Source organism: Marivibrio sp. (assembly GCF_040218065.1).
GTDB lineage: Bacteria > Pseudomonadota > Alphaproteobacteria > UBA8366 > Aestuariispiraceae > Marivibrio.
Genome location: NZ_JAVJQE010000001.1, coordinates 1 through 178,962 on the forward strand (window position 1 = coordinate 1; position 178,962 = coordinate 178,962).

Genomic DNA, 178,962 nt, shown 5'->3' on the forward strand with positions numbered 1-178,962 from the left:
AAACGCAAAACAGCCCAAATCCAATCCGCATAAACCCTCACGCCGTCAAAACCACCCGACAACCGCGGGGTGGAGCAGCCCGGTAGCTCGTCAGGCTCATAACCTGAAGGTCGCAGGTTCAAATCCTGCCCCCGCAACCAATCATATCAAGCCCTTAGCGCACTCCACGCTAAGGGCTTTTTGCGTCAGGAAACGCAGAGGGAGTGACCTGCGCTTCGTTTCCTCCGCCATTTTGAGGTAGAGTCCGTCACCCGATAGGAGACGGATTTCATGCGGCGCCGTCGGTTCGCCGTAGAGCGGATTCTCGGGATTTTAAAGGCGCAGGAGGCTGGCTTGAGGACGGCGGACGTGTGCCGTCGCGCGGGATCGGCGACGCGACCCTCTACAAGCGGACGGCCAAGCACGGCGGTCTTTGGGTCGGACCGCCGGAGCGTCCGTCACATCGTTTGTATTAATCCTTTGGCAACGCCTTCGCCCCTATAAAGCCCGCATCGGTCTTAACAACAGCGGCGGAGATGGCGGGATGAAAAGGACGCGAGGCGCGCTCACGGCTCTGGCGATGACGGCGGCTCTCGCCGCCCCGGCTCAGGCGGAAATGAAGTTCATGGGGCTGACGGCGGAGGAGATGATCGACGCCGCGTTCGTTGAGGACGTGCGCGGCTGGATCGAGACCCCGGTCGTCCAGATCGCGGTCGCCAATCAGAACGCCCGGCGCGGCGATCTTCCGCAAGAGGAAATCGATCGGCTGGACGCGCAGTGGCGGGCGGAGCGCGGAACCGACGATCAGCCGCTGATCACCTCGGTTCTGTCGAATCCCGTCTCCAGCTACCTGACCCGCATTCAGGCGAACAGTCTCGGCCTGTTCCCGGAGATTTTCGTCACCGACAGCCAAGGGCTCAATGTCGGCCAGAGCGTGGTCACCGGCGATTACTGGCAGGGCGACGAGGCCAAGTTCCAGAAGACCTACGGCGTCGGTCCGGGCGCGGTCTTCCTGGACGCGCCGGAGCTTAACGAGGCGACGAAAAGCTGGCGTTCGCAGTTGAACCTGACGCTGCACGACGAAACCGGTCTGGCGATCGGCCACGCGACGGTCGAGGTGAACCTGACCGAACTCGCGCGGCGTCACCGCTTCCTTGGCAATTAAGAGGCGTCGGCCCGTCGTCTGGATGCGCGCCTCCTCCGCCCTGCGGGGAGAGCGGATCGGGGGCGGACGTCCGACAGCAAGAGGATCATCAAGATGAGTCGTCTTCTCAACCGCCTGTCCATCTCGGCCAAACTGGCGAGCGTGTTCGCCGCGGTGATCGTCGTCGTCGTCCTGGCCGGCGGGGTCACCCTCTTCAAGATCCAAAGCGCCGACCGCGCGGTGGCTGAGACTCGCGCGGTCACCGAGTTCGCCGAAGAGGTCAACGCCTTGTGGGCGAACGCATCGGCCCAGTTGCTCGCCATTCGGGGCCTGCTGATGACCGGCGACCGCAGCGAGATCGCGACCTTTGAGCGCCACGGCGCCGCTTTCGACGCGATCTTCGAGGCGATCATGGCCGCGAATCCGTCCGCTGAGGCGCGCAAGACCCTTGAGGCCGTCAAAGCCGACACCGAGGCCTGGCGCACGGATGTCGCGGCCAAACAGATCGAGCTGATGCGCCGGCCGCTGACGGTCGATCATGCGCGCGTGCTGGAAGCGAACGGTCTGGGCGCGGACTTCCTGGCGGGATTGCGCGGCCATGTCGACGCCTTGACCGAGTACGCGGCCGAACGGCGCGCTGCGACGCAGACCGCCACGGACCTCGCCTTCACCACCACCGCGGCGGCGGCGATCGTCGGTGCGGGGGTCACGCTGGTCCTCTCGATCCTCGCCTTCATCATGCTGAAAGGCGGCGTCTCGGCGCCGATCCTCGAGATGACGGGGGCGATGCGCACGCTGGCCGACGGCCGGGACGACGTCGAGGTGCCGGGTCTCGGCCGCGGCGACGAGGTGGGACGGATGGCTGACGCTCTGGAGGTCTTCAAGCGCAATGCGATCGAGCGCAAGGCGGCGCTCGCCCGCGAAGAAGAGGCGCGCGAGACCGAGCGGCGGGAGATCGAACGGCGCGAGGCCCGCGCCGCCAAGATGGAGGAGCTGATCGCCGTCTTCGACCGCCGTTCGGCGGAAATGACCGCCGCGCTCTCACGGGCGTCGGACGAGCTTGAGACCACGGCCAAGACGATGAGCGGCCTGGCGCAGAACACCGACACCCAGGCGACGGCCGTGGCCGCCGCCTCGGAGGAGGCGTCGACCAACGTGCAGACCGTGGCCTCCGCGGCCGATCAACTGCGCAGCTCGATCTCCGAGATCGCGCAGCAGGTCGGCGGCGCGTCGTCGATCGCCGGCGAAGCGGCCGTCACGGCGGGCGAAGCGCAACAGAAGATCTCCCGGCTGCGCACCGCCGCCCAATCAATCGGCGACGTGGTGCAGCTGATCAACGAGATCGCGGATCAGACAAACCTTCTGGCCCTGAACGCCACCATCGAGGCGGCGCGCGCCGGCGAAGCCGGCAAGGGCTTCGCCGTCGTGGCCGAAGAGGTGAAGTCGCTTGCGGGCCAGACCGCGCAGGCGACCGACAAGATCCGCCAGCAGATCGCCGACATGCAGTCGGAAACGGCGCTCTCGGTCGAGGCGATCGAAAGCATCGCCTCGGTCATCGCGCAGGTGAATGAGTACACGTCGTCGATCTCGTCGGCCGTGGAGGAGCAAACCGCCGCGACCGAGGAGATCGCCATGAACGTCTCCCAGGCCTCCGGCGCCGCGAACGAGGTGGCGACCAGCATCCAGGCGGTGCACAAGGCCTCGACCGAAAGCGGCGCGGCGGCGACGCAGCTGCTCTCCGCCTCCGGTGAGATCTCGACGCGCGCCCGCGAGATGAAAGGCGGCGTCGACGACTTCCTGTCGAAGATCCGGGCCCTTTAGGGCGCTCGGCGGCGATCGCCGCCGCGACGCCGAACCCGGACGCTCCGCTGGAGCGTCCGGGTTCGGCTCTTTCGTCGCGTCGCGAAGGCTTAATCGTCAAAGGGGCGGAAGCTTTCGGTTTCGCGGTCGAACACCCAGAGATCGCCGTCGGCGATGTCGAACCACGCTCCGTGCAGCGTCAGCCTGCCCCGCGCCTCCAATTCGCTCACGCAAGGAAACGTCCGCAGATTCTCGATCGACGCGCGAACGGATAAGCGCTCCAGCTCGGTTTGCCGCTCGGCCTCGCTCAGATCCGTTCTGGTCCGGATTTCCGCGGCCGCGGGACCCAGCAGTTCGAGCCATTTTCCGATGAAATCCCCAGGCGAGAGCGGCGAGGCGGCCGGATCCAGCGCCGCCTTCACCCCGCCGCAGCGCCCGTGGCCCAGCACCAGAACATGCTTCACCCGCAGGCTCTGGACGGCGAACTCAAGCGCCGCGGAGGTCGAATGGAACTCACCGTCCGGACGGTAGGGCGGCGCCAGATTGGCGACGTTGCGCACCACGAAGATCTCTCCGGGCGCGGCGGAAAAGATTGTCTCCGGCGCCGCCCGGGAGTCGCAGCAGGCGATCACCAGCACGTCCGGCGCCTGACCGCGTTCGGCGAGCGAACGATAGGCCTCGCGCTGCAGCGTGAAACGGCCCGCCTTGAAGTCGCGGTAGCCGCGCAACAGCGGATTCGGGAACAGTTTCATCGCCGGACCTCTTCACCCCGAGAAAGACGCGCCCCGGCAGCGTAACCGTCCGCCGGGCGACTTGTCACGGCGGGCGCCGCTGACGCATGTTTTGCGCAGATATCTTTTTGTCCCGGTCGGGACGTCAGTCAGTGAAAGGATCCCCCATGCTTCACACCCGACGCGGTCTCGCCGGCGCCGCCACGGCGCCCCATCATTTGGCCGCTGAGGCCGGCGCGGAAGTGTTGCGAGAGGGCGGCGACGCGGTCGAGGCGATGGTGGCCATGGCGGCCTCGATCGCGGTCGTCTATCCCCACATGAATGCGATCGGGGGCGACGCCTTCTGGCTGATCGCCGAGCCCGGGCGCGATCCGATCGCGATCGACGGCTCGGGTCCCGCCGCGCAGGCGGCGACGCCCGAACTCTACCGCGAGCGCGCGGCCATTCCCGCCCGCGGCCCGCTCGCCGCGCTCACCGTCCCCGGCGCGATCGCAACCTGGAGCGAGGCGCTGGCCGCGACGGCCGGCTGGGGCGCGCGCCGGCCGGCCGGGGAGTTGCTGGGCGACGCGATCCGCCGCGCGCGCGACGGCGTCGTCGTCACCCGCGGGCAGAGCGAGGTGACGGCCGAGAAGCTCGACCAGCTGGCCGACGTCCCCGGCTTCAAGGAGACGTTCCTCGCCGAAGACGGCGGCCCGCCCGCTGTCGGCGCGGTCCTAAAGCAGCCGGGTCTGGCGGCGACCTTCGAGCGGCTGGCGGAGGCGGGCCTCGACGACTTCTATCGCGGCGATCTGGCGCGGACCTTCGCCGACGGGCTCGAGGCGGTCGGCAGCCCGCTGCGTCTGGGCGATTTCGAGGCGATGCGGGTCCGTCGGGCGGAGCCGCTGTCGCTCGACGCGTTCGGGGGGCGGTTGTTCAACATGACGCCCCCGACGCAAGGCGTCGCCGCGCTGATGATCCTGGGCCTGTTCGAGCGGCTGAAGGTGACGGAGGCCGAGGGCTTCGCCCATGTCCACGGATTGGTCGAGGCGACCAAGCAGGCCTTCCTTTTGCGCAACGCCCGCCTCGCGGATCCGGCGGCGATGGTGCAGGATCCCCGCGAGTGGCTGAGGCCCGAACATCTCGACGAACTCGCGCGGCGGATCGACGCGGCCCGCGCCGCACCGTGGCCGCAAGTCGCCAAACCCGGCGACACGATCTGGATGGGCTGCGCCGACGCCCAGGGCCGAGTCGTCAGCTTCATACAAAGCACTTTCTGGGAATACGGGTCGGGCGTGGTTCCCGCCGGCACGGGCGTCGTGTTCCAGAATCGCGGGGCCGGCTTCACCCTCGACCCGGACCACCCGAACTGTTTGGGGCCGGGCAAGCGGCCTTTTCATACGCTGATCCCGGCGATGGCGCGGCTCAAGGACGGAACCGTGTTGAGTTACGGCAATATGGGCGGCGAGGGCCAGCCTCAGAGTCAGGCCGCCGTCTTCACCCGGGCGGCCGTCTTCGGCCAGTCGCTGCAGCAGGCGATCACCGCGCCGCGCTGGCTTCTCGGCAAGACGTGGGGCGAGGAGACGACGAGCTTGAAGATAGAAAGCCGCATGGACGGCGCCGTGATCGACGCCCTGAAAAGCGCCGGTCATGAGGTGGAAATCGTCGCCCCCTTCACCGGCATGATGGGTCACGCCGGCGCCGTCGCCATGCGTCCCGACGGCGTGGTCGAGGCGGCGAACGATCCGCGCAGCGACGGCGCGGCGGTGGTCGTGTGAGGCCGGCTGCGCTAGATTGACGCCCGGAGCGGTCGAGCGAGGCGGACCCCATGCGTCAATTCATAAAGATTCTGCACACCATCGCCTCCTGCGGGCTGATCGGCGGGCTCGCCGCCTACATGATCCTGCTGATCGCCATGCCGCAGGGCACGCCGCAGGCCTACGCCGATCTGCGCGGGGTGATCGCGGATATCAGCAACTGGCTGCTGCTGCCTTCGCTCGGGATCGCGCTGGTCTCGGGCCTGCTCTCGATGGCCGTTCACAAGCCCTATATGGACAAGCGCTGGGTCTGGGTGAAGGCGGCGCTCGGCATCCTGATGTTCAAGAGCGTCCTGACCGTGGTCGGCGCCAAGGCCGACTACGCGGCCGCGATGGCGGACCGCATCCTGGCCGGCGAGGCGAGCCGGGCCGCCCTCGACCAGGCGCTGGCCTATGAGTGGGAGGCCTTGTGGACCATCATGGCGCTCAGCGTGGCCAACGTCGTGCTCGGCGCGGGCGACCGCGCCTCAAAAGCCGCAAGAAGAACCTCGAGACCACCAGCTATCGCGGCGCGCGCCCCGCCGACCGGCCGGCGGACGCCTGAGCGCGCCCTGTCATCCTCGCAACGATCTGTCGGCGTGCGGCGTGCGGCGTGCGGCGGGCCCGCAGACTGGGACGCGCCGCCCGAACCGGCCCGTTGCGCGCCGCCGGCCCTTTATGCGCAGCCGCCCCTTGCCGGCGCCGAAGAAGGGGCCTATCTGGCCCCTGGCGCGCGCCGCGGCGCGCGTTTTGCACGCGCGACGAAACGCACGGGTCGGTGATGACGCGAAAGGACGCGAAAGGACGCGAGATGAGGCGACTGGACGGGGCGGATCGCAAGACCGAGAGGCCGGCGCGGCTCACGGCGCCGGCGGCCCTGGGGCTCAAAGCCGCGCTGGTCGGCGCGGCTTTTACGGCTCTCGCCGCCGGTCCCGCGGGCGCCGAGGAGGCGGCCGGGAAGTGGAGCGGCTTTATCGGGGGCGGCGGCTTCGTCACGCCGGATTACGAAGGCTCCGACGACTATCAGGCTCTGCCCTTCGCGGCGGCGCGGCTCGCTTACGACGGCTATTACCTCCAGACCCGCGGCCTGGGCGTGCGCGCCAACATCGTCGCGTCGGACGCGATCGATTTCGGCCCGGCGCTCTCCTACAAGGGCGCGCGGGACGACGACGTCGAGAGCGCGGCCGTCAGTCGGATGGCGGAGGTCGACGCCGCCGTCGAGGCCGGCCTGTTCGTGCGGGTCCCGGTCCGCGACGTCATGATGCCGCGCGACGAGCTTTCCGTCGACCTGCAGGCCGACACGGGTGTCGGCGACGGGCATGACGGGTCGGTCGTCGCCTTCGGCCTCGGCTATGATTTCGCCGCCGCGCCGGATTTGCGCCTCGGCCTGTCGGTCTCCGCCAGCTACGCCGATGCGGACTATTCCGACGCCTATTTCTCGGTCGACGCCGCCGATTCCGCGCGCAGCGGCCTTTCCGGCTACGACGCGGACGCCGGCTTCAAGGATGTCGGCGTCGGCGCCTCGGCTCGCTATCGACTGAGCGGCGCATGGGGGCTGACCGGCTTCGCCGACTACACCCGCCTCATCGGCGACGCCGCCGACAGCCCGGTGGTCGACGTCGAAGGCTCACCCGATCAATTCCGAGCGGGCGTCGGCGTCAGTTACAGCTTCGGCATGAGGCGCTGAACGCGACTTGCGTCTTGGCGTTCGATCGCGAAAAGGGCGTTGTGGCGGAGGGAGGGGGATTCGAACCCCCGAGGGGCTATCAACCCCAACACGATTTCCAATCGTGCGCCTTAAGCCGCTCGGCCATCCCTCCGCAAGAACGCCCGAAGCGCGGGGCGCGAGAGCCCCGTCGAACGGCGCGGGACTGTACCCAAGCGCCCCCGGGCTATCAAGGCGGAAAAGGGCTTCTTTTTCCCTCGATTCGGGGGTCCCAGCCTGGGCGCTGCAGGCGGCCTTGAGACCGCTTTCGTCGGCGCCGCGGACCTGTCGCGAGGATCTGAAAGACGATCGCCCGTCCGCCGTCGCCGCGGTCGAGCGTGCTGAAAGTCTTGCCGCCCGGCCCAGCGGCGACTTCTCGACGGCGACCGCCGCCTTGTGCATAGACGCCGCCGGGCTGCTTGCAAGGGCGTCTCGACACGATCGGCGGCCGGATCGGGGGGAAGAGGGCGCGCCGCGGCGTGCGACCCGGGTTGTCTTAGACGTTTCGTCGCGCTCGCGCGGCGTGTTAGGCTCGCCCCCGAGCGTGGGGGGACAAGCGTTCAGGAGTTCTGCGCCGGATGGTCGTTCTGACCTTTTTCGGCCGGCTTTTCGTCGCGGCGGCGCTGGCCGTGCTGGGGCTCGGGCTCTGGCTCTGGTTAAGCGGCGCGGATGTGACGCAGCAGGCCGGTCAGCTTTGGTTCTCCATGGATCTGGAATCGCTGAACGGCGCCCAGGTGCTGATAGAACGGCATCTCCGACTGCCCTGGTTGTGGCAGGAGGCGGTGGTGCCGTTGCTCAAGCGCCCGGCCTGGGAGGCGATCCTGTGGCTGGTGATCGGCGGGCTGGCGTTGGGCGGCGTGTTGCTGCTGGGCGGGCGTAAACGCCGCCGACCGTCCGGTTTCCGGGACTAGCTCGCGCCCGCCTTACTCGTCGCCCATCTTGAGGGCTTCCAGGAAGGCGGACTGCGGGATCTCCACCTTGCCGAACTGCCGCATGCGTTTCTTGCCCTCTTTCTGCTTCTCGAGCAGCTTGCGCTTGCGGGTGACGTCGCCGCCGTAACACTTCGCCGTCACATCCTTGCGCAGCGCCCCGATCGTCTCGCGCGCGATCACCTTGCCGCCGATCGCCGCCTGCAGCGCCACCTTGAAGAGCTGGCGCGGGATCAGATCCTTCAAGCGCGCGATGATCTGGCGACCGCGATACTCCGCTTGCGTGCGGTGGGTTATCATGGCCAGCGCGTCGACCGGGTCGCCGTTGATCAGGATCGAGACCTTGACCAGATCGCCCTCGCGATAGCCCTCCATCTCGTAGTCGAACGAGGCGTAGCCGCGGCTGACCGACTTCAGCCGGTCGTAGAAGTCGAACACGACCTCGTTGAGCGGCAGCTTGTAGACCACCATCGCCCGGTTGCCGACATAGGTCAGCTCGACCTGCTCGCCGCGCCGCTCGGTGCACAGCGCCAACACCGGCCCGAGATACTCGTCCGGCAGCATGATGGTCGCCTTGATCCAGGGCTCTTCGATGCGGTCGATCTTGGTGACTTCCGGGAAGTCGACCGGATTGTGCAGCTCGATATATTCGCCGCTGGTGAGCCACATCTTGTAGACGACCGACGGCGCGGTGGAGATCAGGTCCAGATCGTACTCGCGCCCCAGCCGCTCCTGGATGATCTCCAAATGGAGCAGACCGAGGAACCCGCACCGGAAGCCGAAGCCGAGCGCGGCCGAGCTCTCCATCTCGTAATGGAAGCTGGAATCGTTGAGCGCCAATTTGCCGACCGCCTCGCGCAGAGCCTCGAAGTCGCTGGCGTCGACTGGGAACAGCCCGCAGAAGACGACGGGAATGCTGGGCTTAAATCCGGGCAGACGATCGGCCGTCGGATTGCGGTCGTCGGTGATGGTGTCGCCGACATTGGTGTCGGCGACCTGCTTGATGCCGGAGGTCATGAACCCGACTTCGCCCGGCCCCAGCCTGTCGACCTCCAACCCCTTGGGCGTCATCACGCCGACGCGGTCGACGTCGTGGGCGATGCCGTTCGACATCATGCGGATGCGCATGCCCTTCTTCAGCTCGCCGTCGACGACCCGCACCAAGGTCACCACGCCCAGATAGACGTCGTACCAGCTGTCCACCAGCAGCGCGCGCAGCGGCTTCTTCGGATCGCCGGCGGGCGGCGGGAAACGCTGGACCAAGGTCTCCAACAGGTCGGGGATGCCGAGGCCGCTCTTCGCCGAAATCTCCAGCGCGTCCGAGGCGTCGAGGCCGATCACGTCCTCGATCTGGCGCTTGATGCGCTCTGGCTCGGCCGCCGGCAGGTCCACCTTGTTCAGCACCGGTACGATCTCAAGATCGTTTTCCAACGCCAGATAGACGTTGGCCAGCGTCTGGGCCTCCACGCCCTGGCTCGCGTCGACCACCAGCAGCGCGCCTTCGCAGGCGGCGAGCGAGCGGCTCACCTCGTAGGAGAAATCGACATGCCCCGGCGTGTCGATAAGGTTCAGGGTGTACTCGATCCCGTCTTCCGCCTTGTAGAGCAGCCGCACGGTCTGCGCCTTGATGGTGATGCCGCGCTCGCGCTCCAGATCCATCGAATCCAGGACCTGATCCTTCATCTCGCGGTCGCTCAAGCCGCCGCACCGCTGAATGAGACGGTCAGCGAGGGTCGACTTTCCGTGGTCGATATGCGCGATGATCGCGAAGTTCCGGATGCGCGACAGGTCTGTCATGGCGGCGCAGGCTCGATCCTCAAGAGGGCGGGACGCGGGCGACCGCGTCCGGGACGGCGCCGGGCGACGCGCCGCCCCGGCGGGGGCGACGGCCTGACGCGCGCCGGAAAATAGGCCGGGCGAGCCGCCCGTGCAATGGCCGGCGCGCCGCCAACGCCTTGAACGCCGGCGACTTTTCGCCGTTTCCATCGGAAAAACCATATTTGTTCCCAAAAAAATTACGCATAGCTTATTTTTAAGTTGACAAGAAGGAACAAAACCGTATACGAATGGTCCTGCGACACACACCACAGCTGTGTCCAAAGCGCGGCGCCCCGCCAGACCGGCGGGGCGTTTCGCGTTTCAGGCCACGCGTTACACGATACGGTATTGAGCGAGCGCGCACCGGCGAAGCGGGGGCGGCGACCGACGGGTCGCCGCCCTTTTTTCATTCCGCGACGTCGAGGCGCGTCGGCTCTTCGGTTCCGTCGGCCTCGCGGTCGTCCGCCCCTCCCCGCGGACGATCGGCGGGGTAGACGGCCGGCCCCCCGATGCGGTCGCCCAGCGAACGGCCGGCGGCGGGCGATGGATCGGTTCGTCCCACCCGATCCTCGCCCGCCGCGCCGTCGGACGACGCGCGCTCTGCGCGCCCGAACGAGAGGCGCGCCGGACGGCTTCCAGCCCAGAAGTCGGCCGGCTGCGCCGGCGTGCGGGGCGCGGCGGCGCCCGCGCCGCATCGGGGGGGCGGTGCGGAGCCGCCCAAAGGTTCTTTTGGTCCTTTTGACGACGACCCGGACAACCGGGCGCCCGCATAGCGGCGGCGCGCCGTCCGATCGTCGATCCGCGCCGGCGCGCGGCCGTTCGATCGATCAGCGATCCCGGACGGCCCGCGATCCCGCGTCGCGGTCGACGGCGGACGGCGGGCCGCAGCGCGCGCCCGGCCCGGGTCGCAAAGGCCGATGCAGCGGGGCGCGTCGTTCTTTGCGGGCCGCGGCGGCTTTGGCCGGCCGTCGCGACAACCCGCCGCGCGCCCCGCCCGTTCGCACAGACCCCGGCGCCGGGGATCGTCCCGGCGCCGCCCTGAAACCGACAGCGAGGAGAGATCATGTCCACATCCGTGGTCGACAGCTTCACGCGGCACTTCCAGGCGGAGGTGCACGAGTCCTACCAGCGCATGGGCTCGAAGCTGCGCAACACCGTGCGCACCAAGAACAATGTCAAAGGCTCGTCCACGACCTTCCAGAAGGTCGGCAAGGGCGCAGCCTCCACCAAGGCCCGGCACGGCAAGGTGCCGGTCATGAACATCGACCACGAGCCGATCGAAGTGGTCCTGCAGGACTACTACGCCGGCGACTGGGTCGACGCGCTCGACGAGGTGAAGGTCAATCACGACGAACGGGCGGTGGTCGCCAACGCCGGCGCCTACGCCCTCGGCCGCAAGACCGACTCCCTGATCATCGAGGCCTGCGACGCCGATGCCGGCGTGGTCGAAGCCGGCACAAACGCCGACGGTCTGACCAAGGCGAAGGTGCTGGAGGCGTTCGAGTTGCTGGGCGCCGCCGACGTGCCCGACGACGGCCAGCGTTATGCGATCGTCGGATGGAAGCAGTGGAGCGATCTTCTGCAGATCCCCGAGTTCGCTGACGCGGACTATGTCGGCGACGACAATCTGCCCTGGAAAGGCACGCAGGCGAAGCGCTGGCTCGGCGCGCTGTGGATGCCGCATTCGGGCCTGACGCTCTCGACGTCCGTGCGCCAGTGCTACTGGTACCACAAGACCGCCGTCGGCCACGCCGTCGGTCACGAGGTCAAGACCGACATCACCTGGCACGGCGACCGCGCCGCGCACTTCGTCAACAATATGATGAGCCAGGGCGCCGGCGTGATCGACGCCTCCGGCATCATCCGCATGCCCTGCCTGGAGAGCTAAGACCATGGCCTTTCAAGCGAAGGATCTGAGCGTCATCGCCTACGCGAACGGCTTCACGCTCTGGCACTACGCCACGGCCGACGGCGCGGCCGCGGTCGACACGGCCGGTTACTTCAACGAAGCGGCCGACATGCTTCGTCGCGGCGACATGATCCTCGCCAACACGGACGTCGCCGGCGCCTTCGTCTCCGGCATCCTGCACGTCTCGTCGAACGACGGGACGACGGTCGACGTCGACGACCTGACCCAGGTCGGCGCGGCGAACGCCGACTGACCGGCCGCCCCGTCGAGGCTCCCGCCTCGACGGGGCGCCCCTTCTTACCCCGACAACAGGGAGCCTTTCCCATGGCCTTGACCAGCATCGAGCTCGTGAACCGCGCGCTCGTGAAAATCGCCGCGCAGCCGATCTCCGGCTTTGACGACGGCACGGCCGAGAGCGTCGTCGCCGCAACGCTCTACGCCTCCACGCGCGACGCCTTGCTTTCGGCCCATCCGTGGAGCTTCGCGACGGCGCAGCGCCGGCTCGCGCGCCTCGTCGCGCGGCCGATCGTCGATTTCGACTACGCCTATCAGTTGCCCGCCGACTTTCTGCGCGCGCTGTCCGCCGGCGACGGTCATGACGGGCGCGGCCTCGACTACCGGATCGTCGAACGACGGCTGCACACCAACGCCGGCGCGGTCACGTTGACTTACATCTTCCGACCGATGGAGACGGCCTTTCCGCCGTTCTTCGATCAGGCGCTGATCGCCCGGCTGGCCGCTGAGTTCTGTTTGCCGATCACGGAAAGCACCAGCCGCGCGGACAGTCTGCACAAGTTGGCCGAAGACGCCTTCAAGCGGGCCCGCCTGATTGACGCCCAGCAGGACGTGCCCGGCCGGTTCGAAGACTTCAGCTTGGTGGGAGTGCGTAAGTGATGGCGCGCCTCACCATTCTCAAAACCAACTTCACCGCCGGTGAGATCGGCCGCGATCTGATGGGGCGCGGCGATCTGCGCGCCTACACCAACGGCGCCGCGCGGCTGCGCAATGTGCTGGTCACGCCGACGGGCGGGGTCAGCCGGCGCCCCGGCTTGCGTTTCGTGGCGTCGGCTGCGGGCGACGGCCGCCTGATCCCCTTCCAGTTCAACACCGAGCAGACCTATCTGCTGGTCGTCACCGGCGGCGCGATCGCGGTGATCGACGAGACGGAGAGTCCCATCGCCGACATCGCCGCGCCGTGGTCGGCGGATGAAATCGCCCGGCTCAGCTGGGCTCAAAGCGCCGACACTCTGCTGCTGGTCCATCCGGAGCATCCGCCGCAGCGCTTGGTCCGCTTGGACGCGACGAGCTTCGAACTGAGGGACTGGCGCTTCTTTGAGGAGGGAGGGCGGATCGAGCAGCCGCATCACAAGTTCGCCGACGACGACGTCACCCTGCAGCCGAGCGGAACCAGCGGCGCGATCACGCTGAGCGCAAGCGCCGACCTGTTCGAGGCCGGCCACGTCGGCGTGCGTTTCCGCCTCCAAAACAAAGAGGTGGAGATCACCGCCGTATCGAGCCCGACCCAGGCGAGCGCCGAGACTAAACAGACGCTCGTCTCGACCGGCGCCGCCAAGGATTGGACCGAAGCCGCTTTCAGTCCCGTGCGCGGCCATCCGCTTTGCTGCGCTTTCCACCAGGATCGATTGGTTATCGGCGGGTCGCGCGACCTGCCCAATCGGCTGTGGCTCTCGAAATCCTCCGATCTGTTTAATTTCGATCTCGGAACCGGCGAGGACGACGAGGCGATCGAGTTCGCGATCCTCTCCGACCAGGTCAATGGGATCCGCGCCGTCTTCTCCAGCCGCCACCTGCAGGTGCTGACCACGGGCGCAGAATGGATGGTGACCGGCGAACCGCTGACGCCGACCAATCTGGAACTCCGCCGGCAGACCCGAATCGGCTCGCCGGTGGATCGCAACGTGCCGCCCTGCGACGTCGACGGCGGCACGATCTTCTCCTCGCGCGACGGCGCAAGCCTGCGCGAGTTCCTCTTCACTGACGTGGACCAGGCGTATGAGGCGAAGGATCTGTCGGCTCTGGTGCGCCATTTGATCGATCGGCCGATCGATCAGGCCTACGACGCCCGGCGGCGGGTCGTCTTCGTGGTGATGGCGGCCGGAGGGATCGCCGCCGTCACCCAGTATCGGCAGGAAGAGGTGACGGCCTGGTCGACCCTTGAGACCGAGGGCCGTTTCCGGTCCATCGCCGTCCTCGACGACGCGCCCTTCGTTCTGGTCGAGCGCGACGGCGTCTATTCGGTGGAGCGCCTCGATCCGACGCGAAATACGGACGCGTCCGTCGCGCTCGTCTCGGCGACGCCGAAGAGAGTCTGGAGCGACCCCGCGCTCGCGCCGCTGGAGGGACGGGTCGTCAGCGTGCTCGCGGACGGCGCCCCGCAGGCGGCCCGACCGGTGACGGAGGGCGCGCTCACGCTCGACGAGCCGGCGGCCTTGTTGGAAGTCGGTCTGGCGTTCCGGACCGAGATCGCCCCGCTGCCCGTCTATGTCCAGAGCGGCGGCGGCGGCGCGGCCCAAGGCGTCGCCGTCCGCCTCGTGCGCGCGGTCTTCCGCCTTAAGGACAGCCGGGCGCTCAGCGTCGATGTCGGCCGCGGACCGCGGCCCGCGCCCTTCGCGCGCCGGGACGGGCTGACCGGTCCGGTCGCGCCCGACCCCGTCACCGTCGACAAGACCGTGCGCGCCCTCGGCTGGACCAAGGGCGACAGCCGGCCGCTGTGGCGCGTCGACCAGGACGCGCCGCTTCCGCTGACCGTGCTCTCGGTGATGACCGAGATCTCGGCCCACTCTTAAACCCGTTTGACGAAAGGAAAGACCATGTCAGGAGCAGAACCGATGGCGCTCGCCAGCTTGGCCCTCAGCGGCGTCAGCACCGCCGCCGGCGTCGCCGGCCAGCGACAGCAAGCCGCCGCCCAACGCCAGCGCATCGCCGCCGAACAGCAGCAGCGCGCGCTCACGCAGCGGATCGAAGAACGCCGCATCGCGCGCGAGCGCGATCAACAGATCGCCGCCCAGCGCGCCCGAATGGGGGCCGCCGGCGTCGGCGGCTCCGGCGGCTCGGCGGACGCGATTTTCGCCGGCATTCGCGGCGATGCGGATCAACGCCTGTTCGACGTCCGTCAAGGCAATGCGCTGGCGGCGCAATCCGTCTCGCTGCTGGATGACGACGACGGCCCGACGATCGAAGCTCTGGCCGGCTTCGGCCGGCAGGTGATCCGCGCAATCCCCGGAAACTGAGCGTCGTCGATAAGGAGACACGACAGTGAGCGACTTGAAAATAAACGACGTCCGCCCGCGGCTGCAAATTCTGCAAACCGACGCGGGGGTTCGAACCTTCGACCTGCCTTTTGCGGTCCTGCACGCCGATCACGTGAAAGTCGCGATCGACGACGGACCGCCGAACCAGGCGACCTACAGCGTCGACCGGTTGACCGAAACCGACGGCGCCCGCCTGACCTTCGAGGCCGCCCCGCCGGTCGGCGCGCGCATCAGCGTCTGGCGCGACATGCCGGTGGAACGTGTGACGGACTTCCTCGACGACGGCACGTTCCGGGCGAGCGCGTTGAATCGCGAGCTCGACCGCCTGACCATGCTGCTTCAGCAATTGGAAGCGCGCGTCGAAGAGGGCTTGCGCGCGGCCCCAAGCGACCTTGATCAACCCCTGCTCCTGCCGCCGGCCGACGTGCGGGCGAACCGGATCCTGAGTTTCGACGCCGACGGCGCGCCGGAAACGCCGGCGGCGCTCAATGCGATCGACGTGGTCGCGGCCAATCTCGATGATCTGCGGAACTACGCCGACACCTATCTGGGGGCCGCGGCGTCGCCGCCCGCCGCCCGAGCCGACGGGACGCCGCTGCAGGCCGGGGATCTCTACTACGACGCGACGATGCAGGTTCTGCGGGTCTACGACGCCGGCGCCGGCGACTGGCGCCACACCCATACGCCCGCAGACAGCTACCTGATGCGCGACGGATCGGCCCCGATGATCAGCCCGCTCGACGCGCCGGACGTACGGGTTGACGGCGCCGCCGTCTGGCATGCCGGCAACCAGGGGGCCGGGACCGGTCTCGACGCCGACATGCTCGACGGCCTCCAGTCCGAAGCCTTCGCGCTGGAGGCCGATCGCGCCGCATTGGAGGCGTCGCTCGGGCGGCTTGAGACGCGCCTCGCCCTCAATACGCTGCGCGACGCGATCGAGCGTGGCTGGAGCCTCTTCTCGATGATCGACGGCTTCGCCGACGCGTTCGCCGACGAGACCGGCGTAGACCCGGCGGCGAGCGTCGATCCGGTATACCACGCCTCCGGCGCCTTCTATGGGCCGATCCTCAGTCCGGGGACCGACCTTTGGGCGCCGAGCGACTTCGCGACCGCCCCCGCAGAACCCCCGTGGGATTTCCGGCGGACGCCGGACTTCGTCACCGCGGTTCACGACGGGCGCCAGTGCTGGGTCGGCCGCACCTCCGGCCCGTCGCCTTGGCTCGCGCACCATCCCTTCGCGGCGGCGCAGAACGACGTCCTGCGGGACAGTGAGTTTCTCGTCTTCTCGATCGGCTTTTCGGGATCGGCCGTGCAAAGCGGCTACGCCGCCTACGGCAACCGCTTCAGCGTCGGGTGGGTCGACGATCAGGCCGCGCCGACGGTGCGACAGGAGGTCGGCTTCTACACCAACAACGGCGCGCTTGTGGTGCAATGGAACGGGGTGGCCTGGACCGTGCCGAACCTGTCGCTGGTCAACAACCTCTGGTACGACGTCGAGCTTCAGGTGACGAAGCCCTCCGGCTGCGTCGCCGGGCCGGTTTCGGTTGAGCTTTTCGTGAACGGCGCGCCGGCCGGCTCGAATTCGGGCGTGATCGCGACCGCCCCGCCGAACGCGTCGCCGTGGAACGGCGCCGATTCCGGGTTCGGCTGGTGGCATCAGCATGACGGCTCGCCTGCGCATGACGGGCGCGTCTCGTCGGTCGTGATCGGCTCCGCCATGACGGCCGCGCCCTTCACGCTGAGCTCGATCGCGCAGTCGGCGGACGCCGCGCCCGGTTCCGGCCGAGCGCTGGTCGTCGCGGAGCCGATCGATGCGGTGACGCCCGACCAGGATCTGATCGTCGAGATTTCCCGAGACGACGGGACCAGCTGGTCCGCTGCGGCCCTCGCCGACGACGGCCCCTATGACGCGCAGTCGCGCATCTACACGAGCGACGCCGTCGATTTGAGCGGCCAACCCTCCGGAACCGCCATGCGGCTGCGCGCGCGCGCCGCAACCGCCAAGAACGTCCGGCTGCACGCCTGGACCCTGCAATGGAGCTGACGAAATGAAGACTTTGACCCGCGGCGCGGCCCCTTTCGACGAAGTTCCCGTCCGCCGTCTCGCCGCCGCCGAGAGCCCGGCCGTGACCCCGCTCGAGGCGGCGTTGCGCGCCGTCAACCGCGAGCGCGACCGGCGCATCGCCGCAGGCTTCACCTTCCAGGGCCGCCGGTTCCAGACCGATGCCGACAGCGTCAAACGCATCGCGGGCGCGGCCTCGGCCGCGCTTGTCGCGATGACGCTCCAAGGCGCGGCGCCGGGCGATCTGCGTTGGGCGGATGCCAGCGCCGACTTCGTCTGGATCGCCGCCGACAACAGCCTCGTACCGATGGACGCCCCGAGCGTCATCGCCTTCGCCCAGGCCTACATGGCCCATGAGCGCGCCCTGGTCTTTGCGGCCAAGGCGATCAAGGACCGACTGCGCGCGGGCGAGAGCGTCGCCGTCCCCCAGGCGCCGGAGTGGCCGTGACGCCGCGCCGTCGCCCCGCAGGTTCCAACGGCCCGCCGCCTCGGCGGGCCGTTTTCGTTAGCGCCGATGAGGAGGAGCAGATCGTCATGTTCGCCGGGTTCAACGACCGTCCGCCGGGAGGCGGACGATGACGTCCGTCAAGAAGGGCCGCGCGCGCAAGCCGTCCCGCCGCAGGTCCCGTGCGGCCTCAGCCGAAGCGCGCACCGAGGCCTTGCGCGCGCGCCTGGCCGAGCGGCTGCCGGAGATGCTGGACGCCGCCATCGCCGCCTACGGCCGGATCGCCGATCAGGCGGGCGGGGAGGATCCGAAAGGCTTCGCCGCCACCCAGACCGGCGCCAAGGCGGCGCTGGCGCATATCGAGCAGCTGATCGCGCTCGCCGAGACCGTGTTGCGTGCGGCCCCGGCGGCGGAAACGCCGCGCGCCGCGGACTCCGAACGGCTGGTCGCGGAGGCGCGCGCCGCGCTGAAGGAGTGCGCGCCCGCGCCGTCGGAACCCGACGTCGGGGAGGATGCGCCATGACGGCGTGCTCCTTCCCGGAATTCCTGTGGATCTGGAATAAAACCCAGGGGCAGACGACGCCGGCGTTGCACGTCCGCATGGCGCGGTGGCTGAACGCCCGCTGGCGGGCCGGCGACAATCGGCTGCTGCTGCAGGCGTTCCGCGCCAGCGGCAAGTCGACGATCGTCGGCCTGTTCTGCGCCTGGCTGTTGCTCAGCGATCCGAGCGTGCGGATCCTCGTGCTCGCGGCGGAGCAGGACCTGGCCGCCAAGATGGCGCGCAACGTCAAGCGGGTGATCGAGCGTCATCCGCTGACCCGCCACCTCAAACCCGAGAAGGCCGAGCAGTGGGCGGCGGATCAGTTCACCGTCGCCCGCGCGCGCGAGAGCCGCGACCCGTCCATGCTGGCCCGCGGCGTCGGCGCGAACCTGACGGGCAGCCGCGCGGACGTGCTGATCTGCGACGATGTGGAGGTGCCGAACACCTGCGACACGGCGCCGAAGCGCTTCGATCTTCGCCAACGCTTGAGCGAGACCGACTACATTCTGACGCCCGGCGGGCTGCAGCTTTATGTCGGGACCCCGCACAGCTACTACACGATCTACGCCGACTCGCTGCGGCCGGAGACCGGCGAGCGCGCGCCGTTCCTGGACGGCTTCACCCGCCTGACGCTGCCGATCCTGACGGCGGGCGGGAAATCGCGTTGGCCCGAGAAGTACGATCGCAGCGCGATCGAGGCGCTGCGGGCGCGCCACGGCCCGGCCAAGTTCGACAGCCAGATGATGCTGCGGCCGGTGAACGTCGCCGGTTGCCGGCTCGATCCCGACCGGATGCCGCTGTACGACGCCGAGCTGGTCTACGCCGAGCGTAACCGTCTCGCCACGCTCGAACTAGACGGCCGCCGCCTGACCTCCGCCGGCTGCCGGTGGGATCCCGCCTACGGCGCGACCGCGGGCGGCGACCGGTCGGTGGTGGTCTGCGTCTTCACCGACGAGGCGGGCGGCTATTGGCTGCACGACGCCGCCTATCTCTCGGCCAGCGAAGAAGCGGCCCTCGACCCGGCGCGCCAGCAATGCCGCGCGGTCGCGCGCTTTGCGGAGCGCAACTTCCTGCCGGCCGTCACCGTGGAGACCAACGGCGTCGGCCGTTTCCTGCCCGGGCTGCTGCGCGCGGAAATCCGCACGCTCGGGCTCTCGATCGGCGTGATCGAGCGACATTCGAGCGCGCGGAAGGAGACGCGGATTCTGGAGGCGCTGGACGCGCCGCTGGCCGCCGGTCAGATCCGCGCGCATCGCCGCGTGTTCGACACGCCGCTGCCGCAGGAGATGCGCGAGTGGCGCCCCGACGGAGCAGGCAAGACCCATGACGACGGCCTCGACGCGCTGGCCGGTTGCCTCAGCGACGAGCCGGTCCGCCTGCCCCGCACGCCGCCGGTCGACGCCGTGCGCCCCGCCTGGCGCGGGGGCGGCGGCCATCGCGCCGATACCGACTTCGACCTATGACCCCCGGAAAGGAACTCTGATGACCGAACCCGCCGCGACCCTGGATGCGGTCTGGTGGATCACCGCCGTGGAGGTGCCGGTGCTGACCGGCCTTTTCTGGCTGATCTGGCGCAACCGCCGCGACCAGGAAGACGATATCCAACGCCATCGACAGACCATCGACAAGGCGCTGGCCCAGGCCCGCGAGGCGCTCTCCGCCTACAAGCTGGAGGTCGCCAAGACCTACGCGTCGATCTCCGCGCTCAAGGATGTGGAGCGGCGCCTGACCGCGCACCTGCTGCGCATCGAATCCAAGCTCGACAATACACGATCTCAGGAAAAAGGAGTGAAAGCCGTGTCCAAGCTCGACAAAGACCTGCCCCCGCTCGCCTGCCCGGCCGCCGACGACGGTCCCGCCGTCGACACCCTCGCCCGCACCCTTTGGGGGGAGGCGCGCGGCGAGCCCGTGCGCGGGCGCGAAGCCGTGGCCGCCGTGGTGATGAACCGCGTCGCCAAGGCCGAGGCGCGCGGCGGTCACTGGTGGGGCTCCACCGTGGTGGAGGTCTGCCGCGCCCCGTGGCAGTTCAGTTGCTGGAACGAGACCGACCCCAACCGCGAGAAGTTGCTGGCGGTCGGCGAGGACGATCCGATCTTCCCCTCCTGCCTGCGCATCGCGCGCCGCGCGATCCGCGGGGCGCTTAAGGATCCCACCGACGGCGCGACCCATTACCATCACGAGGCCCTGCTGCCGTGGTGGGCGAAGGGCCGCGCGCCCGTGAAGAAGATCGGCCGGCACGTCTTCTACCGGAACATCGGGTGAGGGGAGGGCGACCGGCATGATCCCCGCGCTCCTCGCCCAGATCGGGTTGCCGCTGCTGGTGAAGGCCGTCGGCGGCGCGCTCGCCTCCTCCGGAAACGAGGCCGCGAAGGCGGCCGGCGAGGCCTTGAAAGGGGTCGAGGCCGAGATCTCGGCCGGCCGTCTTTCCGGCGCGGACCTGGCGGAGGCGAACCGGCATCTGGAGGCGATGGCCGATCTCGACGCCGAGACCGACCGCGCCTGGCTCGCCCAGGTCAACAAGACGATCCGCGCCGAGGTGGCGAGCGACGACCCGTATGTCCGGCGCATGCGCCCGACCTTCGGCTATGTCGTCGCGCTCACCTGGGCGGCGCAGATGGGGGCGGTCGCCTATGTGATCGCGACCGATCCGGCCGCCGCCGGCGCCGTCGTCTCCGCGCTCGGCTCGCTGGGCACGATCTGGACGGTCGGCCTCAGCGTGCTCGGCATCTACGTCTACAAGCGCAGCCAGGAGAAGCAAACCGCCGCCGGCGTCCCGCCCTTCGTGCAGGCCAACGGCTTCCAGGCGCTGTCCTCTCTCTTCAAGCGGGGCGGCTGAGGCCGTGCACTGTCCCCAATCAGCTCCGACGCCCCCCGCGAAGGCGGGGGCCTTGGGCGTCCCGCTCAGCCGTCAGCGTGACGCCGAGAGCGGTCCCCGCCTTCGCGCGGACTCCCGGCGCGGCGCCAGCGGAGTCGGCGGGACGCCCGACCGCGCGCCGAGGAGGCCCGAAGGCGGCGCAACCCGAGCCTCGGCGCGCGGCCGAAGACCCCGGGGGACGCGGCCCGCGAAGCCCGCCTCAAACAGATCGCCGCCGCCAACCAGAAGACGTACGACGTCCTGCGCCGCCAGGCGCCCCCGGGGCGCCTGCAGTGGGGGCCCTTGCGACGGGGGCGCTTGCGACGGGGCGCGTCACCCCATCCACGCCCGCCAGGCGTCCCACTGGGCGACGATCTCGGCGATCTTGGCGTAGCCTTCGCCGGTCGGATGGACGCCGTCGCCCTCGGCCATGACCCGGTCCCAGGCCGGATCGTCGCCGAGCGTCGCGAAGAGATCGAGATAGGAGACGCCGAGCTCTTCGGCGATCGCGCGATAGGCGTCGTTCAGCTCGATGACGCGATCTCTGTAAAAGCGGTAGACCACGCCCGGTCCAGGGCTGATCTCCGGCGCGTCCCGCTGCGGCGGGGTGGGACCGATCCACAGGGTCGGTTTCCAGCTGGCGGCGCGCGACAGGATCGAGCGCGCGGTCGCCGCGGACTTCGGCAAAGGCGCCCGCTGGCCGACCCCTTGCTCGTCCGCCATGTCGTTCAGGCCGAACATGAAGACGAGGCGGCCGTCGACATGGTCGGGCAGGCGCGGGCGGCATTCGCGCTCCCAGCGCGCCGCGATCATCTCGCTGGTCTCGGCCCGCACGCCCAGATTGTAGCAGGACAGATCGTGTCCGCGACCCTCGATCTCGGCCGCGCACAGCCGGTTGGGCCAGCCGCGACAGGCGGCGTCGCCGGTCCCGACGGTGACGCTGTCGCCGACGAAGCAGATGCGCGCGATGGTCATGAGTGCGAGGTTCCCCCGGTGGTCTGGTTCAGATCAGTCTTGCGCGGCGGAGAGCGCGGCGGCCTCCGCCTTCAGCCGTTCGAGGCAGGCCGCGCGCTCGGGCGCCATTGCTTCCGAAAGCCACCAGCGCTCCACCGCCTTCAAGGCGCGCCCGACCGCCGGCCCCGGCGTCAAGCCTGCCGCGAGCGCGTCCGCTCCCGAAACGGGCAACTCCGTCGGCCGCCAATCCGCCGCCTCTTGCGTCAGGCGCTCCCACGCCTGCGGGTCGCGCCCCTCGGCCTCCGCCCGCGCCGCGCCGAGCAGCGCCAGATCCCAGGCGCGGTCGGCCCCAAGCCGGTAGAGCGCCTCGCGTCGCTGCAGCGCATCGGCCTGCGGATCGAACGAATGCGGCGGCGCGGCCAGCAGCGTCAGCCGCGCCGTTTCCTGGTTCGAGAGTTTGAGGCGCCGGGCGATCCCTTCCGCCGATCCTGCGCCAGCGTCGGGGCGCAGGCACAGCGCGGCCAGCCGGCGCAGCCAGTCGCGCCGCCCGGCCGCGCCTTCGCGCCCGACCAGCGCGGCCAGGACGTCCGGCGCCGCCGCTTCGGGCAGCCAGCAGGCCAGCAGGCCGTCGGCGATCATGGCGCGCACCGTCTCGCTCGGGGCGTCTCCCGCCAGCAGCCGGGCGAGCTCATGATGAACCCGCTCGGCCGACAGCTGCGGCAACAGGTCGCGCCGCTTGATGCAGGCGGCGTAATCGGGTCCCGTCGGGGCGCCGACGCCGAAGCGCGCGTGGAAGCGGCAGAAGCGCAGAATGCGCAGCACGTCCTCCCGGATGCGCAGGTCCGCCTCGCCGACGAACCGCACGCGCCCTGCGGCCAGGTCCGCCCGTCCGTCGAAATAGTCGTGCAGCGTCCCGTCCGGGTCGGCGGAGAGCGCGTTGATGGTGAAGTCGCGCCGCTCCGCGTCCTCGCGCCAGTCGGTCGTATAGGCGACGACGGCGCGCCGCCCGTCGGTCTCCACGTCGCGGCGCAGCGTGGTGATCTCGAACGGGCGGTGATTGACGACGGCGGTGATCGTGCCGTGGTCGAGTCCGGTCGGGATCGCCTTCAGGCCGGCGCCCTCCAGGCGACGCAGAACCTCTTCCGGAACCAGGTCGGTCGCCAGGTCGATGTCGCCGACCGGCGCGCCGGCCAGCGCGTCGCGCACGCAGCCGCCGACGAACCGGACCGTAGGCGGACCGCCTTCGGCGCGGACCCCGCCGGTCAGCGCCTCGATCACAGCGCGGCTCTCAGCCGCCGTCATCCACGGATGATCCTGCGGCTCGAGGCGTTCGGGGACGTCTGCTTGGGCGGCGCGCGCGGGCATTAGTCTTCGCGTTGGTTGGGCAGCGACGGCGGCGCGGTGCCAAGGCCGTCGAAGGTCTCGGACTCGCGCCCCGTCTTGCTTTCGCCGCTTTCATCCTGCTCGGCGGGTACGAAATGGCCGGGGATCAGTTCGCCGTTTTCGATCCGCGGCGGGACGTAGCGTTGGCCGGGCGCGGCCTCCCGCATCATGGCGACGGCGGACAGCGTCAACGCCGTCAGCACAGCCCCGGTCAGCACGAGGCGCGCCCACGGCCAATTCTGCCAGGCGGGGATCGGCTCGTGCCGCTCCTCCTTCTCGGCGCGCTTCTTGGCGAACCAGGCCCAGATGAAGAAGACGATCGTGGGCGCGATCAGCGGCAGGACGACGGTCAAAAAGGTGCGCACGGGCGGCGGCTCTCCCAATCGGTCGGAACGGCGGTCCGTCGCCAATGTAGGCTGCGGCGCCGCGCCCGCCAAGCGATGCGCGGCGCGCCGCCGCAGGCGCTATGGTCGCGAGCCGTCACGCATCAGCACGTCCGCCAGATTGACCAGCATGCCGGCCGTCGCCCCCCAGATATAATAGGAGCCGTAGGGCATGGCGTAGAAGTAGCGCGTGCGGCCCTCGTACTCGCGGCTGTGGCGCTGATGGTTCCGACGGTCCAGCAGGAACGAGAGCGGCGTCTCGAAGACGTCCGCCACCTCGAACGGATCGGGCTTCGGATCGATCGGCGGCGTTAGGAAGCCCACCACCGGCGTCACCCGAAAGCCGGTGCGGGTGATGTAGGGGTCGAGCGGCGCGATCACCTCGACCCGCTCGCGCGCGACGCCGACTTCCTCCTCCGCCTCGCGCAACGCGGCGTCGACCGCGTCGCGATCGTGCGGATCGATCCGGCCGCCGGGGAAGCTGACCTGCCCGGCGTGATCGCGCAAATGGTCGGTGCGCCGGGTCAGCAGAACGGTCGGACCCGCGCGATGCAGGACGATCGGCACGAGCACCGCCGCCGGCGTCAGCGTCGCGCGGGTCGGCGTCATGCCGGGATTGAGGTCGTCGTCGCCGCGGCGCGGCGCCTCCTCGTCGACGGCCGCGTCGCGGGCTTCTGCGGCGGCGCGCAGCCGCGCGACGATCCGCTCGGGGGAGAGCGCGCCTTCGCTCACCCGTCTTGCGCTCCGTCGTCGGCGGCGCCGAGAGGGAAGAAGGTCCCGGCGCTCTCGACGCCCAGCACCGGCCGGCCGGTCTCATCAAGCCGCTCCTCGGCCCGCTCGACCAGCTCATAGAAGACGGAGCGCGCGATCAGCGCCTCCAACCGGTCGCGCACCAGCACGTAGGGCGAGGGCTCGCCGGTCTTCGGGTCGACCGCGACGCGAATCGGGCGGTCCGGGCCGGCCTCCACCCAATAATCCAGATTGGTGCGAAAGCGCAGGACGCCCGGCTTGCTCTCGGCGTCGAGCTCGACGGCGACGAACGGCGCGTCTTCGACCGTCACCCGACCGCGCTCGCCGGGAGTCACCAGCCAATAGACGCCGTCGTCGTCGCGTTGCAGCACGGTGGCGAACAGCTTCACCAGCTTTTCGCGCCTGATCGGCTCGCCCTGGTGGCGCCACGTCCCGTCGCGGTCGATCGAGATGCCGAACTCCTGCTCATGCTCCGGCCAGGCGAAGCCGCTCAGGCCGCCGCCTTCCTCCATCAACTGCTTGAGACTTCGCGGCTTGTTCTCTTGCGCCGTCATACTCCGCCCGTCATCCTCGGATCGTCGGTCAAGGGACGCCGCGCCGGCGCGCTTGCGCGGGTCGGCGAGGCGGGCGGGAGATGCGGGGCGATCCGACAGGCGGCGCTGCGACGTCGCCCCTATCGCCCCGACAAAATACCGCCCTATTCTCTTGGGATGAATTAAGGATGCTTTAGCCGCCTGCGCAAGCGTCCCTTGGGAGCGGCGACCGCCCGTCGCGATGGGAGCCGCGCCCGTGAGCAATGCCGGTGAGCCGTGCCCGTGAGCCTTGCCCGTGAGCCTTGATGGAAGGAAGAGCGCCCGTGACCCAACCGTCGATCGCCGAGACCTCCGCGCCCGTCAGCGAGGAAGCGGAGCTGAGCGCCGCCCAACTCGCCGAGGATATGGAGGCGCTGGGCCAGCGCATGGCCGACGTACGCACCCAGATCGGGCGCGTCATCTACGGCCAGCAAGACGTCATCGATCAGGTGCTGACCACGATCCTGGCGGGCGGCCATCTGCTGTTGGTGGGCGTGCCGGGTCTCGGCAAGACGCTGCTGGTTGAGACGCTGGGCGGGGTCCTCGGTCTCGACAACAGGCGCATCCAGTTCACGCCGGACCTCATGCCGGCGGACATCCTGGGCTCGGAGGTGCTGGAGGAGGCCGAAGACGGTCGCCGGTCCTTCCGCTTCGTGCCCGGACCGGTCTTCACGCAGTTGCTGATGGGCGACGAGATCAACCGTGCGAGCCCGCGCACCCAGTCGGCGCTGCTCCAGGCGATGCAGGAGCGAAAAGTGTCCGTCGCCGGCCATCCGCACGACCTGCCGGCGCCCTTCCACGTCCTGGCGACGCAGAACCCGATCGAGCAGGAGGGCACCTATCCGTTGCCCGAAGCGCAGCTCGACCGGTTCCTGATGCAGGTGAACATCGGTTATCCCGATGCGGCGAGCGAGCGCGAGATCGTGCTGCGCACCACGGGTCTTAAGGCCGCCCGCGCCGGCGCCGTGTTCGACGGGGCCTCGCTGCAGGCGGCCCAGCGTCTGGTGCGTCAGGCGCCGGTCGGCGAAGCGGTGGTCGACGCCATCCTGAGGCTGGTGCGCGACGGCCGACCGGAGACCAGCGAGATCGAGGAGATCCGCCGAAACGTCGCCTGGGGTCCCGGTCCGCGGGCGAGCCAGGCCTTGATGCTGGCGGCGCGCGCCCGCGCGCTTCTTACCGGGCGACTCGCCCCGTCGACGGAGGATATCGCGGCGCTCGCCAAACCCGTGCTGCGCCATCGCATGGCGCTCAACTTCGCCGCTCGCGCCGACGGCGTCACCCTCGATTCCGTGATCGAGCGGCTGACCGCCGACTTGGCCTGAGCCTGCCGGATCCGAGAGGGAGAGCCGCCATAAGCGACGCGCCCGCCGATAGCGCCGGCCTGGACGGCGATGCGATCCGCGCTCGGGCTGAAAGCCTGGGCGAAAGCCTGCCCGGTCTGCTGATTGAGGCGGAGCGGGTGGCCGCGACCGTGGCGCAAGGCGTGCACGGTCGACGCCGCGTCGGCATGGGCGAGACCTTTTGGCAATATCGGCCGTTCGAAGCGCATGACGCGGCGTCCGCCGTCGATTGGCGGCGCTCGGCTCGCTCCGACAGCCTCTTCGTGCGCGAAACCGAGTGGGAGGCCGCGCAGAGCGTTTGGCTATGGGCCGACGCGTCGGCGTCGATGCGTTACGCGTCCGGGCGCCGTCTTCCTATGAAGGGCGACCGCGCGCGGCTGCTCCTTCTGGCGAGCGCCGCCTTGCTGCTGCGCGGCGGCGAGCGCGTCGCGCTGATGGGGGCCGAAGATCGGCCCGGGATGGGCCGTTTGGCGCTGGAGCGGATCGCAGACCGGCTGCTGCTGCATCCGTCCGGCGATCCGGCGGCGACGCTAAGCCTCGGCCTTCCGCCGGAGGAGCGGCTGCCGCGTCATGCGCAGGCGCTGCTGTTCGGCGATTTCCTGTCGCCGGCGGAGGAAATCGCGGCGCGCCTCGCCGGCTTCGCCGCGCACCGTGTGGGCGGGGCGCTGGTTCAAGTGCTGGACCCGGCCGAGGAGGCGCTGCCGTTCGTCGGACGGACCCGGTTTCAAGGGATGGAGGCGGAGGGCGATCTGGTCGTCGGCCGCGTCGAGAGCCTCCGCGAGGCCTACGCCGAGAGAATGACGGCCCACCGCGCCGCTTTGGAGGACGCCTGCCGGGCCGCCGGCTGGCGCCTGCTGGTCCACCACACCGACCAGCCGCCGGAACAGGCGCTTCTCACGCTCTATATGGCGATGGCGCACGACGATCCGCACAGCGCCCGGTTCGGCGCCGGCTGACGGGATGGGAGGGGACGCTAGACCATGCTGACGCTCGGCCCGCTCGCCTTCCTGCAACCCTGGCTTCTGGCGGGGTTGTTGGCCTTGCCCGTGCTGTGGTGGCTGTTGCGGGTTCTGCCGCCGGCGCCGAAGACGGTGCGCTTTCCGGCGATCAGGCTGCTGTTCGGCTTGGAGAGCCCGGAGAAGACCCCGGACGCCGCGCCCTGGTGGTTGATCCTTCTGCGGCTGCTGGCTGCTGCGTTGCTGATCCTGGCGATCGCCTCGCCCGTTCTCAATCCCGAACGCGGCCTTGACGGCGAGGGGCCGCTGGTGCTGATCGTCGACGACGGCTACGCGGCCGCGCCGGCGTGGGGCGATCGGCAGGCGCGGCTGGCCTCGTTGGCGGAAATCGCCGGCCGGGAGGGGCGCCCCGTGCGTATCCTGACGACCGCGCGCGCGCCTGACGGGGCCCCGCCCGAGATCTCCGACGCCATGCCGGCGGCGCGCGCCGTCGATGCGATCGACGCGCTGAGCCCGAAGCCGTGGCCCGGCGACCGCGAGGCGGCGTTGGCGGCGCTTCAGGCGGCGAGCCTCGAGGGCGCGCAAGCGGCGATCGTGTGGGCCGCCGACGGGCTGGACGGGCCGGGAACGCAAGCTTTGGTGGAGCGCCTGACGGCGATCGGCGCGCTCAGCGTACTGACGCCGGACGACCGTCTCTCTCCGCTGCTCGCGATCCCGCCGCGCGCCGGCGTTTCGGATCTTGCCGTGACGGTGCGCCGGGCCGACGCGCAGGGCGTGCGCGAGGTGACGCTGACCGCCCGCGGTCCGGACGGTCGGCCGCTCGCCCGGCAGAGCGCGCGCTTCGAGGCGGGAGAGCGCGAGATCGACCCGGTTCTCGATATTCCGCGGGCGGTGCGCAACGATCTGGCCGCGGTGACGGTGGAAGCTCCCGGGGCCGCGCCCGAAACCGGGGACGGCGTCGCGGACGAGGCTGCGCGCCAGGCGGCGGAGCGGGTGGCGACCCCGCTCGGCCCGGCGGCGACGGCGCTGTTCGACGAGCGCTGGGCGCGCCGTCCGGTGGGCGTGGTCTCCGACGCCGGGCGCGACGTCGGGCTCGCGCTGCTCTCGGAGGTCTATTATCTCGATCGCGCGCTGGCGCCGGTCGGGGATTTGAGCCGCGCCCCCGCCGACATCCTTATCCGCAGCGGCCAAACGGCGATCTTCCTGCCCGATTCCACCCCGATCGATGCGGGCGAGCGCGCGCAGCTCCAGGCCTGGATCGAAGAGGGCGGCGTCCTGGTGCGTTTCGCCGGGCCGCGGCTCGCCCAGGCGGGGGACGACGCGCTCACGCCCGTCGCGCTGCGTCGCGGCGGCCGCCAACTCTCCGGGGCGCTGCAATGGACGGAGCCGGCGAAGATCGGGACCGTCTCGGACTTCGGCCCCTTCGCCGGCCTCGACCTCGACAGTGAAGCGGTGGTGAAGCAGCAGGTATTGGCCGAACCCTCTTTGGACCTGGAGCAGAAGACCTGGATGCGGCTCGAGGACGACACGCCGCTGGTGACGGCCGAGAGACGCGGCGACGGCTGGCTCGTCCTGGTGCACACCACTGCGAACACCGAATGGTCGACGCTGGCGTTGTCGGGGCTCTTCGTCGAGATGCTGCAACGGCTGACCGAACTCGGCGCGGGCGTCGCCTCGGCCGCGCCGGGGGCGGCGGACAGGCCGCTCGCGCCGGTGCAGACGCTGGACGGCTTCGGTCGGCTGGTGCAGGCGCCGGTGACGGCGCGCCCGATCCCGGCCGACCAGTTGGCGAGCGCGCCGATCGGACCCGCCCACCCGCCCGGCTTCTATGGGACGGAGACGGCGCGCCACGCCGTCAATCTGGGGCCGACGATCGAAGATTTCCGTCCCTTCCCCGAGACGCCGCCCGGCGTCGCGCGCGCCGGCTACGCGCCGGCGGCCGAGCGGCCGCTGGCGCAGTGGATCTATCTGGCCGCCTTCCTTCTGCTGTTGCTGGACGGGCTGGTGACGTTGGTCCTGCGCGGCCAAGCCCCGGGTCTCGGCGCGCTGTCGCGCGGGCGCGCCGGCGGCGGCGTCGCGGCCGCCGGCCTCGCCCTGGCTCTTCTGGCGGTCGCGCCCGGCGGGGCGGCGGCGCAGAACGCGCTTGATGAGACTCAGGAAGTGGGGCCCGGCGTCGGTCAAAGCTCAGACCTGGACGCCCGCGGTCCGGACGGTCGGCTCACGGACGAAGCTTTCGCGCTGCGTGCGGCGAGCGCGACAACGCTCGCCTATGTCAGGACCGGCGATCCGGAGATCGACCGGATCAGCGAAGCAGGGCTGAAAGGCCTCGCCATGATCCTGCGCCAGCGGACGGCCGTCGAGGCGGCGGAGCCGCTCGGCGTCGACGTGCGGGAGGACGATCTCTCCTTCTTCCCGCTGCTCTATTGGCCGGTGACCGACGGCCAGCCGACCCTGCATCAGGGGGCGGTCGACCGGCTGAACGAGTTCCTGGCGAACGGCGGCACGATCCTGTTCGACACCCGCGACGCCCACCTCTCGGCGGGACGGATGAGCGCCGCGTCCGACGGGCTGCGGCGGATCGCGCGCGGCGTCGACATCCCGGAACTGACGCCGGTTCCGCCGGATCATGTGCTGACCAAGAGCTTCTATTTGATGCAGGACTTCCCCGGCCGCTGGACCGGCGACACGCTGTGGATCGAGAAGCCGGGCGCGGCCTCGGTCAATGACGGGGTGGCCCGGGTGTTGGTCGGCGGTGCGGATTTCGCCGGCGCGTGGGCGATCGACGACGCCGGCCGACCGCTGTTTCCGGTCAGCCCGGGCGGCGATCGTCAACGCGAATTGTCCTATCGCTTCGGCGTGAACCTCGTGATGTACGCCCTGACCGGCAACTACAAGGCCGATCAGGTGCACATCCCCGCGATCCTGGAGCGGCTCGGCCAATGATCGACGGTCTCACAATCGTTTTCGATCCGCTGTTGCCTTGGGGCGCGCTCGGCGCGCTCGGCGCGGCGGCGTTCGCGCTGTTCGTCCTGGGCGCGGCCGCCGGGGCGCCGGGATCGGCGTTGCGCGGGCTTCTCTCGGCGGCGATCCTCGCGGCGCTCGCCAACCCCTCGGCCGTTCAGGAGCAGCGTCAACCGATCAAGGACGTCGCGATTCTGGTGGTCGACGAAACGCCGAGCCAGGAGACCGCCGGGCGGCTTGAGGCGACGCGCGCGGCGGCGGACGAGATGGAGGCGCGGCTCCGGCGCTATGACGACAGTTTGGAGGTGCGCCGCCTGACGGTGCGCCACGGCTCGATCGCCGACGGCGCCAAAGGAACGCGGCTGATCGCGACGCTGCGCGGCGCGTTGGCCGACACGCCGACGCGGCGCTTCGCCGGCGCCATCCTGGTGACCGACGGCCAGGTGCACGACGTGCCGCAACCCGATCCGGCCACCGGCGATGTCGCGCGCGGTCTGCCCGGGCCGATCCACGCCCTGATCGTGGGCGAGGAGGAGGCCTCGGATCGACGGCTCACGGTGGTCGAGGCGCCGGGCTACGGCCTGGTGGACGAGCCGGTGACCCTGCGGGTGCGAGTCGATGATCCGGCCGCCGCGCCGGGCGAGACGGCGCGCGTCACGCTCGCCCTCGACGGCGCGCCGCAACGCGGCGTGCGCGCGCCGATCGGCCAGACGACGGAGATCCGCGTCACCCCCACGCATCGCGGCCCGTCGATCGTCGAACTCGCCACGCCTGAACGGCCGGGCGAGCTGTCGCCGGTCAACAACCGAGCCGTGCTGTCGATCAACGGCGTGCGCGACCGGCTTCGGGTTCTGCTGGTCTCCGGCCAGCCGCATCCGGGAGAGCGGACCTGGCGCAATCTGCTGAAGTCCGACCCGTCGGTGGATCTGGTGCACTTCACCATTCTGCGCCCGCCGGAGAAACAGGACGGCACGCCGATCCATGAGCTGTCCCTCATCGCGTTCCCGACGCGCGAGCTCTTTGAGATCAAGCTGGACGAATTCGATCTGGTGGTTTTCGACCGTTATCGTCGGCGCGGCGTGCTGCCGGCCATCTATCTAAACAACATCGTGCGCTACGTGGAGGAAGGCGGCGCGCTGCTGCAGGCCGTCGGGCCCGGCTTCGCCGGTCCTTACAGTCTTTTCCGCACGGATCTCGGCCGCATGATGCCGGGCGCGCCGACCGGCGCGGTGATCGAGCGCGGCTTCACGCCCCAGGTGACCGACCGCGGGCGGCGCCATCCGGTCACCGCCAATCTGCCGGGCGGACCGGGCGTGACGCTGAACCGCGACGGGGCGGCGGTGACCGCGCGCCGCTCGGACCCGGTGTGGGGACGCTGGTTTCGGCAGATCGAGACCGACGCGCGCGCCGGCGAGACTCTGATGACCGGGGCGGAGGACCTGCCGCTGCTGCTGCTCGACCGGGTGGGCGAGGGGCGGATCGCGCAGATGAACAGCGACCATATTTGGCTGTGGGCGCGCGGCTTCGAAGACGGCGGCCCGCAGGCGGAACTGCTGCGCCGCCTCGCCCATTGGCTGATGAAGGAGCCGGAGCTGGAAGAGGAGGACCTGCGCGCGCGCGCCGACGGCGACCGGCTGGAGGTGCGGCTGCGCAGCCTCGACCCGATGGTCGAACCGACGGTGCAGGTGACCGGCCCCGACGGGACCATGCGCAATCTGACTCTCTCCAGCGACGGGGCGGGCGGCTACACCGGGGCGCTGCCGTTGGAGCGCACGGGCCTCTACAGCGTGACCGACGGGGAGCGTACGGCGCTCGCCGCGGCGGGTGCGCTCAATCCTCTGGAGATGGCGGCGCTGTCGGCCGACGCCCGGCCGCTGGCCCCGCTGGTGGACGCGACCGGCGGCTCGCTCGCGCGGTTCGCGCCGGCGCAGGGGAGCGATCTGCAGGCGGCCGTCGCCGGGCCGGCTCTGCCGACCCTGCGGCGTGTCGACGCGGATCGCCCGGCCGGCGGCGCGGACTGGTTCGGCCTGCGGGAGAACCGCGACTATGTGGTGACCGGCGTCGCCACGGCCTCGTTGATGCCGGGCTGGCTGTTGCTGGCGTCGGCGCTGGCGCTGATGGCCTTCGCCTGGCGGCGCGAGGCGAAATAACGCGCGCCCGCGCCGGCGCGCGCCGAGCGCCGGGCCTCGCATGGCTTGACGGGTCCGCATCCCCGCCCGAAAGTATTCGTCGTAGCGTGCAGCGCCCGTGCTTTCCGCGACGCCCGGCCTTCGGACCGGACGCTTCGAGCGGCGGCGCCGCCAAGACGAAGGAACCGGCGCGGCCATGCGCCTCAACGACGACAGATCCGCGATGGAGCCCGAAGGCGCCGCGCATCCGGGCGATCCTGCGAAGCCCGCCCCCGCTTCCGACCCTGCGCCGGCCTTCGGCGTCGGCGCGCGCGGGCTGTTCATGCTCGAGCCCGAGGCGGTCTATCTCAATCACGGGGCTTTCGGCGCTTCGCCGCGGCCGGTGGCGGAAACGCAAGCCGCGTTGCGCACCCATATCGAGCGCCAGCCGTCGCGCTTCATGCGCGATGAATTGCCCGGGCTGATCCGTCGGTCGGCCGATCGGCTGGGCGCCTATGTGGGCGCGCGCGGCGAAGACCTCGTCTTCCTGGACAACGCCACGACGGCGATGAACGCGGTGCTGCGGTCGTTCGTGCTGATGCCGGGCGACGAGGTGGTGACGACCAGCCATTGCTACGGCGCCGTCCTGCGCACGCTGGAGTTCGTCTGCGATCGCGCCGACGCCCGGCTGATCTCCGCCGACGTGCCGTTCCCGATTCACGATCCGGGCGCGGTGACCGAGGCGGTGGTCAGCGCGCTCAGCGCCCGCACGCGGTTGTTGGTGATCGATCACGCGACCTCCAAGACAGCGCTTGTTTTCCCACTCGAGGAGATCGTCGCCGAGGCGCGCGAACGCGGCGTCGCCGTGCTGGTGGACGGGGCGCACGCCCCGGGCATGCTGCCGCTCGATCTTGAGGCGCTCGGCGCCGACTTCTACGCCGCCAACTGCCACAAATGGCTGGGCGCGCCGCGCGGGGCCGCGATGCTGTGGGCGACGCCGGCGCGCCAGCCTTACGTTCGGCCTACGACGATCAGCCATTTCGTCGCCGACGGCTTCACCGCCGCCTTCGACTGGCCTGGGACGAAGGATTTCACCCCTTGGCTGTGCACCGGCGCGGCGCTGGACTTCCGGGCGCGTTGGGGCGAGGCGGCGATCGCCGAGCGGTGCGGCGGCCTGATCCGTGAGGCGGCCCGTCAAATCGCCCGCGATTTGGGGACCCAGCGCGGGGGGCCGGATTCCATGACCGGCTTCATGGCGACCGTCGCCCTGCCCGAGGGGCCGCCGGCGAAGCCGGCTGAAGCCGATCGCCTGCGCCGTCGGCTGCTGGCGGAGGAGGGCGTCGAGGCGGACGTTCAGGCCTTCGAAGGTCGGCTTTGGGTGCGGGTCTGCGCCTATCTCTACAACGAGGCGGCGGAGTACGAGCGCCTTGCCGCCGGGCTGAAGCGCATCCTCGCGGACTGAGGGCGCCCGCGCGCACGTCTTCGAGACGGTCGCGGGCGCTCGCCTACCAGCGGAAATCCGTCGCGGCGTAGCTGGGCGCGACGCCGCGGGCCTCGGCCAGCCGTTGGACCGCCTCGGCGCTCAACGGCGACGGCAGGTCGTCTTTGTGGATGCCGCCGGCGATGAAGAGGCTGTCCAAGCCGCTGTCGCGCGCGCCCTGGATGTCGTGTTGCAGGCTGTCGCCGATCCCAAGCCCCGGCGCGTCGGTCCGGAGCGCGTCGCGAATGCGCTGATAGACCTCCGGACGCGGCTTGCCGTGCCAGCGCACGCGCCCGCCCATCGCCTCATAGGCGGCCGCCACCTCGCCCGGGCACATCTTCAGCGTCCCGTCCGGCTGCACGCTGACCCGGTCCGGATTGGCGCAGGTCATCGGCAAGTCGCGCGCCAGCGCCGCCTCCAAGGCGGGCCGATAGGCGTCGAGGTGAGCGTCGTCGGTGCCGGAGCACAGCAGGAAGTCGGCCGTTTCGACCGTCTCGACCTCGCGCACGTCGCAGCCCTCAAGAATCCCGCGGTCGTCGTCCCACCAAAAGCCGACGAAGTTCGGACCCAGATCGCGATAAAACGGGTCGTCCGCATCCGCGCGCCCGCGCTGCAGCAGCCCGCGATGGACTTCCTCTCCCGAAGTGACGACCGTATCATAGAGCGCGCGCGGAAAGCCCATCGCTGCGAGCCGCTTGTGGCTCTCCTGGACCCGCTTGCCTGAGTTCGAAAGGAGGGCGATCTTTGCGCCCGTGCGCGTCGAAAGCGCGCGCAGGCGCTCCATCGCGTCGATCGCGCCCGGGTGGGCCTCGACGCCGTTGTGCAGCACGCCCCATTGATCGATGACGAACAGCCCGTAGCGCTCGGCGATTTCGCCCAGCCCCTTGATCACCTCAATGCTCATGACGCTCCCCTCAGGCTTGCACGCTCGCGACGCTAGATGGCGGAGCGAGGGGGGCGGGTCAAGCGCGCCCGGCGGCCGACCCCGTCACTCCGCGCCGCGGCGTTCCGCCCCGTCGCCTTGATCGCGGCTGAGGCGCGGCTCGCCGAAGAGATAGCCCTGCCCGAAGTCGATGTTGAACTCGAGGAGTTCGACCAGCATGCGTTCGGTCTCGATGCGCTCGACGATTAGGTCAACGTCGCGCGCGTCGAGCTGCTGCTTCAGCATGCGCAGGCTGCTGGCCGCATCCCCGCCCGAGTCCAACGTCTCCAGGATCAGCCCGGCGTCGATCTTCAGGAAGTGGATGTTGAGCGCCTCTAACTCGTCGAGGTCGAGATCGAGTCGATCGACCGCGTCCAGCGAAAAGCGATAGCCCATCGCCGCGATGCGCTTGAGGTCGGGGGCTAGGCGCTCGCGCTGACGGTCGAAATCCGCCTGCGCCATCTCAAGCACCAGACTGGAGGCGAGTTCGCGATGATTTTCCATATAGGCGATGAAATCGCGGAAGAACTCGCGATCCGCCAACGTATGGGGGGAGATGTTGCAGAAGAAGGCGGTCGTCGCGTCGCGCCGACGCACCTTGCGCAGCAACTGCACGCACCGGAACAACAACATGTTGTCGACGGCGGTCGACAGACCGGCCCGGCGCGCGGGGTCGAGATACTGGTCGGGCGTGACGACGGTCCCGTCCTCCGCCCGGATCCGACTGAAGCATTCGTAGAACCGTCGCTTGCGCTGGGGCAGGCTGACGATCGGCTGCAGGTAAAGGTCGACGCGATCCTGGCGCAAGCCGTCGCGCACGATCTCCAAGACCCGCTCTTCGCTCAGCGCGTTCGGCCCGCCGTCCGCCACCACCCGCAAGGGCGGGCGCGAGCGTTCGCGCGGCGGCGGCGCGGCGCGCCCCAAGCGCGGTTCGGTCCGCGGTTCAGCCCGCGCTTCGCCGGGCGGTTCCGTCCCGCGTCCCTGGCGGGGCGGCGCGAGCGGGCGCTCCGCCGGCGGGCCTTTCACCGCGGCGGGGGCGTCGTCGGCGTAGAGCTGCTCGACCAGTTGGTGCAGGACGCGCACTTCCGACTCGACGTCTGGATCGTCAGACGCGCGCCGCGCCGCGCCGGGGCCGCCTGGCGGCCGATCCGAGCCCGCCGCCGGCGCCGCGTCCCGGGCGTCGTGTCGGCCGGACCCCGACCCTGCGTCCCACCCTGCGTCCCAACCCGCCGCCGGACCGGTCTCCCGGCCTGCCTCCTGGGCCGCCGCCCGGATCGCGGCGAGCACGTCGTCGCCGTCTTCGGTCTCGATCAATTCAAACAGGCGCCGGATCTCGTCTCGGCTGACGGCCAACTCTTGCGCCAATCGGTCGTGCGCGCGCTTCAGCAATAGAATCCGCCGGACGGCTTGCGCCTCCGCTCGACGGCGCTGCACGTGCTCGTGCAACGTGAAGGCTGTCAGAAACAGAATCAGGCCGGCCAACGCGGCCTGTCCCGCGCTCAGCCAGCCGAGCCACGCGGTCGTCGCCGCGAGGCCGGCCGCCGCCAGCGCGTAAAGCGTCGTCAGAACCGTCTGTCCGGCAGCGCCCATCGATCCCCGTCGCGCCCAAGCCCCTCGACGCGCCGACCGCGCGCGTCTTCCGCCTGTCATAAAACGAAACCGCACGGAAGGCTAGGTTTGCGGCGACGTCGCGAGCGCCGTCAGTCGGCGCGCGCCAGCCCGTCCAGGATGCGCGGGATCAGCTGCGGCCCTTCAAAGACCAGCGCGGAATAGAGTTGCACCAGCGTCGCCCCGGCCGCCAGCTTCGCCCGGGCGTCCCCGGCCGAGCCGACGCCGCCGACCCCGATCATCGGGACCGCGCCGTCCGTCAGCGCCGCCATGCGCGCCAAAGCCTCGGTCGATCGTCGGAAGAGCGGTCGCCCGCTCAACCCTCCCGTCTCCTGCGCCTTCGCCTTGTCGGCCAGCCCGTCCGGACGGGCGATCGTCGTGTTGGAGACGATCAAGCCGTCACAGCCGCCGTCGCGGGCGAAGCGGGCGATCGCCTCCTCGTCGGCGGGCGCGAGGTCGGGGGCGATCTTGACCAGGACGGCGGGGACCGGCCTGCCGGTCACGACCCGGTCGCGGGCGTCGCGCACCGCCTCCGTCAGGCGCCGCAGATCGTCGACCGACTGCAAGGCGCGCAGGCCCGGAGTGTTGGGACTGGAGACGTTGACCACAAGGTAGCTTGCGACGTAGGCCAGTTTCTCCGCGCCGATCCGATAGTCGGCGGCCGCGTCCGCGCTGTCCTTGTTCTTTCCCAGATTGACGCCGACAATCGCTGCGGGGCGCTCTTGGCGAAAGGCCTCCAGGCGCCGTCGCGCGGCCTCCGCGCCCTCATTGTTGAAGCCGAGGCGGTTGATGACGCCGCGATCGGCGGGCAAGCGGAAGACGCGCGGGCGCGGGTTTCCCGGCTGCGGCTTCGGCGTGATCGAGCCGACTTCGACGAAGCCGAACCCTGCGTCGAGCATCGGCCCCATGACTTCGGCGTTCTTATCGAAGCCGGCTGAGAGCCCGATCGGATTCGGGAATCGCAGGCCGAACGCTTCAAGCGCGAGGGCCGGATGGGCGTCCGACCGCGCCGTCGGGCCGAGGCCCGCCTTGAGCGCCTTGACCGTGAGGCCGTGCGCGCGCTCGGCGTCGAGCGCGCGCAACAGCGGCAGCCCGATCGGCGCCAGCAGGTCGCCCAGCGCCATCCGGATCAGCCCTCGCGGCCGGGCAGCGGGTCCGGGAAGCTGTGCGCGCCGTCTTCGTCGAGCGGCAACGGATCGACCGAGACGACCGCCTCCACCGGCACGGCGGCGTAGACATGCGGGAACAGCTTGCCGCCGCGGGATTCCTCCCACTTGAGGGCGCCGGCGGGCAGGCTCTCCGGGTCGACGGTCAGCAGCATCAGATCGGGTTCGCCCGCGCGATGGCGGCGCGCGCTCTCTTTGATCTGATCGGCGGTGGAAAAATGCAGGAAGCCGTCGGCGCGATCGGCCGGCAGTCCGTCGTAACGGCCGCTTGCGATCGCGCGCGTCCAGCCTTCCGCCTTTGCGAGGTGGTAGATCGGACCTACGGCCATTTCGCCTCCGGCGGCAGCGACATCAGCACCGCCTCCGGATTGCCGCCGGTCATCAGGCCGAAGCGGGTGCCGCGGTCGTAGACGAGATTGAACTCGGCGTAGCGCCCGCGCTTGACGAGCTGCCACTCGCGCTCGGCCTCGGACCAGGGCTCCTGCATATGGCGGCGCACCAGCTCCGGATAGATCGCCAGGAAGGCGGCGCCGACGTCGCGGGTCAGGTTGAAGTCGCGCTCCCAATCGCCGCTGTCGAGATAATCGTAGAAGACGCCGCCGACGCCGCGCGCCTCGCCGCGATGCTTGATGAAGAAATAGTCGTCGCACCACGCCTTGAAGCGCGGGTAGTACGCCGGGTCGTAGGGATCCAGCGCGGCCTTGAAGGCCTGGTGGAAATCGGCCGTGTCCTGCGCGACCTCCACCATCGGATTGAGGTCGGAGCCGCCGCCGAACCAGCTGCGTCCTGTCACGATCATGCGCGTGTTCATGTGGACGGCGGGAACTTTCGGGCTGCGCATGTGCGCCACCAGTGAAATCCCGCTGGCCCAGAAAGCGCCGTCGGACGCGTCGGCGCCTGGAATCTCCTTGGCGAACTGGGGCGAGAAATGGCCGTGCACGGTGGAGATGTTGACGCCCACCTTCTCGAACACGCGCCCCTCGCGCAGGATTCCCATCTCGCCGCCGCCGCCGAGCTCGGGATTGGCGCCTGCGTCGGCGGCCTCGTCCTGGCGGTTCCACTTTTTACGCTCGAATTTACCGGGCGGCAGGTCGGCGTGGGGTTGGCCGGGATCGAGCTCGGCCTCGATCTCCTCGAAGGCCGCGCAGATCCGGTCGCGCAGATCGCGGAACCAGGCGCTGGCGCGGGCTTTGCGGTCCTCCATCGCGGCCGCGTCGGGCAGCGGCGTGGCGGTTTCGGGCGGGCGGCGGTCAGGATGCGTCTCTGTCATGGACGGCACTTTAATCCGCTTCGGGCGCGGCGGGAAAGCCGCCTGTTTGGCGCAACGCCTCGCCCAGCGCCATCGCCGCCGATTGCGCCACGTTGAGCGAGCGCAAGCCGGGGCGCATCGGGATCACGAGGCGCGCGTCGACGGCGTCGTGCACCCACGCCGGGACGCCGGCGCTTTCGCTGCCGAACAGCAGCACGTCGTCGGGTCTAAAGGCGAACTCGGTGTAAGGCGTCGCCCCCTTGGTGGTGAACAGCGCGACCCGGCGCCCGTCCATCGCCGCCTTGAAGGCGTCCCAATCGAGATGCCGCGTCAGATGGGCCTTGGCGATGTAGTCGAGGCCTGCGCGCCGCATCTTCGGGTCCGACCAGACGAAGCCGGCCGGCTCGATCACAGACAGCCCGACGCCCATGCAGGCCGCGAGACGCAGAATGGACCCGGCGTTCTGGGGGATGTCCGGCTGGTAGAGGGCGAGGTGCGGCGAAATGCTCATGGAATGAGGGGTTAGCCCGTCCAATCGCGACTTTGCAAGCCGATCTCCATCGGGTATAGGTGCGCCGGTTTGGGGCGGGGGCCCGGCCGCGATAGCTGTCAGCGCCTTGCGGCGTGTTGTCGCAAACCGGCTCGTCCCGCGGGCTTTGAACGCTAGATAAACGTTCGATCCGGCCCGAACGCTCTGATTTGTGAGTCTGCGGGCGGTTGGCCCGAAGCGGCAAGCTTAAGGGGATGACGGATGGCTGATGCGACCCAGCCCGACGGCGGCGATGACGCGAAGAGCGGACGCCGCGACTTTCTGAACTACCTGGCCGTGGCCACCGGCGCCGTCGGCGCCGGCGCGTTTCTGTGGCCGGTAATCGATTCGATGAACCCGTCGGCCGACGTGCTGGCGTTGGCCTCCATCGACGTCGATCTGAGCCCGGTCGAAACCGGCCAGGCGATCACCGTCATGTGGCGCGGCAAGCCGGTCTTCATCCGCCACCGGACGGAGGAGGAGGTTGAGGCCGCGCGCTCGGTCGAGGTCGCCGCCTTGCCCGACCCGCAGCCGGACGAGGAGCGGGTCCAGCAAGCCCCGTGGCTGGTGATGGTGGGCGTGTGCACGCATCTCGGCTGCATTCCGCTGGGCCAGAAGCCGAGCGATCCGAAGGGCGAGTTCGGCGGCTGGTTCTGCCCCTGCCACGGCTCGCACTACGACACCTCGGGTCGGATCCGCAAAGGCCCGGCGCCGTCCAACCTGCCGGTGCCTGGGTACGAGTTCACCTCCGAGACCGCGATCACGATCGGGTAGGGGATAGAAAGCCATGAGCAGCCAGTCCAAGCCCACTTTCAAGAACCCGGTGATCCGCTGGGTTGATTCCCGCCTGCCGGTGTTCAGCTACATGCACGCCGAATACGGCACCTTCCCGATGCCGAAGAACTTGAACTATTTCTGGAACTTCGGCGCGCTCGCGATGGTCACGTTGGTCGTGATGATCCTGACCGGCATCATGCTGGCGATGCAGTATACCGCGCATGTCGACCACGCCTTCAATTCGGTCGAGCGCATCATGCGCGACGTCAACTTCGGTTGGCTGTTGCGCTATGTGCACATGAACGGGGCCTCGATGTTCTTCATCGTGGTCTTCATCCACATTTTCCGCGGCATGTATTACGGCTCCTTCAAGCAGCCGCGCGAACTGCTCTGGATCCTGGGCGTCGTCATCCTGGTGCTGATGATGGGCACGGCCTTCATGGGCTACGTGCTGCCGTGGGGCCAGATGAGCTTCTGGGGGGCCACGGTCATCACCAACCTGTTCTCCGCGATCCCGGTCGTCGGCGACAGCATCGTGGTCTGGCTGTGGGGCGGCTACTCGGTCGACAACCCGACGCTCAACCGTTTCTTCGCGCTGCATTACCTGTTCCCCTTCATCATTCTGGGCGTGGTGATGCTGCACGTGGTCGCGCTGCATGTGACGAAGTCGAACAACCCGGACGGCATCGACGTCCGCGGTCCGCAGGACACCGTGCCCTTCCACCCGTACTTCACGGCGAAGGATTCGGTCGGTCTCGGCGTCTTCCTGATCGTCTTCGCCTTCTTCGTGTTCTTCGCGCCGAACTACATGGGCCACCCGGACAACTACATCCAGGCGGATCCGCTGGTCACCCCGGCGCATATCGTGCCCGAGTGGTACTTCCTCGGCTTCTATGCGATCCTGCGCTCGTTCACCGACGACTGGTGGTTCTTCAGCTGGTTCCTCAGCTGGATCATGGACGCCAAGCTGGCGGGCGTGCTGGCGATGTTCGGCGCGCTGGTGGTGCTGGCCCTGCTGCCGTGGCTCGACACCTCCAAGGTGCGCAGCAACCGCTATCGCCCGATCAACAAGTGGATCGTGATTTCGTTCGCGATCAACTTCGTGATCCTCAGCTGGGTCGGCGGCAAGCCGGCGGAAGAGCCTTACGTGTCGATCGCGCAGTGGACGACGCTGTACTACTTCTTCTCGCTGCTGGTGCTGACGCCGTTGGTCGGCTGGATGGAGCGTCCGCGCCCGCTCCCGGCGAGCATCTCCGAACCGGTTCTGAAGGCCGGCGGCGGCGGCATGGCCGGCGCGACGGCCGCGAAGATGGAGAAGTCGTAATGCGTAACGCGTTCAAAAGCGCTGGTCTCGTCGCCGCCGCAGCGGCGCTCGTCGGGACCCTCGGCTTCGCCCAGCCGGCCCAGGCCGCGGGCGAGGCCGCGAAGCCGCCGCAGATGGAGTGGTCCTGGACGGGGCCGTTCGGCACGTTCGATCGCGCCTCGGCCCAGCGCGGCCTGCAGGTCTACACCCAGGTCTGCGCCAGCTGCCACGGGCTGGAGCAGGTCGCCTACCGGAACTTGACCGACATCGGTTACACCGAAGACCAGGTGAAGGAGTTCGCGGCGCAGTTCGAGGTCGAGGACGGCCCGAACGAGTTCGGCGAGATGTTCTTCCGCCCGGCCGAGCCGTCGGACAAGTTCGTCAGTCCCTTCCCGAACGAGCAGGCGGCGCGTTCGGCCAACGGCGGCGCCTATCCGCCGGACCTGTCGCTGATCATCAAGAACCGCGCCCACGGCTTCGGCGGCATCGGGCAGAACTTCCTGGCGATGCTGCAGATCAAGGGCTTCTCGTCGGGTGCGGACTACATGCACGCGCTGCTCGGCCTCGGCTATGTCGACGCGCCGGAAGGCGTCGATCTGCTGCCCGGCCAGTGGTACAACGAGTACATGCCCGGCGGCGCGATCGCCATGCCGCCTCCGCTCTATCCTGACGGGGTGGAGTATGAGGACGGCACCGAGGCGACCGTCGAACAGCAGGCTTACGACGTGGCGACTTTCCTCGCCTGGGCGTCGGAGCCGAAGCTGGAGGAGCGCAAGCAGACCGGCGTGAAAGTGCTGATCTTCCTGGCGCTGTTCACGGGCCTGCTGATTGCGGTCAAGCGCCAGACCTGGGCGGACGTGAAGAAGCACTAAGCCCGGCTTTACGGCTGAAACGAGAAAGCCCGCCGACGGCGCCGTCGGCGGGCTTTTTTCTTTTCGGCGGTAGGCTGGCGGGTCCGGCTGGCGGGCCCCGCTGGCGAGAAGGGCGTCAGGCGGCTGAGTACCGTCATCTCGGCCCAAGAGCCGGGATAATCGGAGACCGAGCGAGGCGCCCATACCGGTTGGCCCGGCTCACGGCCGAGCCGACGATCCGCCCTTTCCTTTTCCGGTCGCCGGGAAAGGCGATCCGGTCAGACGCGCTCGGTTCCCGCGCCTCAGCGGGCGCGCGTCATCAGCCGCTCACGCCTTTCCGTGGCACTGCTTGAACTTTTTGCCCGATCCGCAGGGGCACTTCGCGTTGCGCGGGATTTTGCCCCAGGTCTGCGGATCGTTCGGGTCGAGCATGCGGCCCGTATCCTCATGCTTGACCCAGTGATCCGGGATTTCGGCCGGCGCCGGCGGGCGCTCCGCAGTCTGAACGCCGGCCCCTGTCGCAGCGGCGGCCGGGGCGCGCGCGGGCTCGACCGACGCGCCGCCGCCTGCGTTCGCCACGGCCTCAATATCGGCGTCGGCCGCCGGGTGCAGTTCTTGACGCCGCGCGGCGCTTGAGTCCTCGCGCGGCTGCAGCGCCTCGGGACCGCCCTCGACCCGCAGCTCGACATGGGCGAGAACGCTGGTCACCTGACTGCGCAGATTGGACAGCATCGCCTCGAACAGATCGAACGCCTCGGACTTGTATTCGTTCAAAGGGTCGCGCTGAGCGTAGGCGCGCAGACCGATGCCCTGGCGCAGGTGGTCGAGCTGCAGCAGATGATCCTTCCAGGCGTTGTCGAGCAGCTGGAGGAGCAGGCTGCGCTCCGCCATGCGCATGATTTCCGGCCCGTAATTCGCCGCCTTCTGCGCCATCTTCTCGTCGACCGCTTGGGCGATCCGCTCGCGCATCTCTTCGCGGCCGACGCCCTCTTCCTTGGCCCAGTCGGCGACCGGCAGATTCAGATTGAACAGCCGCAGGCATTCCTCATGCAAAGAGTCGATCTCCCACTGATCGGGGAGGGCCTGCTGCGGAATGGTGCGGGCGATCAGGTCGTCGATCGTCTCGGCGCGCATGTCCTTCACGGTCTCGGAGACGTCGTCGGCGCGCATCAGTTCGATGCGCTGCTCGAAGATGACCTTGCGCTGATCGTTCATGACGTCGTCGAACTTGAGAAGCTGCTTGCGCACCTCGAAGTTCCGCGCCTCGACCTTTTGCTGCGCCTTCTCAAGCGCCTTGTTGACCCACGGGTGGACGATCGCCTCGCCTTCTTCGATCCCCAGCTTGCCGAGCATGGAGTCCATCCGCTCAGAGCCGAAGATCCGCATCAGGTCGTCTTCCAAGCTGACGTAGAAGGTCGATGCGCCCGGATCGCCTTGACGACCGGACCGGCCGCGCAGCTGGTTGTCGATGCGCCGGCTCTCGTGACGTTCGGTGCCGATGACAAGCAGGCCGCCCGCCTCCAGCACTTTGTGGCGCTTGGCCTGGATGTCCTCGGCGATCTGCTTTTCGCGCGTCTCGCGCTCCGGCCCGTCGGGGACGTCGGCCAGCTCCTTCCAAACCCGCAGCTCGTAATTTCCGCCCAGCTGGATGTCGGTGCCTCGGCCGGCCATGTTGGTCGCGATGGTGATCCCGCCCGGCACGCCGGCCTCGCCGATGATGTAGGCTTCCTGCTCGTGATGGCGGGCGTTGAGGACGTTGTGCTTGAGGCCCGCCGTCTCGAGTTTGCGGGAAAAGTCCTCGGACTTCTCGATCGACACCGTGCCGACAAGCACCGGCTGGCCGCGCGAATGCGCTTCCTTGATCTGCTCGATCACGGCGGCGTCGCGTTCGGCTGAGGTTCGGTAGACCTCGTCGTCGAAATCCTTGCGCTGCATCGGCTTGTTGGTCGGCATTTCGACCACCTGCAGCTTATAGATCTCCTCAAACTCCCCCGCTTCCGTCATCGCCGTGCCGGTCATCCCGGCGAGCTTGGGATACATGCGGAAATAATTCTGGAAGGTGATGGACGCGAGCGTCTGGTTCTCCATCTGAACCTTGACGCCCTCCTTCGCCTCAAGCGCCTGATGCAGCCCGTCCGAGAAGCGCCGCCCCTCCATCATGCGGCCGGTGAACTCATCGATGATGACGACCTTGTCGTCCTTGACGATGTAATCCTTATCGCGCGTGAAGAGCAGACGCGCCTTCAGCGCCTGATTGACGTGGTGCACGACGCTTACGTGCTGGATGTCGTACAGGCCGCCTTCCTCGCTCAGCAGCTCCGTGTGCTCGCGCAGCAGGCGCTCCATATGCTCCTGGCCCTGTTCGGTCAGGGTGACGGAACGCTGCTTCTCGTCGATCTCGTAGTCGTCTTCCTGCAGGCTGGGAATCAGACGATCGACGGTGCGGTAGGTCTCGGAGCTGTCCTCGGTCGGTCCGGAAATGATCAGCGGCGTGCGCGCCTCGTCGATCAGGATCGAATCCACCTCGTCGACGATGGCGAAATTGAACTCGCGCTGGACCATCTGCTCCAGGCGGAACTTCAGATTGTCGCGCAGATAGTCGAAGCCGAACTCGTTGTTCGTGCCATAGGTGATGTCGCACGCGTAGGCCTGCTGGCGCTCCGGATCGGACAGGCCCGGGACGATCACCCCGACGCTCAGCCCCAAGAAATTGTAGATCTCGCCCATCCAGGCGGCGTCGCGCTTGGCGAGATAGTCGTTGACCGTCACGACATGGACGCCGCGGCCCGCCAGCGCGTTCAGATAAACGGCCAGCGTGGAGACGAGCGTCTTGCCCTCGCCCGTCTTCATTTCCGCGATCTTGCCCTGGTGGAGCACCACGCCGCCCATCAGCTGCACATCGAAATGGCGTTGGCCGAGCGTGCGTTTGGCCGCCTCGCGCACGGTGGCGAAGGCGTCGACCAGGATTTGATCCTCGCTCTCCCCGTCGGCCAGACGCTTGCGCAGCCAGTCGGTGCGCGCCTTCAAGCCCGCGTCGTCCAACGCCTCCATCTCCGGCTCAAGGGCGTTAATCGCCTCGACCTTCTTTTGGAGCGCTTTCAGTTCGCGGTCGTTGGCCGATCCGAATACGGATTTGAGCAGTCCGGAGAGCATCAAGTAATTCCGCCGTGAGCTAAGGGCTTGCGGTATGAAACGTGCGGGCGCCCGCCCTGCCCGCCGCCGCATTGACAGGGGCGCGATTTCATCGCTTGAAGCACATAAGGGGCGGGGGGCGCGCTGTCAACGACAGCCGCGGAACGCCGCGGGTTTCAGGCCGCCGTCAGGCGCCGCCGGCGGCTTGTGAAGCGGCGGCGAGTGTGGTTTCGTGCGCACGCTATATCGCTTAAGCCCGCGATCGCCGCGCGGCCGAGCCCGAACCCCGTCCCAAACCCCGTCCCGGACCCGAGGAGCCATCCGATGATCCGCACCGTCGCCGCCCTGATCCCCGCCCTGGCCCTCGCCGCGGGCTTGAGCGTCGCGGGCCCGTCGCCCGCCGCCGCGCAGAGTCTCGATCCGGCGCAGCCCGCCGCCGTGGTGGGCGGCGAAACGATCACGTTGGGCGAGGTGCGCGACGCCTATCGCAGCCTGCCGCAGCAATATCAGGCGCAAGGGTTCGGCGCGATCTACCCCTCGCTGGTCGAGAACCTCGTGCAGCAGAAGGTCTTGGAGCAGCGCGGCCGCGAAGCCGGCCTGGCGAGCGATCCCGAGGTCCAGGAGCGTCTGGCCGAGGTCGAGGGACGGATCATCGGCGACACCTACTTGAGCCGTGCGGTCGAGGACTCGCTGAGCGAGGAGCGATTGCGCGGGGAATATGAGCGCTGGCTGCAGCAAAATCCCCCGCGGGAAGAGGTGAAGGCCCGCCACATCCTGGTCGACACCAAGGAGCAGGCCGCCGATCTGATCCGTCAGATGGGCGACGGCGCGGACTTCGCGGCGCTGGCGCAGGAGCATTCGATGGGCCCGAGCGGCGCCCAAGGCGGGGATCTCGGCTGGTTCCAGCGCGGCCAGATGGTGCCCGCCTTCAATGACGCGGCCTTCGGGCTGGAGCCGAACACCTACACCGCCGAGCCGATTCAGACGGAGTTTGGCTGGCACGTGATTCTGGTCGAAGACAAACGCACGGTCGATCCGGCGAGCTTCGAGGAGATGCGCCCCCGCCTGGTCGCCGCGCTCGGCCAAGAGCGGGCGTTTCAGGTGGCCGACGAGATTGTCGACGAGGCGGAGGTGCAGCGCTTCGATCTGGACGGCGGCGAGATGGCGAAGCCGCAGCTGCAGTGAGCGCCGCGACGCGGCGGCCTTGATAAACGGGTTGGACGAGGGGGGAGCAGGCGGGCCATGACCGCGCGATCGCCGTTGGCGCCGAAGAGTTTTCCGAAACTGCCGCCGATCGACGGCGTCCGCCTGGGCGGCGCCTCGGCCGGGGTCAAATACAAGGGCAGGCCCGACCTGTTCATGGCCGAGTTGGCGCCCGGCACGGTGGTCGCCGGCGCGCTCACGCGCTCGCTCACCCGCTCCGCGCCGGTGGACTGGTGCGCGCAGGTGCTCAAGAAGGGCTCGGCGCGGGCGATTCTGGTCAACGCCGGCAACTCCAACGCCTTCACCGGGAAGGCGGGGATGGAGGCGGTGCGCGTCATGGTGGACGCCGCCGCCGAGGCGGTGGGCTGCAAGCCGAAGGAGGTGCTGGTCGCCTCGACCGGCGTGATCGGCGTCAAGCTGCCGGCCGACCGTATCTCCAAAGCAACGCCCAAACTGCATAAGAGCCTGAAAAGCGACGGCTGGAGCCGCGCCGCCCAGGCCATCCTGACGACCGACACCTTTCCCAAGGGCGCGAGCGCGAGCTGCACCATTGACGGCGTCCCGGTCACGATCGCGGGTTTCGCGAAGGGCTCCGGGATGATCGCGCCGGACATGGCGACCATGTTGGCGTTCCTCTTCACCGACGCCGCGATTCCCCAGGCCGTGCTGCAGAAGCTGACGACCAAGGCCGTCGACAAGAGCTTCAACTGCATGACCGTGGACGGCGACACCTCGACCAGCGACACGGTGCTGGTCGCCGCCACCGGCGCGGCTGGCAACAAGGCCCCGAAGAAGGCGTCCGACAAGGCGTTGAAGGGCTTCCGGGAGGCGTTGACCCAGGTCATGACGGACCTGGCCGTCCTTGTCGCGAAAGACGGCGAGGGAGCGCAGAAATTCATCACCGTCGACGTGACCGGCGCGGCCTCCGACAAGGCGGCTCGGCGCGTAGGCCTGTCGATCGCAAACTCCCCGCTGGTCAAGACCGCGATCGCCGGCGAGGACGCGAACTGGGGCCGCATCGTGATGGCTGTCGGCAAGGCGGGCGAGCGGGCCGATCGCGACCGGTTGACGGTCGCCATGGGCGGCGTCGTGATCGCCGAGAAGGGCGAAGGCGTCGCCGATTACGACGAGACCCCCGTCGCCGAACATCTCAAGGGCCGAGACGTGAAGATAGACGTCGATCTGGGGATCGGCCGCGGCAAGGCGCGGGTGTGGACCTGCGATCTGACCCACGGCTACATCGACATCAACGCCGACTACCGAACCTGAGGGCCCCGTGAGCGCGATGGACGAGCGCGAAATCCTGGACGGGTGTTGGCGGGCGGAAAGCCGCGAGGCGGGCCGGTCCGCGCCGATCGTTCTGGTGGCCGCCGCCGCGTTGGTCGACGCGGACGGCCGGGTTTTGATCGCCAAGCGCCCGGAGGGTAAGGCGATGGCCGGTCTGTGGGAGTTCCCCGGCGGCAAGATCGAGGCCGGCGAGACCCCGGAGGCGACGCTGATCCGCGAACTCAAGGAGGAGCTGGGGATCGAGACGCGCAGCAGCTGCCTCGCCCCCGTCGCTTTCGCCAGCCACGGCTATGACGATTTTCACCTGCTGATGCCGGTCTTCGCCTGCCGCGTCTGGGAGGGGGAGCCGCAGGCGTTGGAGCACGCCGATCTCGCCTGGGCGCCGCCGGCGCGCCTGCGCGACTATCCCATGCCGCCAGCCGACGAGCCGTTGATCGGACTGCTGCGCGACTTGCTGTAGGGCGCGCGCTCCAGGACGTCGGCCAGGGGCGCCCCCGCGAAGGCGGGGGGCTTGTCTCAGCAAGCGCCATCGCCAGTGCGGGCCTCGCGAGGTCCCCGCCTTCGCGGGGAGTCTGCGATGAGGGAAGGGGTCGACCTCTCAGCCGCCGAGCTTCTTCTTCACCAAACCCGACGCCTTGCTGAAATCCATGCGCCCGGCGTAGCGGCTGCGCAGCGCGGCCATGACCTTGCCCATTTCCTTGAGCGAGTCGGCGCCGAGCTCCGCGACCGTCTCGTCGACGGCGGACTGCATCTCGTCTTCGCTCATCTGCGTGGGAAGGAAGCGCCGGATGACGTCGATTTCGGCCTGTTCCTGCTCGGCGAGCTCAAGGCGGCCTCCTTGCTCGTACATGGCGATGGAGTCTTCGCGCTGCTTCACCATCGACTGCAGCATCTGCAAAATTTCGTCGTCGGTGATGCGCCCGTCAGCGCTCTTGCCGCGAGATGCGATGTCGCGGTCCTTCAGCGCCGCCAGGATCAGTCGCAGCGTCGAAATCGCCCGCTGATCCTTCGAGCGCATGGCCTCTTTCAAGGCCTCGTTCAGCTTGTCGCGCATGGTGTCGGCCATCCCGCCGGTCCTTCGCCTGCCCTAACGAAGATAAAAGGCCGCGTTGCATCCGCGGCCGGCGCAGCACGATATGGGAAAGCGGGCAGACGCGCAACAAAGGCGAAAGGGTTTAAGTGTCTGAAATAATTGAATTGTCGAAAAAGTGAGGCCGGGCGGGTCGGCTTGACCGCGCAAAACTCTTGCCGTATCTCTCCCACCGGCCCGACCGCTGGAGTTCTCTGCTATGACCGACGCCCCCGCCTATCCGCCGAAGCCTGACGGGGCGACGGCCGCTCTCGTGCTGGCCGACGGGACCGTCTTCTGGGGCCGCGGCGTCGGGGCGGCGACGACCAAGGTCGGCGAGGTCTGTTTCAACACCGCGATGACCGGCTATCAGGAGATCATGACCGACCCCTCCTACGCCGGACAGATCGTCACCTTCACCTTCCCGCACATCGGCAATGTCGGCGCCAATATGGAGGATGTCGAGACGACGACGCCGTCCGCCTGCGGCGCGGTCATTCGCGCAGACGTGACGGAGCCGTCGAACTTCCGCGCCGCCTCGCATCTCGACGGCTGGCTGAAGGCGCATGACCTGCCGGGGATCGCCGGCGTCGACACGCGCGCGCTGACCCGGCGCATCCGCGACCGGGGCGCCCCGAACGGGGCGCTGCAAGTCGCGCCCGACGGCGAGATCGATCCGGCGGCGCTGCATGCGCTGGCGCGCGACTGGCCCGGGCTTGAGGGCATGGACCTCGCCAAGGACGTCTCCTGCACGCAACCCTACGACTGGTCGGAGGGGATGTGGAGCCTCGGCTCCGGCTATGCGCCGGCGGGCGAGGCGCGTTTCCACGTCGTGGCCGTCGATTACGGAATCAAGCGCAACATCCTGCGCAATCTGACGGCGCTCGGCTGCACGGTCACCGTTCTGCCGGCGAGCGCGACGGCGGACGACGTGTTGCGCCGCAAGCCGGACGGCGTTTTCCTGTCGAACGGACCGGGCGATCCGGCGGCGACCGGCGCATACGCCGTCCCGATGATCCGGGAGGTGGTGCGATCGGGCGTTCCAACCTTCGGCATCTGCCTCGGCCATCAGATGTTGGCGCTGGCGCTGGGGGCGGAGACCGAGAAGATGCATCTCGGCCATCACGGCGCGAATCATCCGATCAAGGACCTGACCACCGGCAAGGTGGAGATCACCAGTCAGAATCACGGCTTCGTGGTCAAACGGGAGAGCCTGCCGGCCGAGGTCGAGGAGACGCATTTTTCGCTCTTCGACAAGTCGCTGGCCGGCATCCGTCTGAAGGGCAAGCCCGTCTTCTCGGTGCAGTACCACCCAGAGGCCTCGCCCGGCCCGCAAGACAGCCACTATCTCTTCAAGCGCTTCGTCGGGATGATGGAAGAGGCGAAGGTCGGCGCGTCCTGAGGGGCGCCTCTCGGCCCCACGTCCCGGTTTTCGGGGAGGGGGCGGCTCGCGGGCTAGGCGATGGGAAGGCCGGCGTTCCGGGCGCTCGGCAGGCCGAGCCGGGATCTCGCAGGATCCGCCCGCGCGCCGAGATCCCGGCTCTCCGCCGGGCTCCGGACGGGATCACAGGGTTTTTCCGATCAAGGACGCACGCCGGCCTCAGGTCGCCAGCGTCGCCTCCACCGGCGCGATCAGGTATTCGCGTTCGAAGGCGACATGCCGGCGCAGGGTCTCGAACAGCCCGCGCAACATGTAGCCGGTAATCTCCGAGCCGCGCCGATCGGTGCACAGGCCCCAGTCCAGCAGCGCCTCGGCCGCCTCCTCCGCAAAGCTCTCATCTTCCTGATGCTCGCCCAGAAGCCGGCGGACATTCTCTTCGAAGCGCGCCCGGCCGCCGCCGGCGACGGCGCGGGCCAGCGGAAAAAAGGTCTCCTCCTCAAAGCTGTGGGCCGCCCGCACCGTCGGCGCGAGCGCGCGCGCCACTTTTAGGCATTCCCGCACGTCCACGCGCTCGGGCAAGGAATCGGCGATCGCCTCCAACTCGTCGCACAAGCGCAGGATTCGCTCGTGGTGGGCGCGCATGATCTCGACGTTCTGGGCCACGGCGGCCCCGGGCCCGGCGACGACGGCGCCGTGCGGCGTCGTCTTGGCGTTGGTCTTGGGCGAGTGCTCGATCATGGCGTCCGTTCCGTCTTGCTGCGCGACAATTCGACGCTGTCAGTCCGCGCCCAGGCGCCGCGCGCCCCGCCGCGCCGGGAAATCCGGGCGATGCGGTCTCATCATGGCGACGGGCGCGCAGCTTTTCGTTGATCTCGATCAAGGAGCGATCCGACCGTATCGACCATAGTCCGCGGCACGAGGCGAGGGAGGAGTGTGTCCGCCGTCAGGCGGGGGAGAAGCGCTTCACTCTTCGAGATCAGAAACGGCCGCGAAGACCGGCCGCCTCAAGCGAGGACCAAAGAGATGAAACATGCTGCACAAGTGATCGCGGTGGCTGCGGCGGCGATCCTTGCCCTGTTCGGTGCGGCGTTCGGTCGGGACGAGCTGTTCCAGGCGCACGCCTGGATCCTGTTCTTCGTGCTGGTCGCGTCGTCCTATCTGCTGCTGCAACGCAAGACCTCCGCCGATCCGGCGCAGATCCCGCTTCGCGGCGGCGAAGGCGGCGCGACCGCCTATATGGACGGGCCGATCAAGTACGGCGCTGTGGCGACGGTGTTCTGGGGGATCGTCGGCTTCCTGGTCGGCGTCGTGATCGCCGCCCAGCTGGCCTGGCCGCAGCTCAACATCGAGCCCTACCTGAACTTCGGTCGGCTGCGTCCGCTGCACACCTCGGCGGTGATCTTCGCCTTCGGCGGCAATGCGCTGATCTGCACGAGCTTTTGGGTGGTGCAGCGAACCAGCCGCCAGCGGCTGTTCGGCGGCGATCTCGCCTGGTTCGTCTTCTGGGGCTATCAGCTCTTCATCATTCTGGCGGCCACCGGCTATCTGCTGGGCTCGACCCAGAGCCGCGAATACGCCGAACCGGAATGGTATGTGGATCTGTGGCTCACCATCGTCTGGGTCGCCTATCTGGTCGTGTTCCTCGGCACGATCATTCAACGGCGCGAGCCGCACATCTACGTCGCCAACTGGTTCTATCTCAGCTTCATCGTCACGGTGGCGATGCTGCACGTGGTGAACAATCTGGCGATCCCGGTTTCGCTGATGGGGACGAAAAGCTACTCCGCCTTCGCGGGCGTGCAGGACGCCTTGACCCAATGGTGGTACGGCCACAACGCGGTCGGCTTCTTCCTGACCGCCGGCTTCCTCGGCATGATGTACTACTTCATGCCGAAACAGGCGGAGCGGCCGGTCTATTCCTACCGATTGTCGATCGTCCACTTCTGGTCGCTGATCTTCCTCTACATCTGGGCGGGTCCGCATCACCTGCACTACACCGCGCTGCCAGACTGGGCGCAGACCTTGGGCATGGTGTTCTCGGTGATGCTGTGGATGCCCAGCTGGGGCGGCATGATCAACGGTCTGATGACGCTGTCGGGCGCCTGGGACAAGGTGCGCACCGACCCGCTGATCCGGATGATGGTGATCGCGCTGGCCTTCTACGGCATGTCGACCTTCGAAGGGCCGATGATGTCGATCAAGACGGTCAACTCCCTCAGCCACTACACCGACTGGACCATCGGGCACGTGCATTCCGGCGCGCTCGGCTGGGTCGGGATGATCTCCTTCGCGGCGATCTACTTCCTGATCCCGCGGCTGTTCGGCCGGCGTCAGCTCTACAGCCTGCGCATGGTGAACTGGCACTTCTGGCTGGCGACGCTGGGCATCGTGGTCTACGCGGCCGTGATGTGGGTTTCGGGCATCACCCAGGGTCTGATGTGGCGCGAGTACGACGATCAGGGCTTCCTGGTCTACTCCTTCGCGGAGACGGTTGCGGCCATGCATCCCTACTATGCGCTTCGGGTCTTCGGCGGTCTGCTCTACCTGGCGGGCGCCCTGGTCATGGCCTGGAACATCTACCAGACGATCCGCGGCAAGGAGCGGGAGGAGAAGCCGATGGTTTCCGCCGCCACCCACGCCGCGCAGCCGGCCGAGTAAGGAGGGCCACGTCATGGGGCTTATGGATAAGCATCAGAAGCTCGAGAAGAACGCCACACTGCTTCTCGCCGCGGCCTTCGTCACCGTCACCATCGGCGGCGTCGTAGAGATCGCACCCCTGTTCTACCTCGACAATACGATCGAGGAAGTCGACGGGGTGCGGCCCTACTCGCCGCTGGAGCTCAAGGGACGGGAGGTCTACGTCCGGGAGGGCTGCTACGTCTGCCACTCCCAGATGGTCCGCCCCTTCCGCGACGAGGTGGAGCGCTACGGCCACTACAGCCTCGCGGCTGAGTCGATGTACGACCGGCCGTTCCAGTGGGGCTCGAAGCGGACCGGGCCGGATCTTGCGCGCGTGGGCGACCGCTATTCCAACGAATGGCACGTCCAGCACATGATCGACCCGAAGTCGGTCGTGCCGGAATCGATCATGCCGCCCTACGGCTTCCTGCTGGACCGCGAGATCGATCCGGACGAGATCACCGATCACCTGGTCGCGAACCAGAGGCTCGGCGTCCCCTACACGGACGAGATGATCGAGAACGCCGCCGCCGATCTGGTCGCGCAGGCGACGGAAGACGGCGATTGGGACGGCGTCGAGAGCCGCTATCCCAAGGCCAAGCTCGGCGACTTCGACGGCGATCCGTCGCGGTTGACCGAGATGGACGCGATCATCGCCTATCTGCAGATGCTCGGCACGCTGGTCGATTTCTCGACCTATCAGGCCGAAGAGAACTTCCGCTAAGGGGGCCCGTTCGATGGATATCGACTACAACACCTTCCGTCATTTCGCGGACAGCTGGGGCCTTCTCTATCTGGTCGTGCTGTTCGTCGGCATCGTCGTCTTCACCTTCCGGCCGAGCGGCAAGAAGATCGCGAAGGACGCGGCCAACATTCCGCTGAAAGGTGACGAGTGATGAGCGACGACCACAAGAAGGAAATCGACGACGTAACCGGCGTCGAGACGACCGGCCACGAATGGGACGGCGTCAAGGAACTGAACAATCCGCTGCCGCGCTGGTGGGTGTGGATCTTCTACGCCACGATCGTCTTCTCGATCGGCTACATGATCTACTACCCGTCGATTCCGCTGATCAATTCGGCGACCGAGGGCGTCGGCGGCTACTCCAGCCGCGGCGAACTGCACAAGGCCTTGGACGAGGCCCAGGCGGAGAAGGCCGGCATGCTGCAGCAGTTGGCGGAGACCGAGGTGAGCGAAGTCCCCGCGAATGACGAGCTGATGCGCTTCGCCGCCGCGGGCGGCGAGTCCGCCTATAAGGTCTACTGCTCACAGTGCCACGGCTCCGGCGCGCAGGGCGGCTACGGCTATCCCAACCTGAACGATGACGCCTGGATCTGGGGCGGCGATCTCGAGGCGATCTACACCACGATCGCCCACGGCGTGCGACATGAAGAGGATCCGGACAGCCGGTTCTCCATGATGCCGTCCTTCGGGACGGATCAGATCCTGGACCGCGATCAGATCCGGGAGCTGGCCCATTACGTCCGGTCCCTCGCCGGGTTGGAGCACGACGCGCAGATGGCCTCGGCCGCGGCCGAGAACTACGAGATCAACTGCGCCAGCTGTCACGGGGCGGAGGGCGAGGGCATGACCGCGCTCGGCGCGCCGAACATCTCGGACGCCATCTGGCTGTACGGCGGCGACGTCGACCAGATCGCCGCGCAGATCTACGACCCGCAGCACGGCGTCATGCCGCCCTGGGTCGACCGGCTGGGAGAGACCACCGTCAAGCAGCTCACGCTGTACGTCCATTCCTTGGGCGGCGGCGAGTAGGGCGCGGCCTTCGGTCCGCCAACGCTGAGAAAGCAAAGGACGAGATGACGAGCATCGCCGACGAAGTCGTCAAGGACGACCAGGCCCCCCAGGCGGATCGGATCGATGTCGAGCCGGTGAACCGGCGCGACCAGCAGCAGCCGCTCTATGCGCCGAAGAAGAAGATCTATCCCAAGCGCACCGAGGGGACGTTCCGTCGGCTCAAGTGGATCATCATGGCGATCACGTTGGGAATCTACTACGTGACGCCCTGGATCCGCTGGGACCGCGGTCCGTACGCGCCGGATCAGGCGGTGCTCGTCGATCTCATGAACCGGCGCTTCTATTTCTTCATGATCGAGATCTGGCCGCAGGAGTTCTACTATGTGGCCGGCATGCTGGTGATGGCGGGGATCGGGCTGTTCCTGATCACCAGTTCGGTGGGACGCGCCTGGTGCGGCTACACCTGCCCGCAGACGGTGTGGACCGACCTTTTCATCTGGGTCGAACGGCTGATCGAGGGCGACCGCAACAAGCGGATGAAGCTCGACCGAACCCCTTACAACGTCGACAAGATCGCCAAGCGCACGGCCAAGCACGCCATCTGGGTGCTGATCGCCGCGGCGACCGGCGGCGCCTGGATCTTCTATTTCGACAACGCGCCGACGCTGTTCGTCGACGTGTTCACCGGCGAGGCGGCCGGAGTCGCCTACGCCACGATCGCCATTCTGACCTTCACGACCTATTGGCTCGGCGGCCACATGCGCGAGCAGATCTGCATCTACATGTGCCCCTGGCCGCGCATCCAGGGCGCCATGCTGGATGAGAACTCGCTGACCGTCACCTACAATGATTGGCGGGGCGAGCCGCGCTCCCGGCACCAGAAGAAATCCGCCTATGAGGGCAAGGCGGTCGGCGACTGCGTCGACTGCAACGCCTGCGTCGCCGTCTGTCCGACCGGCATCGACATTCGCGACGGGCAGCAGTTGGAATGCATCACCTGCGCCTTGTGCATCGACGCCTGCAATCAGGTGATGGACAAGCTGGGGCGCGAGCGGGGGCTCATCTCCTACGCGACCCTCAACGATTACAACGCCAATATGGCGTTGGCGAAGGACTCGCAGGGGCGCATCGACCCCAACCGCGTGCGCGCCGCCGACGGCAAGCTCAGCGGCGAGGTGAAGCACACCGGGCCGAAGGCGATCCTGCGCCCGCGCACGATGATCTATTTCGCGATCTGGGGGCTGATCGGTCTCGCCATGGTCTGGCATGTGGCCACCCGCGAGCGGCTCGACCTAAACGTTCTTCACGACCGCAATCCGCGCTTCGTCATGCTGTCGGACGGCAATGTGCGCAACGGTTACACCATCAAGATCCTGAACATGATGCCGGAGCCGCGCACCGTGCGCCTCAGCATGGAGGGGGTCCCGGGGGCCTACATGACGACGCCGCAGGCGGCGGACGATCCGCGTCAGTCGATCGTGCTCGACGTCGAACCCGACCAGCTGACCAACCAGCGCGTCTTCGTGCAGACCGACCCGGCCGAGATCGCGGACTCGCCCGTAGAGATCACCTTCACGGTGGAGGACATCTTCGGCTCCGAGCGGGCCGAGTATCTGAGCAACTTCGTCAGTCGGGAGCAGAACTGATGCTGAAATCCGTCTTCAGGCCGGACCGTTTCACCGGCTGGCATATGTTCGGGGTGCTCTGCGCATTCTTCGGGACGATCGTCACCGTCAATATGGTCCTGGCCTTCAACGCCAGCTCCACCTGGACCGGCCTGGTGGTCCAGAACTCCTATGTCGCCAGCCAAGAGTACAACGCCAAGCTGGCCGCGGCGGCGGAGCAGGCCGAGCGCGGCTGGACGGGCGACGTCGGCTACGCCGGCGGCGAGATCAGCCTGCGCCTTGCGGACGCAGAGGGCGCGCCGATCTCCGCCTCGGCCGTAACGGCTCATGTCGGGCGTCCGACCTTCGAGCAGCGCGACCATGATGTGACGCTCGCCAAAGTCGGGCCTGGGCACTATACCGTCGCCGATGCGCTGGAGGACGGCTTGTGGGAGGTCGCGGTCACCGTCGAGACTGCGACCCAGGAACCCTGGTTCATGACCTACCGCATCACGATCCGGGACGGGATCGCGCAATGAGCTGCTGTCGCGCCGCCGCCGACGCCTGCGAGGAGGCCGCGCGCGCGCCGGGCGATCCGGGTCCGCCGGCCAGGCGCGCCGCGCGCGAGGAGGTGCTCGCCGCGAGTCGCGATTTGGGCGGCGGGACGATCGAGACCCACTTCTCCGTGCCCGCCATTCATTGCGGCGGCTGCATTCGGGCGATCGAGACGGCGATGGGCGCGCTGGGCGCGGTGCAGGACGCGCGCGTCAACCTCTCCACCAAGCGCCTGTCCGTCACCTGGCGGCGCGACGCGGCCGATCCTGACGCGGTGTTCGCGGCGCTGGAGCGGCTCGGATACGACGCGCATCCCATCGATGCGGCCGCGGACGACGGCGATCCGACGCTCAAACGCCTGATCCTTCAGCTCGGGGTCGCCGGCTTCGCCGCCGGCAACATCATGCTGTTGTCGGTCTCGGTCTGGTCCGGGGCCGAGGGGTCGACCCGCGACCTGTTCCACTGGATTTCGGCGCTGATCGCGGTCCCCGCGGTCGCGTTTTCCGGACAGGCCTTCTTTCGGCCCGCCGTCGCGGCGCTGCGCCGCGGGCGGATGAATATGGACGTGCCGATCTCGCTGGCCATCGTGCTGGCGGTCGTCGTCAGCCTTTACGAGACCTCGCAGAGCGGCCCGCACGCCTATTTTGACGCTTCGGTGACGCTGCTGTTCTTTCTGCTGATCGGGCGGACCTTCGACCACGTGATGCGCGAGCGCGCGCGCAGCGCCGCCGCCGGCTTGCAGCGCATGGCGCCGCGCGGCGCGACGGTCGTCACGGCTGACGGCGCGCGGATCTGGCGGCCGCTGGATGCGATCCGGGCGGGGGAGCGTCTGTTCGTTGCGGCGGGCGAGCGCATCCCCCTCGACGCCCGCGTGATCGAGGGCGCCGGAGACGTGGACGCGGCCATCGCCACGGGCGAGAGCGATCCCGTGGCGGTCGGCCCCGGGGTCGAGTTGCCGGCCGGCGCGCTCAACCTTTCCGGCGCGCTGACGCTGGAGGCGACGAAGCCCGCCAGCCAGTCCTTCTTGGCCGAGATGATGGCCATGCTGGAGACGGCCGAAAGCGCGAAGCCGCGCTTCCGACGCTACGCCGATCGCGCGGCCTCCTTCTACTCGCCGATCGTCCATTTGGCCGCTTTCGCCACCTTCATGGGGTGGGGTCTGATTGAGGGCGACTGGTACCGCGCGCTCTACATCGCGATCTCGGTGCTGATCATCACCTGTCCCTGCGCGCTGGCGCTGGCGGTTCCGGTGGTTCAGGTCGTCGCGGCGGGTCGCCTTTTCCGGCACGGCGTTCTGCTGAAGGACGGCGCCGCGCTTGAGACGCTCGCGCGGGTCGACCGGGTGTTGTTCGACAAGACGGGGACGCTCACCGTCGGCCGGCCGCGCCTGTTGGATGCGGACGGTCACGACGCGGCGACGCTGTCGCTCGCCGGCGCGCTCGCCCGGAACAGCCTGCATCCCTACTCCCAGGCGCTGACCCAGGCGGCGGCGCGGCTGCAGGAGCGGCCGAGCGCGCCCGCCCTGTCGGCGATCCGCGAGACGCCGGGCTGCGGACTTGAGGCGCGGCTTGGCGACGGCGCGCTGCTGCGCTTAGGCCGTCCCGCCTGGGCGCTTGACGACCCGAGCGCCGATCAGGCGGGCGTCGCGCTGGCGCAGGACGGCGCGTTGCTGGGGCTCTATCGCTTCGAGGACGCGCCGCGCGCCGGCGCGGCCGGCACGCTGGCCTGGCTCGACGCCGAAGGGTTCGAGCCGGAAATCATCTCCGGCGACCATCCGAGCCGGGTCGCCGAAACGGCCCGTACGCTGGGCGCGGACCGCTGGCGCGGCGGCTTGCAGCCCGCCGACAAGATCGCGCGGATCCAAGCGCTGCAACAGGACGGCCATCGCGTCCTGATGGTCGGCGACGGGGTCAACGACGCGCCGGCGCTCAGCGCCGCCGACGCCTCAATCGCGCCGGCGACGGCGGCCGACGTCGGGCGGCGCGCGGCGGGCTTCGTCTTCCTGCATGAAAGCTTGGACGCGGTGGTCCGCGCGCTCGATGTGGCCCGTCGGGCGCGCGCGCTGATCCTGCAGAACTTCGGGCTGGCGGTCGTCTACAACATGATCGCGGTTCCGATTGCGGTCATGGGTTACGTGACGCCGCTGGTGGCCGCGATCGCGATGTCGAGCTCGTCGATCGTGGTTATCTCGAACGCGTTGCGCCTCAACCTGGGGGCCGGCCGGATGACTCGCGCGCTGGACCGCCAGGCCCGGCGCGCGCCCGGCGCGGGCGCGCGCGCGATCAAGACGGCGCCGGCCGAGCGCGCCGACGCCCGGTCGGCGGGGACGGCATGAACCATTTGGTCCTTTTGATCCCCGCGGCGCTGCTGCTCGGACTCCTCGGACTCGCCGCCTTTCTTTGGTCGCTGAAGTCCGGACAATACAGCGACCTCGACGGCGCCGCCTGGCGGGCGATCGAGGACGACGAGCAGGACGAGCACGTTCGCGACGCGGAGAAAGCGCAGCAGCAAAGCGTTGCGCCGGCGAGCGGCTCAGGGCGCAGATCCGGGACGCGCTCGTGAATTGGCCGCCGCCCGCACGCCGCCGGCCCTTGCCCTGAGCTCCGCCCCCCGCTAAGCAGCGGGTCATGGCTCCGCCCCTCCTTCTGCTTTCCGACATCCGCGTCTCGCTCGGCGGCGCGCCGTTGCTTGACGGCGCAGAGCTCGCCGTCAAGCCGGGCGAACGGCTGGCGCTCGTCGGCCGCAACGGCTCGGGCAAATCGACGCTGATGAAGATCGCCGCCGGGCTTGAGCAGTCGGACGGCGGCGAGGCCTTCCTGCAGCCGGGCGCCACCTTGCGCTATCTGCCGCAGGAGCCGGACCTGTCCGGTTTCGCTCGGGTCGTCGATTACGTCGCGGACGGCCTCGACCCGACGGACGGCGAGCACAGCGCGCGCCGTCTGCTGGAGAAGCTGGACCTCGACCCTGAGGCCGACCCGGGGCCGCTTTCCGGCGGCGAGAAGCGGCGCGCAGCGCTGGCCCGCACTTTGGCCCCCGCCCCGGACGTGCTGTTGCTGGACGAGCCCACGAACCACCTGGACCTGCCGACGATTGAATGGCTCGAGGGCGAACTGGCGCGGCGCGAGGCGGCGCTGGTGCTGATCAGTCACGATCGCCGCTTTCTGGAACGCCTGGCGCAGGCCGTCGTCTGGCTGGATCGCGGGCGCGCACGGCGGATGGAGGGGGGATTCGCCGGCTTCGAAGAGTGGCGCGAGAAGATTCTCGCCGATGAGGACGAGCAGCGTCGGCGCCTGAACAAGAAGATCGAGGCCGAGACCGAGTGGTTGCACAAAGGCGTCACCGCCCGGCGCAAGCGCAATATGGGTCGTCTGCGCAATCTCCAGACCCTCCGTCAGAGCCGGCGCGAGCAGATCGGTCCTCCGGGAACCGTCAAGATGACGACCGGCGAGGGCGAGACCAGCGGCAAGCGGGTGATCGAGGCGAAAGGCGTCTTCAAGCGTTTCGACGACAAGGCGATCGTGGAAAACTTCAGCCTGCGCGTCCTGCGCGGCGACCGCATCGGTCTTGTCGGCCCGAACGGGGCGGGCAAGACGACGCTTCTGAATATGTTGATCGGCGCGCTTGAGCCGGATGAGGGGGAGGTCGCGCTCGGAACAAACCTTCAGATCGCGACGCTGGATCAGATGCGCCGTTCGCTGAAACCGACGGTGACGTTGACCCAAGCGCTCGCCGGCGACGGGGAGTGGGTCGAGGTCGCAGGCGAACGGCGCCACGTCATGAGTTATATGCGCGACTTCCTGTTCAGCCCGGCCCAGGCGAAGACGCCCATCGGCAAGCTCTCCGGCGGAGAGCGCGGTCGTTTGATGCTGGCCCGCGCGTTGGCGCAGCCTTCCAACCTTTTGGTGCTGGACGAGCCGACCAACGATCTCGACCTTGAGACGCTGGATCTGTTGCAGGAGATGATCGCGGATTACGCCGGAACCGTGCTGCTGGTCAGCCACGATCGCGACTTCCTGGACCGCACCGTGACCGCGACCGTCCATGCGGAGGGGATGGGGCGCTGGGTCGTCTACGCCGGCGGCTATTCCGACATGCTCGCCCAGCGCGGCGCGCCGCCCTGGGCCGGGCCGAAGCAGGAGGCGGCGAAGAAGCCCGCCAAGCAGGGGGCGCCGAAGCCTGCGGCGTCGACGGCCGGCAAATCCAAGCTGAGCTTCACCGAGCGACACAAGCTGGAGACGCTGCCGGAGGAGATCGACAAGCTGGAGGCGGCGATCGCGCCGCTGCAGGCGCAACTCGCCGACCCGCAGCTCTTCAGTCGGGATCCCGCCGCCTTCCAGAAGGCCGCCGACGCGTTGGCGAAGGCGCAGGAAGCGCTCGCCGCGGCGGAAGAGGAGTGGCTGCGCCTGGAGGCGTTGCGCGAGGAGGAGGAGGAGGGCTGAGGCGGTCGGCTCGCGAAAAGCCGTCCCCTTCAGGGGAAATGTTGGATGGGGTGAGCGATCTTCGACGAGAGGATCGGCATGGCGCTCAAGCGCCGAGAGTTTTTCTTCAGCACGCCTTTCGGCGCGTCCCCCCCAATCTTGATCCTCCCCGCTCAAAGGGGGGAAGAGATCGACGGACGGCGAAAGGCGTGCGCCGTCAAGCGCCGCCTAAACCGCCGCCTAAACCGCCGACGTCCATTCCGGATCCCGGTGCTTTTCCCAATAGAGATCGCTCAGCCGTCGCGTGATCGGACCCGGTCGACCGTCGCCGATCGCCGCGTGATCGGCCGTGGTGATCGGCATGATCCCGCCGGCGGTCGAGGTGATGAAGGCCTCGTCGGCCGCGCGGAACGCCTCCGTCGAGACGGCGCGCGCCTCGACCGGGATCTGCAGGTCCCGGGCGAGCCGCATCGCAGTGTCGCGCGAGACCCCCTCCAGCACGCCGCGATCCGGCGTAGCGATGCGTCCGTCCTTCACGATGAAGACGTTGAAGCCCGGTCCCTCGCAGACGTTCCCGGCCGGATCGGTCAGCACGACGTTCTCCGCGCCCGCGTCATACGCGGCGTAAAGTCCCTGGACCAGATCGTGCCAATGGTAGTTCTTGGCGGTCGGGTCGACGCTTTCCGGCGGGATTCGATGGATGGCGCTCACGTGGACGTGCAGCCCTTGCTCCCAGCGCTCCAGCGGCAGGATGCGGCCGAGCGGAATGGCGAAGACCATGAAGGTCGGGATCGCGTCGCGCGGGTCGCGGCTGAAGGTCGGGCTGACGCCGCGGGTCACCAGGCACTCGACATAGCCGGCCGCCTCGACGCCGCCGCGGCGTACGCATTCCCGCATGATGTCGGCGCAGGCCTCGGGGGCGACGGGGATGTCCAGCCGCAGTTTCTCGGCAGAGCGATAGAAGCGTTCGATATGCGCGTCCAGGCGGAAGAAGCGCCCGTCGATGCAGTGCGCCACGTCGTAGGTCGCATCGGAGCGCAAGAAACCCCAATCCAGGACGGAGATCTTGGCCTCCGCCATCGCGGCGTAGCGTCCGCGGACATAGGCGCAGCCGGGCGGATAGTCGAACGCGTCGTCGGTCATGCCGGTCAGCGTATCCGCGCGGGCGGCGATGCGGAAGCCCTGTGCGTCGGCCGCCGCGGCGCAGGCCTATCCGGCGCCGCCGATCTCGTCGGTTTCGCGGAACGGTTCGACGACCAACTGCACCCGATCCGCGGCGAACCGCGTGAGGCCGTAGGCGACGGCGCGGCCGTCGGCGTCGACGTCGATTTTCTCGGTCTGCAGGACGGGGCGCGTGATCGGTTGCTCCAACAGGGCGGCGATCTCGCGGCTCGGCATTTGAGCCGTGACGCGGGTGGACAAGCGGCTGTAATCCGCGACCCCCATTCGCGCCAACGAGGCGGTGAGCGAGCCGGTCTCGCGATAGATCGCCGCGATTCCGCGGAAACGTTTTGCGGGCAGGTAGTGGAGCCCGTAGCCGAGCGGGCGTCCGTCCGCGACGCTGACCGCCTCAAGCACCACCACCGGGGCGCCGACGCGCACGCTCAGATTTCTCGCTACGGCGCGATCGGCGGGGGCCTCTTCGGCGCGCAGGATGCGATGGCCCGGCAGACGCTCGGCCTCGGCGATATTCTGGGAGAAACGCGTGCGGCTGCCGATCGGGTACTCGATCGTCTCTTCCTGGACGAAGGTCCCGCGACCCTGCTCGATGCGCACCAGACCCCGCTCCGCCAGCGCCGCCATCGCGCGGCGCAGGGTGTGGCGATTGACCGAAAATCGGGCCGCCAGCGCGCTTTCGGGCGGCATGCGCTCGCCGCGCGGATAGACGCCGTCGCGGATGTCGCCCTCGATCCGCTGGGCGATGCGAGCCCAGACGCTTTGCCCCGGTCCGCCTTCTCGGGTCCGCCAATCTTGGGATCCGCCATCCATCCGACCGCTCCTCGTCGTTTGCGCCGTGCGCGACGACCGGGCTCGGTAGGTCGGCGCCGCGTCACGGAAACTTCACCCCACAGCGTCTCAGGCCGTGCTTTACACAACCCGTCTTATAAGCGATAAAAGATATAGACGTCTAGACGTATTATGCGAAAGGTCGAGACAGCGCATGACGCAACCCGACGCCCGACCGTCCGACGCCCGACCGTCCGACGCCCGACCGTCCGACGCCCGACCGTCCGACGCCCGACCGTCCGACGCCCGCACGGCGTCTTCCGTCGACCCGCATCCTGCGCCCGAACGCAAGGCCTGGATGGCCGTCCTGGCCAAGGCGGCGCCGCCCCGCCTGAAAGCCCTGGCCGAGGACTATCTGGGAAGCCTGAGCGAGGAGGCGGCCCCCGCATTCACTATGCTGCGCCGACCGGAGACGGGGCTGGTCATGGTGCGCGCGCGCGCCGGCGGCGCCGGGGCGCCCTTCAATATGGGCGAGATGACGGCGACCCGCTGCACCGTCCTACTGAACGAGGCCGACGGAACCCAAACGACCGGAGTCGCCTACATCGCCGGACGCGATCAGGCCCACGCCGCCCTCGCCGCAAAGCTCGACGCGCTGCTTCAGACGGCCGCGCATCACGACGCCGTCCAAGCGCGGATCGTGCATCCCTTGGAGCGCGAGCGGGCGGCGCGCAGAACGAAGCGTCGCGCCCAAGTGGGCGCCACCAAGGTGGATTTCTTCACCTTGGTCCGCGGGGAGGATTGACCCCATGACCAGCAGGCCGCCCGTCTCCTCCGCTCCCGCTCCCGCTCCCGCTCCCGCGGGCGCGCTCGCCCCGCCGGCGCCGGGCTTTGACGAGCCGGTGCTGGATGCGGCGGACGCCTTTCGGGCGCTTTTGGAGGCGACGGCGCGACCGGGCGCGCCGATCGCGCTCCCCGGCGCGCCCCCGGCGCCGCCGCCGCTAGGGCCGGGCTTGGGCGCTGTGGCGCTGACGCTGATCGACCCGGATGCGCCGCTCTGGCTGGATGACGACCTCCGCACCCCGGCGGTCGAAGCCTGGCTCGCCTTTCATTGCGGCGTGCGGCCTCTGACGGAGCCGGGGACGGCGGCCTTCGCCTTCGCGCCGATCGGGCGGGCGGCGGCGCTGCTTCCCCGCTTGTGCGCCGGCGCGCCGGAGTATCCTGACCGCGCGGCCACGCTGGTGCTGTCGGTGGACGGTTTTGAGGGCGGGCGCCCCGCAACCTTGTCCGGTCCCGGCCTGAAGGCCCCCGCCGCGTTCGCTCCGGCTGGGGCGGACGTCGCGCTGTGGCGGGCTTTGCAGGCGAACGCCGCCCGTTTTCCGCTGGGTGTGGATTGTCTTTTCATCAGCGCCGACGCGCTGGCCGGCCTGCCGCGCAGCACGCGCATCGCAGTCGACGCAGAGGAGGGCTGAGCGCATGTATGTCGCCGTAAAAGGAGGCGAGCGCGCAATCGACGCCGCCCATCGTCTGCTCGCGGAGGATCGTCGCGGCGATCCGGCCGAGCCCGAACTCACGCCGGCCCAGATCCGCGAACAGCTCAAGCTCGGCGTCGACCGGGTGATGACCGAAGGCTCGCTCTACGACCGGGATCTGGCCGCCCTGGCGCTCAAGCAGGCGCGCGGCGATCAGATCGAGGCGATCTTCCTGATCCGCGCCTATCGCACGACGTTGCCGCGCTTCGCCGTCTCGAAGCCCGTGGAGACCAGCCGCATGGCCCTGGAACGCCGCATCTCCGCGACCTTTAAAGATCTGCCCGGAGGCCAGGTGCTGGGGCCGACCTTCGACTACACCCATCGGCTGGTCGACCACGCCTTGGCCGCTCCGCACGCGGGCGCCGAGCCCGCAGAAGGCGCCCCCGTTTCGGAAGACGCGCCGCGCGTCCTCGACCTTCTGCAGCAGGAAGGCTTGATCGAACCCGCCGGCGCGGCGGCGGAGTGCCCGCCGTTCGACGTTACCCGCACGCCGCCGAGCTTCCCGAGCGAACGCGACGCGCGCTTGCAGCAGCTCGCACGCGGCGACGAGGGGTTCCTGCTGGCGCTTGGCTATTCGACCCAGCGCGGCTACGGCCGGACTCACCCGTTCGCCGGCGAGATCCGTCTGGGAAGCGTCGCCGTCGAGATCGAGCCCGAGGAGTTGGGGTTCGCCATCGAGCTGGGCGAGATCGAGATGACCGAGTGTCAGATGGTGAATCAGTTTCAAGGCTCGGCCGAGCAGGCGCCCTGCTTCACCCGCGGCTACGGCGTCGCTTTCGGGCACGGCGAGCGCAAGGCGATGGCGATGGCGCTGGTCGACCGCAGCCTGCGGGCGGACGAGTTCGGCGAGGCGCGAGACGCGCCGGCGCAGGACGAGGAATTCGTTCTCTCGCACTGCGACAACGTGCAGGCGACGGGTTTCGTCGAGCATTTGAAGCTGCCCCACTACGTAGACTTCCAGTCCGAGTTGGAGCTGCTGCGCCGATTGCGACGCGAGCATGCGGAGCGTGCGATGCCGGAGGCCGCGGAATGAGCGAGGCGCGCGACCCCGCCTACAACTTCGCCTATCTGGACGAACAGACGAAGCGCATGATCCGCCGGGCGTTGTTGAAGGCGCTGGCCGTTCCCGGCTGTCAGATTCCCTTTGCGGGACGCGAGATGCCCATGCCCTACGGCTGGGGCACCGGCGGAGTGCAGGTCACCGCGTCGGTCCTGAAACAGGACGACGTCCTCAAGGTGATCGACCAGGGAGCGGACGATACGACGAACGCCGTCTCCATCCGCAAGTTCTTCCAGCGCACCGCCGGGGTCGCCGTAACCGAAACGACGGCCGAGGCGAGCGTCATTCAGACCCGCCACCGCATCCCGGAGACCCCGCTCGCCGAAGGGCAGATCCTGGTCTATCAGGTGCCGATCCCCGAGCCTCTGCGCTTTCTGGAGCCGCGCGAGACCGAGACGCGCAAGATGCACGCGCTCGAGGACTACGGATTGATGCATGTGAAGCTTTATGAGGACATCGCGCGCCACGGCCATATCGCGACCACCTACGCCTATCCGGTGAGGGTGGCCGATCGGTACGTGATGGATCCCTCGCCGACGCCCAAGTTCGACAATCCCAAAATGTCGGATTGTCCGGCGATCCAATTGTTCGGCGCGGGGCGCGAGAAGAGGATCTACGCGGTGCCGCCCTACACCAAGGTGGAGAGCCTGGATTTCGAAGATCACCCCTTCACCGTCCAGGCGTGGGACGAGAGCTGCGCCTTCTGCGGGGCGCAGGACAGCTTCCTCGACGAGTTGGTGACCGACGACCAGGGCGGGCGAATGTTCGTCTGCTCCGACACCGACTATTGCAACCGGCGCCGCGAGCAGGGCTTTCGCGGATCCGCGACGGAGGATGCGGCGTGAACGCAGTTCAGGATGACGACGCCCCCTTGTTGGCGGTCGAGGGTTTGGAGAAACGCTACGGCCGCCGCGTCGGCTGCACGCAGGTCGACTTTCGACTCTGGCCGGGCGAGGTGTTGGGCGTGGTGGGCGAAAGCGGCTCCGGCAAGACGACGGTGCTGAATTGCGTCGCCGGCAGGCTCGCGCCGGACGCCGGTCGGGTGCTCTATACCGACCGGACGGGCGCGGCGCGGGATGTGCATGGCGTGAGCGAACCCGAGCGGCGCATGCTGATGCGCACAGACTGGGCCTTCGTGCACCAGAACGCCCGCGACGGCTTGCGTATGGCCGTCAGCGCGGGCGCAAATGTGGGCGAGCCTCTGATGGCCGTGGGCGCGCGCCACTACGCCGACATCCGCGCCGCCGCCGGCGACTGGCTTGAGAAAACCGAGATCGAGCTCGGGCGGATCGACGATCCGCCGACCACCTTCTCCGGCGGCATGCAGCAGCGCCTGCAGATCGCCCGCGCGCTGGTTGCAGGGCCGCGGCTCGTTTTCATGGATGAGCCGACGGGCGGCCTCGACGTCTCGGTTCAGGCGCGCCTGCTCGACTTGCTGCGCGGCTTGGTGACGGAGCTCGGCCTGGCCGCGGTGGTCGTGACCCACGACCTGGCGGTGGCGCGCCTGCTGTCCCATCGGCTGCTGGTGATGCGCCAGGGACGGGTGGTGGAGACCGGGCTGACCGATCAGGTGCTGGACGATCCGCAGCATCCCTATACGCAACTTCTCGTCTCTTCGGTGCTGCAACCATGACCGACATGCTGCGTCTGACCGGCGTCTCCAAGAGCTTTACGCTGCACAATCAGGGCGGGGTGCGCTTGCCGGTGCTGGCCGGCGCGCACCTCCGCGTCGCAGCCGGGGAGTGCGTCGCGCTGACCGGCCCGTCCGGCGCCGGCAAGAGCACGCTCATGCGCCTGATCTACGGCAACTATCTGACCGACGTCGGGTCGATCGAGGTTCGGCATGACGGCGGCTGGATCGACTTGGCCGGGGCCGATCCGCGCGCGGTGCTGGCGGTGCGTCGACGCACGCTCGGCTACGTCAGTCAATTCTTGCGCGTTGTGCCAAGGGTCGCGACGCGCGACGTGGTCGCCGAGCCGCGGATCGCGCTCGGCGAAGCGCCTGCTGACGCCCGAGCGACGGCCGAGTCGCTGCTGGCCCGGTTGAACCTGCCGAGCGCGCTGTGGGATCTTCCGCCAGCCACCTTCTCAGGCGGGGAGCAGCAGCGGGTCAACATCGCGCGCGGGTTCGCGCATCCCTATCCGGTGTTGCTGCTGGACGAGCCGACCGCCTCGCTGGACGGCGCGAACCGCCGCGTGGTGCTGGATCTGATCGAGGAGGCGAAGGACCGCGGCGCGGCGATCGTCGGAATTTTCCACGATGCGGACGCGCGCGGCGCCGTCTGCACGCGCGAGTACGAGATCGCGCCGCTGGATCGGGCCGCCTAGAGGGCCATATGGTAAGGCCGCAGAGGGAGAGACGAGCATGCAGACCGGCGACGGCCTGACCCTGGCGCGAGAGACCCGAGCCGAGCGCGTGCTGACGAATGCGCGCCTGATCCTGGCGGAGGAGGTGGTGCAGGGCACGATCGCGCTGCACGGCGATCGGATTCACGCCGTGGATTTCGGCCGCAGCGCGCTGCCGGGCGCGGAGGATTGCGAGGGCGATTTGTTGGCCCCGGGCCTGGTCGAGCTGCATACCGACAATCTGGAAAAGCACATGATGCCGCGCCCGCAGGCGCATTGGCCGGCCGTGCCGGCCGTCATGGCGCACGATTCGCAAATCGCGGCGGCGGGAATAACGACGGTGTTCGACGCGCTGGCGGTGGGTACGGTCGCGAATGACGGCGTGCGTCTGCAGCGGCTGGAAGAGATGGTGAGCGCGATCGAGGAGGCGCGGCGCGAGGGACTGCTGAAGGTCGACCATCTGCTGCATCTGCGCTGCGAGATCAGCTTTCCGGATCTGGCGGCCGATTTCGCCGGCCTGGTCGACAAGCCGGGCGTGCGGCTGATCTCGGTGATGGATCACACGCCGGGGCAGCGCCAGTTTACCAAACTTGAGGTTTACCGCAGCTACTACATGGGCAAGTTCGGGATGAGCGCGGAGGAGATGGAGCGCTTCATCGACGATCGCCGCGCCGACCAGCAGCGCTACGCCGCACGGCATCGCCGCCTGGTGGTGGAGGCGGCCCATGCGCGCGGCTTGGCGCTGGCGAGCCATGACGACGCCACGCCCGAGCATGTGGCCGAAGCGGTCGCCGACGGCATGACGCTCGCCGAGTTCCCGACCACGATTGAGTCCGCGGCCGCCAGCCATCAGGCCGGCTTGGCGGTGATGATGGGCGCGCCCAACCTGGTGCGCGGCGGATCTCACTCCGGGAACGTCTCGGCGATGGATCTGGCGCGACGCGGAACGTTGGATGCGATCTCCAGCGATTACGCGCCCGCCGCGCTGCTGCCGGCCGCTATGATGCTCGCCGAGGAGGTGGAGACCATCTCCCTGCCCCAGGCGATCGCCGCGGTGACCAAGGCGCCGGCGCTCGCGGCGGGACTGACGGACCGCGGGGAGATCCGGGAGGGCCTGCGCGCCGACCTGATCCGCATCCGCGACGCGAAGCATCCGATCCTGCGCGGCGTTTGGCGCGGCGGCGAGCGTGTCGCCTGACCCGCAGGACGCGCCGCTCGGCGCCCTCGTCCTGGTGGTCGGACCCAGCGGGGCCGGCAAGGACAGCGTGCTGGCCGCCGCCCGCGCCCGACTGCCGGCCGACGCGCCGATCCGCTTTCAACGCAGGGTGATCACCCGACCGGCCGAGGCGGGCGGGGAAGACCACGAGCCGATCGACGAGGCCGGCTTCGCCGAACGGGTGGAGTGCGGCGGCTTCGCCCTGCATTGGGCGGCGCATGGGCTGCGCTACGGCCTGCCGGCCGCGTTGGAGGGGGATCTGGCGGCGGGTTGGACGGTGGTCGCCAACGCCTCGCGCGGGATCCTCGGCCAGGCCCGCGCGAAGTATCCGCGCCTGAGCGTTCTGCACATCACCGCCCCCGACGCGGTGCTGGCCGCGCGGCTCGCCGCGCGAGGCCGGGAGACCGCCGATCAGATCGAAGCGCGTTTGGCGCGGGCCGGCTACGCGGCGCCGCGCGGGCCGAGGGTGGTCGAGATCGTCAATCACGGGGCGCTCGAGGACGCCGCCCGCCGCGTCGCCGACCTGCTGTTGGATCTCAGCCGGACAGCGGGACCCGCCGGATGAGCCGAAACGGCGCGCCGCCGCCCGGATCGCCGAACAGACAGAGCGCGTCGAGCGTGAAAGGCGTTCGCCCGAAGGGCGCGACCACGGGCTCCAGCGCCGACGCGACGGCCGCGCGCGCGGCCGGATCGAGCGGGCCGGTCAGCGTCAGGTGGAAGCGGAATTCTCCCATCACATAGGGATAGCCCCAGCGCTGCAGCAGCGCCTCCTGCGCCGCGTTGAGATCCCCGCGCCGCCGCCGGGCGAGCTCAGCGGCCCCAGGCGGCGCGCGATAGGAGTCGAGATCCTCAACCACGCGCGCGGCCAGCGCGGAAAGGGCCCCGTCCCCGTCCTGCGGGGTGAGGGCGAGGAACGGACCTATTGCAGTGAGCGCCAATCCCCCCGGCGCGACCGGCGGGGCGAGGCGCGCGCCCAAGACCGCCAGCGCCGTCTCCAGATCCCCGCGCGTCGCGCCCTCGGCGAGCGCGAACGGCGCCTTCAGCGTGCCGTGAAAGCCGTAGCGGGCGGGGGCTTCGGTGATCTCCGCGATCCGGTCGGCCGATAGACCGGGAGCGGCCGGCCGCGCGGTCGGCTCGCCGCTCGCCGGATCGCGGCCGAGCCAAGCGTTGCCGAAATCGGCCAGCGCCGACCCGGCGCGCGGGGCGTAATAGACGGCGTAGCGGGCGAAGTCCTCCATAGCCTCGATCCTAGCGCCGGCTTACGACAATCCGAAGAAGGGCGCGTAAAAAACGAGCCCGACGCCCGCCGCGGCCGCGACGGCGGCGAGCGCTGGGCGGCGCGTCATGTTGACGACGGCCCAGCTGGTCAGCGCCAGCCCGATCCCGATCTTGGCGAAGGCGAAGAGCGCCGCGAACAGCCCTTCGTCCGGACGAATAAGCGCCGGGTTCGCGACCAGGGCCAACGGCACCACGTAGAGCCCGAGCCCGAGCCGCATGGCGTACCCTGCGACTCGCAGCCACGGCGCGTCCGCCATGCCGGCGGCGATGAAGACCGTCCCGCAGACCGGCGGCGTGATGGTTGAGAGCAGCGCGTACCAGAAGACGAACATATGCACCGTCAGCGCCGGCAGGCCGAGCTCCTGCAACGCCGGCCCGGCGACCGAGACGCAGATCACGTAAGCCGCCGTCGTCGGCACCTCCATGCCCAGAATGAGACAGGCGAGCGCGGTCAGCAGCAGCGCGATCCACAGCTCGCCCCCCGAAAGTGCGATGATCGCCGAGGTGACCTTCACCCCGAGGCCGGTCATGTTGAGAACGCCGATCACCAGGCCGGCGCAGATGATGATCGCCGCGATCGTGGCGATCTGCCGCGCCGCCTCCAGCGCGCCGGCGCACAGCCGCCCCAGCGCCGCCTTGAGGTCGATTTTGCCCGTGCGATCCGCGAACAGCAGCAGCGCGCCGGCGAAAGCCGCCAGGGCGGCCGCGTATTGCGGCGTCTTGCCGGTGGCGAACAGCACGATCAGCAGGACCCCGAAGGGGATCGCGAAGAACGGCAGCGTGGCGAGGACGAGGCGCGTCGTCGGCAATTCGTCCGGCGCCATGCCGCGCAGATTGCCGCGCCGCGCAAACCACTCCACCCCCAGCCAGGCGGCCAAGAAGAACAGGATGGCCGGCAACGCGGCCGCCATCATGATGGTCGTGTAGCTGACCCCCAGCAGCTCCACCATCACGAAGGCGCCTGCGCCCATCAGCGGCGGCATGATCTGCCCGCCGGAGGACGCCACCGCCTCCACCGCCGCGGCGAACGGCGCCGGATAGCCGAGGCGCTTCATCGCCGGCAGCGTCACCGCGCCCGTGGAGGCGACGTTGGCGGAGGCCGAGCCGCTGATCGATCCGAATAGCGCCGACGCCAGGATTGAGACCTTCGCCGCGCCGGCGCGCAGCCGCCCGGCCAGCTTGGCGGCGAGCGCCATGAACCCCGTTCCGCCTTCGCCCGCGCCGATCACCGCGCCCAGGATCACGAACACCGCGACGACGTTCATGCTGATGCCCGTCAGCGGCCCCCACAAGCCCCCTTCCGCGACCGTCAGCGTGCCCAGAAAGCTGTCGATCGGCATGCCCGCATGACCGAAACGCCCCGGCAGGTGCTGGCCCAAAAGCCCGTAGGCCAGCGCTATCAGCGCGATCAGCGGCAACGCCAGCTTGACCGCGCGCCGCGCCGCCTCCAGGACGACCAGGATCAGCGCAATCGCGATCAGCCGCTGGTCGAGGCCGCGCAGCGACCCGTACTGGTCGCCCAACGCATCCTCGTTCAGCGCGACCCACAGGCAGCCGCCGGCCCCGGCCAGAAAGAACAGCCAATCGACGGCGGACCGCCATCCGCGCCACCGCGCCGGGCGGTCCGCCCGCATGACGAAAATCCACGGCAGCACCAGCAGCAGATGGACGGGCCGGGTCAGCAGGTTCGGCAGCAGCCCGCCGAAGATCAGCCACAGATGGAAGCCGACCGACGCGAAGGCCAGCAGCAGCGCGATCGGATGCGCGCGCAATCCGTCCTGCTTGGGCGCGGACCAAAGGGGCATGGGAGGCTCCAACTAAACCCTCTCCTTCCGCGAGAGGGCGGCTGCTAAAGCAGCCGGGCGAGGGGTCGGCGCGCAGGTCGAGCATGTCTCGCCCGCCTGGCGCGACCCCTCGCCCCAACCCCTCTCCCGAGGGGAGAAGGGCTCTTTTCCGTGAAGGCGAAGGCGGCGCTCGGCGGTTACTTCAATCCGTCCGCCACCGGCGTGCCGGCCTCCTCGTAATAGCGCAGCGCGCCGGGATGCAGCGGGCCGGCCATCATCGCCAGCATCTCCGGCGAAACGCCGGCCCACCAGCGAGCAGTCTCGGCCATCTTGGGCTTGCTCTCCCAATAGGCCTTGGTCAGCTGATAGGCGGTCTCCTCGTCCATCGCGGTCGTGGTGTAGGCCCCGACGGGCAGAGAGGTGGTGACCGTGTCCCGCTCCACGCCCGGATAGGTGCCGGCGGGGATGACGAGGCGGGTGCGTCCCGTGGTCTCGACCTGCTCCTCGCTCATCGACAAGAGCTTGATGTCGGTTCCGGCCGCGGCCTCGACGACGTTCGGCGCGGGATAGGAGCCCGCGGTGGCGAAGCCCGCCACCTGGCCGTTCTTCAGCGCCGGCACGGCGGCGTTCAGCTCCACGTCGACCAGATCCGGCTCGGCCCCGAATTGCTCGAAGTTCTTCGCCGCCTCCCGGGCGCCGAAGCTGCCCTTGCCGATGATGAAGTCCTTGCCGGTCAGATCCTGGAAGCTCTCGACGTCGGCGTCCGCGCGCACGACGTAATGCATCGTCAGCGAAGGGATCGGGAACAGCGCGCGGATGTCGCCGTAGTCCTGACCGTCCTCGAACATCTTCGTATTGCCCTTGGCCAGCTTGATCAGCACCGGCGGGGTGGTGAAGACGTAGGCCCCCTCGCGGACCGCGGCCTCCTTCACGTTCTGGACCGAGCCTTGGCTCTCCTCGACCGTGACGGAGAGCGCGCGATCGGTCGCCTTCTGGACCGCTTCGGCGACCTGCACCGCCATTTGGTAATAGGACGAGGTGGATTTGGCGGACTTGTAGGTGATTCGCGTCTCGGCCTGGGCCGCGCCGGCGGTGACGGCCAGCGCCGCGGCGGCGGCGATCGTCGCGAACAGGGACGGCTTGCGTCCGATCATGGGTCTCTCCTCCGGTTTGGTTATGCGGTTTGATCGGGATGGTACACGCCGCGCCCGGCGTCACAAGGGGCGCGGGGTCTTCGTCCTCTTCTCGCTCTCGCCCTATGACGGGGATGAGGCCGCTTCTGCCTACGTCTCGCTCTTCGGCGGCGTCACCGGCGGCGTGATGAAGGGCAGCGTGGTGGCGTGGCCGGTGCGGGCGCCGAACTCGGTGTCGACCTCGACGGCCGTTCCCTCGTCGGTAAGCGCGAAGTCCAGCGTCGTCATCGCGATGTTCTTCTGCAGGCGGGGCGAGAAGGCGGCGGCGCGGACCGAGCCGACGCGCTTGCCGTCCTTGTAGACCCGCCAGGGATGCTGATTGGGCGATAGGGGCGGGCCGTCGATGAAGAGCCCGACCAACCGGCGCCGGCGGTCTTCCTTCAATTGGATCAGCGCCTGCTTGCCGACGAAGTCGTCCTCGCGCTCTAGATCCAGAAAGCGGCCCAGGCCGACTTCGAACGGGTTGGTGTCGTCGTCGGTGTCGGCGCCGATCGACAAGAGCCCGCTCTCCACCCGTTCGATGTAATTCGGCGCGCCGGGTCCGATGCCGTAGCTTTGCCCGGCGTCGAAGACGACGTCCCACAGCTCGCGCCCGCGCTCGGGGTCCAGCAGATAGAGCTCGAACCCGCCCTGCTTGCTCCAGCCCGACCGGGCGACGATCACGTCGATTCCCTGGATCGAGGTCGCCTCGAACCAGAAATACTTCAGATCCAGCACCCAATCGCCGAACAGATCGCGGATCAGCGGGCGCGCCTTCGGCCCCTGGACCGCAAGCGGCGCGGCGCCGGGATCTCGTATCTCGACGTCGAATCCGCGCTCGGCCGCGATCGCGCGCGCCCAGAGCTGCACGTCGGCGTCGGCGATCGAGAGCCAATATTTGTCCTCCGCATGCTTCAGAAGCACCGGATCGTTGATCAGCCGGCCGGCGTGATCGCACATGGGCACGTACTTGCCCTGTCCCGATTTGCAGCCGGACAGATCGCGCGGCAGCAGGTAACGCACCATCGCGCCGGCGTCGGGGCCGGCGATCTCCACCTGCCGTTCGGCCGCGACGTCCCACAGGCTGACCGCGTTGATCAGGCGCCAGTACTCCCCTTCCGGATCGCCGTAGGAGACGGGCATGTAGGTGTGATTGTAGATCGTGAAGCTGGCCGCCCCCGCGGCGACCGTGGCGTCGAAAAAGGGCGATTTGTCCTCGCGCGGACCGATGGCGATGCCGAAACTCATGGGCTTTTTCCTCCAACCGCTCGGCGTTCTTGTTTTCGCGCCGACGTGATTGGCCCATTTGACCCAGAATCGCCTCGCTTGGAAGCGGCAAATCATCCTCTGGGGGTGCGGGAATCGGCGTCGGCGATGTAGAGAAGCCTTTCCCCTCAAGGGGGAGGCGGAAGGAAGGGCCGGTGCGTCACCCCACCCGCTCAATCGCCTTTTGCAAGGCGGCGTCGAAGATCTTGCGCTCTTCCGGCCGGCCGACCGAGACGCGAATGCACCGGTCCAGCGGCGCGACCCCCGGCATGCGGATGAAGACGCCGTCGTCCTGCAACGCCTTCAGGATCGCGCGGGCGTAGTCGCCGTCGCGGCCCATGTCGACGGCGACGAAGTTGGTCGCCGACGGGATCGCCTTCAGCCCCAGGCGCTCGGCCGTCTCGTAATAGTCCTGGCGGCCGCGCTCGACCTCCTCGACCACGCGGCGGATGAAGGCCTGGTCCTGCAGGCTCGCCAGCGCGCCGGCCTGGGCGACGCGGTTCACCTCGAAATGGTTCCGGATCTTATTGAAGGCGGTGACGATGTCTGCGTGCGCGATCGCATACGCGATGCGCGCGCCCGCCATGCCGTGCGCCTTTGAGAAGGTGCGCATCCGCACGACCCGCGGGTTGGACGGATTGATCGGCGGAATCGCGTCGGCCGGCGCGAAATCGGCGTAGGCCTCGTCGAGGATCAGGAGGCGGTCCGCCGGCACGGCGGCGATCAGCCGCTCGACCTCCTCGGCCGGCCACCACGTCCCCATCGGATTGTCGGGGTTCGAGAAATAGACCAGCGGCGCGCCGACCGCCTGCGCGCGCTCCAGCAGCGCGGCGCCGTCCTCGCGGTCGTCGCGGAACGGCACGAACTCCAGCCGCCCGCCGAAACCGTTCACATGATAGTTGAAGGTCGGATAGGCGCCGGCCGAGGTGACGACCGGCGTTCCCGGCGTCACGCAGGCGCGCACCAGCACGCCCAACAGGCCGTCGATCCCCGCCCCGATCACGATCTCGTCGGTCGAGACGCCGTGATGATCGGCCAGCGCCTGCTTCAGCTCCCAACTCTCCGCGTCGCCGTACCAGCTGATGGTCGTCGTCGCCTCGCGCATCGCGGCCTCGGCCTTCGGCGAGACGCCGAACGCGCTTTCGTTCGCGCCGAGCCGCGCGCGGAAACGCTCGCCGCGCTGGCGCTGCAACGTCTCCGGCCCGACGAATGGCGTCGCGGCGGGCAGATCGCGCACCGTGTCGGTGAAAGGCAGGCGGGTGTCGCTCATCGGGCGTTCCTCCAATCCTTTTTGTCTGATGGCGCACGGTTAGATCATGCGGGGCGGGCCGCTTCAATCCGGCGCGTGCGCGGCGTTGCGCGCGTTGCGCGCCGGCGGCATGCTGGCGGGCATGAACGAGGGCGACGAGCAACGCGGCGGCGGCTATGTCGGCGGGACGATCCTGACCGTCCTGTTCTTTCTGCTGGTCGCGGCCCTGGCCGCGGTCGCGGTGATCGGGATCGGCTTCGCCGCGATCGCCATGCCGATCACCACGACGTTGATCCTGCTGTTCTTCGCCGTCGCCGGGATCGCGGCCTGGCGTGCGAAGATCAGACATGAACGCGCCCTGCGCCGCGCCCGCGCGGCGCTTGAGGAGGAGAGCGGCCACTGATGGAGGCGGTCCTGCTGGGCACCGGCTGCCCGCAATGCAGCCCGCGGCGCTTCGGGCCGGCGGCCTTGCTGCGCACCGCGGAAAGCGCCGTGCTGGTCGATTGCGGCAGCGGCGTCACCCAACGTCTGGTCGCCGCCGGAACGCCAGGGCGCGATCTCGACGCGGTGGTGCTGACGCACCTGCACTCTGACCACATCATGGATCTCTACCAGCTGATCCTGTCCAGTTGGCATCAGGGGCGCGACCGGCCGCAGCATGTCGTCGGGCCGACGGGGACGGCGGGGTACGTCGACGGCTTGATGAAACTTTGGCGCGCCGAGCGCGAACAGCGCATCGCCCACGAACGTCGTCCCTCGACGGCTGCGCTCGAGGTCGAGGTGACGGAGATCGCAACCGACGGGCCTTGCCTCGACCTGGGCGATCTGCGGCTGTCGGCGGTGCGCGTCGACCATGCGCCGGTCAAGCAGGCCTTCGGCTTCGTCGCACAGGACGCATCCGGCCGACGTGCGGCGATCAGCGGCGACACCGCCTACTGTCCGGCGCTGATCGAGGCGGCGCGCGGCGCCGAGCTGCTGATCCACGAATGCTTCATCCATCGGGAGATGCCGGTCGTCGCCGGGGTGCGCGCGGCCGAAACGGTCGAGGCCGTCGCCTCCTACCACACGCTTTCCACGGAGGTAGGAAAGGTGGCGCGGGAGGCGGGAGTCGGCTTCCTGATGCTGACCCACTTCGTGCCCGTCGCGTTCGACCGCATGGCGCTGGCGGAGGAGGTGGCCGCCGCGTTCGACGGACCCTTCGCGATCGGCGAGGACTTGATGCGCTACGATTTGGCGACCCGGCGGCTGGTCCATGCGGACGGAGTCGTCAGGCTTTCTGCGCCTTAGCCGTCGTTCCAGATCGGCCGGTGGGCGTCGAGCGCGACCGGCGGGCGGGTCCAGCCGACGCGGGCGTCGCTCAACCGCACGGCGTGGCGCACGGCGCTTACCCGGCCGAAGGGGCTGTCGGTCTCCTCCAGGAAGCGCGCGACGTCGGCGCGGCTGGGATCGGGAACGGCGAAGCCTTCCGGCGGGCGGCCCAGGCCTCGCAACAGACCGCCGACGCCGGCCAGCGAGACGCGCACGCGCCAACTCCCGCCCTCGACCGCCCGGCGCAGCAGCGCCGCCTCGATCCCGAAGGCGAGCAGCGCGCCGGCGCCGTGATCCAGCGCCTGCGCCGGCAAGGCCCTCGGCCGGTCTTCGCCCGCCGCCTCGGCTTCCGCCGCGTTGAAGCCCGTCGCCGTCTGGACCAGCGAATCGAAGCCGCGCCGCCCGGCCCACGGGCCTGAGAAGCCGTAGGCCGACAGCTCGGCGTAGATCAGACCCGGGCGCCGGGCGGCCAAGTCCGGCGCCCCCAAGCCGCGCGCGGCGAGCGCGCCGGGGCGATAGCTTTGCAGCACGACGTCCGCGCCCTCGACGAGCTCCAGGAACGTCGCGCGGTCGGACGCGTCGCGCAGGTCCAACTGCGCCGCCCGCTTGCCCCGTCCGGTGTCGAGATCAAGCGCGGGCAGGGCCGGAAGATGCGCCGCCGTGATCCGCAGCGCGTCCATCCCGTAGGCGGCGAGCGTGCGCGCGGCGACCGGCCCGGCGATAACGTGGGTCAGGTCGAGCAGCCGCAGACCCGCCAACGGACGCTCTCCCGTTCGGCCGGCCGGCGCGGGCGGAAGCGGCGTCCCCGGCGCGTCGCCGATGCGCTCGACCGCGACGACGGGCGCGCTCGCCGCGGCGGCGCCGGGTGCGCTCGCGTCCCAGCTGTCGAAGGAGCGCAGGGCGGCGGCGACGGCCCCGGCGGCCGCGGCGGCGGCCTCGACCTCCGTTGCGCGGCGGGTCTTTAGAGCGCGGGCGACGGCCTCGCGGTCGTCGGCGCAGCCTAACAGCGTGACCAGCGCGCGCCGGTGGTGCGGGAAATTCGTATGGACGCGGAGATGGCCGTCGACCGTCGCGTAGAGGCCGGCGATCGGATCCCACAAGTCGCCAGGCGGCGCGCCGTCCAGATGCAGGTGACGCTCGCTGCGGAATTCGGCTGCGGCGTGCGCGCCGTCGACGCAGACGCGGCTTTCCGGGCCGCCGCGCGCGGCGTGAACGGCGGCCGCGCCGGCGCCGGCAAGCGCCAGCGACAGGCGGGCCAACCGGGTGACGGCGAAGCTGGACGGGAGCGCGTGATCCGTCCCCTCCAAAGCGATCGGCGGCAAGCGCGTCGGGTCCAGGCCGACCGCGCGCCACAAGCGCTCAAGAGCCTCCGGCGGCGCGCTCACGGTTCCCCCCGGTCGCGCCGACGGGCGCCGCGCACGGCGACGAACTCCAGCGCGAGCCCAAGCGCGGGGGCGGCCAGGGCCAGTTGGAAGAGTAGGTGATAGTCGTGGCGCAGATCGAAGACCCAGGCCAACAGATAGGCGCCGACCGCCTGGCCGACGGCGAACCCCGCCGTCGCCTTACCCCAGGCGGCCGCTTTGGCGGCCTCGGTCTCGCCGGAAAGCTCGCGCACCCGCCCCAACGTCACGGGAACCAAGCCCGGCGTCAGCATGCCCCCGATCACGGCGGAGGCCGCTATGGCCGCGGGATGGGCGGACAGCAGCAACAGCGCGACCACCGCCGCCTCCAGGGCGACCACCCAGCGCAGCGCAGCCGCGAAACCGATCCTATCGGCGAGCCGACCGGTCGCCATCGGCCCGATCAACGCGCCCACTCCGAACAGCGTCCAGATCAACGCGCCCTGCGCCAATCCCCGTTCCAGGCCGCGAGCGACGTAATCGACGAGAAAGACCATGTGCGGCACCAGCCCGAAGGCGCACAGGCCGTAGAGGATGGTGACAGCCTTCAACGCCCGCGCGAGCGCCCGGCCGTCCGGCGCGCCGGCCCCCGACGCGACGGGCGCGCGGGCGGGCGCGAGGCGTGCGTCGTCAGCCAACGGCCAGGCGGCGAGCGTTATCATCAGCGACAATCCGCCGAGCGCGAGCCAGGCCGTCGTCAGCCCGATCCCGATCAGCCAGGGGAGCGCCGCGCCGGAGAACACGATGCCGATCCCGACGCCCGTGAACATCAATCCGCCGGCGCGCCCGCGCTTCTCCGCCGGGGTCTGCAGCATGACGAGGCTCGAGGCGGCGACCATCACCGCGCCGCCGGCGAAGCCGGACAGCAGCCGCCAGACGAAAAACCATTCGAAGCCGAGCGGCCAGGCGCAGGCGATCAGGCTCGCCGCCGCCAGGCCCATCATCGCGCGCGTCGACCAGCCCGGCCCCAATCGGCGCATCACCCGCGCGCCGCCGAGCGCCCCCAGCAGATAGCCGGCGAGATTGGCCGCCCCCAGATACGCCGCCGCCGAGGGCGCGAACCATCCGCCGTCGACCAACGCCGGCAACAGGGGCGTGTAGGCGAAGCGCGCCAAGCCGATCCCGACCAGACTGGCCGATAGACCGGCCAGCGCGGCGAGCCGGGCGGCGGAGCGAGGCGGGAGGTCGGTCACGGGCGGCTTGCGTCCTATCGGCAGCGGCGGGGAGGGCGAACGCGAGGCCGTGAGTATTTCATCGCAGCGGCCGGCCGAAAAGCCGGCGCTCCGCCCATGTGAGAGGCGCGCCGGCGTGCGATGGGGCCGACGCTGCCGAAGAGCCGGGAGCGGGCGTCGACCCACCGAGGTCAAGAGGAGCCGGCGAGGATGCGCGCTGGCCTGACCGTCCTTCGCGATCTGATCGACGAGAGACGCGACAAGCGCGTCGGCAGAGCGGTCCGCGCCCGCCTTGACGACCAGGCGGGCCGCTCGGCGACCCGCGCCGAGGCAAGGGGCGGCGGCTCGCGTCCGCGGCGGTGGACGGCGCCCGATTTCCCGCACCTCAGTGTGTGATCCGGCCGGGGTGCGGCCCCGGTCCTAGAAGGCCGTTCGCGCCGCCCGCCCCGCTTTGGCTTTCGCCAACAAGGTCCGATAGGCATGCGCGTTCGGCCCGTTCGGCGCGTCCAGCAGGCGCTGCTCCAATTGTTCCGCCACCCGTTCGAGATAGCGTTCGGGAGGCAGGGCGCGGAACGCGTCCGCGATGTCTGCGAGATCCGCGGCGGTGCGCGCGGTCGCACTCAGATGATCGCCGATCGCGGCGAAACGCTCCGCCGTCTCAGGCGTGAGCGCGGCGGCGGAAGCCTCGGCCGCGGCGGAATCGACGACGGATTGCAACGCGTCGACGCGTCGGGTGAAGGGGGGCGGCGCCGGCTCGACCGGCTCGGCTGCGTCGGCGAACGGATCGGTTCCGGCGGCCAGCGGCCTGGCGTCGAGCGGGCTGGCGCGTCGCTCCTGCGCCAGCGGCTCGGCGAACAGCAGGACGTGCTGCGCGCCGCCTTCGGCGCGCAAGGGCAGAAGCAACGCCCCGCGCTCCGGCGCTCCGTCGATCGTGAAGAACAGCGGCGCGGCGTCGCGCAGAGTGCGGCGCAGCAAGGTGGCGAAGGCCTGCTCCGCCGCCGCGTCTCGAAGCGCGCCGGACAGCCGTCGACCGGTGAGATCGCAGCCCAGCGCGGCGACGAGCGCGACGCCGAACAGCCGGCAGCGGAACTCCGTCAGCGGATCCTCCGGCGCGCCGGCCGGTTCGAAGACCGCGAGACGGCCTGCCGCCCCGGGACCGAGGACGGTCAGATCGAAATCCGCGCGGGTCGCGCCGGCGTCGCGGCGCGCCAAGCGACGCCACCGCTCGACGAGCGCCGCGCTGTCTGGGTAGCGTTCAGCGTCGGCCGTTGCGGGATCGTTCCAGGCGGTCAGGCGCGCCGGGCCGGCGGTCAATCCGATCATTGGGTCTCTCCGGGCTTGCGGGGGGAGGGCGCGGGGTCCTCGACCGAGCGCGCGGGCTCGACCAGGGGTGCGGGGGCGGCGGGATCGACGATCTCGCGCTCGACGGGCACCGCGAGGCCGAGGCGGGCTCCGCGTTCCCGCTCGCGATCGACATAGAGAAACCCGCCGTGAAGCTTTGCGATTTCGGAACAGACGTACAGGCCGAGCCCGATTCCCTTGTTCTGGGCGCGGGTTTCGTCCTCACCGCTGCGCACGAAGGGTACGCCGAAGGTCGAGACGATCTCCTCCGGAATGATGGGGCCGTCATTCTCGACGTAAAGGATCAACGCATCCCTGGTTCGGGCCGCTCCGGCGGTCACGCTGTCGCCCGCGCCGTAGCGCAGAGCGTTGGCGAACAGGTTCGTCCAGGCTTGGCGCATGAGGTTGGGGTCGGCGTCCAGAACGAGGGTTTCCGGCACGTCCAGGACGAGACGCGGCGGCGCGTCGACCGCCGCGCCGGAGCGCCGCCACACCTCCTCGATCACCGGTCGAACGCGAAACGGCTCGGGCGTCATCGGGATGCGTCCCAGATCGAAGCGCGACGCGTTGAGGACAGAGTCCACGATTTCTTTTAGGCTTCGACCGCTCGCCAGGATGTCGTGCAGATACCCTTGGATCTTGTCGGGGCCGGCGTCCTGCGGCGCGGCGTCTCCCGCCAGGGCGAGGCCGAGCTCCGAGAATCCGATGATGGCGTTAAGCGGCGTGCGCAGCTCGTGGCTCATCATCGCCAGGAACCGGTTCTTGGCTTCAATCGCGGTGTGCTGGGCGGCCAGCTCCTGCTCCAACGTCGTGATCCGCGCGGCTTCGTCGGTGACGAGTTCGACGTCCCCCACCAGCACCGCGCCCCCCGACCCGGCGTCGAGCCGGCCGCGGAAGCGGAGCAGCCGTGCGTCTTGGCCGGCCACATGACTGAAGGCGCGTCCGAACTGGACGGCTTCGTGCATCGCGGCGACGACGGCCGGTCCGTCCTTCGGGTCGAGCGCCGCCATCAACGCGCTCAGGTCGATCGCCTCGTCCAACGTCCCGGCGCCTGAAAGCGCCAGCGTGCGCCGCGCCTCCGGCGAAAGCCAGAGGCGGCCGGTCTCCGGGGTGAAGCGCCAGAAGCCGCGGCCCGTCTCCCGCTCGGCCGTTCGCACGGCGTCCACGTAGTCCGCCAGCGCCTGTCGCTGCGCGCGCTCCTGGGTGATGTCGCGTTCGAAGGCGGCGTAGATCATTCGCGCGCCGTCCCGGCCGACCGGGATCATCTCGACCGAGACCCAGTAGGGGCGCCCGGCGCGGTCGCGGTTGCATAGCTCGAAGGAGGCGGAGGGTCCGGCCTCCAGCGCGGCGCGAACGCGATCGAGCGTGGCTCGATCCGTCTCCGCGCTTTGGAACATTTTAGGGCTGGCGCCTTTGAGTTCATCCGCTGTGTAGCCCGTCATCTCGCAGAAGCCCTGGTTGGCGTAGAGGATGCTGCAGGCGTGATCGGCCGCCGAATCGACGGCGCAGATCAGGACGCCCAGCTCCGAATTGTCGGCCAGGGCCTTCACGTCGGGGGAGGACCAGCGGACGGTCTCGCCGGGCGTCGCGTTCGCCGGGCGGGCCGGGGTTGAGGCGCGGGCGTCGGCGTCGCCGCCGCAGGTCTGATGGTCGTCGGGCAGCCACATGGCCTGTCTCCTTAGGGTCGATCGGTCGGGTCGGGCCACGCTCACGCGACGCGGCGGCGGGGTCGGCCGCGCCTCCCGAAGGGCCGACCCGCCTTGGCGTCGGTCTCCGCTCAGGTCTCGGCGATTTCGCCCAGGAACTTGTCCACTTCGGACGAGAGCGTCTCGGCCTGGGTCGAGAGTTCGCCGGCGGCGGTCAGGGTCTCAGAGGCCGCTTCGCCGGTCTCGTTCGAGGCCTGGTGCACGCCGGAGATGTTGGTGGTCACCTCCTTGGTGGCGGCGCTTTGCTGTTCGACAGCGGCCGAGATTCCGCCGGAGATCTCCTTGATTTCGTCGATCGTCTCGGAGATCGAGCCGATGGCGTCCGCGGCCTTGGCGCTGGCGCTCTGCACGCCCTTGATCTGGCGGCCGATCTCCTCGGTCGCCTTGGCGGTCTGGTTGGCCAGCGACTTCACCTCGTTGGCGACGACCGAGAACCCCTTGCCGGCCTCGCCCGCGCGGGCGGCCTCGATCGTCGCGTTCAGGGCCAGAAGGTTGGTCTGGCCGGCGATGTCGTTGATCAGGTCGATCACCTCGCCGATCTCGTTGGAGGAGGTCTGCAATTCCTCCACCTGCCGCTTGGACTGGGCGGCGCGCTCGACCGCCTGTTCGGCGATCTCGCTGGAGCGCGAGACCTGCCGGTTGATCTCGTCGACTGATTGGGCGAGCTCCTCCGAGGCGGCCGCGACGGTGGAGGCCTGTGTGTTCGTCTCCTCCGCGCCCGAGGCCATGGTCTCGGAGGTCGAGCGCATCTGCGTCGCGGCCGAGGCGACGCTGTCGACGGCCGATTTCACCGTCGTCTCGAAACTGTCGACCATCTTCACCTGCCGGGTGACGACCGACCAGGTGAGCAGCGCGGCCGCATACTCTCCCTCGCCGTCCTCAATGGCCGAGATTTTGAGCTCCAGCGTCTCGTCGCCGAGCTTGATGCGCGCGGTGTGCGGCAGGTTCGACGGATCGCTCAGCATGGTGCGCTGGCGCTGCGGCGTTTTGTGGAAGACGTCGATGGTGGAGCCGACGAGCTCCTCCGGCTTTATCGGCAGAAGGTGCTGAAGCTCGCCGAGCGTCTCGAGCGTCGCGTCGTTGGCGTAGGTGATCGTGAAATCGGCGCTGTCGCACATCATCGCGTTGATCGGCATCTGATCCAGCATGCGACGCTGCATCTTGGCCTCGCGCTCCAGCTTCTTCTGCTCGGTGACCAGCGACCAGGTGACCATCGGGGCGATGTAGCGGCCCTGCGCGTCGCGCACCGCCGAGACCAACAAGTCCAACTTCTCGCCGCCGATCTCGATCAGCGCGCGGTGCGGCAGGTTGCGCTCGTCGCGCAGCATCTGACGCTGGTGCTCTGGGACTTTGTGGAAGATGTCGATGGTGGAGCCGACGAGCTCGTCGGCCTTGATCGGCATCACGTGCTCGATCTTGCGCAGCGTCTCGATCGTCGCGGCGTTGGCGTAGGTGATCTCGAAATTATCAAGGTCGCACATCATGACGTTGATCGGCATGTCGTCGACCATCGCCTTGAAATCGGCGCCTCCAAGCGCGTCCGTATTCGGCTCGTTGTTCTTAAGTAAAGACAGCATCGCATCGGCTCCCTGTAGTCCTGTATGTACGGAACTAAGTTCGGCAGCCGAAAGGAGATGGATCATGCGAAACGGGAAATTTGCCTCGGGTTTGTGTTTATTACCGTAATCGGCCTCTGGATATTTACCGTTTTGTATCAATATAGCCGCTTGTTTTTGCGGCGAAAAACATCGTCACCGACCGACACCCACATACCGCTGAAGTTTTTCCGGATGCAACCGCAGGTCGCTTGCAGCGACTTCGTCGACGCTGCGGCCGTTCTCGACGAAGACGACACGGTCGGCGATCTCCAACACCGCCTCGACGCGCTGCTCGACCAGCAGCACCGCGACGCCGCGGTCCTTCAGCGCGGTCGTCACCTCGCGGATGCGCGCGATCATCGAGGGCATGAGGCCCTCCGTCGGCTCGTCGAGAAGCAGCACCGTCGGCTCCAGGCACAGCGCGCGCGCGATGGCGAGCATTTGCTGCTCCCCGCCGGACAGCGTCCCCGCCCGCTGCTGCAGCCTTTCGCGAAGTTGGGGAAAAAGATCGAGCGCCTTGGCGCGCCGCTCGGCCGCCGAGCCGCCGCGGCCCGCCTTGTCCCCGGCCATGAGGCCGATCTCCAAATTCTCCGCGACGGAGAGCTCGGCGAACAGCCGCCGGCCTTGCGGTACGTAGCCGAGCCCGTGCAGCGGCGCCTGTTCCGCCGGAAGGGTCGCGATCTCGGCGCCGTCGACCATCACCCGGCCCGCGCTCGGCTTCACCAGGCCCATGATCGCTTTGAGGGCCGTGGTCTTGCCGGCGCCGTTGCGCCCCAAAAGGCATAGGATCTCGCCCGCCTCGACGCTGAGCGAGAAATCCCGCAACACCCGCGTCGCCCCGTAGCCGGCGGCCAGCCCTTCGACGCGCAGTCCCATCGCCTCACCCCCCCAGATAAGCGCGCTGCACCGCGTCGTCCGCCCTGATCTCCTCGGGCGCGCCTTCGGCCAGGACGCGCCCGCGGTCCAGCACGGTGATGCGCTCGGCCAGCCCCATGACGACGTGCATGTTGTGCTCGATCAGCAGCACGGTGCTTTCTTGCGCGATCTCGCGCACGAGATCGATGAAGGCGGCGATCTCTTCGTCCGACAGGCCTTGGGTGGGCTCGTCCAGGATCAGCAGACGCGGCGCGAGGCCGAGGCCCATCGCGACCTCCAGCAGCCTCTGATGCCCGTAGCTGAGGTTCCCGGCCGCCTCCTCGGCGCGCTCGGCCAGACCGACGCGGGCCAGCGCCTCGTCGGCGAGCGCGCGCAGCTCCGCCTCCGGCGGACCGATCAGACCCTTGGTGAGGCGGCGTTGAGCCGCCAGCATCACATTCTCACGCGCGCTCATCGCCTTGAAGATCGAGGTGATCTGGAACGTGTAGGCGATGCCGCGGGCGACGCGTTGATGCGCCTTCAGCCGGCTGACGTCCTGGCCGGCGAAGGTGACCCGGCCGGCGCTGGGCCGAATGCGCCCGGACAGCAGGCTGACGAATGTGGTCTTGCCGGCGCCGTTCGGGCCGATGATGGCGCGGATCTCGCCGGTCGGCAGTTGGAAGTCGACGTCGTCGACCGCCGTCAGGCCGCCGAAGTGACGGGTCAGACCCCGGGTCTCCAGCAGCAACGGCGCCGCCTCCTCTTCTACGGCAGCCATCGCGCCCCCCTCGCCCCGAGCTTCTCGCGCACGGTGCCCAGCACGCCCTTGGGGAAGAACAGGATCAGCGCGATCAGGGCCGCGCCGACAACCAGCAGATAGGCCGTCGTGAAGCCGCTGGTCACGTCGACCAGATAGAACATGGCGAGCGTGCCGAGGAGCGGCCCCAGCACCACCCCGGCGCCGCCCATCAGCACCCAGAGCAGCGGATAGATCGAATATTCGATGTTCGCGAAACTGGCCCCGACATAGCCGAACAGCAGCCCGTAGGCCGCGCCGGCGGCCCCGGCCATCGCTCCGGATATCGTAAGCGCGAGCAGCTTCATGCGATAGACGTCGTAGCCCAGCATGCGCGCGCGGTCCTCGTTCTCCCGCACGGCGACGAAGATCCGCCCGAGGCCCGATCGCGCGACGGCGAAGGAGGCGATCAGGCAGATCGCAAACAGCCCGAAGGCGACCGTGTAGCGCACCGTAGGCTCGATCAGCTCCAGGCCGAACAGCGTGCGCATGGCGTCCGGATAGACGAAGCCTTCGTCGCCGCGGGTGAACTCGCCGAAATAGTAGATCGTGAGGTAGGCGGCCTGGGCGAACATCAGCGTCACGATCATGAAGCTGACCCCGGCCGTGCGCAGCGCCACTGCGCCGGCCAGCACGGTCAGCGCGACCGCCGCCGCGAGCCCGATGACGAAGGCCCCGGGGCCGGAGACGGCGGCGAACTGGGCGGCCAGACCGGCCCCGTACAGGCCGGCCCCGAAGAACATGGCGTGGCCCAGGCTCAACAGCCCCGTGTAGCCGAAGGCGATGTTGTAGCCCATCGCGAAGCAGGCCAGCACCATGATCCGCGCGATGTTGATGTGGTGATAGTCGCTGAGCGCGAACTGCAGCGCGAAGAGGACGATCAGCACGCCGAGATGCAGCGCCGTCCCGCCGTCGGGGCGAAAGATCTCCCGCATCACGCCGGGCGCTCCCCAAACAGGCCCTGCGGGCGCCAGACCAGGACGAAGGCGACGACCAGCGTCGCGATGATCTTGGCGAGCGTCGGGGAGAAGAACACGGAGATGACGCCGTCGCTCATCCCGATGATGACCGCGGCCAGCACCGTGCCGCGCAGGCTGCCGAGCCCGCCGATGATCACGACGATGAAGGACAGCAGCAGCGGATCGTGCCCCATCAGGTAATGCGCCTGCTGCACCGGCACGACGAGGACCGCTCCCAGCGCCGCCAGCATCGCCCCGAAGGCGAAGACGCCGCCATAGACCTTGTCGACAGGGATGGCGAAGGCGCGCGCGGTCTCGCGGTCGAATTGCGTCGCGCGCATCATCAGGCCGATGCGGGTGCGCGTCAGCCCCCACCAGACGCCCAGCAACAGCAGACAAGCGGCCGCGATCACGAACAGCTTGTAGGCGGAATAGCCGAACCAAGGCAGTTGGATGCGGAAATCGAAGGGCGGCTGCACAGGGCGCGCGTCGGGTCCGTAGGTCATCAGCACCGCCTGCTGAATGACGTAGAGCATCCCGATGGTGGCGACGATGGTGGCCTCGGGATCGTAGTTGAGGCGGGTCAGCACCGTGCGCTCGGCGACCGCGGCCAGCGCGCCGACGATCAAGGGGCTGACGATCAGCGCCGCCAGGAAGCCGATCGCCGGGTGGATCCCGATCAGGCTCGCGACCCACCAGGCGATCACCGCGCCCAGCATGAAGAACTCGCCGTGAGCCACGTTCACGATGCGCATCACGCCGAAGACCAACGACAGGCCGAGCGCGGTCACCGCCAACACCGCCGCGCCGACGGCCCCTTCGAGCGAGGCGAGCAGGAAATAGGGGCCGAAATCCATGAGGGCGTCAGGTCCTGGGCGGCAAGGCGAGGGGCCGGCGCGAGGCGGGCTGAGACGGCCGGGTCTCCCCCGGCCATGACGAGCTCTTGATTCGAAACAAGCCCGTCATCCCCGGGCTCGACCCGGGGATCTCGCGGAATGGAGGGCGCCGCTTTAGAGCGGCCGCTCGGTGTAGTCCACCTCGTCCTCGTAGAGCCCGGCCTCCATGCTGGTGGTGTGGACCTTGACGAGGTCCGCGCCCTGCACCTGGCTGATATACTGGTGGCCGAAGACCTGATGGGTCTTGCCGTTGAAGATCTTGGCGCCCTGCGGGTGGGCCTGGCTTTCCGGGAATTCGGTCATCGCCTCGACCGCCTCGATCAGGGCGGGACGATCCTGCGGGCCGCGATAGCCCGAGGTCTCCATCCCGGCCTTGATGATGTTCAGGGTCTCCCAACAGCCGAACATGTGGGCGTAGGTGGAGACGTCCTTGGAATCCTCCACGCTCGCGCCGCGCGCGTCGACGCCCACCGCCTCGCGGTAGAACTTGTCGTAGGGCGTTTGGTCGGCCTGGGCGTGACGCGGCATGCCCTCCCAGAAATAGGTGCCGTCGAGGAACTCCAGCCCCGGGCTGTCGATGGCGACCGCCTCCAGGCTGTCGATGAAGCCGAAGATCTGCGGGCGGTTCGAGCCGTAGAACTCCCCCATCTCCTTGACGAAGGTGAGGACGCCCGGACCGACCATGACGTGGTAGAGCACCTCGGTCTCGCGCGGGATCTTGGGGAAATACTTGAAGAAGCTGCTCTCCGTCGGCGGGATCGCGATCTTCTCGATCACCTCGCCGCCCTGCGCGGCGATCGCCTCCGAGAAGAAGTCGCGGTGGTTATGGCCGAAGGCGAAGTCGGGGAAGATCATCGTGACCTTCTTGCCGAGATTCTCCGAAACCCACGGGGCCATCGCGATCACCTGGCTCTTAACGTCGGTGATGCCCGGCTGCAGCGTGTAGCGGTTCAGCATGCCGGACGCCACGTGATGGCCTTCGCTGACGACGAAATAGGGGATCTTCAATTCGCCCGCGCGCGGGGCGGAGCCGATGACCACATGGCTGAACAACGTGCCGTAGGCGACGTCGCATTCATGCTGGGTCGCGAACTTCTCCACCACCTCGGAACCGCGCTTGGGATCGGTCCCGTCGTCCTCGGCGACGATCTCGACCGGGCGGCCGTTGATCCCGCCGGCGTCGTTGATCAGCTTGACCGCCGCGCTCGTGGTGCGGTCGTACCAGCGGCCGTAGGCGGCGCCGATGCCGGTGCGGTGGACCTGGAAGCCGATCTTGATCGGGGCGGAGCTCTGCGCCTGGGAATAGCGCACGAAGCCGGGCGAGGCGGCCAACGCGGCGCCCGCGCCCAGGCCGGCCAGCACCGAGCGGCGCGACGGCGCGGCGCCTGCGGCCCGGCCGCGGGACGGAGTCTTGTTCTCAGCCATCTGCTTGAAGCCTCCTGCTTTCCTGTTCGTCGAAGCCGCGGTTTTTATAGGCTCCGTCGCCTGTCCGGCGGGGAGGGCGGCCCTCGTTGCATTGCGAGAAAAAATGTTCGTACACGAACGATTCAAAATCCAGAAGATTCTGTGCTCACGCTCCCGTCGGCGTCGAGAGCAGCCAGAGCCCGAAGACCGTGTAGCCCACCATCAAGCCGGCCAGCGGGATCTGCGACAGGGCCGCGCGCCGCGCCGATCCGTAGTGCGCCAACGCCAGAAAGTGCGCGAGACCCACCGCCCAGACATGGCCTATCACGATGGCGCCGGCCTGCAGGTTCCAGATCGCCTCGACCGACTCGCGGTTCATCAGGAACGAGGTGACGACATGCATCTCCGCGACCCCCAACCAGTCGGCGCCGGTCGCGAACGGGTCGGTGATCGCGACCAGCCCGTACTGCGCGTTGACCAGCAGCGCCGTCAGATAGTGCGAGAAGTGGTAGGCGAGCGAGATCGGCAGCAGCGAGAGCGCCAAGGCGCCGCCCCTGCCCGCGTCAGTGCGGATCAGCCCGCGCCCGTCGCCGCCGGCCAGCCGGTCGCCGATCCAAACGGCCAGGAAATAGGCGCCGCTCAACGCCGCCGCCGCGCCCAGCAGGCCGAGCGTGTTGTCGATCATGACGGCCGACCGCCCGGGAAAGTCCAACGGATTGATCCCGATCAGGTCGAGCCACCAGAAGGTCTTATTCAGCCCGTCGAACGAGACGGTCGACAGCGCGGTCAGCACGAACAGCGCGGCCGTCGGGCTGGGCGCCGGGGCGGCGAAGATTTTCGCCCCCGGCCACGTCAGGCCGACCCCGCCGCCGGCCGTCCGACGAACCGGCGCCAGCAGCGCGATGAAGCCGAAGAAGACCGACAGGAATTCGCCGCGCCGCGCCCACTCCCGCTCGCCGACCAGCAGCATGGTCGCGAAGGTGAAAAGCCAATAGAGGCCCGCGGCGACCGCCAGGCGCTCCGGATCGTCGGGCGCGACGTCGACCAGTTCGAACCAGGCGAAGGCCAGCAGCGTCACGATCGCAGGCCAGCGGCCGAGCCAGGGCGGCAGCCTGAGCGGCGCCGGCCCGATCAGCCGTCGGACGAGGCGCACCGGCCCGCTCCACGGGTTGATCCAGGCCCAAAGGTCGCCCAAAAGCGCATGCGCCAGCGTCAACGCGACCCACAAGCCCGTCCAGACTGCGATCGGCAGCGGGTTCAGCAGCGGATCGCGGGTGCCCGCGAGCCCCGCCGCCAGCAATAACAGCAACAACGCGAAGGAAAGCCAGCTGAGCGGCGCCGCGCTCTCCCCCGGCGCGCGCGCAGCCTCCGGCGGCTTCGGCGCGCGCGCCGGCGCGAGCAGCAGCATGAGGAAACTGGCCGCCACCGCCAGCGCCCCGCCGACGAGGTAATAGTCGGTCGGCAGCAGCATCACCATGCCGCGCTCCGCCACATGCGCGGCCGCAGGGGCGGGCGCGAAGGCTGCAAGGGCGGCGAGGAGCGTGATCAGACGGCGCATGGACGAGACGCTAGCCCAAGGCGCGACGGCCCCCAAGAGCGATCTTCATAGCCGTCCCCAACTCCGAGGGTGGCGTCGACTCCCGCCGTCGCGCCCCAACTTCCCCCCGGGCGTCGGCCCGGACTGGATCCGGGCCAACCGGTGTTCGCGCGCTCCCCAGGCTCCGGTTGTCCCGGCTCTTGCGGCCGCGACGACGGATGTTGGACGGCTTATCATCAGCTAGGTCTGGGAAGCGCAGCGGACGCGCCGTCACGCCGGTTCCCAATCCGGCCTGCAGCGCTTACGCTTCGCCCAACGGCCATCGTTCGAAAGAGGAAGCCTTGATGAACGACGAGAGCACAGCCCTGATCGTGATCGACGTGCAGAACGACTTCTGCCCCGGCGGCGCGCTGGAAGTGGGCGAGGGGGACCGGATCGTCCCCGTCTGCAATCGCCTGATGGCGCGCTATCCGCTTTGCGTCCTGACCCAGGATTGGCACCCGCGCGAGCATTTCTCCTTCGCCGCCAATCACGACGGCGCGGAGCCCTTCGGGACGATCGAGGCGCCCTACGGGACGCAGGTGCTCTGGCCCGTCCACTGCGTCCAGGGAACGGAGGGCGCCGCCTTCCATAAGGATCTGGAGACGACCCGCGCCCACATGATCGTGCGCAAGGGCTTCCGCCCGCACATCGACAGCTATTCCGCCTTCTTCGAGAACGATCAGAAGACGCCCACCGGCCTCGACGGCTATCTCAAGGATTTGGGGGTCAAGCGGCTGGTGATGCTCGGTCTCGCCACCGATTTCTGCGTCCATGACAGCGCGGTCGACGCGGTGAAGCTCGGCTACCCGGTGACGTTGGTCGAAGACGGCTGCCGCGGCATCGACCTCGACGGCTCGCTCGCGGCGGCGGTCGCCGACATGAAGGAGAAGGGCGTCGCCTTCGCGACCAGCGACGCGCTCTGAGCCGCCGGACCCGCGCTCAGCGCACCTGCACGATCGCCTCGACCTCCACCGCGACGCCGAGGGGGAGCGAGCCCGCGCCGACCGCGAAGCGACTGTGCCGGCCCTTTTCCTCGAAGATCTCGCCCATCAGGTCGGAGGCCCCGTTGATCACCTTCGGGTGCTCCTTGTAATCGGTCGGGCAATTGACGAAGCCGCCCAGCTTCACGATCCGCACGACGCGATCCAGATCGCCGTCGAGCGCGCGCTTGACCTGCGCCACGATGTTGAGCGCGCAGGTCCGGGCGGCCTGCTGGCCCTCCTCGAGCGAGAAGTCCTCGCCCACCTTGCCGACGAATTTCAGGTCGCCGTTCCAGAAGGGCACCTGGCCGGAGACGTAGAGCAGGTCGCCGACGGGGACGACTTGGGTGTAGGCGCCGGCGGCGGCCGGCGGCTCCGGCAAGGTGATGCCGAGTTTCTCAAGGCGGGCGTCGATCTCTCCGGCCATGGGGCGCTCCTTTCAGCTGTCCGTGCGGGGCGCGACTATAGGACCGGCTCTGCGGCTTTGCCAACCGGGCGCGGCGTTGCTATTTCAAAAGGCGGAGCAGGACGGTGAGGACAGCCATGCGCGCGGCCGAGACGAGCGGATTGGAAGGGGTCTACCGGCTGACCGCCCCGGCGGACGGGACGGCGCAGGCCCCGGTCGTGCTGGATTCGCCGCATTCCGGCGCGGTCTATCCCGACGGCTTCAAGCCGCGCGTGCCGCGGCGCGAGCTGCGCCGGGTGGAAGACGCCTTCGTCGACGAGTTGTTCGCCGACGGCCCGGCGCACGGCGCGGCGCTGCTGGCCGCGCTGTTCCCGCGCAGCTTCATCGACCCGAACCGCGCCGTCGACGATCTGGACCCCGGGCTGATCGACGGGCCGTGGCCCGGGCGGCTCAACCCGACGGAGAAATCGCGCCTCGGCCACGGTCTGGTCTGGCGCAGCTGCCCCAGCGAGCGCCCGCTCTATCACGGCCCGCTGCCGACGGCCGAGGTCGCCTGGCGGATCGAGACCTTCTGGCGGCCCTACCATGCGGCGCTGGAGGATCTGCTGACGGCGGCGCACACGCGCTTCGGGGCGGTCTGGCATCTCAACTGCCATTCCATGCCGGCCAGCAGCAGCCCGGCGGTGCCGGGCCGCGCCGGCCAGCGCGCCGACTTCGTCCTGGGCGACCGCGACGGCACCAGCTGCGCGCCCGCCTTCACGCAGTTCGTGCGTGACCGCCTCCAGGCGATGGGCTACACCGTGCGCATCAACGACCCCTATCGCGGGGCGGAGCTGGTGCGCGCCTACGGTCGACCTTCTCAGGACCGGCACAGCTTGCAGATCGAGATCAACCGCGGCCTCTACATGCACGAGGCCGCGTTGGAGAAGACCGACGGCTTCGCGCGGCTCACGCGTGATCTCGGCCGTCTGGTCGCCGACATTTGCGATCACGCGCACGCCCAGACCGCCCGCTTCGCCGCCGAGTGACGGACTCAGGCGACTGACATCGATTTAGGAGCGAGACGGCATGAAGGTCTACGGCCTGAAGAATTGCGACAGCTGCAAGACGGCGGTCAAGGCGCTGAACGCCGCCGGCGTCGACTACGAATTCGTCGATTTCAAGAAGACCCATCTCGACATGGAGACCACGCAGAATTGGGCCGACTGGGTCGGCGCCGACAAGCTGGTGAACCGTGGCGGCACGACCTGGCGCAAGCTCGACGAAGGCTCGCAGGCGCTGGCCGGCGCGGACGAGGGCGCGGCGATGCTGGTGAAGGACAACCCATCGCTCGCCAAGCGCCCGGTGATCGAGCATGACGACGGCGAGGTCACCGTCGGCTTCGATCAGGAAGTGAAGGGCAAGCTCGGCCTCACCATAGAGTGAGGCGCGCAGAGGCTTCGGGGGGAGCTCAGACGACATGGCGTTGCAGACGGGCCGCATCCCGCTCCTCGGCTACAGCGACCGGCTGTCGGTCCGGCCGGGCGAGACGATCCGCTTCAAGGTCTCCAGCCACGGCGAGGGGCCTTACGAGGCATGGCTCGTCCGGTCAATCTCGGCCGACCCCAATCCCGAGGGGCCGGGGATCGTCGAGCGGCCGGTGGAAGCCGCCTTCGCCGGCGCCTACCCCTCGCGCGTGCAGCCCTTCAATCCGGGAAGCTGGGTCGCCGTCTCGCACGGGCCGGCGATCGCGAAGGGGAGCGCGTACGCGCTTGAGGCCGTGATCTTCCCAACGCTGCCCGGCGACGGGCGAGAGCAGGCGATCCTGTGCGCCGGCGGGGCGACGCTGCTGATCGATGCGGCCGGCGGAATCGCCGCGCGGGCCGGCGGCGCGGAGGTGTCGGCCGAAACGCCGCTGAAGCCGAAGCGCTGGTACGCGGTGCGCCTACACGCCGATCCGGCGACCGGGCGTCTCGCGGTCGGCTGGCGCGCGCTGCCCTCGGGCCGCGCGGACGCCCCGCAGCCAGGCGAGAGCGAGGAGGCGGCGGTCGAAGCGCCGACGCCGGGCGCCCTGACGTTCGAGCCGCGTCTGCGCGTCGGCGTCGCCGCGCGCCTCGACCAGGCCGGCGAGCCGGCGGACCATTTCGACGGCAAGATCGAAGCGCCGACGATCCGCGACGTGCATGAGGCGATCGCGGCCCAATGGGACTTCTCGCAAGGGATTGAGACCTGGAGCGCGTCCGATGTCGGGCCGCAGGGCCTGCACGGCCGGATCAAGAACCATCCGGTGCGCGGCGTCACGGGATCGGCCTGGGACGGGAGGGCCTTCAGCTGGCGCGACGAGCCCGCCCACTACGCTGCGATCCATTTCCACAGCGACTCCGTCGCCGACTTCGGGTGGGAGGACGACTTTTCCTGGACCGTTCCGGAGGACCTGCCGTCCGGCGTCTATATCGCGCGCATTCGCTGCGGCGAGGCGGAAGACGCCATGCCCTTTTTCGTCGGCCCGCCCAAGGGCCGGCGCACGGCCGACGTCGCGATCCTGATTTCGACCTTCACTTACGCGATCTACGGCAACCACGCCCGGCCGGACTTCGCCGAGTTTTGGCGCGACCGCTTCCGCGCGTGGAACGCCTACCCCTACAATCCTGCGGATTATCCGGAATACGGCCAGTCGACCTATAACCGGTATCGCGACGGCGCCGGCATCTGTCACGCCAGCTGGCGCCGACCGTTGTTCACGCTGCGCCCCGGCTACGTCACCTTCGGCTACGGCGAGGGCTCGGGCCTGCGTCACTTCCCGGCCGACAGCCATCTGATCGCCTGGGCGGAGGCGAAAGGGCTGACGGTCGACCTCGTCACCGACGATCGGTTGGACGAGGAGGGGGCGGCGGCGCTCGAGGGCTACAAGGTCCTGCTGACCGGCAGCCATCCAGAATATCACACGCCCGCCATGCTGGACGCGCTGGAAGCCTATCGCGATCGCGGCGGGCTGCTCTGTTATCTCGGCGGCAACGGCTTCTACTGGAAGATCGTGCGCCACACGGAAGAACCCCATCTGCTGGAAGTGCGCCGCGCCGAAGGCGGCATCCGCGCTTGGCCCGCCCAGCCGGGCGAGGCGCACCACGCCTTCGACGGCTCCTATGGCGGGCTGTGGCGCCGGCTCGGCCGCCCGCCGCAGCGCCTCACCGGGATCGGCTTCAGCGCGCAAGGCCAGTTCGAGGCCTCCAGCTATCGGGTCGAGGCGGTCGACGCGCACGCGCCCGGCGCGTGGATTCTGGGCGACTTGAAGGAAGGCGACCGGCTGGGCGATTTCGGCCTGTCCGGCGGCGGCGCGGCCGGGTTCGAGCTCGACCGCGTCGATCATGATCTGGGCAGCCCCGAGGGCATCACGATCCTCGCCCGCTCCGACAGCGCGGCTGAGAGCTTCGTCGTCGTGCCGGAGGAGATGCTGACCCACATCACCACGGTGACCGGGGACCCGCCGAACAGCCTGCTGCGCGCCGACATGACCTATTTTGAGACGCCCGCCGGCGGGGCGGTCTTTTCCGTCGGCTCGATCACCTTCTGCGGCTCGCTGCCGCACGCGGGCTTCGAGAACCCGGTCAGCGACTTGCTGGAACGGGTGGTGCGGCGGTTTCTCTGAGGTGTCGGTGAATGTCTCCCGCTCCCTCATGGGAATGGATCGGGGAGAGGGTGGGCGCCGTCGGGCGCTTGAAGGATCCCGGCGCGGGGCGCCGGGTCGATTTCCTGAACGGAAATCGCGCCCCCCTTCCAACCTCCGGCCATGAAGGGGGAGGCTAAGTCTCCTGCATGAAGGCCGCGAACATTTCCGCCACCGGCTGTTTGTTGATGTCGCGGGTGATGAAGACGAGGCGGGAGCGTTTTCGCTCCCCCTCCGGCCAGCGCTCCAGCATCGCCGGCGGGTGGAAGACATGCTGCACGCCGTGCACGGCGACCGGTCCCTCGACCTCCGCCACATCCAGGATCCCCTTGATGCGCAGCAGGTTGGCCCCGTGGCCGGCGATCAGCGCCTCCATCCAATCCACGAAGGCGTCCCAGCGGATCGGCCGATCCCACTCCACGACGAAGCTGCGGATGCGCGCGTCGTGGCGGTTGGGGTCGTGGTGATGACGGCCGTGATCGTGAGCGTGAGCGTGATCCGTCTTGTAGGCCTCCTCCGCCAGCCATCTGGCGACGTCCGGACTCTTGCTTTCCGGATCGTACAGGCCCGCGTCGAACAGGGCCGACGGCTCCGCCGCGCCGTGCGCGACGGCCAGGATCGGCGCGGCCGGGTTGATCGCCTTCAGGCGCGTCTCCAGCGCCGTCGGGTCGACGATCATGTCGGTCTTGGTCAGGAGGATGCGGTCGGCGACGGCGGCCTGCTTCACCGCCTCCGGCTGGCGGTCCAAGGTCTCCGCCCCGGCGACGGCGTCGACCGTCGCGACCACGCCGTCCAGGCGATAGCGCGCCGAGATCACCGGATCGGTCATCAGCGTGTGCAGGATCGGCGCGGGATCGGCGAGGCCTGTCGTTTCGATCACCAGGCGCTCGAAGGCCGGGATCTCGCCCTTCCAGCGGCGGCGGATCAGCGTGCGCAACGTCTCGATCAGATCGCCGCGGATGGTGCAGCACAGGCAGCCGGAGTCCATGACGACCATGTCCTCGGTCGCGGTCTCGACGAGCCGGTTGTCGATCCCGACCTCGCCGAACTCATTGATGACCACGGCGGTCTCGCCCATCGCCGGATGGCGCAGCAGATGGTTCAGGACGGTCGTCTTGCCGCTGCCCAGAAAACCGGTCAGCACGCTGACGGGCAGACGCTCCAGGCCGGGGTCCGTTCGGGAATCGGCGGCGGCGGTCTCGCTCATGGGCTTCGGTTCCGTCTTTCGCGGGAGGCGGGATTTCGCTTGGCCGGTCGGGGGCGAGCTTTCTACACTCGCCCCGCCGCGAGGAGAAAACACCAACGAAAGGCCCGCCGCAATGAGCGAGGAGCGCGCAAGCGACCCCATCCGCTGGACCGCCTGCCAGGCGGTCGACGCCCTGAAGGCGCGCGAGGTGAGCCCGAAGGAGCTGATCGCCGCCGCCTTCGATCGGATCGAGGCCGTCGACGGCGCCGTCAACGCCCTGCCGACGCGCTGCCGCGCGCGGGCGGAGGCGCAGGCGGACGGCGCGCGCGCCCACTGGCCGCTCTACGGCCTGCCGGTCGCGGTCAAGGATCTGAACGAAGTGTCCGGCGTGCGCTGCACCTTCGGCAGCCTGATCTACAAGGATTTTGTTCCCGAGGCCTCCGACATCACGGTCGAGGTGCTGGAGGCGCGCGGCGGCGTCCCGATCGCCAAATCCAACACGCCTGAGTTCGGGGCCGGCGCCAACACTTTCAACGAGGTGCTGGGCACGACGCGCAATCCGTGGAACACGGATCTGACCTGCGGCGGCAGTTCCGGCGGCTCGGCCGTCGCTCTGGCGACGGGGCAGGTGTGGCTCGCCACCGGCTCGGACCTCGGCGGCAGTCTGCGCACGCCGGCGAGCTTCTGTCAGGTGGTGGGCTTGCGCCCCTCGCCGGGCGTCGTGCCGCGCTCGTCAGCCAGTCTTCCCTTCGGGACTTTGGCGGTCGAGGGGCCGATGGGCCGCACGGTGGAGGACGTCGCCCTGATGCTGGACGCCATGGCGGGCGAGCACCCCCGCGACCCGATCTCACGGCCGCCGGCGGCCTCCAGTTTCCGCCAGGCGGCGCATAACGGCCGGGCGCCGCATCGCGTCGGCTATTCGCCGGATCTCGGAATTCTGCCGGTCGACCGCCGGGTGCGCGAGACGACGGCGGCGGCGGCGACGCTGTTCCAGGATTTGGGCGCCGTCGTGGAGGAGGCGTGCCCCGATTTCGCCGGCGCGCCGGAGATCTTCCAGACCCTGCGCGCGGCCGGCTACGTCGCGAACCACCGCACGCATCTGGCGGAGCATCGCGACCTGCTGAAGCCCGACGTCGTCTGGAACATCGAAAAAGGCATGGCGCTGACCGCGGACGAGATCGCGGCCGCCGAGATCGCGCGCGCGGCGCTGCTGGCGCGCTGCTGCGACTTCTTCGAGGCGTACGATCTGTTGGTCTGCCCGGCGGCGATCGTCCCGCCCTTCCCGGTCGAACAGCGCTATGTCGAGGAGGCGGCGGGCCATCGCTTCGACAATTACGTCGATTGGCTGGCGATCTGTTCGGCGATCACGCTGACCGGGCTGCCCTCGATCTGCGTGCCCTGCGGGCTGACGGAGGACGGCCTGCCCGTCGGCCTGCAGCTGGTCGGCCCGCCGCACGGGGAGGCGCAGCTCCTCGGCATGGCGAAGCGCTTCGAGGAGGCGACGGGCTTGGCCGACCGCACGCCGATCGATCCGATCGCACGGTGACGCGCCGCGCTCAGCGCCGCCGTTGCACCGAACCGCCCCGACCGGTACATTGCACCGCACAATGATAGGTCGATGGACGGATGAAGGAGCCGCCCTGTTATGGACAATGTACGTCTGCATGAGGAGCTGAACGGCTACTTCATCGAAGAGTTGTCGGTCGGCATGTCCGCCGTCTTCGCCAAGACGATCACGGAATCGGACATCGTGATGTTCTCGGGCGTGACCGGCGACATGAACCCGGTCCACGTCAACGAGGACTTCGCGAAGGATACGATCTTCAAGGGCCGCATCGCCCACGGCATGCTGACGGCCAGCCTGATCTCGACGGTGCTGGGCATGAAGCTGCCCGGCCCGGGCTGCATCTATCTGAGCCAGGATCTGAAGTTCTTGGCGCCCGTGCGGCCCGGCGACACGGTCGCCGCGCGCGCCGTCATCACCGACATCATCCCCGAGAAGAAGCGCATCGTCTGCAAGACCACCGCCAGCGTCGGCGACAAGCTGGTCTGCGACGGGACCGCTAAGATGATGGTCCGCTCGCGCGTCGAGGAGGAGAGCGCGAAGGGGTGAGGGAGAAGGACGGGCCCGCGGGCGCGAAAGCGCCCGGATGAGGGTGAGAGGATGGCTGCCGCCACGCGCCGAGGGGCTGGGCGCACCGGGGGACCTCCGTTATTGTCCCTCTCGAACAGAGTGAAGATGTCGCCCGGTCCGGACCATTCATGCAGATCATCCATCAACTGGCGGACTATCCCGCCGAGGCGCGCGGCGCGGCGCTCGCCCTGGGGAACTTCGACGGCGTGCATCGCGGCCATCAGGCCGTAATCGGCCGCGCCGCGCGCCTCGCCGAGGAGACGGGCGCGCCCGTCGGGGTTCTGACCTTCGAGCCCCATCCTGTCACCTTCTTCAAGCCGGACGTCCCGCCTTTCCGGCTGACGCCGTTCCGCATCAAGGCGCACCAGCTGCAGGCGCTCGGTCTCGACCTTCTGGTTCGCCTCACCTTCGATCGCGCGCTCGCGGAGCTTACGGCGCAGGATTTCATCGACCGGGTCCTGGTCGAGGGGGTCGGCGTCAGCGAGTTGGTCGTCGGCTACGACTTCTGTTTCGGCAAGGGCCGCACCGGCACGGTGGAGACGCTGAAAGCCGACGGGCGTTTCCAGGTGACCGTCGTGGACCCTGCCGCCGGCGCCGGCGGCGAGGTCTACAGCTCGACCCGGATCCGCGATTATCTGAAGACCGGGCAGCCGGGCCAGGCGGCCGCGCTGCTCGGCCGGCCGTTCGAGATCGAGGGAACCGTCCAGACCGGCGCGCAGCTCGGCCGCACCATCGGCTTCCCGACGGCGAACATCGACCTCGGCGATTATCTGCGGCCCGCCTATGGCGTCTACGCCGTGCGCGCCGGCGTCAGTCTTGCAGCCGGGGCGGAGCCGGAATGGCGCGACGGCGTCGCCAACTGGGGGCGGCGTCCGACCGTCAACGGGATCGGCGAGGTTTTCGAAGTCTATCTTTTCGACTTTGAGGGCGATCTCTACGGGGCCGACCTGCGCGTCGCGCTGATCGAGTTCATCCGGCCGGAAGAGAAGTTCGACGGGCTCGACGCGCTGAAGGCCCAGATCGCAGAGGATTGCCGCAGCGCGCGGCTGATCCTCGACACCCGCGCGGCCGGCGCTTGACCGGCCGCATTCAGTCCTTCGCCGCCAAAACGGCCAGGCCGCGCACCGGCTCGCCGTACTCGTAGCGCAGCACGTCGCTTTCCAGCCGTTCGAGCCGAAGGCCCGCCCGCGCCAGCGCCGCTTCGACGTAGGCCTTTGCGTGCTTGTACCGTCCGCTCGGATCGAGACGGTACTCGTCGTCGCTCTCGACTTCCTTTTCGACTGTGAAGACCAGAGATCCGCCGGATTTGAGGGCGTGGGCGAAGGCGACGAAGGCGCCGTCGAGCGCGCCGAAATAGCACAGCACGTCGGCGGCCGCGATCAGGTCATAGGCGCCGTCGCGCTCCTCGTCCAGGAACGAGATCAGCTCGGCGCGCGCCAGCATGTCGTAAAAGCCCTTCTCTTCCGCCTTGGCGATCATCTTCTGCGAGAGGTCGACCCCGTCGAGCCGCGCGGCGTAGGGACGCAGATGTTTGCCGGCCAGCCCGGTGCCGCAGCCGGCGTCCAGCACGCTCAGACTCTGATCGGGCTTAGGCAGTCGCTCGGCGATCAGGCGGGCCAGGATCTCCGGCGCTTGGTAGGACAGCTCGGCGATCTTCTCGTCGAAATTGGGGGCGTAGTCGTCGAAGACGTCAGCGACGTAGTCGGCGTTGGCTATTTCGGGCTTCACCCGACCGGAGACGGCTGCGCCGATGTGGCGCGCGTCCGGATTGTCGGGAAAGCGCTTCAGCCAATCATCGGCGACACGCCGCGCGTCTTCGGCGTCGACCTTGTGGTGGTATTCGTAGAGCGCCTTGCCCAGATTGGAGTGGGAGACGAGGTCGCCGCCGTCGCGTCGGACCGCGCGGACCAGCGCGTCAACCGCCTCGCGCGCCCGGCCCAGCTCGTAATAGGCGAGGCCCAGATTGGTGTATTCCGCGAACGCATCGTCGCCGCGCAGGGTCCGCGCGCGGCCCAACATGTCGGCCGCGGTTTCGTAATCGTCCAACTGAACGGCGATTTCGCCGCGCCACTCCAACGCGTCGATATGGTCGGAATCGCGCGCCAGGACCGCGTCATAGGCCTTGGCCGACTGCTCGAGATCGCCCTGGCGGTAGCGCTCCTCCGCGTCGGCGAGAAGGGCGTCGATCCCGCGTCCTCTGGTCGCCGCTTTGGCCATGCTCGCCCGTCCTCCTGATCCTGTTTTGCGTTCGATGCGCCGCGCATTAATGCACGGGGCGCCTTGTCGGGTGCAAGGGGGCGCGCCATCCTCTTTCCCCATGAGCGAGAAAGATCCGAGCGACCCGACCCGCGCGCCGGCGCGTGAAGCCCGCGACAACATGGGCGGCGGCGACTGGTTGCGCCATGTCCCCGACGGCGACAACCGCGAGCGGCTTGTCTGCCCGGACTGCGGCTTCATCAACTATCAGAATCCGAAGATCGTGGTCGGCGCGGTGGCCTCCTTCGAGGACCGCCTGCTGTTGTGCCGCCGCGCGATCAATCCGCGCAAGGGCTACTGGACCATTCCCGCAGGCTATCTGGAAAACCACGAAAGCGTTGAGCACGGCGCCCGGCGCGAGGCGTCCGAAGAGGCGTGCGCCGATCTCGCGCTGGACGGGTTGCTCGCCGTCTACAACATCCCGCGGATCAGCCAGGTGCAGTTGATCTACCGGGCGCGGCTGGAGAATCCGCAAAGCGTCGCGGCCGGCGACGAGACGCTCGAGGTCATGCTGGTCGGCTGGGACGAGATACCGTGGGACGATCTTGCGTTCCCCTCGGTTCATTGGGCGCTGGAGCATTGGCGGCGCGTGGCCGATCAGGGGATCTTCCCTCCGTTCGGAAATCCGGAGGGCGCGACCGGCGATTACTGAGCGTCGCGTCCCGAGCCGTCGGCCTCCGCATCCTCGGTATGGCGGCTGATGAAGGGGATCTGCGCCATCACGAACAGGAAGGTGAGGCCCAGGATGCCGCCGACCTTGAAGGTCACCCACAGGTCGGTCGACTGGGTGCGCCACACCAGTTCGTTTAGCGCCGCCATCGCGATGAAGAAAACGCCGAAGCGCACGGTGAGCGTCCGCCAGGCGTGATCGGGCAGCACAAGGCCGCCGCCCATCACCTTCTTCAGCGGCAGCCGGCCGAAAGCCAGCGCGCCCAGCAGCACGGCTGCGAACAGCGCCTGCACGATGGTCGGCTTCATCTTGATGAAGATTTCGTCGTCGAGGAGGATCGTCAGCCCGCCGAAGACCGCCACGATCGCGGCGGTGACGATCGGCATCCAGGGCAGCTTGCGGGTCAGGACGACCGACAGCGCAACGGCGACCAGCGTCGCCGCCACCACCACCTTGGTCGCGGTCATCAGATCGTCGAGCAGATAGGCGACCAGAAACAGAACCAGCGGCCCGTATTCCGTCGCCGGCCCGATCCATTTCGGCGGCGCCTTTCGCGCGCTGTCCTCGTCCGTCATCGCCGCTCCTCTCGCTGGCTGCTCGCGACCCGCTTATAGACCAGCCGACCGCCCGGGCGAAACCGCCGATTGCCCGCATGGCGCGAAGCGGGTATTTTCCTGGGTATGAGCGATCCAAACGTCTTCCCCGCCGGGCCCCGCGGACCGGACTCCTGGCCGCCTGCGGTCGCTCGGCGCCCGGATCCCGGAACCGCGCCGCGCGCCGAGGCGCAGGCGGGCGGGGCGCGCGCCCCCGGTCGCGATCCGTTCGACGTGCAGGGGGCGATGACGCGGCTCAAGACGCTGCTCGCCTTCGACGGGCCGAACGGCCCGCGCGCCCAGGTCCCAAGCCGCGGCTTCTACCTGAACATTCTTACCTGACGGGATCGGCGCGCCCGGCCGATCGCGGAACGCATTCCGCGACAACCCTTCGTTAACCTTTACTCCGTTACCTTGCCGCTACGACGACGGGAGCACCGAGCCGGCGACGTCACGCCGCGGCCCCTTCGTCCGTGCAGGAGGGACAGGTTCCTATGGCGCGCTTGGATTTCTCGCGAATGTCGGTGCTGCTGGTCGAGGACAGCGCCTTTATGCGCAGCATCTTCACCACCACGCTGCGGGCCTTGGGCGTGGAGCGGATCACGGTCGCCGAGGACGGCGAGCAGGCGATCCGCATCCTCAAACCGGTGCAGAAGACCAAGGCCGGGCAGCTGGTCGGCCATACCGGCATCGATCTGGTGATCTGCGATTATTTTATGCCGACGCTGGACGGCGGAATGGTGCTGCGCTGGCTGCGGCGCAGCGAGCATTCGCCGGACCGTTTCCTGCCCTTCCTGATGGTCTCCGCCGCGGCGGACATCGACGTCATCACCGAGGCGCGGGACAACGGCATCGACGAGTTTCTGGCCAAGCCGTTCTCGGCCGTGATGCTGGCCAGCCGCCTGACCGCGATGGTCGAGAATCCGCGCCAATACGTCTTCGCGCCGAACTATTTCGGCCCCGATCGGCGGCGGCGCGCCAAAGAGGTGAAGACCGAGCGTCGCGGCACCACCGAGGCGGAGATCGAGGTGGTGCACTCCACCAAAGAGGCCTCCGCCCTCAAGAACTCCGACAAGAAGGTCTGGTACTTCCGCCTGCCGCGCAATTTGCGCAATAAGTTGGCGACCGGCGAGACAGGGCCGGAGACGGCGGCCTTCGATCCCGCCGTGCTGGAGGCCGCGGAGGCGAAGATCCAGGAAATGGAAGGCGACTACGCCGACTGGGTCGCCAAGACGCTCGAGGAGTTGACCCAGGCGCACAATCGCTGTCTGGAGGACATGGACAACGCCGCCGTTCCGCTCTCCGAAGTGCACCGCATCGCGCACGAACTGCGCGGCCAGGGCGGCATTTTCGGTTACCCGCTGATGACGCAGTTCGGCAAGTCGCTGTACGAGCAGACCCATGACGAGGTCGAGGTCACGCCCGCCCTGATCGAGCTTGTGAAGGCGCATATCGACCTCCTGCGCGTCGTCACCAAACAGAAGATCAAGGGCGACGGCGGCGAGACCGGCAAGCAGCTGATGACCAGCCTGTCGCAGGCGAAGAAGAAGTTCGCAGGCCAGAAGCAGGGCGGCCGCGCGCCGGCGAAGGCGTCCTGACGTGAAGCGGGCGGCGCACGCGCGTCCGCGGCGTCGCTCTGCGCCGGCGCGCCTCTACGACCGCTCGGCGGGGCAACCGGGTCTGCGTCTGCCGGCCATATAGTCTTCGGCCAGGGTTCGCAGGCGCGCGCGGCCGAAGCTGTCATAGTGGCCCGCGTGAACGGCGTCCGCCGGCCAGCGGCTAAGGCGCGCCATGCTGTCGTGAAACTCGGCGCGATCCGAGTGGTGCAGATCGTCGAGCAATTCCCCGTCATAAACGCAATCCCCGGTGAAGAGCAGCCCGCTCTCGGCCTCCCAAAGGCCGATCGACCCCGGCGAATGCCCCGGCAGATGCAGCACCTCCAGACGCCGGTCGCCCAAATCGACGACGTCGCCCTCGTCCACGGTGCGCGTCAACGGGGCGGGGGCGATCTGGTAGCGCGCGCAGGTGAACCCTTCGTAGGGCAGCGACGAGAAATGATGCGCGGCGATGAAATCCTTCGCCAAGGTGTTCGCCTGGTTCGGCGCCGCGAAAACCTCCGCCTCGGCGGCGTGGCCCACATGTTCGTCGAATTCGCCGGCGCCGCCCATATGGTCGAAGTGAGAATGGCTGCTGACGCACACGACAGGCTTCTCGCACAGCACGGCGAGTTCGGCTTTCATCGGGCGAAGACCCATGCCGGAATCGAACAGCAGATTGCGATCCCGCCCCTCGACCAGCCAGATGTTGCAGTGGACGTCGGGGCTGACATGATGCTCCCAGATCAGGCGCACGCCGCTCGCCAGGCGCTCCATGCGGTACCAACGCGCGCCCGTCGCCGGGTCTATGATCGGGATCGTCGCCATCCTCGCCCCCTGGCCTGTTCGAAGCCCGCGTCTTCCGTGGCGACGGCCCGTCTAGTCCGCCACGCCCATCAGGCTGTTCGCGAAATCCTCCGCCTTGAAGGGGCGCAGGTCTTCCGCCGTCTCGCCGACGCCGATCGCGTGGACCGGCAGGCCGATCTTCTCCGCGAGCGCCACCAGCACCCCCGCCTTCGCCGTGCCGTCCAGCTTGGTCACCACCAACCCGCTGACCGAGACCAGCTCCCGGAAGGTCTGCACCTGCTGCAGCGCGTTCTGGCCGACGGTGGCGTCGAGCACCATCACCACGTCGTGCGGCGTCGCCTCGTCCAGCTTTCGCAGCACGCGCAGAATCTTGGAGAGCTCCTCCATCAAGTCTTTCTTGTTGTGCAGGCGCCCGGCCGTGTCGATCAGCAACACGTCGACGCCTTCCTCCTGCGCCTGCTTGTAAGCGTCGAAGGCCAGACCGGCGGCGTCCGCCCCGGTCGCGCGGGCGATCACCTTGGCCCCGGTGCGCTCGCCCCATATCTGCAGTTGCTCGATGGCGGCAGCGCGGAAGGTGTCGCCGGCGCACAGCATCACCGACTTGCCCTGCTCGCGCAGCTGGTGGGCCAGCTTGCCGATCGTCGTCGTCTTCCCCGACCCGTTCACCCCGACCACCAGCACGACATGCGGCTTTTTGGCCGGATCGGCGCCGGCTTGCAGCGGCGCCGCAACCGGCGCCAGGATTTCGGCGACCGAACCGGCGAGCGCGCGGCGCACCTCCTGCGCGTCGACTTCCTTGTCGAAGCGGGTCCGGGCGAGTTCGGCCGTCAGCTTGGCGGCGGTGGCGGGGCCGAGGTCGCTGGCGATCAGCACCTCTTCCAACTCCTCCAGCGCGTCGTCGTCGAGCCGCCGCTTGCCGGTGAAGACCCCCTGCACCCCGTCCGTCAGCTTGGACGAGGTCTTCGCCAATCCCTGTTTCAGCCGCTGAAACCAGCCGAGCGCCATGAAGTCCTCTCCCGTCAATCGTCTGCGCTTTGCTTAGCGGGGATGGGCGCGGATGGAAAGGCGGGAGGCCGGCGCCGCGCCTCATCCTCGAAAAGGTGAGGGCGTTAAAGGGCCGTCCCCGCCAACCGCTCCCCCTCGCGCCGCACGATCCGGGCGCGCAGCAGGGTCCCGTCCGGGATCGACGGATCGAGCTGGACGGGGGCGAAGCCTTCCGTGCGGCCGAGGCCGTTTTGCTCGACCAGCACCTCGGCCTCCGTCCCGACCAGACTGTCGAGATAGGCGTCCGCCCGCGCGGCGCCCAGCGCGCGCAGGCGCGCCGCGCGCTCCTTGCGCACAGGCTTCGGGATCTTGTTCGGGATGCGCGCCGCCGGGGTCCCCGGGCGCTCCGAATAGGGGAAGACGTGCAGCCAGGTCAGGTCCGCCTCCTCGACGATGCGGGCCGTGTTCTCGAACATCTCGTCCGTCTCGGTCGGGAAGCCGGCGATCAGGTCGGCGCCGAAGACCGCCTCGGGCCGCAGGCTTCGGATGCGCGCGATCAGGTCGAGGGCGTCCTGGCGGCCGTGGCGGCGCTTCATGCGCTTCAGGATCATGTCGTCGCCGGCCTGCAGCGACAGATGGAAATGCGGCATCAGGCGCGGCTCGTCCGCGATGGCGCGGAACAGCGGCTCGTCCATCTCGATGCAGTCGATCGAAGAGATGCGCAGCCGCGGCAAATCGGGGACCAGCTTCAAAATGCGGCGCACCAGATCGCCCAGCGGCGGACGGCCCGGCAGGTCGCCGCCCCAGCTGGTGATGTCGACGCCGGTCAGCACGACTTCCCGATAGCCGTTGGCGACCAGCGCGCGGACCTGATCCACCACCGCGCCGGCCGGGACCGAGCGGCTGTTCCCGCGGCCGTAAGGGATGATGCAGAAGGTGCAGCGGTGGTCGCAGCCGTTCTGCACCTGGACGAAAGCGCGCGCGCGCCCCTCGAAGCCGCCGATCAGGTGTCCTGCCGTCTCTTCTACGGCCATGATGTCGGCGACGCGCACCGGCTCCGCGCCGACGGTCGGGTCGGCGAAGGCGCCGGGCTCCAGCTTCTCGCGGTTGCCCAGGACCTGGGCGACTTCCGGCATCGCGGCGTATTTGGCCGGGTCGATCTGGGCGGCGCAGCCGGTGACCACGATCTCCGCCTTCGGATTGTCGCGGCGCAGCCGTCGGATGGCCTGGCGGGCCTGGCGCTCGGCCTCGGCGGTCACGGCGCAGGTGTTGATCACGATGACGCCCTCGCGTCCCGCGCTTGCGAGGTTCTCGCGGATCACCTCGGACTCGTAGGCGTTGAGGCGGCAGCCGAAGGTGACGACCTGGGGCTCGGCCGCGCGCGGCGCTGCGCGGGTGCGGGTCGGGGCGTCGGTCATAACGGCGCCTCGCCGACGAAGCTGGTGGCGACCGGGCCGGTCATCAGCACGTGGCCGTCGCTTTCGCGCCAGACGACGTCGAGCCGTCCGCCGTCGAGCTCAAGCGCCACCGTCCGGCCGGTCAGCCCGCGCCGCGCCGCCGCCACGCCGGTTGCGCAGGCGCCCGATCCGCAGGCTTCGGTGATTCCGACGCCGCGCTCCCAGACGCGCAGACGAAGGCGGTTGGGGCCGATCTGGCTCGCGACCTCGACATTCGTGCGCTCGGGAAACAGCGGATGGCGTTCGACGGCGGGGCCGTGGGTCTCCAGGTCGATCGCCTCGGCGTCGTCGACGAAGAAGACGCAGTGCGGATTGCCCATGCCGACCGCGACCGGATCGGCGAGCGGCCCCGCCGCGACGCCCGCGAGGTGCAGCGTGTCGACCGCCTCGGCCAGAGGCACGTCGGCGGCGTCCAGCAGCGCTTCGCCCATGTCGACCGTGACCCGCCCGTCCGCGGCGGCTTCCGCCCGCAGCAGGCCGCGCCGCGTCTCGATCGTCACCCGGTCGCGCCCGCTCTCGTCCATCGCCAGCGCCGCGACGCAGCGCGTGCCGTTGCCGCAGGCCCCGGATTCGGAGCCGTCGGGGTTGTAGATGCGCATGAAAAGGTCGGCGTCGGCGTCCTGCGCCGGCTCAAGCACCAGCAACTGGTCGAAGCCCACGCCGCGCCGCCGGTCGCCGAGCGCGCGCACGCCGGCCTGCGTCAGCGCCAGATCGCGCCCGCGCGCGTCCAGCACGACGAAGTCGTTGCCCAGCCCGTGCATCTTGATGAAGGCGACCATGGCGCCGTTCTTCCCTTCGCGTCCACCCGCCGGAGTTCCCGGGTTATATGGGCGCAAGGGGGGATGACGCAAACCTCTGTGCGCGATCAGCCGTTCCGTCGCCAGCTTTCCTGCAGCGCCGGGCTCTCCGCGATCGACCGCACGAGCCGCAGGAAGGCGCGCCGCCGGCTGGCGGTGGCGATCGCCTGAAACTCCTTGGCGAGCGCTTCGCCTTCCAAATGCGGCGCCTCCAAGGCGTCCTCCCGTCCGTCCAGGCCGTCGAAGAAATAGTCGACCGCCACGCCCAGAACGCTCGCCAGGTGGAGCAGCTTGCTGGCGCTGACTCGGTTCTCGCCGTGTTCGTACTTGCGGATCTGCTTGAAGCTGAGATCGACGGCCGCGCCGAGCTGCGCCTGGGTCATGCCCAATTGCTTGCGCCGCGCCCGAATGCGCGCGCCGACGAACTTGTCGACGACGGTCGACTGCCGAACGCCGGACTGCGCGTATTTGTTCAAAGACTTCTCCTGCTGCTCGTTAAGCGCGAGTGTGCCGCGGGGTATGCAAAATAGCAACTCTTAAGGCTACGACCCCTGTTTAGTAACTTTTGGTAGCAAATATGCGACCGCCGCCGACCGCTGGGGCATGCGGCGGTTCCGCCTTGACGCGGCCGGACGCGGCGACTAAAAGCAGGCGCAAATCAGGCAACCGAAAAGCCTTCGGCCCTACGGGGCTCCGCCAGTCCGCGAGGTTCGCGCACTGGCGCGTTCGGCGTTTGGCGGTTCCACGGGCGCGCAGCCCGGCCTGAGACGACGCGATTTGGACGAGACGAGACGGCGGGATCCGCGCATGTTCGAAAGTCTGTCGGAACGGTTGGGGTCGGTCCTTGAAGGGCTGACCGCGCGCGGCGCGCTCAAGGAGAGCGACGTCGACGCCGCCATGCGCGATGTGCGCGTGGCCCTGCTGGAGGCCGACGTCGCGTTGCCCGTGGTCAAGGACTTCATCTCGAAGGTGAAGGCCGAAGCCGTCGGCGAAAAGGTCCTGAAATCCGTCACCCCCGGTCAGCAGGTCGTCAAGATCGTGCACGACCAGCTGGTCGAGATGCTGGGCGCGGACGAGGAAGACGCGAAGCTCCGTCTCTACGGCGAGCCCCCGCAGGCGCTGATGATGGTGGGCCTGCAGGGTTCCGGCAAGACCACCAGCAGCGCCAAGCTCGCACGTCGGCTCAAGGAAAAAGAGCGCAAGAAGGTCCTGATGGCCTCGCTCGACGTGGCGCGACCCGCCGCGCAGGAGCAGCTCAAGGTCTTGGGCGAACAGATCGACGTCGCCACCCTGCCGATCGTCAAAGGCCAGGGGCCGGTCGACATCGCCAAACGCGCGATGCAGGCGGGTCGCCTGTCGGGCTATGACGTGGTCATTCTCGACACCGCCGGACGCCTGCATGTCGATGAGGCGCTGATGGACGAGGTCGCGGCCGTCAAGGCCGCCGCCGGCCCCAGCGAGATCATGCTGGTCGCCGACGCGATGACCGGGCAGGACGCCGTCAACGTCGCCAAGAGCTTCACCGATCGGATCGGTCTGACGGGCATTCTGTTGACCCGGGTCGACGGCGACGCGCGCGGCGGCGCGGCGCTCAGCATGCGCCAGATCACCGGCTGCCCGATCAAGTTTCTTGGGACGGGGGAGAAGTCGGAGGCGCTGGAGCCCTTCCGCGCCGAAAGCCTCGCCAACCGGATCCTCGGCATGGGCGACATCGTCTCGCTGGTCGAGAAAGCCTCCGAGACGATCGAGCAGGAAGAGGCTGAGCGCCTCGCCCGCAAGATGCAGAAGGGCGAGTTCGACCTGGAGGACATGCGCAAGCAGCTCGAGCAGATGCGCAAGATGGGGGGCATGGAGGGGCTAATGGGCCTTCTGCCCGGCGTCGGCAAGATGAAGAAGCAGATGGCCGCCGCCAACATCGACGAGGGGATGCTGAAGCGCCAGGAGGCGATCATCCAATCGATGACGCCGAAGGAGCGGGCCAATCCCAAGCTGTTGCACGCCTCGCGCAAGAAGCGCATCGCGGCCGGCTCGGGCACCTCCGTTCAGGAGGTGAACAAAGTGCTCAAGCAGCACATGCAGATGGCCAAGATGATGAAGCAGGTCCAGAAGATGGGGAAGAAAGGCAAGATGCCGAACTTCCCCGGCATGCCGCCCGGGATGGGCGGCGGCGGCTTCGGCGGGGGCGGCATGGGCGGCGGCGGCATGCCGCCGGGCGGCCTGCCCCCCGGTTTCGGCGGCCCGCGCTGAGGCGCGCGGCCGATCAGGTTTTCACCCGTTTGACACGTTCACGACAAGCTGGAGCATGATATGAGCTTGAAGATCCGGATGGCCCGCGGCGGCGCGAAGAAGCGTCCGTTCTACCGCATCGTGGTGGCCGACAGCCGCATGCCGCGGGACGGCCGCTACATCGAGAAGATCGGCTTCCACAACCCGATGGTCGCCCCCGACAACGACGAGCGCGTGAAGATCGACGTCGAGCGCGCGAAGCACTGGCTGTCGGTTGGCGCGCAGCCGAGCCCGCGTGTCCATCGCTTCCTGGCCGAGGCCGGCGTCTTGGATAAGCCCGTGATCCATGAGCAGACCAAGAAGGACAAGCCGAAGGCGAAGGCGCAGGAACGCCTGCGTGAGCAGGAAGAGGCCCGCAAGGCCGCCGAGGAGGCTGCGAAGGCCGAGGCCGAAGCCCCGGCTGAAGAGGCGCCCGCTGAAGAGGCGCCCGCTGAGGAGGCGTCCGAGGAGAAGACCGAGAGTTGAGCTCTCGGCTCTCGTCTTTAGGCGGATCCATGTTGGACGGACTGGCGATCTTGGGCGACGGATCTTCGGATAAGCCCGCCTCGCGAGAGGGACGACGCGCCGAGCGCCTGCTGATCGGAACGATCGGCGCGGCGCACGGCGTGCGCGGACTCGTGCGGGTGAAGAGCTTCACCGAGGATCCGGGCGACCTGACGGCCTACGGTCTCCCGACCGATCGGTCGGGCGCGCCCGTGCGCCTTCAGATCGTCGGCGAGACCAAGGGCCAGATGCTGGCCCGGATTGAGGGCGTCGCCGACCGCACGGCGGCGGAGGCTTGGCGAGGCGTCGACCTCTATATCGAGCGGGCGTCCCTGCCCGCGCCTGAGGAGGAGGACGACTTCTACCACGCCGACCTGTTGGGCCTGCCGGTCGAGGATCCGTCGGGCGCGACCTTAGGCGTCGTCCGGGCGATCCACGACTTCGGCGCGGGCGACGTGCTGGAGCTCGCCACGCCCGACGGCGACGTGCGCTGGTTGCCCTTCACCAAAGCGGCGGTGCCGACGGTCGATCTGGCCGCCGGCAAGCTGATCGCCGACCCGCCGGCGGAAGTCGGCGATCCGGAAGCGCCCGAGACGGCGGACGGGGAGACGCCGTCATGACTGCGCGTCCCTGGACCGCCACCGTGCTGACGCTGTTCCCGGACATGTTTCCGGGTCCGCTCGCCCACTCCATCGCCGGCAAGGCGCTGGAGCGCGGTCTGTGGGCGGTCGAGGCGCGCGACATCCGCGCGCATGCGACGGACAGGCATCAGAGCGTTGACGATACGCCGTTCGGCGGCGGCGCCGGCATGGTGATGCGCCCGGACGTGGTCGACGCCGCCGTCGCGGCGAGCGCGGACGCGCCCGGGCCGCTGGTCTATCTGACCCCGCGCGGCCGGCCGTTCGATCAGGCGTTGGCGGCGGAGTGGGCGGCCGGTCCCGGCGTGCGCTTTCTGTGCGGGCGCTATGAAGGGGTCGATCAGCGGGTGCTGGACAAGCGCCGCCCTGTGGAGGTCAGCCTGGGCGACTTCGTGCTCTCCGGCGGAGAGCCTGCGGCGCTCGTCATGCTGGACGCGTGCGTGCGGCTGCTGCCGGGCGTGATGGGCGCAGCGCAGTCGTTGGCGGAGGAGAGCTTCGAGAACGGACTGCTGGAGTATCCGCACTACACCCGGCCGGCGGAGTGGGAGGGGCGCGACGTGCCCGAGCCGCTGCTGTCCGGCCACCACGCCCGCATCGACGCATGGCGTCGCGCGCAGGCGGAAGAGGCGACCCGCACGCGGCGGCCCGATCTGTGGTCGCGCTACGCCGCTGCGCGGGACGAGGTCAATATGGCGAGGAATGAGGGTGCGGCCCGCTGATCGATCGGCGGGCGATCCCGAGCAAGAATGCGTTTGAGGAAAGGAAAGAGGTCATGAACATCATCGAGCAGTTGAACGCCGAGGAGGTCGCGAAGCAGACCGACAAAGGCGTTCCCGACTTTCAGGCGGGCGACACCGTCCGGGTCAACGTGAAGGTCGTCGAAGGCGGCCGCGAGCGTATCCAGGCCTTCGAAGGCGTGTGCATCGGGCGCAAGAACGCGGGCGTGAACAGCTCGTTCCGCGTGCGCAAGATCAGCTACGGCGAGGGCGTCGAGCGCGTTTTCCCGCTTTACAGCCCGCGCATCGATTCGATTGAGGTCGTGCGCCGCGGCAAAGTCCGTCGCTCGAAGCTCTACTTCCTGCGCGGGCGCACCGGCAAGTCGGCGCGCATCGTCGAGCGCAAGACCGGCCACGGCTTCGCCTCGGCGGCCGAAATGCCGGCCGAGGAGGTCGCGGCCCCGGTTCCCGAGACGCCGGTCGAAGCGACCGAAAGCCCGGCCGCCGAGGAGGGCGAGAAGAGCTGATCGAAAGCTCTTCCCGTCCGGTTCGAGACCTCTTATACCGACGCCGTCGGCGTGCGCCTTTCGTGAAGCCGCACGCCGACGGGTCCGGTTTCGTACCGCCCCCTGCAGTCGCGTATATTGGGAGTGACCGCCGGCTATGAGCGCGCCGAAGACCCTGTTCGACAAGATCTGGGAGAGCCACCTGGTGGACCGTCAGGAGGACGGCTCCTGCCTGATCTATATCGACCGCCACCTCGTCCATGAGGTGACGAGTCCGCAGGCCTTCGAGGGGCTGCGCAACGCGGGCCGCACGGTTCGTCGGCCGGACCAGACGCTGGCCGTGGCCGACCACAACGTGCCGACGAGCGACCGGTCGAAAGGCATCGCCGACCCGGAAAGCCGGCTGCAGGTCGACACGCTGGCGCAGAACTGCGCCGACTTCGGCGTGCCCTATTACGCGATGGACGACCTGCGCCAGGGCATCGTCCACATCATCGGGCCGGAGCAGGGCTTCACCCTGCCGGGGACCACGATCGTGTGCGGCGACAGCCACACCGCCACCCACGGCGCGTTCGGGGCGCTGGCCTTCGGCATCGGCACCTCAGAGGTCGAGCATGTGTTGGCGACCCAGACCCTGGTGCAGAGCCCGGCCAAGAACATGCGCGTCACCGTTGACGGCGACCTGCCGCTCGGCGTGACGGCCAAGGATCTGGTGCTCGCCATCATCGGCAAGATCGGCACCGCGGGCGGCACGGGGCACGTGATCGAGTTCGCCGGCCCGGCGATCAAGGCGCTGTCGATGGAGGGCCGCATGACGGTCTGCAACATGACCATCGAAGGCGGCGCGCGCGCCGGCCTGATCGCGCCCGACGAGACGACGTTCGACTATCTGAAAGGCCGGCCGATGGCGCCCAAGGGCGGCCAGTGGGAGCAGGCGGTCGCCTATTGGCGCACGCTGCCCTCCGACGCGGGCGCGACCTACGACAAGGAAGTGACGCTGGAGGTCGCGGCCATTCCCCCGCAGGCCACGTGGGGCACCAGCCCCGAGGACGTCGCCCCGATAGACGGCGCCGTGCCGGATCCGGAAAGCTTCCCCAGCGAAGGCAAGCGGGCGGCCGCGCGGCGCTCTCTGGAATATATGGACCTGAAGCCGGGCACGCCGATGCAGGAGATCGCGCTCGACAAGGTCTTCATCGGCTCCTGCACCAACGGGCGGATCGAAGATATGCGCGCCGTCGCCGAAATTGCGAAGGGCCGCAAGGTGGCCGACGGTCTCTACGCCATGATCGTGCCGGGCTCCGGCCTGGTGAAGGAGCAGGCGGAGCGCGAGGGCCTGGACCGGATCCTGAAGGAAGCGGGCTTCGACTGGCGCGAGCCGGGCTGCTCCATGTGCCTGGCCATGAACGCCGACAAGCTGGCGCCGGGCGAGCGCTGCGCGTCGACCTCCAACCGCAATTTCGAAGGCCGGCAGGGCCGCGGCGGGCGAACCCATCTGGTCAGCCCCGCCATGGCCGCCGCCGCGGCGATCAAGGGCCGCCTGGCCGACGTTCGGGAGTATCTGACATGAGCGACGCGACCTTCGACGATTTTCAGAGCGACGGCTTCCTCGAGCGTCTTTTCGGCGCCGAGCGCCTCAAGCGCGGCTGGCGCGTCCTGATCCCCGCCAACGAGAACGCGGTCGACGAGGATCTGCACCCGGCCTACATCGCCGCGCTGTTGAAGCGCCGCCGGTCCTGGTGAGCCGCGGTTAGGGGAGAGACGCCATGCAGCCTTTCAAGCAGCTGACCGGTATCGCCGCGCCCTTGGATCTGATGAATGTCGACACCGACATGATCATCCCCAAGCAGTATCTAAAGACGATTCAGCGCACGGGCCTGGGCAAAGCGCTGTTCGACGAGATGCGCCATAACGAGGACGGAACCGAGAAGCCGGACTTCGTGCTCAATCAGGAGCCGTACCGCCACGCCTCGATCCTGATCGCGGGTGAGAATTTCGGCTGCGGCTCCTCGCGCGAGCACGCGCCCTGGGCGCTACTCGACTTCGGAATCCGCTGCGTGATCGCGCCCAGCTTCGCGGACATCTTCTACAACAACTGCTTCAAGAACGGCATCCTGCCGCTGCAGTTGCCGGAAGAGACCGTGCGGCGCCTGATGGCCAAGTGCGACCGCGGCCACAACGCCCAATGGTCGGTCGATCTGGAGCGTCAGGCGGTGGTCGATCCGGACGGCGAGGAAATCCCCTTCGAGATCGACGGTTTCCGCAAGCACTGCCTGATGAACGGCCTCGACGACATCGGCCTCACGCTGCAGAAGGGCGACAAGATCGCCGCCTACGAGCAGGGGCGCCAGGCGAACAAGCCCTGGCTCACCCCCGCCGCGGCCGAGTAAAGCGCTCCCTCACGCCACCTCGATCCAGGTGCGCATGCCGCCGGCCTGATGGCCCAGCATGTGGCAGTGGAAATACCATTTGCCGGGATTGGTCGCCTGAAAAGCGATCGTCGCGCGGGAGCGCGGCATCATCAGGTGGCCGTCGCGCCAGATCTCGCCCGCGCCATGGGCCGGCGCGCCGTCGATCGTCAGCACCGTGAAGTGATGGCCGTGCAGATGCATCACATGCGGCCAGGCGCTGTCGTTCACCATGTTGACGACCACGGTGCGCCCGCGTTTGGCCGACAGCAACGGTTTGTCCAGATCGCCCGCGACGCCGTTCAGCGCCCAAACGCGCCCGGCCCGCGCCAGCTCGCGCATCCCCTTCATTTCTCCGCCCAGCATGGCCTGAGCCATGCCGCCCATGGCGCCGCCTTCCATCACCAGGTCGCCGGCGAGCGGCTCGGAGAGGTCGAGCGTCCCCGGCGCGCGCCGTTCCCCCAACCGCGGGACGCCGTCGTCGAACTGATCGCGCAGGGGCGGCTCGTCCGAATAGGCGAAGAAGGAGATCGGCTGCGCATCGTCATAGGCGTCGTCCATCAGGCCGTAGCGCGCGCCCGGCTCGCCGGTCGCGTCGAGCACGAAATCGACCCGCTGACCCGGGCCGATCAGCACCGACTCCTCGGGCGCGAAGGGCGCGACCGCGAAGCCGTCGATCGAGGCGACCTGTGCGGCGTGGCCCTCCACGGCGATGGCGAAGATGCGCGCGGTGGCGACGTTCAGCACGCGCAGGCGCACGCGCTCCCCGGCGCGCAGCGCGATGTCGCCCGGCGGTCCGCCGTTGACCGTGATCCAGTCGCCCATGCGCCCGCCATGCGCCCAGTCGTGCAGCGCCCCGAAGCTTTCGTGGATCGCGCCGCCGGCGTCGAGCCGCCAATCGTCGAGCGTCAACGTGATTTCGCGATCGACGGGGGCGGGCTCTTCATCCTCCACGATCAACACGCCGTAGAGGCCGCGGGCCACCTGTTCCCAGCTGCGATTGTGGCTGTGATACCAGTAGGTGCCGGCGTCCGGGCACATGAAGCGGTAATCGAAGCCCGCCCCCGGCTCGACCGCGTCCTGCGTCATGCCGACGACGCCGTCCATCGCGTTGGCGAGGCGGACGCCGTGCCAATGGATGCTGGTCGGCTGCTCCAACCCGTTCTCAAGCCGAGCGGCGATCTGGCCGCCGCGCGGCGCGCGAAGCGTCGGGCCGGGGACCGAACCGTTGTAGGCCCAAACGGGCGTGCCGGCCTCGATCTCGCCCAACAGCGGCGCCTCCGCGGACGCGGCGTTGAGAATGAGGGGATCGGTGCGGGCGTCGATCCGGGCCTTGCAGCCGGCGACGCCGATCAGCGCGCCGGCGCCCAGGCCTTTTAGAAGCGTGCGGCGGGACAGGGTCATGGACGGCGCGTCTCCCAGGGCGAAAACCTCACCGTAGTATAGAGCGCGCCGCCGTCCGGGAAAGCCGCCGATCCAATCCCCGACCCGGCGTCGTACCAAGAGTATGACCGATAAGCCAAAAACCCTGCTCGTCGTCGGCGCCAGCAAGGGCGTCGGCTTAGAGACCGTGCGCCGCGCGCTGGAGACCGGCTGGCGCGTAAAGGCCTTCGCGCGCTCCGCCGGCTCGATGTCGTTGCGCGATCCCAAACTGACCCTGGCGCCCGGCGACGCCCGCGAGGAGGCGGATCTCGCAGCAGCCCTGGACGGCGTCGACGCGGTCGCCTTGACGTTGGGCGTCCCGGCCGACCGGCGGATGATTACCGGGCCGATCACGCTGTTCAGCCAGGCGACCCGCGCCCTGGTCGCGGCCATGGAAGGGGAGGGGGAGAGCCCAAGGGTCTCGCGCCTCGTCTGCCTGACCGGTTTCGGCGCGGGCGTCAGCCGCCGGGCGATTCACCCGCTGCAGCGCCCGCCGTTCGAGCTGCTGCTGGGCCGCGCCTATCGCGACAAGGACCGGCAGGAGGAGATCGTGAAGGCGAGCCGTCTCGACTGGACCCTGGTCCGGCCAGGCGTCCTGGCTCCCGGGCCGCGGACCGGCCGCTATCGCGTACGGCTGTCCCCGGACGCGTGGCGCAACGGCCTGATCACCCGCGCCGACGTCGCCGACTACATCGTGCGCGCGGCGGGCGATCGCACGACGATCGGCGCGGAGCCGGTGCTGACGGGCTGTTGAGCGCGCGGAGCGCCCGCCGGTTCTGACGACGCGGAGCTCGTCCCCAGCGGCGGACGGAGCGATCCGGGGCCTCGCCGCCCTCACTGCGCTGCGGCGGCGCGCTTTGCGCGCAAGTACCAGATCGGCGCACGGCCGTCGCTGGCCGGCTGGTAGGCGCTGCGCACCGCGGCGATCGCAGCGAGCCAGTCGTCCGCGGTTTCGCCGGCGGGGATCTGGAAGGCGTTGATTCCGGCGCGCAGCATGAACAGCGCCTGGTCGCGCAGCACTTGGCCGACCGCGCGGATCTCGCCGGTGTAGCCGTAGCGCTGGCGCAGAAGGCGCGCGGTGGAATAGCCGCGCCCGTCGGTGAAGGCGGGGAAATCGAGCTCGACCAGACCCAGACGGTGCAGGTCGTCGGCCAACGCCTCCGGCCCCTCCTGCGGGGCGACGCGCACGCCGAGATCGAGTCCGGCTGGGACCAGCCCGGCCCGCTCCGCCCGGAAACGCGGCAGCGAGACAACCGCAGGGATGTCGGGCTGCAACGGCGCGTCGTCGGCGTAGAACACCCACGGATCTGAGGCGGCGCGCCCGTTCTTGATGAGCGGCATGACGGAGAGTCTCCTTCGGGCTTAGGCCGCCTGTCGGCGGTCGGGATAGAGACGGTCCTTGAAGGGCTCCGGGCCGAGGCGATTGAGCGCGTCGAGGAAGCGCTCGTCCGGGCCGAGGCGCAGGTCGAGATAGGTCGCGACGACGGTCTCGACCGCATCGACGATTCCGTCCGCATCGAAGGCGGGGCCGATGATCTTCCCGATCGCCGCCTGTTCGTCCGCCCGGCCGCCAAGGGTGAGCTGGTAGGCCTCCTCGCCTTTCCGGTCGACGCCGAGGATGCCGATATGGCCCGCATGATGATGGCCGCAGGCGTTGATGCAGCCGGAGATCTTGATCTCCAGCGGCCCGACGTCGAATTGTCGGTCCAGGCTCGCGAAGCGGGTCGAGATGCGCTGCGAGATCGGGATCGAGCGTGCATTCGCCAAGGTGCAGAAATCGAGCCCCGGACAGGCGATGATGTCGCCCGCCAACCCGGCGTTTCCGGTCGCCAGTCCTGCGGCGTTCAGCGCGGCGTGCAGCGCCGGCAAATCGGCCGACGCCACATGCGCCAGCGCGACATTCTGCCGATGGGTCGTGCGGATCTCGCCCAGGCTGAAGCGATCGGCGATGTCGGCCAGCGCCTCCATCTGGTCCGCGTCGATGTCGCCGGGAATCCCGCCCGTCGGCTTCAGCGAGACGTCGACCAGCGCGTAGCCGGGCGTGCGGTGCGGCTTCACGTTGCTGCGCACCCAGTGGCGAAAGGTGCGGTCGGCCGCCTGTGCAGCCAGGAACTCCGCGTCTTCGGCCGGCCGCGCGGGCAGATCGGGCGGGGTGAAATAGGCGGCGATCCGCGCGTACTCCGCCGCCGGCAGGTCGACGCTGGTCTCGTGAGAAAGCGCCGCCCATTCCGCCTCCACCATCTCGGAGAGCGCGTCCGCGCCGAGGTCATGGACCAGGATCTTGATGCGCGCCTTGTACTTGTTGTCGCGCCGGCCGAGCCGGTTGTAGACCCGCAGGATCGCCTCGAGATAGCTCAACAGCCGTTCTTTCGGCAGGAAGGGGCGCAGCGTCTTGGCGATCATCGGCGTGCGCCCCTGGCCGCCGCCGACCAGGACCTCGAAGCCGACGGCGCCGTTCGCGTCACGTTTCAGCGCCAAGCCGACGTCATGCAGCTTCACGGCCGCGCGGTCCGGGGTCGTCCCGGTGACCGCGATCTTGAACTTGCGCGGCAGGAAGCTGAACTCGGGGTGCAGCGAGGACCATTGGCGGATGATCTCGGCCCAGACGCGCGGGTCCTCCACCTCCCCCTCGATCGCACCGGCGTAGGGGTCGGCGGTGACGTTGCGGATACAGTTTCCGCTGGTCTGGATAGCGTGCATCTCGACCTCGGCCAGCTCCTCCAGGATCGCGGGGGCGTCCTCAAGCCGCACCCAGTTGAACTGGATGTTCTGGCGCGTGGTGATGTGGCCGTAGCCCTTGTCGTAGGTCCGCGCGATATGGGCGAGGCGGCGCAGCTGGCGCGACGACAATGCGCCGTAAGGAATGGCGACCCGCAGCATGTAGGCGTGCAGCTGCAGATAGAGCCCGTTCATTAGACGCAGCGGTTTGAACGCCTCCTCGGTCAACGCGCCGGAGAGGCGCCGCGCGACCTGATCGCGGAACTGCGCCGTGCGCTCGGCGACGAAGGCGGCGTCGAATTGGTCGTAGCGATACATGGTCTCACGCGGCCCTTTCGGTTGGGGCGGGGGCGGGCGCGTCCGCCTGTTTGCCGAGATGCGGGTGGGTGGAGGGGCCTTGGGCGCGCAACCGTTCACGATAACGCAGCGGGCGCGGCCGACCGTCGGCGTCGCGCACGACGTCGATCAGATAGGGCTCGACCACCAGAGCGGCGTCGACGCCGGCGCGCCCGGCCTCATCAAGCGCCGCCCAGCCGGTCTCCTCCCTCTCGACGCGGGCGCCGCCGACCGCCTCGACCCACCTGTTCCCGGGGCCGAGGAAGATCGCGACGCCGTCATGCAGGCGGTGGGCTGTCAGGATTCTTTCGCTCATGGGTCGTCTCTCCGATGGGTCAGCCGGCCATCGCGCGCGCGGCCGCGGGCGCGGGCGCGGCGGCTGCGCGTTGCGTCAACGCCGCCGGATCGGCGCGGCGCACCACCTCCCCGATCACCAGCAGGGCCGGCCCGCTCACCTGGGCCTCCTCGACCAGACGCCCAAGGTCCGCCAGCGCGCCGGTCAGGACCCGCTGAGTCGGCAGCGTCGCGTTCTCGATCACGGCGGCGGGCCGGTCGGTCGGCGCGCCGTGGGCGATCAAGGCCTCGGCGATCCGCTCGGCGGCCCCGACACCCATATAGACGACGACGGTCTGGCCCGGCCGGGCCAGCGCCGGCCAGTCCAACGCCGGCGCGCCGCCCTGGGCGGCGCCGGTGACGATCGACAGGGTCTGCGCGTCGTCGCGATGCGTCAGCGGCAGCCCGAAGGCCGCGCCCGCGCCCAGGGCCGCGGTCACGCCGGGGACGACTTCGACGTCCAGACCGGCGGCGCGGCAGGCCTCCTGCTCCTCGCCGCCCCGGCCGAACAGGAACGGATCGCCCCCCTTCAGGCGCACCACGGTGCGGCCCGCACGGGCGTGCGCGACGATCAGCGCATTGATCGCTTCCTGGCCCAGGCTGTGGGCGCCCTTGCGTTTACCGACCGGAACGCGTTCGGCGTCGCGGCGGACGTAGTCCAGGATCTGCGGACCGATCAGCGCGTCGTACAGCACCACGTCGGCGCGCTGCATCGCCTGAAGCGCCTTCAAGGTCAGCAGATCCGGATCGCCCGGGCCGGCCCCCACAAGGAAGACCCGACCGGTCGGCGGCGCGGCCGCCGCCCGGGCGTTCAGCAGTTTAAGCGTCGCCTCCCGGCCGCGCGCCTCGTCCCCGTTAAGCACTGCGGCGGCGGCGGCGCCGTCGAAGAAATCCTCCCAGAAGCGCTTGCGGCCGGATCCCGTCGGAACCATCGCCTTGACCGCCTCCCGGAAGCGATCGGCGAAGGCGGCGAGCCGCCCGAGGCCGGCCGGCAGGAGGCTTTCGATCTGGGCGCGCACCCGGCGCGCCAGAACCGGCGCCGCGCCGCCGGACGAGATTCCAATCACGATCGGGCTGCGATCGACGATCGCGGGGAAGAGGAAATCGCACAGCTGCGGTCGGTCGACGGCGTTGACCGGGGTGCGCGCGGCGCGCAGGACCGCAACTGCGGCGCGGGCGTCGATCTCGTCCTCGACCGCCACGATGGCAAGCGCCGCGTCGCGCGCGTCGGCGGCGCAGACCGGGCGATCGCAGCGGCGAACCGTCCCGTCCGCCGCACCCGCCGCCAAAGCCGCCGCGACGTCCGGATGCGGCGTCTCGCCCATCGGAAACAGGCGAACGCCGGCGCCTGCACGCTGCAGAAAGCGCAGCTTGCGCGCCGCCGCCTCGCCCGCGCCGATCAGCAGGACGGTGCGTCCGGAAAGCCGCCAGAAAGCCGGCAGGACGTCCATGATGTCTCGCTCCTCTTCCCGGTCGGCGGACGATGAGCCGGCCAAATTATCGCGCTACAGTGTGTGATATTATTATTCAACGTTGTATGTGTGTAAATTAAAAAATTATCCAGTCCGATGTGAGATATCCGACATGATCCGACGATGAGGTCAGGGCTGGTAGTTGGCGCATCGCTTGCATGGCGACCTGGCAGGAGGCGCTGTGCGATGAAACTGTCGGAAATCTTTTCAGCCTTTCAGCGCAAACCCGCGCTCGCCGGGGACGGCGGGGCGGATCAGTCCTCGCTGGCGCGCACCGGCCCGGCGGTGCGCTCGATCCCCGGACAGGGGCCGGGCGCGCTGGGCGAGCGCTTGCCCGATCCGCCGCCGTTGGAGCGGGCCGAGGACGTGATCGACATCAGTCGCGAGGCCGGCTTCGTCCTGGCGGCGTCGAAATACGACCCGCACAAGATGACGTTGACCGAACTGCAGGACATGGCGGCCGAGATGCGGGAAGGCGGAGCGATCGGCGCGGCCGACTACGCGCTGCTGATGCGCGGGCCGGACGGCGGCGGCTATCGCTACGCCGACGCGGACGCGCCGCGCGACGTCATCGCAGAGTGGCAGTTGCGCCTGACGGACAGTATGGCGAAACCGGACCTGCGCGCGATCGGGGCCAACACGCGCGCGCTCAACATCCTGGGCCGAGTCGCCGCGGCGCGCGGCCAGCTCTAGCGCGGACCGCTCAGCCTCCGACGCCGTCGGGGGTCGGCAGCGTGGCCTTCACGCCGACCGGCTGGCCGACGACGATCGTGTAAAGACGCTCGGGCGTCAGCAGATCGGACGCCAAGTCGTTCACCTGCTCGAACGTCACGTCCTCGACCAGATCGTTGCGCCGGTCGATGTAATCGATACCGAAGTCGTACCGTTGCATCGCGACCAGCTGATCGGCGATCGAGGAGGTGTTCGTGAAGCGCAGCGGGTAGGAGCCGGTGATATAGGTCTTGGCGTCCTCCACCTGACTTTCGCTGACGCCGTTGCGCTTGAAGTCCGCGAAGACCTCGCGCACCAGATCGATCGACTGCGCGACGCTTTCGTTCTGCGTGGCGAGCCCGGCGCGCAACAGGGCCGCATGCTCCATCGGCTGCAGAAAGCTGTAGACGGAATAGGCCAGACCGCGCTTCACCCGAACCTCCTGCATAAGCACGGATTCGAACGATCCGCCGCCCAGGATGTGGTTCAGCACCATGCCGGCGTAATAATCCGGGTCGTCGATCGGCAGGCCTTGCTGCGCCACCATCACGGTCGACTGCGGGGCCGGATGATCGACCACGACGACGCCGCCGGGACCGTCGATCTCGACCGTCTCGACCGACGGCCGGCGGCCGCTCGCGGGCAGATGGCCGAACGCCTCGTCCAGGATCGGCCCCAGCTCGTCGGGCGTGATGTCGCCGACGACGCCGATATGCAGCCGGTCGCGGGTCAACGCCTCGCGACGCAAGGTCTCCAGATCCTGGACCGTGATCGCCGGCACGCTCTCCAGCGTCCCGTCGACAGGCCGGCCGTACGGATGCTCGGCGAACAACGTCTTGCGCAACGCCTCCGACGCCAGCGCGCCCTGGTCCGATTGCCGCTGGCGCAAGCCGGAGAGGATCTGTCGGCGGATTCGCTCGACCGGCTCTTCGTCGAAGCGCGGCTCGCTCAGCGAGAGGCGGAGGAGGTCCACGGCCTCCTCGCGATAGCGATTGAGCGTGTAAAAACTGCCGGAGAAATCGGTGCGCCCGGCCGAGAAGCTGAGGCGGATCGACAAATCGTTGAGCTTGCCCTGGAAAGCCTGACTGTCGAGATCGCCGGCGCCCTCGTCTATCGTCGCGCTCACCATGTTGGCGACGCCGGGCTTGTCGGCCGGGTCCATCACCGCGCCGGCTTCGGCGAAGGTGAATTCGATCGCCGTGACCGGCACGGTGTCGTCGCGCACCAGCCAGGCGACGACGCCGCCCGGGCTTTCCACCCGTTCGACTTCAACCGCCTGGGCGGCGGACGCGAAGGCCGAAACGGCCAGCGCCGCAAGAACGGCGATCAGGGCCGTGCGGAGAAAGGCGGGGCGGTGCGTCATCACGACGGCTCCTCGACCGTATCGACGGGTTGGCTGGGCGGCGCGTCGGCGGGCGCCGACCGGGCCGCGGCGGCCCCCTCGCCGCCCTGCGGCAGCAGACGGGTGGTGACTGCGGGCCCGGGGCCAAGGTGCGCGGACGCGGCGGCGTCGACGGCCGCGGGCGTGACGGCGCCGATGCGCTCGGGCCAGGCTTCGATCTCTTCCAGGCTCAGGCCGATGGTCAGGCCGCGCGCGATCACCTGCGCCGGACCCATCAGACTGTCGCGGGCGGTGGCGGCGGAATCCTGCAGGCGTCGGACGGCGCGGCGCACCTCGTCTTCGGCGACGCCCTCGGCCGCGACCTCCTCCAGCACCGCGCGGGCGGCGGCTTCGACCTCGTCGACGGAGACGCCCTCGGCGGGCTGGGCCCAGACGCCGATCGAGCCCGGCCCGCGGTTGCTCTCCGAATACCAGCCGCCGGCGGAGACCGCGATCCCCTGCTCGATGACGAGCGCGCGGTAGAGCCGCGACGTCGGGCCGCCGCCGACGATGTCCATTAGCACCTGCAGGGCGTAGACCTCCTCGCTCGGCCCGTCGTTTCCGTAGCTCGGCGCGATCCGGCGCAGGGTCCAACTCGGCTCGCGGACGCGCTCGTCCTCAAGCACGATCGTCCGCTCGGTCAGATGCGGGGGCTCGGCCCAGGCGGGACGCGGCGCGATTTCGGAGGGCGCGATCGGGCCGTAATATTTCATCGCCAGCTCGCGGACCTGCGCGAACTCGACGTCGCCGGAGATCACCAACACCGCGTTATTGGGCGCGTAGAAGGTGTTGTAGAAGGCCGACAGATCCTGCAATTCCAGCGCTTCCAGCTCATGGCGCCAGCCGATGATCGGGCGGCTGTAAGGATGGTTCATGTAGAGGGCCGGGGCCATCTGTTCGCGCAGGATGGCGCCCGGTTCGGTCTCGATGCGCTGGTTGCGCTCCTCGACGACGACTTGGCGCTCGGTCTCGAACTGCGCCTGATCAAGGACGAGGTTGCGCATCCGGTCGGCCTCAAGCCGCATGACCAACTCCAAGCGATCGGCCGCGACCGACTGGAAATAGCCGGTGTAGTCGTGCCCGGTGAAGGCGTTGTCGCGCCCGCCGTTCTTCGCGACCAAGGCCGAAAACTCGCCGGGCGCCACCTCGCGGGTGCCCTTGAACATCATGTGCTCCAGCACGTGGGCCGCACCGGTCTTCCCCGGCGCCTCGTCCATCGCGCCGGCCTTGTACATCAGTAACTGGGTGACGACGGGGGCCCGGTCATTCTCGACCACCACCACCTGCAGACCGTTGTCGAGAGTGAGCGATTTCGCGTCGAAGACCTGCGCCGAGGCGGCGGCGGAGAAAAGCGCGCCGATGAACAAGGCGAGGACGCTCAGGGCCAAGGCCGGGCGCGATTGCGTAATGGACATCGGTCCTCCCGAAAGGTCGAGGGGTGCGGTACCGTTTGCGCGGGCCGCCCATCCAAAGAGACCTGACAGAGATAGGAAGGCGGGCCGGCGCTATCCAGCCCCAAGCGAACGGGGCTGTCGGGGGACGACGCTCAGAACGGCCACTCGAAGGTCGGACGCTCGCTGTCGCGGCGGATCAGCGGCGTCTGACCTTCGGTCGGGTCGCGGCCGAGCGCTGCGTTCTCCTGCAGGCGGCGCTGTTCGCCGTCGGCGTCGACGATGTCGCCGGGCTGTTCCTTTTCGCGCCAGAAGACCAGATCGTCGATGAAGCTTTCCTGCTCTTGCGCCAGCGACGCGCTCTCCTCCTCCACCACGCGGCGGATCGAGGAGTCGGCTTCCAGCGCGCCGGTGCGCTCCAGCAAGGCGATTTCGCCCTGGGTGGCGCCCTGGTCGCGCAACGCTTCCTTCTGCTGCTCCAACCGGCGCGAGGCGTCGCGGCCGAACAGGGCCTCCTGCGCCGTGGCGCGGGGCTGAAGATCTTGATTGCTTTGGCCGTCAGGGTCGGGCGGACGCAGGCCGAAATTGGGCGGCAGGGTCAGCGGCGCGCGTTGGACCACCGCGAACTCGTCCGGCGTCCGTTTGTCGAGGCCGAGAATCTCGCCTGTATCGGCCGCGCACGCGCCGAGCAGTCCCGCGGCGAGCGCGGCGACGGTCAGGCTGCGGACGATGCGAGCGGTCATATCGACCCTCCTAAGTCGGGGCGCGCGACGGGGCCCCTTAGATACGTCAATTTATTTAAGCGCTTTGCGTGCAGGCGGCAAGCCGTCGAGCAGAACCAGCAGCACGCCGACGGTGATCGCCGCGTCCGCCACATTGAAGGCGGGCCACGGATTGAACAGCCTAAGCGGAATGAAGGGGACGGAGATCGAGACGAAGTCGGCGACGGCGCCCCAATGGACGCGGTCGATGGCGTTGCCGACGGCCCCGCCGATCACGCAGCCCAGGCCGATCCCCAGGAGGCCGGTTTCGGCCGTGCGCAGCCAGGCGACCAGCACGCCCGCGATCACCACCGCAAGGCCCGCCAACGCATAAGGTCCGAAGGTTCCGTCGCCCAGAAAGCCGAAACTGACGCCGCGATTCCAGACCATCACCCATTCGAACCAATCGGTGACGGGGATGCGCCGCGGCGGGTCCATGACCGAATAGACGACGTAAAGCTTGGTCGCCTGATCCAGGACCAGCACCACCAGCGCCAGGCCCAGGCCCAGACGGAGCCGCCCGCGCTTCGGCTTCATGGTGAAGCCGTCGGCCCCTGAGGTGACGGGCATCGCCCCCTTACTCCGCCGCCGCGGGCAGTCGCTTGATCGCGTCTGCGCAACGCCCGCAGGCGCCCGGCGCCGACGGATCGGATCCGACGTCGGGCAGCACCTTCCAGCAGCGCTGGCACTTCTCGCCCTCGGCGCGCGCGAAGACTACGGCCACCTCCGGCGCGTCGGGCAGGCGGAAGGCGTCCTCCGGCGCGTCGGCGTCCGAGATCGTGATCTCGGAGGTGATGCAGACGTCGGCGAAATCGACGGAATTCAGCGCCCCTTGCATGTCGGCCGGCACGAAGACCCTCGGAGCGGCTTCCAGATTGGCGCGGATCTCCTTGTCGGCGCGCTTGCGCTCCAGCGCGGCCAGGACCGTGCGCCGCGCCTTGCGGACCGTCGCCCACTTGGCCTCAAGCGCCTCGTCCCGCCAATCGGCCGGGAGGGCGGGCATCTGGCGCAGATGGACGGAGAGGTCCGCCGCCGCTTGACCCTCGGCGCCGTTGCGCGCCAGCCACGCCTCCTCCGTCGTGAAGCACAGGATCGGGGCGAGCCAGGCGGTCAGGCAGTTGAACACCTCGTCCAACACGGTCAGCGCGGCGAGCCGTTTGGGATCGTCCGGCGCGTCGCAGTAGAGCGAATCCTTGCGCACGTCGAAATAGAAGGCCGAGAGATCGACCGCGCAGAACTCATGCAGCTCGCGGAAGATCTCGTTGAAATCGTAGTCTTCGATTCCGGCGCGCACGGTCTTGTCCATCTCGGCGAGGCGGCTCAGCACCCAGCGCTCCAGCTCCGGCATCTCGGCCGGATCGACGCGCTTGGCCGGGTCGTAATGGGCGAGGTTGCCGAGGAGCCAGCGCAGCGTGTTGCGGAAGCGCCGGTAATAGTCGGTCAGCTGCTTCAGCATGCTCTCGCCGATGCGCAGGTCGCCCGAATAGTCCTCCGAGACCACCCACAGGCGCAGGATCTCCGCGCCGTACTTGTCGTTCACTTCCTGCGGGACCACCACGTTGCCGAGCGACTTCGACATCTTGCGGCCGTCCTCGGCCATCACGAATCCGTGGGTCAGCACCGCGTCATAGGGCGCGCGCCCGCGCGTCCCGCAGCTCTCCAGCAAAGAGGAGTGGAACCAGCCGCGATGCTGGTCCGAGCCTTCGAGATAGAGCGAGGCCGGCCATTGCTGATCGGCGCGCGGCTCCAGCGTGAAGGCGTGGGTCGAGCCGCTGTCGAACCAGACGTCGACCACGTCGCGCACCTGCTCGAAATCCTCCGGGTCGTAGTCGTTCCCCAGGAAGCGCGAAGGCGGGCTTTCGAACCAGGCGTCCGCGCCTTCCTGACGGAAGGCCTCCACGATGCGGTCGACGACGGCCTGGTCGCGCAACGGCTCGCCCGTCTCCTTATGGACGAAGACCGGGATCGGCACGCCCCAGGCGCGTTGGCGGCTGATGCACCAGTCGGGCCGGTTCTCGATCATGGAATAGAGGCGCCGCTGGCCGGCCTTCGGATAGAAGGCGGTCTCGTCGATCGCCTTCAACGCCGTCTTGCGCAGATCGTTCGTCTCCATCGAGATGAACCACTGCGCCGTGTTGCGGAAGATCAGCGGCGCCTTGGAGCGCCAGCTGTGCGGATACTGGTGGCGTAAGGATCCCTTGGCCAGCAGCTTGCCCGCCTTGGCGATAGTCCGGATGGCGGTCCCGTTGGCCGGACCCTCCTTGCCCTCCTGGGTTACGACCGCCGCGCCCTCCATCAGCGGCACGAAGTCGTAGAAGCAGCCGTCCTCGCCCACCGTCTGCGGAACCTCGATGCCGTTGGCGGTCCCCAGCTTCCAGTCGTCCGCGCCGTGGCCCGGCGCGATATGGACGAAGCCGGTGCCGGCGTCGTCGGTCACGAAATCGGCCGACAGGACCGGCACGTCGAAATCGTAATGTCCCTGCGCGTCCTCGATCCCGCGCCAGGGATGCGCGCAGGTCGAGCCGATCACCTTGGCGCCCGGCAGCGTCGAAACGATCTTCCAGCCAAGGACGCCCGCCTGCGCGCAGGTCGCCTCGACCAGCGCCTTGGCGACGACGAAGCGCTCGCCGACGGCGGCGCCGGCCTTCTCGCCGACCTCCGTCGGCTCGACGACGGCGTAGTCGAACTCCTCATGCGCCGCGACCGCGCGGTTGCCGGGGATGGTCCAGGGGGTCGTCGTCCAGATCACGATCGACGCGCCGTCGAGCGCCGGGTCGGCCGCCTCGACCACCGGGAACTTCACCCAGATGGTGGTCGATTTATGCTCCATGTATTCGGCCTCGGCCTCGGCCAGCGCGGTCTTCTCGACCGCCGACCACCAGACCGGCCGCGCGCCGCGGAACAGCGCGCCCGACATCAGGAACTTGCCCAATTCGTTCGCGATCACCGCCTCGGCGTCATAGGCCATGGTCAGGTAGGGATTGTCCCAATCGCCCAGCACGCCCAGGCGCTTGAACTCCTCGCGCTGGACGTCGATCCAGTGATCGGCGAACTCGCGGCACTCGCGCCGGAACTGGACGATCGGCACGGCGTCCTTGTCGTGGCCCCGCTCGCGATAGCGCTCCTCGATCTTCCATTCGATCGGCAGGCCGTGGCAGTCCCAGCCCGGCACGTAGGGCGCGTCATAGCCCGTCATCTGGCGCGAGCGCACGATCACGTCCTTCAGGATCTTGTTCAGCGCGTGGCCGATATGCAGATGGCCGTTCGCGTAAGGGGGGCCGTCATGCAGGATGAACTTCTCGCGCCCCTTCGAATCGGCGCGAAGCTCCTCCCACAGCCCGATCTTCTCCCAGCGCGCCAGAATCTCCGGCTCGCGCTGCGGCAGGCCCGCGCGCATCGGAAACTCCGTGTGCGGCAGGAAGATCGTGTCCTTGTAGTCGGGCGTCTGCTGGTCAGGCGTCTCGGCGCTCATCGCTCAGGCTCTCGCAAATCACTATGCAACGGCCCCCGGCCTCTCGGCGGCGGGTCCGCGCGTGGTGTAGTCCAGATGCGCGGGGATTTCCAGCCCGGCGGGGCTTATCGGCGAGACGGGCGTCGGCGGTTCGTCGGCGATCGATCGCGACCCATGCGCCGCGCCGGTCGCGAGGGCTGACGGATCGATGTTCTTATGCGTGCAATAATGCTAATATGCACCTGTTAAAGATTTAAATCGGATTGTGAACGGGGGGCGTCGTGTCAGCGATTAATGTTGCAAGCTTCAACCTTTATCAATACGCGGCGCCGCCGCTTAGCTGGTACGATCGCGGAAATTCGTACGATCCGGACGCGTGGGACGAGAAGCAGCGCTGGATCGCCCGCATCCTCTCAAATGCGGCGCTGGATCTCGTCGGCTTTCAGGAGATCTTTTCACCCGAGCCCCTGCAGGCGCTGTGCGCCGGGGCGGGGCTGGCGCACTTTGCAACCGCGGATGCGCCGAAGGCCTCAGAGGCCGACCCGCAGGTGATGGTGGGGCCGGTCGTAGGCCTCGCCAGTCGCTATCCGATCCGCGACGCAAAGCCGGTCGCCTTTCCGGAAGAGATCAAACCCGATCTTTCGGTTCACGCGGATGCGCATTTCTACCGGACGCCGATCCAGGCGGTCGTCGAACTGCCGGGAATTGGTCCCACCACCGTGATCGTGGCTCACTTGAAATCCAAGCGGGCGCTCGTCACCGCGCCCGACCTGGGTCCCGACGCGAGCCGTGAGGAGGTGGTGAGAGAGGATCTCCGAGCCATCTCTCGCGGCCAGATCGCCGCTATGCTTCAACGGGGCGCCGAGGCGGCGGCCCTTTATCACGTCGCGAGCGGATTGCTCAGGGACGAGGAGTGGCGGCCGCTCCTGATCCTCGGCGATCTGAACGACGACGCTTATTCGGTCCCGCTGCAGGCGATCCTGCACGATCGCGTGTTTGAGATCGCCGGCGTGTCCTGGAGCGATTTGTCGAGCAATGACAAACGGCTCGTCTATAACTTGAAGCTGGGCGATTCATGGAGCTTGCAGCCGCGCGAAAGAAGGGCCGAGGCGCGTCCCGCCACACATTACTATCGCGGTAAGGGCTCGGTCCTCGACTACGTCATAGCGTCGAACGCCTTCAACTCATTTAACCCGAGGGCCGTCGGCCGCGTCGTAACCGCGGGCGTCCTCGACGAGCATCTCCTGCTCGCGGAAGACATGGGATGGGGCGAGCGCAAGGGGTATCTGCGCACGAAATCCGATCATGCGATCGCCACGGCGAGTTTGGGCCGTCGCCCGGACGACGAATAAGTCGCGACGACGCGCTCAGCGGAGGCCGAGCGCCTGCTCCAGATCCGCGATCAGATCCTCGACCGCTTCGATCCCGATGGACAGGCGCAGCAGGTTGTCCGGCACCGGGCTGTCCGGCGGTTCGATCGCCTTGCGGTGTTCGATCAGGCTCTCCACCCCGCCGAGGCTGGTGGCGGGGAGGATCAGCTTGGTGCGGGTCGCGACGGCCTGGGCGGCGGCGAAGTCGCCCTTGACCATCAGCGACAGCATGCCGCCGAAGCCGGCGGTCATCTGGCGCGCGGCGACGGCGTGGCCCGGGTGGCTTTGCAAGCCCGGATAGAGCACGCCGTCGAGGGCGGCGTGCCCCTCGAAATGCCGGGCGAGGGCGAGCGCGTTGTCGCAGGCCCGCTCCCACCGAAGCGCCAGCGTGCGCATGCCGCGCAAGAGCAGCCAGGCCTCCATCGGCCCCAGCACCCCGCCGGCGAGGCTGCGCAGGCGTTTGGCGCGCGTCCAGCGGGGGCCAGCCGCGTCGGCCGTCGAGAGCGCGCCGGCCACCACGTCGCTGTGGCCGCCGAGATATTTGGTCGCCGACTGAACGGCGATGTCGGCGCCGAGCTCAAGCGGGCGCGTCGTCAGCGCCGGCGTGCAGGTGGCGTCGACCGCCAGATGGGCGCCGGCCGCGTGCGCGGCTTCGGCCGCTTGCGCGATGTCGATCACCGCCCAGGTCGGATTGACGATCGGCTCGATCCAGACGAGGTCGGTCTCGCCCGGCGTGATCGCCGCTTCCAGCGAGGCCTGGTCGCCCGCCTCAAAGAAGTCGAGGCCGACGCCGCGATGGATGCTGAGGCCCTGCAGAAACTCCATCGTGCCGTGATAGAGGACGGAGGGCGCGGCGACGCGCTTACCCGTCGGCACGGTCTCCAAAACGCAGGCGATCGCCGCCATGCCGGAGGAGAGAACGAGGCTCTCCGCCGCCTGGTCGAGCTCCCGGATCACGCGCTCCACCGCCAGATAGGTCGGATTGTCGGCGCGGCTGTAGCTGGCCCCGGCCACGAGGCCGTACTCCGCGTCCCGCGCGTAGGTGCTGGCCATATGGATCGGCGGCGTCACCGCGCCGGTCGCGGGGTCGGTGTAGTGCAGCGCCTGGGCCAGCAGGGTGCGGGGGTCGGTGGCGGTCATGGGCGGGGGACTCCGAAAGGCGATGACGAACGACCCGCCTTTTAGCGGCTGGCGTCGGGAGTGGCCAGAGGGGGCGGGGCGGCGGCGTCGCCATCCCGATCCTCTTTCGGGGACACAATACTTCATTCCGCGGTGCGGGCGCGTCTCGGCGTCGGTTCAGCGCTCCGTGCGGATGAATTAAGTATTGCGTCGCCGACCCTCCGAGGATCCGCCAAAGGCCGTCGACCGCCACCCCGGCCTCGTGCCGGGGGAACAGCGGTGCGCCCCGGCGGACGCGAGAGGCCGTTGGCCCGGAACCAGTCCGGGCCGACGAGGCGGGAGGTCCGCGGCTTACGGAATCGTCTTTCGACATGGACTGACTTGATGACGAGGCGCCCCTAGAGCCTGCGGGGCGCCGCCGACGACAAGCGGCGGGGTCTACTCCTCCTCCCCGCGGTCGCGGGCGGCGAAGTAGTCGTCGGTGGTGCGCGGCTTGGGCCGCTCGCCGCTGCGGAAGACTTCGCCCTCGCCGGCGTCGAAGACGGCCTGGACGCGGCAGTCCTCGCACATCTTCAGGCGCTCCATCTGGCCGCCCTTGAACATCCAGTGTTTGTCGCCGAGACGCTCGAGCATCTTCTCGATCACGCTCTTCGCGGCGAAGGGCTTGCCGCAGGAGACGCAGTGATAGGGCTCCTCCTCCTTGATCACCACGGCGTCGGCGGCTGAGGGGAGGAAGTTGTAGCGCGGCTCGAGGGCGATCACCTTCTCCGGGCAGGTGTTCTTGCACAGGCCGCACTGGATGCAGGCGTCCTCCGTGAAAGAGAGCTGCGGCTTGTCCGGATTGTCGGACAGCGCGCCCGTCGGGCAGGCGCCGACGCAGGCGAGGCAAAGCGTGCATCCCTCGACGTCGACCTTGACCGTCCCGAAGGCCGCGCCCTTGGGAAGGGCGACCTGATCCTGAGGGGCGGGGGCGTGCTTGTGCAGATGGGCGGCGGCCATGCGCAAATTGGTGCGCTTCTCATCCTGCGGCGCGAACGCCGCCGCCGCCGGCATGGCGAGCTTGCGTTTGGCGGCGGGCGCATCCCATAGGGTCGCCTCCAAGGCGTCGGGATCGTCTTCCGTCGCCACCTCGACCAGACCGCTTTCGTAGCCGAGGCCGGCGAGCATGGTTTCCGCCAAGGACGTCTGCTGGGCGAGGCCGTCGAGTTCATGGCGCTTCGAGGGATGGACCAGCACGACCGCCCGATGCGCGCCCAGCGCGATCGCCGAGATCAACAGCTCGGCGTTCAATTGCGTCGCCTCGTTCAGGGCGACCGGCAGCACGGCGGCCGGCAGGCCGCGCCCGAACCGGGCCGAGGCCTCGATCGTCTCGAAGCTGCGGCCTTCGGCGTAGAACAGCAGGGTCGGCCGCTCGCCGCCGGCCTCGCGATAGGTCTTGAGGAGCGTGCGCACCCGGCCCAGCACCGCCGCGTCCGACGGGTAGGCGTAGCGGGCCGCCTGCGTCGGGCACACGCTGTTGCACGACCCGCAGCCGCCGCACAGGTAGGGATCGATCGCGACCGCATCCCCGTCGGGGCGGATCGCGGCGGCCGGGCACACGTCCAGGCAGCGGGTGCAGCCGGTGATGCGCGCCCGGCTGTGCGCGCAAAGCTCGGCGTCGAAGGCGACGTAGCGCGGTTTCTCGAACTCCCCAACCAGATCGGTCGCCTGCAGGACCGCCTTCTGGACGGCGACCGGGTCTTTCGGGTCGGCCCGCAGATAGCCGTCGCGCTTCTCATGGGCGGGGAACAGCGGCGCGCCGCCCGAGAGGTCGAGGATCACGTCGCAGCGGCTGGAGGCCTGATCAGCCGGCCGGCCCCAGGCGAGTTCCCCGCGCGAGGCGGGGTCGAGCGGCGCGAAGCCGTCCACGACGATTTCGAAGGCCCCCAGATGGCCGCCGGCGCCGGCGATCTTCCCGCGCGCGGTCATCAGATCCATGATCCCCAACGGCAACACGTCCTGAGGGTCGGTGAACAGCAGCGAAACGCTGAGCCGCCCGTCCAGTTGACGCGCCGCGTCGACCGCGGTCTGGCCGGCCCCGTAGACCAGGCAGACGCCCGCCGACTCCATCGCCACCGTGGGCGCGTCGGGCCGCGCGAGCGAGGCCGCGGCCAGCAGGGCGGCGATCTTCGGGCCGGTCTTCTTCGCCTCGCGGCTCCAGCCGGCGAGTTCGCGGATGTTGGCGAAGACGGGCGGCTGCGCCGGGTCGATCCCTGCGTCGGCCAGCGCCTCTTCGAACGCGACGCGCTCCTGGGTGCAGGCGACGACCGTCCCGGCGCCGGCGCCGGCGCCGTCGGCCGCGCCGACGGCGCGCGCGAATCGCTCCAACTCCCGGCGGCAGAGGTTGCGGTGCACCGCCGGCGCGTCAGCCGGATCAGCGCCGCAGGCCTTGGCCAGCGCCTCGCCGTCGAGGGGCATGGTCCCCTCGCAGTCGCAGATCAGGATTTCCTTGCCGTCGAGCTTCATGGCCCCGGTCTCCACCAACCGCGTTGTCTTAAGCTTTGCCGATCAGACGTTTGAAGGCGCGCCATTCGACAAACCCGTGCACGCCCGCGTTTAAGCCGTCGGCGCGCCGGATCTTTTGTTTTGGATTGAGGGCGATCGCCTCGTAATTGGCGGCGTTGGGATGGTCGAAGGCCTGGCGGACGGCCGCCGCTTCGGTCTCGGCGGCGACGATCATCACCACCGTCGGCTTTTCGTCCTTCTGCGGATAGCAGTCGAGCGCGAAGAGCCGCATGACCTCCATATCCATCCTCCCGCCTGGGGTCGCCCGTATCGGGCGGGTCTGGCGCCGCCCTTCTGGGCGTAGAAAAGACCGCGGCGACGGGAATGGCAACAGAAGAGTGGTGATACCATTTATCGAGGTGGGGCCCGCCCGTCGCCGTCCCCGCCGCACGCGCCCGACCCGACCGGGTTTGACGCCTGCGCGCTCATGATGTTTCAGTGCGTTTTCCCGCGCCCCTTCGGAAGGATGACGCCCTCAATGAGCGCCGACGTCGAACGCGTCTCGATCACCCTCGACCTCGACCGCGACGGGGTGCAGCACGGCTTCCTGAACGTTCCCCACTCCAGCGATCAATCGGCCTGGGGTGCGGTGCGCGTACCGATCGCCTGCATCAAGAACGGCGTCGGGCCGACGGTGCTGTTCACCGCCGGCAATCACGGCGACGAATATGAAGGCCAGATCGCCGTACATAAGCTGGTGCGCGAGCTGGCGGCCGATCCGGGACGCCTGTCGGGCCGGGTGATCGCCCTGCCGGCGTTGAACGCGCCGGCGGTCAGCGCGGGCGCGCGCACGTCGCCGATCGACGGCGGCAACATGAACCGAAGCTTCCCCGGCGACCGCATGGGAAGCGTCACCAAGATGATCGCCGATTGCGTCTACCGCCGCATTCTGCCGCTCGCCGATGCGGTGGTTGACATTCATTCCGGCGGGCGCACGCTCAGCTTCCTGCCCTTCGCCGCGATCCACGATCTGCCCGACGCCGACCACAAGGCGAAAAGCCTGGCGGCGATGAAGGCCTTCGGGGCGCCCTACGGCCTGATCATGACGGAGCTTGATTCGGCCGGCATGTTCGACACGGCGGTCGAGGACCTGGGCAAGATCTTCGTGACGACCGAACTGGCCGGCGGCGGCACGGCCGGCGCCGAGACGATCGCCATCGCCGATCGCGGCGTGCGCAACATCCTGAAGCATTTCGACATGCTGGAGGGCGCGCTCGATCTGCCCGGCGACACCCGCTTCATGGATATGCCCGAGGGCGGCGTCCATGTCGCCGACGAGCCGGGCCTGTTCGAGATCGTCGCCGACCTCGGGACGCGCGTGGCGGCCGGCGACGTGCTGGCGCGGATCTATCCGCTGCACCGCACCGACAGGCCTGCGATCGAGGTGCGCGCCAATATCGGCGGCGTCGTGCTGCAACGCCATTTCCCGGGATTGATAAAGGAAGGCGACTGCCTCGCCATCCTGGCGGAGGACATGGCCTGAGGCCGGCCCTGCGGCGTCAGCCCTGCATCATCTGACCGCCGAAATAGGCCGCGGCGAAGGCGATCGCGCCGAGCGCCACGGCGACGCCCAGCCATAGCGCGAGATTCGGCCCCTTCGACCCGACGTCGGACGCGCCGGCGATCTCCTGTTCGATTTTCTTGATCTTGGCCGCGACCTGCTGAGCGGCGGCGTCCTTTTGATCGGGCATCGATCGCATGATCGACTGCAGCCGCTCGAGCTCCTGTTTCGCCTCTTCCTTGCTTCGCGCCATCGCCCGACCTTTCTTCCGCGCGCCGGCGTCCCGCAGCGCCTAAGCGACCTTAGCCGATCCGCAGGGGCGGATGCGAGCCCTACAGCCGCGCAGAGAATAGGGTCGACGTTACGATTCCCTTAACGCGACCGCGCCGGGCGTCGCGTCGGCCGATCATGCAGTTGTCTTGAAGCGGTAACGAAACCGTAAAGCTCGACGGATAAGCATCGGGCGTCCCGCCGGGCGGTTTTGGGAAGCGCGTTCAAGCGTGGACCGCCCGACGCCCGCAAGGGGGAGCGCGTCAGCGGGACGGGTTTCGACCTATCGACGCACGATGATCGGCCGCGGCGGCCGGCGACGGGAGCCCTTTCATGCTGGAGTTCAAATCCGTCACGAAACGGTTCGGCTCGGTCACGGCCGTCGATCGCGTGACGTTGGAGGTCCCGAGCGGACAGATGCTCGGGATCATCGGCCGCTCCGGCGCCGGCAAGTCGACGCTCCTCAAAATGACCAATCGGTTGAGCGATCCGACGAGCGGGGAGATCCGCTGCGAAGGGCGCTCGGTCTCCGGGCTTAAGGGCAAGGCGCTGCTCAGCTGGCGGGCCGATTGCGCGATGATCTTTCAGCAGTTCAATCTGGTGCCGCGCCTCGACGTGCTGACCAACGTCATGTTGGGTCGGTTGAACGGCATGGGCGTCACCAAGAGCCTGTTCAAACTGTTCTCGGACGAGGATCGGCGCACGGCGCTCATGGCGCTCGACCGGCTCGACATCGCTCAGACGGCCTTGCAGCAGGCGGGTACGCTTTCCGGCGGCCAGCAGCAACGCGTCGCGATCGCCCGCGCTCTGGTCCAGACCCCCAAGATCATCCTGGCGGACGAGCCGATCGCATCGCTTGATCCGCTCAACGCCAAACTCGTGATGGAGGCGCTCAAGCGCATCAATCAGGAGGAGGGCATCACCGTCATCTGCAATTTGCACACGCTCGACACCGCGCGGCAGTACTGCGAACGGATCGTCGGCATGAGCCAGGGCGCCGTCGTCTTCGAGGGCGGTCCGGACGACCTGACGACGGACGCCGCCCGGGCGATCTACGGCGCGGGCGATGAATTCGACGAGGCTGCGACCTCCACCAGCCTGAGCGGCGACGCCCCGGTCGGCTCCGCCGAGACGGCGCAGGATCAGGACGCGGCGGTGAAGGTGGTCGGCCTCTGAGGGGCGCGCGCCGCCTGCATGCGTCAGCGACAACAATGAGAAGCAATCACTTGGTCGAGCCCCTTCAGGAGCCTGGGGGAAAGCCGCGAAAAAAGCGGTCGGCTCCAAGCGAAACAGGAACCATTCCGCAGCAGTCGGAAAACAGAGGGCTGAGAGGCAATCCCATGACCAACTTCCGCACGTTCGCGGCCGCCGCCGCCATCACCGCGGCCGCAGCCGTCCCCTTCGCCGCTCCCGCCGCCGCGCAGGGCATCGAAGAGTTCCGCATCGGCATCCTGGGCGGAGAGAACGCCAACGACCGTCTGCGCTCGAACGAGTGCGTGCGGGCCAAGACCGAAGAGCTGCTCGGCGTCGAGACTAAACTGTTCGCGCCGGCCGACTACAACGCCGTGATCGAGGGGCTGCTGGGCGGCACCATCGACATGGCCTGGCTGGGCGCCTCCGGTTACGCCGCGGTTTATCTCGAGGACCCCGAGGCGGTCGAGCCCGTGCTGGTGAAGATCAACACGGACGGCAGCTACGGCTATCACTCGATCGGCTTCGCGCGGGTCGAGAACGACATCGAGGACCTCGGCGACATGGAAGGCAAGGTCTTCGCCTTCGGCGATCCGAACTCGACCTCCGGCTACCTCATCCCGTCGATCGAGATTCCGCAGGCCGGTTACTCCATGGAGCCGGGCGAGTATTTCAGCGACGTCGTCTTCGCCGGCGGCCATGAGCAGACCATCGTCGGCGTCTACAACGGCGACTACGACGCGGGCGTCAGCTGGGCTGACGGCCTGGGCGCCTGGGAGGACGGCTTCAACAGCGGCGCCTTCCGCAAGGCGGTCGACAGCGGCCTCGTCGACATGACGGAGATGCGCGAGATCTGGCGCTCCAACGTCATTCCGGAAGGCCCGATCGTGCTGCGCAAGGCGCTGCCGACCGAGGTCAAGGTGAAGATGGTCGGCATGATGGCCAGCCTGGAGTCGATGGACCCCGAGTGCGCTTACGGCTTCATGGCCGGCGAGGTGAAGGGCATCGCCCCGATCGATCACAGCGCCTACATCAGCGTGATCGAAGCCCGCCGCTCCAAGATCGGCGAGTAAGCTCAGACCGGTTCACGGAGGCCGGCGTCGGGATCCGTCCCGGCGCCGGCCTCTCCCTTTCAACGCCGCAAGGCCAAGACTTGTGACGGTTCGCCCATGTCCGCCGCCGACCCGCCGACGCTGACCAAACTGGAACAGCTGGATCAGGCTTACGCGAAGACCGAACGCACGCGGAAGCTCTATACGATGCTATTCCTCGGCGTGACGGTCTTCGTGATGGCCGGCGGTTTCACGCTGGCCGAGGACATGAATTCCGGCGGCTTCTTCAGCGGGTTGAGCAAATTCTTCGATTATCCCTCCTCGATCGTAAGCGAGGCGATAGAGGCGGGGTGGAGTTGGTTTCCGCTGCTGATCGAGTTTCTGCCGGCGCTGATCGAGACCGTGAACATGGCCGCCGTCGGGACCATCCTGGGGGCGGTGCTGGCTCTGGGGCTGTCTTTCTGCTCGACCCGGAATCTCGGCGTCTGGGCGCCCCTGGTGCCGATCTGCCGGCGCGCGATGGACATCGCGCGGGCCTTTCCGGAACTGATCCTGGCGCTGTTCCTGATCTTCGTGCTGGGCGCGAGCCCGGTCCCCGCGATCATCGCGGTGGCGTTCCACACCGCCGGAGCGTTGGGCAAGCTGTTCTCGGAAGTGAATGAGAACATCGACCGCGGGCCGCTCGACGGGTTGGCCGCGTCGGGCGCCAACTGGTTCCAGCGCATGCGTTTCGGCGTGCTGCCGCAGGTGCTGCCGAACTTCACCAGCTATCTGATGATGCGCTTCGAGATCAATATCCGCGCCTCGGCGATCCTCGGCTTCGTCGGCGCCGGCGGCATCGGCGCGGAGCTGCGCAAGGCGATCGGCTGGAGCCAAGGCGCGGAGACGGCGGCGCTGTTCGTGCTGTTGTTCCTCGCCATCATGCTCATTGATCAGGCGTCCGGGCGCCTGCGCAGACGCATGATCGGCGACGGCCTGCAACCGCTTTAACCGGGCGCGACAGGAGATTCGCAGACCATGACCGCCGCCTCCACCGCCGCCTCCACCGCCGCCTCCGCCGCCGCCGATCTCGAACGCCGGTTCGCGGACACGCTGAAGCGCTCGCGTCGGCAGATGTTCTGGCCGGTCGGACTCGCGATCGGCGTGGTGATCTATCTCGCCTACGCCTGGGTCGCGTTCGACATGACCTCGCTGGTCCAGCAGTCGCGCATGGATCGCGGCATGATCCTGGCGCTCGACAGCTTCGCCTACAAAGTTCACGTGACCGAGGACCTGCGGGACGAGGAGGGGCCGAAACTCTCCATCGAAGGGGCGCGGCAAGGCGGGTTCAAGCAGGATCCGGAGTGGGTGCGGCGCAGCGGCGACCAGACCGCGGTGGATTTGGGCGACGGCTACTCGGTCACGCTGCAGGACCGCTCGCTGACGCTGTTCGCGCCGGGCCTGGATCAGGCGATCAGCGCCCGCGTGCTGGAGGACGGCACGGTGACGATGACCGGCCCGCAGCCTGGGTGGGTGAAGGTCAACGACCGCCGCTTCGAGGCGCGTCCCAGCCTGTTCAAACGCGTGCGTATGACCCGCACGCGGATCGAAGTGCACCGCTATTTTCTGGGTTGGGAGAACTTCTGGTTCGGCTATCAGAGCGCGTTTCACGGCATGGGGCTGCTGGAAGCCTGGGACTACGCGCAAAGTCAGCCGCAGATCGAAGCGGGGCTGTCCAATACGCAAAAGCTCCTCTCCGACATCTGGAACAACAAGGAATGGCAGCATGGCGAGGTCTTCCAGGCCTTGCTGGAGACCATCCTGATGGCCCTATTGGGTACGCTCGTCGCCTCGATGGTCGGGCTGCCGCTCGCCTTCGCGGCGGCGCGCAACTTCAATCCGCTGGGGCCGGTTCGATTCGTGATTCGGCGCGCCTTCGACTTCCTGCGCGGGATCGATTATCTCATCTGGTCGCTGATCTTCATTCGCGCCTTCGGCCTGGGGCCGCTGACCGGCATCATGGCGATCGCCTTCACCGACACCGGGACGTTGGGCAAACTCTACTCGGAAGCGCTGGAGAATATCGACGGACGCCAGGTGGACGGGGTGAAGTCCACCGGCGCGGCGCCGGTGCAGCGCTATCGATTCGGCGTCATCCCGCAGATCCTGCCCATCTTCATCGCGCAATCCCTCTATTACCTCGAATCGAACACCCGCTCGGCCACCGTCATCGGCGCGCTTGGCGCTGGCGGCATCGGGTTGAAGCTGGTGGAGACTCTGCGCACCGGCCAGGATTGGGAGAACACCCTCTACATCATCATTCTGACGATCGCGGTGGTGATCATGATGGACGTGTTTTCCGGCTGGCTGCGGCGCAAACTGATCAAGGAGAGCTGAGCCTCGTCGCGCGCGGGCGAACGCGCTAGCGCACCGTCGGCGAACAGGCTAACCTCCCGCGCATGCCGATGGATTGGGACAGATTGCGGATTTTTCACGCCGTGGCCGAGGCCGGCAGCTTCACCCATGCGGGCGAGAAGCTGAATCTCAGCCAGTCGGCGATCAGCCGCCAGATTTCGTCGCTTGAAGAGAGCGTCAAAGCCCCGCTGTTCCATCGCCACGCCCGCGGCCTGATCCTAACCGAGCAGGGCGATATGCTCTTCCGCACGGTCAAGGACGTCTTTCATAAGCTCTCGATGGTGGAGGCGCGTCTCGCCGAATCGAAGGACCGTCCGAGCGGCCCGTTGAAGATCACCACCACAACCGCTTTCGGCTCGACGTGGCTGACCCCGCAGATCAAGGAGTTCATCCATCTCTTTCCCGACGTCGAGGCGACGTTGATTCTGTCGGACGAGGAGCTGGATCTCGGCATGCGCCAGGCGGACGTGGCCATCCGAATGAGCCCGCCGCGCCAGCCGGATCTCGTGCAGCGCCCCTTGATGAGCTATACGACCAGGGTCTACGGCTCGACCGAATATCTCGAGGCGAAGGGGCGGCCGGGGACGCTCGACGATCTGGATCAGCATGACATCGTCGTCTTCGGCGAAGAGACGCCGATGCCGGTCAAGACCGTCAACTGGCTGCTCGACGCGGGCGCCAAGCCCGAATCGCCACGCCGGCCGATCCTGCGGGTCAACTCGGTCTACGGCATCTATCGCGCGGTGCGCAGCGGCCTCGGCCTCGCCGCGCTGCCGGAATTCATGATGCCGGAGAAGATGGGCCTCGAGCCGGTTCTCCCGGAATTGCAGGGGCCGACGACACAGGCCTATTTCGTCTATCCTGAAGAGCTTCGCCATTCCAAACGCATCGCCGTGTTCCGCGATTTCCTGCTGCGCAAGGTGGCGGAGATGCAATTCTAGGCGATCAGTCGAGCCGCAGCGTCGCGCCGGGGGGCGCAGCCTCGGGCCGCGGCAGGACGAGCCGTCCGCGCCGGGTGGCGATCGACAGCGTCAGCTCGCCGTGCGCGTCGTAGATCGCCGACACCCCCGCCAGCAGGTCCTTCTCCGCGCTCACCCGATGAATCCAGGCGTCCGCGAAGGCGGCGACGGTCTTCGGGCCGCCGGCCGGCGCCGGCCCGATCAGTATGATGTCCTGGACTTCGCCCGGCGAGGCGTCGAGCGCGCGCAGCGCGTTCGCCAGGTCGCGACCGAAGGGCGGCGGCGTCGGGCCGAAGGCGGCCAGCGCCAGACGGACCGGCGACAGCAGCGCGTAAACGGGCGCGGCCGCCCCGACGCGCAGGGCGTAGACTTCATAAGGAAACATCAGGGCCATTGGCCGGGCGGCCTCGCGATCGGGCGGGGGCGGGGCGGACGCTTGCTCCCGGCCGACGGTATCGACGGGGCGCGGGACGGGCAAGCGGGTTGCGCGCCGGCGACGATGCGCTAAAACTCCCGCCCATGCCGATTACGCTCGCCGACATTCGTCGCTATCCGGTCAAGGGTCTCGCCTCCGACGCGCTGCAGGAGACGACCCTGTCGATCGGGCGCGCACTCCCCAACGATCGCCGGTGGGCGATCGCGCACGCCGCCAGCCGAATCGATCCGGCCGCTCCGCATTGGGCCGAGAAAAAAGAATTCCTGATGCTGGCCAAGGACGAGAAGCTTGGCCAGTTGGGCGTCGCCTTCGACGACGAGACCAACATCCTGACGATCACCCGCAAGGGCAAGCAGGTGAGTCGCGGCAAGCTCGACGACGTCACGGGCCGGATGCTGCTGCAGACCTTCCTGTCCGGCTTCCTGCCGGACGGGCCGCGGGGCGCGCCCAAAATCGTCGAAGCGCCGAGCGACGAACAATTCACCGACGTTCCCGACCCCTTCGTTTCGATCATCAATCTCGCGAGCGTGCGTGATATCGAGCGCGTCGCGCGCGAGCCGGTCGATCCGCTGCGCTTTCGCGGCAACCTCTATCTGGACGGCGCCCAGGCGTGGGCTGAACAGGATTGGATCGGACGGAAACTTCAGATCGGGGACGCCGTGCTGGAGGTGGTGGAGCCGATCGAGCGCTGCGCGGCGACCAACGTGAACCCGGTCGACGGGGCGGTCGACATGAATGTGCCGATGACGCTTCGACGCGGTTTCGGCCATGTGCAATGCGGCGTCTATGCGCGCGTCACCGCCGGCGGGCGCGTGGGCGTCGGCGACGCGGTCGCCCTCGTCTGAAGGCGCTTCTCCCGCGAGGGCGGGGGCCTCAGGCGGTTCGGTCCGGCCTTTGCGCCTTCATCGATAAGATCCCGCGCGCCCGACTTGCCGCCCGAAAAGGTCGGCGCGTCCTCAATTCCGTCGTTCCAGGCATGCACCCGCTCTCGACGGAGATAGGAAATCCGCGGCGTTCAGAGCGCAGACCCTGAACGGCGTCAGCTTTTTTCGAACAGCCGGGCGCTTGTGCGGGGTCCCCTGAAACCTTGGGCGGCGAGACCGACGGGGCGGCCTTGGGCGGTCGCCCCTCAATCTGCGCCGATAATCGCCCGCAGACCGGCGTCGTCGTCGCCCTCGGAGGACTCCTCGTCGGACTCGCTCTTCGCCGGGCGACGCTTGCGCGGCGGCGCGTCGGGGTTCTTACGCGGGCGGCCGCGTCCGCGCTTGGGCGGCTGGGCGTCGTTGGCGGCGTCCTGGTCGCCGCCGTCCGACGGCTCGTCGCCGTCGCTTGCGTCGGCCTTCTTGCGGTCGCCGTCGAAGTCCAGTTGATCCTGGCCTTCCTCGCCGCCGCCGCGCTGGCCGCGCCCGCGGCCCCGGGCGCGCTGGCCGCGCCCGCCGGAGCGACCGTCAGCCTCGTCGCCGCCGCGAGAGTCGGCCCCGCGCTGGTCGTCGCGGCGCTGGTCCGCGTCGTTCTGCTCCGAACGGTCCGCGCGATTACCGGCGTCGTCATCCTGATCGCCGCGCTGGGTCAATTCCGATGCGTTGGGCGCTTGGGGCTGCCCCTGTCGACCGTCCCGACCGCGGTCGGAATTGTCGCTGTTGAGGATGCGGTAGTAATGCTCCGCATGCTGGAGCATGTTTTCGGCCAGAACCCGGTCGCCGGAGCCCTGCGCGTCGCGCGCGAGCTGCAAATACTTATCCTGGATCTGCGAGGCGTTGCCCCGGATGCGCACGCCGGGTCCGTTGGAATCGAAATTCTGCCGGGCGGGATTGCCGCCGCCGCCGCCGCCGCGTCGGCCGCCGTTGTTGCTGTTCCGCCGACCGCGCTTCTGATTTTGATTGCTCACACCGATCCTCGTTCGTTGAACCGACGCCGTCGGCCGAGTTTCCGGCGGCGTCCCCTCGCGTCGCATTCGCGTCAATCTCGCCCCGCCGGCGGGGGCGTCCGCCCCGCAGCCCGTCGGGCGCGAGGCGTGCCGTCGGTCGGCCTCGTCGCCGTCCGCTTGATCGTGGTGGAGGCCGGTCGGCTCCGGCGTCCGTCAGGCGTCGCGCGGTCGACGCTTCTGCGCTCCCTCGCGCAAGCGCGTCATCCGCTGTCGTGCGCCGCTCTCTTCGAATTTTAGCGCCAGCATCTGTCGGCGCCCGCGATCCCCGGACCGCAATCGCGATCTTGAAATGGGCTCGCGTCGGCCGCCCGACACGAAGGGACCCTAGCCGGTCCCAAGGGGCTTTCCAAGCCGTTTTTTGCCGCCCGCGACCAAGCAACGCGCGATCCCGGCGGCGTCCCGGCGACAAGCCAGCACGGCGAGACCGGAGGCCTCGGCGATGTCGGCGACGGCGCGCCATTGTCCGACGCCCACTTCGAGCGCCGCGACGCCGTCCGAGGGCAAGAGATCGGCTGCTGCGGCCAGGATGACGCGGTATGGATCGAGACCGTCCGCGCCGCCGTCGAGGGCGTCTGGCGGATCAAAGTCACGCACCTCCGGGCTCAGCCGCTTGATCTCGGCGTGCGGGATGTAGGGCGGGTTGGCGAGGATCAAGTCCACCGGGCCGGCGACGGCCCGCGCCCAGTCGCCCACGGCGATCATCGCCCGCGAGGCGAGGCCCAGCGCCAGCGCGTTGCGCCGCGCGACAACCGCCGCCGCCGGCGAAGCGTCCAGCCCCAGTCCGCGCGCCAGCGGCCGCTCGGCGAGGACCGAGAGCAGCAAACAGCCGCCGCCCACCCCCAGATCCAGGACGCGCAACGGCCGGTCGCGCGCGGGAAAGGCCTCCAACGCGGCGGCGACCAGCGTCTCGCTGTCCGCGCGCGGGTCCAGGACGTCCGGTGAGATCTCGAACGACAGGCTCCAGAACTCGCGGCGGCCCAGGATCCGGGAGACCGGTTCGCGCCGGGCGCGACGCTGCACCAGATCGCGAAACCGCGCGGCTTCGTCGGCGTCGACGGGCTCGCCGCCGGCCCCGATCACGGCGGCCGGCGGCCGGCCCAGGGCGGCCGCGAGAAGCAGGCGGGCGTCCCGGCGCGGCGCCTCGACGCCAGCCAGCGACAGCGTCCCGACCGCCTCGCGCTCCAACGCCGCCTGGGTCGGCGCGGCGCGGTGCGGGACGGCGGTCATGCATCCTCGCCGATCGCGGCGAGCCGCGCGGCGCGATCCTCCAGGATCAGCGCGTCGATCACCTCGCCTAGAGCCTCGCCCGCGATGATCTTGTCGAGCTTGTAGAGGGTCAGATTGATGCGGTGATCGGTGAGACGGCCCTGGGGAAAGTTGTAGGTGCGAATGCGCTCCGAGCGGTCGCCCGAGCCGACCTGGGTCTTGCGCGCCTCGGCGCGCTCGCTCATCTGGCGTTCGCGCTCAGCGTCGTAGAGCCGCGCGCGCAGCACCCGCATCGCCTTGGCGCGGTTCTTGTGCTGAGACTTTTCGTCCTGGCAGGTGACGACGACGCCGGTGGGCAGGTGGGTGATGCGGATCGCGCTGTCGGTCGTGTTGACGTGCTGACCGCCCGCGCCTTGGCTGCGGTAGGTGTCGACGCGCAGATCGCCCTCGTCGATCTCAACGTCGACCTCCTCCGCCTCCGGCAACACGGCGACGGTCGCGGCGGACGTATGGATGCGGCCTCCCGATTCCGTCTCCGGCACTCGTTGGACGCGGTGGACGCCGGATTCGTATTTCAGGCGGCCGTAGACGCCGTCGCCTTGGACTTCGGCGACGATCTGGGAATAGCCGCCGATCTCGTTCTCGCTGAGCTCGATCACTTCGACCCTCCAGCCTTCGTTTTGGGCGTAGCGTTGGTACATGCGGAACAAATCGCCCGCGAAAAGCGCCGCCTCGTCGCCGCCCGTGCCGGCTCGGATCTCCAGGATGGCGTTGCGATCGTCGGCCTCGTCCTTCGGCAGCAGCAACAGCTTGAGCTCGTGCTCGATGGTCGGCAACCGCTCGTCGAGCGCCGCGAGTTCGTCGCGGGCCAGCTCGCGCATCTCGCGCTCGCTCGTCGGATCGTCGACAAGGGCTTGCAGATCGCGCCGCTCCGCCTGAGCGGCCTTGAAGGCCTCGGCCTTCTCCACCAGCGGGCTGAGGTCCGCATACTCCTTCGACGCCTTTCGGAAAGCGTCGGGCGCCATGTCGCCGCGCGCCATCGTATCCGACAGTTCCTGATGGCGGGCCAAAACCCGGTCCAGATTGTCGCTCCACCCCATCGGCTTCTATCGATCCTCGTTTTCGTTGTCCTGAGCGGCTTCCGCGGCGGGACCGACGCCGAACAGGCGCGCCAGGACGCGATTGACCGTCACGGTGTCCCGCAGGTCGGCCGCCTCCCCGTCGCCGGCGATCGCGCGCAGCGCTTCGCTCGGACGGTGAAGCAGGCGATTGACCAGCAGCCGCGTCGCCTCCTCGGCGTCGGCCCGGGGGTGCGCCTGCAGGACCTGGGCTCGGGTCTCCTCGAAGTGGTCGCGCAGGGCGATCAGGACGGGGATCCCTTCGCGCTCGGCCTGGGCGCGCCGCCATTCGACGACCGCGGCTTCGACCATGCGCGCGGCTTCCTCGGCCTCGGCCCGTCGGTCCAGTTGGCCGCGCTCGGCCAGCTTCTCAACATCGGCGAGGGTGTAGCGAAAGGCCTCGTCCAACGCGTCGACGGCCGGGTCCACGTCGCTTGGAACGCCGCAGTCGAGGATCAGCATCGGCCGGCGCTTGCGGCGCTTCAAGGCGGCTTCCAGCGCGGCGCGGTCGATCAGATAGCGGCCGAGCCCTCCGGCCGTCACCACCACGTCGGCCCCGGCCAAGGCCTCCTCCAGCCGATCGAACGGCGCGAAGTTGCGTCCCGCGCGAACCGCCTGACGTTCGGTCCGGCGGGCGGGGCCGGTCTGGTCGAAGTGGGTCAGGCCGGCGCGCTCGAATTGCTCCAGCATCACCTCCGCCGCTTCGCCGAGGCCGATCAGCAGGCCTCGCCGGCGCGACAGGTCGCCGAACAGATCGCCCGCCACCCGCACCGCCGCGGCTGCGACCGAAACCGCGCCTTCGCCGATTCGCGTCTGGCTGCGCACGCGTTTGGCGACCTGGAAGGCGTTCTGGAACAGGCGGTCGGCGTCGCTATCGATCGCGCCCGCGGCCTGGGCGCGGGCGACGGAGGCCTTGAGCTGGCCCAGCACCTGCGCTTCGCCGACCATCTGACTCTCCAACGCGGCCGCGACGCGGTAGAGGTGATGAACGGCGTCGGCGTCGTACAGGCGATAGACCGCCCCTTCCATCCGGGCGGGCGAGACGCCCGCGCGCTCGGCGAGGAAGGCTTCGGCCTTCAACGCGGCCGCTTCCGGCTCCGGGCTCACGCCGTGCAATTCCACCCGGTCGCAGGTGGAGATCATAGCCGCCGGCGCCAGGCCGGCCGCGATCAGCGCCTGATAGGTCTCGTCGAGGACCGCGTCCTCGACGAACAGAGCTTCGCGCAGGCGGGCGTCCGCGGTGCGATGGGTCGCGCCGACGCTGTAGGGCCGCGCAAGCGCCGGCCGGACGACGGATTGCGGCTCCGCCACGGGACGATGGTCCTTCGGTTCGGGGGGAGGCGCTACTCGGCCGCGGCCTGGCCGCCGTCGGCGCGCGTCTCTCCGGCGGCCTTCTCGGCCTCGATTTCGGCCGCCTTGGCCTCCACCAGCTCGACCAGATGGTCGACGATGTTCTTGTCCTTCAGCCGGTGGTGGGGCTGCCCGGCGATATAGACCTGATGGGTGCCCTTGCCGCCGCCGGTGAAGCCGATGTCGGTCTCGCGCGCCTCGCCCGGCCCGTTCACCACGCAGCCGATCACCGACACGGTCATCGGCGTGGTGATGTGGGCGAGGCGCTCTTCGAGCACCTTCACCGTCTCGATCACGTCGAACTGCTGGCGCGCGCAGGAGGGGCACGAGATGACGTTGACGCCGCGGTGGCGAAGGTTGAGCGCCTTCAGAATGTCGAAGCCGACGCGGACCTCTTCCTCAGGCTCGGCCGACAGCGAGACGCGGATGGTGTCGCCGATCCCGGCCCACAGCAGCGAGCCCATGCCGATCGACGACTTGATGGTGCCTGAGCGCAGGCCGCCCGCTTCGGTGACGCCGAGATGCAGCGGCGCGTCCGTCGCCTCGGCCAGCGCCTGATAGGCGGCGCAGGCGAGGAAAACGTCGGACGCCTTCACCGAGATCTTGTATTCCTGGAAGTCGTTCTCCTCCAACAGCCGGGCATGCTCCATCGCGCTCTCGACCATGGCCTCGGGGCAGGGCTCGCCGTATTTCTCCAGCAGGTGCTTCTCGAGCGAGCCGGCGTTGACCCCGATCCGAATGGAACAGCCGTGATCCTTCGCCGCCTGCACCACTTCGCGCACCCGTTCGGCCGAACCGATATTGCCTGGATTGATGCGCAGACAGGCGGCGCCGGCCTTCGCGGCTTCGATCGCGCGCTTATAATGGAAATGGATGTCGGCGACGATCGGGACGGTCACTTCCGGCACAATCTTCGCCAGCGCCTCCGTCGACGCCTCGTCCGGGCAGGAGACGCGCACGATGTCGGCGCCCGCCACCTCGCAGCGCCGGATCTGCGCGATCGTCGCCTCCACGTCCGCGGTCAAGGTGTTGGTCATGGTCTGGACCGTGATCGGCGCGTCGCCGCCCACGGCCACCTTGCCCACGTGGATTTGGCGCGATTTCCGTCGATAAATGTCGCGATAGGGCCTGACGCTCATGCCGGTTCGCCCCGCTTTCAAATCTCGCGCACCGGGGCTGACGGCCCCGAGTTCGCGCGTCCAATCACCCTGACAAGATGCGGGCAGACGCCCCGGAAATCAAGCCGGCGCGGGCGCTTCGGCCGCCTTGCGCACCGGCTGGAACATGCGCCGATATTGCGCGGGGGCCAGGCCAGTCGAGCGCTTGAACAGCCGGCGGAAAAAGGCCGCGTTCTCGTATCCTACGATGGGCGCGACATCTTCACAGGCGTGCGCCCCGCCTTCCAGCAGACGCTTCGCCTCCTCGACCCGCAAGTTCTGGATGTGGGAGATGAGGGTCGAGCCGGTCGCCGCCTTGAAACGGCGCTTCAAGCTGCGCTCGGGAACGCCGGAGACTTGCACGGCGCGCGACAACGCGTCCGCCTCGGAGAAGTGATCGGCCAGCCAGTCCTGCACCCGCCGGACGGCCGCGTCCGCGTGCGGTCGGTAGCGAACCAGGCTGGTGTAGGGCGCCTGCCCCTCGTTGTGCCATTTCAGCAGATAGACTTTGGCGATGCGAACCGCTTCCTCTGGCGAACAGTGCCGCGCGATGATGTGGATCGCCAGATCGTGCCAGGAGGTGGTGCCGCCTGCGGTGACGATCCGCCCGGTCGGCTCGGCGAAAACTAAATTGGGCTCCGGGCGGAAGGTCGTCTCGGGGAAACGCGCGCGGAACATATCTTGGTAGGCCCAGTGCGAGGTCGCCTCCCGCCCTTTAAGCAGCCCGCTCGCGGCCATCATCACGGCGCCCGAGCAGGCCGAATAGATAAAGGCCCCGTCGCTGTAGCGCCGCCGAATCCAATCCATCAGCTCGGCGTAGCGGTCCTCCATGGGATCGTCCACCGCGAGCCAAAGCTCCGGCAGGATGACGATGTCGGCCGGCGGCGCCGCGTTCAGGCTGCAATCCGGCTCCACCGGGATGCCGTTTAGACAACGGAAGCGCGCCCCGTCCGGCGAGACGATCCGGATTTCGAAATGCGGCGCGCCGACGGGTCGGCTGGTCAGGGCGTCCCACAGAACGCCGGCGGCGTTCAGCACGTCGATCATGCCGTAGAGCGCCGAGCCCGCGGTCTCCGGGACCGCGACGATCTGCACGCGGACCCGCTTGGCTTCTTGTCGTTGCATCTTAAACGACCCTTTTTTGGCGCAAATGGATCGATGGTGTCAGTTATCGATCTAACCCGTGCGGCTGTCCAGCGGTAAACACCGCGCCTGTCGCCTGGAAGCCCGCGCGGTGCGGCGCTTCGGCGACCGGTAGAAGAAAGGATCAGCATCATGTCCATGCACCAAGCCGCACGCGCGGCTCAACCGGAATTGAACGGCCTCGACGTTGAGGCCGCGACCGCCACGATCGCGGCGCTCAAAGCCGACCCGGCTCTGGCGCAGTTCCGTTTCCGGGCCAGCAACAGCTGGATCTCGGGCGGCGAGAACCGCTCGACCATTCAGGGCTTCTACGGCGCGGGCCGCGAGGACGACAGCCGCAGCGAAGCCTGGGACTTCACCAACGGCGAGCCTCCGGTCCTGCTCGGCCGCAATGAGGGGGCGAACCCGGTCGAGTTCCTGCTGCACGCGTTGGCGGGCTGCGTCACCACCACGCTCGTGCTGCACGCGACGGCGCGCGGCGTTCGAATCCGCAGCCTTTCGACCGAGCTTGAGGGCGACATCGATCTGCGCGGTCTGTTGGCGCTCGATGATGAAACCACGCCCGGCTATCAGGAGATCCGCATCGCACTGTCGGTAGAGGCCGACTGCTCGGACGAGGAGCTTGAGGCTCTGATCGCCGAGGCGCAGCGGCGCTCGCCCGTCTGCAACACGATCTGCCGGCCGACGCCGGTGACGATCACGCGCAAGGCGGCCTGACCGTGCGACGAGCTGGCCCGCCGACCCCAACCTAGGGGGCGGCGCGGCCGGTCCGTCATGCAGCTGATGAGGAGATTCCGTCGTCATGGCGTATACACTTTCCCCGGCGCGGATGACCGCGCCGTCCTCTCACCCGACCCGCCTGATGCGCGTGGGATCCCGGCTTGCGGATTGGAACCGCGCGCTGTGGGCGCCCAGCGCAGCCCGCGCCGAGCAGCGGCGTCACGCTCGCGAACCGGCCGGCATGAGCGACCATGATGTGTGCAGCATCGGCCTTCAGCGGATTGATATCGGCGCCGTCCTGCGCGGCGAGCCGGTTGATCTTAACCTGCCGGTCGACGCTTTGCCCTGGAGGGACCGGTCATGACGTCTGGATCGACCCCGGTGCTCGCGCTGCATTGCTCCGGCGCCGGCCCGAAGCAATGGCGCGGTTTGGCCAGTCGCCTCGGCTTGGAGCGCCCCTTCCTCGGACCGTCGCTTTTTGGGGCACCGGGCGGGCCTGTCTGGGAGGGCGCACGAGCCTTTACGCTGGCGGAGGAAGCCGCGCCGCTGCTGCGCCTGATCGACGAGGTCGGGCGGCCGGTTCACCTGGTGGGCCATTCCTACGGCGGCGGCGTCGCCCTGCACCTGGCTTTGGCGCGCCCGAACAGAGTGGCGAGCCTCAGCCTTTATGAGCCCTCGGCGTTCCATCTCCTGAAGATGCTCGGCGCCGCCGGCGTCGGCCCCTTCGCCGAGATCGCCGGGATCGCGCGTGCGGTCGCTGGACGGCTAGCCATCGGCGACCGGGCGGCCGCGATGGAGATCTTCGTCGACTATTGGGGCGGGTCGGGCGATTGGGCCTCGTTGCCGATGGAGAAGCGCACCGGGTTGCTCGCCTGGGCGTCGAAGGCGGCGCTCGACTTCCACGCGCTCTTCGAGGAGCCTTCTCGGCCTGACGCGCTCAAAGCCTGCCGGATCCCGAGCTTCATCTTGCGGGGCGCGACCTCGCCCGAACCGAGCCGCGTCGTCGCTGAACAACTGGCGGCGATGCTGCCGGCGGCGCGTCTGTCGGTGGTGGAAGGAGCCGGACATATGGGTCCGTTTACCCACCGCGAGACGGTGGAGACGGCGATCGTCGCCCATATCGAGCGCGTCGAAGGCGCGCACGCAGCGCGCCCCGATTGGAAGACCGCCGCCTGAGCGCGCAGTCGCGGTCGGCGCCCCTCAGCCGCCGGCCGCGACCCCCGCTTTCAGCTTGTCGGGGTCGAGCGCGACGTTGCGGCGCACGGCGCCCAACGGGCCGATGTCCGGCGCGCGTTCGCCGTCCACGACGATTTCAAGGCCGCCCGCATTGCCGGTCACCAACGTGACGCCGGCCCGATCGGGGGCGCGATAGGTCTCGCCCGCGCGGAGCAGACGGGCGAGCAGCGTCTCTCCGTCCGGTCCGGTGACTTCAATCCAGGAGGCGACGCGCGCGGTGATCGACACCCGGCTTTGCGTCGGCGGGGCGCCGAAGACGGAGCCGGCGTCGCCGGCGGCGGGCTGGGCGGTCGGTTGCGGCGCGCTCGGCGGCGGCGGGCTCGGGGCCTGGGGCGCGTCCGTCTCGGCTTCAGCACCCGTCTGCGCGCTTACGCCGGTCGGCTCCTCGGTCTGCACGCCCTCCGCCGAGGGGCCGGCGGCCGGCGTTTCGTCGGGCGCCTCCATCGGCGCTTCCGGCGTCGGACCGGCTTCCTCGGCGGGTCGTTCGGCGAGCGCTTGCGCGCCGGCGTCGGCTTCCGCCTCGGCGCGCGCTTGCATCTCCGCGGCCTGTTGCTGGGCGAGACGCTCGGCCTCGGCGGCGGCTTCGTCTGCGGCCTGGCGCGCGGCCCGTTCGGCCTCGGCGGCGATTTCCTCCTCGGTGCGGATCGGCGGCTGCGGCGTCGTGGCCGCTTGATCGCCCGCCGTCTCTTCGCCCGCCGTCTCTTCGCTCGCCGTCTGCTGGCGGGAGGTCTGGTCGGTTTCGGCCGGACTGGACGCGGCCGAACCCGGCGCCGTCGGGTCTGGGCCTTGGGTCTCGGGCGTTTCGGTTTGGGGCGTTTCGACCTCAAGGGCCGCCTGCGCCGTCGGATCCGAGGCGAGCGGCTCGTCCCGTCCCGACGTCGATCCCGACTCCGTCTCGGGCGCCGCCGCCGGCGCGTCGGCCTGAGGGGGCTCGCCCTGTGAGGCGGATCGGCCGTCGGTCGAGGGCGGATTGTCCGGCGTCCTCGCCCCGTCGATCAGTTCGACCAGCTCGTCGGGCACGGCGGGGATGATCTCCGCCACAGGTCGATCTTGGCCGGAGATGTAAAGCCAGCCGCCATAGACCAGTCCGCCAAGGACCAGCGCGACCAGCAGCAGGGCGAACCCCGGCACCCGACCGCCGGGCAGCGGCTCGGGGAACACGAGCTCCGCCTTGGCGGCGAGCGCCCGGCTGTCCGCCTTGAAGCGGGCGACGACGTCCTCGGTCTCCAACCCGAGATAGTCGGCGTAGGCGCGCACGAACCCGACCGCGTAGGTGGGGCCTGGCAAATCGCCCAGCCGGCCTTCTTCGATGGCTTCAAGGTAGGGGTGGCGGATCCGCAGCTTCGCGGCGACGTCTTTCAGGTCTTCGTCGCGCGACAGACGGGCGCTGCGCAGGATATGGCCGACGCGGGTTCGCTCCGCCTCGGCGTGGGCGTGCGGATCGTGCTGACGGTCTGTCTCGGGGGCGCGCGCCATAAAGGGGTGCTTCAGCCTCGGCTCGTTGTCGATCATGCCCGTGGCGGACGGGGCGCTCAGCCTGAAAACGCCAGCGATTTAAAGATAGTATGTAGATGCGCCACGGAAACGCAATGCCCGATCTCGTCTTGGAACTCTTGGAACTAGGGCGATTCCGCGGCGCTCAGAGCGCCACCCCGTGATCTCGGGCGAAGCCGGCGAGTCGCGCGCGCAGCGAGTGGCCGCGCGCCGAAAGCAGGCTGTGCGTGAAGTCGTTGACCGCCCCGGCGTCGAGCGAGCGGACCATCGTGCGCACCGGGCCGATCGCCGCCGGCGCCATCGACAAGCGCCGCACCCCGAGCCCGATCAGCGCCATCGCCTGCAGCGGATCTCCGGCCATCTCGCCGCACACGGAGAGCGGTATGCCGGCGGCGTTCGATTCCCGGACGACATGCGCCAGGAAACCCAACGCCGGGGGCGACAGCGGGTCGTAGCGTCCGTCGAGCCGCGGATTGCCGCGATCCGACGCGAACAGGAACTGCATCAGATCGTTCGAGCCGATCGACAGAAAGTCGGCGCGCCCCGCTAACGCGCGGATCTGGAAGGCGAGCGAGGGAACCTCCAGCATCGCGCCGACCTGCAGACGGCTCGGCGTGGGTTCGCCGCGCTCCTCGGCGCGCGCGACCTCCTTCATCAGCAGGCGGCGCGCGTACTCGAACTCCGCGACCTCGGCGACCATCGGAAACATGACCGAAAGCGGCCGCGCGCCGGCGGCGCGCAACATGGCGCGCAACTGGGTGCGCAGGAGGCCCGGCCGGTCCATCGCGATGCGGATGGCTCGCCAGCCCATGGCCGGGTTCTCCTCGTCCGAGGACTGGAAGTAGGGCAGCACCTTATCGCCCCCGATGTCCAGCGTTCGGAAGACGACCTCCTTGCCCTCCGCCTGATCCACGATCTTGGCGTACAAATCGGTCTGGGCCTCCACGCCCGGGAAATCGGAGCGCACCATGAACGGCACTTCCGTGCGGTAGAGCCCGACGCCCGACGCGCCGCTCTCGTGCAGATGGGCCATGTCGATCAGCAGCCCGGCGTTCATCATCAGCTCGACGGAGACGGCGTCGCGTGTGACGCTGGGCAGATCGCGCTCGCGGCGATAGGTTTCGCGCTTCTCCTCGAAGGTGCGCATCGAGGTTTCGAAGGCCGCGCGAAAATCTTCGCCCGGCCGCACGAAGCAGACGCCGTTGTTGGCGTCGACGATGATGCGGTCGTAGGCCTCGACCCGGCTGACGATGTTCTTCACCCGGCCCAGCACCGGAATGTCGAGCGCGCGGGCGACGATCGCGACGTGGCTGGTGGCCGAGCCTTCCTCCAGCACCAGCCCGCGCAGCCGGGCGCTGTCGTAATCCAGCAGTTCGGCCGGGCCCATGTTGCGGGCGACCAGGATCGCGTCTTCCGGCAAGGCCCCGGCCGCAGCCGCCAGCGCCTCCGGCCCGCCGGCCAGATGCTGCAGCAGGCGGTAGGCCAGATCCTCAAGATCCAACAGCCGTTCGCGCAAGTACGCGTCGTCTACATCCTTCATGCGCGCGCGCGTCTCATCCTGTACGCGTACAACCGCGCCTTCAGCCGTCAGACCGGTCGAAACGGCCTCCCGGATCCGCCGAATCCAGCCCCGATCCTGGGCGATCATTCGATAAGTCTTGAGAATGTCGACATGATCGCCGGCGCCGTCGCTGTCCGCCTTGTCCACCATATCGTCCAGGGACTTGTGCATCGCCGCCAACGCTTCGGCGAGGCGCTGCTGCTCCTGCGTTTCGTCCTCCGCCACCAGGCGGCCGACCGGCACGTACGGCCGGTGCAGCACCGCCCGCCCCATCGCCAGACCGCCGTTCAGCTTGACCGCATCCAGGCGCAGGGGCGCCACCGCCAGGCCGTCCGCCGGCGCCTGCTCGCCGCGCCGGACGACCTCGCCAGAGGCGATGAGCTCCGCGATCACCATCGCGATCGTCTCCATCACCTCGACTTCTTCGTCGGTGTAGCTGCGGCTGGTGCGGTTCTGCACCGCGACCACGCCCAAGACGCGGCCGCCGCGCAGGATCGGCACGCCCATCATGGATTTGTAGACCTCTTCGCCGGTCTCCGGTCGGAAGGCGAAGTTGGGATGGCTTTGCGCGTCGGCCAGCGCGGTCGGGCGGCTGTTGGCCGCGATGTCGCCGACGATGCCCTCGCCTACGCGCAGGCGGGTCTGGTGCACGGCCTCGGCCTTCAGGCCTTCGGTGGCGAACAGCTCCAGCACGTCGCCGGCGCGGCGCACGTAGATCGAGCAGACCTCCGCCACCATGTCGCGGGCGATGAGGCGGACGATTTTATCGAGCCGCTCCTGCGCCGCGCCGCCGCCGGCCATGACGTCGCGCAGCCGCTTCAGCAGCTGACGCGACCCGGCCCATTTCGCGGTGACGCCCATGCTTCTCGCCCGTCTCCTCGGCCGCGTCCGATCCGGACCGGGCGCGCCATCGGTTTCGCGATGTTGTCGGCCGTCGTCGCGGCCGGCGGCCCTTTAGGCCGCGTCCAGCCCGTAGGCGGTGTGCAGCGCGCGGATCGCAAGCTCGGTGTATTCCTCGGCCACCAGCGTCGAGATCTTGATCTCACTGGTGGAGATCACCTGGATGTTGATCCCTTTGTCGGCCAGCGTGCGGAACATGGTCTGGGCCACGCCCGCATGGCTGCGCATGCCCACCCCGATGACCGAGATCTTCACCACGTCCGCGTCCTGGATCAGCTGCTCGTATTCGATGGCGGCGCGGTTCTTCTCCAGCACGGCGACCGCGCGCTCCAGATCCGTCTTGGCGACGGTGAAGGTCATGTCGGTGCGCACGCCGTCGCTGGCGACGGACTGGACGATCATGTCGACATTGACCGCCGCGTCCGCCAGCGGCCCGAAGACCGAGGCGGCGACGCCCGGCTTGTCCGCGACCTTGACCAGGGTGACCTTCGCCTCGTCGCGCGAATAGGCGATGCCGCTTACGACCTGTTGCTCCACGATCTCGTCCTCGTCCACGACCAGGGTGCCCGGCTTGTCGTCGAAGCTGCTCAGCACCTGCAGCCGCACCCCGTGATTCATAGCAAGTTCGACCGACCGCGTCTGCAGAACCTTCGCCCCCAGGGAGGCCATCTCCAACATTTCTTCGTGCGAGATGCGCGCGAGCTTGCGCGCCTTGGAGACGATCCGCGGGTCGGTCGTGTAGACGCCGTCGACGTCGGTGTAGATGTCGCAGCGCTCCGCCTTCAAGGCGGCGGCCAGCGCGACCGCCGTCGTGTCCGAGCCGCCGCGGCCGAGCGTGGTGATGCGCCCGCGCGGGCTCACCCCCTGGAAGCCGGCGATCACCGCCACCTCGCCGTTCGAGAGCCGCGGGTCCAGATTGTCGGTCCCGATCTCCTCGATCCGGGCCTTGCCGTGCACCTCGTCGGTCTTCAGCGGGATCTGCCAGCCGAGCCAACTGCGCGCGGCGACGCCCATTTCCTGCAGGCGCAGCGCCATCAGGCCGGCCGTCACCTGTTCGCCGGAGGCGACGACCGCATCGTATTCACGCGCGTCGTACATCCGGCTCGTCTGATCGACATAGCCGACCAGCTGGTTGGTCGCGCCCGCCATGGCGGAGACGACGACGGCGACCTCGTTCCCGGCCTCGACCTCGCGCTTGACGCGCGCGGCGGCGTTGGCGATCCGCTCGATGTCGGCCACCGAGGTGCCGCCGAATTTCATCACGATCCGGGCCATGGGCGGGGGTCCGCGTCCTCATGCGTCAGAAGGTCCGCCCGCCTTGCCGGGCCGGCGCGGCGTATCCATACTCAAGCGCTGATCCGCGCGCAAGGCCGCGCGGTATCCAGACGCCTCCGCCGTCCTTTGTTTTTGAGGAAAGCCGTCGTGATGAGCGCAAGCGCCTCCGTCGATCGCAGCGAAGTCGAAAAATTCTCCCGCATCGCCGCCCAATGGTGGGACGAAGAGGGCGAGTTCAAGCCGCTTCACAAGCTCAATCCCGTGCGTCTGCAGTTCCTGCGCGACCGGCTGTGCGCGCGCTTCGGCCGCGATGCGAAAAGCGTGCGGCCGTTCGAAGGGCTGCGCCTCCTCGACGTCGGCTGCGGCGGGGGGCTGGTGTGCGAGCCGCTGGCGCGCCTCGGCGCCGAGGTCGTCGGCCTCGACGCGACGGAGGAGTCGATCGGCGTCGCGCGCGCCCACGCCGCCGAAAGCGGCCTTCAAATCGACTACCGCTTCGAGACGGCCGAGGCGCTCGCCGCCGCGGGCGAGACGTTCGACGCCGTCCTCGCGCTGGAAGTGGTGGAGCATGTCACCGACCCGCCCGCCTTCGTCGCGACCTGCGCGTCGATGGTGCGGCCGGGCGGCGCGATGGCGCTCTCCACCCTCAACCGCTCGCCCAAGGGGTTCCTGCTCGGCGTCGTGGCGGCGGAGTACGTGCTGCGCTGGCTGCCGCGCGGCACGCATGATTGGAAGCGCTTCGTGAAGCCCTCCGAGCTCGCCGCCATGCTGCGCGCCTCAGGCCTGCGCCTCGCCGACCTGCAAGGCCTCGTCTACGACCCCGTCAGTGACGACTTCCGCCTCGACCCCAAGGATCTCAACGTCAATTACCTCGCCTTCGCCGTGAAGGGTTAATTTGTTTCTCTTTATATCGTCTGGAATCCGCACAATCTCTTTTTGTTCTTGACAGTGGCGCGGTTTTAAGCGATCAAGGCGTCGGACACACACCACAGGTGCGCCCGAACCTCGGGCGCGGCGCATGAGGCAAGCCCCGGATCAATCGATCCGGGGCTTTTTTCATGCGCGCCGTCAGGAGCGGAGGATGAGAGAGGTGCAGCTAATCCGCGGATCGATCCGCCGGACGAAGATCGTCCGTCACCAACCGGAAGCCGAAATCGTTACTGCTGGCGTCACCGGGATACCGCCGCCGTGTATAGCGGTTGATCCATTTCTCGCCGCTGGACCATTTGCCGCCGCGCAGCGTTCGGAACGCCGTGTCGCAGGGGCCGTAATAGGCAGCCGTCGCGGGGCGCCCTTCGTGGCTGTCGCGCCAGCAATCGCCGACATATTCGGACAGGTTGCCGAGCATGTCGTGAAGGCCGAACGGGTTGGCGGGAAACTGCGCCGTCGGGGCCAGACCGCGCCAGTCTTCCCCCGGACAGTTCAGGCAGTTCACCTGGCCGGACGGGACCGGGCCGTCGCCCCACCAGCGGGCGGCGTCCCGTCCGCCGCTCGCGGCCCATTCCCACTCCGCCTCGCTCGGCATTCGGTAATGGCGGCCGGTCTTCCCGATCAGCCAGGCGATGTAGAGCTGAAACCTGTCGTAGCTGACGGAGACGATCGGGAAGCTTTCGCGATCGTCCCGTTCGTCGAACCAGCCGCGCTGGTGGTCCCAGCGGTCCAGGCAAGCGCCCGCGGCGACGCAGGCCTCGTACTGCCCGATGGTGATCTCCGTTCGGCTGATCGCGAAGGGCGCCGTCACTTGCACTTCCGTCGCCGGCGCCTCCTCCGGCTCTCCGCCGTCGCGGCCCATGACGAAGGAACCTGCCGGGACCACCACCATCTCCGGGCAGGTCGCGCAGTCCTTGAAGCTATCCCCGACGCCGACGGTTTCTTGCGTATTCGCCGGGTTCAGCCCCGACAGAAGAAACGCCGCCGCGGCGCCTGCGAAGAGCGTCCGAATCTTGCCCCGGAAGGGCGCCGAAGGCGGCGCTAAAGCGTTCATCAATCCCTACCAACCAGAAAGGAAGTCTACGATCATGAGCGAGGATATCACACGCAGCGGTGGGTACGTTTTGAAATTCTACGCCGATCCGGGCGGCCCGGTCGGGCATTTCTCCGTCCGCATTCAGGGGCCGGACGGCGCCGTCCACGACATTGTCGGCAAATACCCGGCCGACGCCGACAAGCCGACCAGCCTCAGCGGCGACGTTCCGGGCGCGATCCGTGACGATTCCGACCGCGCTTCGAACGACGACGTCATCCGCAGGGAAATTCCGCTTCCCGATAAGGAGGCGGCGGATGCGGCGGCCGATTATCTGCGCGGGCAGATGGATAAGGCCGGCGCGTACAATCTGTTCGACGACAGTTGCGTCGACCTGCTTCAGGGAACGCTGGACGCCGCCGGCGTCGACGGCCATGTGGCGGATTATTTCGACGATAAGGATTTGGATAGAATGGGCGACCTTCCGCTCGGCGCCGGCGATGCGGCGCAGGCGGATCGGGACAAGTCCGATCAGCAACGCCGACGTGACGCCTTTCACGAACGGCGGCGCCGGGAGAAGGAAGAGGAAAAGCGACGGAAAACGACCCCAGAGCCCGGGAAGTCTGGACAGGAGCCGCAAGCGCGCCAAGAGCCGGAGGCGTCTGGCGCGAAAGGTCGCGGCGCGGCGGCGAGCGATGCCGACCGCGCGCGCCTGAAGACGGCGGTCGTCGACGCCTTGAACGCCATCGACCCGGAAGAAGCCGTCCTTCTTAAGCCGCCGGCGGATTGGAGCGAGCCGGAAGCAAAAAGCTTGATGCGCCGCGACGGGTATTGGGGCGGTGATCCTGGGCGACGGAAGATCTTGCAGGACGGCGTGGCCGGATGGTTCGGCGCGCACGCCGGAAACGAGCCGGTCGCGCGCGACGGAACCGGAAAGGCGGTGGAGCGCCCTTGGAAACGCGACCCCGCGAAAGAGCCGAAACCGCTCATGACCGCCGACGGCCTGCCTTTGAGCGCGGCGTTTGAAGGGATCGGCGATCGCCTGACGAAGCGGAACCGCTCCAAGTCCGCGGCTGACGCCGTCCGAGGCTTTCAGGCCGGACTGAACCGGCTGGCGGACGCGCAGGAGACGGCCGAACCTGAGGGCGAAGTTGATCCTTACCGTCGCTTCGATCGGCCGGCTGCAAAGCGGCCTAAGCGCTTGAAGGAAGACGGGCTGTTCGGCCCGAAGACCGCCGAAGCGACGCGTTTCGCACTGGTCAACGACGGCGCCGAGCGGGTGTTACGCGCGTCCGAGGCGTTCCGCGCTTGACGGCGCGGGTGCATCGCTAAGCGCAATGCGCCCGGCTCCGCCGCTTACTCCGCCGCCTGCGGCTGAGCCGGCGCGTCGCCCGACGCCTTGCGCGCGCGGCGGGCCTGAAGGTTGGCGCGCAGCATCAGGGCCGAGGGCGTGACGATCAGCGTGAGCACCGTCGCGAAGGCGAGCCCGAAGACGATCGCGGTCGAGAGCTGCACCCACCATTGCGTCGACGGCGCGCCGATCGAGACGGTGCGCGTCAGGAAGTCGATGTTGGTCTGCAGCACCATCGGCATCAGGCCCAGGATCGTCGTCACCGTGGTCAGCAGGACCGGGCGCAGGCGCTGAGCGCCGGTGCGCAGGATGGCCTCGCGCATCGTGGCGCTGGTCTTCTTCAGCCGGTCGAAGGTGTCGATCAGCACGATGTTGTTGTTCACCACGATGCCGGCCAGCGCGATCACGCCGATGCCCGACATGACGATGCCGAACGGCTCGCCCATCGCCAGCAGGCCCAGCATCACGCCCACCGTCGACATGACGACCGCCGACAGGATCAGGAAGGCGGAATAAAAGCTGTTGAACTGCGTCACCAGGATGACGGCCATCAGGAACAGCGCGACGCCGAAGGCCTTCACGAGGAAGTCCTGGGCGGCCTGCTGCTCCTCGTCCTCGCCCTTGAATTCGACCTCGACGCCGGCGGGCAGCGGGTCGCCCTCCAGCCAAGCGCGGATCTCCCGGACTTTGTCGTCGGGCAGCACGCCCTCTTCGACGCCGGCGCGGACATACATGATCCGGCGGCTGTCGACGCGGTTGAGGACGCCGGTCTTCTGTTCGGCCGAGCGCTCCACGAAGTTGCCGATCGGCATGCGCCCGGAGCCGGTGTTGATCCGCACCCGGTCGAGCTGATCGACGGTGCGATAGCGTTCCGGGAAGCGGGCCATGATGTCGACTTCGTCGTCGGTGTCGTCGGGCCGGTATTCGCTGACCTTCAGGCCCTTGGTCACCATCTGGATGAAGCTGCCGATCAGGGTCACGTCGGCGTCGAACTTGGCCGCCTGGGCGCGGTCGACGTCGAGCTTCCACTCGATGCCCGGCACGGGCCGCGAATCCTCCAGATCGATCAGCCCCGACATGCCCTCCATCTTCTCGCGCACGGCGACGACGGCGTCGTCCAGCAGCGAGGGGTCGCGGGCCGAGAGTTGAACGTGGACCGGTTTGCCGGTGGGCGGACCCGCCTCCGGCTCGCGCACCTCGACCCAGACGCCGGCGAGGTCGGCGGTCCGCTGACGGATCTCCGCCTTGATGGCGGCGGCCGGGCGGCGCTCGTCCCAATCGACGAACTCGATCTGGATTTTGCCGACGATGTCTTCGGCCTCGTCGTCGCGCGATTCGAAGATGCCGGAGGAGGTGTAGATCGTCTTGAACTCCCCTTCGGCGCGCTGCATGGCGAGCAGCTCCCGCTCGACGTCGCGGACCAGCAGGTCCTTCTCGCGCACCGCCATGTTGCCGCGGGCGTGGATGTTGACGATCAGTTGCTCCGGCTCGACGTCGGGGAAGAACTCCACCCCCTTGCCGAACTGGGCGTAGGCGCCCCAGGCGCCGATGAGCGTGACCAGCGCCAGGCCCAGCACCACGCTCGGCGCCTTCAAGGCGAGGCCTAGCGTGCGCACGTAGAGCCCCGTCATGCCGCCGATCTGGTCGAGCGGCGTCTGATCCTCCTCCGCCTCGGCGGCGAGCGACTTGGCCCGGTCGACCGTCTGCCGTTCGATCAGCCGCCCGGCGACTCCGCCCAGCCACCAGCCCAGGATCAGGCCGCCCAGTCCGCCGACGGCCGCGGCTGCCGGCGCTGCGCCGCCCAACCCCGCCGCATGCAAGGCCGGACCCCCGATCGTGAAGGCGAGCCCGCCGAACGCCGCAGCCAGCGCCAACGTGATCACCAGCCGCACGATCCCGCCGAGCCGCGCGCCCAGCACGGGGATGAAGATCAGCGCCATCGCCAGCGAGGCGGTCAGCGTCGCGATCAGCGTGATCGGCATGAACTTCATGAACTCCCCGACCACGCCGGGCCAGAACAGAAGCGGCATGAACGCGGCCAGGGTGGTCGCGGTGGAGGCGATGATCGGCCAGGCCATGCGCTTCGCCGCCAGGCCGTAGGCGACCTCCTTGCTTTCGCCCTCGGCCAGCTTGCGGTCGGCGTATTCGGTCACGACGATCGCCCCGTCGACCAGCATGCCGACCGACAGGATCAGCGCGAACAGCACCACGATGTTGACGGTGAGCCCGATCATCGACAGCACGAGAATGCCGGCCAGGAAGGAGCCGGGAATCGCCACGCCCACCAACAGCCCGCCGCGCACCCCGAGCGCCCCGACGATCACGATCATGACCAGCAGCACCGCCGAGATGACGTTGTTCTGCAGGTCTGTCAGCATGATGCGGATGTCTTCGGACTTGTCCTGGCTGTACGAGACGTCGACCGTCGCGGGAAAACGCGTCGCGGCCTCGTCGACCAGATAGCGCACGGCCTCGATGGTCTCGATGATGTTGGAGCCGGTGCGCTTGGAGATCTCAAGCGCGATCGCCCGCTCGCCGTCGACGCGGGCGAACTGGGTCGGATCCTTGAAGGTGCGGCGCACCTCCGCCAGGTCGCGCACGCGCACGACGGCGTCGCCGGTTGAGACCAGCGGTTGGTTCAAGATGTCGTCGACGCCCTCGAACAGACCCGGCACCTTGATCGAGAAGCGTCCCGCGCCCGTGTCGAGCGCGCCCGCCGCGATCAGCTGGTTGGAGCGGTCGATGGTGGTGAACAGTTCCGAGGGCTCCAGCCCGTAGCTCTCCACCAGGGCGGGATCGATCAGCAGTTCCACCGATTCCTCACGGTCGCCGGTGATCGCGGCCTCCAGCACGGTCGGGATGGTCTCGATCTCGTCCTGCAGGCGCCGCGCCAGGCGCAGCAGCGTGCGCTCCGGGGCCGGGCCGGAAAGCGTCACCACCAGTACGGGGAAGAGGCTCAGATTGACTTCGTTGACCGACGGTTCGTCGGTGTCCTCGGGCAGTTCGGGCTTGGCCAGATCCACCTTCTCGCGCACGTCCTGCAGGGCGGCGTCGGCGTTGAAGCCGGCCTCGAATTCCGCCAGCACGTTGGCGCCGCCCTCATAGGCGGTCGAGCGCAGCTCCTTCAGCCCCTCGATCGACTGCATCTCCTTCTCCATCGGGCGCACCAGCAGGCGCTCGGCGTCCTCAGGCGAGATGCCCTCGTGGTGCATGGAGACGTAGATGATCGGGATGTTGACGTCCGGGTCCGCCTCTTTCGGGATCTGGACGTAGGCGATGAAGCCCGCGACCAGAATGAAGAGCAGCAACGACAGGACGGTGCGCGAGCGGTTCAGCGCCGCGTCGATCGGCGTCATCATCGCTGGGCCTCCGCGGGCTCGGCGTCGTCGCGGCTGACCCGCGGCGGGGTCGCCATCTCGTCAGGCTGTTCGTCGATCTTCGGGCCGGTCGTCTCCCGGAAATCCTCGGCCTGCACCGGACGGACGTCGGCGCCTTCGCCGACATATTCCTGGCCGACGCTGATGATGGTCAGCGTCGTCGGCAGGCCGGTCACCCACATGCCGTCGGCCGTGTCCTCCAGAATGTCGACCGGGTGAAAGACCACGCGGTCGTCGGCGTCCACGGCCTTCACCCCGACCTGGCCTGCGTCGTTCAGCGTCAGCACGGCGGGGCTTAGGAAATGGGCGAGGCGCTCGCGCGTCGGCAGGCGGACCGAGGCGGTGACCCCGTCGCGCAGGCGGAAATCGGCGTTGTCGATTTCGATCTCCACCTCGAAAGTGCGGGTCTGGTCTTCGGCCGTCGGCGCGATGCGGGAGATCGCGCCCCGGGCGCGCTGGCCGCTCAACAGGAAGACGTCGGCCTCCGCGCCTTCCTGCAACCGCTCGATCTCGCGCTCCGAGACCTGAACGGAGACCAGCATCGGATCGAGATCGACCAGCCGGATCAGGCCCGTGCCGATCGCGGCGAAATCGCCGATCTCCACCAACTGCTCCTCGACCACGCCGTCGAAGGGGGCTTCGATCGTGGTCTTGGAGAGCTCGACGCGGATGCGCTCCAGCTGCGCCTGAGCGGCCTCCAATTGAGCTGCGGCCTGGGCGCGGTTGGTCTCGGACTGAAAGCCCTTCTGGGAGAGCTTGTCGGCGGCGTTGAACTCGATTTCGCGCTGATTGACCAGCGCCTGCGCCTCGCGCAGCTGGGCCATCCGGTCGTCGGTGGCGAGGCGCACCACCTCCCGACCCTCTTCGACCTCGTCGCCCAACTCCACCGACACGTCGGTCACGCGGGCGGCCGTCTCCGCGCTCAACAGCGCACGGCGCTCGGCCATCGTGCGGCCGGTCAGCTGGATGAAGGCGCGCCGCGGTTCGGCGACGCTGTCATAGACCCGCACGGCCACCGCCTTGTCATCCGGCACGTTGGCTGGGGAGGGCGCCGGGGCTGGGGAGGGCGCAGGCTCGGAGGCCGGGGCGGAGGCGGCGTCCCTCCCTGTCCCCGCCGCACCGTCCGCGAGGGTGCGCTGATCCTCCAGATCTCCGGTCAATATCCAGGCCCCGGCCGCGACGGCGAGACAGACTGCGATGACCAGAGACGGGCGCAGGCCGCGCCGCTTCGGGCGCGCGTCGGCCTCGGCGGGGGCGCTCTTGCGCTCGGCCGCGCCGTCCTTGGGGGCGTCGTCTTTCGGGCTCATTCCGGGCTCACTCCGCCGCGTCGGCGTTCTGGGCGCGCGCGACGCGATCGATCAGCGCGGCCTTTTGGGTTTCGAGATAAGAGAGCGCCGCCTCGTAGACCGCGACGCCGAAGCCGTGGACGAAACGCGGGCCGTGCGGCGGACCGGCCCCTCCCGCGCAATCGGCCATATGGGCCAGCTTGTCGCGGTAAAAGCGGATCCGTTCGTCGATCAGCCGCTCCAATCGGGCGGGCGAAAGGTGATCGGCGAAGAACAGCATGAACAACAGATCGGACTTGTAGCGATCCTCCGCCGGCGCCCGGCCGAGCGCCTCGAGCAGCGCCTCGAAACCGTTCTCGTTCAACCGGTAGACTTTCTTGTCCGGCCGCTTGTCCTGCGCCTGTTCGGTGCAGTCGACGAGCCCGTCCTTGGTCAGCCTGTTGAGCGCCGGATAGATCGAGCCGAAGCCGCCCTCGGCGAAGTGGCTGAAAGGGCCGTCCTCGAAATGCTTGCGGATCTCGTAGCCTGTGGCCTCGCCCATCGCGAGGACTCCCAGGCAGGTCGTCTTAACGTCCATTGCGTCCCATCACGCGGCCTGCCGCGTTTTCCTCGATCCCGCCAACCATTCGGCGAGCCGGACAGGCCCTACGCGCCTTTCTTGGATATATCAAGTTACAATATATCGATCTGATACATGCGAGTCACGCATGACCGGCTTGCGATGGATGCATGGCGCGGCGCATGATGGCGGGAAGAAATACCTCAAAGACGCTCAAGAACGCGAAGTTCAGATGACCCGACCCGACCGCCTCGGCGCCGTGCGCCTGCTTTACTACGAACCGCTGGCGTCCCTTGGGTCGGCGATGACGGCCCAGCTCGCCGGCGAAGGGATGAAGCGGGTCCAGCACATCCACACCCTGGAGCGGTTGGAAGGCGCGCTGCGGACGGAGGATCCGCACGCGCTGCTGCTGGAGATGGACGTCCACGGGGACGACCTGATTCAATTGGTGCGACGGATTCGGCGCGGACGCGCGGGCCTCGACCCTTTCGTCGCCACGATCGCCTGCAAAAGCCAGGTGACGAGCGATCTCGCTCGGACCTACGCGGCCGCCGGTTTCGACCATGTGCTGAACAAGCCGCACTCTGCGGACACGGTGACGGCCCATCTGAAAGATCTGGCCGCGAAGCCCCGGCGCTTCATCGCGGCGAAAGGCTATGTCGGTCCGGACCGCCGGCGCGGCCCGCGCGATGCGAACCAATGCGGCGTGATGGACGTCCCCAACCGCATCGCGGCCGTGCTGGACGGCGCGCCGGTAGAGACCGAAGGCTACGCCGCCCGGATCACGGCGTGGCGCACGATGCTTTCAGACATTTCGGTCGTGTGACGCGGCGGCCGCGTCGGCGGTCAGTTGTCCTGGACTTCCTCAATCCACGGGATGGGCGCGACGGGGACGCCTTCCTCGTGCAGATCGCGCGCCTCCTCAAGGCTCGTCTTGCCGTAGATGCTGCGCGTCGCGCTTTCGCCGTAATGGATTTTGCGCGCTTCTTCTGCGAAGCGATCGCCGACGTTCTCTGAGGTCTTCTCGACATGGCGGCGAAAGGCGCGCAGCGTGTCGCGCATCTTATCGCGCGCTTGGGCGGCCTGTTCGGCTTTGGCGGCGGCGCGGCTTTCGGAGGTGGCGATGTTCGGCGCGCTCAGTGCGCGCTCAAGCTTCGAATCGCCGCAGATCGGGCATTCGATCCGGCGATTCTTCAAGTCTTTCTCGAATGTCGCGCTGTCGCGGAACCACCCTTCGAATTCATGGTCCTTGCTACAGCGAAGATTGAACGAGATCATCGTCTCAACCCTCCGTGCCGGCCCGCCTTCCCATGAAGCGCGACGCCGCATGGCCTCTTAAATGGCGGCCCCCGCCGGCGACGGCAAGTCGAAACGTGACGGATGCATGACGGACCCCCACGCGGCGCAAACCGCGCCTAGCCCCTGGATCGCCCGGTTTGAAGGCGCCGCGCCGCCCGACGGTCCGGTCCTCGATCTCGCCTGCGGCGGCGGTCGCCACGGCCGGCTGTTTCTCAAGCGCGGCCGCGCGGTCGTGTTCCTCGACCGCGATCTTTCGGGCGTCGCCGACCTCGCGGAGACGCCCGGCGCAGAGTTGATCGAGGCGGACCTTGAGGGCGGCGGGCCGTTTCCCCTCGCCGGTCGGAGCTTCGCGGCGGTCGCCGTGGTGAATTACCTGTGGCGGCCGATCCTGGCCGACATCGCCGGCGCGGTGCAACCGGGCGGCCTTCTGCTTTACGAGACCTTCCTGATCGGCAACGAGGCGTTCGGCCGTCCGAAGAACCCGGACTTCCTGCTGCGCGAGGGGGAGTTGGCGACTCTGGCCGCGGCGCACGGCTTCGAGGTCCTCGACCTCTTCGAAGGCCGCGTCGAGACGCCGTCCGGCCCGGCGATGAAGGGCCGAATGGCGGCGCGGAAGGGGTGAGCGGAAGGGGTGAGCGGAAGGGGGAGCGGGCCGGCCGTCCGCAGCAGGGTCGTCCTCAAAAGAAAGGCGAAGCGCCGGGCCGTCGAGATCCCCTCCCTCCGCTTCGCGTCGGTCGAGGCGACAGGCCGTTGAGCTGCACGCTCGCCGGCGCGCCGGGGATCAGGCGCTACTCCGCCGCCAGGTCCTTGCGGCCCGGCGCGTCATAGGGCCGGTCGTTGTTGAGGGACGGGACCATGCCGCGCACGCGCTCGACCTCGGCGAGGTCGATCTCCGCGAGGGCGTAGCCCGGCTCTTCGCCGGCGTCGGCCAGCACCTCGCCCCACGGGGCGACGATCAGCGCGTGGCCGTAGGTCTCGCGCCCGTCCTCATGAACGCCGGTCTGAGCCGGGGCCATGAGGAAGCAGCCGTTCTCGATCGCCCGGGCGCGCAGCAGGATATGCCAGTGCGCCTGCCCGGTCTTGCGCGTGAAGGCGGCGGGCACGGCCAACATCTTGGCGCCGGCCTTGGCCAGATCTCGGTACAGATGCGGGAAGCGCACGTCGTAGCAGACCGTCATGCCGAAACCGCCCCACGGGGTGTCGACCAGCTCCGCATGCTCGCCGGGGCGATAGCCGTTGCTTTCGCGATAGCTCTCGCCGCCCTCAAGGTCGACGTCGAACATGTGGATTTTGTCGTAGCGCCCGCGGATTTCGCCCTTGGGATCGATCATGAAGCCGCGGTTGGCCAGTCGCTCGTCGTCGGCGCGCTTGATCGCCATTGAGCCCACGTGAAGCCACACGCCGAGATCGCGCGCCAGCGCGCGGAACCCCGCAAGGCTCTCATCCTCTTCCTCAAGCCGGGCGGCCGCGACAGCGTCCTTGCGGCGCACCTGCATCAGGTTCACCACCTCGGGCAGGCCGATCAGCTCGGCGCCCTCGGCCGCCGCGCGGCGCACCAGATCGGAGGCCAACTCCAGATTGCGCGCCGGATCCGTCGTCGAGCAGAGCTGACAGGCGGCGATCTTGAGCGTCGTCCCGCTCACGCCGCGCTCTCCAGCAGGCGATCGAGCTCGCCCTTCTCCTCAAGCGCCATCAACTCGTCGCAGCCGCCGACATGCCGGCCGTCGATGAAGATCTGCGGCATGGTGGTCGCCCCGCCGGAGCGCTCGACCATCTCGTCCTTGCGGCCTTCCTCTTCCCAGACGTCATACTCGACGAAGTCGACGGACTTCTTGCCGAGCAGCTTCTTCGCCTTGAAGCAGAAGCCGCACATCGGGCGGGTGTAGACTTCGACATGCGCCATAGCGCGGTACTCCATTGTCGGATGAGAGCGATGATGTCCGCGCACGATATAGGCAACGAGCGACGAATGCCAACCGGGAGGGCGTCGCTTCAGCCCCTGCCGGGACGCACCACCCGGGCGAGCGCCAGCAGGTCGACCGACGCGGCCCCGGCCCGTTTCAGCGCCTTGGCGCAGGCCTCCGCCGTAGCGCCGGTGGTGTAGACGTCGTCGATCAGCAACACCCGCGCCCCCTGGATCGCCGGGCGCCGCGCCGGGCGCACGGCGAAGGCGCCGGCGACGTTGCGCTCGCGGCCCTTCGCCGAAAAGGCGCCCTGGCTCGGCGTGTCGCGGGTGCGCTGCAGCAGGTCGAGGACGGCGGGCCGAGCGCAGATCCGACTGAGCCGCTGGGTCAGCAGTCCCGCCTGATTGTAGCGCCGCCGCCACAGCCTTTTCGGGTGGAGCGGCACCGGGGCGATCACGTCGGCCGTCGCCAGCAGCTCCGTCCCGCTGCGCGCCATCCAGGCGGCGAGCGTCGGCGCCAGATCCGTGCGGTCCCCGTGCTTGAAGTCGAGCAGCATGGATTTGCTCGCCTCGTCGTAGGCGAAGACGGCGCGCGCGCGCTCGAAGGCGGGCGGTCGGGCGAGACAGGCGCCGCATTTGACCGGTTCGCCGAAATCCAACTCGAACGGATAGCCGCATTGGACGCACAGCGGCTCCTCTAGGAAGGACACGCGTCCCCAGCACTCCGGGCACAGCACCCCTTCCGCGCCGACCACGACGCCGCAGCCCGCGCAGCGCGGCGGCAGCGCGCCGTCCTTCACAGCCTGCGCCGCGCCCTTGAGCGCCGTCGTCAGCCGGCCGATCAGAGCCGGCGATCCGGGCGCGCGCGAGATCTCCATCAGGCGTCGGCCGGCGCGCGGGCGCCCGGATCCGGCGCGAAATCCGGGAAGGTCAACGTGCCGTCGCGTTCGATCTGGCGGATCAATTCGATCTCCCAATCGAGATAGGCCTGCATCGCCGCCTCGACGCCGTCCTCCAGGTCGTACGGCCGCTCATAGACGTCGCGGTCGGGGTCGGAGAGCGGGTTCTTCAACCCCGTCTCGATCGGCCGCCCGGCCGCCCGCCATCCGGCCAGCCCGCCGCGCAGCACGCGCACCCGGTGGACGCCGCGCTGCGTCAGGTCGTTCGCCGCGAGCCGGGCGGTTCGCTCGTCCGTCGCGGTGAGCACGATCAGCCGCGCGTTGGCGAGCGCGCCCAGATCGTCGGCCAGGCTGACCCGCGCGGCGAAGCGCGCGCCGGGCACGTGGCCGCGCTTGTGCTGCAGGCTGGTCGACAGGTCGAGGATGGGGACGTCGTCGCCGAGTTCGGCGAGCGCGTCGGCGTCGATGAAACTCTGCGCGAAATGCTCCAGTTCCGGGACGCAGGGCCGGGCCGGTCCGCTTTCAAGGGCCTCGCCGAACGCCTCCACACCGCCGTCCAACACATAGACCTCGGGCCAGCCCATCTGGATCAACCAACTGGCCGTCATCGGCGCGCGGACCTGCTCCGCGTCGACCAGCACGATGCGCGCGCCCAGCACGCCGACATAGCGGTCGGTCGCCTGCACCAACTGTCCCCCCGGGGCGTTGCGCGCCCCGCGGGGGCGGCCGGCTTCGAACTCGGCCGGGTCGCGGACGTCGAGCAGGTAGGTCGTGCGGTCCGTCTCGCGCTGCATGCGCTCCAACTCGGCCGGCGTCACGGCCGGGGCGCGGAAGCGCTCGGCCACGCGCCGGGCGGCGCGCTTCGCCCACGCCTGCGCCTCGGCGTCCGGGGCGGGGGCCTGGCGGCTCTCGCCTCGCTCCAGCGCGAAACCTGCCAGATGCCATCCCATCGTCCCGTTCTTCAGCGCGAAGACCGGGTTCTCCAGACCGGCGTTGATCAGCGACTGCGCCCCGATGATCGAGCGGGTGCGCCCGGCGCAATTGACCACCACGGTGGTCCGGGCGTCGGGGGCTAGGGCGCGCACCCGCCAGACCAGCTCCGCCCCCGGCGCGTCGACCCCGCCGGGGATGTTCATCAAGCGGTATTCCGCCATCGGCCGACTGTCCAGGATCACCAGATCCTCCCGGGCGTCCAGCTTCGCCTTCAACTCCTGCGCGCTCAGATGCGGGGTTCCGAAGCGGTGCTCGACATACTCGCCGAAGACCTTGGAGGGGACGTTGACGCCGCTGAACAGCTCGTAGCCGGCCGCCGCCCAGGCCGCCACGCCGCCCTCCAGGATCGAAAGATCCGTATAGCCGGCGAGCGCCATCACCTGAGCGGCGCGCTCCGCCAGGCCGTCGGCGTCGTCCATCAGGACGATCGGCGCGGACTTGCGCGGAATCAGCGCGCGCAGCCAGAGCTCCAAGCGGCTGAGAGGCAGGTTCACGGCGCGCAGCAGGTGGGCTGCGCCGAAGACCCCTTCCTCTCGCACGTCGATCGGCGCCAGCTCGCGCTCGCCGCGATCGGCGGCCGTCAGCGCGTCGTGCAGCGCGGCGGCCGAAAGGCTGGCCGGGGTCATGCGGCCGGCTCTCCGGCCAGCGCGCGCACGCGCTCTTCCATGGGCGTCACATCGGGATGCCCGCCGAACAGGGCCGTCGTCCCCGCCTCCTGATCGAACTTCAGCCGGGCGTCCAATCGATGCAGGGCCAGGCCGTACATGTGCAGATGCATCTGCACTTCGTCTCCGCGCATGTGGATCGAATGGATGTCCTCGCCGGTCATTGCGACGCCGGTCCCGCGCTCGACCGTCCGTTCCTCGACAAATTCGAGCGCGCCGCGCCCCGGTTCCGAGCCGTCGTCGGTGCGACGGTAGAATTTGTTGCGCTCCTGGCCCCGCACGCCGACGACGCAGGCCCAGGTGGTGTGGTTGTGCGGCGGCGTGTCCTTGGCCCCCGTCCCTCGGTTGAGATAAAGCGCGTAGGTCTCGTCCGGCTCCATCCACAGACGGAACAGCCGATCGCCCGTGCCGTCTTCCGGGGCGGGGAAATCCGCTTCGGGGAAAAGCTCAGTCTGGGCGCCGAGGCGCACCAGCGCGTCCCGGATGCGGCCAAGCCGGGCGCGCTCCGGCCCCCCGTCCGCCTCGATCGCCTTGATTTGCGCCACCGTCTGCGCGACCGCGGCGGCCCGGACCCTTTCAGTCGTCTCGCCGTCGTCTCGGGCGTCGCTCATTGCGGTTCTCCCTGTCGTCCTCCACCCGCCGCCGTCGAGTTTAGGCCTAAGCCCGGCGCCCGCTCAAGGCGGCGTTCGGATCGAGCCGAGGGGACGACGAAAGACTTTGCGCTCGCCGCGCCGCCTCGCCATATTCCGCGGCATGACGGAGGATGCGCGCCTGTTCGACACCGCCCTGCTGGCCCGCCGCCGGGATCGCGCGGCCGCGCGCGACGAGGCGGCCGAGTTCCTGTTCCGCGAGGCGGCGGACCGGTTGGCAGACCGGTTGCTCGACATGAACCGCGCCTTTCCGACGGTCCTCGAAGTCGGCTGTCGCAAGGGCGCCTTGGCTGAGGTTTTGCCCGAGAAGACGGGCGTTGAGACCCATATCGGGCTCGATCTGTCGCCGGCGATGGCGCGGGCGGCGCGGGGCGCGCGGGCCAAGAGGAGGCCGCTTACGGCGGTCGCCGATCCGGCCTGGCTGCCGGTTCGCGAAGGGACGGTCGATCTCGCGATTTCGTCGCTGGCGCTGCATTGGGTCGACGATCTGCCCGGCGCGCTCATTCAGATGAACCGGGCGTTGAAGCCGGACGGGCTGATGTTGGCGGCGGTGCTGGGCGGCGATACGCTGGCCGAATTGCGCGCCGTGATGGTGGAGGCGGAAAGCCGCGTCTCCGGCGGGGCCGCGCCGCGGGTCGCGCCGACCTTGGCGCTGCAGGATGCGGGCGCGCTGATGCAGCGCGCGGGCTTCGCCTTGCCGGTGGTCGATTTCGATCGGCTCACGGTGACCTACGAGACCTTCTTTCATTTGGCGGCCGACCTGCGGGCGATGGGCGAGACGGCGGCGCTGGCGCAGGCGCCGCGCGGCGCGCCGCCGCGCGCCCTGTTTCAAGAGGCCGCCGCGCTGTACGCCGCGCGTCACGCAGGCGCGGACGGTCGGATCGAAGCGACCTTCGACATCGTTTATCTGCACGGCTGGGCGCCGCACGAGAGTCAGCAGAAGCCCCTGCGTCCGGGGGCGGCGACCAACCGCCTCGCCGACGCGCTCGGCGCGGTCGAACGCCCCGCCGGGGATAAGGCGGCCCCAGCCCAAGAGGCGATCTCTGACAGGAAGGGACGCGCATGACCCAAGTCGCCCCGCCAAGCAGGCCCGACATCAAGGCGCTGCGCGTCGTCGGCGCGGCGTTGCGCTATATGGTCGAGACCAGGCGCGACCTGCTGATGATCGCCACGCCGCCGGTGATCGCGCTGGCGATCGTGGAGACGCTGGTGCGTCTGGCCGTGCCGGACAGCGCCGGCGCGCCGATGCCGGGCGAAGCGGCGCAGATGGAGCCGGCAGCGCTGACGGCCACGCTGGCGCTGTTGCTGTTGAATCTGATCTTCTACGTCATGTTCGCCGTCGCCTGGCACCGCAAATACCTGGTGCCGCAAGAAAGCGTGACCGTCGCCGGGGCCTTGAAATGGCGGCGGGAGAAGACGCTTTTCCTGCTGCGCGTGATCGCGATCTTCGCGATTGCGGGCGTCGGGCTGGTGCTGGTCGTGCTGGTCTCGCAGATGCTGGCGGGCGGCTCCAACGCGGGCGCGACGGTGGGCGGCGCGCTCGCCGCGTTGGCGTTTACGGTGGTGTTCGCGCGGCTGTCTCTCGTTCTGCCGGCGATGGCGACGGGGCGGGAGGACTTTCGCATCGCCGACGCCTGGCGGGCCAGCAAGGGCAACGCGCTGGGGATGTTCCTGATCCTGCTGCTGCCGACGCTGTTCGCGCTGGCGGTCAGCATGCCTGTGGCGCTGCTGGCGCTCGGGCTCGGCTCCGCCGGCCTGTTGGAGACGGCGACCGGCTACGCGCTGCTCGCCCTGTTCGGCCAGGCGGCGAATTACCTCGTAATCGCGCTCACCGTCTCCAGCTTGTCGATCGCCTATGAGCAACTGGCGCCGGCGCCGCCCACAAGGTCCGTTCAGTCGTAAGGCCTCCCGTCCTTCTTGAAGAAGCGCAAAACGCCGTCGCGGCGCACGGCGTGAAGGTCGACGTCCGGGTAGTGCGCGACTTCGTCCCTATGCCGCGAGCCGATCTCCAGGAGGCGCAACGGCCGATCCGTTCGGTTGCCCACCGCGTGGCCGTCCGGCCGGCCGGACCGGAACCCGGCGCACTCGCCCGCCTGCAGTTCGACCTCGCCGGCGTCGGTCGCAAGCGTCGCCGTCCCCTCAAGGACGAAGACGAACTCGTCCTCGGTCTCGTGCCAGTGGCGCAGCGCCGTCCAGGCGCCGGGGGCCAACTCGGTCAGATGCACGCCGAACTGCGTGAGCCCGAAGACGTCGCCGAGCGAGGCCTTCGCCCGCCCGTCGCACAGCGCCCGGAAAGCCTCCGGGTAGGCGGCGGAACCGACCCGCGGCGTCACGGCGGCGGAGTCGATCTTGAGGGGCTTCTCGCTTGAATCGCTCATCGCAATAGCCTTTCTTAACGCATCCGCGCGGACGCCTCTGTTATGATGATCGGCCGCATCCGACGCCAGGAGAAAAAATGGCCTTCCCGCCCGGCTTCTTGGACGACATCCGCGCCCGCATCTCGCTGGTCGGGCTGGTGGGGCGGCGCGTCCAGTTGAAACAGAAGGGGCGCGGCGACTGGTGGGGGATTTCGCCCTTCACCAACGAGAAGACGCCGAGTTTCCACGTCGTCGAGGACAAGGGTTTCTTCCATTGCTTCTCGACCGGCGAGCACGGCGATCATTTCTCCTGGCTGATGAAGACCGAGGGGCTGCAGTTCCCCGAAGCGGTCGAGCGGCTGGCCGAGGAGGCGGGCCTGGAGGTTCCCAAGGCGAGCCCGCAGGAGCGCGAGCGCGCCGAGAAGCGCAAGAGCCTCTATGAAGTCATGGGTTTCGCGGTCGCGTGGTATGAGCGCCAGCTGCGCGCGCCCGCCGGGCGCGAGGCGCTCGCCTATCTGCGCGGCCGGGGATTGAGCGAGGAGACGATCGCGCGCTTCTCGCTCGGCTACGCGCCGGGCGATAAGGCGACGTTGAAAGAGGACGCGGAGAAGGCGGGGATCCCGCTGGATGCGCTGATCGAGGTCGGCCTCTACCGCAAGGGCGACGCCGGCCGGCCCGCCTATCCGCTGTTTCGCGAGCGGGTGATGTTTCCGATCGCCGACGCGCGCGGACGCTGGATCGCCTTCGGCGGCCGCTTCATGGGCGACGCCAAGGCCAAGGGGATCGGGAAATACATCAACTCTCCCGACACGGCCCTGTTCGACAAGTCACGCACGCTGTTCAATCTGGGCGAGGCGCGCGAGGCGGCGCGGCAGGAGAAGACCGATCTCCTGGTCGCGGAAGGCTATATGGACGTGATCGCGCTGGCCCAGGCCGGATTCGACGCGGCTGTCGCCCCGCTCGGGACCGCGGTGACGGAGGAGCAGATCGCGCTGCTCTGGCGCGCGGCGGACGAGCCGGTGATGTGCCTCGACGGGGACGAGGCCGGCGGGCGCGCGGCGCTGCGCGCGGCCGAACGCGCCATGCCGCAGCTGGCGCCGGGCAAGAGCCTGCGCTTCGCCTTCCTGCCGCCGGGCGAAGACCCGGACAGCCTGATCGCGCGCGACGGCGCGGCGGCGATGCGCGCCGTCGTCGAGGCGGCGAAGCCGTTGAGCCAGGTCTTGTGGGAATCGGAGCGCGACCGCGGCCCCTACGACACGCCGGAGCGCCGCGCTGATCTGGAAAGCCGCCTCAAGCGACTCGCCGGCGGGATCGAGAACGAGACCGTCAAGAAACAGTATTTCCGAGCTTTCAACGATCGCCTGTGGGAGCTGGCGCGCCGCCAGCAGCGCCCGGCGCACAAGGGTCCGGGCGGCCGCGGTGGATGGGCCGGCGGTCCTGGGGGCCGGTCGGGTCGCGGGGGGCGTCCCAGCTTTCCGCCGTCGAGCGCGCCGCACGCGGCGGAACCGATGGGGCGGGCGTTGATGGGCCAAGCGCAAGGCCTGTCGCGTCGCCAGCAGCAGGTGGCGTTGGCGACGCTCGCCAATCATCCCAGCCTGATCGAGGAGTTCGACGAGGCGCTGGACCGCTTCACCTTCGACGCCGACCTTGACAAAGTCAGGCGCGGCTTACAAAAACTCGCGGCTTCGGGGGGGCCGCTTGATTCGACAGCCGTGCGCGACCACTTCATGCAGGTCGGGGACGAAAGCGCCCTGCGTCTCGTGGGGGATGCGCGCCTCTATCAGTTGGCGAGGCAGGCGCGCCCGGAGGCGCCGCTCGACGAAGCGCGGGCGGCGCTGGATCATATATTGTTGATCAGAACCCAGGGGGCGCTGCGCTCGGAGGTCGTGCGCTCCCTGCGGCTCGCGTCGAGCGGCGCGGGCGACGGAGAGACGACGGGCGCGGAAGGCGCGAAAGGCGCGATCGGTCTTGAGGCGTTGGAGGCGCGCCGCCAAGCTTTGTGGCGCGACGTCGATGCGGGCGAAGCGGCGCTGGGCCGCGGGGTGCTTGACGAGGATGAGTGACGCCGGCGGCGCGACGTGCGCGCTCAAACGGCGGCCCGAGATTTTTAAGGATCTGGCAGGCGATGGCGAGCAAGTCTGAAGCGAAAGAGGCCCCGGAACAGAGCGAAGAGCAAGGCGGCGACGGCCCGCTGCTCGACGACAGCAACTCGGCGGTCAAGAAGCTTCTGCAAAAGGGTAAAGAGCGCAGCTTCATCACGATCGACGAGCTGAACGCCGCGCTGCCGCAGGATCAGGTCTCCTCCGAACAGATCGAAGACGTGATGACCATGCTGAACGACATGGGCATCAACGTGATCGAGAACGAGGAGGAGGCCGAGCAGGACAAGGGTGAGGACGAAGAGGCGTCCGAGACCGGCACGGCCGTCGCCGGCAACATCGCCGACGACGACGTCGGGCGGACCGACGATCCGGTGCGCATGTATCTGCGCGAGATGGGCTCGGTAGAGCTGCTCTCGCGCGAGGGCGAAATCGCCATCGCCAAGCGCATCGAGGCCGGCCGCGAGAAGATGATCGGCGCGCTGTGCGAAAGCCCGCTGACCATGCGCGCCATCAGCCAGTGGCACGATATGCTGGTCGAGGGCCAGATTCTGCTGCGCGACGTGATCGATCTGGACGCCACCATGTCCTCCGGCCCCGACGCTGACGACATGGAGGACGCCGAGGAGGAGCTGGCCGAGGTCGACCCCGAGGTCGCCGGCCCCGAGACGGTGGAAAAGGTCGAGGAGAAGAAGAAGGAAGAGGCCGAGGAGGCCAAGGCCCCGGCTGCGAAGAAGGCCGAGGCCAAGAAGCCGGAGCCGGAAGCGGGCGAAGAGGCCGCCGGCGACGAGGGAAGCGACGGCGAAACCGATGGCGAGGACGACGAGGACGACGCCCAGAACCTATCCCTCGCCGCGATGGAGCAACAGCTGAAGCCGCAGGTCCTTGAGACCTTCGAACAGATCGCCTCCACCTACACCAAACTTCAGCGCGCCCAGGACAAGCGCCTCGTCGCCTTGCAAAAAGGCGAAGAGCCGAGCCGCTCGACCGAGCGCACCTACGAGACGCACCGCAAGAACCTCATCACGCTGATGGAGGAGGTGCGCCTCAACAACAACCGGATCGAACAGCTGGTCGAGGAACTCTATGGCGTGAACCGCCAGCTGGTGCAGCTGGAAGGGCAGATCCTGCGCCTCGCCGTCGACTGCAAGATCGACCGCGAGGAGTTTCTGAAGAATTACTACGGGCGCGAGCTCGATCCCAGTTGGCTCGAGGACATGGCCGACGCGTCCAACGCGTGGGCGAAGTTCGCCGCGAAACACGCCGTCAAAGTCGAGGAGCTGCGCGCCGGCGTCGCGGAAGTCGTGGCCCAGACCGGCATGCCGCTGGCCGAGTTCCGGCGCATCTGCTCCACCGTCCAGCAGGGCGAGCGCGAGGCGAGCCGCGCGAAAAAGGAGATGGTCGAGGCCAATCTGCGTCTCGTGATCTCGATCGCGAAGAAATACACCAACCGCGGCCTGCAGTTCCTGGACCTGATCCAGGAGGGCAACATCGGCCTGATGAAGGCGGTCGATAAGTTCGAATACCGCCGCGGCTACAAGTTCTCGACCTACGCCACCTGGTGGATCCGGCAGGCCATCACCCGCTCGATCGCCGATCAGGCGCGCACCATCCGCATTCCGGTGCACATGATCGAGACGATCAACAAGCTGGTGCGCACCAGCCGCCAGATGCTGCACGAAATCGGGCGCGAGCCCGCGCCGGAGGAACTCGCCGAGAAGCTCCATATGCCGCTCGAGAAGGTGCGCAAGGTCCTCAAGATCGCCAAGGAGCCGATCAGTCTCGAGACGCCGATCGGCGACGAGGAGGACAGCCATCTGGGCGACTTCATCGAAGACAAGAACGCCGTCCAGCCGCTCGACGCCGCGATCCAGGCCAACCTGCGCGAGACCACGACCCGAGTGCTCGCCAGCCTGACCCCG

General features: G+C 68.8%; 165 protein-coding genes and 2 tRNA genes. 88 read left to right on the forward strand and 79 right to left on the reverse strand.

All coding sequences use genetic code 11. From position 1 onward, the window contains the following. The first annotated feature begins 63 nt into the window (after positions 1-63). The 3 genes from RIB45_RS00005 to RIB45_RS00020 all read left to right on the forward strand — a co-directional run bounded on the left by RIB45_RS00005 (position 64) and on the right by RIB45_RS00020 (position 2,944). Positions 64-140: transfer RNA gene (locus RIB45_RS00005), tRNA-Met, on the forward strand. Positions 141-523: 383 nt separating this feature from the next. Beyond that, positions 524-1,144, forward strand: coding sequence for a hypothetical protein (locus RIB45_RS00015; protein WP_350047456.1), 621 nt, complete (start codon positions 524-526; stop codon positions 1,142-1,144). Positions 1,145-1,237: 93 nt separating this feature from the next. Beyond that, complete coding sequence (locus tag RIB45_RS00020; protein WP_350047458.1) at positions 1,238-2,944, forward strand: methyl-accepting chemotaxis protein; 1,707 nt, start codon at positions 1,238-1,240, stop codon at positions 2,942-2,944. Between the two features lie 89 nt (positions 2,945-3,033). Here the strand turns inward: RIB45_RS00020 and RIB45_RS00025 are convergent, their stop codons facing one another. Beyond that, on the reverse strand, positions 3,034-3,675 hold the full coding sequence (locus RIB45_RS00025) for a carbonic anhydrase (protein ID WP_350047460.1): 642 nt from the start codon (positions 3,673-3,675) through the stop codon (positions 3,034-3,036). A gap of 146 nt (positions 3,676-3,821) precedes the next feature. On the opposite strand from RIB45_RS00025, the gene RIB45_RS00030 reads away from it, so the two are divergent. Genes RIB45_RS00030 through RIB45_RS00040 form a run of 3 tightly spaced genes read left to right on the forward strand, consistent with a single transcriptional unit; the run spans position 3,822 to position 7,113 of the window. Then, positions 3,822-5,408, forward strand: coding sequence for a gamma-glutamyltransferase family protein (locus tag RIB45_RS00030; RefSeq protein ID WP_350047462.1), 1,587 nt, complete (start codon positions 3,822-3,824; stop codon positions 5,406-5,408). A 50-nt stretch (positions 5,409-5,458) separates the two neighbouring features. Further along, positions 5,459-6,208 (forward strand): DUF2269 family protein, encoded by a 750-nt coding sequence (locus RIB45_RS00035; RefSeq protein WP_350047464.1) that lies wholly within the window; start codon positions 5,459-5,461, stop codon positions 6,206-6,208. A 29-nt stretch (positions 6,209-6,237) separates the two neighbouring features. After that, positions 6,238-7,113, forward strand: a complete 876-nt coding sequence (locus tag RIB45_RS00040) for a MipA/OmpV family protein (protein ID WP_350047466.1) — start codon at positions 6,238-6,240, stop codon at positions 7,111-7,113. Between the two features lie 42 nt (positions 7,114-7,155). Here RIB45_RS00040 and RIB45_RS00045 read toward each other — a convergent pair. Next, positions 7,156-7,246: transfer RNA gene (locus RIB45_RS00045), tRNA-Ser, on the reverse strand. 463 nt (positions 7,247-7,709) lie between these two features. Here RIB45_RS00045 and RIB45_RS00050 point away from each other — a divergent pair. Further along, the gene (locus RIB45_RS00050) at positions 7,710-8,042 is read left to right on the forward strand and encodes a hypothetical protein (protein WP_350047468.1); all 333 of its coding nucleotides are present in this window, start codon (positions 7,710-7,712) and stop codon (positions 8,040-8,042) included. Positions 8,043-8,054: 12 nt separating this feature from the next. On the opposite strand, the gene lepA is transcribed toward RIB45_RS00050, so the two are convergent. Continuing rightward, on the reverse strand, positions 8,055-9,857 hold the full coding sequence (lepA, locus tag RIB45_RS00055) for a translation elongation factor 4 (protein ID WP_350047470.1): 1,803 nt from the start codon (positions 9,855-9,857) through the stop codon (positions 8,055-8,057). 1,084 nt (positions 9,858-10,941) lie between these two features. Between lepA and RIB45_RS00060 the strand changes: the two genes are divergently transcribed. The 11 genes from RIB45_RS00060 to RIB45_RS00110 all read left to right on the forward strand — a co-directional run bounded on the left by RIB45_RS00060 (position 10,942) and on the right by RIB45_RS00110 (position 20,943). Further along, positions 10,942-11,766, forward strand: a complete 825-nt coding sequence (locus RIB45_RS00060) for a phage capsid protein (RefSeq protein WP_350047472.1) — start codon at positions 10,942-10,944, stop codon at positions 11,764-11,766. Between the two features lie 4 nt (positions 11,767-11,770). Next, the gene (locus RIB45_RS00065) at positions 11,771-12,040 is read left to right on the forward strand and encodes a hypothetical protein (RefSeq protein ID WP_350047474.1); all 270 of its coding nucleotides are present in this window, start codon (positions 11,771-11,773) and stop codon (positions 12,038-12,040) included. A 71-nt stretch (positions 12,041-12,111) separates the two neighbouring features. Next, a complete protein-coding gene (locus RIB45_RS00070) occupies positions 12,112-12,681 on the forward strand; it encodes a phage connector family protein (RefSeq protein ID WP_350047476.1) in 570 nt (189 codons plus the stop codon). Further along, positions 12,681-14,594: a phage tail protein gene (locus tag RIB45_RS00075; RefSeq protein WP_350047478.1), complete on the forward strand. Its 1,914-nt coding sequence runs from the start codon at positions 12,681-12,683 to the stop codon at positions 14,592-14,594. The genes RIB45_RS00070 and RIB45_RS00075 overlap by 1 nt, the downstream gene beginning before the upstream one ends. Before the next feature lie 24 nt (positions 14,595-14,618). Continuing rightward, complete coding sequence (locus tag RIB45_RS00080; RefSeq protein ID WP_350047480.1) at positions 14,619-15,038, forward strand: hypothetical protein; 420 nt, start codon at positions 14,619-14,621, stop codon at positions 15,036-15,038. A 25-nt stretch (positions 15,039-15,063) separates the two neighbouring features. Next, the gene (locus RIB45_RS00085) at positions 15,064-17,103 is read left to right on the forward strand and encodes a hypothetical protein (RefSeq protein ID WP_350047482.1); all 2,040 of its coding nucleotides are present in this window, start codon (positions 15,064-15,066) and stop codon (positions 17,101-17,103) included. 4 nt (positions 17,104-17,107) lie between these two features. Then, positions 17,108-17,569, forward strand: coding sequence for a DUF4376 domain-containing protein (locus RIB45_RS00090; protein WP_350047484.1), 462 nt, complete (start codon positions 17,108-17,110; stop codon positions 17,567-17,569). Positions 17,570-17,696: 127 nt separating this feature from the next. Next, positions 17,697-18,089, forward strand: a complete 393-nt coding sequence (locus RIB45_RS00095) for a hypothetical protein (protein ID WP_350047486.1) — start codon at positions 17,697-17,699, stop codon at positions 18,087-18,089. Next, entirely contained in the window at positions 18,086-19,570 is a 1,485-nt protein-coding gene (terL, locus tag RIB45_RS00100; protein WP_350047488.1) for a phage terminase large subunit, read from the forward strand. The genes RIB45_RS00095 and terL overlap by 4 nt, the downstream gene beginning before the upstream one ends. 19 nt (positions 19,571-19,589) lie before the next feature. Next, complete coding sequence (locus tag RIB45_RS00105; RefSeq protein WP_350047490.1) at positions 19,590-20,369, forward strand: cell wall hydrolase; 780 nt, start codon at positions 19,590-19,592, stop codon at positions 20,367-20,369. A 16-nt stretch (positions 20,370-20,385) separates the two neighbouring features. Beyond that, positions 20,386-20,943, forward strand: a complete 558-nt coding sequence (locus RIB45_RS00110; protein ID WP_350047492.1) for a 3TM-type holin — start codon at positions 20,386-20,388, stop codon at positions 20,941-20,943. Positions 20,944-21,294: 351 nt separating this feature from the next. On the opposite strand, the gene RIB45_RS00115 is transcribed toward RIB45_RS00110, so the two are convergent. The 5 genes from RIB45_RS00115 to RIB45_RS00135 form a co-directional block, all read right to left on the reverse strand. After that, positions 21,295-21,936: a GDSL-type esterase/lipase family protein gene (locus RIB45_RS00115; protein WP_350047494.1), complete on the reverse strand. Its 642-nt coding sequence runs from the start codon at positions 21,934-21,936 to the stop codon at positions 21,295-21,297. 33 nt (positions 21,937-21,969) lie between these two features. Beyond that, positions 21,970-23,280 carry a CCA tRNA nucleotidyltransferase gene (locus tag RIB45_RS00120; RefSeq protein WP_350047496.1) on the reverse strand — a complete coding sequence of 437 codons (1,311 nt, stop codon included), beginning with the start codon at positions 23,278-23,280 and terminating at the stop codon, positions 21,970-21,972. Continuing rightward, positions 23,280-23,663, reverse strand: a complete 384-nt coding sequence (locus RIB45_RS00125; RefSeq protein ID WP_350047498.1) for a DUF6111 family protein — start codon at positions 23,661-23,663, stop codon at positions 23,280-23,282. The genes RIB45_RS00120 and RIB45_RS00125 overlap by 1 nt, the downstream gene beginning before the upstream one ends. A 99-nt stretch (positions 23,664-23,762) precedes the next feature. Beyond that, on the reverse strand, positions 23,763-24,413 hold the full coding sequence (locus RIB45_RS00130; protein ID WP_350047500.1) for a CoA pyrophosphatase: 651 nt from the start codon (positions 24,411-24,413) through the stop codon (positions 23,763-23,765). After that, positions 24,410-24,985, reverse strand: coding sequence for a DUF1285 domain-containing protein (locus RIB45_RS00135; protein WP_350047502.1), 576 nt, complete (start codon positions 24,983-24,985; stop codon positions 24,410-24,412). The genes RIB45_RS00130 and RIB45_RS00135 overlap by 4 nt, the downstream gene beginning before the upstream one ends. Before the next feature lie 383 nt (positions 24,986-25,368). Here RIB45_RS00135 and RIB45_RS00140 point away from each other — a divergent pair, with 383 nt between their 5' ends. From RIB45_RS00140 to RIB45_RS00160, 5 genes are all read left to right on the forward strand, one after another. After that, entirely contained in the window at positions 25,369-26,325 is a 957-nt protein-coding gene (locus RIB45_RS00140; protein ID WP_350047770.1) for an AAA family ATPase, read from the forward strand. Positions 26,326-26,462: 137 nt separating this feature from the next. After that, positions 26,463-27,299, forward strand: a complete 837-nt coding sequence (locus tag RIB45_RS00145) for a DUF58 domain-containing protein (protein ID WP_350047504.1) — start codon at positions 26,463-26,465, stop codon at positions 27,297-27,299. A 24-nt stretch (positions 27,300-27,323) separates the two neighbouring features. Then, positions 27,324-30,242, forward strand: a complete 2,919-nt coding sequence (locus RIB45_RS00150; RefSeq protein WP_350047506.1) for a DUF4159 domain-containing protein — start codon at positions 27,324-27,326, stop codon at positions 30,240-30,242. Beyond that, a complete protein-coding gene (locus RIB45_RS00155; RefSeq protein ID WP_350047508.1) occupies positions 30,239-32,410 on the forward strand; it encodes a hypothetical protein in 2,172 nt (723 codons plus the stop codon). Before RIB45_RS00150 ends, RIB45_RS00155 begins: the two co-directional genes overlap by 4 nt. A 175-nt stretch (positions 32,411-32,585) precedes the next feature. Beyond that, positions 32,586-33,830, forward strand: a complete 1,245-nt coding sequence (locus RIB45_RS00160) for an aminotransferase class V-fold PLP-dependent enzyme (protein ID WP_350047510.1) — start codon at positions 32,586-32,588, stop codon at positions 33,828-33,830. Positions 33,831-33,873: 43 nt separating this feature from the next. Here RIB45_RS00160 and RIB45_RS00165 read toward each other — a convergent pair whose 3' ends face one another. The 6 genes from RIB45_RS00165 to RIB45_RS00190 form a co-directional block, all read right to left on the reverse strand. Then, positions 33,874-34,752 carry a TIGR01459 family HAD-type hydrolase gene (locus tag RIB45_RS00165; protein ID WP_350047512.1) on the reverse strand — a complete coding sequence of 293 codons (879 nt, stop codon included), beginning with the start codon at positions 34,750-34,752 and terminating at the stop codon, positions 33,874-33,876. 84 nt (positions 34,753-34,836) lie between these two features. Then, positions 34,837-36,360 (reverse strand): EAL domain-containing protein, encoded by a 1,524-nt coding sequence (locus RIB45_RS00170; RefSeq protein WP_350047514.1) that lies wholly within the window; start codon positions 36,358-36,360, stop codon positions 34,837-34,839. Positions 36,361-36,470: 110 nt separating this feature from the next. Continuing rightward, a complete protein-coding gene (locus tag RIB45_RS00175; protein ID WP_350047516.1) occupies positions 36,471-37,502 on the reverse strand; it encodes a quinone-dependent dihydroorotate dehydrogenase in 1,032 nt (343 codons plus the stop codon). A gap of 5 nt (positions 37,503-37,507) precedes the next feature. Next, positions 37,508-37,873 carry a DUF952 domain-containing protein gene (locus RIB45_RS00180; RefSeq protein ID WP_350047518.1) on the reverse strand — a complete coding sequence of 122 codons (366 nt, stop codon included), beginning with the start codon at positions 37,871-37,873 and terminating at the stop codon, positions 37,508-37,510. After that, on the reverse strand, positions 37,864-38,814 hold the full coding sequence (hemF, locus tag RIB45_RS00185) for an oxygen-dependent coproporphyrinogen oxidase (protein WP_502882543.1): 951 nt from the start codon (positions 38,812-38,814) through the stop codon (positions 37,864-37,866). Before hemF ends, RIB45_RS00180 begins: the two co-directional genes overlap by 10 nt. A gap of 10 nt (positions 38,815-38,824) precedes the next feature. Next, entirely contained in the window at positions 38,825-39,304 is a 480-nt protein-coding gene (locus RIB45_RS00190) for a tRNA (cytidine(34)-2'-O)-methyltransferase (protein ID WP_350047520.1), read from the reverse strand. 240 nt (positions 39,305-39,544) lie between these two features. Between RIB45_RS00190 and petA the strand changes: the two genes are divergently transcribed. The 3 genes from petA to RIB45_RS00205 are packed head-to-tail and all read left to right on the forward strand — an operon-like array spanning position 39,545 to position 42,274. Beyond that, complete coding sequence (petA, locus tag RIB45_RS00195; protein ID WP_350047522.1) at positions 39,545-40,096, forward strand: ubiquinol-cytochrome c reductase iron-sulfur subunit; 552 nt, start codon at positions 39,545-39,547, stop codon at positions 40,094-40,096. Between the two features lie 13 nt (positions 40,097-40,109). After that, on the forward strand, positions 40,110-41,423 hold the full coding sequence (locus RIB45_RS00200) for a cytochrome b (RefSeq protein WP_350047524.1): 1,314 nt from the start codon (positions 40,110-40,112) through the stop codon (positions 41,421-41,423). Beyond that, positions 41,423-42,274 (forward strand): cytochrome c1, encoded by an 852-nt coding sequence (locus tag RIB45_RS00205; protein WP_350047526.1) that lies wholly within the window; start codon positions 41,423-41,425, stop codon positions 42,272-42,274. The genes RIB45_RS00200 and RIB45_RS00205 overlap by 1 nt, the downstream gene beginning before the upstream one ends. A gap of 306 nt (positions 42,275-42,580) precedes the next feature. Here RIB45_RS00205 and secA read toward each other — a convergent pair whose 3' ends face one another. Continuing rightward, positions 42,581-45,406, reverse strand: a complete 2,826-nt coding sequence (secA, locus tag RIB45_RS00210) for a preprotein translocase subunit SecA (protein ID WP_350047528.1) — start codon at positions 45,404-45,406, stop codon at positions 42,581-42,583. Between the two features lie 303 nt (positions 45,407-45,709). Between secA and RIB45_RS00215 the strand changes: the two genes are divergently transcribed. From RIB45_RS00215 to RIB45_RS00225, 3 genes are read left to right on the forward strand one after another with little or no spacing between them, the layout of a single operon-like run. Next, positions 45,710-46,570 (forward strand): peptidylprolyl isomerase, encoded by an 861-nt coding sequence (locus tag RIB45_RS00215; protein WP_350047530.1) that lies wholly within the window; start codon positions 45,710-45,712, stop codon positions 46,568-46,570. A 57-nt stretch (positions 46,571-46,627) separates the two neighbouring features. Continuing rightward, positions 46,628-47,857 carry a bifunctional glutamate N-acetyltransferase/amino-acid acetyltransferase ArgJ gene (argJ, locus tag RIB45_RS00220; RefSeq protein ID WP_350047532.1) on the forward strand — a complete coding sequence of 410 codons (1,230 nt, stop codon included), beginning with the start codon at positions 46,628-46,630 and terminating at the stop codon, positions 47,855-47,857. Positions 47,858-47,873: 16 nt separating this feature from the next. Continuing rightward, positions 47,874-48,335, forward strand: a complete 462-nt coding sequence (locus RIB45_RS00225) for a (deoxy)nucleoside triphosphate pyrophosphohydrolase (protein ID WP_350047774.1) — start codon at positions 47,874-47,876, stop codon at positions 48,333-48,335. Positions 48,336-48,473: 138 nt separating this feature from the next. Here the strand turns inward: RIB45_RS00225 and RIB45_RS00230 are convergent, their stop codons facing one another. Then, on the reverse strand, positions 48,474-48,941 hold the full coding sequence (locus tag RIB45_RS00230; protein ID WP_350047534.1) for a GatB/YqeY domain-containing protein: 468 nt from the start codon (positions 48,939-48,941) through the stop codon (positions 48,474-48,476). Positions 48,942-49,164: 223 nt separating this feature from the next. On the opposite strand from RIB45_RS00230, the gene carA reads away from it, so the two are divergent. Beyond that, the gene (gene carA / locus RIB45_RS00235) at positions 49,165-50,346 is read left to right on the forward strand and encodes a glutamine-hydrolyzing carbamoyl-phosphate synthase small subunit (RefSeq protein ID WP_350047536.1); all 1,182 of its coding nucleotides are present in this window, start codon (positions 49,165-49,167) and stop codon (positions 50,344-50,346) included. A 198-nt stretch (positions 50,347-50,544) separates the two neighbouring features. On the opposite strand, the gene RIB45_RS00240 is transcribed toward carA, so the two are convergent. After that, positions 50,545-51,063 (reverse strand): hemerythrin domain-containing protein, encoded by a 519-nt coding sequence (locus RIB45_RS00240; RefSeq protein WP_350047538.1) that lies wholly within the window; start codon positions 51,061-51,063, stop codon positions 50,545-50,547. A 498-nt stretch (positions 51,064-51,561) separates the two neighbouring features. Between RIB45_RS00240 and ccoN the strand changes: the two genes are divergently transcribed. The 9 genes from ccoN (at position 51,562) to RIB45_RS00285 (ending at position 61,358) form a co-directional block, all read left to right on the forward strand. Then, positions 51,562-52,983 carry a cytochrome-c oxidase, cbb3-type subunit I gene (ccoN, locus tag RIB45_RS00245; protein ID WP_350047776.1) on the forward strand — a complete coding sequence of 474 codons (1,422 nt, stop codon included), beginning with the start codon at positions 51,562-51,564 and terminating at the stop codon, positions 52,981-52,983. Positions 52,984-52,996: 13 nt separating this feature from the next. Beyond that, a complete protein-coding gene (gene ccoO, locus RIB45_RS00250) occupies positions 52,997-53,728 on the forward strand; it encodes a cytochrome-c oxidase, cbb3-type subunit II (protein ID WP_350047540.1) in 732 nt (243 codons plus the stop codon). 13 nt (positions 53,729-53,741) lie between these two features. Continuing rightward, complete coding sequence (locus tag RIB45_RS00255) at positions 53,742-53,900, forward strand: cbb3-type cytochrome c oxidase subunit 3 (RefSeq protein WP_350047542.1); 159 nt, start codon at positions 53,742-53,744, stop codon at positions 53,898-53,900. Further along, a complete protein-coding gene (gene ccoP / locus RIB45_RS00260) occupies positions 53,900-54,778 on the forward strand; it encodes a cytochrome-c oxidase, cbb3-type subunit III (RefSeq protein ID WP_350047544.1) in 879 nt (292 codons plus the stop codon). Before RIB45_RS00255 ends, ccoP begins: the two co-directional genes overlap by 1 nt. A 44-nt stretch (positions 54,779-54,822) precedes the next feature. Next, positions 54,823-56,406 carry a cytochrome c oxidase accessory protein CcoG gene (gene ccoG, locus RIB45_RS00265; protein WP_350047546.1) on the forward strand — a complete coding sequence of 528 codons (1,584 nt, stop codon included), beginning with the start codon at positions 54,823-54,825 and terminating at the stop codon, positions 56,404-56,406. Continuing rightward, entirely contained in the window at positions 56,406-56,903 is a 498-nt protein-coding gene (locus tag RIB45_RS00270; protein WP_350047548.1) for a FixH family protein, read from the forward strand. Before ccoG ends, RIB45_RS00270 begins: the two co-directional genes overlap by 1 nt. Further along, positions 56,900-59,254, forward strand: a complete 2,355-nt coding sequence (locus tag RIB45_RS00275) for a heavy metal translocating P-type ATPase (RefSeq protein WP_350047551.1) — start codon at positions 56,900-56,902, stop codon at positions 59,252-59,254. Before RIB45_RS00270 ends, RIB45_RS00275 begins: the two co-directional genes overlap by 4 nt. Continuing rightward, positions 59,251-59,481, forward strand: a complete 231-nt coding sequence (ccoS, locus tag RIB45_RS00280) for a cbb3-type cytochrome oxidase assembly protein CcoS (protein ID WP_350047553.1) — start codon at positions 59,251-59,253, stop codon at positions 59,479-59,481. The genes RIB45_RS00275 and ccoS overlap by 4 nt, the downstream gene beginning before the upstream one ends. 65 nt (positions 59,482-59,546) lie before the next feature. Then, positions 59,547-61,358 (forward strand): ABC-F family ATP-binding cassette domain-containing protein, encoded by a 1,812-nt coding sequence (locus RIB45_RS00285; protein ID WP_350047555.1) that lies wholly within the window; start codon positions 59,547-59,549, stop codon positions 61,356-61,358. A 219-nt stretch (positions 61,359-61,577) separates the two neighbouring features. Here RIB45_RS00285 and RIB45_RS00290 read toward each other — a convergent pair whose 3' ends face one another. Both RIB45_RS00290 and phnF read right to left on the reverse strand, forming a co-directional pair. Continuing rightward, complete coding sequence (locus tag RIB45_RS00290; protein ID WP_350047557.1) at positions 61,578-62,480, reverse strand: aminotransferase class IV; 903 nt, start codon at positions 62,478-62,480, stop codon at positions 61,578-61,580. A gap of 66 nt (positions 62,481-62,546) precedes the next feature. Next, the gene (phnF, locus tag RIB45_RS00295; protein WP_350047559.1) at positions 62,547-63,326 is read right to left on the reverse strand and encodes a phosphonate metabolism transcriptional regulator PhnF; all 780 of its coding nucleotides are present in this window, start codon (positions 63,324-63,326) and stop codon (positions 62,547-62,549) included. Positions 63,327-63,498: 172 nt separating this feature from the next. Between phnF and phnG the strand changes: the two genes are divergently transcribed. Genes phnG through phnN form a run of 8 tightly spaced genes read left to right on the forward strand, consistent with a single transcriptional unit; the run spans position 63,499 to position 70,003 of the window. Beyond that, entirely contained in the window at positions 63,499-64,089 is a 591-nt protein-coding gene (gene phnG, locus RIB45_RS00300) for a phosphonate C-P lyase system protein PhnG (protein ID WP_350047561.1), read from the forward strand. A 4-nt stretch (positions 64,090-64,093) separates the two neighbouring features. Further along, positions 64,094-64,756 (forward strand): phosphonate C-P lyase system protein PhnH, encoded by a 663-nt coding sequence (gene phnH, locus RIB45_RS00305; protein WP_350047563.1) that lies wholly within the window; start codon positions 64,094-64,096, stop codon positions 64,754-64,756. Positions 64,757-64,760: 4 nt separating this feature from the next. Then, entirely contained in the window at positions 64,761-65,849 is a 1,089-nt protein-coding gene (locus tag RIB45_RS00310) for a carbon-phosphorus lyase complex subunit (protein ID WP_350047565.1), read from the forward strand. Continuing rightward, positions 65,846-66,721: an alpha-D-ribose 1-methylphosphonate 5-phosphate C-P-lyase PhnJ gene (locus tag RIB45_RS00315; RefSeq protein ID WP_350047567.1), complete on the forward strand. Its 876-nt coding sequence runs from the start codon at positions 65,846-65,848 to the stop codon at positions 66,719-66,721. Before RIB45_RS00310 ends, RIB45_RS00315 begins: the two co-directional genes overlap by 4 nt. Beyond that, the gene (gene phnK, locus RIB45_RS00320) at positions 66,718-67,509 is read left to right on the forward strand and encodes a phosphonate C-P lyase system protein PhnK (protein ID WP_350047569.1); all 792 of its coding nucleotides are present in this window, start codon (positions 66,718-66,720) and stop codon (positions 67,507-67,509) included. Before RIB45_RS00315 ends, phnK begins: the two co-directional genes overlap by 4 nt. Further along, on the forward strand, positions 67,506-68,204 hold the full coding sequence (gene phnL, locus RIB45_RS00325; RefSeq protein WP_350047571.1) for a phosphonate C-P lyase system protein PhnL: 699 nt from the start codon (positions 67,506-67,508) through the stop codon (positions 68,202-68,204). The genes phnK and phnL overlap by 4 nt, the downstream gene beginning before the upstream one ends. Before the next feature lie 37 nt (positions 68,205-68,241). Beyond that, the gene (locus RIB45_RS00330; RefSeq protein WP_350047573.1) at positions 68,242-69,420 is read left to right on the forward strand and encodes an alpha-D-ribose 1-methylphosphonate 5-triphosphate diphosphatase; all 1,179 of its coding nucleotides are present in this window, start codon (positions 68,242-68,244) and stop codon (positions 69,418-69,420) included. Beyond that, positions 69,410-70,003, forward strand: coding sequence for a phosphonate metabolism protein/1,5-bisphosphokinase (PRPP-forming) PhnN (phnN, locus tag RIB45_RS00335; protein WP_350047575.1), 594 nt, complete (start codon positions 69,410-69,412; stop codon positions 70,001-70,003). The genes RIB45_RS00330 and phnN overlap by 11 nt, the downstream gene beginning before the upstream one ends. On the opposite strand, the gene RIB45_RS00340 is transcribed toward phnN, so the two are convergent. The 5 genes from RIB45_RS00340 to RIB45_RS00360 form a co-directional block, all read right to left on the reverse strand. Then, positions 69,975-70,676 (reverse strand): DUF1045 domain-containing protein, encoded by a 702-nt coding sequence (locus RIB45_RS00340; RefSeq protein WP_350047577.1) that lies wholly within the window; start codon positions 70,674-70,676, stop codon positions 69,975-69,977. The genes phnN and RIB45_RS00340 overlap by 29 nt on opposite strands. Positions 70,677-70,697: 21 nt before the next feature. Next, positions 70,698-72,521: a TRAP transporter permease gene (locus RIB45_RS00345; protein ID WP_350047579.1), complete on the reverse strand. Its 1,824-nt coding sequence runs from the start codon at positions 72,519-72,521 to the stop codon at positions 70,698-70,700. A 176-nt stretch (positions 72,522-72,697) separates the two neighbouring features. Then, a complete protein-coding gene (locus tag RIB45_RS00350) occupies positions 72,698-73,654 on the reverse strand; it encodes a TAXI family TRAP transporter solute-binding subunit (RefSeq protein ID WP_350047581.1) in 957 nt (318 codons plus the stop codon). A gap of 129 nt (positions 73,655-73,783) precedes the next feature. Further along, the gene (locus tag RIB45_RS00355) at positions 73,784-74,920 is read right to left on the reverse strand and encodes a glycine cleavage T C-terminal barrel domain-containing protein (RefSeq protein WP_350047583.1); all 1,137 of its coding nucleotides are present in this window, start codon (positions 74,918-74,920) and stop codon (positions 73,784-73,786) included. Positions 74,921-75,098: 178 nt separating this feature from the next. Then, positions 75,099-76,208 (reverse strand): pyridoxal phosphate-dependent aminotransferase, encoded by a 1,110-nt coding sequence (locus RIB45_RS00360; protein WP_350047585.1) that lies wholly within the window; start codon positions 76,206-76,208, stop codon positions 75,099-75,101. A 46-nt stretch (positions 76,209-76,254) separates the two neighbouring features. Here RIB45_RS00360 and RIB45_RS00365 point away from each other — a divergent pair, with 46 nt between their 5' ends. Together RIB45_RS00365 and RIB45_RS00370 are read left to right on the forward strand one after the other, a co-directional pair. Beyond that, a complete protein-coding gene (locus tag RIB45_RS00365; protein ID WP_350047587.1) occupies positions 76,255-76,590 on the forward strand; it encodes a hypothetical protein in 336 nt (111 codons plus the stop codon). Beyond that, complete coding sequence (locus RIB45_RS00370; RefSeq protein WP_350047589.1) at positions 76,590-77,474, forward strand: MBL fold metallo-hydrolase; 885 nt, start codon at positions 76,590-76,592, stop codon at positions 77,472-77,474. Before RIB45_RS00365 ends, RIB45_RS00370 begins: the two co-directional genes overlap by 1 nt. Here RIB45_RS00370 and RIB45_RS00375 read toward each other — a convergent pair. From RIB45_RS00375 to RIB45_RS00425, 11 genes are all read right to left on the reverse strand, one after another. Next, positions 77,471-78,880: a CoA transferase gene (locus RIB45_RS00375; RefSeq protein ID WP_350047591.1), complete on the reverse strand. Its 1,410-nt coding sequence runs from the start codon at positions 78,878-78,880 to the stop codon at positions 77,471-77,473. The genes RIB45_RS00370 and RIB45_RS00375 overlap by 4 nt on opposite strands. Continuing rightward, on the reverse strand, positions 78,877-80,088 hold the full coding sequence (locus tag RIB45_RS00380) for a YbfB/YjiJ family MFS transporter (RefSeq protein ID WP_350047593.1): 1,212 nt from the start codon (positions 80,086-80,088) through the stop codon (positions 78,877-78,879). Before RIB45_RS00380 ends, RIB45_RS00375 begins: the two co-directional genes overlap by 4 nt. Positions 80,089-80,487: 399 nt before the next feature. Then, complete coding sequence (locus RIB45_RS00385) at positions 80,488-81,390, reverse strand: PAS domain-containing protein (protein ID WP_350047595.1); 903 nt, start codon at positions 81,388-81,390, stop codon at positions 80,488-80,490. After that, a complete protein-coding gene (locus tag RIB45_RS00390) occupies positions 81,387-83,075 on the reverse strand; it encodes a sensor histidine kinase (RefSeq protein ID WP_350047597.1) in 1,689 nt (562 codons plus the stop codon). The genes RIB45_RS00385 and RIB45_RS00390 overlap by 4 nt, the downstream gene beginning before the upstream one ends. 110 nt (positions 83,076-83,185) lie before the next feature. Next, positions 83,186-84,691 carry a methyl-accepting chemotaxis protein gene (locus tag RIB45_RS00395; protein WP_350047599.1) on the reverse strand — a complete coding sequence of 502 codons (1,506 nt, stop codon included), beginning with the start codon at positions 84,689-84,691 and terminating at the stop codon, positions 83,186-83,188. A gap of 174 nt (positions 84,692-84,865) precedes the next feature. Beyond that, entirely contained in the window at positions 84,866-85,588 is a 723-nt protein-coding gene (locus tag RIB45_RS00400; protein ID WP_350047601.1) for an ABC transporter ATP-binding protein, read from the reverse strand. 4 nt (positions 85,589-85,592) lie between these two features. Beyond that, a complete protein-coding gene (locus RIB45_RS00405; protein WP_350047603.1) occupies positions 85,593-86,345 on the reverse strand; it encodes an ABC transporter ATP-binding protein in 753 nt (250 codons plus the stop codon). Further along, the gene (locus RIB45_RS00410) at positions 86,333-87,298 is read right to left on the reverse strand and encodes a branched-chain amino acid ABC transporter permease (protein ID WP_350047605.1); all 966 of its coding nucleotides are present in this window, start codon (positions 87,296-87,298) and stop codon (positions 86,333-86,335) included. The genes RIB45_RS00405 and RIB45_RS00410 overlap by 13 nt, the downstream gene beginning before the upstream one ends. Continuing rightward, entirely contained in the window at positions 87,298-88,179 is an 882-nt protein-coding gene (locus RIB45_RS00415; RefSeq protein ID WP_350047607.1) for a branched-chain amino acid ABC transporter permease, read from the reverse strand. The genes RIB45_RS00410 and RIB45_RS00415 overlap by 1 nt, the downstream gene beginning before the upstream one ends. Before the next feature lie 153 nt (positions 88,180-88,332). Next, the gene (locus RIB45_RS00420; RefSeq protein WP_350047609.1) at positions 88,333-89,643 is read right to left on the reverse strand and encodes an ABC transporter substrate-binding protein; all 1,311 of its coding nucleotides are present in this window, start codon (positions 89,641-89,643) and stop codon (positions 88,333-88,335) included. Positions 89,644-89,788: 145 nt separating this feature from the next. Further along, on the reverse strand, positions 89,789-91,180 hold the full coding sequence (locus tag RIB45_RS00425; RefSeq protein ID WP_350047611.1) for a hypothetical protein: 1,392 nt from the start codon (positions 91,178-91,180) through the stop codon (positions 89,789-89,791). A 323-nt stretch (positions 91,181-91,503) separates the two neighbouring features. On the opposite strand from RIB45_RS00425, the gene pncA reads away from it, so the two are divergent. Then, a complete protein-coding gene (gene pncA / locus RIB45_RS00430; RefSeq protein ID WP_350047613.1) occupies positions 91,504-92,124 on the forward strand; it encodes a bifunctional nicotinamidase/pyrazinamidase in 621 nt (206 codons plus the stop codon). A gap of 16 nt (positions 92,125-92,140) precedes the next feature. Here pncA and RIB45_RS00435 read toward each other — a convergent pair whose 3' ends face one another. Further along, a complete protein-coding gene (locus RIB45_RS00435) occupies positions 92,141-92,608 on the reverse strand; it encodes a RidA family protein (protein WP_350047615.1) in 468 nt (155 codons plus the stop codon). Between the two features lie 104 nt (positions 92,609-92,712). Between RIB45_RS00435 and RIB45_RS00440 the strand changes: the two genes are divergently transcribed. The 3 genes from RIB45_RS00440 to RIB45_RS00450 are packed head-to-tail and all read left to right on the forward strand — an operon-like array spanning position 92,713 to position 96,212. Then, positions 92,713-93,615 (forward strand): N-formylglutamate amidohydrolase, encoded by a 903-nt coding sequence (locus RIB45_RS00440; protein ID WP_350047616.1) that lies wholly within the window; start codon positions 92,713-92,715, stop codon positions 93,613-93,615. Positions 93,616-93,655: 40 nt separating this feature from the next. Next, positions 93,656-94,012, forward strand: coding sequence for a Spx/MgsR family RNA polymerase-binding regulatory protein (locus RIB45_RS00445; protein ID WP_350047618.1), 357 nt, complete (start codon positions 93,656-93,658; stop codon positions 94,010-94,012). Between the two features lie 34 nt (positions 94,013-94,046). Further along, on the forward strand, positions 94,047-96,212 hold the full coding sequence (locus tag RIB45_RS00450; RefSeq protein WP_350047620.1) for a N,N-dimethylformamidase beta subunit family domain-containing protein: 2,166 nt from the start codon (positions 94,047-94,049) through the stop codon (positions 96,210-96,212). Positions 96,213-96,366: 154 nt separating this feature from the next. Here RIB45_RS00450 and RIB45_RS00455 read toward each other — a convergent pair whose 3' ends face one another. Next, positions 96,367-97,437 (reverse strand): CobW family GTP-binding protein, encoded by a 1,071-nt coding sequence (locus tag RIB45_RS00455; RefSeq protein WP_350047622.1) that lies wholly within the window; start codon positions 97,435-97,437, stop codon positions 96,367-96,369. A gap of 112 nt (positions 97,438-97,549) precedes the next feature. Between RIB45_RS00455 and RIB45_RS00460 the strand changes: the two genes are divergently transcribed. The 3 genes from RIB45_RS00460 to RIB45_RS00470 all read left to right on the forward strand — a co-directional run bounded on the left by RIB45_RS00460 (position 97,550) and on the right by RIB45_RS00470 (position 100,629). Beyond that, entirely contained in the window at positions 97,550-98,962 is a 1,413-nt protein-coding gene (locus tag RIB45_RS00460) for an amidase (RefSeq protein WP_350047624.1), read from the forward strand. A gap of 99 nt (positions 98,963-99,061) precedes the next feature. Next, positions 99,062-99,529 carry a MaoC family dehydratase gene (locus tag RIB45_RS00465; protein WP_350047626.1) on the forward strand — a complete coding sequence of 156 codons (468 nt, stop codon included), beginning with the start codon at positions 99,062-99,064 and terminating at the stop codon, positions 99,527-99,529. Positions 99,530-99,678: 149 nt separating this feature from the next. Further along, a complete protein-coding gene (locus tag RIB45_RS00470; RefSeq protein WP_350047628.1) occupies positions 99,679-100,629 on the forward strand; it encodes a bifunctional riboflavin kinase/FAD synthetase in 951 nt (316 codons plus the stop codon). A gap of 10 nt (positions 100,630-100,639) precedes the next feature. On the opposite strand, the gene RIB45_RS00475 is transcribed toward RIB45_RS00470, so the two are convergent. Then, positions 100,640-101,767 carry a methyltransferase domain-containing protein gene (locus tag RIB45_RS00475; protein ID WP_350047630.1) on the reverse strand — a complete coding sequence of 376 codons (1,128 nt, stop codon included), beginning with the start codon at positions 101,765-101,767 and terminating at the stop codon, positions 100,640-100,642. A 100-nt stretch (positions 101,768-101,867) separates the two neighbouring features. On the opposite strand from RIB45_RS00475, the gene RIB45_RS00480 reads away from it, so the two are divergent. Beyond that, positions 101,868-102,458 (forward strand): NUDIX hydrolase, encoded by a 591-nt coding sequence (locus tag RIB45_RS00480; protein ID WP_502882544.1) that lies wholly within the window; start codon positions 101,868-101,870, stop codon positions 102,456-102,458. Here RIB45_RS00480 and RIB45_RS00485 read toward each other — a convergent pair. Further along, complete coding sequence (locus RIB45_RS00485; protein WP_350047632.1) at positions 102,452-103,051, reverse strand: septation protein A; 600 nt, start codon at positions 103,049-103,051, stop codon at positions 102,452-102,454. The genes RIB45_RS00480 and RIB45_RS00485 overlap by 7 nt on opposite strands. A 105-nt stretch (positions 103,052-103,156) precedes the next feature. Here RIB45_RS00485 and RIB45_RS00490 point away from each other — a divergent pair, with 105 nt between their 5' ends. Next, positions 103,157-103,411 (forward strand): hypothetical protein, encoded by a 255-nt coding sequence (locus RIB45_RS00490; protein ID WP_350047634.1) that lies wholly within the window; start codon positions 103,157-103,159, stop codon positions 103,409-103,411. Positions 103,412-103,563: 152 nt separating this feature from the next. After that, on the forward strand, positions 103,564-104,667 hold the full coding sequence (locus RIB45_RS00495) for an Hpt domain-containing response regulator (protein WP_350047636.1): 1,104 nt from the start codon (positions 103,564-103,566) through the stop codon (positions 104,665-104,667). A gap of 54 nt (positions 104,668-104,721) precedes the next feature. On the opposite strand, the gene RIB45_RS00500 is transcribed toward RIB45_RS00495, so the two are convergent. From RIB45_RS00500 to RIB45_RS00520, 5 genes are all read right to left on the reverse strand, one after another. Further along, positions 104,722-105,492, reverse strand: a complete 771-nt coding sequence (locus RIB45_RS00500) for an MBL fold metallo-hydrolase (RefSeq protein ID WP_350047638.1) — start codon at positions 105,490-105,492, stop codon at positions 104,722-104,724. 51 nt (positions 105,493-105,543) lie between these two features. Next, the gene (gene ftsY, locus RIB45_RS00505) at positions 105,544-106,476 is read right to left on the reverse strand and encodes a signal recognition particle-docking protein FtsY (RefSeq protein ID WP_350047780.1); all 933 of its coding nucleotides are present in this window, start codon (positions 106,474-106,476) and stop codon (positions 105,544-105,546) included. A gap of 104 nt (positions 106,477-106,580) precedes the next feature. After that, complete coding sequence (gene mtaB / locus RIB45_RS00510; RefSeq protein WP_350047640.1) at positions 106,581-107,873, reverse strand: tRNA (N(6)-L-threonylcarbamoyladenosine(37)-C(2))-methylthiotransferase MtaB; 1,293 nt, start codon at positions 107,871-107,873, stop codon at positions 106,581-106,583. Continuing rightward, positions 107,870-108,691 (reverse strand): diaminopimelate epimerase, encoded by an 822-nt coding sequence (gene dapF, locus RIB45_RS00515; protein WP_350047642.1) that lies wholly within the window; start codon positions 108,689-108,691, stop codon positions 107,870-107,872. The genes mtaB and dapF overlap by 4 nt, the downstream gene beginning before the upstream one ends. An 86-nt stretch (positions 108,692-108,777) precedes the next feature. Next, on the reverse strand, positions 108,778-109,185 hold the full coding sequence (locus RIB45_RS00520; protein WP_350047644.1) for a helix-turn-helix domain-containing protein: 408 nt from the start codon (positions 109,183-109,185) through the stop codon (positions 108,778-108,780). Between the two features lie 331 nt (positions 109,186-109,516). On the opposite strand from RIB45_RS00520, the gene ffh reads away from it, so the two are divergent. The 8 genes from ffh to leuD all read left to right on the forward strand — a co-directional run bounded on the left by ffh (position 109,517) and on the right by leuD (position 115,725). Further along, positions 109,517-110,956, forward strand: coding sequence for a signal recognition particle protein (gene ffh / locus RIB45_RS00525; RefSeq protein ID WP_350047646.1), 1,440 nt, complete (start codon positions 109,517-109,519; stop codon positions 110,954-110,956). A 60-nt stretch (positions 110,957-111,016) separates the two neighbouring features. After that, positions 111,017-111,460, forward strand: a complete 444-nt coding sequence (gene rpsP / locus RIB45_RS00530; RefSeq protein ID WP_350047648.1) for a 30S ribosomal protein S16 — start codon at positions 111,017-111,019, stop codon at positions 111,458-111,460. 29 nt (positions 111,461-111,489) lie between these two features. Further along, positions 111,490-112,098, forward strand: a complete 609-nt coding sequence (gene rimM / locus RIB45_RS00535; protein WP_350047650.1) for a ribosome maturation factor RimM — start codon at positions 111,490-111,492, stop codon at positions 112,096-112,098. Continuing rightward, the gene (trmD, locus tag RIB45_RS00540) at positions 112,095-112,835 is read left to right on the forward strand and encodes a tRNA (guanosine(37)-N1)-methyltransferase TrmD (protein WP_350047652.1); all 741 of its coding nucleotides are present in this window, start codon (positions 112,095-112,097) and stop codon (positions 112,833-112,835) included. The genes rimM and trmD overlap by 4 nt, the downstream gene beginning before the upstream one ends. 53 nt (positions 112,836-112,888) lie before the next feature. Further along, positions 112,889-113,359 carry a 50S ribosomal protein L19 gene (gene rplS / locus RIB45_RS00545; RefSeq protein WP_350047654.1) on the forward strand — a complete coding sequence of 157 codons (471 nt, stop codon included), beginning with the start codon at positions 112,889-112,891 and terminating at the stop codon, positions 113,357-113,359. A gap of 136 nt (positions 113,360-113,495) precedes the next feature. Next, on the forward strand, positions 113,496-114,905 hold the full coding sequence (gene leuC / locus RIB45_RS00550; protein ID WP_350047656.1) for a 3-isopropylmalate dehydratase large subunit: 1,410 nt from the start codon (positions 113,496-113,498) through the stop codon (positions 114,903-114,905). Next, positions 114,902-115,078, forward strand: coding sequence for a hypothetical protein (locus RIB45_RS00555; RefSeq protein ID WP_350047658.1), 177 nt, complete (start codon positions 114,902-114,904; stop codon positions 115,076-115,078). Before leuC ends, RIB45_RS00555 begins: the two co-directional genes overlap by 4 nt. A 23-nt stretch (positions 115,079-115,101) precedes the next feature. Then, on the forward strand, positions 115,102-115,725 hold the full coding sequence (gene leuD, locus RIB45_RS00560) for a 3-isopropylmalate dehydratase small subunit (RefSeq protein WP_350047660.1): 624 nt from the start codon (positions 115,102-115,104) through the stop codon (positions 115,723-115,725). Between the two features lie 9 nt (positions 115,726-115,734). On the opposite strand, the gene RIB45_RS00565 is transcribed toward leuD, so the two are convergent. After that, positions 115,735-117,147 (reverse strand): multicopper oxidase family protein, encoded by a 1,413-nt coding sequence (locus RIB45_RS00565; RefSeq protein ID WP_350047662.1) that lies wholly within the window; start codon positions 117,145-117,147, stop codon positions 115,735-115,737. A 103-nt stretch (positions 117,148-117,250) separates the two neighbouring features. Between RIB45_RS00565 and RIB45_RS00570 the strand changes: the two genes are divergently transcribed. Then, the gene (locus RIB45_RS00570; protein WP_350047664.1) at positions 117,251-117,919 is read left to right on the forward strand and encodes an NAD(P)-dependent oxidoreductase; all 669 of its coding nucleotides are present in this window, start codon (positions 117,251-117,253) and stop codon (positions 117,917-117,919) included. An 80-nt stretch (positions 117,920-117,999) separates the two neighbouring features. Here the strand turns inward: RIB45_RS00570 and RIB45_RS00575 are convergent, their stop codons facing one another. From RIB45_RS00575 to cysG, 4 genes are read right to left on the reverse strand one after another with little or no spacing between them, the layout of a single operon-like run. Further along, on the reverse strand, positions 118,000-118,506 hold the full coding sequence (locus tag RIB45_RS00575; RefSeq protein WP_350047666.1) for a DUF934 domain-containing protein: 507 nt from the start codon (positions 118,504-118,506) through the stop codon (positions 118,000-118,002). A gap of 21 nt (positions 118,507-118,527) precedes the next feature. Then, complete coding sequence (locus tag RIB45_RS00580; protein ID WP_350047668.1) at positions 118,528-120,201, reverse strand: nitrite/sulfite reductase; 1,674 nt, start codon at positions 120,199-120,201, stop codon at positions 118,528-118,530. Positions 120,202-120,205: 4 nt separating this feature from the next. Next, entirely contained in the window at positions 120,206-120,535 is a 330-nt protein-coding gene (locus RIB45_RS00585; RefSeq protein WP_350047670.1) for a DUF2849 domain-containing protein, read from the reverse strand. A 19-nt stretch (positions 120,536-120,554) separates the two neighbouring features. Then, entirely contained in the window at positions 120,555-122,003 is a 1,449-nt protein-coding gene (gene cysG / locus RIB45_RS00590; RefSeq protein WP_350047672.1) for a siroheme synthase CysG, read from the reverse strand. Between the two features lie 207 nt (positions 122,004-122,210). On the opposite strand from cysG, the gene RIB45_RS00595 reads away from it, so the two are divergent. After that, positions 122,211-122,717, forward strand: a complete 507-nt coding sequence (locus RIB45_RS00595; RefSeq protein WP_350047674.1) for a hypothetical protein — start codon at positions 122,211-122,213, stop codon at positions 122,715-122,717. 10 nt (positions 122,718-122,727) lie between these two features. On the opposite strand, the gene RIB45_RS00600 is transcribed toward RIB45_RS00595, so the two are convergent. From RIB45_RS00600 to ileS, 5 genes are all read right to left on the reverse strand, one after another. Next, on the reverse strand, positions 122,728-124,098 hold the full coding sequence (locus RIB45_RS00600; RefSeq protein WP_350047676.1) for a M16 family metallopeptidase: 1,371 nt from the start codon (positions 124,096-124,098) through the stop codon (positions 122,728-122,730). Continuing rightward, entirely contained in the window at positions 124,098-125,531 is a 1,434-nt protein-coding gene (locus tag RIB45_RS00605; protein ID WP_350047678.1) for a M16 family metallopeptidase, read from the reverse strand. Before RIB45_RS00605 ends, RIB45_RS00600 begins: the two co-directional genes overlap by 1 nt. Before the next feature lie 131 nt (positions 125,532-125,662). Further along, entirely contained in the window at positions 125,663-126,250 is a 588-nt protein-coding gene (locus RIB45_RS00610; RefSeq protein ID WP_350047679.1) for a DUF3035 domain-containing protein, read from the reverse strand. Positions 126,251-126,301: 51 nt separating this feature from the next. Then, entirely contained in the window at positions 126,302-126,838 is a 537-nt protein-coding gene (gene lspA, locus RIB45_RS00615) for a signal peptidase II (protein ID WP_350047680.1), read from the reverse strand. 7 nt (positions 126,839-126,845) lie between these two features. Beyond that, positions 126,846-129,740 carry an isoleucine--tRNA ligase gene (gene ileS, locus RIB45_RS00620; protein WP_350047682.1) on the reverse strand — a complete coding sequence of 965 codons (2,895 nt, stop codon included), beginning with the start codon at positions 129,738-129,740 and terminating at the stop codon, positions 126,846-126,848. 260 nt (positions 129,741-130,000) lie between these two features. Between ileS and RIB45_RS00625 the strand changes: the two genes are divergently transcribed. Beyond that, the gene (locus RIB45_RS00625) at positions 130,001-131,071 is read left to right on the forward strand and encodes an endonuclease/exonuclease/phosphatase family protein (RefSeq protein WP_350047684.1); all 1,071 of its coding nucleotides are present in this window, start codon (positions 130,001-130,003) and stop codon (positions 131,069-131,071) included. Between the two features lie 15 nt (positions 131,072-131,086). On the opposite strand, the gene RIB45_RS00630 is transcribed toward RIB45_RS00625, so the two are convergent. From RIB45_RS00630 to RIB45_RS00640, 3 genes are all read right to left on the reverse strand, one after another. Beyond that, positions 131,087-132,229 (reverse strand): trans-sulfuration enzyme family protein, encoded by a 1,143-nt coding sequence (locus RIB45_RS00630; protein WP_350047686.1) that lies wholly within the window; start codon positions 132,227-132,229, stop codon positions 131,087-131,089. 417 nt (positions 132,230-132,646) lie between these two features. Then, the gene (locus tag RIB45_RS00635) at positions 132,647-134,713 is read right to left on the reverse strand and encodes a 4Fe-4S dicluster domain-containing protein (protein ID WP_350047688.1); all 2,067 of its coding nucleotides are present in this window, start codon (positions 134,711-134,713) and stop codon (positions 132,647-132,649) included. A 28-nt stretch (positions 134,714-134,741) separates the two neighbouring features. Further along, positions 134,742-134,999, reverse strand: a complete 258-nt coding sequence (locus RIB45_RS00640) for a hypothetical protein (RefSeq protein ID WP_350047690.1) — start codon at positions 134,997-134,999, stop codon at positions 134,742-134,744. Between the two features lie 231 nt (positions 135,000-135,230). On the opposite strand from RIB45_RS00640, the gene doeB reads away from it, so the two are divergent. After that, on the forward strand, positions 135,231-136,235 hold the full coding sequence (gene doeB, locus RIB45_RS00645; RefSeq protein WP_350047692.1) for a N(2)-acetyl-L-2,4-diaminobutanoate deacetylase DoeB: 1,005 nt from the start codon (positions 135,231-135,233) through the stop codon (positions 136,233-136,235). A gap of 16 nt (positions 136,236-136,251) precedes the next feature. Here the strand turns inward: doeB and RIB45_RS00650 are convergent, their stop codons facing one another. Next, entirely contained in the window at positions 136,252-136,506 is a 255-nt protein-coding gene (locus RIB45_RS00650; protein WP_350047694.1) for a hypothetical protein, read from the reverse strand. A 350-nt stretch (positions 136,507-136,856) separates the two neighbouring features. Between RIB45_RS00650 and phnC the strand changes: the two genes are divergently transcribed. The 5 genes from phnC to RIB45_RS00675 all read left to right on the forward strand — a co-directional run bounded on the left by phnC (position 136,857) and on the right by RIB45_RS00675 (position 142,101). Next, the gene (phnC, locus tag RIB45_RS00655; protein ID WP_350047696.1) at positions 136,857-137,699 is read left to right on the forward strand and encodes a phosphonate ABC transporter ATP-binding protein; all 843 of its coding nucleotides are present in this window, start codon (positions 136,857-136,859) and stop codon (positions 137,697-137,699) included. A gap of 164 nt (positions 137,700-137,863) precedes the next feature. Then, the gene (gene phnD, locus RIB45_RS00660) at positions 137,864-138,787 is read left to right on the forward strand and encodes a phosphonate ABC transporter substrate-binding protein (RefSeq protein ID WP_350047698.1); all 924 of its coding nucleotides are present in this window, start codon (positions 137,864-137,866) and stop codon (positions 138,785-138,787) included. Positions 138,788-138,883: 96 nt separating this feature from the next. After that, a complete protein-coding gene (phnE, locus tag RIB45_RS00665; RefSeq protein WP_350047700.1) occupies positions 138,884-139,756 on the forward strand; it encodes a phosphonate ABC transporter, permease protein PhnE in 873 nt (290 codons plus the stop codon). 27 nt (positions 139,757-139,783) lie between these two features. Further along, a complete protein-coding gene (phnE, locus tag RIB45_RS00670) occupies positions 139,784-141,142 on the forward strand; it encodes a phosphonate ABC transporter, permease protein PhnE (protein ID WP_350047702.1) in 1,359 nt (452 codons plus the stop codon). A gap of 68 nt (positions 141,143-141,210) precedes the next feature. Continuing rightward, positions 141,211-142,101, forward strand: a complete 891-nt coding sequence (locus tag RIB45_RS00675; RefSeq protein ID WP_350047782.1) for a LysR family transcriptional regulator — start codon at positions 141,211-141,213, stop codon at positions 142,099-142,101. A gap of 4 nt (positions 142,102-142,105) precedes the next feature. Here the strand turns inward: RIB45_RS00675 and RIB45_RS00680 are convergent, their stop codons facing one another. Next, positions 142,106-142,513, reverse strand: a complete 408-nt coding sequence (locus tag RIB45_RS00680) for a hypothetical protein (protein WP_350047704.1) — start codon at positions 142,511-142,513, stop codon at positions 142,106-142,108. Between the two features lie 125 nt (positions 142,514-142,638). On the opposite strand from RIB45_RS00680, the gene RIB45_RS00685 reads away from it, so the two are divergent. Further along, complete coding sequence (locus tag RIB45_RS00685; protein ID WP_350047706.1) at positions 142,639-143,400, forward strand: MOSC domain-containing protein; 762 nt, start codon at positions 142,639-142,641, stop codon at positions 143,398-143,400. A gap of 284 nt (positions 143,401-143,684) precedes the next feature. Here the strand turns inward: RIB45_RS00685 and RIB45_RS00690 are convergent, their stop codons facing one another. The 6 genes from RIB45_RS00690 to RIB45_RS00715 all read right to left on the reverse strand — a co-directional run bounded on the left by RIB45_RS00690 (position 143,685) and on the right by RIB45_RS00715 (position 150,438). Next, on the reverse strand, positions 143,685-144,443 hold the full coding sequence (locus RIB45_RS00690; protein ID WP_350047708.1) for a DUF4167 domain-containing protein: 759 nt from the start codon (positions 144,441-144,443) through the stop codon (positions 143,685-143,687). Between the two features lie 363 nt (positions 144,444-144,806). Then, positions 144,807-145,709 (reverse strand): peptide chain release factor N(5)-glutamine methyltransferase, encoded by a 903-nt coding sequence (gene prmC, locus RIB45_RS00695; protein ID WP_350047710.1) that lies wholly within the window; start codon positions 145,707-145,709, stop codon positions 144,807-144,809. After that, on the reverse strand, positions 145,706-146,788 hold the full coding sequence (gene prfA, locus RIB45_RS00700) for a peptide chain release factor 1 (protein ID WP_350047712.1): 1,083 nt from the start codon (positions 146,786-146,788) through the stop codon (positions 145,706-145,708). The genes prmC and prfA overlap by 4 nt, the downstream gene beginning before the upstream one ends. A 6-nt stretch (positions 146,789-146,794) precedes the next feature. Continuing rightward, complete coding sequence (gene hemA, locus RIB45_RS00705; RefSeq protein WP_350047714.1) at positions 146,795-148,117, reverse strand: glutamyl-tRNA reductase; 1,323 nt, start codon at positions 148,115-148,117, stop codon at positions 146,795-146,797. Between the two features lie 32 nt (positions 148,118-148,149). Then, positions 148,150-149,295: a flavodoxin-dependent (E)-4-hydroxy-3-methylbut-2-enyl-diphosphate synthase gene (ispG, locus tag RIB45_RS00710; RefSeq protein WP_350047716.1), complete on the reverse strand. Its 1,146-nt coding sequence runs from the start codon at positions 149,293-149,295 to the stop codon at positions 148,150-148,152. A gap of 99 nt (positions 149,296-149,394) precedes the next feature. Then, a complete protein-coding gene (locus RIB45_RS00715; protein WP_350047718.1) occupies positions 149,395-150,438 on the reverse strand; it encodes a GlxA family transcriptional regulator in 1,044 nt (347 codons plus the stop codon). A gap of 150 nt (positions 150,439-150,588) precedes the next feature. Here RIB45_RS00715 and RIB45_RS00720 point away from each other — a divergent pair, with 150 nt between their 5' ends. The 3 genes from RIB45_RS00720 (at position 150,589) to RIB45_RS00730 (ending at position 152,352) form a co-directional block, all read left to right on the forward strand. Beyond that, a complete protein-coding gene (locus RIB45_RS00720) occupies positions 150,589-151,173 on the forward strand; it encodes an OsmC family protein (RefSeq protein WP_350047720.1) in 585 nt (194 codons plus the stop codon). 85 nt (positions 151,174-151,258) lie between these two features. Then, positions 151,259-151,540, forward strand: a complete 282-nt coding sequence (locus RIB45_RS00725; protein ID WP_350047722.1) for a hypothetical protein — start codon at positions 151,259-151,261, stop codon at positions 151,538-151,540. Then, a complete protein-coding gene (locus tag RIB45_RS00730; RefSeq protein ID WP_350047724.1) occupies positions 151,537-152,352 on the forward strand; it encodes an alpha/beta fold hydrolase in 816 nt (271 codons plus the stop codon). Before RIB45_RS00725 ends, RIB45_RS00730 begins: the two co-directional genes overlap by 4 nt. A 24-nt stretch (positions 152,353-152,376) precedes the next feature. On the opposite strand, the gene RIB45_RS00735 is transcribed toward RIB45_RS00730, so the two are convergent. The 3 genes from RIB45_RS00735 to RIB45_RS00745 all read right to left on the reverse strand — a co-directional run bounded on the left by RIB45_RS00735 (position 152,377) and on the right by RIB45_RS00745 (position 157,642). Next, positions 152,377-153,888, reverse strand: a complete 1,512-nt coding sequence (locus RIB45_RS00735) for a helix-turn-helix domain-containing protein (protein ID WP_350047726.1) — start codon at positions 153,886-153,888, stop codon at positions 152,377-152,379. Between the two features lie 163 nt (positions 153,889-154,051). After that, a complete protein-coding gene (gene ptsP, locus RIB45_RS00740) occupies positions 154,052-156,328 on the reverse strand; it encodes a phosphoenolpyruvate--protein phosphotransferase (protein WP_350047728.1) in 2,277 nt (758 codons plus the stop codon). Positions 156,329-156,421: 93 nt separating this feature from the next. After that, on the reverse strand, positions 156,422-157,642 hold the full coding sequence (locus tag RIB45_RS00745) for an aspartate kinase (RefSeq protein WP_350047730.1): 1,221 nt from the start codon (positions 157,640-157,642) through the stop codon (positions 156,422-156,424). 150 nt (positions 157,643-157,792) lie between these two features. Here RIB45_RS00745 and ubiG point away from each other — a divergent pair, with 150 nt between their 5' ends. Next, the gene (gene ubiG, locus RIB45_RS00750; protein WP_350047732.1) at positions 157,793-158,533 is read left to right on the forward strand and encodes a bifunctional 2-polyprenyl-6-hydroxyphenol methylase/3-demethylubiquinol 3-O-methyltransferase UbiG; all 741 of its coding nucleotides are present in this window, start codon (positions 157,793-157,795) and stop codon (positions 158,531-158,533) included. A 202-nt stretch (positions 158,534-158,735) separates the two neighbouring features. On the opposite strand, the gene RIB45_RS00755 is transcribed toward ubiG, so the two are convergent. Beyond that, positions 158,736-159,623 (reverse strand): formylglycine-generating enzyme family protein, encoded by an 888-nt coding sequence (locus RIB45_RS00755; protein WP_350047734.1) that lies wholly within the window; start codon positions 159,621-159,623, stop codon positions 158,736-158,738. Between the two features lie 34 nt (positions 159,624-159,657). Between RIB45_RS00755 and RIB45_RS00760 the strand changes: the two genes are divergently transcribed. After that, positions 159,658-160,914: a hypothetical protein gene (locus RIB45_RS00760; protein WP_350047736.1), complete on the forward strand. Its 1,257-nt coding sequence runs from the start codon at positions 159,658-159,660 to the stop codon at positions 160,912-160,914. A gap of 44 nt (positions 160,915-160,958) precedes the next feature. On the opposite strand, the gene RIB45_RS00765 is transcribed toward RIB45_RS00760, so the two are convergent. The 3 genes from RIB45_RS00765 to RIB45_RS00775 are packed head-to-tail and all read right to left on the reverse strand — an operon-like array spanning position 160,959 to position 166,193. Beyond that, on the reverse strand, positions 160,959-164,312 hold the full coding sequence (locus tag RIB45_RS00765) for an efflux RND transporter permease subunit (protein WP_350047738.1): 3,354 nt from the start codon (positions 164,310-164,312) through the stop codon (positions 160,959-160,961). Next, entirely contained in the window at positions 164,309-165,637 is a 1,329-nt protein-coding gene (locus tag RIB45_RS00770; protein ID WP_350047740.1) for an efflux RND transporter periplasmic adaptor subunit, read from the reverse strand. The genes RIB45_RS00765 and RIB45_RS00770 overlap by 4 nt, the downstream gene beginning before the upstream one ends. Positions 165,638-165,644: 7 nt before the next feature. Continuing rightward, complete coding sequence (locus tag RIB45_RS00775; RefSeq protein WP_350047742.1) at positions 165,645-166,193, reverse strand: PadR family transcriptional regulator; 549 nt, start codon at positions 166,191-166,193, stop codon at positions 165,645-165,647. A 214-nt stretch (positions 166,194-166,407) separates the two neighbouring features. Between RIB45_RS00775 and RIB45_RS00780 the strand changes: the two genes are divergently transcribed. Next, complete coding sequence (locus tag RIB45_RS00780; protein ID WP_350047744.1) at positions 166,408-167,001, forward strand: hypothetical protein; 594 nt, start codon at positions 166,408-166,410, stop codon at positions 166,999-167,001. Between the two features lie 20 nt (positions 167,002-167,021). Here the strand turns inward: RIB45_RS00780 and RIB45_RS00785 are convergent, their stop codons facing one another. Continuing rightward, positions 167,022-167,453, reverse strand: a complete 432-nt coding sequence (locus RIB45_RS00785) for a DUF1178 family protein (RefSeq protein ID WP_350047746.1) — start codon at positions 167,451-167,453, stop codon at positions 167,022-167,024. 106 nt (positions 167,454-167,559) lie between these two features. Here RIB45_RS00785 and RIB45_RS00790 point away from each other — a divergent pair, with 106 nt between their 5' ends. Continuing rightward, positions 167,560-168,096, forward strand: coding sequence for a class I SAM-dependent methyltransferase (locus tag RIB45_RS00790; RefSeq protein WP_350047748.1), 537 nt, complete (start codon positions 167,560-167,562; stop codon positions 168,094-168,096). A 166-nt stretch (positions 168,097-168,262) separates the two neighbouring features. Here RIB45_RS00790 and RIB45_RS00795 read toward each other — a convergent pair whose 3' ends face one another. From RIB45_RS00795 to RIB45_RS00815, 5 genes are all read right to left on the reverse strand, one after another. Continuing rightward, positions 168,263-169,117, reverse strand: a complete 855-nt coding sequence (locus tag RIB45_RS00795) for a carbon-nitrogen hydrolase family protein (protein WP_350047750.1) — start codon at positions 169,115-169,117, stop codon at positions 168,263-168,265. Continuing rightward, a complete protein-coding gene (grxC, locus tag RIB45_RS00800) occupies positions 169,114-169,377 on the reverse strand; it encodes a glutaredoxin 3 (protein WP_350047752.1) in 264 nt (87 codons plus the stop codon). Before grxC ends, RIB45_RS00795 begins: the two co-directional genes overlap by 4 nt. Before the next feature lie 89 nt (positions 169,378-169,466). Beyond that, complete coding sequence (locus tag RIB45_RS00805) at positions 169,467-170,255, reverse strand: double zinc ribbon domain-containing protein (RefSeq protein WP_350047754.1); 789 nt, start codon at positions 170,253-170,255, stop codon at positions 169,467-169,469. Continuing rightward, the gene (locus RIB45_RS00810; protein WP_350047756.1) at positions 170,255-171,895 is read right to left on the reverse strand and encodes a rhodanese-like domain-containing protein; all 1,641 of its coding nucleotides are present in this window, start codon (positions 171,893-171,895) and stop codon (positions 170,255-170,257) included. Before RIB45_RS00810 ends, RIB45_RS00805 begins: the two co-directional genes overlap by 1 nt. Continuing rightward, entirely contained in the window at positions 171,892-172,545 is a 654-nt protein-coding gene (locus RIB45_RS00815) for a cysteine dioxygenase family protein (RefSeq protein WP_350047758.1), read from the reverse strand. Before RIB45_RS00815 ends, RIB45_RS00810 begins: the two co-directional genes overlap by 4 nt. A 142-nt stretch (positions 172,546-172,687) precedes the next feature. On the opposite strand from RIB45_RS00815, the gene RIB45_RS00820 reads away from it, so the two are divergent. Continuing rightward, positions 172,688-173,650 (forward strand): methyltransferase domain-containing protein, encoded by a 963-nt coding sequence (locus tag RIB45_RS00820; protein ID WP_350047760.1) that lies wholly within the window; start codon positions 172,688-172,690, stop codon positions 173,648-173,650. Then, the gene (locus tag RIB45_RS00825; protein ID WP_350047762.1) at positions 173,647-174,486 is read left to right on the forward strand and encodes a hypothetical protein; all 840 of its coding nucleotides are present in this window, start codon (positions 173,647-173,649) and stop codon (positions 174,484-174,486) included. The genes RIB45_RS00820 and RIB45_RS00825 overlap by 4 nt, the downstream gene beginning before the upstream one ends. Here the strand turns inward: RIB45_RS00825 and RIB45_RS00830 are convergent. After that, positions 174,477-174,962 (reverse strand): cupin domain-containing protein, encoded by a 486-nt coding sequence (locus tag RIB45_RS00830; protein ID WP_350047764.1) that lies wholly within the window; start codon positions 174,960-174,962, stop codon positions 174,477-174,479. The two genes, RIB45_RS00825 and RIB45_RS00830, sit on opposite strands and share 10 nt — an antisense overlap. 77 nt (positions 174,963-175,039) lie before the next feature. Between RIB45_RS00830 and dnaG the strand changes: the two genes are divergently transcribed. Together dnaG and rpoD are read left to right on the forward strand one after the other, a co-directional pair. Continuing rightward, a complete protein-coding gene (dnaG, locus tag RIB45_RS00835) occupies positions 175,040-177,004 on the forward strand; it encodes a DNA primase (protein ID WP_350047766.1) in 1,965 nt (654 codons plus the stop codon). Between the two features lie 62 nt (positions 177,005-177,066). After that, on the forward strand, positions 177,067-178,962 hold a 1,896-nt coding region (gene rpoD, locus RIB45_RS00840; protein ID WP_350047768.1), incomplete at its 3' end, for an RNA polymerase sigma factor RpoD.

Coding starts and splice junctions, on each gene's coding strand:
- RIB45_RS00015 (WP_350047456.1), top strand. CDS start 524: ATGAAAAGGACGCGAGGCGCGCTCACGGCTCTGGCGATGACGGCGGCT.
- RIB45_RS00020 (WP_350047458.1), top strand. CDS start 1,238: ATGAGTCGTCTTCTCAACCGCCTGTCCATCTCGGCCAAACTGGCGAGC.
- RIB45_RS00025 (WP_350047460.1), bottom strand. CDS start 3,675: ATGAAACTGTTCCCGAATCCGCTGTTGCGCGGCTACCGCGACTTCAAG.
- RIB45_RS00030 (WP_350047462.1), top strand. CDS start 3,822: ATGCTTCACACCCGACGCGGTCTCGCCGGCGCCGCCACGGCGCCCCAT.
- RIB45_RS00035 (WP_350047464.1), top strand. CDS start 5,459: ATGCGTCAATTCATAAAGATTCTGCACACCATCGCCTCCTGCGGGCTG.
- RIB45_RS00040 (WP_350047466.1), top strand. CDS start 6,238: ATGAGGCGACTGGACGGGGCGGATCGCAAGACCGAGAGGCCGGCGCGG.
- RIB45_RS00050 (WP_350047468.1), top strand. CDS start 7,710: ATGGTCGTTCTGACCTTTTTCGGCCGGCTTTTCGTCGCGGCGGCGCTG.
- lepA (WP_350047470.1), bottom strand. CDS start 9,857: ATGACAGACCTGTCGCGCATCCGGAACTTCGCGATCATCGCGCATATC.
- RIB45_RS00060 (WP_350047472.1), top strand. CDS start 10,942: ATGTCCACATCCGTGGTCGACAGCTTCACGCGGCACTTCCAGGCGGAG.
- RIB45_RS00065 (WP_350047474.1), top strand. CDS start 11,771: ATGGCCTTTCAAGCGAAGGATCTGAGCGTCATCGCCTACGCGAACGGC.
- RIB45_RS00070 (WP_350047476.1), top strand. CDS start 12,112: ATGGCCTTGACCAGCATCGAGCTCGTGAACCGCGCGCTCGTGAAAATC.
- RIB45_RS00075 (WP_350047478.1), top strand. CDS start 12,681: ATGGCGCGCCTCACCATTCTCAAAACCAACTTCACCGCCGGTGAGATC.
- RIB45_RS00080 (WP_350047480.1), top strand. CDS start 14,619: ATGTCAGGAGCAGAACCGATGGCGCTCGCCAGCTTGGCCCTCAGCGGC.
- RIB45_RS00090 (WP_350047484.1), top strand. CDS start 17,108: ATGAAGACTTTGACCCGCGGCGCGGCCCCTTTCGACGAAGTTCCCGTC.
- RIB45_RS00095 (WP_350047486.1), top strand. CDS start 17,697: ATGACGTCCGTCAAGAAGGGCCGCGCGCGCAAGCCGTCCCGCCGCAGG.
- terL (WP_350047488.1), top strand. CDS start 18,086: ATGACGGCGTGCTCCTTCCCGGAATTCCTGTGGATCTGGAATAAAACC.
- RIB45_RS00105 (WP_350047490.1), top strand. CDS start 19,590: ATGACCGAACCCGCCGCGACCCTGGATGCGGTCTGGTGGATCACCGCC.
- RIB45_RS00110 (WP_350047492.1), top strand. CDS start 20,386: ATGATCCCCGCGCTCCTCGCCCAGATCGGGTTGCCGCTGCTGGTGAAG.
- RIB45_RS00115 (WP_350047494.1), bottom strand. CDS start 21,936: ATGACCATCGCGCGCATCTGCTTCGTCGGCGACAGCGTCACCGTCGGG.
- RIB45_RS00120 (WP_350047496.1), bottom strand. CDS start 23,280: ATGCCCGCGCGCGCCGCCCAAGCAGACGTCCCCGAACGCCTCGAGCCG.
- RIB45_RS00135 (WP_350047502.1), bottom strand. CDS start 24,985: ATGACGGCGCAAGAGAACAAGCCGCGAAGTCTCAAGCAGTTGATGGAG.
- RIB45_RS00140 (WP_350047770.1), top strand. CDS start 25,369: ATGGAGGCGCTGGGCCAGCGCATGGCCGACGTACGCACCCAGATCGGG.
- RIB45_RS00150 (WP_350047506.1), top strand. CDS start 27,324: ATGCTGACGCTCGGCCCGCTCGCCTTCCTGCAACCCTGGCTTCTGGCG.
- RIB45_RS00155 (WP_350047508.1), top strand. CDS start 30,239: ATGATCGACGGTCTCACAATCGTTTTCGATCCGCTGTTGCCTTGGGGC.
- RIB45_RS00160 (WP_350047510.1), top strand. CDS start 32,586: ATGCGCCTCAACGACGACAGATCCGCGATGGAGCCCGAAGGCGCCGCG.
- RIB45_RS00165 (WP_350047512.1), bottom strand. CDS start 34,752: ATGAGCATTGAGGTGATCAAGGGGCTGGGCGAAATCGCCGAGCGCTAC.
- RIB45_RS00170 (WP_350047514.1), bottom strand. CDS start 36,360: ATGGGCGCTGCCGGACAGACGGTTCTGACGACGCTTTACGCGCTGGCG.
- RIB45_RS00175 (WP_350047516.1), bottom strand. CDS start 37,502: ATGGCGCTGGGCGACCTGCTGGCGCCGATCGGGCTGCCGCTGTTGCGC.
- RIB45_RS00180 (WP_350047518.1), bottom strand. CDS start 37,873: ATGGCCGTAGGTCCGATCTACCACCTCGCAAAGGCGGAAGGCTGGACG.
- hemF (WP_502882543.1), bottom strand. CDS start 38,814: ATGACAGAGACGCATCCTGACCGCCGCCCGCCCGAAACCGCCACGCCG.
- RIB45_RS00190 (WP_350047520.1), bottom strand. CDS start 39,304: ATGAGCATTTCGCCGCACCTCGCCCTCTACCAGCCGGACATCCCCCAG.
- petA (WP_350047522.1), top strand. CDS start 39,545: ATGGCTGATGCGACCCAGCCCGACGGCGGCGATGACGCGAAGAGCGGA.
- RIB45_RS00200 (WP_350047524.1), top strand. CDS start 40,110: ATGAGCAGCCAGTCCAAGCCCACTTTCAAGAACCCGGTGATCCGCTGG.
- RIB45_RS00205 (WP_350047526.1), top strand. CDS start 41,423: ATGCGTAACGCGTTCAAAAGCGCTGGTCTCGTCGCCGCCGCAGCGGCG.
- secA (WP_350047528.1), bottom strand. CDS start 45,406: ATGCTCTCCGGACTGCTCAAATCCGTATTCGGATCGGCCAACGACCGC.
- RIB45_RS00215 (WP_350047530.1), top strand. CDS start 45,710: ATGATCCGCACCGTCGCCGCCCTGATCCCCGCCCTGGCCCTCGCCGCG.
- argJ (WP_350047532.1), top strand. CDS start 46,628: ATGACCGCGCGATCGCCGTTGGCGCCGAAGAGTTTTCCGAAACTGCCG.
- RIB45_RS00225 (WP_350047774.1), top strand. CDS start 47,874: ATGGACGAGCGCGAAATCCTGGACGGGTGTTGGCGGGCGGAAAGCCGC.
- RIB45_RS00230 (WP_350047534.1), bottom strand. CDS start 48,941: ATGGCCGACACCATGCGCGACAAGCTGAACGAGGCCTTGAAAGAGGCC.
- carA (WP_350047536.1), top strand. CDS start 49,165: ATGACCGACGCCCCCGCCTATCCGCCGAAGCCTGACGGGGCGACGGCC.
- RIB45_RS00240 (WP_350047538.1), bottom strand. CDS start 51,063: ATGATCGAGCACTCGCCCAAGACCAACGCCAAGACGACGCCGCACGGC.
- ccoN (WP_350047776.1), top strand. CDS start 51,562: ATGGACGGGCCGATCAAGTACGGCGCTGTGGCGACGGTGTTCTGGGGG.
- ccoO (WP_350047540.1), top strand. CDS start 52,997: ATGGGGCTTATGGATAAGCATCAGAAGCTCGAGAAGAACGCCACACTG.
- RIB45_RS00255 (WP_350047542.1), top strand. CDS start 53,742: ATGGATATCGACTACAACACCTTCCGTCATTTCGCGGACAGCTGGGGC.
- ccoP (WP_350047544.1), top strand. CDS start 53,900: ATGAGCGACGACCACAAGAAGGAAATCGACGACGTAACCGGCGTCGAG.
- ccoG (WP_350047546.1), top strand. CDS start 54,823: ATGACGAGCATCGCCGACGAAGTCGTCAAGGACGACCAGGCCCCCCAG.
- RIB45_RS00270 (WP_350047548.1), top strand. CDS start 56,406: ATGCTGAAATCCGTCTTCAGGCCGGACCGTTTCACCGGCTGGCATATG.
- RIB45_RS00275 (WP_350047551.1), top strand. CDS start 56,900: ATGAGCTGCTGTCGCGCCGCCGCCGACGCCTGCGAGGAGGCCGCGCGC.
- ccoS (WP_350047553.1), top strand. CDS start 59,251: ATGAACCATTTGGTCCTTTTGATCCCCGCGGCGCTGCTGCTCGGACTC.
- RIB45_RS00285 (WP_350047555.1), top strand. CDS start 59,547: ATGGCTCCGCCCCTCCTTCTGCTTTCCGACATCCGCGTCTCGCTCGGC.
- RIB45_RS00290 (WP_350047557.1), bottom strand. CDS start 62,480: ATGACCGACGACGCGTTCGACTATCCGCCCGGCTGCGCCTATGTCCGC.
- phnF (WP_350047559.1), bottom strand. CDS start 63,326: ATGGATGGCGGATCCCAAGATTGGCGGACCCGAGAAGGCGGACCGGGG.
- phnG (WP_350047561.1), top strand. CDS start 63,499: ATGACGCAACCCGACGCCCGACCGTCCGACGCCCGACCGTCCGACGCC.
- phnH (WP_350047563.1), top strand. CDS start 64,094: ATGACCAGCAGGCCGCCCGTCTCCTCCGCTCCCGCTCCCGCTCCCGCT.
- RIB45_RS00310 (WP_350047565.1), top strand. CDS start 64,761: ATGTATGTCGCCGTAAAAGGAGGCGAGCGCGCAATCGACGCCGCCCAT.
- RIB45_RS00315 (WP_350047567.1), top strand. CDS start 65,846: ATGAGCGAGGCGCGCGACCCCGCCTACAACTTCGCCTATCTGGACGAA.
- phnL (WP_350047571.1), top strand. CDS start 67,506: ATGACCGACATGCTGCGTCTGACCGGCGTCTCCAAGAGCTTTACGCTG.
- RIB45_RS00330 (WP_350047573.1), top strand. CDS start 68,242: ATGCAGACCGGCGACGGCCTGACCCTGGCGCGAGAGACCCGAGCCGAG.
- RIB45_RS00340 (WP_350047577.1), bottom strand. CDS start 70,676: ATGGAGGACTTCGCCCGCTACGCCGTCTATTACGCCCCGCGCGCCGGG.
- RIB45_RS00345 (WP_350047579.1), bottom strand. CDS start 72,521: ATGCCCCTTTGGTCCGCGCCCAAGCAGGACGGATTGCGCGCGCATCCG.
- RIB45_RS00350 (WP_350047581.1), bottom strand. CDS start 73,654: ATGATCGGACGCAAGCCGTCCCTGTTCGCGACGATCGCCGCCGCCGCG.
- RIB45_RS00355 (WP_350047583.1), bottom strand. CDS start 74,920: ATGAGTTTCGGCATCGCCATCGGTCCGCGCGAGGACAAATCGCCCTTT.
- RIB45_RS00360 (WP_350047585.1), bottom strand. CDS start 76,208: ATGAGCGACACCCGCCTGCCTTTCACCGACACGGTGCGCGATCTGCCC.
- RIB45_RS00365 (WP_350047587.1), top strand. CDS start 76,255: ATGCGGGGCGGGCCGCTTCAATCCGGCGCGTGCGCGGCGTTGCGCGCG.
- RIB45_RS00370 (WP_350047589.1), top strand. CDS start 76,590: ATGGAGGCGGTCCTGCTGGGCACCGGCTGCCCGCAATGCAGCCCGCGG.
- RIB45_RS00385 (WP_350047595.1), bottom strand. CDS start 81,390: ATGATCGGATTGACCGCCGGCCCGGCGCGCCTGACCGCCTGGAACGAT.
- RIB45_RS00390 (WP_350047597.1), bottom strand. CDS start 83,075: ATGTGGCTGCCCGACGACCATCAGACCTGCGGCGGCGACGCCGACGCC.
- RIB45_RS00395 (WP_350047599.1), bottom strand. CDS start 84,691: ATGCTGTCTTTACTTAAGAACAACGAGCCGAATACGGACGCGCTTGGA.
- RIB45_RS00400 (WP_350047601.1), bottom strand. CDS start 85,588: ATGGGACTGCGCGTCGAAGGGCTGGCCGCCGGCTACGGGGCGACGCGG.
- RIB45_RS00405 (WP_350047603.1), bottom strand. CDS start 86,345: ATGGCTGCCGTAGAAGAGGAGGCGGCGCCGTTGCTGCTGGAGACCCGG.
- RIB45_RS00410 (WP_350047605.1), bottom strand. CDS start 87,298: ATGCGGGAGATCTTTCGCCCCGACGGCGGGACGGCGCTGCATCTCGGC.
- RIB45_RS00415 (WP_350047607.1), bottom strand. CDS start 88,179: ATGGATTTCGGCCCCTATTTCCTGCTCGCCTCGCTCGAAGGGGCCGTC.
- RIB45_RS00420 (WP_350047609.1), bottom strand. CDS start 89,643: ATGGCTGAGAACAAGACTCCGTCCCGCGGCCGGGCCGCAGGCGCCGCG.
- RIB45_RS00425 (WP_350047611.1), bottom strand. CDS start 91,180: ATGCGCCGTCTGATCACGCTCCTCGCCGCCCTTGCAGCCTTCGCGCCC.
- pncA (WP_350047613.1), top strand. CDS start 91,504: ATGAACGACGAGAGCACAGCCCTGATCGTGATCGACGTGCAGAACGAC.
- RIB45_RS00435 (WP_350047615.1), bottom strand. CDS start 92,608: ATGGCCGGAGAGATCGACGCCCGCCTTGAGAAACTCGGCATCACCTTG.
- RIB45_RS00445 (WP_350047618.1), top strand. CDS start 93,656: ATGAAGGTCTACGGCCTGAAGAATTGCGACAGCTGCAAGACGGCGGTC.
- RIB45_RS00450 (WP_350047620.1), top strand. CDS start 94,047: ATGGCGTTGCAGACGGGCCGCATCCCGCTCCTCGGCTACAGCGACCGG.
- RIB45_RS00455 (WP_350047622.1), bottom strand. CDS start 97,437: ATGAGCGAGACCGCCGCCGCCGATTCCCGAACGGACCCCGGCCTGGAG.
- RIB45_RS00460 (WP_350047624.1), top strand. CDS start 97,550: ATGAGCGAGGAGCGCGCAAGCGACCCCATCCGCTGGACCGCCTGCCAG.
- RIB45_RS00465 (WP_350047626.1), top strand. CDS start 99,062: ATGGACAATGTACGTCTGCATGAGGAGCTGAACGGCTACTTCATCGAA.
- RIB45_RS00470 (WP_350047628.1), top strand. CDS start 99,679: ATGCAGATCATCCATCAACTGGCGGACTATCCCGCCGAGGCGCGCGGC.
- RIB45_RS00475 (WP_350047630.1), bottom strand. CDS start 101,767: ATGGCCAAAGCGGCGACCAGAGGACGCGGGATCGACGCCCTTCTCGCC.
- RIB45_RS00480 (WP_502882544.1), top strand. CDS start 101,868: ATGAGCGAGAAAGATCCGAGCGACCCGACCCGCGCGCCGGCGCGTGAA.
- RIB45_RS00485 (WP_350047632.1), bottom strand. CDS start 103,051: ATGACGGACGAGGACAGCGCGCGAAAGGCGCCGCCGAAATGGATCGGG.
- RIB45_RS00490 (WP_350047634.1), top strand. CDS start 103,157: ATGAGCGATCCAAACGTCTTCCCCGCCGGGCCCCGCGGACCGGACTCC.
- RIB45_RS00495 (WP_350047636.1), top strand. CDS start 103,564: ATGGCGCGCTTGGATTTCTCGCGAATGTCGGTGCTGCTGGTCGAGGAC.
- RIB45_RS00500 (WP_350047638.1), bottom strand. CDS start 105,492: ATGGCGACGATCCCGATCATAGACCCGGCGACGGGCGCGCGTTGGTAC.
- ftsY (WP_350047780.1), bottom strand. CDS start 106,476: ATGGCGCTCGGCTGGTTTCAGCGGCTGAAACAGGGATTGGCGAAGACC.
- mtaB (WP_350047640.1), bottom strand. CDS start 107,873: ATGACCGACGCCCCGACCCGCACCCGCGCAGCGCCGCGCGCGGCCGAG.
- dapF (WP_350047642.1), bottom strand. CDS start 108,691: ATGGTCGCCTTCATCAAGATGCACGGGCTGGGCAACGACTTCGTCGTG.
- ffh (WP_350047646.1), top strand. CDS start 109,517: ATGTTCGAAAGTCTGTCGGAACGGTTGGGGTCGGTCCTTGAAGGGCTG.
- rpsP (WP_350047648.1), top strand. CDS start 111,017: ATGAGCTTGAAGATCCGGATGGCCCGCGGCGGCGCGAAGAAGCGTCCG.
- rimM (WP_350047650.1), top strand. CDS start 111,490: ATGTTGGACGGACTGGCGATCTTGGGCGACGGATCTTCGGATAAGCCC.
- trmD (WP_350047652.1), top strand. CDS start 112,095: ATGACTGCGCGTCCCTGGACCGCCACCGTGCTGACGCTGTTCCCGGAC.
- rplS (WP_350047654.1), top strand. CDS start 112,889: ATGAACATCATCGAGCAGTTGAACGCCGAGGAGGTCGCGAAGCAGACC.
- leuC (WP_350047656.1), top strand. CDS start 113,496: ATGAGCGCGCCGAAGACCCTGTTCGACAAGATCTGGGAGAGCCACCTG.
- RIB45_RS00555 (WP_350047658.1), top strand. CDS start 114,902: ATGAGCGACGCGACCTTCGACGATTTTCAGAGCGACGGCTTCCTCGAG.
- leuD (WP_350047660.1), top strand. CDS start 115,102: ATGCAGCCTTTCAAGCAGCTGACCGGTATCGCCGCGCCCTTGGATCTG.
- RIB45_RS00565 (WP_350047662.1), bottom strand. CDS start 117,147: ATGACCCTGTCCCGCCGCACGCTTCTAAAAGGCCTGGGCGCCGGCGCG.
- RIB45_RS00570 (WP_350047664.1), top strand. CDS start 117,251: ATGACCGATAAGCCAAAAACCCTGCTCGTCGTCGGCGCCAGCAAGGGC.
- RIB45_RS00575 (WP_350047666.1), bottom strand. CDS start 118,506: ATGCCGCTCATCAAGAACGGGCGCGCCGCCTCAGATCCGTGGGTGTTC.
- RIB45_RS00580 (WP_350047668.1), bottom strand. CDS start 120,201: ATGTATCGCTACGACCAATTCGACGCCGCCTTCGTCGCCGAGCGCACG.
- RIB45_RS00585 (WP_350047670.1), bottom strand. CDS start 120,535: ATGAGCGAAAGAATCCTGACAGCCCACCGCCTGCATGACGGCGTCGCG.
- cysG (WP_350047672.1), bottom strand. CDS start 122,003: ATGGACGTCCTGCCGGCTTTCTGGCGGCTTTCCGGACGCACCGTCCTG.
- RIB45_RS00595 (WP_350047674.1), top strand. CDS start 122,211: ATGAAACTGTCGGAAATCTTTTCAGCCTTTCAGCGCAAACCCGCGCTC.
- RIB45_RS00600 (WP_350047676.1), bottom strand. CDS start 124,098: ATGACGCACCGCCCCGCCTTTCTCCGCACGGCCCTGATCGCCGTTCTT.
- RIB45_RS00605 (WP_350047678.1), bottom strand. CDS start 125,531: ATGTCCATTACGCAATCGCGCCCGGCCTTGGCCCTGAGCGTCCTCGCC.
- RIB45_RS00610 (WP_350047679.1), bottom strand. CDS start 126,250: ATGACCGCTCGCATCGTCCGCAGCCTGACCGTCGCCGCGCTCGCCGCG.
- lspA (WP_350047680.1), bottom strand. CDS start 126,838: ATGCCCGTCACCTCAGGGGCCGACGGCTTCACCATGAAGCCGAAGCGC.
- ileS (WP_350047682.1), bottom strand. CDS start 129,740: ATGAGCGCCGAGACGCCTGACCAGCAGACGCCCGACTACAAGGACACG.
- RIB45_RS00630 (WP_350047686.1), bottom strand. CDS start 132,229: ATGACCGCCACCGACCCCCGCACCCTGCTGGCCCAGGCGCTGCACTAC.
- RIB45_RS00635 (WP_350047688.1), bottom strand. CDS start 134,713: ATGAAGCTCGACGGCAAGGAAATCCTGATCTGCGACTGCGAGGGGACC.
- RIB45_RS00640 (WP_350047690.1), bottom strand. CDS start 134,999: ATGGATATGGAGGTCATGCGGCTCTTCGCGCTCGACTGCTATCCGCAG.
- doeB (WP_350047692.1), top strand. CDS start 135,231: ATGAGCGCCGACGTCGAACGCGTCTCGATCACCCTCGACCTCGACCGC.
- RIB45_RS00650 (WP_350047694.1), bottom strand. CDS start 136,506: ATGGCGCGAAGCAAGGAAGAGGCGAAACAGGAGCTCGAGCGGCTGCAG.
- phnC (WP_350047696.1), top strand. CDS start 136,857: ATGCTGGAGTTCAAATCCGTCACGAAACGGTTCGGCTCGGTCACGGCC.
- phnD (WP_350047698.1), top strand. CDS start 137,864: ATGACCAACTTCCGCACGTTCGCGGCCGCCGCCGCCATCACCGCGGCC.
- phnE (WP_350047700.1), top strand. CDS start 138,884: ATGTCCGCCGCCGACCCGCCGACGCTGACCAAACTGGAACAGCTGGAT.
- phnE (WP_350047702.1), top strand. CDS start 139,784: ATGACCGCCGCCTCCACCGCCGCCTCCACCGCCGCCTCCGCCGCCGCC.
- RIB45_RS00675 (WP_350047782.1), top strand. CDS start 141,211: ATGGATTGGGACAGATTGCGGATTTTTCACGCCGTGGCCGAGGCCGGC.
- RIB45_RS00680 (WP_350047704.1), bottom strand. CDS start 142,513: ATGGCCCTGATGTTTCCTTATGAAGTCTACGCCCTGCGCGTCGGGGCG.
- RIB45_RS00685 (WP_350047706.1), top strand. CDS start 142,639: ATGCCGATTACGCTCGCCGACATTCGTCGCTATCCGGTCAAGGGTCTC.
- prmC (WP_350047710.1), bottom strand. CDS start 145,709: ATGACCGCCGTCCCGCACCGCGCCGCGCCGACCCAGGCGGCGTTGGAG.
- prfA (WP_350047712.1), bottom strand. CDS start 146,788: ATGGGGTGGAGCGACAATCTGGACCGGGTTTTGGCCCGCCATCAGGAA.
- ispG (WP_350047716.1), bottom strand. CDS start 149,295: ATGAGCGTCAGGCCCTATCGCGACATTTATCGACGGAAATCGCGCCAA.
- RIB45_RS00715 (WP_350047718.1), bottom strand. CDS start 150,438: ATGCAACGACAAGAAGCCAAGCGGGTCCGCGTGCAGATCGTCGCGGTC.
- RIB45_RS00720 (WP_350047720.1), top strand. CDS start 150,589: ATGTCCATGCACCAAGCCGCACGCGCGGCTCAACCGGAATTGAACGGC.
- RIB45_RS00725 (WP_350047722.1), top strand. CDS start 151,259: ATGGCGTATACACTTTCCCCGGCGCGGATGACCGCGCCGTCCTCTCAC.
- RIB45_RS00730 (WP_350047724.1), top strand. CDS start 151,537: ATGACGTCTGGATCGACCCCGGTGCTCGCGCTGCATTGCTCCGGCGCC.
- RIB45_RS00735 (WP_350047726.1), bottom strand. CDS start 153,888: ATGGCGCGCGCCCCCGAGACAGACCGTCAGCACGATCCGCACGCCCAC.
- ptsP (WP_350047728.1), bottom strand. CDS start 156,328: ATGGGCGTCACCGCGAAATGGGCCGGGTCGCGTCAGCTGCTGAAGCGG.
- RIB45_RS00745 (WP_350047730.1), bottom strand. CDS start 157,642: ATGGCCCGGATCGTGATGAAATTCGGCGGCACCTCGGTGGCCGACATC.
- ubiG (WP_350047732.1), top strand. CDS start 157,793: ATGAGCGCAAGCGCCTCCGTCGATCGCAGCGAAGTCGAAAAATTCTCC.
- RIB45_RS00755 (WP_350047734.1), bottom strand. CDS start 159,623: ATGAACGCTTTAGCGCCGCCTTCGGCGCCCTTCCGGGGCAAGATTCGG.
- RIB45_RS00760 (WP_350047736.1), top strand. CDS start 159,658: ATGAGCGAGGATATCACACGCAGCGGTGGGTACGTTTTGAAATTCTAC.
- RIB45_RS00765 (WP_350047738.1), bottom strand. CDS start 164,312: ATGATGACGCCGATCGACGCGGCGCTGAACCGCTCGCGCACCGTCCTG.
- RIB45_RS00770 (WP_350047740.1), bottom strand. CDS start 165,637: ATGAGCCCGAAAGACGACGCCCCCAAGGACGGCGCGGCCGAGCGCAAG.
- RIB45_RS00775 (WP_350047742.1), bottom strand. CDS start 166,193: ATGGACGTTAAGACGACCTGCCTGGGAGTCCTCGCGATGGGCGAGGCC.
- RIB45_RS00780 (WP_350047744.1), top strand. CDS start 166,408: ATGACCCGACCCGACCGCCTCGGCGCCGTGCGCCTGCTTTACTACGAA.
- RIB45_RS00785 (WP_350047746.1), bottom strand. CDS start 167,453: ATGATCTCGTTCAATCTTCGCTGTAGCAAGGACCATGAATTCGAAGGG.
- RIB45_RS00790 (WP_350047748.1), top strand. CDS start 167,560: ATGACGGACCCCCACGCGGCGCAAACCGCGCCTAGCCCCTGGATCGCC.
- grxC (WP_350047752.1), bottom strand. CDS start 169,377: ATGGCGCATGTCGAAGTCTACACCCGCCCGATGTGCGGCTTCTGCTTC.
- RIB45_RS00805 (WP_350047754.1), bottom strand. CDS start 170,255: ATGGAGATCTCGCGCGCGCCCGGATCGCCGGCTCTGATCGGCCGGCTG.
- RIB45_RS00810 (WP_350047756.1), bottom strand. CDS start 171,895: ATGACCCCGGCCAGCCTTTCGGCCGCCGCGCTGCACGACGCGCTGACG.
- RIB45_RS00815 (WP_350047758.1), bottom strand. CDS start 172,545: ATGAGCGACGCCCGAGACGACGGCGAGACGACTGAAAGGGTCCGGGCC.
- RIB45_RS00820 (WP_350047760.1), top strand. CDS start 172,688: ATGACGGAGGATGCGCGCCTGTTCGACACCGCCCTGCTGGCCCGCCGC.
- RIB45_RS00825 (WP_350047762.1), top strand. CDS start 173,647: ATGACCCAAGTCGCCCCGCCAAGCAGGCCCGACATCAAGGCGCTGCGC.
- RIB45_RS00830 (WP_350047764.1), bottom strand. CDS start 174,962: ATGAGCGATTCAAGCGAGAAGCCCCTCAAGATCGACTCCGCCGCCGTG.
- dnaG (WP_350047766.1), top strand. CDS start 175,040: ATGGCCTTCCCGCCCGGCTTCTTGGACGACATCCGCGCCCGCATCTCG.